The 230,686-nt window shown below is 34.3% G+C and carries 201 protein-coding genes, 1 tRNA gene, 2 pseudogenes and 3 riboswitches (2 of these 207 only partly in view); of the genes and pseudogenes, 87 read left to right on the forward strand and 117 right to left on the reverse strand.

Going from position 1 to position 230,686, the window contains the following annotated elements; all coding sequences use genetic code 11:
* From ACHRVX_RS04050 to ACHRVX_RS04080, 7 genes are all read right to left on the reverse strand, one after another.
* A protein-coding gene (locus tag ACHRVX_RS04050) for an RNA polymerase sigma-70 factor (RefSeq protein WP_395329475.1) crosses the window boundary here: on the reverse strand, nt 1-375 show its 5' portion. Its footprint begins 225 nt before the window's first position; the window shows 375 of its 600 coding nt (coding positions 1-375); it begins with the start codon at nt 373-375; its stop codon lies off the left edge, out of view.
* Between the two features lie 304 nt (nt 376-679).
* Complete coding sequence (locus ACHRVX_RS04055) at nt 680-2,026, reverse strand: DUF3526 domain-containing protein (protein WP_395329477.1); 1,347 nt, start codon at nt 2,024-2,026, stop codon at nt 680-682.
* 1 nt (nt 2,027) lies between these two features.
* Nucleotides 2,028-3,479 carry an ABC transporter permease gene (locus ACHRVX_RS04060; protein ID WP_395329479.1) on the reverse strand — a complete coding sequence of 484 codons (1,452 nt, stop codon included), beginning with the start codon at nt 3,477-3,479 and terminating at the stop codon, nt 2,028-2,030.
* Nucleotides 3,480-3,484: 5 nt separating this feature from the next.
* Nucleotides 3,485-5,785: a TonB-dependent siderophore receptor gene (locus ACHRVX_RS04065; RefSeq protein ID WP_395329481.1), complete on the reverse strand. Its 2,301-nt coding sequence runs from the start codon at nt 5,783-5,785 to the stop codon at nt 3,485-3,487.
* Nucleotides 5,786-5,814: 29 nt separating this feature from the next.
* Nucleotides 5,815-6,510: an ABC transporter ATP-binding protein gene (locus ACHRVX_RS04070; protein ID WP_395329483.1), complete on the reverse strand. Its 696-nt coding sequence runs from the start codon at nt 6,508-6,510 to the stop codon at nt 5,815-5,817.
* A 271-nt stretch (nt 6,511-6,781) separates the two neighbouring features.
* Nucleotides 6,782-7,132: a hypothetical protein gene (locus tag ACHRVX_RS04075; RefSeq protein WP_395329485.1), complete on the reverse strand. Its 351-nt coding sequence runs from the start codon at nt 7,130-7,132 to the stop codon at nt 6,782-6,784.
* Between the two features lie 252 nt (nt 7,133-7,384).
* Nucleotides 7,385-7,819: a DUF1810 domain-containing protein gene (locus tag ACHRVX_RS04080; RefSeq protein ID WP_395329487.1), complete on the reverse strand. Its 435-nt coding sequence runs from the start codon at nt 7,817-7,819 to the stop codon at nt 7,385-7,387.
* Nucleotides 7,820-8,164: 345 nt separating this feature from the next.
* Between ACHRVX_RS04080 and ACHRVX_RS04085 the strand changes: the two genes are divergently transcribed.
* Together ACHRVX_RS04085 and ACHRVX_RS04090 are read left to right on the forward strand one after the other, a co-directional pair.
* Complete coding sequence (locus ACHRVX_RS04085) at nt 8,165-8,605, forward strand: MarR family winged helix-turn-helix transcriptional regulator (RefSeq protein ID WP_395329489.1); 441 nt, start codon at nt 8,165-8,167, stop codon at nt 8,603-8,605.
* 1 nt (nt 8,606) lies between these two features.
* The gene (locus ACHRVX_RS04090) at nt 8,607-9,932 is read left to right on the forward strand and encodes a S41 family peptidase (RefSeq protein WP_395329491.1); all 1,326 of its coding nucleotides are present in this window, start codon (nt 8,607-8,609) and stop codon (nt 9,930-9,932) included.
* Between the two features lie 210 nt (nt 9,933-10,142).
* On the opposite strand, the gene ACHRVX_RS04095 is transcribed toward ACHRVX_RS04090, so the two are convergent.
* Together ACHRVX_RS04095 and ACHRVX_RS04100 are read right to left on the reverse strand one after the other, a co-directional pair.
* Nucleotides 10,143-13,061, reverse strand: coding sequence for a PQQ-dependent sugar dehydrogenase (locus ACHRVX_RS04095; protein ID WP_395329493.1), 2,919 nt, complete (start codon nt 13,059-13,061; stop codon nt 10,143-10,145).
* A 61-nt stretch (nt 13,062-13,122) separates the two neighbouring features.
* The gene (locus ACHRVX_RS04100; RefSeq protein ID WP_395329495.1) at nt 13,123-13,494 is read right to left on the reverse strand and encodes a winged helix-turn-helix transcriptional regulator; all 372 of its coding nucleotides are present in this window, start codon (nt 13,492-13,494) and stop codon (nt 13,123-13,125) included.
* A 106-nt stretch (nt 13,495-13,600) separates the two neighbouring features.
* Here ACHRVX_RS04100 and ACHRVX_RS04105 point away from each other — a divergent pair, with 106 nt between their 5' ends.
* Nucleotides 13,601-14,212: an FMN-dependent NADH-azoreductase gene (locus ACHRVX_RS04105; RefSeq protein WP_395329497.1), complete on the forward strand. Its 612-nt coding sequence runs from the start codon at nt 13,601-13,603 to the stop codon at nt 14,210-14,212.
* 458 nt (nt 14,213-14,670) lie between these two features.
* On the opposite strand, the gene ACHRVX_RS04110 is transcribed toward ACHRVX_RS04105, so the two are convergent.
* Complete coding sequence (locus ACHRVX_RS04110) at nt 14,671-15,951, reverse strand: acetyl-CoA C-acetyltransferase (protein WP_395329499.1); 1,281 nt, start codon at nt 15,949-15,951, stop codon at nt 14,671-14,673.
* A 298-nt stretch (nt 15,952-16,249) separates the two neighbouring features.
* On the opposite strand from ACHRVX_RS04110, the gene ACHRVX_RS04115 reads away from it, so the two are divergent.
* Entirely contained in the window at nt 16,250-18,688 is a 2,439-nt protein-coding gene (locus tag ACHRVX_RS04115) for a TonB-dependent siderophore receptor (RefSeq protein WP_395329501.1), read from the forward strand.
* 209 nt (nt 18,689-18,897) lie between these two features.
* Here ACHRVX_RS04115 and ACHRVX_RS04120 read toward each other — a convergent pair whose 3' ends face one another.
* The 3 genes from ACHRVX_RS04120 to ACHRVX_RS04130 form a co-directional block, all read right to left on the reverse strand.
* Complete coding sequence (locus tag ACHRVX_RS04120; protein WP_395329503.1) at nt 18,898-19,920, reverse strand: LLM class flavin-dependent oxidoreductase; 1,023 nt, start codon at nt 19,918-19,920, stop codon at nt 18,898-18,900.
* A gap of 455 nt (nt 19,921-20,375) precedes the next feature.
* Nucleotides 20,376-20,765, reverse strand: coding sequence for a DUF1634 domain-containing protein (locus tag ACHRVX_RS04125; protein WP_395329505.1), 390 nt, complete (start codon nt 20,763-20,765; stop codon nt 20,376-20,378).
* 4 nt (nt 20,766-20,769) lie between these two features.
* Nucleotides 20,770-21,606 carry a sulfite exporter TauE/SafE family protein gene (locus ACHRVX_RS04130; RefSeq protein WP_213301320.1) on the reverse strand — a complete coding sequence of 279 codons (837 nt, stop codon included), beginning with the start codon at nt 21,604-21,606 and terminating at the stop codon, nt 20,770-20,772.
* Between the two features lie 292 nt (nt 21,607-21,898).
* On the opposite strand from ACHRVX_RS04130, the pseudogene ACHRVX_RS04135 reads away from it, so the two are divergent.
* Nucleotides 21,899-22,300 (forward strand): annotated as a pseudogene (locus tag ACHRVX_RS04135) (peroxiredoxin); the annotation flags it as partial.
* A gap of 58 nt (nt 22,301-22,358) precedes the next feature.
* The gene (locus ACHRVX_RS04140) at nt 22,359-22,940 is read left to right on the forward strand and encodes a Crp/Fnr family transcriptional regulator (protein WP_395329507.1); all 582 of its coding nucleotides are present in this window, start codon (nt 22,359-22,361) and stop codon (nt 22,938-22,940) included.
* Nucleotides 22,941-22,959: 19 nt separating this feature from the next.
* On the opposite strand, the gene ACHRVX_RS04145 is transcribed toward ACHRVX_RS04140, so the two are convergent.
* The 5 genes from ACHRVX_RS04145 to ACHRVX_RS04165 form a co-directional block, all read right to left on the reverse strand.
* Nucleotides 22,960-23,121, reverse strand: a complete 162-nt coding sequence (locus ACHRVX_RS04145) for a hypothetical protein (protein WP_395329509.1) — start codon at nt 23,119-23,121, stop codon at nt 22,960-22,962.
* 2 nt (nt 23,122-23,123) lie between these two features.
* On the reverse strand, nt 23,124-23,597 hold the full coding sequence (locus ACHRVX_RS04150; protein WP_395329511.1) for a DUF6934 family protein: 474 nt from the start codon (nt 23,595-23,597) through the stop codon (nt 23,124-23,126).
* 154 nt (nt 23,598-23,751) lie between these two features.
* Nucleotides 23,752-23,964, reverse strand: a complete 213-nt coding sequence (locus tag ACHRVX_RS04155; protein WP_395329513.1) for a hypothetical protein — start codon at nt 23,962-23,964, stop codon at nt 23,752-23,754.
* A 261-nt stretch (nt 23,965-24,225) separates the two neighbouring features.
* The gene (locus tag ACHRVX_RS04160) at nt 24,226-24,657 is read right to left on the reverse strand and encodes a DoxX family protein (protein ID WP_395329515.1); all 432 of its coding nucleotides are present in this window, start codon (nt 24,655-24,657) and stop codon (nt 24,226-24,228) included.
* Between the two features lie 96 nt (nt 24,658-24,753).
* The gene (locus ACHRVX_RS04165; protein ID WP_395329517.1) at nt 24,754-25,122 is read right to left on the reverse strand and encodes a winged helix-turn-helix transcriptional regulator; all 369 of its coding nucleotides are present in this window, start codon (nt 25,120-25,122) and stop codon (nt 24,754-24,756) included.
* Nucleotides 25,123-25,205: 83 nt separating this feature from the next.
* On the opposite strand from ACHRVX_RS04165, the gene ACHRVX_RS04170 reads away from it, so the two are divergent.
* The gene (locus tag ACHRVX_RS04170) at nt 25,206-26,084 is read left to right on the forward strand and encodes an NAD(P)H-binding protein (RefSeq protein ID WP_395329519.1); all 879 of its coding nucleotides are present in this window, start codon (nt 25,206-25,208) and stop codon (nt 26,082-26,084) included.
* Nucleotides 26,085-26,354: 270 nt separating this feature from the next.
* Nucleotides 26,355-27,368 carry a zinc-binding alcohol dehydrogenase family protein gene (locus ACHRVX_RS04175; protein WP_395329521.1) on the forward strand — a complete coding sequence of 338 codons (1,014 nt, stop codon included), beginning with the start codon at nt 26,355-26,357 and terminating at the stop codon, nt 27,366-27,368.
* Between the two features lie 99 nt (nt 27,369-27,467).
* Here the strand turns inward: ACHRVX_RS04175 and ACHRVX_RS04180 are convergent, their stop codons facing one another.
* The 13 genes from ACHRVX_RS04180 to ACHRVX_RS04240 form a co-directional block, all read right to left on the reverse strand.
* Nucleotides 27,468-28,961 (reverse strand): hypothetical protein, encoded by a 1,494-nt coding sequence (locus ACHRVX_RS04180; protein WP_395329523.1) that lies wholly within the window; start codon nt 28,959-28,961, stop codon nt 27,468-27,470.
* A gap of 42 nt (nt 28,962-29,003) precedes the next feature.
* Nucleotides 29,004-30,803 (reverse strand): T9SS type A sorting domain-containing protein, encoded by a 1,800-nt coding sequence (locus ACHRVX_RS04185; RefSeq protein WP_395329525.1) that lies wholly within the window; start codon nt 30,801-30,803, stop codon nt 29,004-29,006.
* Between the two features lie 71 nt (nt 30,804-30,874).
* Nucleotides 30,875-31,096, reverse strand: coding sequence for a hypothetical protein (locus ACHRVX_RS04190; RefSeq protein WP_395329527.1), 222 nt, complete (start codon nt 31,094-31,096; stop codon nt 30,875-30,877).
* Nucleotides 31,097-31,579: 483 nt separating this feature from the next.
* A complete protein-coding gene (locus ACHRVX_RS04195) occupies nt 31,580-32,629 on the reverse strand; it encodes an alpha/beta hydrolase (protein ID WP_395329529.1) in 1,050 nt (349 codons plus the stop codon).
* Between the two features lie 76 nt (nt 32,630-32,705).
* Complete coding sequence (locus ACHRVX_RS04200) at nt 32,706-33,578, reverse strand: helix-turn-helix domain-containing protein (RefSeq protein WP_395329531.1); 873 nt, start codon at nt 33,576-33,578, stop codon at nt 32,706-32,708.
* A gap of 9 nt (nt 33,579-33,587) precedes the next feature.
* Nucleotides 33,588-33,989: a response regulator gene (locus tag ACHRVX_RS04205; RefSeq protein WP_395329533.1), complete on the reverse strand. Its 402-nt coding sequence runs from the start codon at nt 33,987-33,989 to the stop codon at nt 33,588-33,590.
* Between the two features lies 1 nt (nt 33,990).
* The gene (locus ACHRVX_RS04210; protein ID WP_395329535.1) at nt 33,991-35,247 is read right to left on the reverse strand and encodes an ATP-binding protein; all 1,257 of its coding nucleotides are present in this window, start codon (nt 35,245-35,247) and stop codon (nt 33,991-33,993) included.
* A 1-nt stretch (nt 35,248) separates the two neighbouring features.
* Nucleotides 35,249-35,548, reverse strand: a complete 300-nt coding sequence (locus ACHRVX_RS04215) for a circadian clock KaiB family protein (RefSeq protein ID WP_395329537.1) — start codon at nt 35,546-35,548, stop codon at nt 35,249-35,251.
* A 3-nt stretch (nt 35,549-35,551) separates the two neighbouring features.
* Nucleotides 35,552-35,848 (reverse strand): circadian clock KaiB family protein, encoded by a 297-nt coding sequence (locus ACHRVX_RS04220; protein WP_395329539.1) that lies wholly within the window; start codon nt 35,846-35,848, stop codon nt 35,552-35,554.
* A 1-nt stretch (nt 35,849) separates the two neighbouring features.
* Entirely contained in the window at nt 35,850-37,526 is a 1,677-nt protein-coding gene (kaiC, locus tag ACHRVX_RS04225) for a circadian clock protein KaiC (protein WP_395329541.1), read from the reverse strand.
* Nucleotides 37,527-37,704: 178 nt separating this feature from the next.
* Entirely contained in the window at nt 37,705-38,025 is a 321-nt protein-coding gene (locus ACHRVX_RS04230) for a hypothetical protein (protein WP_395329543.1), read from the reverse strand.
* A gap of 83 nt (nt 38,026-38,108) precedes the next feature.
* On the reverse strand, nt 38,109-38,753 hold the full coding sequence (locus ACHRVX_RS04235) for a hypothetical protein (protein WP_395329545.1): 645 nt from the start codon (nt 38,751-38,753) through the stop codon (nt 38,109-38,111).
* An 837-nt stretch (nt 38,754-39,590) separates the two neighbouring features.
* Nucleotides 39,591-40,151 carry a GNAT family N-acetyltransferase gene (locus ACHRVX_RS04240; protein ID WP_395329547.1) on the reverse strand — a complete coding sequence of 187 codons (561 nt, stop codon included), beginning with the start codon at nt 40,149-40,151 and terminating at the stop codon, nt 39,591-39,593.
* 599 nt (nt 40,152-40,750) lie between these two features.
* On the opposite strand from ACHRVX_RS04240, the gene ACHRVX_RS04245 reads away from it, so the two are divergent.
* Together ACHRVX_RS04245 and ACHRVX_RS04250 are read left to right on the forward strand one after the other, a co-directional pair.
* On the forward strand, nt 40,751-41,725 hold the full coding sequence (locus ACHRVX_RS04245; RefSeq protein ID WP_395329549.1) for a ribonucleotide-diphosphate reductase subunit beta: 975 nt from the start codon (nt 40,751-40,753) through the stop codon (nt 41,723-41,725).
* A gap of 15 nt (nt 41,726-41,740) precedes the next feature.
* The gene (locus tag ACHRVX_RS04250; RefSeq protein ID WP_395329551.1) at nt 41,741-43,438 is read left to right on the forward strand and encodes a ribonucleoside-diphosphate reductase subunit alpha; all 1,698 of its coding nucleotides are present in this window, start codon (nt 41,741-41,743) and stop codon (nt 43,436-43,438) included.
* A 414-nt stretch (nt 43,439-43,852) separates the two neighbouring features.
* Here ACHRVX_RS04250 and ACHRVX_RS04255 read toward each other — a convergent pair whose 3' ends face one another.
* Nucleotides 43,853-44,425 (reverse strand): Crp/Fnr family transcriptional regulator, encoded by a 573-nt coding sequence (locus ACHRVX_RS04255; protein WP_395329553.1) that lies wholly within the window; start codon nt 44,423-44,425, stop codon nt 43,853-43,855.
* A 3-nt stretch (nt 44,426-44,428) separates the two neighbouring features.
* Complete coding sequence (gene ribB, locus ACHRVX_RS04260; RefSeq protein ID WP_395329555.1) at nt 44,429-45,091, reverse strand: 3,4-dihydroxy-2-butanone-4-phosphate synthase; 663 nt, start codon at nt 45,089-45,091, stop codon at nt 44,429-44,431.
* Nucleotides 45,092-45,207: 116 nt separating this feature from the next.
* A riboswitch (cobalamin riboswitch) is annotated at nt 45,208-45,436 on the forward strand.
* Between the two features lie 344 nt (nt 45,437-45,780).
* Between ribB and ACHRVX_RS04265 the strand changes: the two genes are divergently transcribed.
* Nucleotides 45,781-47,415 (forward strand): PKD-like domain-containing protein, encoded by a 1,635-nt coding sequence (locus ACHRVX_RS04265; protein ID WP_395329557.1) that lies wholly within the window; start codon nt 45,781-45,783, stop codon nt 47,413-47,415.
* Nucleotides 47,416-47,499: 84 nt separating this feature from the next.
* On the opposite strand, the gene ACHRVX_RS04270 is transcribed toward ACHRVX_RS04265, so the two are convergent.
* The gene (locus ACHRVX_RS04270) at nt 47,500-48,066 is read right to left on the reverse strand and encodes a cysteine hydrolase family protein (RefSeq protein ID WP_395329559.1); all 567 of its coding nucleotides are present in this window, start codon (nt 48,064-48,066) and stop codon (nt 47,500-47,502) included.
* Between the two features lie 257 nt (nt 48,067-48,323).
* Nucleotides 48,324-49,286, reverse strand: coding sequence for a GlxA family transcriptional regulator (locus ACHRVX_RS04275; RefSeq protein WP_395329561.1), 963 nt, complete (start codon nt 49,284-49,286; stop codon nt 48,324-48,326).
* A 362-nt stretch (nt 49,287-49,648) separates the two neighbouring features.
* Between ACHRVX_RS04275 and ACHRVX_RS04280 the strand changes: the two genes are divergently transcribed.
* The 9 genes from ACHRVX_RS04280 (at nt 49,649) to ACHRVX_RS04320 (ending at nt 59,644) form a co-directional block, all read left to right on the forward strand.
* A complete protein-coding gene (locus ACHRVX_RS04280; RefSeq protein WP_395329563.1) occupies nt 49,649-50,773 on the forward strand; it encodes a hypothetical protein in 1,125 nt (374 codons plus the stop codon).
* 29 nt (nt 50,774-50,802) lie between these two features.
* Nucleotides 50,803-51,297, forward strand: a complete 495-nt coding sequence (locus ACHRVX_RS04285) for a PAAR-like protein (protein WP_395329565.1) — start codon at nt 50,803-50,805, stop codon at nt 51,295-51,297.
* A complete protein-coding gene (locus ACHRVX_RS04290; protein ID WP_395329567.1) occupies nt 51,290-53,908 on the forward strand; it encodes a phospholipase effector Tle1 domain-containing protein in 2,619 nt (872 codons plus the stop codon). The genes ACHRVX_RS04285 and ACHRVX_RS04290 overlap by 8 nt, the downstream gene beginning before the upstream one ends.
* Nucleotides 53,909-53,918: 10 nt before the next feature.
* Complete coding sequence (locus ACHRVX_RS04295) at nt 53,919-54,953, forward strand: DUF2931 family protein (RefSeq protein ID WP_395329569.1); 1,035 nt, start codon at nt 53,919-53,921, stop codon at nt 54,951-54,953.
* Between the two features lie 68 nt (nt 54,954-55,021).
* Nucleotides 55,022-55,984, forward strand: a complete 963-nt coding sequence (locus ACHRVX_RS04300; protein ID WP_395329571.1) for a DUF2931 family protein — start codon at nt 55,022-55,024, stop codon at nt 55,982-55,984.
* 68 nt (nt 55,985-56,052) lie between these two features.
* Nucleotides 56,053-57,024, forward strand: a complete 972-nt coding sequence (locus ACHRVX_RS04305) for a DUF2931 family protein (RefSeq protein WP_395329573.1) — start codon at nt 56,053-56,055, stop codon at nt 57,022-57,024.
* Between the two features lie 710 nt (nt 57,025-57,734).
* Nucleotides 57,735-58,100, forward strand: coding sequence for a hypothetical protein (locus ACHRVX_RS04310; RefSeq protein WP_395329575.1), 366 nt, complete (start codon nt 57,735-57,737; stop codon nt 58,098-58,100).
* A gap of 46 nt (nt 58,101-58,146) precedes the next feature.
* Entirely contained in the window at nt 58,147-58,692 is a 546-nt protein-coding gene (locus tag ACHRVX_RS04315; protein WP_395329577.1) for a hypothetical protein, read from the forward strand.
* Between the two features lie 88 nt (nt 58,693-58,780).
* On the forward strand, nt 58,781-59,644 hold the full coding sequence (locus ACHRVX_RS04320; RefSeq protein WP_395329579.1) for a hypothetical protein: 864 nt from the start codon (nt 58,781-58,783) through the stop codon (nt 59,642-59,644).
* Nucleotides 59,645-59,705: 61 nt separating this feature from the next.
* Here the strand turns inward: ACHRVX_RS04320 and ACHRVX_RS04325 are convergent, their stop codons facing one another.
* The 3 genes from ACHRVX_RS04325 to ACHRVX_RS04335 form a co-directional block, all read right to left on the reverse strand.
* Nucleotides 59,706-59,936, reverse strand: coding sequence for a hypothetical protein (locus tag ACHRVX_RS04325; protein ID WP_395329581.1), 231 nt, complete (start codon nt 59,934-59,936; stop codon nt 59,706-59,708).
* 55 nt (nt 59,937-59,991) lie between these two features.
* Complete coding sequence (locus tag ACHRVX_RS04330; protein ID WP_395329583.1) at nt 59,992-60,492, reverse strand: hypothetical protein; 501 nt, start codon at nt 60,490-60,492, stop codon at nt 59,992-59,994.
* A 240-nt stretch (nt 60,493-60,732) separates the two neighbouring features.
* Nucleotides 60,733-61,146, reverse strand: a complete 414-nt coding sequence (locus tag ACHRVX_RS04335; RefSeq protein WP_395329585.1) for a helix-turn-helix domain-containing protein — start codon at nt 61,144-61,146, stop codon at nt 60,733-60,735.
* Nucleotides 61,147-61,314: 168 nt separating this feature from the next.
* Here ACHRVX_RS04335 and ACHRVX_RS04340 point away from each other — a divergent pair, with 168 nt between their 5' ends.
* The 3 genes from ACHRVX_RS04340 to ACHRVX_RS04350 all read left to right on the forward strand — a co-directional run bounded on the left by ACHRVX_RS04340 (nt 61,315) and on the right by ACHRVX_RS04350 (nt 65,735).
* Nucleotides 61,315-61,686, forward strand: a complete 372-nt coding sequence (locus tag ACHRVX_RS04340) for a hypothetical protein (protein WP_395329587.1) — start codon at nt 61,315-61,317, stop codon at nt 61,684-61,686.
* Nucleotides 61,687-62,169: 483 nt separating this feature from the next.
* Entirely contained in the window at nt 62,170-62,937 is a 768-nt protein-coding gene (locus ACHRVX_RS04345) for a methyltransferase domain-containing protein (RefSeq protein ID WP_395329589.1), read from the forward strand.
* 386 nt (nt 62,938-63,323) lie between these two features.
* Complete coding sequence (locus ACHRVX_RS04350) at nt 63,324-65,735, forward strand: TonB-dependent siderophore receptor (RefSeq protein WP_395329591.1); 2,412 nt, start codon at nt 63,324-63,326, stop codon at nt 65,733-65,735.
* A 272-nt stretch (nt 65,736-66,007) separates the two neighbouring features.
* Here the strand turns inward: ACHRVX_RS04350 and ACHRVX_RS04355 are convergent, their stop codons facing one another.
* A complete protein-coding gene (locus tag ACHRVX_RS04355; protein ID WP_395329593.1) occupies nt 66,008-67,126 on the reverse strand; it encodes a LytTR family transcriptional regulator DNA-binding domain-containing protein in 1,119 nt (372 codons plus the stop codon).
* A gap of 268 nt (nt 67,127-67,394) precedes the next feature.
* Here ACHRVX_RS04355 and ACHRVX_RS04360 point away from each other — a divergent pair, with 268 nt between their 5' ends.
* The 5 genes from ACHRVX_RS04360 (at nt 67,395) to ACHRVX_RS04380 (ending at nt 71,698) form a co-directional block, all read left to right on the forward strand.
* Complete coding sequence (locus tag ACHRVX_RS04360) at nt 67,395-68,351, forward strand: heme-binding domain-containing protein (protein WP_395329595.1); 957 nt, start codon at nt 67,395-67,397, stop codon at nt 68,349-68,351.
* Nucleotides 68,352-68,353: 2 nt separating this feature from the next.
* A complete protein-coding gene (locus tag ACHRVX_RS04365) occupies nt 68,354-68,827 on the forward strand; it encodes a hypothetical protein (protein ID WP_395329597.1) in 474 nt (157 codons plus the stop codon).
* Between the two features lie 33 nt (nt 68,828-68,860).
* Nucleotides 68,861-69,622 (forward strand): alpha/beta hydrolase, encoded by a 762-nt coding sequence (locus ACHRVX_RS04370; RefSeq protein WP_395329599.1) that lies wholly within the window; start codon nt 68,861-68,863, stop codon nt 69,620-69,622.
* A gap of 925 nt (nt 69,623-70,547) precedes the next feature.
* Nucleotides 70,548-70,916: an STAS/SEC14 domain-containing protein gene (locus ACHRVX_RS04375; RefSeq protein ID WP_395329601.1), complete on the forward strand. Its 369-nt coding sequence runs from the start codon at nt 70,548-70,550 to the stop codon at nt 70,914-70,916.
* An 11-nt stretch (nt 70,917-70,927) separates the two neighbouring features.
* The gene (locus ACHRVX_RS04380; RefSeq protein WP_395329603.1) at nt 70,928-71,698 is read left to right on the forward strand and encodes a Ku protein; all 771 of its coding nucleotides are present in this window, start codon (nt 70,928-70,930) and stop codon (nt 71,696-71,698) included.
* Here ACHRVX_RS04380 and ligD read toward each other — a convergent pair.
* The 4 genes from ligD to ACHRVX_RS04400 form a co-directional block, all read right to left on the reverse strand.
* A complete protein-coding gene (ligD, locus tag ACHRVX_RS04385) occupies nt 71,695-74,400 on the reverse strand; it encodes a DNA ligase D (protein ID WP_395329605.1) in 2,706 nt (901 codons plus the stop codon). The two genes, ACHRVX_RS04380 and ligD, sit on opposite strands and share 4 nt — an antisense overlap.
* Nucleotides 74,387-74,869: a hypothetical protein gene (locus ACHRVX_RS04390; RefSeq protein ID WP_395329607.1), complete on the reverse strand. Its 483-nt coding sequence runs from the start codon at nt 74,867-74,869 to the stop codon at nt 74,387-74,389. The genes ligD and ACHRVX_RS04390 overlap by 14 nt, the downstream gene beginning before the upstream one ends.
* A gap of 101 nt (nt 74,870-74,970) precedes the next feature.
* Complete coding sequence (locus ACHRVX_RS04395) at nt 74,971-75,468, reverse strand: hypothetical protein (protein WP_395329609.1); 498 nt, start codon at nt 75,466-75,468, stop codon at nt 74,971-74,973.
* 18 nt (nt 75,469-75,486) lie between these two features.
* On the reverse strand, nt 75,487-75,612 hold the full coding sequence (locus tag ACHRVX_RS04400; RefSeq protein ID WP_395329610.1) for a hypothetical protein: 126 nt from the start codon (nt 75,610-75,612) through the stop codon (nt 75,487-75,489).
* 625 nt (nt 75,613-76,237) lie between these two features.
* Here ACHRVX_RS04400 and ACHRVX_RS04405 point away from each other — a divergent pair.
* Nucleotides 76,238-76,699 carry a hypothetical protein gene (locus tag ACHRVX_RS04405; protein WP_395329612.1) on the forward strand — a complete coding sequence of 154 codons (462 nt, stop codon included), beginning with the start codon at nt 76,238-76,240 and terminating at the stop codon, nt 76,697-76,699.
* A 34-nt stretch (nt 76,700-76,733) separates the two neighbouring features.
* Here the strand turns inward: ACHRVX_RS04405 and ACHRVX_RS04410 are convergent, their stop codons facing one another.
* Nucleotides 76,734-80,015 carry a CheR family methyltransferase gene (locus ACHRVX_RS04410; RefSeq protein WP_395329614.1) on the reverse strand — a complete coding sequence of 1,094 codons (3,282 nt, stop codon included), beginning with the start codon at nt 80,013-80,015 and terminating at the stop codon, nt 76,734-76,736.
* 179 nt (nt 80,016-80,194) lie between these two features.
* Here ACHRVX_RS04410 and ACHRVX_RS04415 point away from each other — a divergent pair, with 179 nt between their 5' ends.
* Nucleotides 80,195-80,446 (forward strand): hypothetical protein, encoded by a 252-nt coding sequence (locus ACHRVX_RS04415; RefSeq protein WP_395329616.1) that lies wholly within the window; start codon nt 80,195-80,197, stop codon nt 80,444-80,446.
* A gap of 60 nt (nt 80,447-80,506) precedes the next feature.
* On the opposite strand, the gene ACHRVX_RS04420 is transcribed toward ACHRVX_RS04415, so the two are convergent.
* From ACHRVX_RS04420 to ACHRVX_RS04570, 31 genes are all read right to left on the reverse strand, one after another.
* The gene (locus tag ACHRVX_RS04420; protein WP_395329618.1) at nt 80,507-80,881 is read right to left on the reverse strand and encodes a response regulator; all 375 of its coding nucleotides are present in this window, start codon (nt 80,879-80,881) and stop codon (nt 80,507-80,509) included.
* Nucleotides 80,882-81,248: 367 nt separating this feature from the next.
* A complete protein-coding gene (locus ACHRVX_RS04425) occupies nt 81,249-81,758 on the reverse strand; it encodes a 4'-phosphopantetheinyl transferase superfamily protein (protein ID WP_395329620.1) in 510 nt (169 codons plus the stop codon).
* A complete protein-coding gene (locus tag ACHRVX_RS04430; RefSeq protein WP_395329622.1) occupies nt 81,755-82,009 on the reverse strand; it encodes an acyl carrier protein in 255 nt (84 codons plus the stop codon). The genes ACHRVX_RS04425 and ACHRVX_RS04430 overlap by 4 nt, the downstream gene beginning before the upstream one ends.
* Before the next feature lie 4 nt (nt 82,010-82,013).
* Nucleotides 82,014-83,288 (reverse strand): beta-ketoacyl-[acyl-carrier-protein] synthase family protein, encoded by a 1,275-nt coding sequence (locus tag ACHRVX_RS04435; protein ID WP_395329624.1) that lies wholly within the window; start codon nt 83,286-83,288, stop codon nt 82,014-82,016.
* Nucleotides 83,285-83,722: a 3-hydroxyacyl-ACP dehydratase FabZ family protein gene (locus tag ACHRVX_RS04440; protein ID WP_395329626.1), complete on the reverse strand. Its 438-nt coding sequence runs from the start codon at nt 83,720-83,722 to the stop codon at nt 83,285-83,287. The genes ACHRVX_RS04435 and ACHRVX_RS04440 overlap by 4 nt, the downstream gene beginning before the upstream one ends.
* A gap of 169 nt (nt 83,723-83,891) precedes the next feature.
* A complete protein-coding gene (locus tag ACHRVX_RS04445; RefSeq protein WP_395329627.1) occupies nt 83,892-84,944 on the reverse strand; it encodes a type III polyketide synthase in 1,053 nt (350 codons plus the stop codon).
* Entirely contained in the window at nt 84,941-85,654 is a 714-nt protein-coding gene (locus tag ACHRVX_RS04450) for a methyltransferase domain-containing protein (RefSeq protein WP_395329629.1), read from the reverse strand. The genes ACHRVX_RS04445 and ACHRVX_RS04450 overlap by 4 nt, the downstream gene beginning before the upstream one ends.
* Complete coding sequence (locus ACHRVX_RS04455) at nt 85,655-86,782, reverse strand: NAD(P)/FAD-dependent oxidoreductase (RefSeq protein WP_395329631.1); 1,128 nt, start codon at nt 86,780-86,782, stop codon at nt 85,655-85,657.
* A 108-nt stretch (nt 86,783-86,890) separates the two neighbouring features.
* Nucleotides 86,891-87,808, reverse strand: a complete 918-nt coding sequence (locus ACHRVX_RS04460) for a hypothetical protein (RefSeq protein ID WP_395329633.1) — start codon at nt 87,806-87,808, stop codon at nt 86,891-86,893.
* A gap of 71 nt (nt 87,809-87,879) precedes the next feature.
* Complete coding sequence (locus ACHRVX_RS04465) at nt 87,880-88,425, reverse strand: hypothetical protein (protein WP_395329635.1); 546 nt, start codon at nt 88,423-88,425, stop codon at nt 87,880-87,882.
* 16 nt (nt 88,426-88,441) lie between these two features.
* Nucleotides 88,442-89,260, reverse strand: a complete 819-nt coding sequence (locus ACHRVX_RS04470) for a DUF4157 domain-containing protein (RefSeq protein ID WP_395329637.1) — start codon at nt 89,258-89,260, stop codon at nt 88,442-88,444.
* An 81-nt stretch (nt 89,261-89,341) separates the two neighbouring features.
* On the reverse strand, nt 89,342-89,986 hold the full coding sequence (locus ACHRVX_RS04475; protein ID WP_395329639.1) for a GH25 family lysozyme: 645 nt from the start codon (nt 89,984-89,986) through the stop codon (nt 89,342-89,344).
* A 175-nt stretch (nt 89,987-90,161) separates the two neighbouring features.
* A complete protein-coding gene (locus ACHRVX_RS04480) occupies nt 90,162-90,707 on the reverse strand; it encodes a hypothetical protein (RefSeq protein WP_395329641.1) in 546 nt (181 codons plus the stop codon).
* Between the two features lie 7 nt (nt 90,708-90,714).
* Entirely contained in the window at nt 90,715-92,082 is a 1,368-nt protein-coding gene (locus ACHRVX_RS04485) for an ATP-binding protein (RefSeq protein WP_395329643.1), read from the reverse strand.
* Entirely contained in the window at nt 92,072-92,995 is a 924-nt protein-coding gene (locus tag ACHRVX_RS04490; RefSeq protein WP_395329645.1) for a hypothetical protein, read from the reverse strand. Before ACHRVX_RS04490 ends, ACHRVX_RS04485 begins: the two co-directional genes overlap by 11 nt.
* A gap of 57 nt (nt 92,996-93,052) precedes the next feature.
* Entirely contained in the window at nt 93,053-93,895 is an 843-nt protein-coding gene (locus ACHRVX_RS04495) for a hypothetical protein (protein WP_395329647.1), read from the reverse strand.
* An 11-nt stretch (nt 93,896-93,906) separates the two neighbouring features.
* Nucleotides 93,907-95,925 carry a hypothetical protein gene (locus tag ACHRVX_RS04500; protein ID WP_395329649.1) on the reverse strand — a complete coding sequence of 673 codons (2,019 nt, stop codon included), beginning with the start codon at nt 95,923-95,925 and terminating at the stop codon, nt 93,907-93,909.
* A 240-nt stretch (nt 95,926-96,165) separates the two neighbouring features.
* Nucleotides 96,166-99,858, reverse strand: coding sequence for a contractile injection system tape measure protein (locus tag ACHRVX_RS04505; protein WP_395329651.1), 3,693 nt, complete (start codon nt 99,856-99,858; stop codon nt 96,166-96,168).
* The gene (locus ACHRVX_RS04510; RefSeq protein ID WP_395329653.1) at nt 99,842-102,610 is read right to left on the reverse strand and encodes a hypothetical protein; all 2,769 of its coding nucleotides are present in this window, start codon (nt 102,608-102,610) and stop codon (nt 99,842-99,844) included. The genes ACHRVX_RS04505 and ACHRVX_RS04510 overlap by 17 nt, the downstream gene beginning before the upstream one ends.
* The gene (locus ACHRVX_RS04515) at nt 102,611-106,327 is read right to left on the reverse strand and encodes a hypothetical protein (RefSeq protein ID WP_395329655.1); all 3,717 of its coding nucleotides are present in this window, start codon (nt 106,325-106,327) and stop codon (nt 102,611-102,613) included.
* Nucleotides 106,327-106,758 (reverse strand): GPW/gp25 family protein, encoded by a 432-nt coding sequence (locus ACHRVX_RS04520; RefSeq protein WP_395329657.1) that lies wholly within the window; start codon nt 106,756-106,758, stop codon nt 106,327-106,329. Before ACHRVX_RS04520 ends, ACHRVX_RS04515 begins: the two co-directional genes overlap by 1 nt.
* On the reverse strand, nt 106,751-107,050 hold the full coding sequence (locus tag ACHRVX_RS04525; RefSeq protein WP_395329658.1) for a PAAR domain-containing protein: 300 nt from the start codon (nt 107,048-107,050) through the stop codon (nt 106,751-106,753). Before ACHRVX_RS04525 ends, ACHRVX_RS04520 begins: the two co-directional genes overlap by 8 nt.
* 296 nt (nt 107,051-107,346) lie before the next feature.
* Nucleotides 107,347-109,146: a type VI secretion system tip protein VgrG gene (gene vgrG, locus ACHRVX_RS04530; RefSeq protein WP_395329660.1), complete on the reverse strand. Its 1,800-nt coding sequence runs from the start codon at nt 109,144-109,146 to the stop codon at nt 107,347-107,349.
* The gene (locus ACHRVX_RS04535) at nt 109,143-109,820 is read right to left on the reverse strand and encodes a hypothetical protein (RefSeq protein ID WP_395329662.1); all 678 of its coding nucleotides are present in this window, start codon (nt 109,818-109,820) and stop codon (nt 109,143-109,145) included. Before ACHRVX_RS04535 ends, vgrG begins: the two co-directional genes overlap by 4 nt.
* Before the next feature lie 12 nt (nt 109,821-109,832).
* Nucleotides 109,833-110,003: a DUF5908 family protein gene (locus ACHRVX_RS04540; protein ID WP_395329664.1), complete on the reverse strand. Its 171-nt coding sequence runs from the start codon at nt 110,001-110,003 to the stop codon at nt 109,833-109,835.
* Between the two features lie 7 nt (nt 110,004-110,010).
* Nucleotides 110,011-110,481, reverse strand: coding sequence for a phage tail protein (locus ACHRVX_RS04545; protein ID WP_395329666.1), 471 nt, complete (start codon nt 110,479-110,481; stop codon nt 110,011-110,013).
* Nucleotides 110,471-110,938 carry a phage tail protein gene (locus tag ACHRVX_RS04550; protein WP_213299414.1) on the reverse strand — a complete coding sequence of 156 codons (468 nt, stop codon included), beginning with the start codon at nt 110,936-110,938 and terminating at the stop codon, nt 110,471-110,473. Before ACHRVX_RS04550 ends, ACHRVX_RS04545 begins: the two co-directional genes overlap by 11 nt.
* 232 nt (nt 110,939-111,170) lie before the next feature.
* On the reverse strand, nt 111,171-112,748 hold the full coding sequence (locus ACHRVX_RS04555; RefSeq protein WP_395329668.1) for a phage tail sheath family protein: 1,578 nt from the start codon (nt 112,746-112,748) through the stop codon (nt 111,171-111,173).
* Nucleotides 112,749-112,784: 36 nt separating this feature from the next.
* A complete protein-coding gene (locus ACHRVX_RS04560) occupies nt 112,785-113,612 on the reverse strand; it encodes a hypothetical protein (protein ID WP_395329670.1) in 828 nt (275 codons plus the stop codon).
* A complete protein-coding gene (locus ACHRVX_RS04565) occupies nt 113,609-114,178 on the reverse strand; it encodes a Pvc16 family protein (protein ID WP_395329672.1) in 570 nt (189 codons plus the stop codon). Before ACHRVX_RS04565 ends, ACHRVX_RS04560 begins: the two co-directional genes overlap by 4 nt.
* 765 nt (nt 114,179-114,943) lie before the next feature.
* On the reverse strand, nt 114,944-115,813 hold the full coding sequence (locus tag ACHRVX_RS04570; RefSeq protein WP_395329674.1) for a helix-turn-helix transcriptional regulator: 870 nt from the start codon (nt 115,811-115,813) through the stop codon (nt 114,944-114,946).
* Between the two features lie 326 nt (nt 115,814-116,139).
* On the opposite strand from ACHRVX_RS04570, the gene ACHRVX_RS04575 reads away from it, so the two are divergent.
* The 3 genes from ACHRVX_RS04575 to ACHRVX_RS04585 all read left to right on the forward strand — a co-directional run bounded on the left by ACHRVX_RS04575 (nt 116,140) and on the right by ACHRVX_RS04585 (nt 121,016).
* Entirely contained in the window at nt 116,140-116,919 is a 780-nt protein-coding gene (locus ACHRVX_RS04575; protein WP_395329676.1) for a polysaccharide deacetylase family protein, read from the forward strand.
* 290 nt (nt 116,920-117,209) lie between these two features.
* Entirely contained in the window at nt 117,210-119,390 is a 2,181-nt protein-coding gene (locus ACHRVX_RS04580) for an HAD-IIB family hydrolase (RefSeq protein ID WP_395329678.1), read from the forward strand.
* Between the two features lie 96 nt (nt 119,391-119,486).
* On the forward strand, nt 119,487-121,016 hold the full coding sequence (locus tag ACHRVX_RS04585) for a glycosyl hydrolase family 32 (RefSeq protein ID WP_395329680.1): 1,530 nt from the start codon (nt 119,487-119,489) through the stop codon (nt 121,014-121,016).
* Between the two features lie 18 nt (nt 121,017-121,034).
* Here the strand turns inward: ACHRVX_RS04585 and ACHRVX_RS04590 are convergent, their stop codons facing one another.
* The gene (locus ACHRVX_RS04590) at nt 121,035-121,382 is read right to left on the reverse strand and encodes a hypothetical protein (RefSeq protein ID WP_395329682.1); all 348 of its coding nucleotides are present in this window, start codon (nt 121,380-121,382) and stop codon (nt 121,035-121,037) included.
* A gap of 870 nt (nt 121,383-122,252) precedes the next feature.
* Between ACHRVX_RS04590 and ACHRVX_RS04595 the strand changes: the two genes are divergently transcribed.
* Both ACHRVX_RS04595 and ACHRVX_RS04600 read left to right on the forward strand, forming a co-directional pair.
* Nucleotides 122,253-122,636, forward strand: coding sequence for a hypothetical protein (locus ACHRVX_RS04595; protein ID WP_395329684.1), 384 nt, complete (start codon nt 122,253-122,255; stop codon nt 122,634-122,636).
* Nucleotides 122,637-122,708: 72 nt separating this feature from the next.
* The gene (locus tag ACHRVX_RS04600) at nt 122,709-123,293 is read left to right on the forward strand and encodes a Crp/Fnr family transcriptional regulator (protein ID WP_395329686.1); all 585 of its coding nucleotides are present in this window, start codon (nt 122,709-122,711) and stop codon (nt 123,291-123,293) included.
* A 274-nt stretch (nt 123,294-123,567) separates the two neighbouring features.
* Here ACHRVX_RS04600 and ACHRVX_RS04605 read toward each other — a convergent pair whose 3' ends face one another.
* On the reverse strand, nt 123,568-123,957 hold the full coding sequence (locus ACHRVX_RS04605) for a RidA family protein (protein ID WP_395330283.1): 390 nt from the start codon (nt 123,955-123,957) through the stop codon (nt 123,568-123,570).
* A gap of 171 nt (nt 123,958-124,128) precedes the next feature.
* The gene (locus tag ACHRVX_RS04610) at nt 124,129-124,692 is read right to left on the reverse strand and encodes a Crp/Fnr family transcriptional regulator (RefSeq protein ID WP_395329688.1); all 564 of its coding nucleotides are present in this window, start codon (nt 124,690-124,692) and stop codon (nt 124,129-124,131) included.
* A gap of 662 nt (nt 124,693-125,354) precedes the next feature.
* On the opposite strand from ACHRVX_RS04610, the gene ACHRVX_RS04615 reads away from it, so the two are divergent.
* The 8 genes from ACHRVX_RS04615 (at nt 125,355) to ACHRVX_RS04650 (ending at nt 136,990) form a co-directional block, all read left to right on the forward strand.
* Complete coding sequence (locus ACHRVX_RS04615) at nt 125,355-125,759, forward strand: hypothetical protein (protein ID WP_395329690.1); 405 nt, start codon at nt 125,355-125,357, stop codon at nt 125,757-125,759.
* 94 nt (nt 125,760-125,853) lie between these two features.
* Complete coding sequence (locus ACHRVX_RS04620; protein WP_395329692.1) at nt 125,854-127,509, forward strand: peptidase domain-containing ABC transporter; 1,656 nt, start codon at nt 125,854-125,856, stop codon at nt 127,507-127,509.
* A 2-nt stretch (nt 127,510-127,511) separates the two neighbouring features.
* Nucleotides 127,512-128,864: an HlyD family secretion protein gene (locus ACHRVX_RS04625; RefSeq protein WP_395329694.1), complete on the forward strand. Its 1,353-nt coding sequence runs from the start codon at nt 127,512-127,514 to the stop codon at nt 128,862-128,864.
* Complete coding sequence (locus ACHRVX_RS04630; protein WP_395329696.1) at nt 128,845-130,260, forward strand: TolC family protein; 1,416 nt, start codon at nt 128,845-128,847, stop codon at nt 130,258-130,260. Before ACHRVX_RS04625 ends, ACHRVX_RS04630 begins: the two co-directional genes overlap by 20 nt.
* A gap of 1,466 nt (nt 130,261-131,726) precedes the next feature.
* A riboswitch (SAM riboswitch) is annotated at nt 131,727-131,826 on the forward strand.
* Between the two features lie 284 nt (nt 131,827-132,110).
* On the forward strand, nt 132,111-133,097 hold the full coding sequence (locus ACHRVX_RS04635) for a redoxin domain-containing protein (protein ID WP_395329698.1): 987 nt from the start codon (nt 132,111-132,113) through the stop codon (nt 133,095-133,097).
* A gap of 442 nt (nt 133,098-133,539) precedes the next feature.
* Complete coding sequence (locus ACHRVX_RS04640; protein WP_395329700.1) at nt 133,540-135,042, forward strand: aminotransferase class V-fold PLP-dependent enzyme; 1,503 nt, start codon at nt 133,540-133,542, stop codon at nt 135,040-135,042.
* Between the two features lie 218 nt (nt 135,043-135,260).
* Nucleotides 135,261-135,707: a VOC family protein gene (locus tag ACHRVX_RS04645; protein WP_395329702.1), complete on the forward strand. Its 447-nt coding sequence runs from the start codon at nt 135,261-135,263 to the stop codon at nt 135,705-135,707.
* A 236-nt stretch (nt 135,708-135,943) separates the two neighbouring features.
* Nucleotides 135,944-136,990 carry a beta-ketoacyl-ACP synthase III gene (locus tag ACHRVX_RS04650; RefSeq protein WP_395329704.1) on the forward strand — a complete coding sequence of 349 codons (1,047 nt, stop codon included), beginning with the start codon at nt 135,944-135,946 and terminating at the stop codon, nt 136,988-136,990.
* 213 nt (nt 136,991-137,203) lie between these two features.
* On the opposite strand, the gene ACHRVX_RS04655 is transcribed toward ACHRVX_RS04650, so the two are convergent.
* From ACHRVX_RS04655 to ACHRVX_RS04670, 4 genes are all read right to left on the reverse strand, one after another.
* Nucleotides 137,204-138,145, reverse strand: coding sequence for a proline dehydrogenase family protein (locus ACHRVX_RS04655; protein ID WP_395329706.1), 942 nt, complete (start codon nt 138,143-138,145; stop codon nt 137,204-137,206).
* Between the two features lie 31 nt (nt 138,146-138,176).
* The gene (locus tag ACHRVX_RS04660) at nt 138,177-138,434 is read right to left on the reverse strand and encodes an ArsR/SmtB family transcription factor (protein WP_395329708.1); all 258 of its coding nucleotides are present in this window, start codon (nt 138,432-138,434) and stop codon (nt 138,177-138,179) included.
* Between the two features lie 203 nt (nt 138,435-138,637).
* Nucleotides 138,638-139,234: a hypothetical protein gene (locus tag ACHRVX_RS04665; RefSeq protein WP_395329710.1), complete on the reverse strand. Its 597-nt coding sequence runs from the start codon at nt 139,232-139,234 to the stop codon at nt 138,638-138,640.
* 231 nt (nt 139,235-139,465) lie between these two features.
* Entirely contained in the window at nt 139,466-139,900 is a 435-nt protein-coding gene (locus tag ACHRVX_RS04670; protein ID WP_395329712.1) for an META domain-containing protein, read from the reverse strand.
* Nucleotides 139,901-140,564: 664 nt separating this feature from the next.
* Between ACHRVX_RS04670 and ACHRVX_RS04675 the strand changes: the two genes are divergently transcribed.
* Nucleotides 140,565-143,477 carry a S8 family serine peptidase gene (locus ACHRVX_RS04675; protein WP_395329714.1) on the forward strand — a complete coding sequence of 971 codons (2,913 nt, stop codon included), beginning with the start codon at nt 140,565-140,567 and terminating at the stop codon, nt 143,475-143,477.
* Nucleotides 143,478-143,636: 159 nt separating this feature from the next.
* Here the strand turns inward: ACHRVX_RS04675 and ACHRVX_RS04680 are convergent, their stop codons facing one another.
* Both ACHRVX_RS04680 and ACHRVX_RS04685 read right to left on the reverse strand, forming a co-directional pair.
* The gene (locus ACHRVX_RS04680) at nt 143,637-145,214 is read right to left on the reverse strand and encodes a Na+/H+ antiporter (RefSeq protein WP_395329716.1); all 1,578 of its coding nucleotides are present in this window, start codon (nt 145,212-145,214) and stop codon (nt 143,637-143,639) included.
* Nucleotides 145,215-145,657: 443 nt separating this feature from the next.
* Nucleotides 145,658-146,149, reverse strand: a complete 492-nt coding sequence (locus ACHRVX_RS04685) for a DinB family protein (RefSeq protein ID WP_395329718.1) — start codon at nt 146,147-146,149, stop codon at nt 145,658-145,660.
* A gap of 479 nt (nt 146,150-146,628) precedes the next feature.
* On the opposite strand from ACHRVX_RS04685, the gene ACHRVX_RS04690 reads away from it, so the two are divergent.
* Nucleotides 146,629-148,863, forward strand: coding sequence for a DUF6055 domain-containing protein (locus tag ACHRVX_RS04690; RefSeq protein ID WP_395329720.1), 2,235 nt, complete (start codon nt 146,629-146,631; stop codon nt 148,861-148,863).
* Between the two features lie 183 nt (nt 148,864-149,046).
* Entirely contained in the window at nt 149,047-149,616 is a 570-nt protein-coding gene (locus ACHRVX_RS04695) for a hypothetical protein (RefSeq protein ID WP_395329722.1), read from the forward strand.
* Nucleotides 149,617-149,667: 51 nt separating this feature from the next.
* Here ACHRVX_RS04695 and ACHRVX_RS04700 read toward each other — a convergent pair whose 3' ends face one another.
* Nucleotides 149,668-151,038, reverse strand: a complete 1,371-nt coding sequence (locus ACHRVX_RS04700; protein ID WP_395329724.1) for a glycoside hydrolase family 130 protein — start codon at nt 151,036-151,038, stop codon at nt 149,668-149,670.
* Between the two features lie 851 nt (nt 151,039-151,889).
* Between ACHRVX_RS04700 and ACHRVX_RS04705 the strand changes: the two genes are divergently transcribed.
* The 4 genes from ACHRVX_RS04705 (at nt 151,890) to ACHRVX_RS04720 (ending at nt 154,883) form a co-directional block, all read left to right on the forward strand.
* Nucleotides 151,890-152,138: a hypothetical protein gene (locus tag ACHRVX_RS04705; RefSeq protein ID WP_395329726.1), complete on the forward strand. Its 249-nt coding sequence runs from the start codon at nt 151,890-151,892 to the stop codon at nt 152,136-152,138.
* Between the two features lie 246 nt (nt 152,139-152,384).
* Nucleotides 152,385-152,975 carry a TetR/AcrR family transcriptional regulator gene (locus tag ACHRVX_RS04710; RefSeq protein WP_395329728.1) on the forward strand — a complete coding sequence of 197 codons (591 nt, stop codon included), beginning with the start codon at nt 152,385-152,387 and terminating at the stop codon, nt 152,973-152,975.
* Nucleotides 152,976-153,089: 114 nt separating this feature from the next.
* Nucleotides 153,090-153,869 (forward strand): SDR family oxidoreductase, encoded by a 780-nt coding sequence (locus tag ACHRVX_RS04715; protein WP_395329730.1) that lies wholly within the window; start codon nt 153,090-153,092, stop codon nt 153,867-153,869.
* Nucleotides 153,870-153,881: 12 nt separating this feature from the next.
* Complete coding sequence (locus tag ACHRVX_RS04720; RefSeq protein WP_395329732.1) at nt 153,882-154,883, forward strand: NADP-dependent oxidoreductase; 1,002 nt, start codon at nt 153,882-153,884, stop codon at nt 154,881-154,883.
* A gap of 354 nt (nt 154,884-155,237) precedes the next feature.
* On the opposite strand, the gene ACHRVX_RS04725 is transcribed toward ACHRVX_RS04720, so the two are convergent.
* Nucleotides 155,238-156,008 carry an SDR family oxidoreductase gene (locus tag ACHRVX_RS04725; protein ID WP_395329734.1) on the reverse strand — a complete coding sequence of 257 codons (771 nt, stop codon included), beginning with the start codon at nt 156,006-156,008 and terminating at the stop codon, nt 155,238-155,240.
* A 33-nt stretch (nt 156,009-156,041) separates the two neighbouring features.
* Nucleotides 156,042-156,797, reverse strand: coding sequence for an SDR family NAD(P)-dependent oxidoreductase (locus tag ACHRVX_RS04730; protein ID WP_395329736.1), 756 nt, complete (start codon nt 156,795-156,797; stop codon nt 156,042-156,044).
* Nucleotides 156,798-156,900: 103 nt separating this feature from the next.
* Here ACHRVX_RS04730 and ACHRVX_RS04735 point away from each other — a divergent pair, with 103 nt between their 5' ends.
* A complete protein-coding gene (locus tag ACHRVX_RS04735; protein WP_395329737.1) occupies nt 156,901-157,254 on the forward strand; it encodes a winged helix-turn-helix transcriptional regulator in 354 nt (117 codons plus the stop codon).
* A gap of 88 nt (nt 157,255-157,342) precedes the next feature.
* Here ACHRVX_RS04735 and map read toward each other — a convergent pair whose 3' ends face one another.
* From map to ACHRVX_RS04750, 3 genes are all read right to left on the reverse strand, one after another.
* Nucleotides 157,343-158,107, reverse strand: coding sequence for a type I methionyl aminopeptidase (gene map, locus ACHRVX_RS04740; protein ID WP_395329739.1), 765 nt, complete (start codon nt 158,105-158,107; stop codon nt 157,343-157,345).
* A gap of 169 nt (nt 158,108-158,276) precedes the next feature.
* Nucleotides 158,277-158,639, reverse strand: coding sequence for a nuclear transport factor 2 family protein (locus tag ACHRVX_RS04745; RefSeq protein WP_395329741.1), 363 nt, complete (start codon nt 158,637-158,639; stop codon nt 158,277-158,279).
* A gap of 334 nt (nt 158,640-158,973) precedes the next feature.
* Entirely contained in the window at nt 158,974-159,951 is a 978-nt protein-coding gene (locus tag ACHRVX_RS04750; protein ID WP_395329743.1) for an alpha/beta fold hydrolase, read from the reverse strand.
* An 88-nt stretch (nt 159,952-160,039) separates the two neighbouring features.
* Between ACHRVX_RS04750 and ACHRVX_RS04755 the strand changes: the two genes are divergently transcribed.
* Together ACHRVX_RS04755 and ACHRVX_RS04760 are read left to right on the forward strand one after the other, a co-directional pair.
* Nucleotides 160,040-160,903 carry a LysR family transcriptional regulator gene (locus ACHRVX_RS04755; RefSeq protein WP_395329745.1) on the forward strand — a complete coding sequence of 288 codons (864 nt, stop codon included), beginning with the start codon at nt 160,040-160,042 and terminating at the stop codon, nt 160,901-160,903.
* A gap of 133 nt (nt 160,904-161,036) precedes the next feature.
* Nucleotides 161,037-161,636 (forward strand): murein L,D-transpeptidase catalytic domain-containing protein, encoded by a 600-nt coding sequence (locus ACHRVX_RS04760; protein ID WP_395329747.1) that lies wholly within the window; start codon nt 161,037-161,039, stop codon nt 161,634-161,636.
* A gap of 1,626 nt (nt 161,637-163,262) precedes the next feature.
* Here the strand turns inward: ACHRVX_RS04760 and ACHRVX_RS04765 are convergent.
* The 3 genes from ACHRVX_RS04765 to ACHRVX_RS04775 form a co-directional block, all read right to left on the reverse strand.
* On the reverse strand, nt 163,263-164,804 hold the full coding sequence (locus ACHRVX_RS04765; protein WP_395329749.1) for a hypothetical protein: 1,542 nt from the start codon (nt 164,802-164,804) through the stop codon (nt 163,263-163,265).
* 445 nt (nt 164,805-165,249) lie between these two features.
* Nucleotides 165,250-165,987 carry a hypothetical protein gene (locus ACHRVX_RS04770; RefSeq protein ID WP_395329751.1) on the reverse strand — a complete coding sequence of 246 codons (738 nt, stop codon included), beginning with the start codon at nt 165,985-165,987 and terminating at the stop codon, nt 165,250-165,252.
* Between the two features lie 425 nt (nt 165,988-166,412).
* The gene (locus tag ACHRVX_RS04775) at nt 166,413-166,790 is read right to left on the reverse strand and encodes a hypothetical protein (protein ID WP_395329753.1); all 378 of its coding nucleotides are present in this window, start codon (nt 166,788-166,790) and stop codon (nt 166,413-166,415) included.
* Between the two features lie 281 nt (nt 166,791-167,071).
* Between ACHRVX_RS04775 and ACHRVX_RS04780 the strand changes: the two genes are divergently transcribed.
* A complete protein-coding gene (locus ACHRVX_RS04780; RefSeq protein WP_395329755.1) occupies nt 167,072-168,100 on the forward strand; it encodes a rod shape-determining protein in 1,029 nt (342 codons plus the stop codon).
* Nucleotides 168,101-168,301: 201 nt separating this feature from the next.
* Here ACHRVX_RS04780 and ACHRVX_RS04785 read toward each other — a convergent pair whose 3' ends face one another.
* Nucleotides 168,302-169,222, reverse strand: a complete 921-nt coding sequence (locus ACHRVX_RS04785) for a phytanoyl-CoA dioxygenase family protein (protein ID WP_395329757.1) — start codon at nt 169,220-169,222, stop codon at nt 168,302-168,304.
* A 443-nt stretch (nt 169,223-169,665) separates the two neighbouring features.
* A riboswitch (cobalamin riboswitch) is annotated at nt 169,666-169,873 on the forward strand.
* 114 nt (nt 169,874-169,987) lie between these two features.
* Here ACHRVX_RS04785 and ACHRVX_RS04790 point away from each other — a divergent pair.
* From ACHRVX_RS04790 to ACHRVX_RS04825, 8 genes are all read left to right on the forward strand, one after another.
* A complete protein-coding gene (locus ACHRVX_RS04790; RefSeq protein WP_395329759.1) occupies nt 169,988-172,033 on the forward strand; it encodes a TonB-dependent receptor in 2,046 nt (681 codons plus the stop codon).
* Complete coding sequence (locus tag ACHRVX_RS04795) at nt 172,030-173,178, forward strand: YncE family protein (protein ID WP_395329761.1); 1,149 nt, start codon at nt 172,030-172,032, stop codon at nt 173,176-173,178. The genes ACHRVX_RS04790 and ACHRVX_RS04795 overlap by 4 nt, the downstream gene beginning before the upstream one ends.
* Before the next feature lie 79 nt (nt 173,179-173,257).
* Nucleotides 173,258-174,472, forward strand: a complete 1,215-nt coding sequence (locus tag ACHRVX_RS04800) for a cell surface protein (RefSeq protein ID WP_395329763.1) — start codon at nt 173,258-173,260, stop codon at nt 174,470-174,472.
* A gap of 87 nt (nt 174,473-174,559) precedes the next feature.
* A complete protein-coding gene (locus ACHRVX_RS04805; protein ID WP_395329765.1) occupies nt 174,560-176,842 on the forward strand; it encodes a DUF5074 domain-containing protein in 2,283 nt (760 codons plus the stop codon).
* Nucleotides 176,843-177,032: 190 nt separating this feature from the next.
* Entirely contained in the window at nt 177,033-177,602 is a 570-nt protein-coding gene (locus ACHRVX_RS04810; protein WP_395329767.1) for a Crp/Fnr family transcriptional regulator, read from the forward strand.
* A gap of 128 nt (nt 177,603-177,730) precedes the next feature.
* Nucleotides 177,731-178,525, forward strand: coding sequence for a type 1 glutamine amidotransferase domain-containing protein (locus ACHRVX_RS04815; protein ID WP_395329769.1), 795 nt, complete (start codon nt 177,731-177,733; stop codon nt 178,523-178,525).
* 596 nt (nt 178,526-179,121) lie between these two features.
* Complete coding sequence (locus ACHRVX_RS04820) at nt 179,122-179,433, forward strand: putative quinol monooxygenase (protein ID WP_395329771.1); 312 nt, start codon at nt 179,122-179,124, stop codon at nt 179,431-179,433.
* A gap of 124 nt (nt 179,434-179,557) precedes the next feature.
* The gene (locus tag ACHRVX_RS04825; protein ID WP_395329773.1) at nt 179,558-180,952 is read left to right on the forward strand and encodes an aldehyde dehydrogenase family protein; all 1,395 of its coding nucleotides are present in this window, start codon (nt 179,558-179,560) and stop codon (nt 180,950-180,952) included.
* A gap of 566 nt (nt 180,953-181,518) precedes the next feature.
* Here ACHRVX_RS04825 and ACHRVX_RS04830 read toward each other — a convergent pair.
* The 4 genes from ACHRVX_RS04830 to ACHRVX_RS04845 all read right to left on the reverse strand — a co-directional run bounded on the left by ACHRVX_RS04830 (nt 181,519) and on the right by ACHRVX_RS04845 (nt 184,656).
* Nucleotides 181,519-182,145: an NAD(P)-dependent oxidoreductase gene (locus tag ACHRVX_RS04830; RefSeq protein ID WP_395329775.1), complete on the reverse strand. Its 627-nt coding sequence runs from the start codon at nt 182,143-182,145 to the stop codon at nt 181,519-181,521.
* Nucleotides 182,142-182,942 (reverse strand): inositol monophosphatase family protein, encoded by an 801-nt coding sequence (locus ACHRVX_RS04835; RefSeq protein ID WP_395329777.1) that lies wholly within the window; start codon nt 182,940-182,942, stop codon nt 182,142-182,144. The genes ACHRVX_RS04830 and ACHRVX_RS04835 overlap by 4 nt, the downstream gene beginning before the upstream one ends.
* A 78-nt stretch (nt 182,943-183,020) precedes the next feature.
* Nucleotides 183,021-183,881 (reverse strand): AraC family transcriptional regulator, encoded by an 861-nt coding sequence (locus ACHRVX_RS04840; RefSeq protein WP_395329779.1) that lies wholly within the window; start codon nt 183,879-183,881, stop codon nt 183,021-183,023.
* 172 nt (nt 183,882-184,053) lie between these two features.
* Complete coding sequence (locus tag ACHRVX_RS04845) at nt 184,054-184,656, reverse strand: FMN-dependent NADH-azoreductase (protein WP_395329781.1); 603 nt, start codon at nt 184,654-184,656, stop codon at nt 184,054-184,056.
* A 145-nt stretch (nt 184,657-184,801) separates the two neighbouring features.
* Between ACHRVX_RS04845 and ACHRVX_RS04850 the strand changes: the two genes are divergently transcribed.
* The 3 genes from ACHRVX_RS04850 (at nt 184,802) to ACHRVX_RS04860 (ending at nt 187,221) form a co-directional block, all read left to right on the forward strand.
* On the forward strand, nt 184,802-185,173 hold the full coding sequence (locus ACHRVX_RS04850; RefSeq protein ID WP_395329783.1) for a winged helix-turn-helix transcriptional regulator: 372 nt from the start codon (nt 184,802-184,804) through the stop codon (nt 185,171-185,173).
* Nucleotides 185,174-185,323: 150 nt separating this feature from the next.
* Nucleotides 185,324-186,232: an NAD(P)H-binding protein gene (locus ACHRVX_RS04855; protein ID WP_395329785.1), complete on the forward strand. Its 909-nt coding sequence runs from the start codon at nt 185,324-185,326 to the stop codon at nt 186,230-186,232.
* 74 nt (nt 186,233-186,306) lie between these two features.
* Nucleotides 186,307-187,221: a helix-turn-helix domain-containing protein gene (locus ACHRVX_RS04860; RefSeq protein WP_395329787.1), complete on the forward strand. Its 915-nt coding sequence runs from the start codon at nt 186,307-186,309 to the stop codon at nt 187,219-187,221.
* Between the two features lie 267 nt (nt 187,222-187,488).
* Here the strand turns inward: ACHRVX_RS04860 and ACHRVX_RS04865 are convergent, their stop codons facing one another.
* Nucleotides 187,489-188,094 carry a dihydrofolate reductase family protein gene (locus ACHRVX_RS04865; RefSeq protein WP_395329789.1) on the reverse strand — a complete coding sequence of 202 codons (606 nt, stop codon included), beginning with the start codon at nt 188,092-188,094 and terminating at the stop codon, nt 187,489-187,491.
* A gap of 344 nt (nt 188,095-188,438) precedes the next feature.
* Between ACHRVX_RS04865 and msrA the strand changes: the two genes are divergently transcribed.
* Nucleotides 188,439-188,930, forward strand: a complete 492-nt coding sequence (gene msrA / locus ACHRVX_RS04870; RefSeq protein ID WP_395329791.1) for a peptide-methionine (S)-S-oxide reductase MsrA — start codon at nt 188,439-188,441, stop codon at nt 188,928-188,930.
* Nucleotides 188,931-189,051: 121 nt separating this feature from the next.
* Here the strand turns inward: msrA and ACHRVX_RS04875 are convergent.
* Nucleotides 189,052-190,056 (reverse strand): annotated as a pseudogene (locus ACHRVX_RS04875) (SDR family oxidoreductase).
* 404 nt (nt 190,057-190,460) lie between these two features.
* Between ACHRVX_RS04875 and ACHRVX_RS04880 the strand changes: the two are divergent.
* The gene (locus tag ACHRVX_RS04880; RefSeq protein WP_395329793.1) at nt 190,461-190,898 is read left to right on the forward strand and encodes a hypothetical protein; all 438 of its coding nucleotides are present in this window, start codon (nt 190,461-190,463) and stop codon (nt 190,896-190,898) included.
* 161 nt (nt 190,899-191,059) lie between these two features.
* Here ACHRVX_RS04880 and ACHRVX_RS04885 read toward each other — a convergent pair whose 3' ends face one another.
* Nucleotides 191,060-191,413, reverse strand: a complete 354-nt coding sequence (locus ACHRVX_RS04885; RefSeq protein WP_395329795.1) for a hypothetical protein — start codon at nt 191,411-191,413, stop codon at nt 191,060-191,062.
* A 401-nt stretch (nt 191,414-191,814) separates the two neighbouring features.
* Here ACHRVX_RS04885 and ACHRVX_RS04890 point away from each other — a divergent pair, with 401 nt between their 5' ends.
* Nucleotides 191,815-192,471: a GNAT family N-acetyltransferase gene (locus ACHRVX_RS04890; protein WP_395329797.1), complete on the forward strand. Its 657-nt coding sequence runs from the start codon at nt 191,815-191,817 to the stop codon at nt 192,469-192,471.
* An 84-nt stretch (nt 192,472-192,555) separates the two neighbouring features.
* On the opposite strand, the gene ACHRVX_RS04895 is transcribed toward ACHRVX_RS04890, so the two are convergent.
* The 6 genes from ACHRVX_RS04895 to ACHRVX_RS04920 form a co-directional block, all read right to left on the reverse strand.
* Nucleotides 192,556-193,374, reverse strand: coding sequence for an alpha/beta fold hydrolase (locus tag ACHRVX_RS04895; protein WP_395329799.1), 819 nt, complete (start codon nt 193,372-193,374; stop codon nt 192,556-192,558).
* Nucleotides 193,375-193,664: 290 nt separating this feature from the next.
* The gene (locus ACHRVX_RS04900) at nt 193,665-194,906 is read right to left on the reverse strand and encodes a DUF763 domain-containing protein (protein ID WP_395329801.1); all 1,242 of its coding nucleotides are present in this window, start codon (nt 194,904-194,906) and stop codon (nt 193,665-193,667) included.
* 148 nt (nt 194,907-195,054) lie between these two features.
* The gene (locus tag ACHRVX_RS04905; protein WP_395329803.1) at nt 195,055-195,246 is read right to left on the reverse strand and encodes a hypothetical protein; all 192 of its coding nucleotides are present in this window, start codon (nt 195,244-195,246) and stop codon (nt 195,055-195,057) included.
* Between the two features lie 92 nt (nt 195,247-195,338).
* Complete coding sequence (locus ACHRVX_RS04910) at nt 195,339-196,385, reverse strand: serine hydrolase domain-containing protein (RefSeq protein WP_395329805.1); 1,047 nt, start codon at nt 196,383-196,385, stop codon at nt 195,339-195,341.
* A 253-nt stretch (nt 196,386-196,638) separates the two neighbouring features.
* The gene (locus ACHRVX_RS04915) at nt 196,639-196,821 is read right to left on the reverse strand and encodes a hypothetical protein (protein WP_395329807.1); all 183 of its coding nucleotides are present in this window, start codon (nt 196,819-196,821) and stop codon (nt 196,639-196,641) included.
* Between the two features lie 98 nt (nt 196,822-196,919).
* A complete protein-coding gene (locus tag ACHRVX_RS04920) occupies nt 196,920-197,525 on the reverse strand; it encodes an FMN-dependent NADH-azoreductase (RefSeq protein ID WP_395329809.1) in 606 nt (201 codons plus the stop codon).
* Between the two features lie 107 nt (nt 197,526-197,632).
* Here ACHRVX_RS04920 and ACHRVX_RS04925 point away from each other — a divergent pair, with 107 nt between their 5' ends.
* Nucleotides 197,633-198,001 (forward strand): winged helix-turn-helix transcriptional regulator, encoded by a 369-nt coding sequence (locus ACHRVX_RS04925; RefSeq protein ID WP_395329811.1) that lies wholly within the window; start codon nt 197,633-197,635, stop codon nt 197,999-198,001.
* A gap of 103 nt (nt 198,002-198,104) precedes the next feature.
* Here ACHRVX_RS04925 and ACHRVX_RS04930 read toward each other — a convergent pair whose 3' ends face one another.
* Nucleotides 198,105-199,424 carry a hypothetical protein gene (locus ACHRVX_RS04930; RefSeq protein WP_395329813.1) on the reverse strand — a complete coding sequence of 440 codons (1,320 nt, stop codon included), beginning with the start codon at nt 199,422-199,424 and terminating at the stop codon, nt 198,105-198,107.
* Nucleotides 199,425-199,703: 279 nt separating this feature from the next.
* On the opposite strand from ACHRVX_RS04930, the gene ACHRVX_RS04935 reads away from it, so the two are divergent.
* From ACHRVX_RS04935 to ACHRVX_RS04960, 6 genes are all read left to right on the forward strand, one after another.
* Nucleotides 199,704-200,435: a hypothetical protein gene (locus ACHRVX_RS04935; protein WP_395329814.1), complete on the forward strand. Its 732-nt coding sequence runs from the start codon at nt 199,704-199,706 to the stop codon at nt 200,433-200,435.
* 202 nt (nt 200,436-200,637) lie between these two features.
* Nucleotides 200,638-201,090: a hypothetical protein gene (locus tag ACHRVX_RS04940; RefSeq protein WP_395329816.1), complete on the forward strand. Its 453-nt coding sequence runs from the start codon at nt 200,638-200,640 to the stop codon at nt 201,088-201,090.
* Between the two features lie 531 nt (nt 201,091-201,621).
* Entirely contained in the window at nt 201,622-202,020 is a 399-nt protein-coding gene (locus ACHRVX_RS04945; RefSeq protein ID WP_395329818.1) for a hypothetical protein, read from the forward strand.
* A gap of 368 nt (nt 202,021-202,388) precedes the next feature.
* On the forward strand, nt 202,389-203,402 hold the full coding sequence (locus ACHRVX_RS04950) for a LacI family DNA-binding transcriptional regulator (RefSeq protein ID WP_395329820.1): 1,014 nt from the start codon (nt 202,389-202,391) through the stop codon (nt 203,400-203,402).
* 198 nt (nt 203,403-203,600) lie between these two features.
* Entirely contained in the window at nt 203,601-206,930 is a 3,330-nt protein-coding gene (locus tag ACHRVX_RS04955) for a SusC/RagA family TonB-linked outer membrane protein (protein ID WP_395329822.1), read from the forward strand.
* 31 nt (nt 206,931-206,961) lie between these two features.
* The gene (locus ACHRVX_RS04960) at nt 206,962-208,527 is read left to right on the forward strand and encodes a SusD/RagB family nutrient-binding outer membrane lipoprotein (protein ID WP_395329824.1); all 1,566 of its coding nucleotides are present in this window, start codon (nt 206,962-206,964) and stop codon (nt 208,525-208,527) included.
* Between the two features lie 109 nt (nt 208,528-208,636).
* On the opposite strand, the gene ACHRVX_RS04965 is transcribed toward ACHRVX_RS04960, so the two are convergent.
* Nucleotides 208,637-208,984, reverse strand: coding sequence for a hypothetical protein (locus ACHRVX_RS04965; protein ID WP_395329826.1), 348 nt, complete (start codon nt 208,982-208,984; stop codon nt 208,637-208,639).
* A gap of 861 nt (nt 208,985-209,845) precedes the next feature.
* Here ACHRVX_RS04965 and ACHRVX_RS04970 point away from each other — a divergent pair.
* Together ACHRVX_RS04970 and ACHRVX_RS04975 are read left to right on the forward strand one after the other, a co-directional pair.
* Complete coding sequence (locus ACHRVX_RS04970) at nt 209,846-213,046, forward strand: SusC/RagA family TonB-linked outer membrane protein (protein WP_395329828.1); 3,201 nt, start codon at nt 209,846-209,848, stop codon at nt 213,044-213,046.
* Between the two features lie 12 nt (nt 213,047-213,058).
* Nucleotides 213,059-214,483: a SusD/RagB family nutrient-binding outer membrane lipoprotein gene (locus tag ACHRVX_RS04975; RefSeq protein ID WP_395329830.1), complete on the forward strand. Its 1,425-nt coding sequence runs from the start codon at nt 213,059-213,061 to the stop codon at nt 214,481-214,483.
* Between the two features lie 152 nt (nt 214,484-214,635).
* Here ACHRVX_RS04975 and ACHRVX_RS04980 read toward each other — a convergent pair whose 3' ends face one another.
* Nucleotides 214,636-215,148, reverse strand: a complete 513-nt coding sequence (locus ACHRVX_RS04980; RefSeq protein ID WP_395329832.1) for an adenine phosphoribosyltransferase — start codon at nt 215,146-215,148, stop codon at nt 214,636-214,638.
* Nucleotides 215,149-215,261: 113 nt separating this feature from the next.
* On the opposite strand from ACHRVX_RS04980, the gene ACHRVX_RS04985 reads away from it, so the two are divergent.
* Both ACHRVX_RS04985 and ACHRVX_RS04990 read left to right on the forward strand, forming a co-directional pair.
* Nucleotides 215,262-215,335, forward strand: a tRNA-Arg gene (locus tag ACHRVX_RS04985).
* Nucleotides 215,336-215,718: 383 nt separating this feature from the next.
* On the forward strand, nt 215,719-216,129 hold the full coding sequence (locus tag ACHRVX_RS04990; protein ID WP_395329834.1) for a hypothetical protein: 411 nt from the start codon (nt 215,719-215,721) through the stop codon (nt 216,127-216,129).
* Nucleotides 216,130-216,528: 399 nt separating this feature from the next.
* On the opposite strand, the gene ACHRVX_RS04995 is transcribed toward ACHRVX_RS04990, so the two are convergent.
* On the reverse strand, nt 216,529-217,089 hold the full coding sequence (locus ACHRVX_RS04995; RefSeq protein ID WP_395329836.1) for a hypothetical protein: 561 nt from the start codon (nt 217,087-217,089) through the stop codon (nt 216,529-216,531).
* A 181-nt stretch (nt 217,090-217,270) separates the two neighbouring features.
* On the opposite strand from ACHRVX_RS04995, the gene ACHRVX_RS05000 reads away from it, so the two are divergent.
* A complete protein-coding gene (locus tag ACHRVX_RS05000; RefSeq protein WP_395329838.1) occupies nt 217,271-217,675 on the forward strand; it encodes a helix-turn-helix domain-containing protein in 405 nt (134 codons plus the stop codon).
* Nucleotides 217,676-217,745: 70 nt separating this feature from the next.
* On the opposite strand, the gene ACHRVX_RS05005 is transcribed toward ACHRVX_RS05000, so the two are convergent.
* The 5 genes from ACHRVX_RS05005 to ACHRVX_RS05025 all read right to left on the reverse strand — a co-directional run bounded on the left by ACHRVX_RS05005 (nt 217,746) and on the right by ACHRVX_RS05025 (nt 221,781).
* The gene (locus ACHRVX_RS05005) at nt 217,746-218,267 is read right to left on the reverse strand and encodes a hypothetical protein (RefSeq protein ID WP_395329840.1); all 522 of its coding nucleotides are present in this window, start codon (nt 218,265-218,267) and stop codon (nt 217,746-217,748) included.
* A 239-nt stretch (nt 218,268-218,506) separates the two neighbouring features.
* Nucleotides 218,507-219,205, reverse strand: coding sequence for a DUF1826 domain-containing protein (locus ACHRVX_RS05010; protein WP_395329842.1), 699 nt, complete (start codon nt 219,203-219,205; stop codon nt 218,507-218,509).
* 98 nt (nt 219,206-219,303) lie between these two features.
* Nucleotides 219,304-219,948: a response regulator gene (locus tag ACHRVX_RS05015; protein ID WP_395329844.1), complete on the reverse strand. Its 645-nt coding sequence runs from the start codon at nt 219,946-219,948 to the stop codon at nt 219,304-219,306.
* Nucleotides 219,938-220,597: a sensor histidine kinase gene (locus tag ACHRVX_RS05020; protein ID WP_395329846.1), complete on the reverse strand. Its 660-nt coding sequence runs from the start codon at nt 220,595-220,597 to the stop codon at nt 219,938-219,940. Before ACHRVX_RS05020 ends, ACHRVX_RS05015 begins: the two co-directional genes overlap by 11 nt.
* Nucleotides 220,598-221,349: 752 nt before the next feature.
* Nucleotides 221,350-221,781 carry a hypothetical protein gene (locus ACHRVX_RS05025; protein WP_395329848.1) on the reverse strand — a complete coding sequence of 144 codons (432 nt, stop codon included), beginning with the start codon at nt 221,779-221,781 and terminating at the stop codon, nt 221,350-221,352.
* Between the two features lie 280 nt (nt 221,782-222,061).
* Between ACHRVX_RS05025 and ACHRVX_RS05030 the strand changes: the two genes are divergently transcribed.
* The 6 genes from ACHRVX_RS05030 (at nt 222,062) to ACHRVX_RS05055 (ending at nt 227,749) form a co-directional block, all read left to right on the forward strand.
* Complete coding sequence (locus ACHRVX_RS05030) at nt 222,062-222,928, forward strand: hypothetical protein (RefSeq protein WP_395329850.1); 867 nt, start codon at nt 222,062-222,064, stop codon at nt 222,926-222,928.
* 21 nt (nt 222,929-222,949) lie between these two features.
* Nucleotides 222,950-223,354: a hypothetical protein gene (locus ACHRVX_RS05035; protein WP_395329852.1), complete on the forward strand. Its 405-nt coding sequence runs from the start codon at nt 222,950-222,952 to the stop codon at nt 223,352-223,354.
* A gap of 17 nt (nt 223,355-223,371) precedes the next feature.
* A complete protein-coding gene (locus tag ACHRVX_RS05040) occupies nt 223,372-224,094 on the forward strand; it encodes a hypothetical protein (protein WP_395329854.1) in 723 nt (240 codons plus the stop codon).
* Nucleotides 224,095-224,159: 65 nt separating this feature from the next.
* Nucleotides 224,160-224,729, forward strand: coding sequence for a hypothetical protein (locus tag ACHRVX_RS05045; RefSeq protein WP_395329856.1), 570 nt, complete (start codon nt 224,160-224,162; stop codon nt 224,727-224,729).
* Nucleotides 224,730-224,821: 92 nt separating this feature from the next.
* Nucleotides 224,822-226,495, forward strand: coding sequence for a S8 family serine peptidase (locus tag ACHRVX_RS05050; protein ID WP_395329858.1), 1,674 nt, complete (start codon nt 224,822-224,824; stop codon nt 226,493-226,495).
* A 12-nt stretch (nt 226,496-226,507) separates the two neighbouring features.
* Nucleotides 226,508-227,749, forward strand: a complete 1,242-nt coding sequence (locus ACHRVX_RS05055) for a peptidoglycan-binding domain-containing protein (RefSeq protein WP_395329860.1) — start codon at nt 226,508-226,510, stop codon at nt 227,747-227,749.
* Nucleotides 227,750-227,806: 57 nt separating this feature from the next.
* Here the strand turns inward: ACHRVX_RS05055 and pheT are convergent, their stop codons facing one another.
* Nucleotides 227,807-230,227 (reverse strand): phenylalanine--tRNA ligase subunit beta, encoded by a 2,421-nt coding sequence (pheT, locus tag ACHRVX_RS05060; protein WP_395329862.1) that lies wholly within the window; start codon nt 230,225-230,227, stop codon nt 227,807-227,809.
* 274 nt (nt 230,228-230,501) lie between these two features.
* On the opposite strand from pheT, the gene ACHRVX_RS05065 reads away from it, so the two are divergent.
* Nucleotides 230,502-230,686: the beginning of an aldehyde dehydrogenase family protein gene (locus tag ACHRVX_RS05065; protein WP_395329864.1), read on the forward strand. Its footprint extends 1,321 nt past the window's final position; only the first 185 of its 1,506 coding nucleotides appear in the window; its start codon is at nt 230,502-230,504; its stop codon lies beyond the right edge, outside the window.

Genomic DNA, 230,686 nt, shown 5'->3' on the forward strand with positions numbered 1-230,686 from the left:
GGTTAATTCTAAAGTATCAAATTGCACCGAGTTCAGGATTTCTATATCCAGTTCTCTTTCTTTTTGGTTTAAGATGTCGCTTTTAAATTTATCCTTCACCTTATTGTGTCGGATCATATTGAGACATTTTGATTTGGCGTAAGTATATAGAAAAGATTGAATTCCGTTGATAGATTCCACATTTTCACGGTTTTGCCAAAGATGTAGAAAAGCTTCCTGAGCAAGATTTTCGGCTTCATCCTTATCATAAATAAACTGAATGCTAAAGGAAGTAATTCTGCGGAAGTATTTGTCGTAGAAATAAGTGAAGGCAGTTTCGTCTCCTTCTTTGAAAGATTCAAAAAGATTCGATTCGAAACTGGTATTGTTATTCATTAAACGAAATTTACTTAGAAGCGGCAATTGGGTAAATGTATAAAACTACCTCAATTTGCCATGAAAGCCGCAAATATAAAAGTTTATTTATATTAATTCTAAATAAAATTAAAATAAAGAATAATTGAAAAAATATTATTCAGAATAAGTGTAGAAAAAGGTTTTTACCATATAAGTTATATAAGTAAATTTAAGGTTTTACCCGAAAAAAAATTAAACCATATAAGTTATATAAGTAATTTAAGTCAAGCGTAATGCGCAACTTTTAATATGAACTTATATCACTTATATGGTGTGAAAAAAATTACATGGTTTGCTTTCTAAAATTTCTCCAGCCAAAACAAATTAATACTAAATTGAAAAGAACTAACGGCAAAAATGCTTTTGTAAAGTTTATTTGTGTTGGATCATTAAATGTTTCCACTTTGAATTTTGACCAGTTTTCTTTGGCAACTTCTGTATTATCGAATATTTTAGGGTAGAAATACAAACGCATTTTTTCGTGGAAAAGCTTTGTTTCTTTCAAAAACAAAAGTTGGTTTCCTAAGTCAGATTTGGCAATTTCATTCAGTTGAATCTGCGTGTGCAAAGTCGGAATAAATTGCGCTATTAATTGACTTTCATGATTACGTTGTTGTAATTTATTTTCTAATTCCTGAGATTGTTTTGCTGAATCATCATCGCCCGCTTGTTGCATCGCATAGTACCAAAGCCAGTTGAACTCGCCTTCAGGCAATGGATATTTCTTAAATTGCGGATAATGATGGTAGAATTTATCCATTGTTATCTTTTTGTCCATATCCCATTTTTCATGATAGGCATTTCGCTGTTTTACGGTTAATTCCAATGCTTCCGGAATAGGATATTTATTCACTACATAAGTATTGATTATTGCGGGTAAAATGATAATTATAAACAACCAGATTGTCAATAAAATAACGGCATTGAAATTAGAATTTTTTTGTAATGAAACAATAAAAAAACTGATGGCGAACCAAAACAAAATATACAAAATACCTAATCCATAAAATGTAAGAAGTGAAGTATCAAATGGAATTTCCAGAAACAAAACCGCTGCAAAAAGCACTATTGTCAGCAATAAAATTAAGCTAAGGATTCTGATATAAAATAATTTCAAAATGTATAAAAAAGTGTTTTCGGTTTGGGTGGCGACAATTTTCCAGGTACCGCTTTCTTTTTCTTCCGAAACTAAATTGTATGAAAAAGCGATGATTAAAAGCGGAAAAAGATAAATCATTACAAAACTAAAATCGATATTTCCGGATAAAAGATTATTTGGGTTATGAAGTTCTGCGTCGTATTTCTGAGCTTCTAAACCACGAATCGTGACACTTTGTATCGACGGATTTACATCGCGCTGACCAATTGCCAAACTGTTTATTGGCAGCGTTTTATTGACCAGTGAAAACTTGATGTAGTAGAGGAGAAGCCCAATTTCGTCTTTATGGAAAGCGGCATTTCTCGCAATATGTTCTTTTTGATAAACGGCGGCTTCGGTAATATTATTTTGTTGTTTCTGTTGAAATTGCTGACCAATCAAAAGACTAATAAACCCGATAACCAACAGAAATACCAATCCAATTTTTGTGCCTTTTGATCGTATGAAATTTTTAAAAAGTAATGCTAACATATTAAATGGCTTTAAGGTTTTTAGCTGCAATTCGAATTAAAACAAACAGCAGAATAATCCAGAGGAAAATAGAAATAACAGAAACAATTTCAGACTTTAAAACCGCTGAAATTCCTTTTGGTTCATAGTGAAATTCGGCAACGTCAGCCCAATGTTCCTTATTAATGGTCAAAGGTTTATCGTTTTTCCCCGGTTTTTTATTGCTGATATATTTTACCTGCAAAGCGTTCATTTTTTGCGCCATAGTGTAGCGATATTCTTCGGCTTGCTTCTGGAAATCGATATACGAATCATAATCGGTATTGGACAATCCCATTGATAAATTTTTCATCGCGATATACGGATTGAAAAAAGAAACTGTTTTAGAAAAACTGTTTTGCTTTTCATATACCTGAAGTAGCGTTTCCAGATGTTTATTATAAATATGAGAACTTATTTTCTCGCCTTCGGTCATGATAAATCCTGAATAATTAAAAGGAAGTTTTTGCACCGAATCGACTTTGTAAGTACTCAAAAGCGAATCTTTAATTGCCTTATAATGCAAATCATTCGGGTTATGACTGTCTCCTTGTTTCAGAATGTCTTTTTCGATATCACTGTTGAATTGAATTTTTGAAGGCGCCTGATAGATATAAGCTCCGATTGCCTGTGTCGTTCTTGGTAAAATAATGGTGAAAACCAACCAAATTCCAATCAATGAAATCAATGCTTTTTTGGATGTTTTAGCTGAAGCAGAAACCAAAACGGCGATCACACAAAAGAAGATTAAGTAAATAAAATGAAACAAGATAAACAAGATCATTTTATTTGTTTCATCAACCGAAATTGTAAAGTTTTGAAGCAATAACCAGATAAAAACAAGTACAATAATCGTGGGAATAAAAAGCATCATAATAACGCTGGCAATCCCTAATATTTTACCTGATAAAAGCTGTTTCCAATTAATTCCCTGACTTAAAAGCAGTTTTAAAGTGCCGTTTTCCCTTTCGGCTGCGACCGCATTAAACCCTAAAAAGAAGATTAACAATGGTAACAGAATTTGCAAAACCATGGCAATACTGATTTCTCCAAATCGAAGCATACTGTTTGAAAATCCTGCTTCAGAGAAATTTGCCGTGTTTTGCTTGTGTGCTTCCAGAAAAATCGCATTCCCGAAAAACGGTTCCATTCCAAATTCAAAAACGCTTAAGGGCGTACTTTTTCTAAAGGCAAAATTTCCGTAATGCGCCATTCGGTGTGGGTTTTTGTCTGGATTCTTTAGCCAGTCTTCACGGGATTCATGTTGGTATTTTTCACTGGTTTCATTTTGATTGGTATAATTTTCCCAACCTGAAAATACAGCATAAAGTAAAATAATTCCAATAAAAAAGGTGATGATAAATACGGCTGTATTCTTAAAAACATCGTTTTTAAAATGTCTGGCAATTAGTATTTGAGTGTGTAATGATGTCATATAAATTAAAACTTATAAGTTACGGTTAGGTTGAAATTTCTTGGAGCTCCGGGAAATAATCTCAAATAATTCTGAGCGCCTAACCAGTAGGTTTTGTTGAATAAATTACCTGCGTTTAAAGCAATTTGAATGTTGCTTTTGTTAGGTTTGTAATATATTGCAGCATCAAAAACCGTAAAATCAGGAAGTGTAAAAGTTCTGGTAAACCACGGCACTTTGCTGCTTTGATATTGCATCCCAAAACCAACGCCAAGATCTTTTAAACCAGAATCGGAATTAAAATTGTAACGTGTCCATAAATTTGCACTGTTTTTGGGTGTATTTTGTTTTCTTGCACCAATTAACGAGATGTCGCGATCGTTTGTAATTTTGGCATCGATATAACTGTATGATGCGTTTATTTGCCAATCGGCGGTGATATATCCTGCCAGATCACACTCAAAACCACGGCTTCTTTCCGCACCTCTTGTCACCAGTAAATCGGGATTTGAAGGATCATTGGCATTCATTAAAATATTGCGTTGGTTGATTTCGTAAATCGCGGCATTAAAACTCATTGAATTATTGAAAAAGGTACTTTTTATTCCCACTTCTTTCAAATTACTTTCAAGCGGATCAAACAAACTTCCGGCGGGTAAAGATCCCGTTTGTGGCATTAATGTAACGGTATTGGATTGAGGCTGATAACCTTCAAGATAAGTCGTGTAAACGTTGATTTCGTTATTTATGGCATAAGTGATACCAACTCGCGGTAACAAAGCCGTTTTTTTTACCTTCAATTCATTATTCGATTTATAATTGGTAATGTCTTCAAACCACTCGTTTCTTAGTCCAAGCAAAACCGTAAATTTCTCCCACTGGATCTGATCCTGGATATAAATCGCATTTGTTGTCGTTAATGCTGATGGCAATGCAGTTCTCACATTCAGTGTATAATCATCTGCACTTGTGATCGTATACGTTGGATTGTTTAAGTTGAAGTAATTGACATTTGGTTTTGGTAAAACTATGCCGTCAATTGTTGTGGTTTGATAATTGGCGGAGTTTGCAGTAACAAACGAACTTGCCACGGTTCCGTCTTTTAATAAATAACCCCGCGCTGCATTTTGTCCGCCGCCTTTGGTTTTGTTCCAACTGCTTAAATCATAGCCAACTAATAATTTATGTTTGATTTTTGCGGTTTTTAAATCGAAATTAAAATAGGTGCTTAAATTGTTAACGTCCCAATATTGCTGACGCTGTACAAATTGCATCATCGCTAAATTTGTAACAGGCTGATTGTTCATATCAACTGCAAAACCGTTGGTAGTTCTGTGTTCCTGAAGATTTTCGGTCCAGGATTGTTTCATGTATTGGGCGTTAAAACCAATTTTAGAACTAAATTTGTGTGCTAAACTGGTGGTAAAAACCATTTCTTTCGATTTAAAAAAATCACTTGGAGCCCCCAGATTCAAACTAATTGGTGTTTTATTTAAACTGGTCACTCCGGCAACTGCACCAAAAATTGGCTGACCACGATCCAGAATTCCGGTCATGTCGCTCAAAATTAATTCGGTATTAATCGCGGTTTTTTCATTTGGGATATAACTGAAAGATGGTGAAATCAAAAACGATTTGTTGCTTACTAAATCACGAAAAGATTTAGCTTCCTGATATGCGCCGTTTACGCGGTATAAAAGGGTTTTGGATTCGTTTAAAGGTCCTGTAAAATCAAGACTTCCGCGAAAAGTACTAAAACTCCCAACGCTTAAACTGACTTCTTTTCTATCAATTGCCAAAGGTTTTTTGGTAACTAAATTGATACTTCCACCCGGATCTACAGATGAAAATGTCGCGCTCGACGGACCTTTTATAACTTCTACACGTTCGATATTAGTGGTCAAAGGCTGTAAAAAGTAATATTGGCGTGTTCGCATTCCGTTAATAATCTGACCTTCTTCATTTTGACTGATTCCGCGAATCGTGTATTGATTGTAGTAACTCGCCGGAATCACGCCACTTGCCATTTTTACGGCATCGGCAAGGTAAAAAGCGCCTTTATCTGTAATTAATTCTTTGGTAATCGTCGAAATAGATTGCGGAATATCTTTGTTCAACGCCGCAGTTTTTGTTGCCGCAAAGGAATAATCGCTGTTGTACTTTTTTGTCGAGCGACCGATGATTTCAACAGTTTGTAATTCGTTTCGTTTGGAAGCCATTTCGATAGAATCTTTTGTAATACTATCTTTTACTTTTTTGTTAAAGACTTGTGATTGTACAAATTGTGTGCTGACGAACAGAAATATAAAAAAAATTAAATGTTTCATTTTTTTGGTTGGATGGAAAAATTTTCCGTTTATACGGTTTGTAAATACAAATCTTCAAGTTCATTTGCCGATATCTTATCAGCTTCAATAATGGTGACTAAGTTTCCTTGTTTCATAATCCCAATATGTGACGCAACTTCTCTGGCTCTGAAAATATCGTGTGTAGCCATTAAAATCGCGGTTCCATCTGCGGAAAGTTCTTTCAGTATTTGCGAAAATTCATTAGATGCTTTAGGATCTAATCCGCTGGTAGGTTCGTCTAACAATAATACTTTGGCTTTTTTGGCGATAGCAATTGCGATCCCTACTTTTTGGCGCATTCCTTTTGAATATCCTCCCAAATTTTGCTCGTGTGCAGTAACTTGCAAACCTGCTTTGGTCAGGAAATAGGTCAGTTCGCCTGTTGAATATTTAAATCCGGCAAGCGATGAAAAGAATTTTAAGTTTTCTATTCCGGTAAGATTGGGATATAACATGACGGTTTCAGGAATATAAGCGACATATTTTTTAGTTTCCTGAGCATTTTCGCTTACAGAAATACCGTTGATTTTCAATTCTCCTTCGGTTGGTGTTATAAATCCTAAAAACAGATTGATTGTGGTTGTTTTTCCGGCACCATTCTGACCTAAAAGTGCAAAAATTTCACCTTCTTTAATTGTTAAATTCAGTTTGTTTAAAGCGATATGGTCGCCGTATTTTTTCGTTAGATTTTCAGCTATAAGCATGTTTTTATGTATTTAGTTTTTAGTAAATGGTTTTTTTAAGTTTTCAGTCTCGGTTTTCAGTTTTCAGTCTCAGTCTTAGTCTCAGTTTTCGGTCACTGTTCAGTCTCGGCTTTCAGTGTGCGAGTGAAAACTGAGACTGCGACTGAAAACTGAAATAGCGACTAAAAACTGCGACTGAAAAACTGAAAACTGAGACTAAAAAACAAGCACGTTTCTTACCAATTGAAAAATAGGCAAGAGGTTTTACTTTCGAAAAATAAAATGTAGTAAGCTAAACGGTAGCGGGAGGCGCTCTGAGTGCAAAAAGGCTGCCTTTAAAAAATACTGAAGCTCCTCTTGTATAGAAAAATAGATAAGAGGTTTCAATGTTTACTTTATGAAAAGATAAAGCTTGAAAATTATTTGGAATAAAAGTACTAAATGCAAAGTGACAAACGTGACAATTAGTATCTGCCGAATGGCTGTGTGTAATTTGTTTTTGACCATCAACATAGTGATGATCACATCGTTGTTCTGTTAATTGCTTGTAAATATGTTCGTAAGAATGTATGGTCTGAAACAGCATTGCGAACAATACGGTTACAGACATAAAAAGATTAATTAATACAATTTTCTTTTTCATTCTTGTTTGGAAATCCTTACAGATAGCGGACTTTCTGAGTTTTAAACTAACGCAACTTGGTTGCAAATATAGTTTTAATTATAAATTATCAGTTATAAATTATTAATTTTTTCTTCAATCTGTTAGAATATTGGATTGGAAACGCCTTTTAGCCTTGTCTATAATAGATAAGCGAAATGATTTTTTAAGCCAAAAAAAATACATGTTTATATGTCTTAAAATAATTACTTTAAACGAGTTAGTCTTTCAATGCTAGAAGTTACTGTATAACAATTGAAGTGTATGAAAATCTGAAGATCCGTCAAAATATTTATCTAATACATCATTAAATAAAGGTTCTGTATTTTGAATACTCGCAAATAATGTCATGCAGGACTGCAATTTTTCATTATCAGAATTTCCGAAGATATCCTGGGCAGTTTTTTCATCAGTTTTGATTAATTCGGCTGTGATTTCTATAAGGTGTTTTCCCAGAATTGGATGTTCGAGAAACGCAATTGCTTCATCGACATTTTTGATTTCGTAGAATTTTGAGGTATCACAAGATCCAAGTCCTTTTATCTGCGGAAAAATAAACCACATCCAGGGCGATTCTTTTTTGCCTTTCTTAATTTCGGAAAGTGCTGCCAGGTATAATTTGTTTTGTGCGTCTAAAAAGCGAACTAAATCTTTGTTATTGTAAGCCATTATTTACTGATTTTATTTGGGACAATCAGGTCGTAAATCTACTGAAAATATATGTAGTTGTACATCTTGAACGATTTTTTTACGTCTATTTTTTGTGATATTATTAAGAAAAAAATCGCTGTAGTATTTATCGGATTTTTTATTGAAATTTTTTAAGTGTTTGAAAATTTAATCTCGCAAAGGAAAAAGATGCAAAGTTTTTTTGTTCAGGTTTTCTTCGGCATTCAAGCCCTAAAGATTTTTAAATCTATAGGATTTACTTTGTGAAGATTACTTATTTTTTAAAAAAGTATTTGATATATCAATTATTTATTTATATTTGATATATCAAATACTTTTAAAAATATGAAACAAAAAACTCCTACCGGAACTGTACTTTATTCTATTGAACAGGCAATAAAGGAATACAGGAAAGTTTGCCAAAAAAATATCCAGAAGATTGTCAGTGATATTACAGTTGACCAGTGTCTGGTATTAATTATCCTGAATGATAATGAAAAGATTTCTCAGATAGAAATCGCTAAGTTAATTTTTAAAGACAATGCTTCGGTTACAAGAATCATTGAATTGATGGTTACAAAGGATTATCTGACAAGAGAAATTGATGAGTTGGATAAAAGAAAAACGAAGCTTATAATAACTGAAAAGGGAAAAAAAACGGTTGTTTTGCTGACGCCTGTTTTTAAACTTAACAGGCAAACTGCTCTTGAAGGAATTTCGGCTGAAGAAATCGAATTACTGGATAAAATTCTGCATAAAATAATTTCAAATTGTAAAACTTCATAAAATGAAACACCTTTTTATTTTACTCTTATTATCTATCTCGATTGGTTCTTATGCTCAACAAAATCAAGCTGCAAAAGATTTGAATCTTACCGAAATCAATCAAAAACAAATTATTGATTCCTTATCAAAGGAACTTGAAGAGTTTTACATACGACCTAACTCGATTGCTGCTATAACGAAAAAGCTGAATGAGAACTGCAAGAAGGGAAGTTATAAAAACATCTCAAAGCCTAAGGAATTTGCTTCAAAACTGAGTACAGATCTTATCGATGTTAGCAAAGATTTGCATTTTAGTGTGCGTTATGATCCTGAATGGACAGCGACTAAAAAAAATAATAGTTTAGAATCTCAGAAAAAGCTGAAAGCAGAGGAATTAGCGGCGGCTAAAAAAAGAAATTTTGGTTTTCAGCAAGCACGAATTCTGGAAGGTAATATTGGCTATTTAGAATTCGATTATTTTGAAGATCCTGCCATAGCAAGCGAAACTGCGGTATCTGTAATGCAATTTTTAAACAATACAGATGCTCTGATCATTGATTTGCGCAAAAATAATGGCGGAGCTATGGAAATGGGACAATTTTTAAGCAGTTATTTTTATTCTGATAAGGAATTACCGCTTTATAAATATTATTACTACGAGAAAAACCGAAAAAAAGTGGAAAGGGAAATGTGGTTGTTGCCATCAGTTCCGGGGAAACGCATGGAGGATATCGATATTTATATTCTAACAAGTGAAATTACTTTTTCGGCTGCTGAATGGATGAGTTATTCGCTTCAAAACTTAAAACGCGTTACTATTGTGGGGGAAAAAACGGCCGGTGGTGCGCATCCGATTGATCGAAAAGTATTACCCAACGGTTTTTCTGTTAATATCCCTGTCGGAGAAGTAAAAGATCCTATTACCAATACGGATTTTGAAGGAAAAGGCGTTGTGCCGGATGTTTTTTGCAAAAGTGAGGAAGCGGTAAATACAGCTCATATTCTGGCATTGCAAAAACTTTCGTCAAAAAATAAGGATTCATTAAACAACCTTGATTGGTTTATTCCGATTATTAAAAACAGACAAAAAGCAACACATATTGACACTTCAATTTTAAAGTCGTACGAAGGTAAATTTGGGAAATCTGAACTGAAATACGAGAATGATAATTTGTACTATAAATGGAACAATATTGCGAGTTTTTTACTTACCCCGATAGATCAGGATTTGTTTCTCTTGAACGGAATTGATGATTTTCGTATAAAAGTTATTTTGGATAAAAATGGAGTGACGGGAATTAAGAGGATATATCAAAATGGAGATGAAAGGGTTTATGAGAAGGAGTAGAGGAGATTATAGAGGAAAGAGGAAAGAGGAAAGAGGAAAGAGGAAAGAAGAAAGATTTGAGAGTAGAGAATATAGAATAGAGATGATGTTGTATTTATAAAAAATCCCAAATCTGGTATTAGATTTGGGATTGGCATTATTACAATTTGTTTTTAAAACTGTTGGGTGTAATTTGTTTCTGTGTTTGAAAATTTTACAACCAACCTGATTTTACTGTTTACTTATAGAAATCGCTTTATCTGTTCCTTTTACTTTGATAAAATAAATTCCTGACGGATGTTCTGAAATACTTATTAAAGTTCCGGATCCTTGTTTTACCTGGGTTCCTAACGGGGAATAAACAGTCCATTCCAGCTCTTTTGATAGGTGGAATATTCCGGTTGAAGGATTTGGGAATACTTTGATTTTATTTGATTCTTCATTTGGATTTTCAATGCCGAGATTGCAATTATGAACCATAAATGGAGAATTGTTTTTACTATTATTTCCTATGGTATTGCTCACGGTTAATGAAACTGTTTTTGTTCCTTCTGTACCATAAATTACGGTGTGAGGTCCGGCTCCGGTTGCGGTTGCAGGTTGTGCGCCTTCGCCAAAACTCCAAGCATAATTATCAACGGTTCCTATAGAAACTGACGTAAAGGTTACGGGAGTATTCAGGCAGCCCATTGAAGTATTTACTTCATAATCAGCAATTGGTGCTGCGGTGCTTCCTGTTAGTACAAAGTCCATTTTATTGATGTTGATATCAGCTTCTTCAAAATACAAAGTGATAACGTGAGCGCCCTGAGTTAAAGGAATATTTTGGATTGTGGTGGTTTGCCATGTCTGAAAACCTCCTGTATTGGGTATATTAACGGTTCCGGTTACATTTACGCCATCTACTTCAAGGCGTAATTTTCGGTTAGCGTACGGAGATGCAGTTCTGAAATTAATGGTATAATTTCCGGTTGTATTTATTTTTGTAGTGTATTTAAGCCATTCATCTTTCGCAACGTACGATAGATTAAATCCACCTTCGTTACAAACTTCGGTTCCTACACGATCGCCGGGTCTGTAGGGAGTATCGCCTCCGCCATTTGTATCAAAATAAGCCGTTGGACCTACGTCATAATTCTCAGCTTCTATCACGCCGGGAACTTGTGCTACAACTCCCAGATAAGGAGCATTTCCAAGTGTGGTTGCAGTATAAACTGCAGTATAAGTGACTGTTCCTGTTGCAGGAGCTTTGAAGTTTTGGTTTGCCGCACCACCATGAGCCCAATGGTCAAAATCGTATCTGATATTGCCAACATATTGTGGAGTTGGCGCATTTAGCGTTTGTACCGATGCGTTTGCTACAACTTGTTTTATTGATGGTGCCGTAACTGGTTTCTGATTGAATTCTAATGCTAATAAAGCAGGAGTACTGGTTACGGTAACATCCACTAAATTAGGTTTTATGTCCACAAAAGCAGTTCCTGTTAAGCCATTAGTATCGGTAACTTTTACAGTAAATCTATACCAGACATTTGGTGTTTTTTCGCCTTGATTGGATGCTGTGAAATCTCCTGATTTTATACCTTGCGGGCTTCCGCCGGGATGCGAATGTCCGGCTCCTGGAATATCTTCATGAAAAAGATCAATATTCCATGAATACGCACTTGCGGGTAATATTCCGTCTTCGATATCTGTTGCAGTTGCTTCAAAATGAACCACATCATCAGCATTCCATTTTAAAGATGTTAATGGCGAAACTATGGTAACTACAGGCGTATTATTAAATGGTGTTACCGCTAAAGTTGCAGCATTACTGGTTGCATTTCCGGCAGTATTGGTTACTATCACTCTGTAAGCACCTGCATTTGCTGTGGTAACGTTAGGAATTGTATAATTGACCGCGGTTGCTCCGGGAATATTGACGTTATTAAATTGCCATTGATAAGTAAGTCCTACGCCACTTGCCGAAACGGTGAAAGTAACAGGAGTCGTTTGCATTATGGTTTGAGAAACCGGATGATTTACTATCGTTGGTGCGGCAGTAGCAATATAATCCAGTTTGATTAAAGCACCGTTATTTCCATACGCGCAATAATAAATGTAACCGTCATTGCCTAACATCATGCCCAGTGCCTGCTGCTGTGGTGCCGTATAAAATTCGGTTGATTCGGGATCAGCAATATTGGGGTCAAAGGAACGAATTGCATTTCGGACAAAATCCTTAATAATGAATTTTCCCTGAAGGTCAGGATAACGTGATGTTACAGGATTATAGAGTAAACCATTGGTTAAAGCGTTTCCGATACTTCCGGTTTGGTATGTAAAAATGGGGTTGGTAAAAATATCAGTTTCGGTTTGTTTTCCGTCCCCGCCTTGTGGATGTCCCCACGCATAATTGCGAATTGTTGGGTTGCTGATTTCATTGATTTCTTCCCACGAAGTTCCAACATCTAAAACAAATAATTTATTGGCCACGGGATTGGCAACAAGTCTCCACGGATTTCTGAATCCATACACCCAGATACTTTGTCTTTGTACAGAACCGGTTCCGTAAAACGGATTTCCGGGTGCAGGCTGACCATCTTCAGTAATTCTTAGGATTTTTCCTTTGTAGGTGTCAAGATCCTGAGCATTTGTGTTTTGCTGACTGTCTCCAACGGTTACATAAAGATATCCGTTAAAGAATTTTAAATCACCACCATTATGGAAACCTTGTCCGATAGGTTCTAAAAGTAAAATTTCCTGTCGGCTCACAACCTGATTGGCATTGTCAATTTTTATTCTTTCAATTCGGTGACGTATTACGCCATCATTAATAGAATAAAATACATAGATATAACCGTTAGTGGCAAAATCGGGATGCAAAGTAAGTCCAAGTAAGCCTTGTTCATTATCAGTAACGGTTGCTACTGTAAAAACGGTCGAAACAATATTGTTCTGAAACACTTTTACAATTCCGCCTCTTTCCGCAATAAATATTCGCCCGTCTGCTGATTGTTCTAAGGCAAGACCTTCTTTTATTACTGCAGTAGGAGCAAGGTTTTGTGTAATGTACTGGCAGTTTGCCTGCGATGAAAGCAATAGAAAAAAGGCATACAAAACAGGCCTTAAATGTTGCTTTTGAAAAAAGTAAAGTAGATTTTTTTTCATAATTATTAAGATTGAATTTATAATTTGGGTAACCAAATTTAAACTTTTTCTTCCTAATTATTTAATTTCCAATGATTTCTTTACGATGTAATGTTCCCCAGTCTTTTAATGCCATAATTACATTATTTAAAGATTTACTGTGTTCTGTTGATGCATATTCCACTGTTGGCGGGAATGTGTCATACACTGTGCGGGTTACAAGTTTGTTTATTTCAAGATCCTTAAGTTCTTTCGACAGCATTTTATCGGTTATGCCATTGATGTCTTTTGAAATTTGCTTGAAACGTTTAGGTCGGTTTGATAAAGCGATTAATATTGGTATTTTCCATCTTCCGCTTAAAACTTCTAAAGCGTCTCTTACCGGTCTTAATGACGCCAGGCATTCTTCTGGTTCACAGACTAATTGTGTTGTTTTCTCCAATGTTGTTTTCATATTCTGATGTTACTATCCTCAAGGAAAGCGCTATCCTCCAGGATAGTACTATAAAAGAGATAGCAAATGTTGATAAGTTTGTATCATAAACAAAATAATAATAAATATGAGCAAAAAGATTCTGAATATAGCAACAAGTATTAAAGGCGATGCTTCTTTTAGTAATAAATTATCGAATGCAATTCTGGAAAAATTGAAAACAGAATATAACGAAATCGAGGTTAAAACGCTTGATCTTTCTAAAACGCCTCTGCCTTACCTGAGTGAATTGGATATTAGTGCTTTTTATACTCCGGAAGAAAATCGTACAGAAGCCCACAAAGAAACTTTAAGACAATCTGATCTTGCAACAACTGAACTTCTGGAAGCTGATATCATTGTTATTGGCGTACCTCTTTATAATTTTGGAATTCCCGCAGTATTAAAAGGCTGGATCGATCAGGTGGCAAGAGCAGGTAAAACATTTAGTTACGATGAAAATGGACCAAAAGGATTATTAACCGATAAAAAAGTGTTTTTGTCCATTGCTTCCGGTGCCATATTTTCTGATGGACCTTATAAAAGTTATGATTTCTCAGAACCTTATTTACGTACGGTTTTAGGATTTTTAGGGATTACTGATATTACCACTTTTCGTGTAGAAGGAACTGCAATTCCTGACTTTGCTGAAAACGCTTTACCGAAAGCTTTGAATGCGGTAGAAGAATTTGCTTTTTAAATAGAAGATGCGGTTACGATAGTTGGACATTTTCGTAATTGTATAAATCCGATAGGTTTTTAAAACCTGTCGGGTTTGTCGTAAAATATCAATATTACAACTAGAGACGCATTTATAAATGCTCCATTAGGAGCAATATATTTATAGCATATTAATAACCAGAGTGAAATAAAGCTCCAGCGGAGCGATATATCTATTTTCGTAAAATTTAATATATCACCCCGATGGGGTTCTGTTGTGTAAATTTTTAATTTTCTATAAATATGTTGTCCCGCTGGGACTGAAAAAACAATTTGTATCAAACTTAGTAAACCTACAGGTTTTAAAAACCTGTCGGGTTTATCTTACGAAGAATACTGTCATCCTAGAGCGGAGTCGAAGGCTTTATTGTAAGAAAGGGCTTCGATTCCGCTCAGTCTGACAATAATGCACTTTGTTTTTTATATTAAACTATGTAATTATTTCTCAATAATCATTGTAACGCCTTGTCCTCCGGCTGCACAAATGGAGATAAAACCTCTTCCTGAACCTTTTTCGTTTAATAATTTTGCCATCACGCCAATGATTCTTCCTCCGGTTGCGGCAAAAGGATGTGCGGCGGCCAGAGAACTTCCTTTTACATTCAGTTTGTTTCTGTCAATAGCGCCCAGTGTTTTCTTTAAACCTAATTTTGCGCTGAGTTCCGGGCTTTCCCAAATTTTTAAAGTGGCTAAAACTTGTGCGGCAAATGCTTCGTGAATTTCATAGTAATCAAAATCCTGCAAAGTCAGTCCGGCTTTATCAAGCATTCTGCTGGCAGCAAATAAAGGAGCTAACAAAAGATTCTGTTGATTTTTTACGTATTCAATTGCGGCAATTTCGGCGAAAGTAATGTACGCGAGAATAGGAAGATTATTTTCTTTTGCCCATTCTTCACTCGCCAGAAGTATACAAGAAGCACCATCTGTTAGCGGAGTTGAATTTCCTGCAGTAAGCGTTCCGTTTACTTTATCAAAAGCGGGATTTAATTTTGCCAGTTTTTCAATAGTGCTGTCTTTTCTTAGATTATTGTCTTTGTCCAATCCGTTAAACGGCGTAATCATATCATCAAAAAAGCCTTCATCATACGCTTTTGCCATATTCAAATGACTTTTTAGCGCTAAATTATCCTGATCCTCACGGGATATTTGGTAATGTTTAGCAGTAATTTCAGTGTGACCACCCATCGAAAGTCCGGTTTGTGATTCTTCATTTTTAGGAACCAGAGGCGATAAATCTTTCGGACGAAGTTGCAGAAACAGTTTTATTTTTTCTCCGAATGATTTTGCTTTTCGGGCATTCAGTAAAATTTTTCTCAGATTTTCACTCACTGCAATTGGCATATCGCTGATAGAATCAACACCTCCGGCAATTCCGGAATCTATTTGTCCCAGAGCAATTTTGTTGGCAATATATATGGCACTTTCAATTCCTGTATCGCAGGCTTGTTGTAAATCACAGGCTGGAGTTGCGGGATTAAGAGCGGTTTTCATTACACATTCACGAATCAAATTATTATCGTACGTATGTTTGATTACGGCACCTCCGGCAACTTCACCCAATAGTTTTCCCTGTAGATTGTATTTATCAACAAGTCCGTTAAGTGCAGCGGTCATCATTTGTTGATTTCCAACCTCGGCGTAAGCGGTATTTGCTCGCGCAAACGGAATCCTGTTATACCCAACAATTGCAACTTTTCTAACTGTAGTGGTGGTATTCATAGATCTTAAGATTAGTTTTTGTTCGAAGGATTAAAGTTAAGAAGAAATTTTGGATCAAAACCAAAACCTGAGGAGAGAGAAAAAAATTACCGCAGCGCATACAAAGATTTTTTACCAGGAAGGGTGGATATAGGCACAAAGTTCACAAAGCTTTGTGTAGACCTGGCTTTATGAACTTTGTGTTTGTCAACTCAACTGTACGATTTATATTTATTTAGAATGATTAAAAATAATTTGGATAAAAGAGTTTTAGCTATTACTTTTGCCACCGAAATCAAAACCAATCAAAATGAATAACATGACAATAAAAAAAGTTTTATTTTTTCTTGTGTTCTTAAGCTCATTACCCATGATGAGTCAGGAACTGGGAAAAGTAACAGGAAAAGTTTCGCTAAGCGGAAACGCACCGGCAGAAAATGTATCTGTAGTTCTTAGAGGAACAAAATATACTGCCGTTACAAATGAAAAGGGACAGTACGAAATTAAAAACGTGAAGCCGGCAAGTTATACTATTAGTATTCATGCTGTTGGAATTCACCCAGTAGAAGATCAAATTATTGTAAACGCAAAGCAAACTACAACAAAAAACTTCATGCTTGCTGAAAGTCAGGAAGATCTTGACGAAGTAGTGATTACAAAAAACAAGTACAAACAAGATAAACCTTCTTTGTCATTACGTCTTCAGACTCCTGTTCTGGAAATTCCTCAAAATATTCAAATTGTTAGTGGTCAGACTTTAAAAGATCAGCAAATTATCAGTATGAGTGATGGAGTTATTCGTAATGTGAGTGGTGCTGTACGTTTAGAACACTGGGGTGATATGTACACGAATATCACAATGCGTGGATCTCAAATTCAGGCTTTCCGTAACGGTTTTAATGTTGTATCTTCTTTCTGGGGACCACTTACAGAGGATATGAGTTTTGTAGATCATATTGAATTCGTGAAAGGACCTGCGGGATTTATGCTTTCCAGCGGTGATCCAAGCGGACTTTATAACGTGGTTACTAAAAAACCAACGGGAATGACTAAAGGTGAAGCTACTGTAATGGCGGGAAGTTATGATTTTTACAGAGCTAGTGTTGACCTTGACGGGAAATTTGACAAAAAAGGTAAATTTTTGTATAGATTTAACGGTGCTTTTCAGAAAAAAGGATCTCATCGTCCTTTTGAGCACAATGACCGTTATGTAATTGCTCCGGTACTTTCTTATCAAATAGATGATAAAACTAAAGTTACTCTAGAATATAATTACCAAATGGCTAATATGACAGAGGTAGGTTCTTACTATGTTTTTGGTGCTGATGCCGGAGGTTATGCTACAACACCTGTTGATTTTACAATGACACAGCCAGGTTTACCGGATACAAAAATAAATGATCATAGCGGTTATCTTGTATTCGAACATAAATTTGATGATAGCTGGAAGCTTACTGCTCAGACAACGTATTTTAAATATCTGCAAAAAGGATACAGTTCGTGGCCAAGTGCTGTAGGTCCTGGTCCTGTCGATTCAGATTTTGATGGTATTCCTGAAGGAACGCTTGGAAATGGCGAAATAATAAGAAATGTAGGTATTTGGGATTCTGAAAGTAATATGTACTTAGGTCAAATATTTGTAAATGGAAAATTCAATACAGGTTCAATAAGTCATAAAATATTAGGCGGGGTAGATTTAGGAAGCAAAGATTATAAGGCAGACTGGGGACAATCTCATGATCTAGATACTGTTGATAATCCTTTTAATGTAAATGCTCCAAATTACGGACCACCTTCAAACGGAATGCCTAATTTTGACAGAGATACTCCTCTTTCAGTGAGAGCTGCGGCTGCAGGCGGATTAATGAGTTCAGAATATGCAGCAGGTTATGTTCAGGACGAATTAGGGTTTTTTGAAAATAAATTAAGACTGACTCTTGCTGCAAGATATACCTGGATCAGTCAGGCAAGTTGGGGAGGAGCTCCAATCGCAGATTCTCATATTACGCCACGTGTTGGAATAAGTTATTCTATTACAGAGAGTCTGGCTGTTTACGGATTATATGATCAGGCTTTTACTCCACAATCAGGTCTTATTAAAAGCGGTGAAAAGGTAAAACCCTTAACTGGAAACAATGTTGAATTAGGTATTAAAAAAGACTGGTTTGACGGTTCATGGAGTACAACTTTAGCAGCTTACAGTATTTTAAAGAAAAACGAACTTACATCTGATCCTGCAAATACTCCTGGAGAACAATATTCTGTTGTATTGGGAGAAAAGAGAGCTCAGGGTATTGAATTGGATTTAAGAGGAAAATTATTTGATGGTCTTAATTTAGTAGCGAATTATGCATTTACAGAATCTCTTGTAAATGAAGTTGATCCGGCAGTTTCTGCTGCAACAGGAATTAAAGTGGGGGATATTGTTCCGGGTTATTCTAAACATGTTGCTAATGCATGGTTGAATTATACTGTTCAAAGTGGTGCAATTAAAGGTTTTGGAGCTTCTATAGGAGGGACTTTCCTTGACGGACGCCAAACTGATACGTGGAGTGTAGGACTTCAAAAATTACCTGGCTATTTCAAATTAGACGGAGGTTTATCATATGATACTAAAAAGTTCAAAATCACGGCCAACGTATTTAATATCTTAGATAAATATCTTTACAGTGGTTCTTATTATTCTTATCTTAATGCTTACTACTGGCAAACAGAACAGCCAAGAAACTTTAGAGTTGGTGTAACATACAAATTCTAAGAATAAACGTTTTATAACAAAAAGCATCCGTTAATAGCGGATGCTTTTTTTATGTTTTTTCCAGCCCGCGGATGACGCAGATTAAACGGGTTTTCACTGGTTTTTTATGTCTTATATTTTTTGTTTGCTTTTAGCGTACTTATGACAAGTATTATAAAAGAAAAATCTGTGAAAACCGGTTCAACCCGTATAATCCGTGGGTAAAAAAATTATCCTTTATGAATTAACGGAATAACTTTAGAACCTATAAGTTCAATAGCATTCATCAATTGCGTGTGGGTTAAACCTGCATTGTCCATTTGGAAAGTAAACCTTGAGATTCCGCCAAGAGATTCGCTGTGACGTAAAATTTTCTCCGCAATACGTTCAGGATCACCCACAACTAATACACCTTCATCATCAATAAGCATATCAAATTTGTCTTTTGTAACCGGTGGCCATCCGCGTTCTCTTCCTAATTTAGTCCAAAGTTCAGCATAACCGGGATAATATTCTGATATGGCTTTTTCAGTAGTACTTCCCACAAAACCAGGTGAATGTAAACCAACTTTTAATTCTTCGGGTTTGTAACCTGCGGCTTTTCCGGCTTCACGGTACAAATCAACCAAAGGTTTAAAACGATGCGTTTGTCCGCCAATAACCGCGACCATTAAAGGCAATCCCATCGATCCTGCTCTCACAAAAGATTCCGGAGTTCCGCCAACGCCTAACCAAATAGGCATTTTTTCCTGTATGGCTCTTGGATAAACGGGTAGATTATTCAAAGCGGGACGAAATTTCCCCGACCATGTTACAAATTCATTATCCCTGATTTGAAGCAATAATTCTAATTTCTCTTTAAAAAGTGCATCATAATCATTTAGATTATATCCGAAAAGTGGATACGCTTCAATTGCAGATCCGCGTCCTGCGACGATTTCCGCCCTTCCTTTCGAAATTAAATCAAGTGTTGCAAAACTTTGATACAATCTTACAGGATCTACGGCACTTAAAACCGAAACGGCACTTGCCAATCTGATGCGTTTTGTCCGGGCTGCGGCTGCACTTAATATTACGGCTGTAGCCGAATCTAAAAACTCTTTTTTATGATGTTCTCCAATTCCAAAAACATCAAGACCCGCCTGATCAGCAAGTTCGATTCTTTGCAGTAATTGTTCCATCGCATCAACACTACTCAAAGTGTTGTTGTCACCGTACATTGCCGAAGCAAAACTATCAATTCCTATTTCCATTTTTTTTTAGCTTTAAGCTATAGGCAATAAGCAATAAGCTTTTTACAAAGCCTGCCGATTATTGCTTTTAGCCATTATGTGTTATGCTTCAAGCTTTTTTACGAAGCATATATTTATAAATTAATGCTATTAAGTTTTAAGCTTATTGCGTAAAGATTAAAGTCTGTAGCAATTTTTTTTAGCTTTACGCTATAGGCAATAAGCTTTTAGAAAGCCTGCGGATTATTGCTTTTAGCCATTATGTATTACGCTTCAAGCTTTTTTGCGAAGCATATATTTATAAATTAAAGGTATTAAGTTTTAAACTTATTGCCTAAATCTTAAAGCCTATAGCATTTTTTTTAACTTTAGGTGGTAGGCTTTAAGCCATTTCAATTTTTGTAATTATTGTAATTTATTTTTTTATCGTTAAGATTTTAAGCTTATTGCCTAAAGCTTAAAGCCTATAGCTTTCCTTAATGTGAGAATCCAAACGAAACACTGATCAAAATAATGATAATAACAATCAGGGTAATCACGACATACAAATAATCTTTCTCTAATAAAAAAGAAAATAAGGAGAGTAAAACACGTAATACCGGCGTTAGAAACAATAAAATAATACCAACAAATATCAATGATTCTCCATTTCCCAGAATGGCACCGTTATAGATTGCCGAAATTACTTCGAATATATTGCGGTCATTTTCATGAAATACAGAGTAGTTTTCAATATCGGTACTATGTGCCATTAAATAGACAATTCCGCCAAGAAAAGCCACTGATAATGAAATCCAGACGCCGTAGCGCAATAAATTCCCTATGATGGTTTGAAAATCTTTTTCTCCAAATTTTTCCTTTTGCATAACCTTAGATTTTTCCATTAAGTCCGTTGTATATCATGTTTACTGCAAGCACAAAAATCAGGCACGCAAAAAAGATTCTTAGTTTTTTAGGGTTTGTTTTCACGAGTACTTTTGCTCCCGCCATTGCGCCAAACAAAACACCAATTACAACAGGCATACAAATTCCGGGTTCGATATATCCTTTTTGAATATAGATTACAGAACTCGCCATTGCTGTAACGCCCATCATAAAATTACTGGTTGTGGTAGAAACCTTAAACGGAATTCTCATAATATTGTCCATTGCAATAACTTTAAAAGCACCGGAACCAATTCCTAACAAGCCGGACATCATTCCTGCAATTCCCATCATGCTAAAACCGCCAATAACATTTTTAGTTCCGTAACTGATAACTTCTCCATCATGTGAAGGATAGGTTCCTGCTAGTCGTAGTTTTTTAGCTAAAGGGCTTGATTCTAAAACAATATGTTCCTCTTTTTTGCGAAGTGAATTGATAGCCGAGAAAATCAGGGTAAGTCCGAATAATACGGCGATGAATGAAGTAGGAGCGATGGTGGAAAGTAAAGCACCGCAAACGGCTCCAATTGTGGTGGCAATTTCAAGAAAAATTCCCAATCGCATATTCGTAATTCCTTCCCTGACATACGCTGCCGCCGAACCTGAAGAAGTGGCGATTACAGAAACTAATGCCGCACCAATTGCATAATGAATGTCAACGCCAAGAATAACTGTTAAAAGGGGAATTATGATGATTCCGCCACCCAAACCTGATAATGAACCAATAAAACCTGCTAAAAAAGCACCAAGAATCATAATCAGGGTAAATGTAAGTACTGTCATTCGGATAAATTTTGTTGATGCTAATTTACGAATACATATTTATTCTCATGGAATTTACGAGCTTAAATAAACCTTAAAAATGTAAAGCCTTTAATTCAGTTTTTAAAACCAGAGATATACGATGTTTTTCTGTTTTATAAAATGGAACTTTTTAAATAGAAATTACCTTAAGTTAATTTTGCAACTATTATTTAGGATCAAATTTGTATTATAAAATTTAAACAAAATTAAAAATGATAAATGAATTAAAAGTTGGGGATAAAATACCTCATTTTACACTACACAGGATCAAAGCGGAAATAATTTCAACAGCGCAACTGATGCTCTTGGAAGCACTACAGTAATTTACTTTTATCCAAAAGATGAAAGTGGCGTTTGTACTAAGGAAGCTTGTGCTTTTCGAGACAGTTACCAGGATTTTACTGATGCCGGAATACAAGTTCTGGGAATTAACGCCGCAGGTATAGAAAGTCATAAAACTTTTGCAGAAAAAAACAGATTGCCTTTTAAATTATTGAGTGATCCGGGAAATAAAGTGATTAAGCAATTTGGAGTGAAGAAAGCTTTATTTTTAACAGGCAGAGAAACTTTTGTTTTAAATGATAAAGGAATCGTAATCTATAAATTTAGAGATTTCTTTAAAGGTGCCGCTCATGCAAAAGAAGTATTAGAGTTTTTAAAACATACAAAGTAATACTTTAATTTGTTACTTTTAAGCCCGGTTCATTTGAGCTGGGCTTACCTGTTTTTTTATGAGTGATAAAAAGGAATTGTTTGATTTTTTGCACGATTTTTCGAATCTTTCAGAAGTAGATTTTGACAAAGGAAATCAATATTGGTACACGAGAACTATTAAAAAAGGAGAATTTTTTAATATGCAGAATTTTGTATGCTCGGATCTTGGTTTTATTCGAAAAGGGATTTTCAGAATTTATTATTATGATGAAAAAGCGATGGAAGACAGGAACATGTTTTTCTTTTCTGAAGGGAAATTTATTGTTTCCTTTGCCAGTTTTGTTTACCAATATCCCTGTGCTTATTATGTAGAAGCGATGGAAGATGCAGAACTGTATGCTATAAAATACAAAGATCTTCAGCATTTGTATAGTGTCAATAATGGCTGGGCAAATACAGGAAGACTTTTAGCCGAATTGTTCTTTATCTACGCTCAATCCAGAATGGAGGAACTCCTTTTTAATAATGTGGAACAGCGTTATACAAAATTACAAAAAGAACAACCCGAAATTCTTAATCGAATTGCCTTATTTCATATTGCGTCTTATCTTGGGATTACAAGTCAATCGTTAAGCAGGATTAGGAAGAGATTGGGGTGATTTTGATGAATTAGAATAGTTAAAAAGACAGATTAAAATCTTTCACTATTTTATTAACCTCTTCTATTTTATTTGAAACAAAATTTACATTTTTGATTTTGTCTAATTTTTTATCTATTGAGATAGTTGAGTTTATCTTTGACGTATCTTTAAGCGATATTTTTTTAGCTGGATTTTTCATGATTATTTTCTTTTAATTAAAAAACCGACAAACTTTGTACTGCTATTAAAAGGTATATTGTAATATTTTGCTGTATCTGGATTTTGTATTATACCAAAGATAATAAAAGTTTCAGTTAATTCTTTATAATTATTTGTAATAGCCATTCTGTAGAGTCTAGTTCTTATATCGCAACTTCCCGAAAAGAAGACAAATTTGTCTGGGTTTAGTTTTGTAAAAGTATAAGTTGCATTTGCAACGGTTGCTAAAATTACATTTCTATCTCCATTGTCCGTAATGTTTATGTCATCGATATCAAATGTGCCGTTGTTATTATTAATGTTTATTTTATCACCAAAACCTAAATTCACAAGATCTGGATTATTAGTTACGGTGTATTTTATCACTTTAGAAATATCTCCTCGTAGACCAGTACTAATAAATTCAAAAATCGTAAAATCTGAATTAGCTTTTAAATCATATTTTTGATAATTCATTAATTTAAAATTAACCGCAAAAGTAAGATTTTAAATTAAAATTATTTTTAATTTGTAAGAATATATTCTTTTTTTTTTGAAATTAAAAAAGCCCCATTACAAAATAATGAAGCTTTTATAAATAGTTTAAAACCTTTAGGGATCTGAAATATATTTATTTCATTTTTCCTACAGTATCTGTTTTTATAGCAGATGAATCCGGTACCACAGTTGCTGTATCTACTGATGTACTTACTGTATCCATTGTTGTTTCGGTAGAATCAACATAAGTATTCTCTGCCGGGATAGTGTCATTTTTCTTGCATGAAAATGATAATCCAATTAAAACAAAAAGAAATGCGACTTTTGATTTGAATGATGTTTTCATAATTTATTTATTTCGTTACTAATTAATTATTTCAAATTTAAACAGTTGGCGTTTTAATTCTTTACATGATTCTTAATTATGTTTTATAAAATACTCATTGTTAGTATTTTAAAAATGATTCGCAGTTGGTTCTGATAATATAAATTTCTTATGAAAATGAATGCCCTAGCCCTGATAGCAGCGGTATCCTTTTTCTGGCTTTTTAGACAGGAAAAGATACAAGGGGATAGCAGGAATAGCTACAAATTATTAAAATAGAACTTATTTATTGTCAAGCGCATATGAAGTTTTGTGAATGGCAGAAAGTAATAAAGCAGCTGCGGCACTTGTTAAAACTGAATAATCAAAAGGGGCTTTTATGGAAACCGAAACCGCCATACTAATGGCAAAAAGCAACATTAATGCTGAGGTTCCTAAAGCGGCAAGTCGGGTTTTGAAGCCCAGAATTAACGAAAGACTAAATGTAATCTCGAAAAATGTTGCCAGAGCGCCTAATATTCCGGCTACAGATTTACTGGCAAATGAGTTCAGGGTTTGAGTATAGGCGATGAAGTTTTCCCAATTTCCCCATGCAACTCCGGGTGCACCGGGCGCTGCCCAAAAACCGAAACGATCTGCAACGGCGGATAACATTGTAATTCCCAGTACAACTCTTAAAATTAAGCCTGCTTGTGGTATTGATATGTTTTTCATCTTTATAAATTTTACGTAAATATAAAGAGATGTTGGCAACTTTGGATACTTGTTTTTATAAATTCTATCGCCTGGATTTAGGTTTAGAATTGCTTTTTAAGAAGCATTAAAACCATCTTCTTTATCCTTAAAAGCCCATGATGCCATTGCCTCAATAACGGGCATCAGACCATTTCCGGCATTACTAAGCCTGTAAGTTACAAAAGGCGGAACAACCGGTTTTGCTTCTCTGATAACAAGATTATCTGCTTCGAGCTGTTTTAAATGCTGGATTAACATTTTTTCGGTTATTGCGGGAATTGCTCTTTTTAATTCGCTGTAACGTTTGCTTCCGCCGGAAAGATGGTAAATAATAATGGGTTTCCAGTATCCGCCAATTTTTTCCATTACATAAGTTACAGGACATTTGTCTAAGGCATATTGCTTATTTTCCTGAATTGTCGATGATTCTTTAATTGCTGTCATTTTGTGCATACTTTAGGGTAAGTACTTGTATAAAAGTAAGTACAAATATACCTTTGTTTAAGATAATAAAAAATAATTTAGATATGAAAATTACAATTTCAGGTTCATTAGGAAACATTGGTAAACTTTTGACCACAAAACTTATTGCTGCAGGACATGATGTTACTGTGATTACGAGTAATAATGACAGAGTAGAAGCTATTGAATCTTTGGGCGCAAAAGCAGCCGTAGGTTCAGTTGGCGATGCCGTTTTTTTGAAAAATGCATTTACAAATGCTGATGCCGTTTTTGCTATGACGCCTCCAAATATGGGAGGAGCAAATGTCATTGCCAATACTATAGATGCGGGAAAAGCATTTGCAACTGCGATAAGCGAAGCAGGAGTGAAGCGCGTTGTTATGCTAAGCAGTATTGGGGCGGATTTGCCTGGCGGGAATGGTCCGATTGCGGGATTATACAACATCGAAAAAATATATGAAACTCTAAACAACGTTTCATTAACTTTTGTACGTGCCGGATTTTTCTTCAACAATTTGTACAATGATGTGCCAATGATAAAAGGAGCGGGAATTATTGGATCTAATTATTCTGCTGCAACTACAATTCCTTTTGTGCATCCTGTGGATATTGCCGATGCTGTTGCAGAAGAATTACAAAAAACACCTGCAGGAAAAGACATTCGTTATATTATAAGCGATGTTCGTACATCGAGTGATGTTGCAAAGGTTTTAGGTCTGGCAATTGACAAACCGGAATTACCGTGGATTGAATTTACGGATGAACAAGCGCTTGGCGGAATGAAAGAAGCGGGTTTACCTCTTGAAATAGCCGAGTTATATACCGAAATGGGATCTGGTTTAAGAAACGGGAAAATTCAGGAGCATTTTTTAAGCAGTAAAGCTGCTGTTGACGGAAAAATAAAATTAGAAGATTTTGCAAAAGAATTTGCTGCGAAGTTTTAAGTAAATAAAAGTTCAAGTAAATAAATAGTCCCGATATTGGGAAATAGATTTTAAATTTAAAAAGAACGCAAAAAGAAATATATTTCTTTCACAGAGCTAGCTTTGTGTCTTTTAAAAGCCGATTGTATAGTTTGTACAATTGGCTTTTTTTGTTTTAGTTTTAAAAATCAAATTGATAAATTTATACAGATATACCATCAAGTTATACCATTTCTTAAATTGAATCTGCCATTATCTTTGTGATAGAATTACAACTTAAAAATAATACATATGAAAGCTATAGGATTTAAAACATCATTGCCGATAACTGAAAAAGAGAGTTTTACAGCATTTGAAATTCCAAAACCAGTTCCCGGTTTGCGTGATTTACTGGTAAAAATTAGTGCCGTTTCGGTTAATCCGGTTGATTATAAAATACGTCAGAATAGTGCAAAAGATACCGTTTTAGAAACACCAAAAATTATTGGCTGGGACGCTGTTGGAATTGTTGAAGAAATTGGATCAGATGTGAGTTTGTTTAAAATTGGCGATGAGGTGTATTATGCCGGAGATATCACTAAACCGGGAAGCAATGCTGAATATCAGATTATCGACGAACGAATTGTGGGCAGAAAACCAAAATCACTTACTATTGATGAAGCGGCAGCGATGCCTTTAACGGGCTTAACAGCTTGGGAAATATTATTTGACCGTATCAGAATCAATCCTGAAAAAGACAAAGGCAAGTCGATTTTAATCATTGGCGGAGCTGGCGGAGTAGGTTCAATCGCCATTCAACTGGCTAAAAAAATAGCAGGATTAACCGTTATTGCAACAGCATCGCGTCAGGAAACTATCGATTGGTGCAAACAACAAGGTGCTGATTTTGTGGTTGATCACAAGGATTTGATAGCCTCTGTTCACGAAGCGGGATTTCAAAATGTCGATTTTATCCTGGACTTTGTCGATACAAATTTATATTGGGATACCATGGTGGAACTAATTAAACCCCAAGGTCATATTGCGTCGATTACAGGAAGTAGTGATCCTGTTGCATTAAACAAATTAAAGAATAAAAGTGTATCATTTTCTTGGGAATTAATGTACACTCGTTCTATGTTTGAAACTGATGATATGCAGGAACAACATAATATCCTGAATAAAATCGCTGAATTATTAGATGAAGGTATATTAAAATCAACGTTAAATGAAACCCTTATTGGTTTGAATGTAGAAAACTTCAAAAAAGCACATGAACTATTAGAATCCGGTAAAACTATTGGCAAAATTGCGATTAAGTTTTAAATTTATAAAATATCTATAAAACAAAATAGGCTGTCATAAATGACAGCCTGTTTGCAATAAAGTAGATTCTGGTTATTTTATAAGGATTTTGATGTGTAATTATTTAAGGGTAATTGCCATATTTGGTGTTACGATATCACCAGTAGCCCCAGAGAATCGCTGTGCAAATATTTCGATATAATCGTTACTTGATAATTCCACAGTTCCGTTTAACGGAAGAACGACAATATCATTTAATGCACCTCCTCGTCCATAAATTTTGTATTGAGTTAAAGGAGTACCGTTTTTAGCAATATAAATAATATAAATTGCTACTCCTGGAACCTGAAACGAAATGGATCCTGCAAGCTGAAAAATTCTTTTCTTTTTCCCCATATAACGTAATCTATTATTGTTGTTTGGAGATACGTCTGTAGAAAATCTAAATAAATTATAAGATGTTGAATTTCCAAGCACCTTTACTGTATTACTAGGGTTTGCCGAAGTAAAGCTAGTCGCTGCTCCTGAACCGACAGTGTAATCCATAGAAAAATCACCCGTAGCATTTGCATCAGCCTCAGTAGGTATTCCTGCAGCTCTTACATTCCAGCTGTTAGTAAAATTATATCCTGTAAAAGTTCCTGCACCCGTATATGGTTTTACATATCCAGCGGTAGTGCCTCCTGTAAATACTACAGATTCTAATACAGCATCACCATTTATTGTTGGGTTTGCAGATACGTCAAAACCTACGGCTGTACCTTCAACCTGGCTAAAACCACCTTGTTTTTCTACAAGGGTAAAAGTTCCTGTCAGTTTTTCATAAGTTCCCAGATTATTAGCAAACCACGCCGTATTACTAAGTAATAATTGTGTAATATTATTATAGGTTATCCCGTTTGCATTTCCTGTAAAGTTCACGATACTTAAAAATGCCAGTCCAAAACCTGAAACCGTACCTACTGAATTAGAGTTAGCAACAATACTATCCCTGAAAATTAAATTTTGTGTTGCGGCACCGTTCAGGTTGAATACCAAACCGTTTGGAACAGATAATGTTACACCTCTGATACTTCCTCCGGTTGCTCCTTCAAAAAGATTACCTGTAGGTCTTACAATAACATCTTCATTTGCGTCTAGTCCCTGCACATAAGCATTATTTAAATCTATAGGGAAATTAAATGTCACCGTACCATTGATTTCATACAAAGTATTAGCGGTTAACAAATATTTAGATCCCCCGCCATTAGCAAGTTCAGTGGCTAAAACAGTGGCCAGATTATCTGTAGATTTTATACGTTTAAAATTGATTCTTCCGGGTACTCCGCTAATTATTGGCACCCACGCCGAAGTTCCGGTAGAGTAGTAGTAAAACACTTTTAAATCAGTATCATATACCGTTAAACCATCTGCGGGAGTTAGTATTGCATTTCGCTGAAGCGTTGTCATTCTTGGCGTAAGCATTCCTTTTGTGGTTGATGTAATGTCTAAAATTGAAGTTGCATTGGGTGTTGTTGTTCCAATACCTATTTGTGCGTTTCCTGTTAATGTTAAAAGGAAGAAAAACAACAACAATAATGTCTTATGATTTTGAAGAGTAGGTTTATTGATCATAATTTTAATATTAAAGGATTATTTTTTATGTATATTTTTTACTTATTTACCTGAATTTGAAATGACAATTTTGTCAGTGAATCTTTCATTATCAACTGTTAGGAACTCTGCAATGTAAATTCCGTTGCTTAATCCGCTGGTGGAGAAAGTGTAGTTTTCATCTGTTCCCAAATCCTTTTTAGAGAGTACCGTTTTACCTAAAACATCATACAGTTTAAAGGACTTCAGCGATAAATTATTAGGATTTGAAGCTACCAGCTTACTATTGGTATTATCCTGTGTGATAAAGAATTTTTTGAAGGTTTCGCTTCCGGTTCCAAGTGAAGTTTCACTTTTAAACGTAATTTTAAATCGGTCATTATATATTCCCGGTGCTACAGCAACCTCATAAGTGCCATTTTTAATATCATGATAAGAGTTGTCAAGCGCATCATACAAATAAATATTTTGCGAGTTGTCAAAGTTTATTACTTCCGGGATATAAAATTTAAAAGTAGTAGCGGTAGTTACCTTTGCGTTAAGCGCAATTTTTTTTGTATCATCAAAATTGATTCCCTGAATCACATAACTCGCATCTTGTAACCAGAAAGTTACATCGTTTGGCAATGCATCATCCATATTTAAAGCATCAATACCTACATCAATTCCATCAGTTGCCTGAGGAACAAATGCCAATGCTATTTGTCTGGTAAATTCATTATTGATGATGGTGTTTAATTTAAAATGTGAAACTTCTTCAATGACTTCTCCGGTAATCTCGTCTTTTTTGACAGTTTTTTCAGCAGGAGCCTGTTTTTCAAATTTAGATCCGCTAGTGCCTTCCTTGACAAATACTCTGTGACTATTTTTGAATGTTGCAGTTCCGTTAGCATTTGCATTAATTACAAAACCCTGACCAATAGGCGAATATCTTCTGTCGATTACAAGTCCTGAAGATGTTCCGGTGGTGTTTAATGATCCATCTGCTTTATACGAATTAAAAGTGGCTGGTATATATACTCCGGTCGACACCAAATCAAAGGGAGCATAAGATCCATAACCTCCCTTGTACGAAATAAGCGTGTGTGAATTTACAGTTTTATCCTGTTCCCAAAAGTAAGCGACACCGTTTGTTGCCAAATTAGAAACATCTAATAAAAATGCATTTAAATGTAACGCTGATGGATATGGATTTCCGGTTAACGTGGCATTGTTTGCGCCGAGAGTAATCGTGATATTGCCATCATTAGGTTTTCCTATAAAATCATATCGCTGAGCACCTCCGGGATTATTGGTAACACCGGTTGCTTCAGGATCTATGGCATCGGTCCCGCTGGTGCCTTTCATAGAAAAACCCTGACCGGCTGCGAGTGTTTGAGCACCACCAACAAATACCCATTGCGAATAATTATTGGCATTTGTTAATTTATAAATCCACTTGGCAGCTATTGCCAGCGGATTCGAGGTTCCGTTAGAATTAGTTGCAGGTAAAATTGTTGCTGCTGTTGAAGCAGTTGAAGTTGTTGGTCTGGCTAACATTGTAATTCCAAAGTTCTCATTTCCAATAGTGGCAGAAGCATTGCCCACGGGAGAGCACCAGTAATTGTAATCAAAATTGTCTGATGTTCCTTCCTGATAGACAGATAGTACGCCTGCTCCGGTATTTGTAGAAGTGCTCGTTGTACCTTGCAGTAATTGCCCATTGTTTCGCAAATATAAATTGGAGCTTGCTGCTAAATTTATGTCTTGCGTCACAAATAACACTTCGTTTTTTACATACATATTTGCTGTTGCGCCAAAATAAATTTGCGAGATGCATTTTGTGGTAGCAAATATTAAAATAAGTAAAGTTATTTTTTTCATAACTTATATTTTTTTAGTGTTTAATAGCTTGATTTCTAGTCGCTACTGATTAATTTTTTTTCCGATAAAGTTTAAATTGCAGATTTTGGTTTTGTTTTCTTTATCAGAAAATAAATCCCCAGTGAAACACCACTTAACATTAGAATCCAGATTTCACTGTCTATGGGGGCAGCATCACCTACCGGAGGCGGAATTGCTTCTGGCTGCGGAAGCGGAGGAGCGGGTGCAGCATTACTTTTAAAAATAAAGCACAGGAATACGGCTAATAATAACTTTAACTTTCTGATTTTCATATTGTAATTTTAGATTTGGGTAAATAAAATTTTAATTAATTCTCATTTGCTAAAAACATGGGTAAGAATAATTTTATAAAAAATAAATGTAGTTTTACTGAGATCGTTTTTGTTTGAGAAATCCATATAAAATGTAATTTTTTGGCTACGAAATAATAATAAGACAATCTGTTAAATCATAAAATAATTTGATAAAAAACTTCTTTCGAATACTGCTATTTTTGAATTATTGTCATTTTTTTAACAATTATTCTTTGTAGTACAAGTAGGATATTTAGTCTAATATATTGATAAAAAATCTATTTTTCGCAATTTAAACAACTTTATTTAGTAATATTTACTATGTATGCATAGTAAATATCGTAATATTGCTATTATTGAAAATGATGATAATAGATGATTTTTCAAGGAAATAATTAGTATAAACAAAAAAAGAGCTGATTTATGGAAATCAGCCCTTTTTTATTGATGTCGAAAATTGTATTATTTCAATGTAGTTTTGATTACAATTGCCGCTTGTTGAATCGCAATCTGTATGGCAGGAACATTTGCAATTGGGTTTAAGAGTCCATAATCGTGAATCAATCCATTGTACCTTGTTAAGGTTACAGCAACTCCAGCTTCGTTTAATTTTCTGGCATATGCTTCGCCTTCATCTCTTAAAACATCATTTTCAGCAGTTTGAACTAATGCAGGAGGTAAGTTTTTTAATTGTTCTAAACTTGCCTGAAGCGGAGATGCATAAATTTCTTTTCTTTTATTAGTATCAGGCAAATAGTTATCCCAAAACCATTTCATCATATTTTTAGTCAGGAATCTTCCGTTTGCAAATGAGTTATAAGATTCAGTTTCAAAATTAGCATTGGTTACCGGCCATAATAAAACCTGTAGTTTAATTTGAGGACCTTTTTTCTCTTTTGCCATCAAAGTAATTGCAGCAGCCATATTTCCGCCAACGCTGTTTCCTACTACAGCAAGTTTTTTACCGTCGACACCAATTTCTTTTCCGTTTTCTGAAACCCATTGAGTTGCAGCATAAATTTCGTTTATTGCAACCGGATATTGTGCTTCAGGAGAAGGAGTATAGTCCGGAAAAACCGCAACAGCGCCACTTTCAACCACTAAATCTCTCACTAATCGTCTATGAGTCGGATAATCTCCTAAAACCCATCCGCCACCATGAATAAAGATAAATACCGGAGCATTTGGTTTAACGCCTTTTGGTTTTGTAATGTGAATTGTTACTTTTAATCCGTTTTGTGAAATCACTTTTTCAGATTCTTCAATTCCTGAATAATCAACGGCTACAGATTTTTGTGCACCAACTAAAACGCCGCGAGCGTCTGAAACACTTAATTGTTCCAGAGGTTTTCCGCCACCGGAGTTTAGTGCTTTCAAAAACGAACGGACTTCTGTAAAAACCTGTGGGTCATTTTCTCCTTTAAATTGTCTTTCCTGAGCAGTTGTGATTGTGTTAATAGCGAACAATGCTGCTATAAATAAACCTTGCTGTAATAATTTAATAGTTTTCATATCTTTATTTGTTATCATTTATAATTTGATAGTGCAAAGATATGGCGGTAGTAAAGCTCTAAAAATAGACAAAAGTCTATTCTAATTGTACATTTTTCCCTTGAAGGTATTTTTTCCTGAAGTTTGACGGAGTGTCACCAACTTTATTTGAGAAAAGGCGGTTAAAGTAAGCCGGATCTTCGTAACCAAGCTGGTAAGCGATCTCTTTAACGCTTAAAGCCGAATATCCCAAGAGCCTTTTTGCCTCCAGAATGATTCGGTCTTTAATAATATCGTTGGGTTGTGTAAGTTCCAGCCGATTGAATTTGTTGGATAATGTTTTGGCTGCAACGCCCAGAATATCGGCATAATCAGCTACGGTATGTTTTGTCCTGAAATGAATTTCGACCAGACGGCTAAAGTCCCTGAAAAAATCCATTTCCTTAGAGGGTTCATTATTTAAAACACCTAATTGCTGGGTTTTCCAGATTCGCGTTGCTTTGATAATAAGTTGTTTGAGATACGTCCGGATCATTTCTTCCTGCGAAGAATCGGGCAAATCAAATTCTTCCTGAATCTGGGTGTAAATACTTTCAATAAATAAAACGTCCTTTTCCGGTAAAGCCGTCATTGGCATTTCAAAAATATTATTGAACAATAATCCGTCACAGGCAACCTCGGCATCATGAATTTGTACGCAATAAAAATCGCGATTGTAATACATAAAATAGCCCTGTTTTTTTCCTTCTTTATCAATTTGCAAATATTGATTGCTATTGATGAAAAATAGGGAAGGACTCGAAGTTTGGTATTGCTTAAAGTCTATGGTTACCAAATAATTTTCGGGCAGATAAAGTACTTTTATATAAGGTTTATAATAATCACCGTTGATTTCATGTATAGAATCCTGATTCAAAACTAGAAAACCCAGTTTTTTATAATTGGATTCAAAAAATTGGTGATTATTCATTATATGTTATTATCCGATAAAAGAAAGAATACTGGTAGGAATTTTGTCAAAATCCTCAATAGAATATGGTTTTATCAAATATGCTTTTACGCCAAGTACATCGCATTTTTCCTTATAAGCAGGATTTATACTGGTAGAATAAACAAAACATGGAATAGTTTTTAACTCATTATTGTTTAAAATTTCCTGTAAAGCTTCAATACCATCCACGATTGGCATATTAATATCAGTTAAAATAACGTCAGGAACTTCATTGGTATCATCTTTTAAAAAGTTTAAAAGTTCCTCACCATTTCCCACAAGACTTACTTTTGTAAAATCAGGGTTATTGGTAAAAGACTGAAAGATAATATCTGCGTCATCGCAATCATCTTCGGCAATTATAATATGTAAGTTATTTGAATGTGGCATTTTATAGAATTGGGAAATATAAATTAAATGTAGTTCCTTCGTTGAGATTACTTTCTACGGTAATATTTCCCGAATGATTCTCCATGATTTTTTTGCAAATAGCGAGACCTATTCCGTTTCCGGAATACTCATTCTTAGCATGTAAACGCTGAAAGATAGTAAAAATTTTAAGCAGATGTGTTTTTTCCATTCCAATCCCGTTATCTTTTATCTGAATTTTGATAAACTGATGGTCCTGATTTGGAATTTCCGATTCGAAATTATCGATTTGCGAAATTTCAATTATCGGCGGATTATCCGGTTTACTATATTTTATGGCATTTGTAATAAGATTGGCAAAAAGCTGTCGCATTTGCACTTTTGAAGCTTTCAAAACTGGTAAATTTCCAATTTTAATCTGCGCTTTTTTATCGTTGATTATAATTTCTAAATCATCAGTCACTTCAGAAATTACTGTGGATAAATCCAGTTTCGTACGTTCTTCCTGCGCTGTATGTGACGAATAGCTCACTAAATCATCTACAAGGGAATTCAATCTCAATGCCGATACCTTCATTACGTTCATTGATTTCGCATCTCCTTCACTAAGATAACTGGCATCGATCCTGCCATTATACATGACAATTTTTCTAAGCGGTTCTTTTAAATCATGTGATATTACATGAATAAATTCCTCCAGATTAGCATTTGTTTTATTTAACTCGTTGATTTTTTCTTCAAGTTCTTTTTGATTGTTTAATAATGCGTCCTCGTGTTTTTTCTTTTCTGTTAAATCAGTAACGACAACTCCAATTCCCTGAACAGCAGGTTCAAGGTCTGTCAAAGATATATTGGCAGGAAAAGTTTTTTTGTCATTATCTGTTTTAAATACTAATTCGTGGGTTGTGACTCCGTATTTTAAGGCTTCTATAATAGATACAAAGTTGTCTTTATTATCGAAGTATTCATATATATAGTTTCCAATTATTTTTTCAGAAGGTAAACCAATCAGTTTTGAAAAATATTCATTGCAATACAATATGAGTCCGTTTCTTGAAATACTCAAAGCGCCTTGTCCGAATTTCTCAATTAGCAGTCTAAAGGTATAATCCGCAGTTTCAAGTGAATAAAGCTGCGGAGTTCCGTTTGTATTTACTACTAAAGCATCAACATCTCCATCCTTTATGGCATCAACAATACTATTTGACTCATAAAGTTTTTCTTTTAATGCTTCTATTTCGGCTAATAAGAATTCGATATTTGTTTTGTTGTCCTGCAAATTATTCTCTTATATTTAGTATTCTTAATACCTTTTCTTTGTCTGACAAATCACCTAAAATGATTCTTCTTGGTCCAGGGCTAAATTTTATCAATGTAGGAATGGCTACAATTTGATGAATTACTGCCTGTTCGCTGTCACGACTGATATCAATAATTTCTAGTTCATAATTATTTTCAAGATATTTATCACATATCCTGCGTAGATTTTCGATTGCATGTCCTGATTTTACTGACATACCCGAAACGAAAAGCATAAACTTGTGTTTGGTTGTACTTGCTTCATCAGATGAAATTTCCATTTTTTACGAGTTTAAGGGTTTAATATTAAGCCCAACAAGTACTCTTTCTTCATTTGAAAGATCGCCAATAATTTTGCGGATAGGTTCAGGAAATTTCCTTACCAATGTAGGTACAGCAAAAATCTGATCACCTTCTGCCAATTGAGGATTCTTAAGTAAATCTACAATTTCAATGCTATATTTACCTTTTAAATGTTCCTCGGCGTATTTTTTTATATTTTCAAGCGCAGTAATAGACTTAGGGGTCTGACCCGCTATATAGAGTCTTAACTGCCACTCTTTTACAACTTCCTTTTTCATCTTATTTTGTTTTTTTAGAAGCCAGTTTTTCCTGTAATTCTTCTGTTGCTTTCAGGATGCTTAATTCTTCTTCAGCAGATTCGAACTCATTTTTGAGTGCTTCAATATTGGCTTCAAGAACACGGCGTTTACGCTCAATTTCCCTGTCTTGTCTATTAATCTCATTTTGCAGTTTAATATCAGATATTGTTTTCTTGAATTGATGCGATTGTCTTGCAGCACCGGTAAGAATTCCCTGCGGTCCTAATTCAACATCCAGTAATTTGATTCCGTTACTTGTAATAACAAATTCCCTTACCTGGTTTGAATGTCCCATACCTCTTGATTTCACAATAAAAATGCCACGGTTTCTTTCGCCAATACCTTCCATATCGCGTACAGTAACCCATGTATCGACTAATGAAGATACAGATTCCTCTGCAAGATCAGGTCTGAAATTATCCGATTGTTTGTTTAACGAAGTAAAAAGTGCTGTAATATTACTGGCTTTCAGCATATCAATAAGCCTTACCAGCATTGAACGTACTTCGTGTTCGCTACCTACCGTAATTAAATTACTAATAGGATCTATGATTATTGTAGTAGGTTTAAATTCCCTTATATATTTTCTAAGTGTAAGCAAATGCAGTTCAAGACCATTTAAAGAAGGTCGTGATGAATGAATTAGCAAATTACCACTGTCAATGTGTTTTTGAAGATCAACACCTATTGATTTCATGTTTCGAACCAATTGCTGAGGCGATTCTTCAAAAGCAAAATAAATTGTTTTTTCGTTGTTCTCACATTGTTGATTTGCAAAGTAACAAGCCAAAGTTGTTTTAGCCGTTCCCGCTGTTCCCGAGACTAAAATATTGCTTCCGCGATAAAACCCACCGCCTTCAAACATTTCATTTAATCCTGATAATCCTGTTGGAACAATATCTGATGAAACCTCATTGTTTAATTTTAAAGAAGTAATAGGCAGCACCGAAATTCCGTCTTCATCAATTAAAAACGGATATTCGTTTGTACCATGAGTTGAACCTCTGTATTTTACAATTCGGAGTCTTCTTGTAGAAACCTGCTCAGTGACACGATGATCGAGAACTATAACACAATCCGAAACATATTCTTCTAATCCCTGACGAGTTAATGTTGCTTCGCCGCGTTCTCCGGTAATAATTGCCGTTACGCCTTTGGTTTTTAGCCAGTGAAATAATCTTCTGAGTTCAGCCCTAAGAATCGCCTGATTGTCCAATCCTGCAAATAACGATTCAATTGTATCGAGTACAACACGTTTTGCTTTAATGGAATCAATCGCATGTCCTAACCTGATAAATAAACCATCAAGGTCATATTCACCGGCTTCTTCAATTTCAGATCTTTCAACACGTACGTGGTCTACAACGAGTTTTTTATCAGCTTTGAGCTGTTCAAGGTCGAAACCAAGTGATTTTACATTTAAAGTAAGGTCATCCGAAGGTTCTTCAAAAGACATGAAAACTCCGGGTTCGTTATACTCTGTAATACCTTTAATAAGGAATTGCATAGATAACAATGTTTTTCCACAGCCGGCACCACCGCAGATTAAAGTTGGTCGTCCTTTAGGGAATCCGCCATCAGTAATCTCATCAAGGCCATCTACTCCCGTAGGAGTTTTGGGAAATATAAAACTATTTGATTTTGTTTGTTCTTGCACGATATATAAAATTCTATTGAATCAAATATACGTTTTCCTAGAATATTAACAATTAATATTTATTAAAGATTTAACAGCTGTTTAGCAATAATTAAACCTTATAATGAATGCTTTATGCTTAAACATGGTAATAATGTAAAATACAAGTAAAATCATGAAAAAATATTTATAAATTTCATTATCGTAAATCGAGTTGCTGAATATTTTTGCGGATACTATTTTTATCAGAAATTGATTTGGCTAAGCCAAACGCCGTTTTATAGTGCTGTAAGGCCGTTTTATTGTCATAATTGCTATATAAATTTCCAAGTAAGGAAAAATAGAAATGATTGTCACTAAGATTTAATTTTTCAGCTTCAACAATTGCTTCCTGCTTTCCTTTTACCTTTGATAAAGCATAAGTCCGGTTTAAAGCCACTATGGGAGAATATTCTAAAATGATCAGATTGTTATACAATTCTAAAATATTCTGCCATTTTTCAATGTTATACCCTGACAACTGCACTTTTGATTTTGGACAAATTTTTGAAAAAAAACATAAAAAACTGAAATAAGTTGAGAATCTTGATTATAAAGGGATTATTAATTTAGAATTAAATCTATATCTTTAGAATATTGAGATAATGAAGGTTTGCCATTAAAACTATTTGTCATTGTCCACGGAATAAGTTTTCCGTTTTCGATGATTTCTTTTTTAGAATAAAGAAGGCTGAAATACATTTCTAAATCATTCGGGTTTTGTGGAACACCTTTGTTTTTTGATTCTTGCGGAATATCTTCATAATAATACCTGGATTGTTTTAAAACAGGATATTTATTCAGTAAATAATCATTTATTGTGAATCGAGGACCATCGCCTTGGTATAAATCTGCAGCTATAATAGGGGTAATAGTCAGATTTTTAATGTTTTCCTTCGCACTTTTATATTGATCTGACGTCATGGTAAAATCAGATTCCTTCAAATTATCTTTCTGAGACAATTGCCTGATAACCGAAAGTCGGACATAATCGCCATCGATTTCAATTACCTTAAATACAAAATAATATTTCTGATAGCTTTGGCTTCCGTTAATACCGGTTTCCTTACTAAAAATAAAGCTTCCTACTTTGAGTTGATGTTCTTCGCTGTTTATGGCTTTTTTCCACATATAAGGGTTGTAAACCTTTTGTTTAAGAAAATATAAAACGGCTAAAACGATAACAGCAATCAGGATTATTTTTTTCATTTGTTTTGAAAGTAGGAGAGAAGTGTTTTCTGCAAATATCTGTAAATTTAATTAAACGAAAATTTTTAACAAATAAATGAAATCACTTTTTGCAGTTTATAAAGTTTTTTACGACGCGTTAAACCTGACAGGTTTTAAAACCTGTCAGGTTTGTCAAAGATTGCGGTTAGTATTATTTCAGGTTTCACTTTTTAAAATGGAAATAAAAAAAAGCTCACAAAGTTTAAAGATAAAGCTTTGCGAACTTTGTGTTTTATAAAAATCTGCTTAATAAAAAAAACTTTGCGGACTTTGCGGTAAAATCTACACAATACCTCTCATTTCAAACCTGAAACCTGAAACAAACAAAAAAACTATTCCCTTTTCAATTGAAGGTCTTCCAAAGCTCACAAAGTTTAAAGATAAAGCTTTGCGAACTTTGCGTTTTATAAACATCTGCTTAATAAAAAAAACATTGCGGACTTTGCGGTAAAATCGACACAATACCTCTCATTTCAAACCTGAAACCTGAAACTTGAAACCAACAAAAAAACTATTCCCTTTTCAATTGAAGGTCTTCTAAAGCTCACAAAGTTTAAAGATAAAGCATTGCGAACTTTATGTTTTATAAACATCTGCCTAATAAAAAAAAACTTTGCGGACTTTGCGTTAAAATCTAAACAATTCCTCTCATTTCAAACCTGAAACAAACAAAAAACTATTCCCTTTTAAAGATAAAGCTTTGCGAACTTTGTGTTTTATAAACATCTGCTTAATAAAAAAAACTTTGCGGACTTTGCGGTAAAATCTACACAAGACATCTCATTTCAAACCTGAAACCTGAAACAAACAAAAAAACTATTCCTTTTTCAATTGAAGATGTTCCAACGTTTTTCCCACTAAAGTTTTCGTTTTTATAACTTTAAATCCTAGTTTTAAATACAATTTCTTTGCGTTCGGATTTCCTTCTTCCACTAATAAACCGAGCGTTTCATTATATTGCGTTACATATTCATCAATCAAAAATTGCAGTAATTTTGATCCAATACCTTTTCCCTGATGATCCGGACTAACTCCCAAGGAGTCAATATAAAATTCGCCACGTTGGGTTTCATCTTCAGGATTAAAATCAGGATTGAAATTCAGGCGCACATAATCAATAATAGGTTGTCGTAATTCATGCAATCTTCCGCCTTCATAAACGTCAACCGCACCTACAATTTCATCATTTTCCTCGGCTACAAAACAATTCTCATAGGAATATTGATTCTTTTCAGATTCCACAAAATGAAGCACAAAATAATATGCTGTTTTTGAATCCCTTTCACCAATGAATTTATAGATGATTTCTTCCATTGCCAATAATAAATATTTTGCAATAGTTTCAGAATCCTCAAAAGTTGCTTTTCTTATGATCATGATTTTTTTCTTTTTAGGTACAAAATTACAGTAACTTTTAAATATCAGTAAGTTTCATTGAAATAATGCAATAATTAGGTAATATTTTTAGGTTTTAATTAAAATCAAAACGATTTAATCCCTATAAAAAGATAAGTTAATTTGTTTAAAATCAATTATTTGTGTATTTTCAAACATAATAAAAAACTAAAAATAGCAACGAGATTTATTTTAGTGAAAATCAGAAATCAAGTCGTAATTGTTTTTATCAAAAGGACAAATTGGTACTATTAATACCACTTTTTTAAATTTAATTGTTGATAAGTTATTTTTTAGTAAAGCAGAATCCAAAGGACATTCTCTGTTGATAAGTCTATTTAGATTTATTTCAAATAACTGATGTTACGCCTGTTACGCGATATTTTACAGCTGTTGATAAAAGTAATTTTTATGCTGCTTTTCAAAGGATTTTAGCTGTTGATAATTGTGCGGATTTTTAACATCAAAACGGAGTCAGAACAAGAACTGTGGGTTAATTTTGTACTGATCGAAATGTCGTTAAAATCCCCAATAAACGAATCATTTTTATTCTCAAAAAGTCACCATTTAATATTATACATATGTCTATTTTCGATAAAAGAATCAATTATAAACCTTTTGAATATCCAGAAGTATTACAATTTACAGAAGCCATAAACAAAGCATATTGGGTTCATACCGAAGTTGATTTTACTGCTGATACTCAGGATTTTCATTCACATTTAAGTGCTGCTGAAAAAACTGCAATCAAAAACAGTTTATTGGCAATTGCGCAAATTGAAGTAGCGGTAAAAAGTTTTTGGGGAAACATTTACGAGCATTTTCCAAAACCGGAATTCAACGGATTAGGAAGTACTTTTGCTGAATGTGAGTTCAGACATTCTGAGGCATATTCGCGTCTTTTGGAGGTTTTGGGATATAATGACGAATTCGAAAAATTGATGGACATTCCGGTCATCCGCAAACGCGTTGATTATCTTTCAGATGTTCTTAAAGATACCAAATCACAAGACAATAAAAAGTATGTGGTTTCGCTGATTTTGTTCAGTATTTTGATCGAAAATGTATCACTTTTTAGTCAGTTTGCGATTTTATTATCGTTTACAAGATTTAAAGGATATATGAAAAATGTCAGCAATATTATTGCGTGGACTTCAATCGACGAACAAATTCATGCCAATGGCGGAATTTATATCATTAATAAGATACGTGAAGAATTCCCTGATTATTTTGATGAGGAAACTCTTGCGCTTGTTCGTGAAACCGTTAAAAATTCTATTGAGGTAGAAGCAGATATATTAGACTGGATATTTGAAGATGGTGAAATCGAAAGTATCAAAAAAGCAGACCTGGTAAACTTCATGAAATTTAGAATCGATGAAAGTTTAACCCAAATAGGCATTGATACTGTATTTAATGTTCCTGCCAATGATTATAAAGCGATGGCATGGTTTGAAGAAGAAGTTTTTGCAAATAGTCTGGATGATTTCTTTGCAAAAAGACCAGTAGAATATACTAAGCACGACAAAAGTATTACCGCAAACGACCTTTTCTAAAAGCAAATTACAATTATGAGTACAATAGATACAATTTCAGGAAAAAGCCTTCCGTTAAGTGAAGCAGATAATAAAATGTGGTGGAAAAACTCTGAAAGTGAGCAAATTTTAAATCGAGGTTATCTTTTAAAAGGCGAAACTGTTGAAGGTGCAATTGACAGAATTTGTACTGCTGCCGCAAAAAGATTATACAAACCTGAGTTAAAAGAGTCTTTTGTAGAAATGATCGAACGCGGCTGGATGAGTATTAGTTCACCTGTGTGGGCTAATATGGGAACAGAACGCGGTTTGCCAATTTCTTGTTTTAACGTACACGTTCCGGATGAAATTGAAGGAATCACACACAAATTAGGAGAAGTAATCATGCAGACCAAAATTGGCGGCGGAACGTCAGGATATTTTGGAGAATTACGCGAGCGCGGAAGCGCCGTAACGGATAATGGAAAGAGTAGTGGAGCCGTAAGTTTCATGAAACTTTTTGATACAACAATGGATACCATTTCGCAAGGTGGCGTTCGCCGAGGAGCATTTGCGGCCTATTTAGACGTAGATCACCCGGATATCGAAGAATTTTTGAAAATTAAAAGCATTGGAAACCCAATCCAGAACTTGTTTACAGGAATTTGCGTTCCTGATTACTGGATGCAGGAAATGATTGATGGTGATGGCGATAAAAGACAAGTATGGGCAAAAGTATTAGAAAGCCGTCAGCAAAAAGGATTGCCTTATATCTTTTTTAGTGACAACGTAAACAAAAACAAACCACAAGTTTACAAAGATAAAAACCTGCGCATTAATGCCAGTAATTTGTGCAGTGAAATCATGTTGCCATCAAGCGTTGATGAATCGTTTATTTGCTGTCTTTCGTCAATGAACCTGGAACTTTATGAAGAATGGAAAGATACCGAAGCCGTAAAACTGGCGATCTTTTTCCTGGATGCCGTATTACAGGAATTTATAGAAAAAACAGAAGGTAATTATTACCTTTCGGCAGCGAATCGTTTTGCTAAAAGACACCGCGCGCTTGGACTTGGAGTATTAGGATGGCACTCGTATTTGCAAAAAAATATGATTCCGTTTGAAGGGCTTGAAGCCAAAATGAAAACAACAGAAATTTTCCAGCATATTAGCGACAAAGCCGATAAAGCAACGCAGGATTTAGCCCGAATTTACGGCGAACCGGAATTGCTAAAAGGCTACGGAAGACGCAATACTACTACAATGGCAATTGCACCAACGACTTCATCATCGGCTATTTTAGGACAGACTTCACCCGGAATTGAACCTTTTAGCAGTAATTACTATAAAGCAGGATTAAGCAAAGGTAATTTTATGCGTAAAAACAAATACCTTAAAATATTACTGGAAGAAAAAGGTCTTGATAACGAGGAAGTCTGGAGAGAAATCATGCTAAATGGCGGAAGCGTTCAACATATGAGCCAACTGAGCCAGAATGAAAAAGATGTTTTTAAAACCTTTAAAGAAATCAGTCAGTTAGAGATTATTCAGCAAGCATCAATACGTCAGAAATTTGTAGATCAGGGACAGAGTATCAACTTAAATATCCCGTCAGATTTACCTGTAAAAGAAGTAAACCGTTTGCTTATAGAAGCGTGGCAATTAGGAATCAAAAGCCTTTATTACCAACGTAGTCAAAGCGTATCTAAAGAACTGGTGGCGAGTTTAGTTACTTGCAGCAGTTGCGAATCATAATGTAAATAGGCTGTCTTTTTAGACAGCTTTTTTTTTGTGTTTTTTGCCCGCGGATTATGCGGATTAAACGGGTTTACACGGATTTTTAATTTTTTTTCTATCAACATGTAACTCCTAAAGGAGTATTGCTTTGTTTTATATGGAATTTTAAACTTTTAGAGTATCTCGCAGTTTTTTGCCCGCGGATTGTGCGGATTAAACGGGTTTTACACGGGTTTTAAAATTATTTTTGTTTTTTTCTACCAATATTTAACTCCTAACGGAGTATTGCTTTGTTTGGGTCAAATGTTAAACAGTCAGAGTTATATCTCGTAGAGATTATATATTGGTAGAAAAGAGATAACCCCCGTAGTAAAATTTGTCCCGTAGGGACTACATAAAATTGTATTGAGTCTTTAAAATCTGTAACATAAATCAAAACTTAGATTTCAACCTACTCAACGTTTCCTGTGAAATATTAATATACGACGCCACAATTTTATTAGGCAATCGTTTTACAATCGCCGGATTAATTTTTAGTAATAATTGGTATCGTTCTAAAGCATCCATTGTAGTAAATGACATTAGCCGACTTGTGCTATTAACATAAGCGCGTTCTAAATAATGAGAATAAAACTCGCGCCATTGCGGAATAATTGTCATTAAATGATTAAAATCTTCGTGGCTGATATATAATAACTCTGATTTTTCGATCACCTGAATATATTCTAATGAAGGCAATTTTGTAATAAAACTCACTAATGCCGTCGCAAGCTGATTTTCGAATGCAATATATCTCGTAACATCTTTGCCTTCCTCATTAATAAAGTAAATTCTTAAGCAGCCCTTGCTCACAAAATAAGTATGTTGGCTCGTTTGTCCAGCCGAAAGCAAAAGGTCGTTTTTGCCTTGTTTTAAAGGTTTGAAATGCGACAAAATCGTATTGAGATCTTCATCAGAAACCTCAATACGATTTTTTATATAATCACCAAGTTGTTCGTATAACATCGTTTATTTATAATCTCTCACGAATTTGCGGTAATGAATAATATCTTCTATAGATAAAACTACCAGATCGTGTTGATGTGCAAAGCTAATGATTTTGTCAAGTTTAGCCATACTGCCGTCTTCATTCATGAGTTCACATAAAACAGCTTCCGGTTGTAAACCCGCCAGTTTCATCAAATCAACGCTGCCTTCCGTATGGCCGTTACGTTCCAGAACACCGTTATTTTTGGCGCGTAATGGGAAAATATGTCCCGGTCTTGCCAAGTCTGATGCGTGAGAGTGTTTTGCTGATGCCGTTTTAATAGTTGTAAGTCTGTCAGTTGCCGAAACCCCTGTGGTAACGCCATTTTTAGCTTCGATTGTAATCGTAAACGGAGTCTGAAAACTACTCGTATTTTCCTTTACCATATAAGGCAATTCCAGTTGATCTGCTTTTTCATTCGTCAGGCAAAGACAGACAATTCCGCTGCATTCCCGAATCATCATTGCCATATTTTGAACCGTCATATGTTGTGCAGAAAAAATTAAGTCGCCTTCATTTTCGCGGTTTTCATCATCGGTTAATAAAATCCCTTTTCCGTTTTGCAAATGTATTAAAGCGTTTTCTACACGTTCTGTGCTTGTTAAGCCAAGTTTTTCCAGTGGATATGTTAGTGTGTCAATCATTTTATTTTTGGTATTTTTAAATTAATGAGCAGCAAATCTAGAATTGTTTAAGATGCAAAAGTTTGATATAGGTCAATAAAACGCGCATTTGATTTTTTTTAAAGCCTTTGTTACTTTACATTTGCCACCGCAATGGTTTGGCTATATTTTTTCGAATGTAGCTGACGAAGAGGGAATCAGGTGCAAATCCTGAACAAGCCCGTTACTGTAAGTTCCATGCAACATTTTGACAGATTTGATGCTTTTAAGTGATCAATCTAATCTTTTGCCACTGCATTTTTAATGTGGGAAGGCCAATCAAAATGGGAATAAGTCAGGAGACCTGCCACTGCAAATAATTTCAGGCTTTCGTGGACCAGAGCTTTGAGACAACACGAATATCAAACTAACATTTGATTTTAATTTTCCGTTAATAACTGTTTCAAAAGGATATTTTGTTATGCCTTTTTGTGATATATAGTATCCCAAATGGCGTGGCAGATGAAACTTGTTTATCAAACTATTGCCTGAATTTCAAGCGTAAGATATTTCTTAAAGGGATTATTTAGGTTCTTTATGAGATAATTATGCTTAATAGAAATGGCATAAACCGGAATTTTAAAATTGAAAGTTATTAGCGCAGGTATTCAGGGGCATTTTGCCTTTTTAAGAAAAATAATCACAACTAATAACCCTTAAAATTCTAAAAAATGAAGAAAATTTTACTCGTATTGTCCGTAATGCTGCTTTTATCAGGCTGTTATAAAGACGACATTAATGACCTTAAAAATGATGTCAATGACTTAAAAAACAGAATGGCACAATATGAAAACCTGCTCGATGTACTCAATAAACGCCTTTATGTGGTAAGTTATGAAACTAAAGAAGGCAGTTATGTCATTACAATGAGCGATGGCACTAAATTATCAGTTCGAAATACATCATCATTTATAAAAATAGGCGAGAACGGCAATTGGTGGATTGATGGCGTTGACACCGGAAAATCAGCAAAAGGCGATAAAGGCGAAAACGGTTCAGATGGAAGTAATGGTTCAAACGGATCAGATGGTACAAATGGTACAAATGGTTCAAACGGAGAAAAAGGCGATAGTCCAAAAATTACTATTGGAAGTAATGGAAACTGGATTATCAACGACGTCGATACCGGAATGTCGGCATCTGGACAAAAAGGAAAAGACGCAGCAGAAATTACGGCTGTGGCTATTGCCAATGGTATCATGACATTTACATTTGGTGACGGCCGTACGATAAGTATTGTTGCCAGTCCGCCTGAAATTGCGATTTCAATTCCTACAGGAGGTTTTACGATTGCTAAAATGCAATGGTTCAGAGTACAGCCACAATTGGCAAATGCTGCGGGAGCAACATACAAATGGCTGGTAAACAATGAAGAAGTTGCCACTTCGACCGATTTATTTTCGGTATTTGCAACTCCCGGTACGTATACTATTGAGTTTAAAGCAAAAAACGGAGTGGGTGAAAATACTAAAAGTTTTACTTTGGTAGTAACCGATAAAACTTACCTCAATAAAATTACGCAGGTTTTTGACTTTTTGCCTGCTCCGGGACAATTCACAAATTCATTGCCGGCAGCAACAGCCACAGATACTGACGAAACGATGCGTGTAAAGGCTGAAACTGCTTTAACAGCAGGAAGTATGGTAAGTTTGGGTGGATTTGGCGGATATGTACAATTTGGTTTCGATCATACCATTGTCAATAAAGACGGAAATGACTTTGTAGTATTAGGAAACGCCTTTGCAGATTGGGCAGAACCCGGAATTGTAACGGTTTCCTACGATGCAAACGGTAACGGAAAAGCAGATGACGAATGGTTTGAAATTGCAGGTTCAGAACATGGAAAAGCAACCACAATCAAAAATTACGAAATGACGTATTACAAGCCTGATGCAGAACCTGCAAACGCAAACGAACCTAATTATATTCGCTGGACAGATAATCAGGGACAAAGCGGGTATATTTCTAAAAATACGTTTCACAAGCAAACCTATTACCCAATGTGGAAAAGTTCAGGTACGATTACTTTTAAAGGAACTTTCCTGAAATCGAATATCTACGATAAATCAGGAACTGGAACCAATTGGGGAAATCCGGCGTATGATTGGGGTTATACAGACAACTGGGCAAATGCCGATGTAAGAGGTCAAATCGATATTAATTGGGCTGTAAATGCCAAAGGAGAATCGGTGAAACTTAAAGGAATTGATTTTGTAAAAGTCTATAATTCTAATCGTGCCGAAGGTGGCTGGTTAGGAGAAGTTTCTACAGAAGTTTCAGGATTTAAAGATTTAAATTTACCTTAATTTAGATTTTATCTTAAGAGAATACCAAATAAAAAGCCTTCAAGTCAATGATTTGAAGGCTTTATTATTATCGTAATCTTACGTTTATAACAACTCAAGAAGAGCTTTAGTAGTTACAACCTGAGCAAATTCGTTGTGTAAACTCGCCAGAGATATTTGATGCACTAACTCCGAATCAAATTTTTCACCGTTGATTCCAATTCGGTCAAAAGTAGCCGTGGCATCAGCAATTAAATACACTTCGTATCCCAGATTTCCCGCCATTCTTGTTGTCGTCGAAACGCAATGATTCGTTGTAAGTCCTGTAATAACCAGTTTGTTAATTCCCAGGTTATCCAGTCGTTCTTGTAAATCCGTTCCTATAAAAGCGCTGTTGACCTGTTTTGTAATTACCGTTTCGCCATTAATAGGTTTTACTTCATCCTTGATTTCAAATCCCGGATGCGAAGCGTGAAGTTTCGAATCAGGATGTACAGAACTGTGCACGATATGAAAAACAGGCAATTCAAGTAATCTCCATTGTTCCAGAATCTGAGCCATTTTCAATTCAGCATCTTTGTTATTTCTGTTGCCGCCCCAAATATCATCTTCATTAAAACCCTTTTGAACATCAATTAAAAGTAAAGCGGCATTTTGGTTTCTAAGTTTCATCTTTTTATAAATTAGATTATTAGCTAATTCGTTGGTTTTTTTTGTAAACACATAGAAACATAGTTTAAAATTTATAAAGAGAATATATTAAAAGAAATAAATTTCCTCACATAATCAGCTACATATTTAAATAAGTAAAATGACTACTTTCAAATAAAAAAACTCTATTTTTCTATGTGTTAAAAACAACGCAACATTTTTATCATTACAAATGTACTTTTGTAACAACAACAAAAAAAGGACAAAGGATAGTCGTTTTAAGACAGCTTGTTTTTAATAACGCTTGGCAACGCATCAAGATGAGATTCAAGAACAATCCGTAATTGCTTAGAAGTTTTGTAACCGCACAAATGCGCGATATGCTCAATTTTATAATCTGAATTCATAAGCAGGCTTTTCGCTTTTTCGATTCTGAGTTTAGTTCGATATTCGGCGATAGTAATTCCCGTTTGTTTCTTGAAAATTCGGGTCAGGTTTCTGGGTCCAACATGAACCAGTTCCGCCAGAAAATCGATTGTGGATGTTTTATCTAAATTAGCAATAATCCAATCCTGAATACCGTGAATTTTTTCGTCATGATGGTTTCGGTTTTGTAAATAAACACTTTCCTGTTCATCATTTCCGTGTCTTCTTTTATAAACCACCATTTCTTTGGCAATTGTAGCCGCGGTTTCCTTGCCGTGTTGTTCCTCCATAATATGCAAAGCCAGATCAATTCCTGTGATAATTCCCGCGCTCGTATAAATGTTTCCGGATTGCGTGAATAAAGTATTGTTTTGAGTTTTGGCAAGCGGATATTCCTTTTTGAGTTTATCAACCAGTTTCCAGTGCGTCGTACATTCCTTATCGTTTAAAAGTCCGGCTTTCGCCAAAAGAAAAGCGGCTGAACAAATACTGCAAATCGTAGTCTGACGGGCACTTATTTGCCGAAGCCAGGTGAAAAACGAAGCATCTTCACCATCAAGATCTATTTGATGCGTACTGAATCCTGAAATAAAAACAAAATCATTTTCCTGCGGGTTTACTTTTGAAAAGTGCGTCAGCGAAGCCAATTCTAAACCAGAAGAACAAATCACCGAAGTTGTACTGCTTATAAACTTAATTTCATAATCAAAACCTAAAAGTTTCGCTTCCTGAAAAACCTGCAAAACACCACTCAAATCCAGAAGTGTGACTTGTTGCGGAATGTAAAAATAAACGGTTGCGATAGTTGTTGTCATGGTATCAATATCCTGAAAAATGAATCAGGATCACACAAAAATAAAGCATTAGTTTCACTTTTAAAACTTTATAGTTCGGTCATTTACCCTGAATACGGATGCATTCACTAAAAACCGTATTAATACGGGTTGTTTATTATGGTAGGTATTTATAAAGCATAAAATGTTTTAAATCAAGCTCTTGGTAAATATTCGAGCACAGATTAATTATTGAAATTTTAAAAGCCTTCCCAATAAAATAAAAAGTGAGAAAATTACACTTATATTTGATAATTGTATGAAAAATATTATATATTAGCCAATAGAAAATATCTTATTTTTTAATAGAAAATAATATTGAATACCAATTTGAATTAAATAATATGAGTGAAGAAAAAATAGCGTTTGATTCTGGTTTCAGTATAAATTTTGGTGCCTCAAACCAGAAAAGACTTTACGGATTTTGTTATGAAAGCTTTGAAAATGATGTACTGAGAAATCAGCTTCATTATGAAATTGAAATTGCTTTTTTACAGGATAATTACGGGCGTAATTCCATTTTTGAAATCAACAGGAAACAGGTTTATGTCAACAACAGAACTTCTGATTCAAAAATAATTCAAATTGCAGAAAGAGCTTCACAGGCGATTTTTCCTCTTAGAGTAAAAATGAAAAGTAACGGTGAACTTCAAGAAATCCTGACGATTAATGCAATAAAAAAACGTTGGATTAGCATTAAAGACAAGATTCTGGAAGACTATAAAGGCAAAACAATTTCTAAAATCATTCATAAAATAGATGCCGTATTTCTTGATGATGATTTATTGAAGGAATCCATTTGCCGGAATTGGTTTTTCCACTTGTATTTTAAACCGTTTTATGTTGAATATTCGACAAAACTACGATTCAAATCCATTTGGGATTCACCCGTTTTTGGTAATCAATGCATTCAATATGGCGTCGTGCATACCATTAAGGAACATTATGATAACAATGACAAAATAAATATCAATGCAGATGGTATTGGTATTGACGAAAGGAGTATTGAGGAAATAATGGAAGGATACGATTTTCCTAAAAATGAATTTTCAGAGGAAACGGCTGAACCTGTAACATCTCAAATGCTTGTTGATTATAAATTATATAAGGAAGACCGCAGCATTTTTTCGGTTACCGGAACTTTCGAAACCAAAATAAGCGAAAAGAAACAGCATAAGATTCAGGTAGAAATGTATCATTTTGCTGATACAGGTTCTTTTAGACCGTGGAGTGATTTTGCCGCTAAAGAAAGCCAAAGAATATTTCAATCCTACCAGAAGTTTGATGACGATGAGGACGACATTATTGATATTGTAGCCGCCAGTAGAAGAAGACAGTCCGAATCGCCAAAACGAGAAAGAATTTTGGGACCACCGCGGGAACGCATTCAATTGTATGTTCATGAAGAACCTGATTTGTCACCAAAAAAAGGTTTTTGGAATAAAATAAAGTCAATTTTCAAAAAATAAATAATGACGATAATATAAAAATATAAAAAATGACTAATAAACATTTTGTAGTACAAGGAGCAGTATGCCAATGCAAGTTCAGTGAAAAGGATCAAACTGATATTTTGCAGGTAAAAACGCAATCGATACATTTTGCGAATGACAGCAAAGGAGTAAAAAAACTTATTGCTACAGATCAGGAAATCGGACAATGTATGCAGAAAAACACTTTGGGAAACTGTAAAAATCAACCTTCGGGAAGCAGTTTTTTCCCTTGTGTTGTTGACGTAACAGAATGGAAGGGAGTCAAAAAAAATGTAACCTATTCAAATCAAGGCAGAGCATTACTTGAAGATAGTAAAGCCACTTGCAGCAAGGGAATGCCCAATTGTATCACGATCAAAAATCACGGACAAACTGCTGAACTTACTCAGAAAGATGTTCAAAAGAGTGATCCTGAAATAGTAGCCCAAATACTTCCGGGAGTAAATTTCGGTGATTTATTTGATGAAGTTTTAAAAATAAACAATAAGCAAAATGAGTAAAAATTTACATATCAAACCCAGAGAACCGTTTGCCAAAGGCGAAAAATGGAATAATGCTTCAGGATGTTTAACGCTTGCCAAAGCGGGATTATTTACTGTTGAAATTCAGGAATTAGAAGGTTTTCTGGACGGCGTTAAGCATCCGGAACCAGATCCTGTTGAAAGAATTAGAGAAGAAGATTTTAATAAACTTTCGTCTTGGGATAAAAGCAGTTATAAAGCCAATATCACGGTGTATGATAAGCAACAGCTTTTTTATGAACACAGCGTTCAACAAATAAGGAATGGTGTGCAATGGTGTTGGCAAGTTGTGGGGAAAGGTATGGCAGGAAAAACGATGGAACATAACGGTTCCTTTAGTTACGGACTGCCGCATGATTTTTTAAGACAAGTACGATTTCCTAAACTGCTTGAAGGAGGAGGACTTGCGTGGCTGGAAATTTTTACTGAAGATCATCCCGCGACCGGAAAAAGACCACACGGAATATTTGTTAACGCAACAGGAACGCCCAAAATTATTGCTGCCGAATGGCGCGATTTCACCGGAAACCTAATTACAGAGGATATTGCTTTTGGTTCTACCGTATACCTTCATATTTATACTGAGGCTTTGTACTACCAAAACATAAACATTCAGCTTGTAGATAACGGTTGGTTGAATGATACTGATTTAACACCAACGCCCAGTGACGAAGATGGAGATCCTGTACAAAAACTCGATCCTAAAGCGTTAACGCAATTTAAACGTCAGGTAAATACACATCCATACAACGCAACGACAAAACCTCCCGCAGGAACCATAACCGATGCTTTGATTTTTGATAAGGGCGAAAAACAAATATCTGCAGGAAATGTACAAAAATGCGTATTCCCGATATTTATTGAACATGCCTGGCAGTTTCAGGCAAAAGGTGATTTTAAAAGCGGCAATTCATTGAGCATAAAACCTATTGTACATCACTCAAAAATTGAAAATCAGGAAAAAAAATTAAATGATTGTGTGCTAAAAATATCAACAAAGGGAGTTCTCAAAAAAGGAGAATTAACAGGGAACAATCCTTTATTACTTGGCGAAGCTGAAAGTGGCGGTGCGCCGGAAAATCAAATTAAGATCGATTTTACGTTTGGGGTATTTATTGATGGGACAAATAATAACAAATATGATACAACTGCACGAATAGATTGGGAAGAAAAAAGGATAGGAAGAAAAGCAACCGACGACAAACCTTTTACCAGTGATGAATATTTAAAAGTGTATGCCAAAAGCGAAGATGAACTGACTAAAAAAGATAAAGAAAAATATAAATATGGTCAGGGCAGTTATGAAAATGAGCTTTCGAACGTGGCAATTTTATTTGAAAATTATTACAAAGATGATATAACAGTTTTTAAAATATATACCGAAGGTATGAATACGAATACATTAGGTACGGAGGATCCAAAGTTAATTAAATATAAAAAAGATGATATTATGATGGGAGCTGTTTTTGGTACCGGAAACTCAGGTATTGTAGACAGGGTTCGCAGGACTATAGAACAAATGAGGGATAAAATTTTGCAAGGTTTGGTAAATAATGAAAAAAACATTAATTCAATAACAATTGATGTTTTTGGCTTTAGCCGTGGAGCAGCGGCAGCGCGTCATTTTGTTCATGAAATTACATTACCATCGTATTATACTGAGGTAAACCGCGACCGTTATGGTCGTAATATAGATGCAAAATATGCCAATACACGAATGCCATCAAATGGTCATTTAGGGTATTTGCTTACAGAAGAAGGAATAGAATTTAACCAATTAATTATTCGGTTTGCCGGATTGTATGATACAGTTGCGCATCATGGTGTAGTCGAATTTAATGATATAAAAGATTTAGGGCTTAACTCGATAAGCAAAGCAAAACATGTAATACATATGGTAGCCGCCGAAGAGCATCGTGTAAACTTTAGTTTATCGCCTATTATTAAGAGTCAAAATCATATTGAAATGTATCTGCCCGGTGTACATAGTGATGTTGGAGGCAGTTATATCGAAGGAAGACCAGAAGGAATTGCAAAAGGTGTGGCACCAGATCCTGACGACGAACATGTTTTAGCAACAGATTATTGTGATAATGCATTTGCGAGTTCCAGATTAACTCAATTTAAAAACACTTTAATAGACGAAGGCTGGTTTAAACAAGATCAAATTGGCATACGCGATGCGTATAATAGAGCGTATAGTTACAATTCAAGCAGTAGTGCCTTATATGATACTCAAAGACTTATATCACAACGAGCCTACATTAGTAATCAATATAGTTTTATACCATTGCATATGATGAAACAATTTGCTGAACATCAAAATGTTGAATTTAATAATATTACTATGAAAAAATATGTCTTTACAAAAAATATTTTTTCAGATAATATAGAATTTCTCTCAATTATAAAACAATATTTAGAAGAATATGCTGCAAAAGCAATCGCAAATCCACTAGAAATAATGGATCACGGAATTGGTATCGAGAACATGAGAAAACTTCGAAATCATTATTTGCATTATAACGCTACAGTTGGTATTATAAATGCGCCGAAGCCTGAACGAAAAAGAGGCATTATAAAGTATTAATATGAAAACTATGAAAAATAAATTAAATATGATAATGCTATTATGTGTAATACTATTATCCTGTAATAAAGAAAAAGATATGAGTAATAAAACCGATTTTAGTTGGGTAGCATCTGTAACTTCCATAAAAGATTACCCTATAGAAGTACATAAAGGATTTCTTGCTACACATGAAAAGTTTATAACCGCATTACATAGTTCTGGAATTGAGGACAGCGGATGGAAAGTAGATGGACAAGGAGGAGGCGGAGGTAATATCATACCTACAATGCTTTCACTTACATGGGTTAGTTATGCAGAAAAGAAATTTTGGAATATCGAAACCACAATTGACCAGGCTACCCAAAATAAAATGCTAGCCTTATTTCGTGAGGGTTTTTATAACTGGGATCGTGTAAAAGAACAGCCCAAACATGATACCTACAATCATATTACTATAGCTGTTGCTCCCGGAGGTATTGTGGTACTTTTTATAACAGGAAATGCCCATCGAGTAGAAGTTGCAAGGTATCAGGCTAAAGAAACACTTGTAAATGTTAACGCTTTTGTTCCTGTACCGGGGGCATTCAAAGATTTAAACACATTTTTTGATGTGTGTTACAAAGACGGGATCGCTAAATATCTTCAGGAAAAAATTGCTAAAACAGGTATTCCTTATGGAATTTGGGATACATATCGTGAAAAATACAATTGGCGTTTTCAAACTTTTTTTTATAAAGAAGATACTTTAACGGATATATATGTTGGCTATATTAATGGAGAAGCAGATTATTTTAATGACGATGAATTAAGTAAAAAGTTATTCAGTAAAGCTGCATTACCCCTTAACATTAGATTTTATTTTAAGATATACAATGGCGAAGCAAAATTTGATGAAGAAGAAATTGTAGCAGCTTTTAAAAAAATGAAAAAAAACCATCCTGAGAAAAATATTGAAATAGAAGCCAAAATTGGTTTTATGTACAAAACGACAACATTTACAGTAAAATGTGAAGACGAAGAAATCCCTTTAGAAAAAACGGTTGTAAAAATGTATAAGAATTAATGAAAAGATATTTGATAAAAGGTATTTATATTTTATTCTTTTTTGTTTCCTGCGAGAAATATAAAAAAATGGAAAACAAAACAAAGTTTAATTACAAAGTATCAGTAACCGCACCTAAAGAATATCCTGTAGAAGTTTATTACGGTTATATATCAACGGATAAGAATTTTATAACTACAGTTCCTAAAGATGGTGTAGAAGAACAAGGTTGGATTGCACAAGGTTCTAGCAGTGGATCTGGTGGCAGTACTATACCAAGTTTTGTAGAATTAACATGGTTGAGCTATGCTGAAAAAAAATTCTGGAAATTAGAAACTCAACTTCCTGCTGAAAAAATAGTAGCACTTTTTAGAGAAGGATTTATTTTTAAGAATTCTGATAAAAATGATACCATAATTAAGGAAACTTATGATCGAATTGTAATAGGTACTGCACCAGGAGGAGTAGTAGTAGTTTGGCTTGATGGAGGTTTAAAAAGAGTAGAGATAGGAAGATATCAAGCTAAAGAAACGTATGTTGATAAAATGAAATTTCAGCCAGTTAAAGATCCTAATGAAACGCAACAGGAATTTTTCGATACTTATTATACAATAGTAGTTCCGGACACTATTAGAGAAAAAATAGAAAAAAATGGAATTCCTTTCGGCTTATGGGATAATTATCGAAAAAAATATAAATGGAATTTTAATTGTAATTTTTATAAAAAGGATATTAATACCTATCAAAACATTAATTTTTTGAATGGAGAGTATATTACATTATATAAAGACGAATTAGAAAAAAAGGTTTTTAAAAATCAGGCTTTGCCCTATAGGGCAGATATTACGTTTAATGCATACTGGTGTGAGAATGAATTTGATGATAACGAAATAATGGAAGCTTTCGAAAAAATAAGTAAAAATCATCCAGATAAAAATATTGAGATAGAAGCTAGACCAACTTTTATGTATAAAACAGTTGAATTTACGGTAAAATGTGATGGTGAAGAAATCCCTCTTAAAAAAACAAAAGTAAAAATGTGGAAGATTTAATGAAAACATATTTCATAAAAGGTATTTGTGTCTTCTTATTTTTTGTTTCCTGCGAGAAATATAAAAAAATGGAAAACAAAACAAAATTTAGTTACAAAGTATCAGTAACCGCGCCTAAAGAATATCCTGTAGAAGTTTATTGTGGTTATTTATCAACTGATAAGAATTTTATAACTACAGTACCTAAAGATGGTATAGAAAGACAAGGATGGATTGCCCAAGGCTCTAGCAGCGGGTCTGGTGGCAGTACCATACCAAATTTTGTGGAGTTAACATGGTTGAGTTATGCTGAGAAAAAATTCTGGAAATTAGAAACTCAACTTCCTACGGATAAAATGCTGGCGCTTTTTAGAGAAGGATTTATTTTTAAAAATTCAAGAAAAAATGATACTATAACTCATGAAACCTACGATCGAATTGTGATTGGTACAGCACCAGGAGGTGTCGTAGTAATTTGGCTAGATGGAGGTTTAAAAAGAGTAGAGATAGGAAGATATCAGGCTAAAGATACAATTGTTGATAGGAATAATTTCTATAGAAATCCAAAAGATTTAACTCAAGAAGAATTTTATAAAGAAGGATTTGAAATTGATGTTTCAAAAGAGATACAAGCAAAAATAAACAAAGAAGGAATTCCTTTCGGCTTGTGGGATAATTATCGAAAAAAATATAACTGGCGTTTTAATTGTAATTTCTATAAAGATGATAAAAATATTTTTCAAAACATCAATTTTTTTAATGGTGAGTATATTACACTTTATGAAGATGAATTGAAAAATAAAGCCTTTAAAAATCAAGCTTTACCATACAGGGCAGATATTACCTTTAACACATATTGGTGCGAAAATGAATTTGATGAGAAAGAAATTTTTGACGCATTTAAAACAATGGATAAAAAGCATCCTGATGCAGATATTGAGATAGAAGTAAGACCTGATTTTATGTATAAATCGGTTCAATTTACTGTAAAATGTAAGGAGGATGAAATTTTGTTAAAAAAGACTAAGGTCCAAATGTGGAAAAGAAATCTTGAAAAATAAAATACATTATTCATAATTACAATTGGTGTTTTTTTCCTGCAATTCAGAGAAAAAAATATGAGTAAATAAAAAAAATGATTAAAAATGAAATTAGAAAATAATCTTAGACATCAGGAACAAAAAATAAAATTAAAATAATGAAAGAAATAATTATAGAATTACTCATAACCGTTTTTTATTATATCATTGCATACTTTTTACTAGAATATGCATTAAATAAATTTCCCTCAAATGGAGGCCCTAGCGAAGCTGTTTTTTTATTGCTAGGATTTGTTATATTAAGTGTGGTGATAGTCATATACAGTTTAGTAAAATTCACTAAAGGTGATATGTCCAAAATTGTTTCTATCATAATACATTTAATTGCAATGCCACTATTATTAAAACTATTAATGTAGAAAGTAAATGTTGATGAAATATTTAAAAAGCCCATTATAACAATCGTTGTAATGGGCTTTTTTATTGCTCTAATTCTCAAACAAGCTAATTATTCAAATAATTATTTCCTTTACTAAAACGCGTATATATACGTGTTGCCTGATTTTTATTTAGTAGTATACTTGTTGAAAATAAATTTTGGTTGATTATGGTTTTCCGTAAAGTGCTTGATTATTAATTGGTAATCTTTGTCTCTTAAGAGAAACTATATACCAGAATTTAATATTTATGGTAAGAAAATAATTTCGATATAAATTCATAAAATTTTAATGATGAGAAAAATAGTAATGTCCATAATGTTTTTTCTTTTTTCTACTAATTCATACTGCCAAGAAGTAAGCTGTACTGATTTATTAAATTTTATAATCCAAAATGGATATTTAAAATCAACAGTAGGCAGTTATACTTTAGATTCAAGTTGGCTTTATAAAGTTACAGCATATGAATATGAATATAAAACTTATGTTATAGCAGAAATAAAAAAAAGTGAATATAGCTATCAAACGAGTACATATATTTTTTGTGGAATTCCAAATATGAATTGGTCAAACTTTCAATATGGAGGATATAGTGACTCAAACTCTTATGGTGAAAGATTCCATAAATATATAATAAATTATAAATGTATTTGTGAATAGAAATTGAGACAAATTGGTTGTCTAATTTTTTAATAAATAAAAATCCATGAAAAATGTATTGGTAATAATTGTCTTTTTTTGTAGCATCTTGACTTATTCTCAAAAAGAAAATGTTGAATCTTCAACTCGAATATTAATTGATAAAACTCAATTTACAAGAATAAATAAAGACTGGAATACAACAGCTGAATTTAGATCTGGAATTGGTGAATCTGTAAATTTTTATCCTATAGAAGTTATTGATCTTAAATCAGGAGCTAAAACTAATGCGTTGCAATTAGATATGTATATAAAGAATCCTGATGTACATAAAACGGTTTGGGTTGGAATTGATGAAATTGAAGAGTTTATAAACTTTGTAGAGGACAACGTAATTCCAAATTTAGATCTGAAATTTAAAGACAAATCATCCGAATTTATCTTTAAAGCGAAAGAAATGACTTTGTCATACTTTATATATGAAAAAGATCGTAGAATTACCATCAAATTAAATAGTTATGACGATGATAAAATTTTGAACTATAGATTTTGGACAGAAACACAAGTTGATAAAATCCCTAAACTGTTAACTGTATTAAAGAAAATTAAATAGTAATATTTTTAAAACAAAAAAAAGTAGTTGACCAAAACACTTATAGGTTATTTATAAATGAATATATTTTTAATTGTAATTAAATAATATGGCAAAAACAATTTTTCAAATATCTAAACACATTTCAGATAAAGATATTTTAGAAAAGATAAAACATCTTGGAAACCAAAATTTAACTGTGACAGGACATGGATATAAGGAGTTTGGTAGTATTCCTATTATGGAATCTGCAAATAGATCAACTTATAGTTACTTTGATAAGTTCAAAGAAAAACCAGCAATTGCATTAATAGATGTTGTCTTGGCAGCTAATAGAAATTATAATAAAGTTGTTGAACCGCATGTTAGAAGAATTGAAAGCCATTATCCTAATTTAAAAAACTTTGATGAATTAAAAGAAATAATGAATTCTAAAACAAAAGAAGAGTTTTATTTATTTTGGGGACACAAGGATGAAAAAAAGTATAATACCTTAAAAAATATACTTTTAAGCATAGCAGAATTAAAAAAGCAAAGTAAAATTACAGATGATTTTAGTTTAATGAATAATTGGGGAACTAAGGCTGATTTGTCAAATTATAAGTCCGATATAATAGGTTCTATTCCAAATATTGCTATTGCGACATTTCAACATTTAAGGATGGTGTTTGGTGTTGATACAATTAAGCCGGATCAAAGGGTAAAAGAAGTTTTAGACTTTGAATTTGGGTTTTCAAATTTATCCGATTTAAATGTTATCAAAGCAGTTGAACAAATAGCTTTAATTTCTAAAATGAGAGTAATTAGTATAGACCAATTATTTGTTCAATACGGTTCAAGTTATTATAATCAGTCAGCCAATAAGATTACATTGAAACAAATAATACTTAATTTGAAAAGATTAGGTGTTGAAAATAAAATTATAAGCGAAGCTACTTTATTAACGTTAGGGCAAGTAAATAAAATAAGTTAAGTGCTTGTAAGTTAGGTGCTTGTAAGTTAAGTGTTTTTAGTCAGAAGCATATGTGTTTTGATTATTCATTATTTAAATACCAATTCTCAGGAGGATTTCTATACAACACAATTTCAAATTTACCGCATGCCCGACATTCAATAAATCTTTCACCTCCTTTACTGATTTGGTTGTCATTAAAAGCAACATCTTTAATTAGATTTCCTTTTTCACAATTGGGGCAGCTAACAATGGAGTTGATATCGGTCACAAATTTTTCAATGGCAGAGAGCCATTTTTTTCTTTCTTCCATGTTTGGTTCTGCAAATAATCTTGATATTTTTATTGTCTAACACAGTTTTTTTAATCTATCCAACAATGCCAGATTCTATATCTTCCAGAAATGCGCTCCAAAAATAGTGCGTATCATTATTTAATAAATCAGGATCTATTTTTAATAATTCCTGTTCCATAAATTGAGCATATTTTTTATGGTTGTGATTTTCTCTGTAATTGCCGAAATCCTTATTTGGAATTATATTTTTCCATAGGTTATCGTAAACATAAAGTTGCAAAACTAATTGATGAAGTGAATTTGCCAGAAAACAATTGTTGTCTTTTGTAATATTTCCGGATTGTGTATTGAGAATGATAATTCCGCCATTGTATGTATTTCCTATTACAATTTCTGTTAAGGATAAGGAATAAATTTCATTAGTGAAATTAAAATCTAGAATATCATTGGGTAAACCAATCTCTGAAATGAGCGTAATATCATTTACTGTTAATGCCTGATTTATTGGAGATTTAATATCTCTTTTAATCCAGTTAGATTCAAAATGATTTATAATTTTGCTTTCAAATATCATATTAAAATCTATTTGGTTGTGATAAAATTTGACCGTACTGAATGATTATTTTGAATACGAATGTAGTTAAAATCAATTGTTTTATCAATGTCACTGCCATATCCTAAAGAGTTTACGAATTTAGAATTAACCCGATAACGCGAATTTTCAATCCATACCTACAAAATAGATCAAAAAATATTAAATCGAAAAAGAGACCCACAAGTCTCTTTTTCGATTTAATATATGTTTTAATAAAAATTATTTATTGTTTAAGAATTTCTCCAAATAAGTATTTTTCTCTTTCTCTGATGCTAATAAACGTTCGTAAAGTTTTTTGTTTTCATCATAAGATTCAATCAATTTATCTAAAGGATTGAAATTACAATGACTATTAAAAGTCCCCTCGCTATTGTCTGCAAAATTATTAAAGCTATTAAAATAATTAATTGCAGCTTCGTCTGAGAAATTTTTAAGAGCTTCAACACTTACTCCTAAAGCTTTTGCTACATCAATAAGTTTTTCATCGCTTATAGTTTCACTGTTTTCAAGTGCAGATATTGCCTGTTGGTTGGTTCCTAAAGCTTGTGCCAATGCCTCTTGTTTCATATCTCGAAGTTCACGAATACGGCTAATTTTTCGCCCTATATGATTTGGTTTTGTAAGTGTGCTCATAATTCAAAGATAATAATTAAGTGATAAGTCGCAATCTGTAAAAAACATATTTATTGCTTTACAATACGGCCAAAAATGATTTGGTACTATTTAATCTATTTCTTTCTTCGCTGGGTCAAACAAAAGTACAATTTTTCTTATAATAAAATAATAAAAGTCTAATTGTAAATGATTAAATATATAACTAAAATGTACGCCATGGAAATCAACGAAATCAAAAAATTAGATTGCCTTAAAAAATTAACTGCCAAATATTGTAATACTTTAACACCGTCTGCTGATAAAGGAGGAGCTCATACAGCTCAAATTAAAGTCCTGAATTATTATGAACTTGGCTGTACCATTACCGAAATTATAAAATTATGTATTGTAGCATTAGAACAAGATGCACATCAAACTTCGGCTACAATTAAATATTCACCCATTAATGTGGCGCTCGTTTTAGAAATGGTTTTGGAAATGTTTCCTTTAGATGAATTTGAATTGATAACCGAAATTAATGAGGTGCTTACAGGTGATACTTTTAGTATTAATGAATAAATAAAAGTTCTTTATTTTGTTGTTACTATCTGATCTTGAAGTGAGTAAGTTAAGGCAGTATGTTGTCGAATAAATCTCGTGCAAAGAAGCAAAGTCGCAAAGGAAATGTATGTAAAATTGGCGTCTTTGCTTCTTTGCGTGATTTTTTTAAAGTTTTATTGTTTAAAAAAAGCGTAACTTAATGATGTCTCGTCCTGAAAAAAATGCATATTTATACTTAATCCTAAAATAAATATTCGTTCAAATTTTAGTCCTAATTGCAGGTTCAATAGGATTTCTAATAAAACCCAAATTCCTAGCCCAGATAGCAGCGGCATCCTTTTATTTTTTTTCTTTAGAAAAATAAAAGATATAGCGTATAGCTGGAATAAGCTCCTAAAACCACAAATTATAATTTTGTATCTTAGTCAATAGTAACACAATTTTATTTTGGTAAGAAAGACTTTTTTCTGATCAAAATATAAAATCTAAAAAGACTAGCAAATGCCTTGGAATCCTGAAATCTATAATAAGTTTAAAAACATTCGGTATCAGCCATTTTATGATTTGGCTGATTTTATTGAACCCGTAAACGGAATGAAAGCCATTGATTTAGGCTGCGGAACGGGAGAACAAACGGCAATTCTTGCCAATAAATTCAAAGAAGCAGATTTTCTGGGTGTTGATTCTTCGGCAGAAATGCTGGAACAATCAAAGGCATTAGAAACGGATAATTTGCATTTTAGAAAAGCAACTACCGAAGAAACAATAGCATCCGCTGAAAAATGGGATTTGATTTTTAGCAATGCGGCTTTACAATGGTCGGATGATCATGAAAGTTTGTTTGCGAAATTGCTGCAACTGTTGAATTCTAAGGGGCAATTTGCGGTACAAATGCCAGTTCAGCCGGAAAATAAACTCAATAAAATCTTGCTGGAATTGGTGAACGAAGAACCTTTTAAAACCTATTTAAATGGCTTTACAAGAGATTCTCCTGTTTTGAGTATCGATGAATATGCGCAAATTCTTTTTGATGGCGGACTTGAAGATCTTAAAATCCTGCAAAAAGTATATCCTATTATCGCGAACGATCATGATACGCTTTATAATTTTATATCGGGTTCGGCTTTGATTCCGTACATAGAACGTTTGGAAGGCGAGGAGCAGGCACTTTTTATTACAACTTATAAGGAAAGAATAGTGGAGCATTTCCCGAAACTTCCGGCGATATATTCGTTTAAAAGAATTTTGCTTTACGGAAAGAAGGGATAAATTTTAGCGACAATATTTGGTTTAACGCGTCTTCAAAAGTCAAAAGTCAAAAGTCAAAAGTCGAAAGTCAAAAGTCAAAACCCAAAACACAAAACCTGGATCGATTTAAGCGACAATCATTGGCAAACCGGACAGGTTTTAAAAACCTGTCCGGTTTAACGCGTCGTTAAAAATCAAAAATCAAAAATCAAAAATCAAAAATCAAAACTCCAAACTCCAAACTCCAAACCCTTTCGTAATAAAAATCTTAAAACATTATTTTGGTGTTGGTTTTACGTTTAGATAAATGCTGTGTTTCTTAAAATATTAAAGAATTACAGTTGATATTTAAAAAAAAATAGTGTTCATTTGCGCTTTAATTTAGAATCAGTTTAAATAAAGATAACATGAACACCAAAATACCATCAACTGCCTCTTTTATAAATATTTCGCATAAAAAGAGATTCGGTTTAAAACAAAAAATAAATTTTATAATAATGTTTGGTTTTCTGCTAAGCGGAAGTTTACTTCATTCTCAAACGGCTTCAAGCGGACAAATAGGCGGAACTATTATCACAAATGACGGAAATGCGGGGCAAGGTGTTATCGTAAAATTAATAGAAATCAATAAGAGTGCTGTCACGAATTCGGCGGGACATTATGAGTTTAAAAAACTCCCTTTTGGCACTTATACTTTAGAAGTTACGATGTCGGGATATGCATCATCTACCGAAACGGCTGAAATTACAGCACAAGCCCCATCTACAGAAGTGGATATAAGAGTAAACTCATCTGTTCAAAATCTTGAAGATGTGGTGATTCGAAGCGGAGGAAATCGTTTTGCAAAAAAGGAAAGTATCGACGTTGCAAAAATGCCTTTAAAAAACATTGAAAATTCACAGGTTTACATTGTAGTAAATAAGGAATTAATGAAGGAACAAATTGTTACAGATTATAATAGTGCGTTTAAAAATGTTCCCGGAGCCGGAATTGCTGAGGTGAGAAATCAAGGAAGAACTACTTCGATATCAAGAGGTTTTGCAACGCCGCAAGTGGTTAGAAACGGAGTTGGAAGTTTTACCTATACTACAATTGATCCTTCAAATCTGGAACGTATTGAGGTTATCAAAGGACCATCTGCAACACTTTTTGGAAGTACATTGTCATCATTTGGCGGATTATTCAATCGTGTTACCAAAAAGCCTTTTGATAGTTTCAAGGGCGAAATTTCATATTCGGCAGCAAGTTGGGATTTGAATCGATTGACCGTTGATGTAAATACGCCTGTGAATGAAGATAAAACGGCTTTGTTAAGAATAAACACGGCGTTGCATAGCGAAAGAAGTTTTCAGGATGCGGGATTTAATAAAAACTTTTCTATTGCTCCAAGTTTTTCTTACCAAATCAACGATCGTCTGAGCCTTTTGATTGATGCTGAATTCAGTCTTTACAAAGCTACTTCGCCAACCCGACTTGCGCCATTTGCAAAAGGTACGGCGCATAGTATCGAAGAACTTGAGATTCCGTACAAATTGTCTTTTGCTAACAATACGATCAATTATACGAGTCAGCAATATAATATTTTTGCACAGTTAAAATATAAAATGTCCGATACCTGGACTTCGCAAACTATTTTGTCCAGAACCAGATCATCATCAGATGGTTATGTTGTAGCCTTGACAATGATGTCTAATACTACTATCAGACAACAGGTTACTTATCAGGAATCGCCTTTTTACGGAACTGATGTTCAGCAGAATTTTATTGGGGAATTTAAAATTGGAAAAATTAAAAACAGGGTAGTAGCAGGTTTCGATTTTTACAGTCTTCGTGCAACCCGTAACGATGCAATTGTAAATATGCCGTCGATGGATTATAAAAAACCGGGCGATGCGTATAATAATTTTAATGTTGATAAAGTAGCGCCATTATTTGCAACGGCTAAATTCAACAATTTTGTTTCGAATGATGAAAACACCTACAGCGCTTACGCTTCTGATGTTGTAAATTTAACGGACAGATTACTGGCAATGGCGGGACTTCGGGTAGATCGCTACGAAAACAAAGGAACATATTATCCCAGTAAAGATTCAATTGCAGGAAATTACAATCAAACGGCTTTATCGCCAAAATTTGGATTAGTATACCAAATCATGAAAGACAAAATTTCGGTTTTTGGAAATTATATGAATGGTTTCAGTAATGTTTCCGGTTCTGATTTTAACGGAAATACATTCAAACCCAATCAGGCGAATCAGTTAGAAGGAGGTTTTAAATTTGATTTGAATAAAATATCGGCGACACTTAGTTATTATGATATTAAAGTAACAGATATAACACGCGACGATCCGGATCATGCAAATTTTTCTATTCAGGACGGAACTCAGGTCAGCAAAGGTTTTGAAGCCGAGTTGATTGCGAATCCTGTTTCGGGATTAAATATTGTGGCGGGTTATACGTATAATGACAGTAAATACGAAAAAAGTAATGCAAGCGTTCAGGGATTACGACCAACAACTGCCGGATCTCCAAGAACGGCAAATTTATGGGTAAGTTACAGGCTTGTAAATGGTCCTGCGCAAGGTGTGGGATTTGGTTTTGGCGGAATTTATGGCAGCGAATATTACCAGACGAATACAACTGCTTTCCAGTTTTCGATTCCGTCCTATACCGTTTTAGATTGTTCGCTTTTTTACGATCAGCCCAAATATAGAATTGGTCTTAAAGTAGACAATTTAACAAACGAAAAATATTGGTCGTACAGGCTTGCGGCTCAAAACCCAACACGTTTAACAGCAAATGTTACGTTTAAATTCTAAATCTAATCCGTTGGGTGTAATCATAAAAATCTAATTTGAACACATAGAAACATAGATTTTCTGATTTTGAAAAAAGTAAATCAAAAGAAACTCGTTTCTTACACATAGTCCTGATAGCTATCGAGATGTGTTAATGCAAGTGAAAAGCCTTTTTTGAGTTCCATAATTCTATGTTTCTATGTGTTAAAAATAATTTCAGCCAACGCGTTAAATTTATTTAATAATTATAATTTAAAAAAGGGAATATTTCATTGCGAAATATTCCCTTTTTGCTATTTGTTCAGCCATGCTTTAAATTCTGCTGCTTTGTTTTTACTGATAATCACATCAATTGCAGATTTTGGAACTACTTCAATTTTCAGTTGATTATTACCGTATTTAAGGATTTTATCGATCGATTTTATTGCCAGAATAAATTGTCGGTTCGCCCTGAAAAATATAGTATTGTCTAAATCGCTGTAAATTTCATCTAAACTACTGTTGCTCGTTGATATTTTTCCGTTGATGTCTTTCACGTAAGTGATCGTGTTTTCCATGTACACATAAGCAATTTGGTCAATTTCGAGCGTGACAATTTCGTTTTTTAAATGCGTCAGGATTCTTTTTTTATTGGAAGGAATAATGGAAGTTTCAGGAGTTTTTACCTGATCATTTAATTCCAGTTTCGATTTGTAGTTGGTCAAATCATAATTGAGTTTTGATAAGCTCAAAACTTCATTTACCAGATTTTCGTTTTTTTCTTCGAGTTTTCTTTCATACCGACTTCCGAAAAGACGTATCATAAAAAAAGAAAGCAAAACAATCAAAGCTCCGGTACCAATATAAACCAGAATAAAATAGAATTTCAGGTTTTGTACCTGATCGTTAATGCTTTTCAGGTTGGCATGCGAGGCGATGATCCAGTCTGTATTTTTAACAGGATATAAATAAATAATTTCCGTTCCGTGATCAGGATTATTAAAACGCCTGATCCCGCCGCCTTCGGTTTTATTTTTTAAATAGTTATAAAAGTCCTCAGGATTTACTTCGTCATGGGTTTTAGAAATATAGGATTCTTCGGGAAGCGTCATTGCGCCAATTCTTGCCGGATTAGGATGGCAGATTTCTTTTCCCGTTTGATCAAACATACAGATAAATCCCGTTTGCGTGTCGGTTTTTTCAATGCTGCTTTGTACGTTATTAATGATTACCTTTCTGTCAGGATTCTGTTGAGCCTGATACGAAATCAGATTGGCCATTTCTTTGGCTTCTCTTTTACTGGACTCAATCTGAATTTTTAGAAATTGCTCCGTACTCAGACCTACCAAATAATTCATACTAAAATAGCCGCAGATATACACAACGACAAGTAAGGATAAAAATGTAAAAAGATAAAGTCTGTCTTTTTTCATGGGAAAATTTTCTATTAGCGAGCCAAATTTAATTAATAAAAAGTTTAGAAATTGATAATCAAAATTTCTTTCGAATGTATTTATTCCCTTTTAAGTTCATTTTTTCCCTTTCGCGCACTTTTCTTTGATTTCAGGCGCTTTCCATGCCTTTATTTGCACTATAAATTTTTAGACAGATAACATTTTTATCGAAAAGATTTTGAATTTCCACTATCATATTTGGACAATAATTTTAAAAGATATTCTAAGTTAAATAAAAATCGATCCTATGAAAAAGCACAAATGGTATCAAAGAAAGGTTGTCATAATCCCTGTAGTAATTTTGTCCGGAGTTGTTTTAGCAATGCAATTTTTTCGTCCGGTTATTATAAATCCACCCGTTACCGGAGATGTAAAAGTGCCACATGAAGTACAAGCGATCTTGAAAAACTCATGTTACGATTGTCATTCTAACGAAACGAATTTAAGTTGGTACGATAAAATAGTTCCGGTTTCGTGGCTCGTTGCACAGCATATAAAAGAGGGAAGGAGCGGACTTAATTTTTCTAAATGGGATGAATTATCTCCGGCAGATCAAAAAGCAAAACTTTGGGAATCCATCAACCAGATTTCTCAGGGAGCAATGCCTTTACAGAGTTATACATTGGCACATCCTCAGGCTAAATTGTCACACAAGGATATCAAAGTACTTGAAAACTACATATGGAGTCTCAGAGTGGATAATAAACCTCAGGATACTTCAAAAATAAAAGCATTAAATGATCAGGCAGAAGCGGTAAAGAAAGCTCAAAAGCTGGCCGAAATACCAAAATCCCCTAACGGAATTGCCTATATCGCCGATTATAAAAACTGGGCGGTGATAAGTACAACACAACGACTTGATAATGGTACAATGAGAATTATTTTTGGGAATGACATTGCAATGAAAGCCATTAAGGAAAAGAAAATTAGTCCCTGGCCCAACGGATCTATTTTAGCGAAAGCAGCATTTGATGAAATCGAAGATACGGAAGGAAACATTTCTCAAGGTGCTTTTAAACAAGTAGAATTTATGGTTAAAGATGATAAAAAATACAGGAAAACAAACGGTTGGGGATTTTCCCGCTTTAAAACACCGGCAATGGTTCCGTATGGCAAAAACGCCAATTTTGTAATTGAATGTATGAATTGCCATCAGCCAATGGAGAAAAATGATTATGTATTCACGCTTCCAATACGTCAATAAACATGAAAACAATAACTTATTTTACAGCAATCATCACTTTATTATTTCTCTTTGCCTGTTCGGATAAAGAAAACCAAACGTCTTTAAATAACGAAGCATCACTTCCGTATGCATTACTCAACAAGGTTTCGGGCTTAAAAGTCATTAACTCTTCCATTAATAATAAAACACACACAACGGCTTTATTGTATGGAAACCAACAAGCAATACAACGAATAAAAGCGAATGGTTCGCCAATAGAAAAAGGAGAAAAATTAGTCTGGATTACCTGGCATCAAAAATCTGATCCCAACTGGATTGGGGCAATTATTCCCGGAAAATTAATTTCCATCGAAATATTCGAAGCCGTTTCCGGAAAAGCAAATATCAGCTATCAAAAATTTGACGGAAATGCCATCCAAATCAAAAAAGATACTTTGGGTAATCACAACCGAATTGAAATGATACTCAAACAAAAAATGGCGATTCTGCCATAATTATAAATTCAATAACACTAAATAAATTAAAAAATGAAAACAATTAAAATTTTAGCTTTCGCACTTTTGGTATCTTTTAGTACCATTACAATGTATTCACAAGAAACAAAATCAAATAAACCAACAATCATTTTTGTCCACGGAATTTGGGCTGACGGATCTTCGTTCTCGAATCAGATTGTCGCTTTACAGGCAAAAGGATATCCGGTAATTTCGGTTCAAAATCCGGTAACTTCATTAGCAGATGATGTTGCTGCTACAAAAAGAGCCATCACTCAGGCAAAAGGAGATGTAATATTGGTAGGGCATTCATGGGGAGGTTTTGTGATTACGCAAGCCGGAAACGATCCTAAAGTAAAAGGTTTGGTATATGTTGCGGCTTTAGTTCCTGATTTAGGAGAAACACTTCCTAGTTTATCTGCGCAAGGCCCGGCAGTTACACTTAGTAATTATTTAGAACCTGTAGATGGTTTTCTTTATTTGTCTAAAGAAGGCGTGAAAACCGTTTTTGCACAGGATTTAAAAGAGAAAGAACAAAACCTGATTTTTGCCACACAAACTCCCGCAGCGCAAGGTGTTTTTGCAGACAAAAGCGGAACTCCGGCATGGAAAACAAAACCAAGCTGGTACATTTTAGCAAAAAGTGACAAGGCAATCAGCCCGGATTTAGAAAGATTCATGGCAAAAAGAGCCAATGCTAAAACAACAGAAATCGAAGCCAGCCACGTGGTAATGCTTTCTCACCCAACAGAAGTACTTAATATTATTGAAGAAGCAGCAAAAGCAAAGAAATAAAGAAATAAATAAGTAAAAAGGTTGATTATACAAGCTCTGAAATCATAGATTTTGGAGCTTTTTTTTATGAATTTATTTTTGTTTTTAAAGCTCACGCGGAACGACATATTTTATAGAAAATTTATATTGACGTTTATAATCAGCTCCGGAGGAGCTATATATTGTTGCAATTTGATATCACCCCGCTGGGGTTTTGTTGTATCGTTTCTTGATGTTTCTATAAATATTTCATCCCTCCGGGATTAATTTATGCGTTTTTAAGCAAGCTCCATCGGAGCGTTATATTTATAGCAATTCAATATAGCAACTATCAAATTAGCTCCAGCGGAGCGACATATTTATAACCGACATATCATTATTTGGCAATTTTATATATCACCCCGCTGGGGTTTTGTTGTACGTTTTTTTATTTTCTATAAATATATCACCCCGCTGGGGTTCTTTGATATCGTTTTTCCATATTTCTATAAATATTTCATGTCGACGGGATTAATTTATGCGTTTTGAAGCAAGCTCCATCGGAGCGTTATATTTATAGCAATTCAATATAAAAGTTTCCAATTAGCTCCAGCGGAGCAACATATTTATAGCAATTCAACATTGACGAGCATAATCAGCTCCATCGGAGCGTTATATTTTTAGCAATTATAGAAATCCGTTTTTATCCGCGTTTTCGCTTTAGCGAATCAGTAAAATCAGCGTCTAATTTTGACGCAGATAAAAGCAGATTTACTTTGTAAAAACGCGGATAAAAACGGATTTTGATTTGCAAATACTCCCGCTGGAATAAAAATTTCACTATTGAAGTTTTATAAGAACATCAAGGAATCGTGTAAAATTATGTGCGGATATCTGGATTAATTTTAATGTTCTGTAAATGAATGAAATGATTCATTATTAATTTAATACTTCAACCCTAATTGTTATGATACATAAAATAGAAACAGCAAATAATTTAATTGCTTTTAGAGCGCTTGGTCAGGTAACAACAGCTGATTTTAAAAGTGTTGTAATGCCGGAAATCGAAGGTTTGTCGAAACAATCTAACGGAATCAATTTTTTGTTTGCCGTAGATACTGATATTCACAATTTTACCGAGAATTCGTGGTTGCAAGATGCTGTTACCGGATTAAAACAATTTGAAAACTGGAACAGAGTAGCCATCGTATCAGATTCTGACGAGGCAAGTTTTGGTGATGGATTTACATTTAATACAACCGGAGAATTCCGCGGATTTAAAAAACTCGCTTTCAACAAAGCTTTGAAATGGGTTGAGGGAAATCAAACTATCTAAATACATACGTCATGAGATCAATTTGGACAGGATCAATTAGTTTTGGGTTAATTAATATTCCCATTAAAATATTTTCTGCCGTGCAGGAAAGTAGTATTGACATGGATATGCTGGATGAAAAAGATCATGCCAACATCAAGTTTAAAAGAGTAAACGAAAACACCGGTAAAGAGGTCGCTTTCGCCAATATTGTAAAAGGCTATAAAATCGACGATAAGTATGTGATTCTGGAAGATGCTGATTTTGAAGCTGCCGATGCTGAAAAAACAAAGACAATTGCCATTCAGAGTTTTGCTTTAGAAAAAGAAATCAATAGTATTTACTACGAACAACCGTATTATCTTGAACCTGATAAAGGTGCTATGAATGCGTATGCTTTGCTTAGAGATGCGCTTGAAGCCTCCGGAAAAGTAGGAGTGACAAGTTTTGTTTTGAGAAACAAGGAAAGTCTGGCGATTTTAAAACCGTATAAAAATGTGATTTTGTTAAACAGAATCAGATTTGATCAGGAAATCAGAGATCCAAATGAATTAAAACTTCCTGCAGCATCTAAAAAAGCAACGAAAGAAATGGATATGGCCGAAAAATTAATCGATCAACTGACTGAAAAATTTGACATCAGCGCCTATAAAGACGAATATACCGCGAAGCTTTTGCAGATTATTAAAAATAAATCGAAAGGCAAAAAACAAGCGGCACCAAAATTAAAAGTCGTTCACAAACAAAGCGACGACTTAATGGCAATGTTAAAAGCAAGTCTGGATAAGAAGAAATCTTCTTAATCCAGACATTTGCTTTCCAGCTTTTGCAATATCTTTTTAATATTAGCACCTTTTCCTAAAACAGGCTGCCATAAATCTCCTTTTTTCTCAAAGCGTTTCATCACATTTTTAATAGTGAATTGTGACGGATGCAATTTTGAATTTACTTCCTCCCATTCTAATGGCGTTGAAACGGTTGCGCCCGGTTTTGGTCTCACAGAATAAGGTGCTGCGAGCGTTTGTCCGCGTCGGTTTTGCAGGTAATCGATATAGATTTTATGGTTTCTTTTCTTGATACTTCGTTCTAAAGAAGTGGTTTCAGGCAAACGCGATTGAATTTCCGTAGCTAATAATTCCCCGAAAATCTTAATTGAATCGTAATCATATTTAGCTCCAAGCGGAATATAAACATGCAATCCCGTTGCGCCGGAAGTTTTGCAATAGCACTCTGTTTCAAGTTCGTCAAGAACTTCTTTTACCGTTAAAGCTGTTTTTACAACCTCGGCAAAATCATCTTTTTCAGGATCAATATCAATTACCAGCCAATCCGGATTTTCAACATGTTTGATAGTCGAATTCCACGGATTCATTTCAATACAGCCTAAATTTGCCATATAAAGCAAAGTGGGTTTATCGTTGCAAATCAGATAATCTAAATATTCATCATTCGATTCCGAAAAAACTTTTTTGGTTTTAAGCCAGGTCGGAACCTTGTCGACATCAACATCTTTTTGATAAAAACTAGGACCATTGATTCCGTTAGGAAAACGGTTCATAGATTGCGGACGATCCTTTAGATACGGCAAAATCAAATCGGCAACTTCATTGTAATATTGCACAATTTCGCCTTTTGTAATGTTATCGTCCGGAAAATAAACCTTGTTTTGATTGGTAAGATGCAAAGTGGTTTTCCCGATTTTTAAATCATAATCATTTTCCATTTTATTTTTTGGTTTTTCAGTGATAGTATTGTCTTTTCCAGCTTTCTGCGGCTCGTCTTTCATCTCTTTTCTTGCCTCTTTTTGAGTCTCTTTTTTAAAATCTTTCCCAGTATCTTCTTTCATCTCTCTTCTTGCTTCTTTTTTAGGCTCTTTACCCGAAGTTTCCATTTTAATATTCGAAGGCACAAAAACTTCCGAAGCCTTTTTATCTACTCTTAAGCCCAGATATACCGGATGTCTTAAATGTTTATCATTCGTCCACTCAGAGTATTTTACCTGACAGACTAATTTTGGTTTTACCCATTGAATTTCATCCCTAATATTGATTTTTTCGCTAAGCGGAGATTCGCTGACAAACAAAGGTTCCAGTTTTGCATACAATTCCTTAAGCGTTGCGTCATTAAAACCCGTTCCGCATTTGCCTATAAACTGAAGGCGTTTGCCATAATATTGCCCAAGCAAAATGGCGCCAAAATATTTTCTGGAATTCTTAGGTTGGGTAACGCCAATGATAATTGCTTCTTCAGCATTTGAAATTTTGATTTTAAGCCAGTCGTTGCTTCTTCTGTCAGGCGAATAAATACTGTCGGCTTTTTTAGCAATTATCCCTTCAGCTTTATTTTTTATCGCGAGTTCAAATTGTTCAATCCCTTTTTCTACAGTATGTTCCGAATAAAAAACATTGGTAAAATCATATTTATTGAACAGGATTTTAAGCAATTCCTTTCTTTCCAGCAAAGACAAATCCGTTATACTATTTCCGTCTAAATTTAAAAGGTCAAAAACATAATATTTTAAAGTTCCTAATCCCGTTTTAATATAGTTTTGAAGTAACTGAAAATTCGCTTTTCCGTTTTCATCTTCCACGACAACTTCGCCATCTAAAACCGCGACGTGATCTATTTTTTTGAGTTCATCAGCAATGGGTTTAAAATTAGAATTAAAAGAGAGTTGATTTCTGCTAAACAATTGTACATCAGTAGGATTTATTACAGAAACGGCACGATATCCGTCGTATTTATTTTCGAAAACCCAATCTGAATCATCAAAAGGTTCTTCTTTTATATTGGCCAGCATTGGTTTTATAAAAGTAGCGGCTTCAATGACGGAAGACTTTCTTTTTTTTGAAGGTTTTTTTTCTTCATGTTCCTCTTCTGTTTTTTCTGCTGATTTTTCTGCTGATTTTTGCTTTGTTTTTTCTGCTGCTTTTTTAGCATTCTTTTCCAGTTCTTCCAATGATCGTTCAGATATAATCGATTTATCTTTTTTCAGAATATCAGTTTCAGCTGCTTCAGAATCTTGTTTTTTGATCAATAACCAGGCATTTTCCTGTTTGCCTTTTAGTTTTATCAACGAGAATTCTCCTTTCAGTTTTTTTCCTTTTAGAATAAAACTTAAATGTCCTTTTTTAAGATCTGCCAATAATTTTTTCTCCGCATTTTCGGCAGGTTCATCAGGCGTATACGTTCCGTTGTCCCAAACAATAACATTTCCGGCGCCATAATTTCCTTCCGGAATTGTGCCTTCAAAATCTTTATAGCTGTAAGGATGATCTTCTACCATCATGGCCAGTCGTTTATCATCCGGGTTCATTGACGGACCTTTTGGAACTGCCCAGCTTTTGAGAACTCCATCCATTTCAAGCCTAAAATCATAATGCAAATGTGACGCGGCGTGTTTTTGCACGACAAAAATCAAATTACTGGCTGATTTCTCCACTTTTCCTTTGGGTTCTTTGGTTTGTTTAAAATCTCTTTTCTGATTGTATTTAGACAGTGACATACGCTTTTGCAAGTATTAAAATGGTTAATGAAAGGTGGTATACAACGGTTGCAACGAGACCGAAAATGATATGGGCGAGGAGCAACTGAAAATAATAGCCTTTGAAATCAATTTGCGGTTGATGATTACTTAATTTAAACATGATCATCCAGCCCAAAATACCTATTATCCCGCTGACAAAACCCAATAAAAAACCGCTTAAAAACGAAATTGGCAGTATATTATTTACCCATAAATAGTAATAGGCAAATACAAACAAAAGACCGATGAAATAATGCAGTAACCAGGCTAAAATGGCTTTTGGTTTAGGTCGTACTTCAATATTTAATTTTGTGAGCATAAAGGTGAGTAAAACAGGCTCTTTGTACAATTCCCGAAAGCTCTCTGATGCCGCATAACTAAATAATGTCATGGCTGATGTTGCTGCAATTGAAACTAACAGAAGCTGTATAAAAATATAAATATCCATAAGTAGTTGTATTTAATAGCTTTATAATTTGTAGATAGGGTTAGTGTAAAATAAAATAAACCATTGCCGCAGCGAATGGTTTATTTTATAAAGCATAGCGCTTAAAACTTTCTGGGATTATTTACGGGATCTTTTTCTTCAAGATCCTGATCAATATCGTATTCCTGATCCAGTTCATCTCTTGAATTATCACTGGCTAAACTCTCCGGTTCACGATCATTTTCGTCATAATCCTCAACAAGATCATCGTCTAAATCAGTTTCGTCCAGATCATCATCTTCATCCCAATCCTGATCTTCATCAAGATCATCATCTTCTTCAAAAGTATCACGATCCAAAGCATTGGATAATTCATCGTCTAAATCCTCTTCCTCTTCCTGGGCAGTGAAATCTTCATCGTCATTTAGAATCTGATCATCATCAGAATATCCTTCGTCAATACTTTTTTGATATTCATCTACATAGCTTTCGTTATTGCTTTGATTTGCAGCATAAATATCATTTTCTTTTTTATCTGAGTTTTGACGAATATCATCTTCGGGATGATAAAAATTACGGTCTTCCCGACCGTAATTCTCGTTGTTGTTTCCTGTTATCATATGTAATGATTTAAAGATTTACTTCTTGTTTCCTGTCGTTTTTTTAGTGTCAGCAGACTTTGACGTACTTTTTGCCGTACTAGTTTTTTTGTCTGATGATTTTGCACCTGTAGTGCTGCCGTTTTTTTGGTTTGAAGTGTTCATAATAGTAGATATAAAATTAGTAAATAGTAAAGTAATCTTTCGACTCATATAATTGAATGCTAAAAGATTAAGTTAAAATTAGTGGGAACATACCTTATTTAATTATAAAATTTAAACGAGTACTTATATAATTAACAGCATATTAGTTTTTTGTAGTAGATAGAAGGAATTATTAGCCCACGGGTTTTACGGATTTGAACTGGTTTGCACAGGTTTATATTTATTTTTTGAACTTAATTGCTGAATTTTTTTGCGCTTCGATAGTTATCGGCTTCACGAAACTATATGAATTAGATTATTTTCATTCCGGAGAGCAAGAATTTCATTAGAGTAGGGGCGTATAGATAAGTGACAATCTTTGTCGAGTTACAAGTGTGATCCTTCCTTCGTCAGGATTACAATAATGAGAATTAAACCTGTGTACACCAGTTTAAATCCGTAAAACCCGTGGGGCAATAAATTAAACCCAAACAATAAATATTAACATTTAAATATTTCCTAATGAAAATTATATAAACGCAACTGAAGATTTTGTAAGTGGTTTTTGGCTAAAATTTAAAATATTTACATAGGATTTTGTGGGTCTAAAGCGCACATTATGAATAGGAATTTAAAATGATTAACCATGAATATAAAAGGACCCATTGTAGTAATAGAGAACAAACAGGAAGACCGGAAGTTATTTATTGAAATATTTTTGGAATTAAACTACGCGAATCCTATTATTTATTTTAATACAGCCGAAACAGCCTGCCATTATATGATGCGCCATCAAATAAAGCCGTTTCTGGTTTTCTCTGACATCGTTTTGCTTAATGTTGTAAATTATAAAGTGATGGAAATGAATACTGATAATAACGGAGTAGGAACGCTGTTCAATTGTCCGTATTTGTTTTTTACAACACTTTTTGAACAAAGTTTTGTAATTGATCCGTATTCTTTGCCAACACACAGTTATTTTGTAAGGCCTTATGATTATACAAAATTTAAAGACGTTATAAAAACCGTAATTGATTATTGGAACAAACCTGAATCAATTGCCCAATATAACAAAATAGAGATTAAGGCGATTAAAATTGAAGAGTAAAAAAAAAGATACCAAACGGTATCTTTTTTTTTGATTAGACAGGAAGATAAATATAAAAGCTGGTGCCTTCATTAATTCTGCTTTCTACTTTTATAAATCCTTCATGATTTAATACAATTTTCTTGACTAAGGTTAGTCCTAAACCACTGCCATGATATTTGTCGTTATTGTGCAATCTGTAAAACGGATCGAATATTTTTGATGCATATTGCTGGTCAAAGCCAATGCCGTTGTCAATAATACAAATTTTTACATAATTGAGGTCTTTGTTTCCGCCAACTTCAATTATTTCATCCTGAGACGGTTGCTGCGTTTCTATTTTGATTTCAGGAATTACGCCTTCTCTTGTATATTTTATCGCATTTAAAATCAGATTGTTAAAGAGCTGTTGCATCTGATGCGGTATTACCTTTAATTGCGGAAAAGGTGAAACTGTAATAACAGCGTTTTTTTCCACAATAGTCTCTTTTATTTCTCCAATAGTTTTTTTCAAAAGGAGATTCAGATCTGTTTTTTTGAATTCTTTTTCTATAAGATTAATACGTGAATAATTAATAAGGTCAGTAATCAGCTGACTCATATTGATAACTGCAAATAACATACGTTCCAGATTGTGTTTACTGGTTTCGGATATATTATCAGTTTCATTTTCAATGATTCGCTTGCAAAACATATGAATTTTGCGAAGAGGTTCCTGTAAATCATGGCTTGCAGCAGCACTAAATGTTTCTAATTGCTCGTTGTGCATTTCAAGCTCTGTATTTTTTATGGTAAGTAAATGGTTAGCCGCAATTATTTCGGTAATGTCTTCGATCGCCAGTAAAATCATTCCCGCTGGTTTAGCATCAATAATTTTTCGTGCATTAACGATCATGATTTTTTTACCAATTCCTTTACAGGTAGTATCTACTTTAAGACCTTCTATAGATGTTTTTTCCCCCTTCATTTTGGTAATCAACTCCCTGAATTCGGGAATTTCCCATTGGCAATCACCAATTTCGAATAAGGAATAACCTTCCGTTTCTTTTTCTGTAGTTTCAAAATATTTATAGAAAGCGGGATTAGCACTTTTGACAAAAAAGTCACTATCGATGATTAATAAAGGTTCGCGGATGGTTTTAAAAATCGATTCAGAGTAGTTTCTCACCGAAATCAATTGTTCCTGACGATCCAGTAATTCATCGTTTACGCACATTAATTCCTCATTATTAGACTGAAGTTCTTCTGTTGATGTTTCCAGTTCCTCATTCATAGCCTGCAATTCTTCACTGCTGCTTAATAATTCTTCATTTGTGGTTTGTAATTCTTCAAAAGCTGTTTGCTGTTCTTCGGTAACACGTTTTATGTCTTCGCGTAGCTGAGCTAACTCTTTTTCAAGTTCTTCAATACGAAGCTGATCTGTTTTTTTTCGTTTTAATTTAAGGTCCTGATCTACATCCGGAAGTGGCTTTTTATAAAAAAGAACCATAAGATGTTCGTCATCATTTGGAATAGAAACTACTTCAAACGAAGCGAGATAAGACTGGTCATTAACCGTTATATTATCTTTTATTACGTTTTTATTATCTTTTTTGACTTTTAAAATTGCATTGCGAAGTTCAAAACTTATCCCTTCGCGCGCCATTTTCAAAATATTAAAATTTGGTTTTCCCGGAGATGGCAATAAAAAAGAACTCGTATCGCCATGAAAATGAACAATTTCAAGATGGTCGTTTATAATGACACTTGCAGGCGTATATTTTAGAAATAAAATATCTGTTGCAATTTTTCTGAAATCAGTTTCAGGCATTTTTTTATTTTGAAGTTCGCTTCTTTCCCGCGAATTAATATTAGCTGGCTTGAATGCTTCAGGCACATAACGAGCTGCAGCAAACTTGCGGGTATATATTTTTATTTGTTTCCCTAACGGATCAAATAAATTGGGTGCGGTGACAATGGTTTCTGATTTACCCAGAAATAATATTCCTTTTTCCTTAAGGGAATAATGAAAGGAACCCAAAACTTTATTCTGTAAGAACGGATCAAAATAAATCAGTACATTTCTGCACGATACAAGGTCCATTCTTGCAAAAGGCGGGTCTTTGATAAAGTTATGTACCGCAAAAATACACATGTCGCGAATCACTTTATTGATGTGATAATGTCCATCGCGTTTTGTAAAATAATTTTGAAGTCTTGACGGAGAAACGTGTTGGATATCCTGAGCCGAATAAATGGCTGTTCGTGCCTGCGTAATACATTTTTCAGAAAGATCCGAAGCAAAAATCTGAACTTTTATATCCTTATTATTTTTTTCGACAAGATATTCATGAATGCTGATGGCCAGAGAATACGCTTCCTCACCGGTGGCACATCCCGGAACCCAGACACGCAAATTATTGTTTACTGTATTTTGAATTAATTGCGGAAAAATAGTGCCTGGCAGAGAATCAAAAAATTTGGTGTCACGAAAAAAGTACGTAACCGGAATCAGGAAATCATTGAACAAAGCTTCTTGTTCTGCTTTATCATTTCGTAATAAATTATAATAATCCTGAAGTGATTCCTTGCGAACAACGACCATTCTTCGGGCAATCCTTCTTCTGATAGTGGGTTGTTTGTAATGACGGAAATCATTTCCTGTTCTTAAAAAAACAAGATTAAGGATTTGCTGCAAAGTTTCTTCGTCACTTTTAGGAATTTCATCTTCCTCAGTATAAGCGTAATTGGCGGTGTAACTTTGATGAATTTTTAATAATTGTTCTGCAATATCTTCAGGTGCGAGTACAAAATCAGCAACATCTGCATCAATCGCACTTTGTGGCATTCCCTTAAAAGCTGCTGTCTCAGGATCCTGCGCGATAGTTGCGCCGCCTAATTCCTTTATTTTTTTTAAGCCAAACGTTCCGTCAAAAGCAGTTCCGGATAAAATTACTCCAATAGCAAATGTGGTATGAATTTTCGCCAATGAATCAAAAAAGATGTCTATTGTGGCATTTTTTCGTTCGGCACGGGTTTTTGTGTGTAATTTCAGCACTCCGTCTTCGGCAATTAAATTGTTATTCTCCGGAATCACATATATATTATCAGGAGCAAGATTAATATCGTTGACAATTTCGTGAACAGGAATTTCAGTATGCTGGGATAATATTTCGGTTAAATTACTGGAATGGTCCGGAGATAAATGTTGTACAATTACATACGCCATTCCCGAATTGATGGGAATTTGCTGAAGTAATTTTTTGAAAGCATCTAATCCTCCGGCGGAAGCTCCAATGCCGACTACGGGAAAATCCTGTTTTGTTTTTTCTGGCTGTTTTGTTTCAGGAAGTTTCATTTTTATTATTTATTTGATCAAAGATAAGAAGTCTTTCTATTATAAAAAGTAAGCTGTTATTAAAAATGGAAATATTGTAAGAATTGATTACGAAAAATGTAATCTTTTGTTTTGGATGTTTTTAAAATTTGTGATATATCAATTTATAAAAATGTTTTAATTACTTAAAAATCAATATCATGAAAAATTTATTTGTAACAATGGCAATGATTGGGATCGTAAGTTTTGCCACCGCGCAGGAAACTCCTAAATCAAAAAAAACTAAAACACAATCAGATACGATAGTAAATAATCGTACCACTAAAACTGAAAAAAAATCAACGACTCATAAGTCAGAAACAAACAAAACAAATCCTACGAGTACGAAAAAAAGTACCACTACAACAACTCGCAAGGATACCGTTTCGCATCATTCAACAACTCCAAATTAATACTTTGGAAAGTATACGTTGTTCTATTGCTGATAAAAGACCTGTAAACCAGGTCTTTTTTTAAATCAGGGATCTTATAAGATTTTTTAATGAGCTAAAATCATTAGGTTTAATATAATAATCAATGGCACCTAAAAGTTTTATCTGATTTTTTATTTCGGTAGTTATCGAAGTCGAAAATATTATAATAGGTATATGACTAATATTTTCTTTTTTTTTGATTTCGGCCAATAATTCGATTCCGGTCATAATAGGCATATTGATATCAAGAAAAATAAGGTCAGGACGAATTTCTTGATTTATAAGTTGCTGTAAAGCTTGTATTGGGTTATGAATGGCAGTATACGCCGCATTAGAAACTTCTTCAAGGGCTTCTGAAAAGAAATCACAATCATCATAATCATCATCGATTTGTAATATATTTTTATATTTCATGATTGTAAATTATGGTATTATTTGGTTTGATTATTATTGTTAAGGGATATTGATTATGTAATAGCAATTTTTGAAATAATTAAAGTCTTAATAAATGTATTGGTAGGAAAAAGGGAGAGGAGTTCGAGAGTAATTTCTATCATAGTTATTTGATTATAAGGTGTTAAAAAAAAATGTTATGACGAATAGGATTTTTTATAAAAAAATGTACAAAAATTAATACATTTAGTTTCGATTTTTTTATAAATGTAGAGTCATGAATAATCATAGTTTTACATAATTACTTTTTGATGTTACATAATTCCCATGTAGAAATTATAGCAAAATTTTCTTGAATTATAAGCAGAGATACAAACTTAACTAATTTTTAAAATTTTGACTTAAGAGTTACCACTTTTTCAAATCTGCCATGGTGACTAATAGAAACGTCAGGAAGTATATTTGATGAGGAAGATGTTAAATAAGGAATACCATTATTGTCTTTAATAATGTGTTTTCTATCTATTTCAATGACATTATTTAAATTGTCTAAAGATTTTAAAGCAATTGTATGAAGAGTTTCGGGAGAAATAATTGTTTTTGTATAGTAAATATTTTCGGCACAATTTACTGTACCAATGCTATAATCGTCATTTTGCGATAGGATAGTACAAATTAATTTATGAGGAATATAAGCTCTGATTTTAGTTTGTCGGTTATAAATTTTATACGCCGCTTCTTTCATGCTCCAAAGCAGCCAGACCATTATTTCAGGATCTGGTGCATTTGAAATCAATAGTTGTTCCTGACTTGTAAAGATTTTTTGGAGATAACCTTTCCGTTGCCAATTGCTTTCCTTGCGGGATTGTATGATATCTATGATATCATTCCCAATCATTTTGCGGCAAGTTTTGTTTCTATAATTTCTACCGCAGTTTTTACATCCAGCATACGTTCCATATCCGTATTATCAATTACAACATCAAAAGCTTCCTCGATATCCAGTACAATATCTACCAGATTAGCAGAGTTGATACTTAAATCGTTAATAAAATCCGTGTCTTCAGTAAGATTATCGTAAGCTTCAGTATTTGTTGTGTAAGGCTTTATAATTACTTTTAACTGAGCAATAAGTTCTTCTTTGTTCATATAATTATTTTTGAAATTTTTTAAAAATGATACAGGCATTTACATCGCCAAAACCAAAACTTGCTTTGGCAATAATATCCGGGTTATTATTAATTGTTTTTAAAGGCACTTTTAACGGATCAATTAGCGCAGTAATTTCAGGATGAAGATCGGCGCAGTTGGTGTTGCCAAATATAAAACCTTCATGAAGCTGTAAAACCGCAGCCACACTTTCAATACTTCCGGCAGCACTGAGGCAATGTCCCGTCATACTTTTTAAGGAGTTGATATAGGGGAAATCAGCACCGGATCGTCCCAATGCTTTTGTCCAGTTTTCGATTTCAAGGCCGTCTTTTGTCGTTGCTGTTAAATGTCCGTTTATCGCGTCAATTTGATTTGCGGTAATTCCTGCGTTGTTGATTGCTCCCGTAATACAACGCTGAACGGCAGTGCTGTTGGGTGCGGTCATACTTCCGTTTCCTCTTTGTCCTCCTGAGTTTACATTTCCGCCTAATATTTCGGCATAAATAGTGGCTCCTCGTTCTAAGGCGGTTTCTAACTCTTCGATAATCAAGGCTCCGGCACCGCTTCCGGGAACAAATCCCGCTGCAGAAGCGCTCATAGGTCGTGATCCTTGTTCCGGATTGTCGTTGTATTTTGAACTGCAAACACGCAAAGCATCAAATCCAGCCCAGATGTAAGGTCCGCTATCACCCGTGCTTCCTGCTAAAATTCGTTTTGCGTGTCCGGATTGTATGCGGTCAAAAGCCATCATAATAGCTTCGGTTCCTGTTGTGCAGGCTGATGAATTTGTAGTAACCTGATTTCCAAGTCCCAGTTTTCCGCCAAGATACGCACTTACGCCACTATTCATGGTTTGTGCCACAACAGTGCTTCCAAGTCGGCGGACTTGTAATTCATCGATCTTATAAATGCTTTCGCGAAATTTATCGATTCCGGATGTTCCGGATCCAAAAATAGTACCACTGTCCCAATCCGGATTTTCATTATTTTCTATAGATAATCCTGCATTTTTCCACGCTTCGATTCCGGCAATAACGCCATATAAAATTCCGGTGCTGTTAAAACCGCGTAATTCAAGTTCTGTAAAATATTGTGATTTAATTGCATCAGATATTTGAGGCTGACCCGCAATCTGACAGGAAAATTGTAATTCCTGCAACTGTGCATCATGTCTGATTCCTGATTCGCCATTTTTTAAGGCTTTTGTAAACGCAGCAATTCCAACTCCGTTTGGAGCCGCTACGCCTAAACCTGTTATGACAACTCGTTTTTTCATAGTTTATTTGTAATCATACCCGCCAAAATGCCTTTGCAGACTTCTTGTCCGGCTTCGTTTGTCATAATTACATCACACTTTAATTTTCCAAACCTGAAAAATGATTTTTGAGATGTTACCGTTACTTTTTCATTAGGATAAACGGGTTTTAAAAACTGCATATCTGCGGATGTAAAAGCAATTACGGTTTCTTTATTAAATTTATCTCCAAGCAAATAAATCCCAAGGCAAACCATGCCAATCTGCGCCATGGTTTCGGTAAGGATTACGCCGGGAGTTACAGGATTGTCTTTAAAATGTCCTTTATAAAAATCAAGATCTTCCTTAAAAGTAAATGTTCCGCTCACGCTGTTTTCATCTGCATGCAACAATTCATCTACAAATAAAAAAGGTTTGCTGTAAGGCAATTGTGCTATAATATTGGTCAGTTCCATAATTTGTTTTCTTAACCAGTTGGTTTCTTAGTAAATATGTTGTTGTAATAAATTTAAAAATAGTTCACATACAATTCGCTTTTAAGTAAACGCTGATAAAACGGATTTACTTTGTAAAGACGCGGATTTTATATGCAAATAATTCAATTCAATAGATTTTTCTAAATAATTACCATTGTAATAAAACCCGTTGCGCCGAAAATCCCGGTCCAAAACTAAGCATCAGTCCTCTTTCGCCAGTTTTTGGATTTTCATCCATAATACTTTCCAAAACATATAAAACTGTGGCGCTCGACATATTGCCATATTGTTTGAGGACTTCTTTTGTGGCATCAATGTTTTTTCCTAATCCTGAAAAAAGTGCTTCGACTGTGTTAACAATCTTCTTTCCGCCGGGATGAAAAATCATATGATCGATATCCTTAATTTCTAAATTATTTTTTTTGAGAAAAGGGTGAATAATATCTCCAAAATGTGACGCAATTGTATCCGGAACCTCAATATCCAACACCATTTGCAAACCCGAATTGGTGAGTTTAAATCCCATCATATGTTCTGCATCATAAAAGTGATACATTTCCTCATTTATAATTTCCGGACCATGATCGTCTTCATACGATGATAACAGACAACACGCTGCTCCATCACCAAAAATTGCTGCGCTGACAATATTAGGCATCGAAAAATCATTAAGCTGAAATGTTGCCGTAGGAGATTCAACCGCAATTACCGCAGCACGTTTCCCGGGATTTGCTTTCAGGAAATTCTTCGCATATATAATACCTGATATTCCGGCGGCACATCCCATTTCGGTTACAGGCAAACGAACAATATCTTGTCGCAATTTCATTTTATTGATGAGATAAGCGTCTAAGGACGGAATCATAATTCCGGTACAGCTTACAGTAATTATATAATCAAGCGATTGCGGATCCCAGTCTGATTTTTTAAGTGCTTTTTCCAGTACTTGTTCGCCTAAAATAATCACTTCCCGACTATAAATATCGTTTTTATCTTCAAATGATGTGGCTGTAAAAACTTCGGCAGGATCCATGATAGAGTAGCGTTTGTCTACGGCGGCGCCTTCAAAAATCTTTTTTACTTTTTTAATAAAGCGTTCATCCTGTTCGTGAAGCCATCCTTCCAGCATTGGGAGAATATCAGCCGTTTCACGTGAATATTGTGGGAGTTGCTTTGCAACCGTTATAATTTTTACACTCATTTTTTAGCAATTATCCACTGGTAGCGAAAAGCCCATTTCCAGTTTATGGTATAGTTTTTAAAATTCAGTTTTTTTGAGAAGCTCTCTAATTCATTTTTCTTAAATCCTCTTAAAATAGAAACCAATCCGTCTTCACGCGACATTCTGTTTAAATTGAAAATAATACCAATCATTTTAAAAAGCCTGTATGCTAATTTACTGCGATGCAAGTCGTTAATTACAATCCCAATAGCAGCATTGTTATTAAAGATAGTAATTATATTTAATATTTCATCATTAGTAAAATGATGTAATGTTAGCGTGCATAAAACAATATCGTATTTTACAAGGGTAAAATCTTCACTAAAAATATCCACGCATACATATTCAATATTAGGATATTCGGTTGATAATGTTTTGGCATAATTTATTGTAAACTCATTCGCATCAACGCCTGTAAGTTTAAAATTCAAGTCATTTTTTTTACCATAATTTGCCAGCATTCGCAACATATCGCCATTGCCACAGCCAATGTCTGCAATTACAATTGTTTGTTGGGAATCTGTTTTTTTTAATAACGTTTTGATGCCGTGAAGCGTAAGTTTGTTGCCACCCAATAACTGATTAATACTGGCAATTTTGTCTAATGCATCTTGTAATTCTTTCCCTTCAAGAGAAAAATCATCCATTATCTCCGTTTCCTGTGTTCTGTATTTTGTGCTTAATGCCATTTAATTGATTGCTATAGGTTTGCCGTGTGTTTGTTTGATTATTCCGGGTAATATCCCCGGAAATGAAGCTACAACAGCAAAAAGTACATTAGTAATGGTTTTATGAGTCAGGATTTTCGCGAGAATTCTGCCCATAAATAATCTTTTTCCAAAATGGAAATTCCATTGTTGGATATAATTTTTTTCTAATAATGCGCGCGAGATTTTTTTATCCGAGTAATAATCCAGGATTAATTCTGATGCTATTTTGGCACTGTGAATCGCCATTGCCATTCCGTTACCACAAAGCGGATGAATAAGTCCAGCAGTGTCGCCAATCATTAAAATGTGATTTTCGACAGGCTGTTTTTTATCAAAAGAAATTTGACTGATCGTAATGGGTTTATCAAAAAGAAGCGTACTATTTTCAAAAACAGTTTTAAGATGTTTGTTTTTATACAATACATTCAACTGATACTCCTCAATGTTTTTGTATTGTTTAAAAGTGGCGTAATCTGCGAGATAACAAATATTGATACTATTATTTTCTACTTTAGATACACCGCAATAACCGCCTTTAAAATTGTGTAATGCGACAAGATTAGTATCAAAATCACCTGAATAATGGGCTTTTACAGCCAGCCAGGGTGATTTTTTAGTGATAAAATTTCGCTCTAAAACCTGATCGATATTAGATCGTTTGCCAAAAGCGCCCAGTACTATTTTTGCCGATAAATTTTGGTCAGGAGTTGTAACGGTAAACATATCGTCAATAAAAGAAACATCAGTAACGTTTTCCTGAATCACAGTGCAATTGTGAGCGAGTGCTTTTTGGTATAAAAAATTATCGAGTTCGTATCGGCTTACGCCAAAGCCACCTAACGGAAGTTTTGCAGTAGCAGTTTTTCCATTATTTGATGTAAACTCAAAATTAGAGATATTGACAGGGTTTAATTCCGAAACATCGACGCCAAGCCAAAGCAAATAGGGGAGAATCTCATTCGAAATATATTCTCCGCAGACTTTATGCCGCGGATATCCGGATTTCTCGATCAGGATTACTTTTAATCCTTTTTGAGACAGATGTATTGCCGAAGTCAGACCCGCAAGTCCGCCGCCAATAATAATTACATCTGTTTGTTTTTCCATATTACCAATTTAAGGATTAAATCTTAAATATAATAACGATGGAGGTTTTATGTTTATTTTTTGATTTTGGAAAAAAAATGGAAGTGCCATTATGGAATAAACCGGAAATTATTTTCTCTTACGTGGCGGACTTACCGATCTGCCTTTATGTTTTCCGGGATTCCATTCTTTATCAGCAGCAACTTCTTTTCCTCTTCCTCCGCGCACATAATCTTTATAATCTTCGCGAAGATTGTGTGCCTGGTCAGCTTCCTGGATTTCTTTGGCAGTCTTAAATTTTTTGAGACTGTTTTTTGCATAAGGAGGTTGCGCGCCGTAATTCATGGAATACGCAATTCCGGTTTTAAGTGCGTTAACAGGATCTTTTTCGGCTAAAACCAATTGTGCTCTGTCGCGGTCAAAACTGCCATGCGCCATTCCACGGCTTCCATAAGTTTGAGTATTCACAGATGTTGGGTGCTGAAACTGCGAACCCGGAACGTGATGTCCCATATGTGATGTAGGGAAACGGGCATAGTCAGAAAGACTAACGACATCTTCGGCAGCGTCAAATTCACCTTGTTGGTGAAGGGTATGAGCGTGTGCAAGCGTTACGGCAGTACTCATCATTTCATCCATCGCTTTATGTCCGTGAAAAAAGCGGTTGAATTTTTTAGGATCAACAACACCGCTTTTTCCGAACATTTGTTGTGCTTTTTTAGAATTAACAGGATGTCGTTTGCCAAGAAGTTTGATTTTTCTGATTCCGTTTAGTGCTTTTGCACGATCAGTTCCTTTTCCCGATTTTATTTTTGTAGCTGGCTGAAAGTTCTTTACTCTTTGAACAACTTCCTGACCTTGCAGGAGTGCTGATTTAAGAGGAGTAGAAATTACAGTATTATTAAGAGCCATTTTTCTTTGTATAACAGACTTTGGACGATTATCCACCAAAGCTACTGCGTGTTGAGCTGTTAAAGAAGTTTTGGGTAAACTAGCCGGTACAGATTCGAAAAGTTTTTTAGTTGTATTTTTTTCGTGGGAGTACATAAAATGTTTTTTTTATATCATTAACATTCAAAAAGGGTTTGTTAGAAAATATAATGCTTTTTTACTATTTTCTATTCTTTATGTTCCTCTTCAGCATCTGAAGCTTCTGACTCAGATGATTCCCCATTTTTCAGAAAAAAATCATGTGCCAATTGACCGGATCCGTCTTTATTAGATGTCTTATGAACATTGAATCTACGTGGGGTACGGGCTGGGAGATGACGATGAGCTCTAGGTACTGATACTTCAATATCGTTTCCACCATTAGCATTTGTACTTTCTACGGTAGCATTTCCTTCAGTTAACTGCGCATGTGCGTGATCCATTACCGCTTGGCTTCCTTCACTAAATTTGCTTGCTTTCGCGCCTTTAATGTGTTTTGGAGGGATTCGAAATGCTGCGGATTTTAATCCGTAAGGACACACAGCAATACCTGCGTGCTGTGGATGGTTGTGTTGGCATAGCTGAACAACTTTTTCATTTGAATCCAGTTGTTTGAGCTGAACAACAGAATGTAAACGATTATCCTTCAACTGTATTGCAGCATTTTTATCACTTTTATGATTGGCCGCAGTTTGAGTCGTATTTTCCGAAGATTTTTTTTGATAGGAATTCATTGCTCTAATTTATAAGTTATTTATCCTTTTTTTTCTTAGCGTTTCTGACATTTGCATAAAATCCGGTTTTCTTTTCAACGTTTACTGCTGCGGCAAAACCTTTCTGGTGCTGATCGCCACCAGCTCCTGATTTTTGATAACCGCCCCTGTTGTGAGATCCGCCTACAATATTTGCATCCTTGACTTTTTTGGATTTTGAAGCATGTTTCGGTCCTGTATAATGTTTACAACTTGGTGCATGGCTATTATTTTGATGGCAGCTTCCGCAAATCATCAGTTGATACACACCGGAACTACTTACATCACTATTTTTATTGTCATTTTTACTGGTATTACAACTTCCACATCCACAACCTGCATTATGCGCTTTGCCGTTTTCTTTTCGTTGTACGGTCATGGCTTTTGCGCCCATGACATCAGCTTCTTTTTCTAAACCTTTATCATCATTTACATTTACTTTACCCTTCATTTGCAAAGTAGGTTTTACCCGTCCTTGTTTTTGTTGCACAACATGCCAGGCTTCATGCGGTAAATGTTTTTCCTGACCGCTTGCAATATGAATATCAGTTCCCTGTGCATAGGCGTGAGCCTGAAGTTGTGCAGGTTTTCCTGAATTGTAATGTACTTTGACATCATCCATAGAATGACCTGAAATATTTTCTAATCCTGATTTTAGATTTTCGGGCAAACCGGTGTTATTTGCTTTTTTTTGCAGAACAGAAGCAGATCGATTATCCTGAAGTTCTTTTGCTTTATTTTGAATAATTTTACTACTCAGATTATTAGCTGCCGCCTGAGTTTTTAAGCTTTTTTTATTATCATAAGAATTTTCCATAAGTCTGATTGATTTGTTTTATAAAAATGAAACTCGAGAGATTACAATTCCCTCTGTACTTTGACTTATATTCCAGTTGATTTAACTCGACTGAATAAAATTTGCAAAAGCATTACTGTCGCCGTTAAAAACATCATAATCATTCAGCTGTCCGTTTAGTTTATAACTTTGTGATTGTTGCCAGATGGTCCAGTTATTCCAGACGTTAGGTATTTTTAGTGTGGGATTATAATTGGCAATCCATAAACTATAATCTGCAAAAGCGGGATCGGTTAAATACGCATTTGCGGTATTATTATCTGTATAAATAAGCGGTTTTCGTCCTGTTTTTTGTTCTAAAAGCGTTAAAAAGTTCAACAGATTCGGCTGAATACTGGCTTTATTCACACCAGCATCAATACTGGTTTCTTCAAAGTCTACAATAGGAGGAAAGTCCGTTGCCGAAAATGTTCCCATAACGCCTAAGTAATTGGCCACTTGTTTCGCGGGATCATCATTGCAATGATAAAAATGATACGCACCGCGAACATATCCTTTTGCCTGAATTGCCGGCCAGTTGGTTTTAAAACTCGAATCTGTATACGTAATTCCTTCTGTAGCTTTACAGATGATGAAAGTAAGTTTGTCGACTTGCTTGTTAAGGAAATTGATTTCATTACCCTGATACCTTGAAATATCAATACCAAATACGCTGAAATTATCAGCTGCTGTTGTCGTTGTGCCCATTTTTTATGTTGGTTTGTTGTTAGATAATATGTTATATGTGATATGTTAGATGTGAGATGTTAGATGTGAGATGTGAGATGTGAGATGCAAGATGCAAACTGAAAACTCAAACTGCGACTGCGACTGAAAACTGTGACTGCGACTGAAAACTGTGACTAAAAACTGAAAACTAAAATTAAAGAAACTGAACAGGTCCAACAGCGCCCGAATAATCAATAACGGAACAAAAAGGATGATTTTTAAGCATCGATTTTAGATTTTCAAGCTCCGGATTAAAATAGGGAAGTGTAACTTTTTCCCCTGTTAAAAGAGCAGTCAGATAATTATTATTTAACGGATGAATTTTAAATAAAGACCCGCGAACTGCATAAAAAACATCTTCGTCATCAACCACAAATGCCATTTCATATTTATTCATTTTTAATTGCTGCGGATTTATTTTCAGTAAAAAAGTAATATGAATTTCCAGCTTTTCTATCGCTGCATGTATGGATTTTTCGTGAGTTTTGGCAATTAAATACAGATTGTCTTTTGTAATTAAATACCCGTTTACAATGAGTTCATGTTTTTTTATGCAATGATTTAAAGCCATTGCAATAATTGTATTGACATAATTAAAATCGAAATGTTTTTTCCATTCCCCAATTTCCAATTCTGCTTTATGATCATATAAATGCTTTTTTGTAACCAAATCCGGAGTTAAGTTTGCAATTTTTTTCATAGTGAGATCAGTTCATTTGTGAAACACTCAGCGTTTTGTTTTCCTTTTTGAATTCACGCCTAATCCCTTCTAAAAGATCCTCGTAACTTGCCATTGTTTCATTTTTCTGGATCGCTATTAAGGCGCAATATCTTAAAATATTGATAATCGCACCTCCGGCGAGTTCATAATTTTCGGCAATACTCTCAAGATCAATATCAGGATTCAGTTTGCATTTTCCGGAGAAAGCTTTTTGCCACAATTGAATTCTTTCCTCAGCGGTTGGCATGGTGAAATGGATCATCGACTGAAACCTTCTTGAAAAAGCCTCGTCCATGTTTTCTTTTAAATTCGAAGCCAGAATAACCACTCCGGGAAAATCCTCAATTCTTTGTAATAAATAACCCGTTTGCTGATTCGCGTGCCTGTCATTTGATGATGATGCTGTAGTTCTTTTTCCGAAAAGCGCATCCGCTTCATCAAAAAATAAAATCCAGTCCTTATGTTGCGCAACATCAAATATTTTAGAAAGATTTTTTTCGGTTTCACCAATATATTTTGACACAATCATAGAAAGATCAACTCTGTAAACTTCCCTGTTCGTGCTTTTTCCTAATAAAGAAGCGGTAAGTGTTTTACCCGTTCCCGGCGGTCCGTAAAAAAGTGTTCGATATCCGGGTTTAATCTTGCTTTCAAGACCCCAGTCTTTCATTAGCGTTTCTCCATAATTAAGCCAGGCGTTGATTTCCATCACTTGTTGCATCACCTGATCTTCCAGAACCAAATCTGACCAGTTTAAATTTGTCGAAATTTGTTGTGCCGGAAACGAAACACTATGTTCCAGTTTAGGCAAATTTCCGGTAATGAAATAATGTAACCAGCGTTCATTAATGGACAGAATCTGGTTTAAAACCGGAACATTTGATTCTGTACTTTCCAGCGTCAAAACCTGTTCTTTCGATAATATATTAGCAGGATGCAGCACATTCAGCATTTCGATTCGTAACTCCGGATTTACCGCTGTAATCAAAAATGAAAAGGTTTGCCCTGTAGGCAAAAATCCGCTGTGGTTTTTATTGATTACACCGCCAAATTCAGTAAAACCCCGATCGTACATTGCATTTTTACTAAAAAAAATATCCAGGACTTCAGGTTTTATCTGAGGCGCAATAATCAACGCAAGGCAAAGTCTTTCGTAGAGATTCAGATTCCATTCGTCCAGTTTTTTATAATAAACGCTATCTTTAGTTTCCTCATCTGCTTCCGGTAACGGAATATCCTGCCATTGATTTTCATGACCTTCCTGAAGCAAATAGCTGCAAATAACCTGATCGATTACCTTTTGTAACCAATCCATTTCATTATACAAAACAAGGATTTCCTGATTAGTCTCCATAACTTGCAAATAGTTTTTCAACATCATCTAAATTCGCATCGGTCCATTTAAAATACAGCAAAGCCGTATTTGGATTAAGTTCATTTGATTGCAGCATATCCAGAAAATAACCCTGCGCATTTTGCATGATTATTTGCGAATTATAATCGATATCATTGTGAAAATTCGAATTAAAAAGAGTATTCACCCATTCACCGCCATTAGTTTCTTTATTGATAAAATCACTTATAAAATAAGCGAGTTTATCCTCCTGAACCGCTAGTTTTTTAGCCTTAAAATAAGCAGGTTTTCTTTTGGTTTCACGATGGTAATATTCAATATCCTTAGACTGGATTGTTTTTGTGTTCTGATCTCCAAAAAGATCAACCAATCCAAAGTTTTCTGTATCACTTGCCAATTCCAGTTCGGCATTTTCTGCACCTGCAATCGCTAAAGTGGTACTGTTTGCCGTTGCACTTTCCGTAACAATGTACAATTCCCGAAAGGCAAATAAAGTCTGTGTCATCTTTATAATCAATTGCTGCTGAATATCGTTCCAGTTATTAATTTTAATCGATTCAGGTTCTTCAGCCCTAAAAATAAAACTGCCATTATGGGCAAACGAAAGTATCTGCTTGCTAAATTCAAACTGACCTTCCATTGAATTATTTCCGTATCCTCTTCCTGAATAGGGTTTTGAAATTCCTTCGCTAAAATTCCAGTTCGAAGCGTTCAGCGTAATAATATCAGTTAAATCCACCTCATGCTGAGGTACAATAGTATTGCGATATACGTTTCCTAACAGCACTATTTCACCATTTTTAATTTGGAAATAATCGCCCGGAAAAAGATTTTTATTCAAAGGTTTAGTTGGTATAAAACCTCCTGTTTTTAAATAAAACTGTCTGTAAAAATTTTTATAAGTATGATCCATAGCAATAAAAGTACGAGATTAATGTCCGCTGAAATACTTCAGCGGACACTTTAATTTTTACGAAGCCAAAGCCGCCGCATTTGCTGCCGCTAAACCGGATTGTAACGAATTAAGTTTGATCTGAGCCTTATTTAAATTCGTGGTCGCAATATTCAGTTGTCTTGTAGTTTCGTCGTTTGCAAAATTGGCTTTTTCATAGGCTATTTGCGTTTCTTTGTACGCATTATACAGCAATCCTCTGATCGAAGTTTTTGAAACCGGATGAATTGACAATGGCGTATCAATCGATTTTTCATCTGTTAAATTCAGGTAAAGTTTATTTGCCTGTCTGTATTCCAGCGTAATTGCCGCTTCAGATTCTAAAATCGAAGCTTCTGCCGCCAAGGTAGATTTTAAGGCAATCAAAGTAAGCGCAACAGCATTATTTGCATCTGTTCCCGCTGTATTTATTCTGGTGATTAAATCATCAGAAATCAACGGATTCAAGGCTTTTTTTCTAATGACAAGATTTGATAATTTATTGATTATTTCTACCGAATAAATCAGTTTATTGATTAAATCACTCACACTTGAAGCTACTTCAATCGCATCATCGTTTGAAATAGTCATTTTGCTGAAAGCATTTTTTGAATTATACGCTAAATCATAAGCGTTTTGAACCACCTGATCAATCAGGTTTTTATTGCTCAAAGCATGCGTACGATTCGCATCGGCAGTTAATAAATATCCCTGGTATTTTGATGCTTTTTCGGTAAGTGATGTTACAATAACCTGTTGTTGCTGCACATCTGCCTGAGCGTCAATTACCTGATTTTTCAATACATCCAGTTCAGATTTTTTCTTTTCGGTAATTCCGTATCTTTTCAATTTTGGACCGGAATGTAATATTTGAGTTTCCATATCTTTTAGTATTAGTTAGTTGGTATAGTTTCTTTTTCATTTGCCGAATACGAAAATGGCGTTGTATTTTCCCAGTCCGAAAGGCTGTTGGTATATTTGCTTTTGCTAATTTCATTGCCACTGTAGAAAGATAAAATGACAGGAATATATTTTTTTTGTTCCATTAGCGGATTCCCGAAATTATCCGTTGTTGTCGAGTCAATCAACGCTTCAAATGTCCAGTTATCAGATCCTAAAAGAGCTTTATCCGGTTGAGCAACAGTATAATTTCCGGCAGGAACATTTTCGGCAAGATTTAAATTGAAGAAAAAAGCTTTATCATTTTTAACCGGTTTTGGACTGTTTTTTTCGATTTTATCTTTTTCAGCATTTAGTTTTTTCAGCAGTTCTGCAGCGTTGGCAAGTTTTGCTTTGGCTTCGTTCAAAGCCTCTTTAAAATTGCTGTTTTTTTGTTTCGCCACATCAGATTCTGCCGTGTTTTTAGCATCGGTTTTAGGAGCTTTAGAAGTTTCAGCAGTCAACTGCGTAATGCCGCTGTTTAGATTTTCAATTTCTTCTTTTAAAAATTTAACTTCCTCTTCAACCGTTAGGATTTCTTCGTCAACCTCAGTTGTTTCTATTTTATATTCCAGACTGTTTAATTCAGCATTTGTCAGGAAATCATCCGGATAAGGCAAAAGCAGGCATCTGTAATTTACCTCAGAAATTTTTATTTTCTCTTCTTTTTCAACCGTAAAATTAATCGTGGTAATAGGCACATTTTTATGATCGTGAAGCTTGTTTTTATCCGTTGAAGCATCAGAAACTTTAGGCGGTTTGATTTTTTCTGCCTGATTTAAAGTGTGAGTTAATGTAAATGTTTCAGAAGGAGCAGAGAGATATTCATCAAACGTATTGATCTCTTTTTTATAGTTTTCGGAAAAAATAATTAATAAAAAAGCAACATAACTTTCCCCCAAAGACAACGGTTCATTATCTGAATCCAGCAACTCGTTTAAACCTACCGAAACAGTAACTTTATTCGAAGTATTTGAATCCTGAAGCACCGAAATTCGCTTAAATTGCGATGGATTATTCAATAAATCTTCGGCTGTTGAAACATTGAAAAATGATTTTTTGCTGTCCTTCACCACTATAATATTATAGTTCTGAACCGGTTTTTCCAGTCCCAGATTTGGCGTTTCGGGACCTCTGTCTTTAACAGAAAACGGACTTTTATAATAATCAAACGAAACGGTGAAACTGCCTTTTTCTGATGAATCAAATGGTTTTGGCACCTTAACTTCTAAATTCTGATTGAATTTGGCGTTGTTAATTTTATAGGCTTTTTTCGAAGCTTCATACGCTACTTTGCTGCATTTTATGGCACCTTCGGCACTTCTGGTCGCCATGCTTGATTGTGCTTTAGTAGCATTATCGGCGGTTAATATTGCCGTAATTGTATTTAAATCAGCTGTTGTAACCTGCAATAAATTATTTACAGAGGTGTTGGTTAATTTAGCTCCGTCTGCAATCGTAGCCGATGCCACTTCTGCAATTGACGCCGACGCTTCCATCGCATGTTGGGAAGTTTCCTCAGCATGATACGCCGTTTTGTTGATTAAATTATACGCTTCAAGACCTTGTTGATAAATTTGAGTTCCGTAATCTGCTGCATTAATAATACTGTAAATACTGCCTATATCACTCGCCAGACGCACAATTGAATTCGATGCAATTTGAAGATTTGATGCACAAACAGCCATATTGTTTACGGATTGTGTGGTGTATGTTTTTTGCTGATTTGCAGTAAGTAAAAGATTGTCAGACATGTTTTTATTCACCACCATAACATTATTGATGTGCTGATTGTCCTGGTACATTTTTGTCGTACTATCCAGTTTTTCCTGTGCCACAATTTCTGCGCCTTCGGCATAATAAAGCGTAAACATGGAGGAATCCAACTGCGCACTCAATTGTTTTTTAGTCATTTCCTGACTTTCTAATGAAGACAATACACTAGAATGTAGATTTTCATTGTAGCTGTTCATAATAGTTTTTTTTAGTTGATTAATTTAAATAGTATTTGATATTTCCCGCTTTGTAATTTTATTCTAACACATAGAAACATAGATTTTCATATTCTTAAAAAAAGGCATTTCATTTTATATAAATCCACAAAGCTGGCTATGTGAAAAGAAATTTTATTTCTTTTTTACGCTCTTTTTACCACCAATAAACCTATGTCTCTATGTGTTAAAAAATTAATCAACAAAACGAGTTTCAATATTTTAATAAGGCCATATTACATGCAAAGGTTTTTGCATCCAATGAAATTTTATGATCGAAAAAGCAAACGGAGATCTGTTTATCAGTACATCATAAGCCCGTTTTTCAACCGTAAGTTCCCATTTGTCCTCCAGTTCCACCAGACTTCCGTCCCTGACAAGCCAGTTTCCCCTGAAACCATCTATAGAACAATCGCCAATATCCGGCCAATGCGAAATCGCAGCATCAATTAAACCGTTGATTAATTGTTGATTCTCTTCGGTAATTTCGATCGAATCCGGAACCGCATCCGTTAATGGCAAACCGCATAAAACTTTGTTCAAAGGCAAATACGTTTCCTCCGTCTGATGCATTCCCGTAATTACATATTGTAAAAGCTGAACTGCATTAATTTGAAATTCATTGTTTATAAACTTGTTGTTTTCTACCAGTTGAAGGCGCTCAAATAAAATGGGGATATAAGCATTCAAAAGAACGATTCCGGCATTTCTGACTGGAATACTTTGTTTTAAAGCTGTTTTTGGATTCTGATGGGGTTTAATTGGATTCATATTCGAAAGTATTGCTGTTTTTTTAATAGTTGAAACGGTTTGTTTTTCTGATTTTAAAATTTCCCTGAAACTCAGTTGCAAAGACAGCGGAAACTGATACATATATTTTTCAATATCAATTAAAAAACTTTTTTTAGGAATTCCTTTTTTGGTGACAACATCCCAGATTAATTCGTTCCAGATTTTATCAATTGTAATAAGCCGCCAGTTATCATTTGCGGCAGCTTTTAATACTTTTCGCAATAAAATGCTTTGCAATTCCTTAGGCGCAATTCCTTTAATCACCATTAATCCCAAAACATGATTGAACTTCTCCAGAATCCGTAAATACGATTCCCTGTTTTTGTCTAATTGGCTTATGCCGATACATAAAGTATGAAAATTGATATTTCGGCAAAGCCAATCCATTTGAGCCTCCGGAATAAATTCTTTTTTGATTATTTTAAAAAACGTTTTAGGATCTTTTTTAATGATCTCATTCAGAATATCTTTGATTTCAACCGTTTGTGACGGATTAAATCCAAAAGGAATTTTTCTTTCTAAAATAATACTGGCAAACAATTCCTGTTTTTCCTTATCATATAATTTTCCTGTGAATAGAATATTTTCGTTATTTTTTTCTAAAGATATAGGAGAAATGATGTGATTTTGAATCATAGCATCTTCCGAAACAGTACTCGTTTCATTTAGTAAATTGGTGTTTTCAAAAACATTCAGCAAGTTGATACTTTCTTGTTTTTCCTCCGGATTATTACTTTTCAAATACAATTTCAGTTCTTTTTGCAACAGTTTTTCAAACATAATTTCATTGCCTTGATAAGCAGAATATTGTAAAACAGTTTTCCAGAATATTTCATTTAGTATCTCCTCAACATCAGTATTTGAAACCAATTTTGTTTTATTTAATATAAAAACAGAAGATTTTTTAATCCAGTTGTTTTTAATGAAAGTTCCGTTTGTCAAAAAATAATGCAGGATATTGTCACTTTCTTTTTTATCCTTTTTTCGAAGAGAAACAAATCCCGAATCATTAAAATTGTTCCCCAATAATTGCGATAACTCGACCTGGGCGTTTTGCGATGTATTCTGAATTAATAACGCAAGCGACAGTATATCAACAGCATTATTGTTTTTTAACTGATTCAAAAAGGTTTTTTTGATCGCAACACCAAAAGATTTTATCCTTTTTGACTGAATCAGTTTTGTGATAAACTCAAAATAGGTATCGCGTTTTGTATGTGTTACTTTTTTTGACAATTGTACAATAATGGTTTCCAGAAATAAAGAGGAACTATGTTCTGGATGAAACAGCATTTCCTGCATTCCCAGAACTAACAAATGATCTGTCATTAACTCTTCGGGAAAATCATATTTATCTCTTTTATTCAGGATTTCATAGACAATCTGAATCGTCTCGACGAGTTTTGTTTTTTTATAATCCGCCGTTTTTATCAGTAATTGCAACATTTCCAGATTTAGAATCAACGGAAGTATTTTTTTTAAAACCTCTTTATTTCCGTACGAAAGCATGACTTCAAAAGCCATTTTAGGATGCAATGCAATTGTCTTGATTAATGATCTTTGCAAATCTTTAAAAAAGACACTTTTTGTTGCGTTTTTTTGCAATTCTATTTCCAGTTTTTTTACTAAATTTTTAAAGTGAATCGCAGGATAATTCGAATTATTCTTGCTTATTTCATCGCAATAAATACTATTTAATGTGGTATAAATCAAAACCGAGTTATTGTTTTTTACCGTTGCCGGAATTTTGGCATTTGTAAATAAGGCCAGTAATTGTTCGTGATTTATATTGTTTCTTTTGCTTAATTCTGCCGTACAAAACAACAGGAATTTCGTGTTGTCAGCATTTTTATTTTTGATCAGGAATAGAATTCCTATCTCCCATAAATCAATACTATTCGTTTTAAGTTTTAGTGTTTTACTTAACTTATTCAAATACATTACCGTTTCCATATTCAATAAAGATGGTGTTGCATCAACTCTGGAAAACAGGATTTTAATTGATGTTTCATCTAAATCCGGAATCAGCGAAACAATTAAACTTTCATTATTTAAAAGCTGCTTTATTATCGCGTTAAATTTGGTTTTATTCTCATTATTGAGCGCAACAATCAATTCGTTCAAATTGTTTTTTGCCGTTACAGACTTTCTTTGTTTTTTATCTTTTGATAATTGATCAAAAAGCGTACAGTAATTTGGGCTCGTTTCCGGCGTATAAGTATTGCTTTTTTGCGTTTCATATTCCTGCGTCAGGATTTTGAGCGAATCGATAAAATGATTGTTATGAGTGGTTTTATCAGACAGTTTTACAATCGTATTTTCGATCAGTACAATAAGATCGGCGTAAGCAATATTATAATGGTTTGCCATTTGTAAAATACTGCTTTTCATGAAAGCAATTTTATTAAAAAGCGTTCCGCGTTCCAGCAGTAAAAAATTAAGAATAAAAAACCACAAATTTTTCCTGAAACTTGTCGTACTCGTTTGTACAATGGTTTCCTTAACCTGAATTGTGGTCATCATCAAATTAAATTCAATGATAGAACCGCTGTTATTAGGTTCAAGCGCGCCAATTATTTTCGTGATGTTTTTCTCGTCAAATTGCCATGAAATCCTTTTTCTTACTTCTTCATGTGTCATGCCGGTTTGTTTGATAATGGCAATAATTTCGGGTAGATTATTTTGAAGTAATTCTGCCATAATCTGATTTAAAGAACCTTGTTTGTTCTGATAATTCCACGGTAAATAACCTTCCAGTAAAAAAATCATCAGGTTGTCCAGAATTGATTTTTCCTTGTTGTAAACTGCGATTCCGTTTTGTTTCTGACTATTTTGATAGAGAATTAATTCGGCTATTTTTTCCTTTAGTACACTGCGTATTTTTCTGCTCAGGTCAAATTCCAGATCGTTATAATCACAAGAACCCAAATCGAGTTCCAGGGATTGAATTCTCCAGCTTTGTTCCGGCGGGCAAAGTTCATTAAATATTGCGGCGACTTCTCTGGGCAGGGAAATTTTACTCCACGTACTCAATCGTTCCTGAAGTCGGTAACCCTCGGTTTTTTGGTCAAAAGTAGTCTCCCACTTTAGGCTCGATACAATATGGCTATTTATTTCTTCCATTTTTTGTTGCTAAAATTGAGGTTAAACTAGTGATCAGATTGATGGCCGTTTCAGCAGGATTTGTCGGTGCTGATGGTGCCGGATTATTTATTATTGCAGAATCCTGTTGTGATAGTAAAGGAATCAAATCTGATTTAAAGCGCAGACTTTCATGCCATTTTACGTAATCCGGAATAAAACTTTCCAGTTCCTGAAGACTTAAAAACAGGCATTCGCAACTCACATTTACCGGAAGACTATTTTTAAGAAAATATTTCAGTCGTTTTTTAAATTCCGCTGTTTGTAATACCGGAATAAAATCAGGAAATACCAGTATTATGTTTTTCTTAAATACCGAATTATCTATCGCAATACTTCCATTTCCGGAGGCAATCGTGATGCGGAAAGAATAATTTGAAAGCTCTGATTTTGTATAATCTGCTGTATTTATGGTTTCCGAAGTTTTTGTAATAACTGGAAATTGCACATCAGAAAATATTAAATAGCCTTGCCCAAGATCAGTATCTAAGGTAGTTTGCTCCGTTGTATTTACAGCATAATTAAGATTGCTGATGGTTTGAAAATCAATATTTCCAATACTGTACAAAGTCGTATTGACCTGATTTTGGCTGATGATTTCAAGAGTAAACGTTAACTGATTCAGTAAAAGAAGGGTTTCAATAAGAATACTGCCATTTCGTTTTTCCTTAAACCAAAACGTTTTCTGAATTGTTTTATAAGTATTCAATTGATTTTCAATATTATTTTGCTGAATATCAAATTGAGATGTTATGAAATTCGAGTATATATTTTTTAATCCAAATAATAAATTGAGTTTCAATTCAAGTCCGGAGAAATTATTGAAATCCGGTCTGCTTAATTTTTCTTTTTTATTAATTTGTTCCGATTTAAATATAAAATCGGTGGTGTTTTCGTTGATATATCCCAAATGTTTCGACTTAATTACAGGAAGACTTACATCAATATTGCCGCTCGTATTATCTGCAATTTTTGATGCGCTCAGAAAATTATAGCCTTTTTGTCGGTTGTAAGTAAGTAAACCAAGGTTTTGCAAATACAGACTTTTCAAAATCAATTGATCTTTTCGTTTGTCACCCGTATAAATCGTATCATTGATAATGACATCAATAATTTTAGGCGATTCGCCATGTCTGGCTAGCAAATGATCCAGTAATTTATTGCGTCGGTCTAAGTTAACATCTTCTTCCTCAATGAGTTTCATCATCCCGAAAATGTACGGATTGTACGGATCCTGCTGATAATCAAACCAACTTGTTTCTTTTTGTTCCGCTTCGGTTTCGTTGCCAAAATTGTAATCAAAAGTTTTACTGTCCTTTAAAATAGGACGAATATGCGGCACGGTATATAAAGACTGATAAAAATAACTTGGCGAAAACATTTTATAAGGCACAGGATATTCCAGATTTTTTTGCTGTTCTTTATCTTTGACCGCATAAAAATTTTCTTCGTCAGATGGCGCTCCGCAAACCGAATTTGTGAAGGAAAATAACTTGGACACATTTGCCAATTGCGAAAACTGATTCGCCAGTATTTGATCAAATAAGGTTAAATATCCTTTTAATTGTCGGGATTGTGCGACCTGAATTGGCGCCGAATCATCGGCAACTTTATCTGCTCCAATATTATATTGCTGCGGAAATGTATTTTGAATGGAATAGTAGGTATTAATATCCCTGAAATTGCTTTTTGGCAATTTCAAATGTGCCTTATTGTTTAAGTTTGCCGTAGTTTCTTCAAATTTATCGGGCGTTATCATTAATGGTCCAAACGCATCAAAAGGAACCTCTTTTCCGTTGCAGGTTATCGTTAGATTTTTACTTTTATACGAACCCAAAATATCAATCGATAGTATTTGATTTACTGTAGCCTGCAAAACAGAAACTATTTTTTCATCCTGATAAAGCTGTAAACCTGATACGGTTACAATTCCGGTCACGGATTCAATTACCGGAATTAAATCGATTGCTTTTATCTGATCGATTTTATCAGTCAGGGATTCGTTTAAAATCCAGCCATTTTTTAAATACGGACCATCATAAATTGCTGCAGCATTGTATCCGTTTGCAATTAAGGTTTCAAAACTTAATTGTGCCGGTTTTGCAAATATAAATTCACGTATTGCACTTTGTAATTCCAGTAAAACCACATAAAGATCAACTTCTTTTGTGATTTCTATTTTTCCGCCAATCCAGCAGTTTTGAGCTTGTAAAGCAATTGGGAGATTAAAAATTTCACCTAAATTTCGGCTTTTATTCAAATAATAAAATGCCGATTTGCATATGTTTTTAGATTCATTGACATCAATAATATCCGGATTGATATAAAGATACACCTGATAAATTCTGTTTATAGGGAAAATATTATTGTTATAGGAAACTATGGTAACATTAAAGATATTTTCGTTTCCATCAATAAGATATTTTCTATAATCATTAATAGTATAAGGCGAAGTTGTCAATATTTTGTACGGCAGATAAAACTGATCGTCAATAGCGATTTTGCCCGTAACATCTGTTAAAATATCCGGAATAGAAAAATCAGTACAATATCCTAATTCCGTCAAGGCATAACAAAACTGATCTAAAATTGTCATTCCCGGATCACTTGGATTAAAATTGGTCCACTCTTTCCCAATATGATTTTGGATAAAATCGATCGCTTCACCTTTCAGGAAATTAAAATCCTGATGCGAAGGGAGTTTGGTTTTTGATATGTGGTTTATTGTATCCATTTATGATAAAAAAGTAATATCGTGATTAGGCGCTGAAACCAATAGTGTTATGGGTCCGTGCGGTTTTAAGGTTTCTTTGTTTTGTTTTAAACGGGTTTGCAAGCCTGTTGCAGTATTAATGTAATAACTTGAAAAATAGACGTTTTTAACGGTGGCAACGCCTTCAATAGTCTGAATAAAAGTGCTGACTTTGGCATTAATCAATGGTGTGTCAATGTCTATTTGAGCCGGACAATCTTTGATCCAGGGCGATAAATACAATTTGAGCGCAAGGCTTACATTCTTTTGAATAAGCGTTTCCTGATAACCGCTTTTAATGCTGATTTGGGTCGCAATACAAACATATTCTATATTAAAATTATTCACAGTTAAGTTGATAAATGGTGAAGAATTTTGTTTAAGAAACTGTTCCACTTTAATTTCTAACGAATTGTCTACTAAAGGCATAAAAGCATTGGCATCGTTTTGTTTCATTTTTTTGACCAGATAAACATTACAGCTGTTATCGTGGTTTTTGGTTACGGTTTTTGAATAATAAACATCATTAAAATTTTCAGCGATCAAAGTAAAATAATCTGCTGAAGAACTTGCTCTGTTTTTGGTTTTGATGCTATTGCTTACTCGTCGGTTTCTGTCGGTTTTATTTTCTGCGGCTTTTCCGCCAAAGGATGCAAAAGGCTGAATTATTGTTGCTATCTGCGGAATTTTTGTTTCCGGTTTTGTAATGATATTACTGTTGATTTCCGGTTTTTCTGTATCAGATAAAAAGGCAGTTCCTGTTCTTTCAACACTAAAACCATTGGTTTGTAAAAAGGTAGTTTTAGAGTACGATTCGGGTTTTCCGGTAACGGTAATGGCAATCCAATTGTTGATTCCGGGCATGAACATTGCGTTGTTCAGGCAATCTGCGGGAATTGGGATAGCTATAATTCCGGAACATCTCAACTGATCTGTTTCATCAGATAATGCTTTTATTTCGCTCCAGCCATTTTTAGTTAAATAGTAGAATTGAACGCTGTCTCCGGTCGTGATTGCAGTGGTATTTCGGGCTAATTCAAAATATAAATTTAGGGAGCTGTTGCAGATTAAATCAGTCAGTTCAATAAATAATGCCCCAGTATAATTAAAAGACGGATAAAGCGGAAAACCATTTGCGATTGAAGTTGTTAAAACTCCTGTAATTGTGGTATTTATTACTGTTTCCGTTGTATCAATTGTACTGCTGTCAAATAAACTATAGGTAGTAAATGGCGAATAAAGGAAATACTGAAACGGATAATCCGGATTTGTACCGTCGAGTTTATAAGTAACACTCGCAGAATAGGTGGCGGAAAAAGTTTTGATTTTTGGCGCAAATGGCAAATTAGCCGATGCTACAAAATCAGTCACTTCCTTATCTTTTGCCATTGCCAGTTTATTGCCGTTTTGAAGCGCAATATTAGCGACAACATTAGGATATAATTCTGAACCAAAACCATATTCACAACCTGATAAAGTCATTTTTAAAAATCCTGATGAACTGGCATCGGTGAATTTTAAAGGTTCTTTTTGGATATTTGGATCTGCCTGAAACGGAATTGTTGCGATTTGTGATGTATTGGTTTTGTAATACAGGTATACACTGCTTGATGTCGCAAGGATGGGCTGTTTAGGATCCGGTTTTTCCTGACCAAATAAATATACGGGAGACGAAACTTCAGTAGTGGGTACAAAAACCGAATCGCTGTCTTTATTTTCGATCTTGGTCATTGTAAGTCCTTGCCACGATTTTCCCTGCATTATATTAAAATTAGCCGTAAAAGCTTTGTTTGAAAAAGGCATAACAGGAGTGGGTAAAACGATCTTTTTATGAAAAATGTTTTTGATTTTATCCTCCACTTCAGAGGTAAAACTGGTTGGTTTAGCCGGGTAGTTTAAAACATACCAATATTGATTGTATGCGGTGTAATAATTCTCAAAATCAGCTGGTCTTTTGTCCCAGTCAATTTCTATTAAAAGGCTGTCGAGCGGTTTACTGAATATTTCATTATTGCCTATTATAAAATTGGCATTTACCAGCGGAATTGGTCCAAAAGGAGGAAAAGGATTTTTTGTGTTTAATTCGCCAAAATCATTATACAATTGAAAAGTTTTGATTCCGGTTATATTTACGGCAATCGTCAGCTGTACTATTTTAGGCGGCATATTAGGGTTTGAAACCGTTTGAAACACTATTTTCATCATGGGCCAATCGCTTGTTAAACCGTCAGGATGAATTAAAAATGGTTCAATTGAAGGTTGTGTCTGATCAATATTTATAGTAATTATAACCGTATTGGGCATTGATGCATTCAATTGAAAATCAGTAGGAAGCAATACTAATTTAAACCAGTCTTTTTGTGTGCTTAAAAAATAAGTTGCACTTTGTAATAATGGCAAATCAACTGCCGAATCAAATTCAAGCGTTAAAGTGATGGTGCGTTGTCCCTCACGCAATAAGAGCATTGGCGAAGCAAAAGAAATCCCAACAGGCAATGAATTTACAGCTGGAGTAGTGGTTCCAAAGGTTTCCCAGCTTATGGCTTTATTGTCCTGATCGAACTGAATACTGGTTGGTTTGCTGATAGTTTGCAGATTAAACGAATTAGTATTGGGCTGATTTTGGTACGTAAGTGTCTGCACACTTTTAATCACGGCCGGATTTAAGCTGACATTTTTTTTGGAAGCAAATAAAATGGGATTTTTTTGCGCATCAACGCCTGCATTAAATAAAGTTCCTGATGGCAATGTAAATACCGAATCACTTTTTGCAAGTGTCGCGCACAAATAAGCATTGTCCGGAATTGCGGTTAATTTGGTTTGTTTTAAAATATCTTTATAATAAAAATCAAGATGTTTTTCTGAAATTTTGTTCAATTGGTTTTGCTGTAACTGCAAAATATTTACAAAAGAGCGCAAAAGTGTGGTGTCCGGAAAATGTCCTTTTTTAAGGCTTAACTTTTTAAATTCCTTACCGGAATGATGAATTATAGTTTCAAGGAAATGAAATAACTTATCTCCGATTTTTGTTAAGATGTCCAAACAAAAAGAAGTCATTTTATCTTTTGCCTGCAAAATATTCTGCTCGGTTTCAAACCCGAAAATTTCCCAAAACGGACTTTTGTCTTTGTTGATATTCCAGATGTTTTTATCAAATGAATCGAAGTCCTGTTGTGGCGCAGGAACAAGAAAAATTCCGTTAAAGGATAATTTATACAAGTAGTTTCTAAACGACTGAATTGCCCAGAAATCAATGCTTAATTTGTTTTTTACTTCGTTTATAATATAGGTTTTCAGGTCGTAGCTTTCATTATTGCTTAGCAAATAATGGGTCCAGCGCTCGATAATTTTATAAACTGCCGTAATATGATCAAATAATTTATTCAAGGCATTAGATGGGGAATTAGTATTGTTTTGAATTAACCGCTGAATTTCAGAACAGCTGTTTTTATAGGATGAATGCAGGTTTTTATAATTGGTTTTTGAAATGGAAGCCATTAAAAAAACGGGATCTTTTAATAAAAACGGATTCCAGTTTCCTTCTATTTTATTTTTATCGTTATAGAAATTGATCAGTTTGCTAAATTCCGCCAAAAAGTGCAGCCAGTCTTGTTCCGTTCTTCCGTCAATTAAATGCGGATCCGGAACGAGTGCTTCGTTAAGTGACTTTATGGCGCTATTTTGATCATTTAAAATCATTATTTTCGAGCTAGGTTTGTGCCTTCTTTTAAATAAAACGGGAACACATAATTGTGTCTGGTATTGGTTTGTGCGTAGATGTAGATGATCAGTATTTCGATTACACCATTTGTAATGTCTGTTGCGGCAACTTTTATATCCTGCACGAGTATTCGCGGTTCATAACGCAATAAGGCAAACTTGATGGTTTCGGTAATTTCACCTTTTAACGTGCTGTCAATTTTCCGGAACATAAATTGTTGTAATCCGGAACCAAAATTAGCTTCGAGTGTTCGTTCGCCCTTTCTGGTATTCAGGATTATATTGATAGATTCATTGATATTCGCTTCATTAGCCGATAAATTCAGCTGATGATTATCTGCAGAGAAAGACACAGGAAATGCCCATCCTGAACCTAAAAACGCGTTGTCTTTATGTGCTGTATTATCCACCTATCATAACGTTAAATGCTCCCAGGACAATTGATCCTCCGTGAGCGGTTGTATCTCCCATTCTTGCGGCGGGTAATCCGCCTATCATTACTGTTGCTGATCCTTTTACAATCGAATCCGGCGGTCCTACGCATACGAGCATATCGCCAACTCTCGCCGCAGGTAATCCCGCGATTAAAACAGTTGGTTCTCCTACGCCAATAATTGGTCCCCCCACATGAGGAATTGGCGGTAAACCCGGCGTCACAATCGGGCATTCGTGAAAATCTGTAAGTCGTGCTGCTGGAGGCATATTTTTTTTAATTGTTAAATGTTAGTTGTTAGTTGTTAATTGTTAGATGTTAATTGTTAGATGAAAGATGTTAGAAGCAAGAAGCAAGATGAAAGATGTTAGTTTGAGTTATGAGTTATTAGTTTTGAGTTATGAATTATGAATTATGAATTATGAGTTATGAGTTTTGAGTTTTGAGTGGGAATACTTGATTCTAGTTGCGATAGCTTGCAAAACTTATAAGAAATAATCTATATTCTATAATCTTGCTTCTTTCATCTTGCTTCTTTCATCTTTCATCTCACATCAAAAAAATTCTAATTAATCATCACCATCGCACCTTTAAGCGTCAATTCCATTCCACCGGAGACTTGTGCCATTTGTCCACCTTCGGCGTTGTATTGCATGTCTGCTGTTTCTTTTATGTTTAGTCCTTTTGTTTGTACATCGCCACCGCTGGATTCAATGGTTACGCCTTGTGTTCCTTTGATGGTTACACTTTCCTGAGCAGATATGCTGATGCTTTTTTGGCTGGACATATCGATTCCGCTGCTGGACATTGTGATGCTATTTTCATTTTCGTCCTTAATGGTAATCTGTTTGTCTTTATCGCTAATAATTATGGTGTTTTTATTGGGTGTTTCAACGGTCCAGATTTTATTTTCATCATCAAATTGCACCGAGATTCCTGATTTTGACACTATGGCTTTTATGGAATTTTTCTCATTTGGATCCAATCCTGTAAACGGTTTTATAGTGGTAGAGCTGTATAAACTTCCCAAAATCACGGGATAACGCGGATCTTCGTTTAAGAAACCCAGAATAACCTCATCACCAACTTCGGGCATGAAAAAAGCTCCTGCACCGCTTGTGGAATAAAAGTTAGAAAGCCTTGCCCAGATTCCTTCGCCATTGGCATCAAATAGCGGAACATCAACTAAAATCCGGTATTGAGAATCCGGATCGCCAAACATCTTTTTTACCGTTCCGTTAATCAAACCTTTTGCACCGGGAATAAGTCCCGAAGCAGGCGGAGCCATAACATCAGGTTCTTCGGTAAACCATAGCGGGGATAGTCCCAGAGTAACTTCAGAAATCCAGTTTCCCTGCGATAAATCATGAACGACGCCTGCAATTAAATAATCGCCGTTAAACCGGTCTCCAACGCCGGCAAAAGTCATGTACTTTCCGGGATCGATTAAATTTGTACCCTGAAATTTAGCATTTCCTCTAATTTTAGAATATTCACTTTTAATGATTTGCGCTTTTGACCAATTCGTTAAATCTGCGGTTTCTAAAGGTGCCGAAGTCTGCAATTGAAAATCATCAAGTCCTATAACTTCTGATAATGCTTTGGAAGTTAAATTTCCTGATCCCGATACATTTGGCGTTGCCTGACCGTTTATAATTGCTTGCGTTTTAAAATCCCAGGAATTTGCGGTTGCATTCCCTAATTGTGTTGTGGCATTTAACCTTGCATTAAATTCAAGCAAATTATCTCCGTAAGTCACCGTAAGTACAGATGTTGTGGTTTTATCCGGCGCATTAACCGAAACTTTTCCGTTGATCGTAGTGACAATTAATCCGTTTGATTCGGCAAGAGCCAGAATATAATCCCAGTCTGTGACATAATATTGCACTTGTTCCGGCCATGTTGTAGCTGTAGCATCCACATCTGAGCTTAATCCGGAATATGTTCCTATTATGGATGAAATAATATCGCTGTCTTTTTGATTGGAATACGTAAGGCTTTTTCTGCCCACAATCATTTTTACGGCTTCATCCCGACATTCTACTTCTAAAGCCGAACCAACTAAATTATCGATTCTGATAGTCTGCGCCATAATTATACCTGAAAATACTACTTCGTTAGTTTCATCATATCCTGCTTCAATACTAATTTTTGCGCCCGGAACAAAAGTGGAGGAAGAGCTTGCCGTAAAGGTTCCTGTATTGGCTTCTCCATCCAGAATTACGATTTTAGCAATGGCAATCCGGTTCACTTTTTTTTCAATATGAACAGAAAGTACACTCAATTCATCCGGAATTACAGTGCCATTAATTTTAACGGAGAAAGTAGCAATTCCGCCGCTTTTTATTTCATTTGAAGTACTCATGAATTAGAAGGATTTATTGGTGGAAATATTAATTTGTCAATCCCATTCAGGTTTCTGAATTTATTGAGTTTATTAAAACCTGCAACCTGAATATAATACGAATCATCGTTCCAGACCTGCTGGCACAGTTGGGGCAGAGACATTCCTTCAACAACGGTCACAATATGCGTAAGATCCGGTGATTCCGGCGCATCTGTCATGGTCACGGTTTTAGGAGAAATATATTGGCTGAAGGAGAGCGATATTTTGGCTCGCAAAGGGCTTCCGTCCGGTTTAAAGAGCGTGTACGAAATATCGATACTATCCAGGACTCCGTTAAAAGTAATATTCTGACCCCATTGTACTTTTACAAAATTAGGGCGGTGAATTTTGCCGTTATAGGTATAAATTATCGTTTCTAATGCGGTAATTTCTGTTGCCATATCCGTACGTCCTGAATCGACAATACCGGTACAATCAATTACAATTTCAAAACTCAATTTATTACTTGGCGTACTTTTGTATTTTTGCGAAGCCGAGCTTGTTGCCGGAGCCTGTTGTTCATTGTATTCAATGTTTTTCTGTATTTTTACAGTATCAGGATTAATCATGAAAGCATACGGATTTCCTGAGAATTTGTTTTGAAAATCCTCATCTGTATATCCCGTTATTTTCATTAATTCTAAACTTGCCATTGGTTTTTTGTGTTAACGTTTATAGCTGTTTTCCTGATTTTTTTCGGCAATTAACCTTTTGCATTCTTCTAATAATTGTTTCCGCAAAATGGATATTTCTCTTTCTTTGGCTATAGCCGAATTTTTAGTGTTTGTACTTACGATTTCGGTTTTGATAATGAGTTCTCTTATTTCTATTGGCATAATTATTTTAGGTAAAAAGGTTATCAAACTTCGTATCTGATGAAATATCAAAATAGGTATAAGCGAGTTCAATCGTTTCAATTGCAATATTGCTTTCCTGAGAGTTTAAGTCAGAAACGGCGTATTTTACGGGATAAGCGTTGTTAAAAGTCCATTGAACACAAACGATTCCGCTGGCATTTAGTAATCTTAAAATCACATTTTGCGGCTGAATCGCAGTTGATAATCCCTGATCAATGCAGTTGGCACACCAGTTTACAAGCTGAGATCCCGCAGGTACAATGGCTCGTTTTAGCACTAAATTCTGACTGTTAGAAACGGTTGGGAGGCGGTATTTAAAACGGTTTTCGCCTCCGCAAACAATTTCTTCCATGCTTAATTCTTTAGAAATTCCTGATACCTCCTTGAAAGCCGCATCTACACCTGAAAATGAAAGTGTAAAGTAAAAGCTAACCGGATAATCCGTACTATCCGCCATTTTTTATGATAAGTTGTTCGTGCGCAATTTCTATAGTATCAACGGCAACTTCGTTTCCATCAGATTTTAAATCTGTACTGGTAATTTTAGTTGGCCACGCATTATTTAGTGTCCATTGCATGGTTACGCCGCCTTTTTCGTCTAATAATTTTATCAGCACCGTTCTTCTTTTAATCGTGTTCATAACGACTTGCTGATGCCAGTCCCAAAAAGTATTGTCGTTTACAAAAATCCCGCGCTTCATAGTAATATTGCCATATTTAGTAATTCCGGGCATTTTTTCGACAGAAAAAAGTGGGCTGTTACTTTTGCGATATTCTATAATTTGATTTTCGACATCCATTCCTGTAACTTCCTGAAAAGCTACTTTTGTTAATTCAGTTCCCAGGTCTACTTCAAACCTAAACTTAGGCATGGGCCATGTTGCGCCTTGTACGCTTCCGTCATCTGTTGCCATTTTATTTTATTTTTAAATTAAAGATTTACTAGATTTTAAACTTGTTTTTGTTTTGGTGAAAATTTTCTTAACACATAGAAACATAGGTTGTATGCTTAATTAGATCACAAAAAAGAAATACATTTCTTTCACATACTTAGCTGCGTTTAATTGAAATGCCTTTATGCGTACAAAAAAAAATCTATGCTTTTATCTGTTAAATCAATTATGCGCAACGAATAGGATTATATATTTAACTTGAAGTTGCCATTTGCTGTTGAAAAGTCAACACGATAAATTCAGCCGGATGTACCACTGCAACTTTCACAGTCACATTCATAAATCCGTTTAAAATATCATCACCTGTCATGGTAGATCCTAATCCACAAGCTACAGAATAAGCGTCAGAAGCACTTGCGCCTTGTAAACCGCCTTGTTTCCATATTGAATTCAAAAAACTGCTGATCATAGAAATAACAGCTTCCCAGGTATTTTTATCATTTGGCTGAAACACATACGCCTGAGCTGCGAGTTTACAGGATTGCTCCAGGAAAATCATCGTTCTGCGCACCGGAACATATCTCCAGTCCTGACTATTTCCGTCCAGTGTTCTGGATCCCCAAATTAAAATTCCCAGTCCGTTAAACATTCTGATCGCATTGATCGATTTACCGGAAACAGCGTCAACATTTAAGTTTGCCTGCTGACTTTCGGAAATTGAAATGGGCAATGAAGCCGCTCCCACAATCGAGGTATTCGCTGGCGCTTCCCACGGACCAATCATATTATCTGTTGTAGTAATCACTCCTGCCATTCCACCACTTGGAGGCAAAATATTAGCATCTGCCAATACGTGTTTGATGATTAATGAATATGTCTGACTCGCAATTAATAAGGCATTGTTGTTTTGCGTTACCGTCAAAGTGCTGTTAGGCGCCTGAGCATTGGCAAGAATAGAGGCAACGGCAGGATTAGGTGCGCTTGGCGGATTAAGAATCGCTTCTAATTGTTTTAAATCTCCGCCAAATAAGTTTGTATAATCAATATCAGTGTTTTGCATGATGGTTGTTCCTATGAAAGGATAATACGCCATTCCGTAATTCAACCCGACAGAACCAGTGTTCATTCTGAAATTTGAAATGTCCTGCGTATACAAAATTGGATCCGGATCATCACCGCCAATAATATCAAACAGACACATTGCAGTTTGCATTTTTGTAGATTGCAAAAGCATTTCCTGCATTAAGGTTCCATTATTTTCAACACTTAATAAAGTGGCTTCCGGGCAAATGTACATCGTTGGTTCCTGCTCATTTAATAACAAGGCAAGACCTCCGGTTAAATCGTTTAATTCAACATTTGGGTTTACAACCGGAATTCCGGGTGTTCCAGGTTTTTGCGACGCAGGTCCGTAAGGTCCAACCGAAACGATATAGGCATCACCACCGCCATTTTCGTAAAAAAGCCTGACGCTGTTATACAAATAATAAACCGTGTTAGGATCCGGAACGATAGAATAAAACGACGCACCAATTTGCATATAGTCGCCTTTTTTGGGCTGACTTTTTTGTTGCACTAAGTAATATTCAGGACTATATTGTTTCGCCGGACTCGCGGGAGCAGGAGGATCAGGCAAACAGAAAAAAGCTTGAAAATCAGCAAATGATGTGATTCTCACAGGCACATTTGTATACGATTTCCCTTCGTATGATGCCTGAGGTGTGTACCCAATAAATGCCGGAACTGCCGTAGCAACTGCTACAACCGAGTTTGGGAAAGCATTTAATTCTTGAATGTAAACACCAGGAGTCTGGATGGTAGATAAATTCATTGATTCTTGATTTTAGTGTTCATTTTAATAGTTTTTTTATAGATAGATATACATAGGTGATGTCACTTGATGGTTTTGATTTTCGATAATACCAATTCTCGAAACATCAGGAACGGGCAATCCTTTAAAGATGATTTTTCCTTTTGAATGGGTTGGTAAGGATGAATTTGAAGTGGTTTTGCTAACTAAGTCAAATTTATATTTTGGTTTTTCGCTGAGTACAATATTGTTTGCACCTGACGTAAAAAGTAATGCCTGTTCGCCTGTTTGAAGCGTCATTTTTTGAGGCCCGTCAAATTGTATGTTTTCCTTTTCAGTTATCGAAGGCTCGTTCAACTGAACATTATTTTTATTGATAAAATAGTATTGCCATTGCGTGGCTCTTGCGGTAAAGTTTATTTCGAAAAGTAATGGATTTGTGGTTTTTTTGATATCGTCAAAATATATTTTAAGATTCCCAAAATACGGAGACATTGGTTTTGTCTCTAATGTTTGGTTGAGAATAATGGAATCTTTATTAATTTGGTTTTTTGGATCCTCGCTTGAATAATTAATTTCGCCCAGCCAGTTAATTGGCAATTCCGTAAACAAAATAAAATTAGGATTACTACAATTGATATCAAATTCAAAATAATCCTGTTGTGTGGTTTTTAAGATATAATCTAAGAGATTTGAAACCGATGATTTTGTGTTCGAAAATAATTCAAAACCATTAGTAACAAGGTTGATTTTAAATCCGAATTTATCCAATACTTTCAACGTTTTAGCACTAGGAGTAAAATTCAGGCAATTGCATTTGTTGTTATCATAAAAAGTATGATAAACCGCGACGCCAAACATCTTTATGAAGTTACTCTGTATCATATTCCTACGTTATTATTTGTATTGGTAACTGCCGGAATAATGTCTGTGGTTTCATGAGACTGCACTTTCATCAGTTTCATTTTGTACATAATCGACGGTTGGTATTTTGCTCCCATTGCCGTCCATAAACTGTGCATTTGATGGTAAGAAATTTTTTCATATTCAAATTCAAGTCTGCTAAGTCCATTAGGAATAGAGGAGGAGGAAGCGGAATCGAGATAATTATTGATCTGAAAAAAATGAATCACCGCATCCAGAAATTGTAATGATTCGCTGTAATCATCAAAGTTACAGCTGATCAGCAAATCGACATTGTATCTTTCTGTAGGGTTAAAATTAGAATAATTTCCGTTTTCTAATTTTTGATTCCGAATATAAAAAGGCTGGTTGGTTTCTTTCTCGATATTAATTACAGATAAAACGACCTTGTTCATATTTACTTTAGGAAATGATCCGTTGACATCAACAATATAATTTACAGCAGTTTTGTCCTCTGTGATCGTAAATCGGTTTTTTAAAAACTGATTAAGCAATTTACTCGTAAATTTAAGTGATGAATTTATCATGGTTGTAACTCTTAAACGGATTGTAAGATAGTGAAATAGAGTGTCTGTCTCTACTGGTAAAAGTACTTGATTATTAGATTTGTACGAAAAACAGACAATGTACTTTTCGTGTACATAATAAATGTTTTTTTACAGATTTTATAGACAAACTGTAGACAAATTTTTTATTTGTAGACAAAATATGTTTTGTCTATTATTTTGTTAGCGAAATATATTGTACGATGTTCCCAAGCCTCGGAATTAATCCATCATAGACAATCAAAATCGATAATAATTTGGTTGTGTTGGGATGCGTTGTGATACATTGGTATGCGTTAAATACGTTGTGATACGTTGTGATACGTTGTGTACCAGGGATTAATCCCGATAGCTATCGGGACCTGGCTACAAAATAATTTATTCCTCCGGAATTTTATATAGAGTTCCGGAGGAACGAAACATATTGTAGAGATGGATTTTAATCCATGATAGACAATCAAAATCGGCAAAGATTGGTTATGTTGTTTTTATGGGATTAATCCATCATAGACAATCAAAATCGGCAAAAATTGGTTGTAACAATTTTTAATAATTCAAATAATTTTTTAATCGGTGAAAACCCGTTTAATCCGTATCATCCGTGGGCAAAAGAATGGGATCAATCATACACAATCGAAATCGACAAAAATTGGTTTTTAATGATTCAAATAAATTTTTAAATCGGTGAAAACCCGTTTAGTCCGTATCATCCGTGGGCAAAAAGCAAAGGAAATTTTGCAAATAATTTCAGGAAACAGTTCGTAAATACGAAATTATATCTTGTTCTTTTTCAAGTGTTAATTTCTTTTTAAGGCGATACTTGTGAGTTCGTACGCTTTCCTGATTAATTCCCAGAAGATTTGTAATGTCGTTATTGCTCATATTCATTTTAATATAACAGCAATATTTTAAATCTTTGGAACTTAGCGAAGGATGTTTTTTGGCCAGAGCCAAAAGAAAATTGGGATTCGACTGCTCAAAATAAATTTTGAAATCATCCCAGAGTTTTGTGTCGTTGGCCACGTTTTTTATAGAATTTACAATCGACATTAATTCAATTCGGGTCGAATTATCTACGTTGGGATATAGATATGAAATACGTTCTTTTACTTTGCGTAATACCTCAATTTTCTGGTCAAGTTCCATTACATAATGGCTTAATTCGCGGGTAGTATCGTTGTCTGATCTTTGAAATGCTGCCGCTGCAAAAGAGGAAATAGGTTTGGTTTTTGTTTCTGTTTTTTTGAGCAGAATAATAGATTGAATCCTGTAAATTAAAAAATCGGTATTATCGATATGATGGTAAGGATATGTAAAAACAATACAGTTTTTTGACCAGCACGAAGATTCGCATTCATAACTTTTTGTCAAACATAAGATAGGAATGTCTTTTGTACCGGAATTAAAATTTGGATCATTAATTATGGATTGATTTCTGGTAAAACATAAAATAATCAGGTCAGGATTTAATGATTTTGCGGTGTCATTCAGGTCAATTGCCCGTGAAACAGAAACGGTAGAAAAAGTAAAATCTGACATTATGGACAAGATATTTAGTACTTTGGTTAAAACCATAGTATCATCACATCCTATTAATATTGTTTTTTTTTCAAGCATTTTTTGGGGAGAATTTATTGCCTGGTTATTTGTTTTTTAATCTGTTTTAAAAGTAAATATCTATTGATTAGGAAAAAAAAAATATGTTACAAAGCCGATATTTATTGTCATGAAATCCATTTTTCAGGTCAGATTATTTTTTGAGATTATATCCAAAATTTTACGGTTGAAACAGTTTTCTGATGAGATATAAAATAATATAAGACATTCAAAAAATGAAATTTTGTAATTAAGAAATATGTATCTTTAAAATCAAATAATTCTATATTTTGAATTGTAAGTTCAATATCATCGAAATAAAAAAGAACTAATACACCAGCAACTTCATGAAGATAATTTTTACCCGAATAGTACTGTTTTTAATCGTCCTGACTTTTATTTCCTGTGAAACCAAAAACAAAAAACCGGTATCAAAACCCTATAAGGCAGGCGTTCTTTTATCTTTTGATGATGCGTATGTCGATGAATGGTACGAAGCAGATCAGGCTTTGAAAAAATACGGATGGAAAGCGACCTTTAATGTTTGCAGAATAGATTCTATTGGTGCTCCACAAATCAGGAAATTGCATGAAATGGAAAAAGAAGGACATGAAATTGCGGCGCACGGCTATCATCATTACAATGCTGTAAAATTTGTCAAGCAACACGGAATCGACGCTTATATGAAACAGGAAATTGATCCCATGATTGTTTCCATGAAAAGGCATAATTTTAATGTGACTTCATTTGCTTATCCGTACGGAGAAAGATCTGACGCACTGGACAAAGCATTATCCAATGATTATAAAATTATACGCGGAAGAGCTTTTGGCGGTGAAGCACCTGAAAAACAAGATAGCTTTTTTAATAATTCAAAAATTGTATTTGCTTTTGATATCGACAACAGCCACATTCATTTTAGTATTCCGTATGTATTGGAATTATTGGATTATGCCAAAAAACACAATAAAATCCTGCTCTTATGCGGTCATAAACCCGTTAAAAATGTCACCGAAAACTATCAGACCAAAATTGAAACGTTAGAATTTATTTGTAAATACATGAAACTGAATGATCTTAAATTCTATAAATTGTCTGATTTAGATGAATTACTGCCGGAAGAATAAAAAAATTTGATGCAGCTGTTTTTTTAGCACAAATTTTCACGAATAAATTATTGCCCACGGATTTTACGAATTGAACGGATTTGCACAGGTTTAAAATCAATTTTTGATGTTTTTAAACTGGGGCGAAATTTTTCATGCAATTTTTATTTTTTAAAATCAAACCCAACTTGTCAACACTATGATTCTTACATAAGTGTTATCAAATGTTAAGAATCCTGTTATTTTTTTTGTGAGTTTGGGTCAAATTCGTCGATTTTTCGTACCTTAAAAATTCTAACAAATAAAGTACAATGATGACAAAATTACGAATTTCATTAATCAACATTCATGGACTCTTAAAAGGTTCAGGTTTAGAGATTGGTAGAGATGCTGATAATGGCGGACAAACTAAATATGTATATGAACTCGCTGAGTTTTTATCACAACATCCAGATGTAGAACACGTTCATATATTTACCAGATTAATTGATGATCCAAAACTTTCGCCGGAATATGCAGTTCCTGTCGAAATCATTAATGAAAAATTAGATATAAGGCGAATTCCCTTTTTAGGGAAAAAGTACAAGCCAAAAGAACAATTATGGGACGGATTGGACACTTTTGTAAACGGAATTGTCCAACATATCAAACTTCATGATATTTTCCCCAACTGGATTCACTCACATTACGGCGATGCGGGATATGTGGCAAGTGAATTATCGACAATATTAAATATTCCGTTTGCACATACCGGGCATTCTCTGGGTTTTCATAAAAAGAAAAAACTGCTTGAAAGCGGTGAAAATGAAGACGAAATAGAAAAAAAATTCAAGTTTGCACAAAGAATTGCGGCTGAGGAAAAAACATTAGAATTATCTGAATTTATTGTTACTTCGACAGAGCAGGAAATTGAAACTTACAAACCATACTTAAATTTTGGTTTAGGAAAATACCATGCCATTTCTCCCGGAATTGATACCAGCAAATTTGTTCCGTATTACCACAGAGAACAAGATGGAGAAAAACAAATGGAAGAGGAGCAACGCAAGTATTGGGTTGCCGAAACCATTTCGAAGTTTTTAATCAATCCGCACAAACCTTTTATTTTAGCGCTTTCAAGACCTGACCGCCATAAAAATCTTCATACTTTGATTGAAGTTTATGGTAAAGACAAGGAATTGCAAAGTATTGCCAATCTGGTTATTTTTGCCGGAATCAGGAAAGACATTTCGCAAATGCCGGAATCTGAAAAAGATGTTCTGACGGATCTTTTATTGTTAATGGACAAATATGATTTATACGGAAAAATGGCAATTCCGAAGAAACATGACGTTGAAAACGAGGTTTCGATTATTTACCGTTATGCTGCCGAAAAACGCGGTGTTTTTGTGAATCTTGCTTTACATGAAAACTTCGGTTTAACCGTAATTGAATCTGCGAGTTCAGGATTACCTGTTGTGGTGACAAAAAATGGCGGACCATCAGAAATTATTCCAACTTGTCAAAACGGAGAATTGGTAGATCCGTTGGATGAAAATGAAATTAAAAAATCTTTAAGAAATATCTTAACTAATGAAAGTCAATGGAAATACTACTCTAATAACGGAGCTATTAATATCCAAAAACATTACAGTTGGTTAAGCCACGTGAATCAATATGTTGAATTGGTAAATGAAAACTTATCGTCATCATCAGGTTCAGGATTCAAAAAACAGCATTATCCTAATATTAATATCGAGCGATTGAAACGTAAAGTCGAGCATTTATTTGTTTCGGATATTGACGGAACTTTGATTGAACCAAAGCTTAACAATCCGGGATTACTGGAATTAAAAGAACATTTGAACAACAGAACCGATAAAATGGCTTTTGCATTAGCGTCAGGACGAAATTTAGCGCTGGTTAAAAAAGTTATTGAAGAAGAGCAATTTCCTATTCCGGATTTTATTATTTGCTCTGTAGGAACCGAAATTTATTATACAAACGGTAAAGATTATATTCTGGACAAAGGCTGGGCAAAATTTCTTGCCGGACGCTGGAAGAGAGACGATGTTGTTAATAGATTAAAAGCGATTCCGTGGATGCGTATGCAGGAAGATGAAGCGCAAAACCCTTATAAAATATCTTATTATTATGAGAAAGAAAACTACGATTATGATCAATTAATAGCGGCATTAGGTACAGGATGGTACAAAATAAATATTATCCCAAGTCATGGCGAATTTCTGGATTTTATTCCTAAAAGGGCATCAAAAGGAAATGCCATTAAATTTTTATGCCGTAAATGGTCGATTCCGTTAACGAATGTGATTGCTGCGGGCGATTCAGGAAATGATATCGATATGTTTCGAGGCGCGATTAAAGGAATCATCGTAGGAAACCGAAGTGTAGAATTAGCTGAATATGAAACTACAAAAAGTATTTATGTCGCTAAAAGTTCAGCATCGTCAGGTATTTTAGAAGGATTAAAACATTATAAGATAATTAAGTAAATATTGTTGAGGTTAATTTTTAACACATAGTCCCGATAGCTATCAGGACTTTGTGTTAGAAAAATTACAACAAATTAAATCATAAAAATATAGAATATGTATTCAGGTTCAGGATTTAGTAATTGGGAAATTGGCGACGTTGATGTATTTATTGACGAAAACGGAGTCCATCATTTATTTCATTTGATAATTCCCAATCACGATTACATTGCTCATGCAGTTTCAAAAGACGGACTTTCATGGAAGAGAGTCAAAAATGCTTTGTTTGTGGGCGATCCAGGTGAATGGGACGATGATATGTTATGGACCATGCACGTAAGTAAAAACTCTGCAGGCGAAGGTTACGAAATGTATTATACAGGTTTAAAACGCAAGGATAAAGGATTGACGCAAAAAATAGGACGCGCAGTTTCTCCAGATTTATTGCATTGGACAAAAGACAATCAATATGGTTTACCGCTAAAAAGTAATGCTCCGTATTATGAAAGCAGAGATAATAACCCGCGGGAATGGCTCAGTTTTAGAGATCCTTATAAATATGAATTTGAAGGAGAAGATTATTTGCTTATTTGCGCCAGAAGTGCCGTTGGTCCAACCTATAGAAGGGGTTGTATTGGCGTAGCAAAAAGAGGCGAGAATGGATTTGTACTTCAAAAACCATTACACGTTGCGTATGTTTATGATGATATTGAATGTCCCTGCGTTGTTGAGATAAAAGGAATGCATTATTTACTGGGTTCAATTCGCGAAGATATAAAAGTACGTTATTGGTTTTCACCTGATTTTAAAGGAGAATATCATGCTTTTCATAATAATGTATTGATGCCACAAGGTAATTATGCCGCCAGAATTGTGAAAGAAGGCGAGTATTATTTGATCTATAATTTTTATTTTGTGGGAGGAAATGTCAATACACTTCGCGTAATTCCGCCGCCAAAACAATTGGATGTTGACAGTAACGGAAGATTGCTATTAAAAACATATCACCATTGGAGAACATTGTATCAAAGAACAATCCATCAAAAAAACTTACCAATTCCGGTTCCGATTTTAGGAAATCCATCTGCAAATTTTGAGTTAGAGAATGAAAATAAATGGCGAATTGGCTGTAGAAGCGGTTACGAAGTGTATTGTTTTGACAAACCATCAGAAAATTTTGTATGGGAGGGAACTCTGGCTGTTGAAGGAATGGGAAAAACAGGTTTCGTAATCGAATGTGATGAGCAGGGAACTGCTTATTATATTTCGATTGATTTTGTTAACGGCTTTGTTCAGTTCAGAGCGTGGGGATTTAATGAAAAAGACGTAAAGAATAATTTTGTTTTCGAAAATATCCAGACCAATCAGTTTGAAATTGTAGATAACAAAGAGATTTATTTTAAGATTATTCGATACGGTAATTATTATGAGCTTTCGATCAATGAAGTTGTCAAATTGACATTGCTGGATTTCAAATACAGCGAAGGTAAAATAGGGGTGTATGTTTGTTCTGCGATCGTTGCGTTAAGCGATTCAAAAATTCACGTAATTCCGGAACCGGAGAATGAATATGCAACCGCAGATCCTACTAAAGGTCTTGAGGAATACAATAAAATAACTCAAATGAAGGATCCGGTAGGGAATTAAGCGATATAAAAATTGAAATTATTGAGAATTAGAATCAATAATGCTTTGAACACTTTGTATAAAAGTTTCGGTATTATTGATTTCATTCTTAATGTAAATGTCGTAATGATGAAGTGTAAATTGCTCCAGCATATCTTTTTTAAGATATTTTATCATCGATTCAAGACTTCGGGTGTCAGTATCAATTTGTCTTTTTAGTTCGCGCTGTTTGCTTTTGAGGTAAGCCAAAGTTTTATTTAACCTCTGTACATTTATATTGTCCACACTTAATCTGCTTAAAAATTGAATAAAAAGAACGATAATCAGGAATAAGAAAAAATTCAATGTTTTTCCAAAAACGTTACAGTGAATTGAATCCAATCTCATTACAAGACTATCGTTTTAGACAATTACGATAAAACTTACTTTTGAGTTTTAAAAAAGATTAGAATTTTCGAAATAAATATTAATTTTTGATGGTTGGGTTTGTAACTGGTTGAAATACTTTTGGTTGTGAAATAAATAATTTTATTTTTTCTGCCCACGGATTATGCGGGTTCAACTGGTTTAAACGGATTTTTTTTTGCTACTCCTGGTAATTATCTTAGATGCATGAATTAGGAAGAATTAAATTATTGCCCACGGATTGTGCGGGTTAAACTGGTTTACACTGTTTTTTTTTGGCGGCGTAATTATTACCCGACTTTTCTGCTGATTTTGTCATCCTGAGGAATGAGGGATCGCACAAGAAACTCCGCAAAGTAGTTTGTCAATCTTTATCGAAATTATTATTGTGATCCTTTGTCAGGATGACAATAATGAGAATAAAATCCGTGCAAACCAGTTGAACCCGTAAAACCAGTGCGCCATAATTTGTGAAAATTCGAGAAATTGTGTCATCTATTCCCTTCGCTTGGTTGCCCGTTGTCATCCTGAGGAATGAAGGATCGCACAAGAAACTCAGCAAATTAGTTTGTCAATCTTTATCGAATTATTATTACGATCCTTTGTCAGGATGACAATAATGAGAATAAAATCCGTGCAAACCAGTTCAAACCGTAAAATCCGTGCGCCATAATTTAATTAGTGAAAATTTGTGGAATTTGTGGCAAACTTTTTTTAGTATTTAATCTGTGGATAAATTTTCCTGCCAACAAGATCCCTTCTTAGAATAAAAAAGAATTTCTCTGTTAAACTAGTTAAACTTTTTACTGAAATTCCTCCTGTAAGTTTGCATGAACTTAAAAATTAAAAGTCATGATAACATCAGTAGAAAAAATGATTGGACAATATGTTTCGGCATGGAACGAAAATAATCTGGAAGCATACAAAAGAGAATTTGGGAAATGCTGGGCAGCAAACGCCGTTTATATTGATCCATATTCTGAGGATATTATTGGAGTAGACGGTATAGCAAATTTTGCACAAAAGTCACTCGATATTATTCCAAACAGAAAATTCAAAGTACAGGAGAAACCGGAATTTCACCACACATTTGGCAAATATACCTGGGAAGTACAATATGACGGACAAACCAATACGGGTTATGATTATTTTGAATTCAATGCTAATTTTGAGATTACGCGTTTGGTTAGTTTTTTTAAACTGGCAGACGATTATCCGTTAGAAAAACTGAAATAATAAATGCTTCAAAAACATTTGATTTCCTTCAAATCAAGCAAAAGAGTCCTTACATTAGCATTATAAAATAATATGATGTACGGACTTTTTTTCCAAAATATAGCAAAACACATTCAGTTAGAATTAGCCGAAGAAGCGCAGTTACAATCAAAACTTCATTTTAAGATGATTTCTAAAAACGAAGCGCTTTTAACGGCAGGAAATCCTTGCAGAAACATTTATTTTGTGAATAAAGGCTGTTTGCGCATGTATCAGAATCATAAAAATGGCGAAGAAACCAATATTTTATTTTGCCCCGAAAATTGGTGGGCTTCAGATATTATTAGTTTTTCTTTAGGATCGCCCGCAACGTATTCCATTGATGCGCTCGAAAATAGCGAAGTAATTTATATTGATCTCAAAGATCTGGAACAGCTCTATACTCAGATTCCAAAACTAGAACGTTTTTTTAGAATTCTGTTTCAAAACGGATTCGCTTTATACCAAAACAGATTAACACTCGCACTTTCGACATCTGCCGAAATTCGTTACGCACTTTTCAACAAACAATATCCTATGTTGCACAACCGAATTTCGCAAAAACATATTGCGTCGTATTTAGGAATTACGCCCGTATTTTTGAGTATTATCAAAAAAAGAGCGATTGAAAATAAGTAAGTGTGATTTATTTATGGCATAAAACCCGACAGGTTTCATCCGAGACTTCGGGCAATGTCATTAATTTAAGTTTTTTAAGAGCCTCCAGCTTTAGCTGGAGGTCTTTAATATGCACGATAAGTTGGCTTTAGCCAAATTAAACATTTTGGCTAAAGCCATTCAGATTGATTTTATATAAACTCCGGCTAAAGCTGGAGGCAATTGAAAAGTACACTTTGCAAATCAGTAGCAATTTCAATTTAAATACCAATATCAATATTGATTTTACCTCGGATTATTTTACAACTGTAGCTTCTAATTCTACTTTTAGGGTTTCAAAAAGACTTTTGACTTCCAGTAAAGTAGTGGCTTGTTTGATGCCGTGTTTTGCAACCCAATCCTGAATAAGATTAAAATGAGGCCAAAGTTCCTCAGTATTTGTGGTGTAAATATTCAGTCGTACAATTCCTTCAGGTTCATATCCGGCTTCGGTAATTACTTGTTCCAGATTTTTAAGCGCCAGTTTTATTTGCGATTCCATGTTTTCATTACTTGAAATTCCGTCAGCATTTATAGCCGTTTGACCTGAAACATAAAGTGTTCCTTCCGGATTTTTTACTTCGACAGCCTGAACGTAACTGCGCTGATTTTGCCATTCCCAGGGATTAATTGCTCTTTTTTCCATTTGTTTCGCTTTTTTAGTTTGTGCCAAAACTGGCATCGATAATATTAGTAATACTAAAAGTTGTGCTGATTTTTTCACAATAACAGTTTAAAATTTGTACTGCAAAATTGTGAATTACAAGTGGAATAAGGTCTTGATATTTCTCACGAATTTAAAGTGAGATATGTCACATCAGGAAGATAATCTGCTTAAAGTTTCGCGTGAAATCCCTAAATACGAAGCGATAAGACTTTTAGGAACGCGCTGAATTAGTGATGGAGATTGTTTTAAAAGTTGTTCGTAACGTTCTTTTGAGTTTGAAGTCAGCCAGGAAATAATGCGGCGCTGCGATCCCAGAAAGCCGAAGTTTGCTTTCTCCAGAAAAAAGCGTTCCATTTTTTGGAGTCCGTCACACATTTTTTTATAATCGTCAAGCGAAAAACAAAGCACCTCAGTATCTTCCAGACATTCTAACGACATTGTGGCTTCGGTTTGAGTGAAAAAAGAATAATAATCACTTTCCCACCAATCTTCCATAGCAAAAGAAACAATATGTTCTTTAGCCGAATCATCGGTGTAAACCAATTTTAAAAGTCCTGAAATAACAAAATAACAATGTTTTACAGGATCACCTTTCTGAATAATAAATTGGTGTTTCTTAAATTTTTTAGTCGAAAAATGAGTGCATATAAATGCAAATTCTTCATCCGTTAACGGAATTATTTTTTCGATATGTTCTCTAAGATTTGCCTGCATATTGGGTTCAAAGTTATTGAAATTTTTATAACCTAAAAAAGACAATCCGTATAGATTGCCTTTTTCTGTTTAAATATCTTTTCAATTGCAATTTAATTTGGAAAAAAGTTCTTGTCTGTTAAGATTTTTTACCAATGATGATCGATATAAATACAGAGTTCACAAAACCGGGTCAACAAAGTTTTGTGAACTTTGTTTTGTCAACTCACTGTACTATAAAAAAATTTGCGCCCTTTGCGTTAAAAAATCACCCTGTATCTGCTAAACCAGCAACTTGAATTCATTACTAATATCTTTTATTTTTTCCACAACACTTATTCGTGATCTCTCATTTTTATAAAAAAAAGTAAAATTAAAATGATTCTTATTTAGCGCATTAATTTCAAAAATTATGACATCATAATTGTCTCTTTTTTTTTATAAATAGATAAAAAAATGAAAAAACACTTGAAAAATGGTGTTATGTTATTTATGTAAGTATTTGATATTTAGTATATTAATTAGGTCGGTTTAAATTCTAATGTTATTTTAATGTAGCGGCGAAAATTTAGATTTACATTGCGCGCTAATAATTTTTATTTAAACAAATTACTTCAAAAATCACACTAATCTACTACAGATTATGATTTTAGGTAATGTCGTAACTTTTTATTTTTTTAGTAATGTTGAACACAATTAAAAATAGTCTTTTTAGCAAATGCCTTCAGGTGTTGTTAATTGGGTACTTTTTAATCAGCAGTTTGAATGTATCCAATAGTTTTGTCAGAATCATTTATGATAATGCTGATATACATTCGGTTACGGGACTTACTTGTAATTTTCTTAAAAAAATATTTAAATGTAACGCCGTTCCTGAAGAGATCGACGATTATGAAGCTAAAGATACCAAAGCAACAAAACAGGCAAAAGGAACGCTTTTGTTAGATTATTTAATTCCTGTAGATACTTCGCTGGCAGGATTGTATTTTGAAATTGAAGCCCAAAAAAGAAATTACATCGAAAATCCTATATTTTCGTTTGGTTTTCATGGTAAAATTCACTTGCGACCTCCGCAAATTATTATATAAATATTATTTTTTTGATTTAGAAGAAATTCTAAAATCCTGTATATGGTTTTTACCGTATCTACTATTTATGTAATAATCTTGTATTTATATCTTCATGACACCATTAAAACGCTTTTATAATTTACTTGCGCTCGATAAGCGCGATGTATATCAAATTATATTTTATGCCGCTTTTGCCGGTTTAGTAAATCTTTCCCTGCCTTTAGGAATTCAGGCGATTATTAATTTTATTCAAAGCGGGCAACTTAGTGTTTCCTGGATAGTACTTGTATTTCTGGTTACTATTGGTGTTGGTTTTGGAGGAGTTCTGATCATTTTGCAGCTTCGTATTGTAGAAAATCTGCAACAGCGAATTTTTGTCAGATCGTCATTTGAGTTTGCTTACAGAATGCCTTTAATTAAATTTAAAGAAATGTATTCTGAATATGCGCCCGAAAAAGCCAACCGATTTTTTGATACCTTAATGGTTCAAAAAGGCACGGCAAAACTTTTGCTGGACTTTTGTACCGCTTTTCTGCAAGTGGGTCTGGGGATTATATTATTGGTTTTATACCATTCCTTTTTCACCGTAATCGGGCTTTTGTTTATCGTGATTTTATACATAATTTTTAAATTTTCGTATAGAGACGGACTTGAAACAAGCCTTAACGAATCAAAGTTTAAATATAAGGTAGCAGCCTGGCTTCAGGAAATTGCCCGTAATCGCGAGAGTTTCCGTAAAAAAGGAGCTTTTGAATATGCATTAGAACGAAATGACGGTTATGTAAGCGAATACATTAATTATCGTGAAAAGCATTTTCAGGTAATGAAAAAGCAATACATCCAGCTTACGATTTTTAAAATTCTTGTTACGGCTGCCTTATTGTCAATTGGTGGTTTTCTGGTAATTCATCATCAAATGAACATTGGGCAGTTTGTGGCAGCAGAAATTGTGATTGTATTGCTGATTAATTCAGTAGAAAAAATCATCTTCGGACTAGAATCTTTTTATGATGTGCTGACATCGGTAGAAAAAATAGGGCAGGTTACCGATATGGAGATTTCCTGTATTCCGAAAACATCGGCAATTACCGAAACCGGAATAAATATCGAAACCGAAAGTATTGCCTATAATTATCCGGGATACAATAAAAAATCGCTTAAAAACATCAACCTGAAAATCGCTCAAGGCGAAAAAATACTGGTTCAGGGAACAAACGGAGCCGGAAAAAGTACCTTATTGCGCTTGCTTTCAGGTTTGCTTGAACCCGAAAGTGGTGCCATGTACGTTACGGATAATTACATGAACCGACTCGACGAAGATACTTACAGAGCGCAAGCGGGAACATTTATGCAGGGTGATACGCTTTTTGCCGGAACAATTAGAGAAAATGTACAGTTTGGCAATAGTGATATTAATAATGATGACCTGAAATGGGCGCTGGATAATGTTTGCCTTACGCCGTATATCAAGACGTTCCCTAACGGACTTGAAAATCAGGTTCATCCCGGCGGAAGCGAACTTTCGGCTTCTGATGTACAAAAAATATTGCTTGCCCGAAGCATTGTTCACAAACCTAATATATTGTTTCTCGAAGATCCTGTTGATAGAATGGACGAAATGACTTCGGGTAAAATAATTGATTTTTTACTTTCTGATCAAAATGACTGGACGGTGATTGTAACTTCTAAGAATGATATCTGGAAAAACAAATGCAACCGTATGATCACGATCGATGACGGAAAAATTATTAACGACATTAAGATTTAATTATGCTCAATATATCTAAAGATAATAATATACTAATAACGCCGGGCAAATACGCATCAATAACGAGCGTAGCCCGAAGACCTCACTACAAAATCCTGAATAAAATCATCATTGGATTTTTGATTTTTTTAATTGGCTGTTTGTTTCTTCCGTGGACGCAAAATATTTCAGGAAGCGGTTCTGTTACCACTTTAAAACCAGATCAAAGACCTCAAACCGTACATAATACCATTGCGGGACGAATTGAAAAATGGTTTGTAAAAGAAGGTGACTTTGTAAAAAAAGGCGATACGATTCTTTTTATCTCTGAAACTAAAGAAGATTATTTAGATCCCAATCTGGTAGGAAATACCAAAGATCAGGTCGATGCTAAAAAAATGGCGGTAGAATCGTATGGCGATAAAGTAAATTCACTTAATGTGCAGGCGCAATCGCTTAATACTGAAAGAGAATTAAAATTACAGCAGGCACAAAACAAGATCAAACAGGCCCATTTAAAAATTAAAAGTGACAGTATGGATCTTGAAGCGGTAAAAACACAATTACGAATCGCTACAACTCAGTTCAATCGTTCAACCGCTCTTAATAAAGAAGGCTTAAAGCCAATGACCGACGTGGAGCAAAAGCGACTAAAACTGCAAGAGTCTGAAGCTTATATTATTACACAGCAAAATAAGCTTTTAAGCAGTAAAAACGAATTGATAAATGCGAGAGTGGAAATCAATCGCATTACAGCGGAATATGCAGAGAAAATTTCGAAATCCAGAAGTGATAAATTTACCGCATTAAGTACGCAATATGATACTGAAGCACAGGTAAATAAACTACAAAATCAGTATGTAAATTATAAATTGAGAAATGGTTTATATTACATCACAGCGCCACAAAGCGGTTATGTCAATCGTGCTTTACTGGCGGGTCTTGGTGAAACAATTAAGGAAGGAACTCCGGTGGTAAGTATCATGCCGCAAAGTTATGATATTGCAGTTGAAACGTATGTAGAACCTATTGATCTTCCGTTAGTGCATCGTGGTGCAAAAGTGCGTGTCTGGTTTGATGGCTGGCCAAGAATCGTATTCTCAGGATGGCCTGGATTATCCTACGGAACTTTTGGCGGCAGGGTAGTGGCAATAGAAAATTTTATAAGTGCAAACGGCAAATACAGAATTCTGATTGCACCGGATAATAAAGAAGACAAATGGCCAAAAGAATTAAGCATAGGTGCCGGTGCGCAAAGTATTGCCTTGCTCGAAACGGTTTCTGTAGGTTATGAAATATGGCGTAACCTGAACGGATTTCCACCCAATTATTATAATTCAGATGATAAAGCAACAAATGGAAAAGATAAAAAGTAACATAAGGTATATCATATTGTGCTCTTTTTTATTTCTTATTGGCTTTTCTAAATCATACAGTCAGGATTTTAATAAAGAGGAGTTAAGCTACAGCGAATTTTTAGGATATGTCAAAAAATACCATCCGCTGGTCAAACAAGCCAATCTTGAAGTAAGTAATGCTCAGGCAATGCTTATGGTGGCACGTGGAGGATTTGATCCGAAAATTGAAGTAGATTACAATAAAAAAGAGTTTAAAGGAACCGAATATTATTCGTTATTAAACAGCAGTTTCAAAATCCCAACCTGGTATGGTATTGAAATAAAAGCTGGTTTCGACGATACAGACGGTCAATATTACAATCCGCAAAACCGAACGCCGGATGCGGGATTAACGTCACTGGGAATAAGTGTTGCCTTAGGGCAGGGTTTGTTTATCAACCAGAGAATGGCAGATGTAAGAGAAGGAAAACTCCAGATAAAACTGAGTGATGCGCAACGAAAACTAAAAGCGATTGAGGTTTTGTATAAAGCAAGCGAAGCTTATTTTGAATGGAGAAGAAGCTTTAATGAAGCCGAACTTTATAAAAGTTATCTGGGCTTTGCCAGTACTCGTTTTGCAGGCGTGAAAAAACTAATTGAATATGGTGATTCTCCTGCAATCGATAGTGTTGAAGCAAGAATTACAGTTAGAAACAGGGAATTAAATGTAGAAAACGGAAACCTGAAACTGGCAAAAGCCAAACTTGCCATTTCGAATTATTTATGGATAGAAAATGTTCCCGTTGAACTGGCAGACAATGTAAAGCCCGAACAAAACTTAATTCAGACCCTGGAAGAGACATTAAAAACATCTGCCATGATGGTCAATGTTGAAAGCTTAGAAGCGCATCCTAAAATTCAGGCATTGGAAACTAAATTATCGATGCTGGAAATCAACAGACAGCTGAAGGCTAATTTACTGCTTCCGAAGGTAAACGTAGGGTATAATTATATCTCTGAACCTGTTTATTTTGATTCTTTTAATGCTGATGATTATAAGTTTAATATCGATTTCAGCATTCCGATTTTCCTAAGAAAAGAACGTGGAAATCTGAAAATCGCGAAACTAAAAATGCAGGATTTAAAATTTGATATCGATCAGCAAAGACTGGAACTTAAAAATAAAATAAAAGCGCAACAAACCGAAATTGCCTCTCTAAAAAGACAAAAAATGGTTATCGACAATCTTGTAAAGGATTATGTTGTAATGTTAAGCTCTGAGGAAAAACTGTTTTCGTTTGGTGAAAGTTCAATATTTTTGATTAATTCCAGAGAGAATAATTTGGTAAGCGCTAAATTATCGCAAATAGGTATTGAAAATCAATTTTATATTTCAAATGCCGAATTGTATAAAATACTGGCAAATCCGGATTAAATAATTTGTGGATTTTCTATTATGATTAAATAAAATCCTTTGAACACAAATGGAACCGCAAACTTTTTCATTTCGACAGAGGAGAAATCACACTAGTAATTCTACAAAGATTAACGACAATACTTGCGGAATTTCTTGCTATTAGACTGGACTGAAGTCCAGCCCTACAATATGTTTCGTTCCTTCGGAACTCTTTTGAGAATCCGGAGGATTTTTTTTATTTTCTAGCCAGGTTCTGGTAGCTATCGGGATTAATGCATTTGACACAACGTAGTCACAATATTTGTTGATTTTGTTTGCTTATGATGGATTAAAATCCATCTCTACAATATGTTTCGTTCCTCTGGAACTCTTTTGAGAATCCGGAGGAATTTTTTATTTTGTAGCCAGGTTCTGATAGCTATTGGCCTTAATCCCTTGGACACAACGTAGCCACAATATTTGTTGATTTTGTTTGCGTACGATGCATTAATCCAATGTCATTAAGTTAAGAAAAAAGGAAAAAAAAGATTTAATATTTTTGATTTTATATGTGTGAAACGGCATAAAATCGAAAATCATATTATTTCATGACAATCACTATTTAAAAACTTACTATTTGTGCCGTTAGGCACTAAATATTGTAGTTCATATGAAATGGAATAAATATAGCGTGCCGTAGGTAAGCAATAGTTATCATTTGTTGCGTACCTACGGCACGCCAACGTATTTCTAATCTATATTAATTACCAATATTTAGTGCCTAACGGCACATTTCAAATTTTGGTTTGCATTACTCATAATTATCAAACAAAGCATAACTTAATGACATTGGCATTAATCCCTTGGACACAACGTAGCCACAATATTTGTTGATTTTGTTTGCGTATGATGGATTAAAATCCAATATCATTAAGTTAAGAAAAAAGGATAAAAAAGATTTAAGATTTTGATTTTATATGTGTGAAACAGCATAAAATTGACAATCATATTATTTCATGATAATCAAGATTTTAAAACTTACTATTTGTGCCGTTGGGCACTAAATATTGGTAGTTCATATGAAATGGAATAAATATAGCGTGCCGTAGGTACGCAATAGTTATCATTTGTTGCGTACCTACGGCACGCCAACGTATTTCTAATCTATATTAACTACCAATATTTAGTGCCTAACGGCACATTTCAAATCTTGGTCTAATTACTCATAATTTTCAAACAAAGCTTAACCTCATGACATTGGGATTAATCCCCGGCACACAACGTAATCCAAATCTTTGGCGAGCTACTTGATGAGATTCCCCGTTCCTCGAAATGACAAACTTGGTATTTACTTTACGCATTACCTCGTTGATATTAACTTGATTTCCAGGACGATTGTAATCATGCCGATTCCTTTATTTTAACTATTTTAAAAAACATCCTTTAAAACTATATTAATTACATAGAATTTATATATATTTGCATCAGCAGAATATTTCTGCGTGAACTTATCCAGAAAGACTGAGGGATTAGGCCCTGTGACGTCTTAGCAACCTGTTGCCCAATAAGGTGCTAAATCCTTCCGCTAAGGCGGACAGATAAGAAAGATTTCCTTGGTAAATCTGAATAAGGTCATTATGTTAAAACCTTTTTTATTATTAAAATGAAAATTAAACGATTCAATTTAAACGCCTTTTACAATCAGTTACAATTGCCTTTATCAGAAAATGAAGTCTTAGTTTTCCGAATGCGTAGCCGCTAATTTTTATAATCCTTTTTCCTACTCTTCAACATTTAGATATAGGCCATTTAATTGGTCAGGGGAATTCGTATGTCCGTTTAAAAAGAACTACATAAAATTTGACAAAATTCAACTTTAACTCCATATAATGAAAAAAATAATAGTATTTCTAGCCCTTTGTTTTTCTGTATCAGCAATACAGGGTCAAGATTCAAATGTTCAGTTAAAAGGAACTGTAACAGATACAATTGTAAAATATGTATATCTGCAAAAGTTTCATAACAAGATGTTTACCACAATAGATTCGGTAAAAGTAGTGGATGGAAAGTTTGGTTTCAAAACCAAAGTAAAACTTCCGGAATTGTACGGATTAAGTGTTAATACAGCCAATAGTCCGTTGTATATTTTTCTGGAAAAAGCACCAATTACAGTACAATTAAGTCCGGTCAAATATTATAGTACTTCGGTTATTGAAGGTTCTGTTTCTCAGGATTTATTCAATATTTATCAAAAAACGGAGAACGTTGATATAAGTAAATTTATAACAGAACATCCTGGCTCTCTGGTTTCGGCATATGTATTATACAGAAACTGGTCGTACAGATTGACTCCGGATCAGATTACACAAAACATTGCACTTCTCGATAAAAGTCAGCAAAATTCAACATATGTAAAAGAATTAAAGGAATTAGTGAAGGTTCTAAACGGATTACAAATTGGTAAAAAAGCACCTGATTTCGTTTCTAAAAATCCTGAAGGAAAAGATATCCGATTTTCTGAAAATCTAAACGGCTATACTTTGGTTGATTTCTGGGCTTCATGGTGTGGACCATGCAGAAGAGAAAACCCAAATATCGTTGCTGCTTACAAGGAGTATCATGATAGAGGTTTCAACGTTTTTGGAGTTTCTTTAGATAAAAAGAAAGAAAACTGGGTGAAAGGAATTCAGGACGACAATTTAAACTGGCTGCAAGTTTCGGACTTACTTTTCTGGAATAGCGAAATCGCAAAATTATACGGAGTAAGAGCAATTCCCTCCAATTATCTGGTAGATTCAAAAGGAGTTATCGTAGCGAAAAATCTTCGTGGTGAAGAACTTCAGGCTACGCTTAAAACACTTTTGAACAGGAGTTAGATTTTGGTAATTCCACGCTTGTTTGTCATTTCGACGCAAGGAGAAATTACACAAGAAACTCCGTTTCTAAATATGTCAATCTTGGCGAATAGTGGATGTGATTTCTCCTTGCGTCGAAATGATATGCTAAACGAAAAGAATCTTATGAAAATGATTGTCATAACCCCGATAGAAGTGAAAATCCTTTTGTAGCGGCGTTCGCTGCAAAAGATTACTTCACTTAATTCTTATTTCAATTGGAGTTTAGTGAACTTCGTTTGAAACAGACAGCGGGATTAGCTCCTGAAAAAAAAGATTTTGTTTTATCATAGAAATAGAATGACAAACTTACCGGAGTTACTTGCGCAGATTCCTCGTTCCTCGGAATGACAAACAGCCGTGTATTAAAATAATTCCCCACCAGATTCAGTCAAAAATAAAAATGAGTTAATTTAAAAATGATATGGAAATAAATGCAATTGAGAACATAACGAAACCAAGTCAGTTAGAGCACTATTTTTCAAAGTTTAGAGAAAATACAATAGGAGTAAACCATACTTTTAAGTCGGCTTACGGACAGCAAAATTTATTATATGCAGATTGGGTCGCGAGCGGCAGATTATATGTGCCAATTGAAAATATTATGCTCAATAAAATAGGTCCGATGATTGCCAATACGCATTCTTTTTCCAGCGAAACCGGCAAAACTTCAACTTATGCTTACAATCACGCGAGACAATTGATTAAGAAGCATGTAAATGCCAATGAATTAGATGTTCTGGTGACAACGGGAACCGGAATGACGGCTGCTTTATCAAAATTACAGCGTTTTATTGGGTTGCGTTCGGCAGATAATAAATCGACTATTGTGCCTGATAATACCGATAAACCAGTAGTTTTTATCACGCATATGGAGCACCATTCTAATCAGGTTTCCTGGTATGAAACCAATGCCGATGTTGTGGTGGTACCGCCGGATGAAAACAATTTAGTTGATCCTGAAATATTTGCAGAATTGATTAAAAAATATGCAGACAGAACGGTAAAAATTGGTTCGTTTACGGCAGCTTCAAATGTTACGGGAATCATTACGCCTTATCATGAATTGGCTAAAATCCTGCATCAAAATAACGGACTTTGTTTTGTTGATTTTGCAGCTTCGGCACCTTATGTACAAATCGATATGCATCCTGAAGATCCGGAAGAACAATTAGATGCCATTTTTTTTTCGCCCCATAAATTCCTTGGCGGACCCGGAACCTGCGGTGTTTTGGTTTTTAATGAAAAATTATATAAAAGTGATGTTCCGGACCATCCGGGCGGTGGAAATGTAAAAGCTACAAATCCTTGGGGACGATATCATTACAGTGATTCAATAGAAGTAAAAGAAGATGGCGGAACTCCTGGTTTTTTGCAAGTGATAAGAACGGCTTTGTCTCTGGAATTAAAGGATAAAATGGGAGTTGGGAACATAAAAAACAGGGAAAAAGAATTACTGGATCTGTGTTATTCTGAATTTCAAAAGATTCCGGCGTTATCGGTTTTAGGAGATATTGAAACGGACAGAATTGGGTGTGTTTCGTTTTTGATTGAGGATATTCATTATAATTTAATCGTGAGACTTTTAAATGATCGTTTCGGAATTCAGGTTCGTGGCGGATGGTCATGCGCGAGTACTTATGCGCATTATTTATTTGATATTGATGAGGCGAAATCTAACGAATTGACAGAGGAACTTTTATTAAAAAACCAAACGAATAAACCGGGATGGGTTCGATTATCGCTACATCCGATAATGACAAATGAAGACGTTTTGTTTATTGCTGATGCCATACAAAAAGTAGTTTTAAATCATAAGGAATGGCAGAAGGATTATCAGCATAATAGTGCTACTAACGAGTTTGAAAGCATTGTAAATAAAGAAACTATTGCTGATGATGTAAAAGAATGGTTTAAGTTCGATTAAAATTAAGTGTTTGAAAATAGTTAACACTTAGAAATATGCATTTCATCTTATTTCATCTCATTTTGTTATGATGGCGAAGTAAGGATAGCAGTAGTAATTCCTCATTCATCAGATTAACAGGCCAAATTATTTCTGTCTATTTTAATAAGTGAAACACTTTTTTGGGAATTAAAAAATCCATGTTTTTTAAAAACATCAGCGAATATAAAAATATCATAATGAATACTAATATTAAAGGATTTCATCATTTTGCTATTAAAGCGCAGGATTTTGAGGGAACAATACAATTTTACAAAACACTAAATTTTGAAATAGCCCACAGCTGGAGTTTACTGGAGTTTAATTTACAAAAATGCGTCATGTTGAAAAACACGCAATTTGATTGTTACATCGAAATATGCGACAGTAATGCTAATTTTCCCACTCAGGGACGAAAGCGAAAACAAGGAGATCCTTATGTCGAAAATTCGCTTTTGCATATTTGTTTTATCGTTAACGATGCAAAACAAGCTTATAAGGATGCAATAGCAAATGGAGCAAAACCATTATCAGATAAAGAAACCCTTAAACTTGAAAATAAAAGTAGATCGATAACGGTAAGTAACAGTTTGGTGTACAGCCCGAATGGGGAAGTAATTGAATTTCTTGAATCGGTTGCTTTTTAGTTATTTACTACCATTATTTTTGATTGATTTTTGACTAATTTGCGTAAATGTGTGTCTAAAACTTCGGAATTGTTAATTTGGTAACCTTCGTGGATCAATTGTTTAACTTATATTTATGATTTTAGACCCTATGTTTACGCCCCTCGCTCTTGTCTTTTCCGATTTGTTAGCGTTATTTTGTAAATTCTTTTTTATCAATTAAAAAAGAGATCAAAAACAAAAAATCTAGATAAAGGATGAATGCAACAATAACAGCTATCGGTGGCTTTGTACCCAGTTATGTACTTAGTAATGAGATGATCTCGAAAATGGTTGATACAACGGATGAATGGATTGAAAAAAGAACAGGGATAAAAGAGCGCAGATTAGCGACGAACGAAAATCTCTCAACATCAGATCTTGCCAACGCTGCAATTCAGAATTTATTAGACACCTATGAAATTGACCCTTTAGAAATTGATGGTTTAGTTTTAGCAACCGCAACTCCGGATCATCTTTTAACTCCTACAGCAAGTAAAGTTTGCGAAATAAGCGGTTTTACAAATGCATTTGGTTTTGACTTAAACGGCGCTTGCAGCGGTTTTTTATATGCATTAGAAATGGCGACGACTATGATCGAAAGCGGTCGTTATAAAAAAGTTGTGGTCGTTGGAGCAGATACAATGAGTTCTATTGTTGATTATGAAGACCGTAATACCTGTATACTTTTTGGAGATGGGGCAGGAGCGGTTCTTTTAGAGAAAACTGAAAAAGAATGCGGCGTAATGAAAAGTATTTTGAGAACAGACGGAACCGGAACATCGGCATTATATGTGCCTGCAGGAGGTTCTAAAGTACCGGCTGGCATGCAAAGTATTTTACACAGAGAACATTTTATCAAACAGGAAGGTTCATATGTATTTAAAAAAGCGGTTGAATCAATGAGCAGCGTTTCTCAGGATGCTCTTGCCAGTAATGATTTAAGTGTGAAAGATATTGACTGGGTGGTGCCACATCAGGCAAATCTAAGAATTATCAAAGCCGTAAGCGAGCATTTGAATATAGGTATTGAAAAAGTCAAAGTAAATATTCATAAATACGGTAATACAACGTCAGCAACGATTCCGTTATGTCTTTGGGATTTTAAAAATGATTTTAAAGAAGGTCAAAATATTTTGATTACCACTTTTGGAGCTGGTTTTTCATGGGGCGCAACTTGCATCAAGTGGGGTGTTATGAGAGCGCTTAAAGCAGTACAATATTCAACAAACGGCGAATTATTGAAACATAATTTAATGTATTAATAAGAGCTTAAATTTTTTAAAAATCTTAATAATACATAGTATTAGTCTTGCGTTCAATTCTATTACTATTTTGACAGATCGCAGGCATAGATTTTAATCTAAAAAAACACAGGATCAATTTTATATTGGTACTGTGTTTTTATTTTGTATCAGTTTTACAATTCCTCTCTATTTTAAATAATTTGGAAAAAAAATGTGAATTGTCGTCGAGTGTTAATTTACAATGTCATGTAAAGCCTGAAATAGGTTTAGTGGATATTCTGCAATTCGGTTACACAAATACAAATACCATTCTTTTCCGTACACAAAGTATAGTTTAGTCGAATATCCTTGTTCTTTTAAATGGATTAGTTGTTGCGTCTGGATTCCGTACAAGCTTTCAAATTCATATAAATCTTTGCTTGGTTTATAGTTTTCAATTAATTTAACAACTTCTTTCTGGATCACGTCATGGTGCGTTGCAATGGCACAACTGTGTTTTCTGGATAATAATTGATCGATGTAGTATAAATAACGCTCGTCAAGTTCAGCTCCTCTTGGGATTGAAACATCTTTTGGAGTTTCAAACGCTCCTTTAACGATTCTGATTCTTCCGTTTTCTTTTATTAAATCCTCAAAATCATCTTTTGATCTGTGTAAATAAGCCTGAAGTGTTATCGAAGTATTTTTATAGGTTTTAGACGCTGTTTTGTAAATTTCGATAATAGCATTTGTAATTGCTACATTTTCGGCACTAATTGTAATTTCTATATTTTCTTTTTCAGCTTCCTGACAAATTAAATTTAAATTATTAAGACATAAATCGCGCGAGATTGATAATCCGATATGAGAAAGATCGAGAGAAATAGTCGAATTCAATTTTTGGTATTTAATCTCGTGAGTAATTCTAATGAATTCGTTGGTCGCTTCAACAGCTTCTTTTTCTGTTAGTGTGTTTTCGCCCATAAATTCCATTGAACATTTAAAACCTTGTTTGTTTTGTTCCTTTACTTTAACAATAGTTTCGTCTAGTGTTTCACCACCTATATAACGATCGGCGGCTTTTTTTATGGTTTTAAATACAACTTCGTTTGAAAGTATATATTCTTTTGCTTGTTCATTCAATGCCGCTTTTCTTAAAGCATTGGCTCCCATTAATAGTAAATCTTTTTCCATTTATTGATTAAGTTTTATAGGTATTAAAGTATCAAAGCTGGTTTGATAGTGTATTGATATAATTTAGAATTTTACTTTCGTTTCGTCTGTAATACGTCCATTTGCCATGTCGTGTTGCAATTAGCAAATTTACTTTTTGCAGCATTTTCAAATAATGGGAAACGGTTGATTGTGACAAACCTGTTTTGTCCTGTATATGACAAACACAGACTCCGTCGCTAAGATCAGGAACATATTTTTGTTTAAGAAAATTATCTCCCGGTTTTTTGAGCCACTGTAATATATCCACCCGAATCGAGTTTGATGATACTTATTAATTTCTATAACATCGATATTGTAAATATATAATTATATATATCGAGATATATCGATATGATTATAAAAATATATAATTTAGAAAGCCATGAGATCTTCAACTTTCAAATTGAAAACTCATGGCTTTTATTTTTTTTCTACATAAATGATGTATGAGCAGAAATGATTTAAAAAAACTTATTCCTTATATAATATAATAGTGGCTTTATATCCTGTACCAACATTCCATTGACTGGCTTCAATAACTACTCCTTTATCATCAAAAACCTGAAATTCGGCTGTATTTGGCGATGCAGAACCCTCGTTTAAGGCTTCAAAATCAATTTTGTTGATTCCTTTTACTAATGTTATTTTAAAGCCTTTAAACTCACCATCTAAACTCACTTCTTTTTCAATTACTTTATCATTAAGATATACTCTGATTTTATCTCCGTCAACAAAAGCAGCATCACGATAACGAACTGTTGAAATGGATGAATTGGTTACAAATCCTCCTAAATATTCATTTCTTCTGTAAAAAATTCCCTCAACATTGGCTTCTTGTTTGTACAGAATATTATTTTTAAAAAGTTCATCCGGATTAATTTTTAAAACGGTTTCATCTTTTAAAGGTGCCGGATCAGTGTTTGGCGGCGGATCTGTCGTAGGTGCCATAGGCTCTTTAAGTTCGGGATTTTTTGAATTAATGGGTTTGTATTTACCATTCACTTCTTTTTGTGCATATCCTTGTATAGAAATGGCCATTACAGCAGCCAGGAACAATATTCTTTTCATAAAATGTAAATATTAATAAATAAAATAGAAGTTACGCATTAAAATTTAAACGCATTAACTCGTTTAAATAAAACATTTAATTAGAATATTTATTGTCTTTAATAAGTACTATTTATAATGAAATATTTTTTTCTCTGATATAAATACTTGAAATAAAAAACCCAACAGGTTTTTAAAATCTGTTGGGTTTGATGCTGCAAACTTTGATGCTGTAAACTTTTATCAATGTAATTATTTAATGACTTTTTTGAATCGCATCATTGGTATTCCTTTTACGATTAAATTGAGTTTTCCGTCTTTATCGATAGAATAACTGTCGGTTTTTTTAATTGTTTGTAAAAAGGTTTGTTCTCCGCCACCTTCGCAAAACATCATTGTAGTTGGACCTTGTTCACCAAATGTCAACGAATTTCCTTTTAGGGTAAATGGTGCACTGTAACCGTTGCAGCCTGCGTTTCCGAATACCTGATTATTGTTTTTATCAAATTTGATAAATGGTTTTTTGTCCGGATATAAACCTTCAAAAGCAATACGCGGACCAGAAATATATTCTAATTCCCAAGATGTAGTGTAGAGATCATCAGTTTTTGTAGTGTCTTTCATTGTGTTACAAGAATTAAAAGAGAGTGCCAAAACAGAAACAAATAGTACGATGTAATTTTTCATAAAATAAGATTTTAGAACATAAATTTAAAGATTTTTAAGAGACTTTGACTTATAAATCCGACTTATTTTAATTGTAGTTTTAAAATAATGTGGATTAAAAGGCAATATTATGTCATTATAAAAATGTGTTTCTAAAATCATACCATACTTTTTAAAAGCTGGAATTCATCATAATTATTTCACATCAGAAAAATAATAACTTAACAGATTTCGAACTAAAATCCTGATTTACATTTTACATAAAATCAGGATTTCTGTTGTTTAAAATGTAAGAAAAATTAAAATTATTTAGAAAATTATCGAATTATTTAAAAACAAGACTTTTTTTTAGCTTAAAAACAGCTTTAAATTCCTATAAATACGGGATTTTTACTGTGAATCACTGTATTTTTAAATTTAACATTAATGTATTTAAAATCAGGTATTTATACGGTAAAATACGTCACTTACTTTGACGAGTTTTGTTATGTTTAAAATAAAATCTTACAAATAAAAAATAGTTTGTAAGGAAATAAAACCGTTCGTTTTTAGTCAATTCAATTCTTACAATATACCAAGTTATTATCTAACCTTAAAAATTGAAAATTATGAAAAGTAGAAGTGCTCCCGTTTTTTTAAAGATTTTAATTATAAAAAATGTTTAACCCCATTACAATTAAATCATATGAAAAATTTATACAAAATTATTATGTTTTGTTTCTGTGGAATGGCGTATTCTCAGACTCAGGATGATATTGACAAGATCAGGTCAGCCTCAAACATTGCAGCACTGGAATCTTTAAGTGCCACTTACAAAGCCGAAGCTCAAAAAAACAAGGAAAGGGCTATCGCTCTTGCTCGTGCTAATGGCTGGAGTATTACGTTTATTAATAAAGACGGAACGCAAAGCGAGTTAGTAGATGTTTCTGCAGACGGAAAAACTCCTATTTATTTAACCCCTGAAAATGTAGATGCTGCCAAATCAACGCGCGCAAATTTTTTAAATTCAGGCGGAGCTTTAGGTCTTTCGCTTGACGGTCAAAACATGACGGCCTATGTTTGGGATGGCGGTCCTACACTTCCTACTCATAATGAATTTGGCGGGAGAGTGGCTATTCTGGATGGTGTTACTGCCATTGATCCTACGATTAACAACAGTCAGCACGCCAATCATGTTACGGGAACAATCGTAGCGGCGGGTGTTGTGGCAACAGCAAAAGGAATGGCGAATCAGGCAAATGCAAGAACCAACAATTGGGATAATGATTTGTCTGAAGCTTCGGCAGCAGCAACAAATGGTATGTTGATTTCCAATCATTCTTACGGATGGAGAATCAGGAATCAATTTAATACGCCTCTTCCGGCATGGAGATTTGGAGCTTATGAAGCGGAAGCAAGAAGCTGGGACGATATTATGTTTAATGCTCCGTATTATTTAATGATTAAATCTGCCGGAAATGATGGAACTGATAATACAGCCAATACCAACCCGATAGGTGGTGCTGCTTATGACAAGCTTGTAGGCGCAAGTACTGCAAAAAACAGTCTTGTAATTGCGAGTGCAAATGATGCTGTGATAAGCAGTTCAGGCGCATTATCAAGTGTTACTATTAGTAGTTTCAGTAGTCAGGGACCTACAGATGATTTGCGAATCAAACCGGATCTTGCAGGCAACGGAGCTTCGTTATATTCAAGTGCTGCACTAACATCTCCTATTACTCCGCTTGTAAATAACAGTTATGGATTTGCTTCAGGAACTTCTATGGCATCTCCTAACGTTACCGGAACCTTGCTTTTACTGCAACAGCATTATAAAAACAAAACGGGTGTTTTTATGCGTTCTGCAACCTTAAAAGGATTGGCTTTGCATACGGCTGATGATGCGGGAGTTGCGGGTCCTGATGCTGTTTTTGGCTGGGGATTATTAAATGCAAAATTCGCTGCTGAATCTATTACTAAAAAAGGATCCCATGCTATTATCGACGAAAGAACGCTTAATAATGGCGGAACTTACAGCTATACCGTAACATCTGATGGTATAAATCCGTTGATTGTTTCTTTATCATGGACAGATCCTGCCGGAGTTGCGTATGCCGGAAGTACTGCAAATATTGCTACTGCAAAACTGGTGAATGATTTAGATATCCGTGTAGTAAATTCAGCCGGTACAACTATTTTTCCGTATAAATTATTGACAGCTACCGTAAATGCATTCGCTGATAATACAAAAGATCCGTATGAGAAAATTAGAATCGCTGCAGCTGCGGGAAACTACACAATAAACATTTCCCATAAAGGAACTTTGACAAACGGCAATCAAAAATATTCTGTAATTGTTACGGGAATCAATTTGCCAGTTGCTGATTTATATATCAAGGACAGACCTTATGATACGGGAGTTGAGCCTAACCCGGATTCAGGACCTATGTGGATTAGCGATGATATCTGGGTACGCCAAAATGCTGATGGCGGTCTTGTACACGAAAATCCTGAATATAAAACAAGTTCACCAAATGCGGTTTATATCAGAGTTTATAATAGAGGACTTGCTGCAAGTTCTGGCGGAAAAGTCAAACTTTATTATGCAAAAGCTTCTACAGGATTAACCTGGCCTACCAATTTTATCAATTATTATCAAGGAGGCATATTGCATGGTGACTATATTGGCGAAGTGAATATTCCGTCTATTGCTGTGGGAAGCAGCGCCATTGTTACAATACCTTGGTATCCGCCTAATCCTGCCATTTTCCCTACAGATCAGCATCATTTTTGTATGACTGCCAGAATTGAATCGGCAACTGATCCTATGTTTAATGAAGTATATTATACCGGAATTGGCGCAAATGCTCAAAACAATAACAATATTGCCTGGAAAAACCTGAGTGTTTATAATTTAAATACTACTGATGTTGTGGCTCCAACGACTGTTTTTATTAGAGGAATAAAATCTAAAACGGTAAACGTAAGGTTTATTGATAAAGGATTTAATGAAGAACTTAAAAATAATTTCTTTGAATTAGGCGGAACAATCGAAGCAACGCTTGATCCTAAATTATTTGAAAGAGCAGAGAAAAACGGAAGTTTAAAAGGAGTGAAAATTATTGATAAAAATAAAATTCTGATCACTTCGAGAGAAGCGTCAATTGCCAATTTGCCTATTGATATTTATGAAACTTTTCCAATTACATTTGATTTTAGAGTGGCAAAAGAATTTCCGCAGGATCAGCAAATTACAATAGATCTTGTTCAGGAAGATGCTAAAAGCGGAGAACTGGAAGGCGGAGAACGTTTTGCTCTTGTAAAAGCAGAAAAACGTGATGCCAAAACAAATGAGATAGTGCTTGCTGAAGCTGCTGAATCCAGAGTTTTTACAATTTATCCTAATCCTACTAACGGAATATTTACTGTAAGTATTAACAATGAGGAACAAGGAATTCTGAAAATATCAAGCATCTATAACACGGTTGTTTTTGAAGAAAAAACGAATAAACAAAGAGACTTTAATGTGAATATCGCAAAACAAGTTCCCGGAATTTATATCGTTCAGTTTTTATCTGATAATGGAACTGTCACTACACGAAAAATTATTAAAAATTAATTGTATTACATTTTAGTCAAAACTAAGAAAATCCCATTTCGTCATGAAATGGGATTTTTGATTTTAGAACCTTAATTTATTGAATTTTTATAATTGAAAAACTGCTTAAAGAACATGGAAAGTATGAGAGCAAACTAAACCTGTAATTGAAAATCAATTTTAGATATATCTTAATTTTTCTTCTTCAATGTCTAAATAATGCATTTGTCGCCTGATAAGCGATTCGTCTAACGTTTTGTCTTCATGGTTTTTATGAATTAGCCACGCTCTTTGTTTATTTAATAAATCGAGGTAAATTTCTTTTAAATCCTTGCTAATAGATTCATTGTCAGCTTCATCATTAGTGTGCTGTTCCCACTTTATGATTAATTGCTGCAACGAAGTATTATTTTCGACATGATCGTTATAATGCGTTTTGATATAATCTAAAGCATATTCGGCTAATTCTCTACGCAATTGTTTATAGGCTTCTTCGCGTGGTAAAGCATCATCGTCTATCTTAAAATTTAGTTTTTTAATAAAATAAGGCAGGGTTAATCCTTGAATTACAAGCGTTAACAAAATAACGACAAAAGTGATAAACAAGATAAGGTTTCGTTGCGGGAAACCGTTTCCGTTGTTTAAATAAACTGGTATTGATAAGGCTGCCGCCAATGATACAACACCTCTCATTCCAGTCCAGCCCAATATAAACGGAGCTTTTAATCCCGGATTTCTACTATCGGCCACCGTGATAAAATTACGGGCAATAAGTGTAACCACCACAGCACCGTAAGTAGATAATATCCTGCTGACAATTAAAACAGCCGTAATTAAAACGCCATATCCTATTGCAGTTACAATACTTACTTCTTCAAGACCTTTAGTAATTTGCGGTAAATCTAAACCAATTAGCATAAAAACCAATCCGTTTAATATAAAACAAAAGCTTTCCCATACATTGATTCCCTGCAAACGCGATTTACTGCTCAAAAATCGATGTCTGTTATTCGATAAAAGCAATCCGCCACAAACCACGGCTAATACTCCGGAACTATGTGCTTCCTCAGCAGCAAGATAGATAATATAAGGTGTAAGCAAGGACAAAACAATATCGACATTAGCATCTGTAGGCAGGTATTTGTGTGCTTTCATAAAAAGCCAGCCTATTAATAAACCAATTCCAACACCGCCAAAAATCATCCAGCTAAAACTCATCGCAGCTTTATAAAATATAAACTGTTCGGTTGCGACGGCAATCATCGCAAATCTGAAAATAATTAAGGACGACGCGTCATTCAGCAAACTTTCACCTTCTAAAATAGAGGAGATTGTTTTGGGTACTTTGACAAATTTCAGGATTGCTCCGGCGCTTACAGCATCAGGAGGAGAAACGATTCCGCCCAATAAAAAACCTAATGCTAATGAAAAACCCGGAAAAAAATAATTGGAAACTAATGCAACAGAAAGTGCCGATACAAATACAACTACAAAAGCAAAACTGGTAATAATACGTCGCCAGCGCCACATTTCTTTCCAGGAAACCGTCCAGGCAGCTTCATATAATAAGGGTGGAAGGAAAATAAAAAATATAAGGTCAGGTTCTATTTTTATAAGAGGCACACCGGGAATAAAACTAATTGCTAATCCCGCTAATACCAGCAAAATAGGATACGCTATTTTTATTTTATTAGCGAGCATAATCAGCAGTAAAATAACTACTAACAGACCCAGATAAAAAGGAAAATTGTTGAACATCTATTTGGTTAAGGTTTTGGTTTGTGATTTTTAATTTAAGCTTCTGCATTGAATTGGTTTAAAACCGGTATGACTGACCTAATTCATATTCTAATTTACTAAATAAATCACGAATAATCTGCTGTTCCTTTAAAGATAAATGAAGCGCTTCATAGATTTGTTAGGAAAAAAAAGAAATATTGACTTATTTGTTTCGCTAAAGAGGTTCCTTTTATAAGATCAGGATGAAAAAGTAAGGTGGGAACCGTATTATACTGCGCTATTTTATCCAATTTTATAAGGTGTTCCATTTTTTATTCTTTAAATTTCTATTACAAATATAGCATGCAGATTTGTAGTAGGTTAACTCAAATGATTAAATTAAGTAATATTGGTAATGGTATGGCGATCTCGCTCTAAAATATGAATAGACGACTAGTAAATTTAGAAAATTTCTTCAAATTTTATTTGCGTTCGCGTAAGATAATTTTAAACCTTTCAAGTTGTCTTCTATGGCGTAAAATATGTACAATGGCATGTTCTGTAATTTGTTCAATATCATAAAGTTGTCCCCATGAAGTGACTATTTTTTTAGTGTTGTCAGATTCTTCAAGCTGATTATCATTAATATTTTGAAATGTTTCCTGAGTGAAAATAAAAAAATCTCTCAGGTCTTTTTGATAATCAGCTATAGTTGTTCTAAAAATCTCCTCCGGAAAATCCAATGATTTATCTGATAATCGTTTGATATACAATGCATAGGCGTAACCGGAATTTACAACATGAGCCAGAACGGATTGCACAGATACGCAACTTGTATCTGTTGTAACAGGATCAGCAATTGCAATCAGTTCATTGTCTGTAATACCATCAATGGTGTGGCTTAAATCTAAAATGGCTCTTTCGTATTCGTCAAGTAAAGCTCCAACTGCGCCTTTTCTGGATATTTTATTCATAAAAACAGTGCATTTTGTGCTAATATAAAACTATTTTCAGTAACAATTAAATCAATTTTTAAAGCAACTTCTCAAACAAAATATCTTCCCATCGCTTTGATTATTTGGGTTTTTCTAATTTTTCATTTAAATAAATTTACACTTAATCGGATAAATATGTACTTAGTCGATTATTTTTATTTGGTAAAATTCTATTAATACGTATATTCGTAAAAAAAATATTTAAATGTTACAATTACATTTAAATCATTATGATGGATTTTTGAATTCATTTTTGAGGTAAAACCGATCATTTATTAGAGAGAAATTTGATTTAGCTTTTATTTAAAACAGAATAATTTAAAACTGAATTAAATTTTAGAAATCCGCATAAAAGTTATAGATAGAAATTGAAGTTGTGAGGGCTTTAATAATGCATTTGATTGAAGTAAAGTAAATATATTGACCAATGAAATTAAACCCCCAAATAATTTTAATATATGAAAAAACTTTTATTACAAGTCGCCCTTTTCCTTTGCAGTTACCTTGCAATGGGGCAAAAAACGCTCTTTACACCTACAGAATGGAGCAACCCCAACAATGAGTTTTATAATAATGTATCGAACTCCAGGAAATACGAATCGACAAATTTCGTGGTTTACTGGGGAGACAAAGTGGGTACAAATCCTGCCGCATATGCTGATGCGGCGTTACGATTTACGCCTAAATCAGTTGCAGATACGCTCGAACACAGTTTTAAACGGTATATCACAGATTTAAAATTTATTAATAACGCGGCAACAACAAATTTTGGGAAGTACAAAATCATTATTATGATGATGAATACCTGGAACTCCACAGATCCGCGTTTAGAGGCTTTTGCACAGGCGAGCTCCTTTAGTAATACCATTGGTGCCATGTTTGTGCATCCTGAAGCCACCCGAGATGGCGGTGCACTATCTCATGAATTTGCACATACGCTCCAAATGATGATGGGAATTCAGGAAAATCCCGGTAACGGAACCGCATTTGCGGGATATGACTGGGCAGGTCCGTTTTATGAAGGTCATGCTAATTTTATGCGCGCTCAGGCATATCCGCAATGGGCAGAAATCGACGGAACTTTAACAAGATGGATCCAGACCAGAAATTTTATGTGGTCGTCCAACCGTCATCATTACACTAATTTTCATTTGATGTATTATGTGCAGGAAAAAGACGGTTTTGATTTTACCCGAAGAATGTGGGCAGAATCTAAAAATCAGGAACATCCGCTGGAAACCATCAAAAGGCTTAAAGGATTTACGCAGGAGCAACTTAACGATTATCTTTGGGGTTATGCGCAAAGACAACCCGCATTTGATTATCCTATTCAATGGAATTCCCAAGTAAATACAACCAGTAATTTTGGTAAAAAAATTAGGGAAACCTATACTTCCATTAAAAATAATATGCCTCGATATACGAGCAGACAATATACATTATTGACTAAAGTGGCAGGAACTACTGATCAATATTATCCTAATAATGACTGGGCTCCACAGGATTATGGTATGAATATAATTCCGTTATATCCTACTTGTACAGGAACCCAGAAAAAAGTCACCATTAAATTCAAAGGGCATACAGAAGTGAATCCAACCCAAGCCGGATGGCGTTATGGCTTTGTTACTACAAAAACGGATGGAACAGTTTCTCGTTACAGCTCAATGTATAATACAGATGGCGAAGCATCATTTGAACTTAATTCAGCAACAGAAGCAGGTATTTTTCTGGTAGTATTTTCAGCTCCAAAAGTGCACGTGAATTATAATATGGATGTAGGTTATCCAAAACAAAGACGATATCCTTATGAGTTAAAAATTGCCAATGCTAATCCGGAAGGATTTCAGGCAGCCGCAGATTTCAGAAAATTTCTTAAAACAAATGGTCGCCTGCATTCTAATGGCGGCGGATGGGTTTCTAATAGCGCAAGTGTTGCAGCCTCAGTTTATGTAGGACCGTATGCAATTGTGAGACGTGGTACTATTTCGGGAAACGCGCGTATCGATGGTTATGCCATGGTTGACGGTGGCACTATAACCGGAAATGCTATTGTTCGTGACAATGCATGTGTTTATAATGCCAATTTATCAAGTAATGCTATTGTTGAAGGAAATGCCTGGATGGAAGGCGGTTCTGTTACCAATACGGCAAATATAAAAGGCAATGCAATGCTGTTTGCGGGTAATTTTGGAGGTGCTGTTGTTGTAGGCGGAGATGCTGAAATAGGAAGCTGTTCGACGGCTGGTGTTTATCTTCAATTTCCTTATTGGAGAAATGGCCGTACAGAATGTGATGGAAAAGGTGTTAATGACGTTTCTAATATTGATATAAATCCTGCTTTTACGAATTTCTCTCCGGCGGTAATGGCTTTTAGTACAATACCAGGTTGTACAACAACAACACTTACAAGCACTAATTCAATTTTAGATGCAGAAGAAGTGAATCTGAGCGTATTTCCAAATCCAACAGGGGGGAACCTGACGATTTCATTTATACAAAATCAAGAAGAAAAAGTCACGATCTCATTATTTGACATGAACGGAAGAAAACTAGATGTAATCACAAATAAAAATTATGATACGGGCAGAATTGACATTCCGTACAACTGTAATCGCTTGGTTCCGGGAGTTTATTTATTGCGTATTCAAACAGGAAATGCTGTTGTAAATAAAACATTTATAAAACAGTAATTAAATAATTACGAAGAAATCAGCCCTGTCATTTTTAAATATGACAGGGCTTTTTTTTGCAGCACTTTTATTTGTTACATGAAAAACACTTTAGGTAAGGTAGAAAAATCAATGAAAACAGGTATTTTTTATCCGTAATCCTTATAATAGCTTTGCATAAAATTATTATAAATAGATCATCTTATGAAAAACTTGATTTTTAACACTTCTACAAAGGCAAAATTTTTCTTTTGCATCACAATTATTTTTTTAGGTTTAACTGCTTGTTCAAAAGATGATGGTGGCGGATCTGATGCTTCTACATCAAAAGATTATTATTTTAAAGCGAGTCTGGACGGACGAAAAATTGATTTTCGTGTTGTAAAATTTCAGGGTGGAGGTAATGACAACCGTTTTGAACAAATTGTGGTTGGCGGCTATGAAACTTCTTTCCCAACAACTTCCGGCGCAACTTTACCGCCTTCTTTAGACTTTGAAATCTGGAATCTGGGCGGCAATATTACTGCAGGAACTTATACAACACCGTCAGAATTAGTGATGATTGCACGTTATGCGATCCAGACAAAAAATGGAACGTTGCTTTACAATACATCTTATTCAGATGATTTGTTTACGGTTAAAATTGAAAAGATAAGCAAAGAGGAAGGTATTAAAGGGATATTTTCCGGCACTGTACGAAATTTTGAAGGAGCGCCAATTAGTGTAACCGATGGATCTTTCAATCTGCCTTATGATAAATTGATAAATCCTTAATGAATAAAAATATTCATTAAGGATTTTGATATAAAATTTAAACGGTAATTTTTATTTACTCTTTTTCAGGGCATCTAACAATTCTACCATATCAACCACAGCATAAGTCGATGAATAATCAGATACTGCATATGGCAATATTAAACTATTGTTGTGAATTATGGCTCCACAGGAATATACAACATTTGGTACATAACCTTCGCGCTCATCTTCAAGCGGAGAAAGCAAAGGTTCGCTAAGGCGTCCAATTTCCTGAGAAGGATTATCAAGATCAAACAATGATGCACCTATGCAGTAACGTCTCATTGTACCTACACCGTGTGTAATTACGAGCCAGCCTTCTGAAGTCCAGAGAGGCGATCCGCAGTTTCCTATTTGTGTTAATTCCCAGGTATAACGAGGTTCTTGTAAAAGAATTGGATTATTCCATTGTGTAACCCGATCAGAATACATGATATAATTGTTCACGCCATCGATTCTTGAAAGCATGGCATATTTACCTTTAATTTTTCGGGGAAATAAGGCAAGATTTTTATTTTGGGCACCGGCACCATGCAAAGGCATTACTCTAAAGGTGTAAAAATCTTCGGTAGAAATAAGTTTAGGCAATATCGTATGACCATTATAAGCGGTATAAGTTGCCATTACACGACTTGATTCATCATCGTCATCATCAAAACGTACAAAACGGGCATCTTCAATACCACGGCTTTCCGACTCAGAAATAGGAAATATAACTCGTTCCGTAATATCTGAATCGTGTTTGAATTGCAAATCATAAAACGAGTCAGCAAGCCAGATGATTTCTTCGAGTGCAGTGCGTCTTTCCTGACGGATTGAAGGATCGCTCAATGCGGTGTTTACAGCACTTTTTAATACAGCAAATTCAAACTCACTGGGTAAATCCTGCATAATTTGCGAAATGTACTTGTCCTGCGTGTGCATTTCTGATAATTTCAATAAAAAGCGTTCTTTATTAAATAAGGTTTTATGTTCAATCTCAGCCTTATCAATGTTGTGACCAATTTTCATTACCTGAAGATTATTGTCTTTATCGAGAATTCCACGTCTAAAAACAATCGATGAAATATGACCTTCACCCGTGGCTCTAAAAGAAATAATTACACGTTTTTCACCTGTTTCAAGACCTGACTGATCAAAATCTTCTACTATTGAAGGATTAAAAATAGCAGCAGATTCAATAGCATATTCCATGGTACAATAAGACCCGATAAGCATTTTTCGATCCAGCGAAATTGCCTCATAATCAATTTGCATCGATTCGATTACATCTCGTATTTCCTCGCAGTGTTTGAAAAAAATCGCCGAAATATTTCGGTGGCGCCTTGCAAACTCACGAAGCGTTTGTTCTAACGTTTCTAATACCTGTCTATCATTCAGCACCATTATGCGGGCAACCATTTGTTTGGTCCGTTCTTCGCCATTCATAAAATATCTAGCAACAACTCTTCTGGAATCGGGGGTAAATTTTATATTTTTTCGGATGACGGATACTCGCATAATAAGTCTGTTTTTTTATATGTTAGAAAAATTAATTCAGATAGCTACTTACTTTTCATTTTTTTAATGTAGCGGTCTTACTGTTTTAAACTAGATTTTATAGTATCTAGTATATTTATATCTATACAAGTTAGTAATTTTGTTATCTAAAAAAAACTTTATTTTTAAAACTTTAATTCAAAATTCACTTTTCAATCGTTGCTTTTTCCTTAAAAATAAAACACAAAAAAGCTTGAAATTAGAAGTTTTACAAATCAACTAAAAACTTTAATCAAATTCCCTACTAATCAGTTTACTTATTATTTCCTAACGTATAAGTACTTTCAACGTTCCTTAAAACGAATCGTTTGCTTTTTAATAGGGTAAAATTTCTAGTATTGACTACCATTTCTAAAATTCTTTAATTGATTTTATAAGCGATTAATTTTTTTTGCTGTGATTTTTTGTTTGTAAATCCATAAATCAACATTTTAATCTGCAGTGATTATTTTGAAGATTTAAAATGATATAATCTGTTTTTTAACTACTAATCGAATTAATTTTAAAATTAAGTAATTAATTTGGAAAAATTACATAATAATTTCAAAGTATGCTGTTTTATTAAAATTGAAATTTTAACAAAAATCATAATTTTAATGTAGTAAAATGTTGATAAGTAGTTGCTTAAGTTGAAAGAAATACTTGTATATGCAAGAAATTAATATTTATATTTGGTAACGGATATTGTCTATTAATCTAAACAGTTACTTAAAATGGAAAAAGCTATAAAACTAAAAGTTCGGAAGGACCTGAGTGGTCAGGAGCAGCAAAATATAATTAAATTAAAAGGAAGTTTAATTTCTAAGGGATATACGGAGATAATACACATTCTGGATCAGGATGATGATTTTCATATCAATTCTTTTGAAACCGCAGCAGAATCAAAAAATGAGGTTCAGGAATTTATTGCGGCATTCATTACCAGAGAAAACCTTACAGATACCATTACGCTTTTTAAATAGCTTATTTTCCCCCACCAAATAGTTATATTTTAGGAAGCGAATTCACCATTCATCAAAAAATACAAAACCTCCAAAATCATTTGATTTTTGGAGGTTTTGTATTTTAATCCGGTACTAAAACAATTCTTTAATAAAATCTGTTTAGCTATTTCTGATTTTATGAAGAAATAAAAAAACTAAAATATTTTATTTTTCGATATTTAAAATATACTTTTTAGTATATTTGTACTCTAATATAAATTTACTATGCTGACAAAAGCTGAAAAAACAAAACAATTCATACTTGAAACTGCGGTACCTCTTTATAACGAAAAAGGTATTTCGGGAGTTAATATTGATGATGTTCTGGAAGCAACAAAGCTTACAAAAGGCTGCCTTTACGGTCATTTTGAAAATAAAGAAGATCTGTCTGAGCAAGTGATTGATTTATCGCTTAAGATGGTTTCAGAGAAAATCAGAGCTGAAGTTTATAAAGGAAAAAATATAAAAGGAAAAATATTTGCCTTTCTTGATTTTTATAAAAACCCAATTGAAACTTATATTGCAGGAGGATGTCCTATATTTAATACTGCTGTAGAAGCTGATGATAATTATCCTTTTATAAAGCAAAAAGTTGCTAAAGTGGTTAAAAGCGGTCAGCAGGAATTAACGGCTTTACTTCAGGAGGGAATTAATAGTGGAGAATTTTCGACTACTCTTGATCCTGTCGTTTTTGCTTTTAAATTAGTAGCTTCTGTTGAAGGAGGAATTGTAATGTGCAGGGTTATGGATACATCAAAACCAATGCAAGGGCTAATTAAAAGTCTAAAATCTGAATTAGAACAATATATGATTTAATATTTTTTAAAATAAAATGTACTAAAAAGTATATTTTAAAATATACTAAAAAGTCTATTTAAGAAAAAAATGTTGGTCTGATTTTTAAAAGTAAAATTTAAAATAATAAATAAGATGCAAATAAAAGATAAAACAATATTGATTACCGGAGGAGCTTCTGGCATAGGTTTAGAATCTGCAAAACAATTTTTAGCCGAAGGTGCCAGTGTCATTATCACAGGTAGAAATGAAGCTAAATTGGAGGCTGCAAAAAAAATGTTTCCATCACTAACCATTATAAAAAGTGACGTTGAAAACCAGGATGATGGAGTTGCACTATTTGACAAAGTTGTTGCTCTGGGCGGAATCGATATTTTATACAATAATGCGGGTGTTGGAAGTCCCGCGCTTAATATGGGAATTGCAAATGATCAAATTTTGAAGAATGCGATTTACGAGATCAACATCAATTATTTTGGGGTCATAAGATTGAATAATCTTTTTATGAATATGCTCAAATCAAGAAATGAAGCGGCTATAATAAATACAACTTCTATTTTAAGTATGGTTCCGGCTTTAGAAGAACCCACTTATTCCGCCTCTAAAACAGCTTTAAGTTTTTATACCAGAATACTTAGAAAAAATTTAGAAATAGTAAACAGTAATTTAAAAGTCTTTGAATTGCTTCCTCCACTTGTAGCAACAGAAATGACAGCTCAAAGAAATGACAAGAAAATGACGCCGGAACAATTGGTGAAAACACTTATTTCCGGGATTAAAAAAGATCAATTCACGATTAGAGTAGGGGATTCGAAATTATTATATTTTGTGAATAGATTTTTTCCTCAACTGGCTTTTAATTTGGTTAATCCCAAAAAAATATATGCTGGACTAAAATCATCACTCAAACCTTAAAATATAATAAAAATGAAAGCATTTATAATCAATAAATATAATAAAAGAGAAAGTTTAAAACTCGCAGAAGTACCAGTTCCGGAAGTAAAAGACAATGACGTTCTGGTTGCTATTTATGCAGCCGGCGTAAATGTGTTAGACTCTAAAATAAAAACAGGAGAATTTAAACTTCTTTTGCCTTATAAACTCCCTTTAATTATGGGTCACGACGTTGCCGGAGTAATTACTAAGGTTGGAAAAAATGTAAAAAACTTTAAAATTGGAGATGAAGTTTACGCAAGACCCGCAGATTTTCGCATTGGTACCTTTGCAGAATTTATAGCAATAGATGAACGCGATGTTGCCCTAAAACCCAAAAACATATCTATGGAAGACGCAGCATCAATTCCCTTAGTGGCATTGACGGCATGGCAGGCTTTAGTAGAAACAGCAGACATTAAAAAGGGACAAAAAGTTTTTATTCAGGCAGGTTCAGGAGGTGTGGGGACAATTGCAATTCAGCTGGCAAAACATTTAGGCGCAACAGTTGCAACAACGGCAAGTGCTAAAAGTTTTGATTTTTTGAGTAAACTCGGAGCAGATTATGTTATTGATTATAAAAATAATGATTTCGAAAAAATGTTGAGTAATTATGATGTTGTTTTGAATAGCCAGGATCAAAAAACACTCGAAAAATCGTTACGAATTCTAAAATCAGGCGGTAAACTAATTTCAATTTCGGGACCGCCAACCCCGGATTTTGCGAAAGAAATTAAGGCACCGTGGCTGATGAAAATTATTATGTCATTTTTAAGTTTTGGTATTCGTAAAAAGGCAAAAAATAAAAATGTTGCTTATTCTTTTCTGTTTATGAAATCTAGCGGAGAGCAATTAAGTAAAATCACTACACTTATCGAATCAGGAATTATTAAGCCTGTTCTGGATAAAACTTTTGATTTTGCGCAAACAAACGAAGCATTGTCGTATGTTGAAAGCGGACGTGCAAAAGGGAAAGTAGTTATTAAAATGAAATAAACTATTGCCATACTGCAAAGTAAAAATAGTAATCGCCACTATTCAATTTAAAGCAAGCTCCTAATTCCTGTATAGTTATGACTTATCTTTTTCCAGTCATTGTGGCCCTGTACAGAAAATTTAAAATGAGAATCAATTATGATTTAAAATTCAGGAACGGGATTTAACTGATTTAGACCGCAACTGAATGCTTGTTTAAAATTGATTAGTGTGTGATTAATAACAAAACCTCCTGAGTCAACTGACTTAGGAGGTTTTAAAATTTTAAAATGCGATGAAAATCATTCTGTGAGATTCAAATTTCGGGAAATTTCTATTTCTGATTTCTGTTTAAGAATAAATTTAGTGCCTGAATTATTTCATTAAACTAATATTCGTCAAACCACCATCAGAAAGAATTTCCGTACCCACTATAAATGACGATTCATCTGACGCTAAAAATACCGCAGCGTTTCCAATATCAGATGGAAGTCCTTGTCTGCCCACAGGCGTGATATCCACCCACATTTGTTTTACCTGTTCCAGATGTTCCTCAGGCACCAGTTTACCGAATACTGGTGTATCAATGGAACCCGGAGAAAGCGTATTTACTCGTATTTTTCTCGGCAATAAATCCAGCGACAATCCTTTTGCTAATGATATCACAGCAGCTTTTGCTGCTCCGTAAATAGCCATTCCCGGCGCGGCACGATGCGCAGCACTTGACCCGATAAGTATAATCGAAGCACCGTCATTTAAATAAGCAAGTGCTTTTTGAACAGTGAAATACACGCTTTTTAAATTCAGATCCATGTATCCGTCATAAGTTGCTTCGTTAACAGCATCTATAGTTCCCATTGGTACACCGTCAACAACGCCGCCGGCATTCACCACTAATACATCAATATTGCCAAATTTATCAGCGGTTTGTTTAAAGATATTTTCTAAATCATTGCTATTGGTAACATCACCTTTAATACTAATAAAGCTTGTTCCTAAAGTTTCGACAGCACTATTTAATGTCGTTTCATTTCGTCCCGTTATAGTTCCGGATGCCCCTTCGTTTTTGAAAGCTTCTGCGATTCCAAAACCTATTCCGCTATTACCGCCGGTGATTACGGCTACTTTATTTTTTAATCTGCTCATTTTTATTCCTTTTAATTTTTAGAAATCTATACTTTAGATACCGTAAATACCTCCTGAAACCGAAACTTTTTCTCCCGTAATCCATCCCGCGTCATCAGAGGCAAGAAATACAGCAACTTTTGCAATATCATCCGGCTGACCTGTACGCCCAAGCGGAGTGGTGGCAATTAATTTGGTTTCAAAATCGCTTCCTATAAAACCTGCAGTATGTGAACCTTCGGTTTCTACAACGCCGGGCAAAATAGAATTGATGCGAATATTTTTTCCGCTGAATTCCTTAGATAATGCAATTGTAATGGCATCTAAAGCTGCTTTGGTTGCAGAATATATTGATCCTGTAGGAAGTGGAGTTTTACTTGCCTCAGAACTGATGTTGATGATGTTACCGCCATTTTCACCAAATGATTTTAAAGATGCCTGAATAGCAAGCAGTGATCCTAAAACATTTGTATTGAATTGATTGTGAAATGATGCTATTGTAAATTCTTCAATTGCCTGATATTGATAAATTCCTGCATTGTTTACCAGAATATCTAATGTACCAAATGCCTTTTTTGTTTCTTCAAAAAGTCTTGTCACATCAGATTCGTCTGAAACATTTGCCTGAACTGCAATTGCCGTTCCTCCATTATCTGTAATGGATTTTACTACTTTATCAGCATCTTCTTTACTTGATGCATAATTCACAACGACTTTTGCACCTTCTAATCCAAAATGTTTGGCAATTGCCGCTCCAATTCCTTTTGACGCTCCGGTAACTATTGCTACCTTATTTTTTAATCTGCTCATTTTTTATGTTTTTAAATTATGATGCAAATTTATAACGGATTAATTTATTTTAGTAACTTTGTAACTAAAAGTAACAGTAACCTTGGGGTAACAAAGTAACATTATGGAGTGTAACACAATTGAAAAAGAGCAGCATAAAAAGGAGATGAGGGCGATTCAGGATTCTATGGATGTACTGAGTGGCAAATGGAAAATCTCGATTATTACATCAGTTTGTTTGTACAATAAAAGAAGATTTTCGGACATTTTGAATGATGTTTCGGGAATTTCGAACAAAATGCTGAGCAAGGAATTGAAGGAACTTGAAATCAATAAACTAATCAAACGTACAGTTCTGGATACGCAGCCTATAACGGTTAAATATGAACTTACGGAACATGGTAAAACATTACAAACCATAATCAATAATCTAACCGCCTGGGGAATTGAACATCGTAAAAAAATTATAGAATCATAATTTTATACAAGCTATAAAAATAAAAACCCCTGAAAATCATTGATTTTGAGGGATTTTGTATGTTTAAAAACGGCTATTTATAGCTTGTTTAATTCCAGATTTCGTTCATTGCTGTCAAAATAATGGGCTGGCCATCCGTCACCACAATAGTATGTTCATGTTGCGCCATAAAACCGCCTTTGTTCCCTACCATTGTCCAGCCATCCTGCAAAGTTTCTGCAATTGTCGAAGTTGTTGCAATGAAAGTTTCAATAGCCACTACAGAATTTTTCTTAAAACGGGTCAGGTTAAATTTATCCCTGTAATTGGCAATTTCGTGCGGTGCTTCGTGAAGGCTTCTTCCTATGCCGTGTCCTGTTAAGTTTTTAATAACTTTATAACCTCTTTTTTTAGCTTCGGTTTCCATTAAAAAACCAATGTCGGAAATTCTGACACCGCCTTTGATATTGCTTATCGCTTTTTGTAAAATTTCTTTTGAAGCCTGTACCAATTTTTGATGTTGGTTTACATCTGTACCAATAACAAATGAACCTCCATTATCTGACCAAAAGCCATCAAGTTCTGCCGAAACATCAATATTGATTAAATCACCTTCATTAAGAATTCTTTTATCAGAGGGGATTCCGTGGCAAAATTCATTATTTACGCTAATACAAGTCCATCCCGGAAAACCATACGTTAAATATGGAGCTGATTTTGCGCCTAAATCATTCAGGATTTGTCCGCCGTAATCGTCTAATTGTTTAGTTGTCATACCCGCCTGGGCATAATTTCTCATTTCTTTTAAAGTAAAAGCAACAGCTTCGCTTGCCTTTTTCATTCCTGTTAATTCTGACTCTGTTGTAATTGACATGTCTTCTTTTTTTAATTAAAGTTGTATGTTTTTTAGCCTGACCGCTAAATAACTTCCCACAGCCTGTTGCCGGAATTTAGCAACTAAGAAGTATTAGAGTGACAAAAACAAAGTTATTAAAAAGAATTTCTAAGGCAATTTTATATTACGTTTAATTTAAAACTTACCATTAATTGCTTTCAACCAGTTCAATATCCATTGTTTTTATTAATCCGTCCTGAAAAGTATAGATATGTTTTACCAGTCCGTCAAAAATCAAACCGCCTTGTAAATCCTTTACATTTTGAGCAACTTTAACTTCCAGACTTCCGTTTTCCCTTTCCTCAAAACCAACCGGTTCTACTTTAGGATTAATTTCAGTCCATTGTCTTGTCCAGTATTCCTTAATCTCGTTATGTCCGCTTATATAACCACCTTCCCAGGCTTTCGACCATTGTACATCCGGTTGCATTGTCGAAAGTGCATTGTCAATATTTCTTTCGTTAAAAGCGGTGTAGGCTTTTTTGATTACGTGTTCAAATTGGTTTGCCATTGTTGAGGTTTTTAGATTAGTTTATAATTACTAGATTAATCCATTGGTTGTAAGTAATAAAAGTTCAATTAAACACATAGAATTTAAATTTTAAAAAGAACTCAAAAAGAAATATATTTCTTTCACAGAGCTATCTTTGTGTATTATCAAATAGGTGAAACGCCTTTTTTAAGCTAAAAAGATCTATGTTTATATGTGTTAAAAATAATTACACCCAACGGGTTACCAGAGTATTGAATGGTATTATATATCATTAAACGAATATAGTAAATTTCTACTTCAAAAAAATAGCGGCAATATTGGCCGCTATCGAAAGTTATCAAGAATAATGTGATTATTTAGGCAATTTAGAAAGGAAAGCCAAAATATCTGCACCAATTTCATTACAGTGCGTTTCCAGGGCAAAATGTCCTGTTTTATAAAATTTTACAGTCGCGTTTGGATTATCTCGTTTGTAAGCCTCAGCACCAGCAGGAAGAAAATAAGGATCCTGATTTCCCCAAACCGCCAGCATCATTGGTTTTTTGTCTCTAAAATACGCTTGAAATTGAGGATATAGAGCAACATTTGTTCTGTAATCTTTTAAAAGATCAAGCTGGATTTCGATATTTCCCGGACGATCCAGAAAGTATTGGTCTAATGTGTACGTTTCCGGCGCAATAAAGGAAGCATCAGAAACGCCTTCATGGTATTGAAACCAGGTTGATTCTTTAGATACAAAATCCTTCAGCGAATCCCTGTTGGCTTGTGAGGGATCTTTCCAGTATTTCTGGATTGGGTTCCATCCCGTGCTTAAACCTTCTTCATAGGCATTTCCGTTTTGGGATATTATTCCCGTAATTTTTTCAGGATTTGCAAGTGCCAGTCGGTAACCTGTTGGCGCACCATAATCAAAAACATAAAGGGCAAATCGTTTAAGACCAAGCTGATCGATAAATCCCTGCATCATGTGCGTTAAATTATCAAAAGTATAATCAAACGTATGATGATCCGGTGCATCAGAGAAACCAAAACCCGGAAGATCCGGTGCAATAACATGGTACTTTTTACTCAAAACAGGAATAAGATTTCTATACATATGAGAGGAAGTAGGATAGCCATGCAATAACAATACTGTAGGCGCATTTTTAGGACCTGCTTCACGATAGAATATTTTGAGACCGTTGACTTGTAAATTGTTATAATGCGTCGCCCCAATTTCGGACTTATCATTTTTATTTGTTGAAGCATTTTTTGACTGCCCATTTACAGCTGTTGAAGGCATTGCTGCGATGGTAAGTACGATCGCTGCTGATTTAATTATATTTTTCATTTTTCAATTGTTTAAAACAAATTTACTCTCTATATTTGATAATCAAAAACGATATATTGTGATGTGATTAATCACTAATTGTGATACTATGAATAGTAATGATCTTAAAATATTTGAAGCTGCCGCCGAACTGGGAAGTTTCACAAAAGCTGCCGAAGCAACTTTTACAGTTCAATCGAATGTAACGGCACGCATAAAAAGTCTTGAAGAGGAATTTGGTGCTGAACTTTTCAAGAGGGTTTCCCGTAAAGTAGTGCTTACCGAAGCCGGAGAAACACTTTTGAAATATGCCAAGAAAATAAGCCATTTGATGGATGACGCAAAAAGTGATATCCAAAATGTAGATAAAGTAGGAGGAACGATTAAAATAGGTTGTATTGAAACTACAATGGCATTAAAAGTACCTGAAATCATAAAAAGTTTTGGAGAACTTTATCCCGCGGTTGAACTGGAGTTTATTTCTGCTGTATTGCCAACTTTAATTCGGGATGTGCTTGATTATAAATTGGATGCTGCTTTTGTGGCGGCACCAATTAATATTCCCGGACTTGAACAGCTTATTGTGCGTGATGAGCAACTTGTGATAGTTACAGCCGGTAATGTAACAAGGCTAACAGAAATATTAAAACAGGATCCCTTAAAAATTGTAGTCTTTGGACAAGGATGTTTTTTTAGGGCAAGGCTTGAAACCTGGCTGGGATCAAAAGGAATATTAAGATACAAGAGTACAATACTCAATTCTATAGAGGGAATTATAAATTTTGTTGAAGCAGGATTAGGCATTAGCATACTTCCGGAAGAAGTGGTAAACCTTTATTATGGCAGTCGAAACATCAAAACTTTTCCGGTAAGTAAGGAACTTGCGACGATGACGACGCTCTTAATTTATAGAAATGACGAGCTTCCATCTAAAGCTTTAAAGGCATTTTTAGAGGAATATAAAGAAAATTAAAAAATTAATTTAATTTTAACACACTGGAGATGTGAATTTTATAAAAATAAAGTATAATTTTGCAACATCAAAAAACACATTTTGGATTTTTAGGAATTTAATCATTACTTATTTCACTTTATATCATTTGCGTATGAAAATAGTTTTTATGGTTTTGTTTGTTTGCCTGAGTTCTTTTACCACATACAATGCTACTAATAAATATGAAGCATTATCAGAACTTGAGATTGTACGTCTTACTGATCACGTTACCGAGATCAAATCCATCATAAACAGTGATCATAAATACAATACTAAAATTGCTTTTTTAGTAGATATGAAAATCAAATCCGGCAAAAACCGCTTTTTTGTTTATGACCTTCAAAACAATACTATACTAGATCAGGGATTAGTTGCTCATGGCAGCGGTTCAGAAACTGCTGTAAGAGGAGATTTAAAATTTAGTAATGAACCTAATTCTAATTGTACTTCATTAGGCAGATATTCTGTAGAGAAATCATACAAAGGTATTTTCGGAAAAGCCTTTAGGTTAAATGGTTTGGATGAAACCAATAACAATGCTTTAAAAAGAGCGATTGTTTTGCACCAGTATTCAGCTGTTCCTTATGATGAGCAGGATTACTACATCTCAAACAGTCACGGTTGCCCAATGGTAAATGAAGTATTCTTTAAAAGACTTGAAAAAGTAATTGAGAGTTCAAACTCAAAAATTATGATGTACGTTTACTATTAATCTTTAAGAATAAATTTCTACATATATAAAACAAAAAAAAGAGCTATTAGCTCTTTTTTTTGTTTTATAATTAAGCGAAAAGTCTAGTCCCTACGGGACAATTTTATTACTGAAATATTTTTTTTCTACCAATATGTAATCTCTACGAGATATCTGCATCAGTATAATAGCAATGTCATTAGGTTAAGCTTTTTTTGATAAAATGCTAAATGTGCCGTTAAGCACTAAATATCGGTAGATATAATATAGATTACAAATACGTTGGGGTACCGTTAGGTACGCAACAAAATCATAACTACCAACATTTAGTGCCTAACGGCACAAATTGCAGACTTTCAAATCATGGATAGGCTGAATTATTTTTTTTTATCAATATGTAATCTCTGTGAGATATCTGCATCAGTATAAACAATTTCATTATGTTAAGCTTTTTTAATAATTAGAACACAATGCGAACAAGAATAGAAATGTGCCGTTAAGCACTAAATCTTGGTAGATATAATATAGATTACAAATACGTTGGGGTGCCGTTAGGTACGCAACAAAATCATAACTACCAACATTTAGTGCCTAATGGCACAAATTGCAGACTTTCAAATCCTGGATAGGCTGAATTATTTTTTTTTACCAATATATAATCTCTACGAGATATCTGCATCAGTATAATAGCAATGTCATTATGTTAAGCTTTTTTAATAATTAGAACACAATGCGAACAAGAATAGAAATGTGCCGTTAGGCACTAAATCTTATAGATTAGAAAATACGTTGGCGTGCCGTTATGTACGCAACAAAATCATAACTACCAACAATTAGTGCCTAACGGCACAAATTGCAGACTTTCAAATCCTGGATAGGCTGAATTATTTTTTTTTACCAATATGTAATCTCTACGAGATCTCTGCATCAGTATAATAGCAATGTCATTATGTTAAGCTTTTTTAATAATTAGAACACAATGCGAACAAGAATAGAAATGTGCCGTTAGGCACTAAATCTTGGTAGATAATATAGATTAGAAAATACGTTGGCGTGCCGTTATGTACGCAACAAAATCATAACTACCAACATTTAGTGCCTAACGGCACAAATTGCAGACTTTCAAATCATGGATAGGCTGAATTATTTTTTTTCTAACAATAGATAATCTCTGTGAGATATCTGCATCAGTATAATAGCAATGTTATTATGTTAAGCTTTTTTAATAATTAGAACACAATGCGAACAAGAATAGAAATGTGCCGTTAAGCACTAAATCTTGGTAGATATAATATAGATTAGAAATACGTTGGCGTGCCGTTATGTACGCAACAAAATCATAACTACCAACATTTAATGACTAACGGCACAAATTGCAGACTTTCAAATCCTGGATAGGCTGAATTATTTTTTTTTACCAATATATAATCTCTACGAGATATCTGCAGCAGTATAATAGCAATATCATTAAGTTAAGATTTTTTAATAATTAGGGCAATGCAACTAACAATAGAAATGTGCCGTTAGGCACTAAATATTGGTAGATATAATATAGATTAGAAATACGTTGGCGTGCCGTTAGGTACGCAACAAAATATTTAAAACGTTAGTATTTAAAATTATTTAAACACTAACGTTCCATGATTTCTAATTATCAGAGAAAGATCCTATTTGTTGTAAGTGTCTTTCGGTTTGGTATTTATTGAAGTTATCCCATTTTGGCGGAGAACTTGTTTTTTGTCCGTACATGGCATCTAAACAAACATTATTGTCTTTGTATTTATCATGTAAAACAGCCAGAATTTTAAAGAAGAATTCATCTAAAAGTACAATAGCTTCAAATTCTGATTTTAAAGTTTCGTAATTATTGTCTGATGGATTTAGTAATTGCAATAAATCCAAAACTTCTTTCTTTTCAGCTTCATCAATTTCAGTTAAATAACCCATTTTTAAAGTTTTAAAAACAAGATTATTCCATGCTTTACTATCGTGTGCCCATTGAACATCAGGAAGATTCAAAGAATGCTCGCAGATTAAGATGATTGAAAAAAGTACATCATTTAAGTATTCAGCCGGAAACTCATCAAAACTTCTGAATTCAAAACCACTTTGGTACATTTTTTCCTGATTAAAATCAAGACCCACTTCAGACAGCATTTCATATTCCATATCTGCTTCAATCTGATCGCGCCACCAAACATTTTCCTCTTTTTCAAATTTTAGTAATTTTCTAAAATCATCCACATTATAGGTTAAAATTTTACCTTTTGGCATTGCTTTATTATAGGTTCCCACGCCTATGTAACGAGACATTGCGTTTCTCATAGAACCTAAAGTGAATTTTTTGTCTAAACTGTATTTGTCACTTATCACGCCCATAATGTCCGGACTTCCAAGAGTTGCTATAAAAAACGGCTCAAACCATTGTAATAAATAAATGGCGTTTGCGTGTGTTTTTTCAAAATCGTTATAATCAACAATTCTGCTGTCTTCTGTTAACGATGGTAAAGTAATATGAAAATGATACGTTCCGTTATTAAACAAAACCAGGTTCTCCTGATTGGTCATAAACATATTAAGTCCGTTATTATAATCCGGAAAATTCAATTTACCGTTTAAAACAGATGATTCATTGATTTTATCCAGAAATAACTTTTTAGTAGCTTTTAATTCCTTGCAGGATTCTGCAATAGTTCTGTTTTCAAAATATTTTGTCACAAATTCAATAGAATCCCCATCAAAATGCACAGATCCCATTGTTTTATTTCGTTGGGTAATCATGCTTTGAATATTATAAGGCTGATCTTCCAGGAAAATTTCCATGATAGATTTTCCTAAATAATCAGGATTGTCAAGGGGTTGTGCAATTACCTCACCATTTTCAGTATCAATAAATGGTTTTACAGGCGATAATGTTTTGTGCTGGTAATTGATATCCAGTTTTTCAAGGGAATGACTGTTCATCATTCGGCTTACTTTATAGTTGTTATTTAAACCAAAAGCTTTTTGCAAAATAGGAGCTAAGCTTTCCGGTTTATAACATTTTCTATAATCAATACTGTATTTTTCAAAACCAATTTTTTCTTGTATAAATTCACCAGTAACTATTAGGGATTCTTCAAATTGCATGTAGGTTTCGTTTTCTAATCCTATACCCCAATAATATTTTTTTGTCTGATTGTCTTTCATTTATACTAACTTTCTTTTTTTATGGTGATTAAACTTTTAATGGTATTATATTTTTATTCGGAAATACAATTTTAACCTGTTGCAATTCAGAGTCAAAAAAGCTTTTAACAGATTAAACATGATTTGTTGCATCCATTAAAAAAGTTTTGCTTTACTTTTAAAATTGTATGAAATTCTATTTTAGTTTCAGAAATTTTGCCCTTATACTGACTGAAAGATAGCTTAAAAAAGTAAATTCTTATAATAAGGTTATAAAAATACTATTTGGCATTAATCACTTTTATATCAATAATTTAAGCTGGTGAATAGCTGTCGTGCACACTTTTGCTATTCTTGTTTTTTCCAAGTTGCAAAAGTAGTTTTTTATTATGTTATTTACAAGTAGTTAACACGCTGAAAATCAATATTTTTTTTAGGTGTTCCAACTATTATGCAGTTTTTTTATTTATTCATGGTAATAGAAGACGTGAGAGGAATATAATTCATCATTCCACCAGTCTTTTCTAACTTCAGCAAAGTAATTATAATTTAGTTTTCCCGCTTGTGATTGCAGCGGATATACTACAATACCATTTTCGCGATAGGCGGTATGCAAATCACTTTCAGGAACCACAGGAACAATATGTCCGGAAAGTCCTTTTTCTTTTCTTTTGGCACAAATTATTCCAACTCCGCCATTAGCATTTACTTCGTTTTGAATTTCTTCAACAGTATGCATTCTTTTCCAGCCAAAACTGGCGCCCCATTGCAAGAACCAATCGTGAATAGCACTGGAATAAATACGATCAACAGTTTCTTCAAAAACAGCTTCGACTTCCTCTCCGTTCAATATTTTTTCAAGAGATTCATCCGTCCACCAAACCGTAGGGAGATATACTCTAGAGAAATAGCAATAATCATAAGAATACACATTGCAGTAAGTATCTTCAACCGTTCGTTGATATCTTAAATTATTTTCAACATCCAGTTTATCAATTATTCTGGCAATACTTTCTTTTTTTGTGGCAAGACTGGTCAAATCCCTGTACGGAATTGTAGAATCCCCGATAGGTTTTTCTTTCATTTCCATCGAATTTAAGCTTGATTCAGGATCAGGCAATAAATCAGCTTTTGTTATCTTATTATTCGGTATTGGATTATCACTTAAAGGTAATGATGCCACTGATACGGTATAATTTTCCATCTTGACTACTTATAATTAATTGGCTTAACGATGCAGAAATTATCTTGTTTTACATCGTAATTTTGTCAACCAGAAAGTAAATATAGGGATTTATACTTTTCTAATACTTCTTAAAAAAGACAAATTTCAGAAACCTTTACGTTGAATTTAGTTCATTTATTACTTTTAAAAGTCTTTTTTCTGATTCAATAGGCTCATATTTTCTAAAGATTTTTGGGAGAAAACAATAGTAATTCAATGAAAATTATGATTTTAAAGCTGAGATAAGTGATTCAATTTTTTTGCCACTAATTTCACTAATTATCACGAATTTAAAATTGATTGTTAGAAAAATAAAAAATCCAATTTCACTATTTAAATTCGTGAAATTGGATTTTATATTTAGGATTAATTCGTGCTAATTCGTGCTATTCGCGGCGAACTTTTTATTTTTCTTCACGATTATTTTCCTGATCTTCATTGCCGTAAAGCTTCTCTTTATTGATGCTTTGTTCTTCTTTGGCACTTTGATCAGATTTTACATTTGTACTGTTCGCAGCATCGCCTTGCGGATGTTTCAGATCTTCGATAAATTCTTCCTGATATTGATAAGGATCTTCTTCTCTTGCGTAATTATCGTTATCTACAGGAGTTTCCTGATCGATATAATCAGGATCACTTTCTCCAAATTCAAGTGGATCTTCTTTACTAATATCTTTTTTAAAAAATTCTTCATTTTGAATATTAGTTCCGTCAACGGTAGTATTTTGATCGATAAAATCCGGATCTGTATGACCGTATTCGTTTTGATTTTGCTTTTCCATAATATTATTTTTTTAGAATTTTTAGAATTCTGATTCCTAATTAACTTTACTATTTAAAAGTCGTGTTTTACAAATTTAGGGTGATTGACAATAGTTTTTATTACAGAAAAATATATTATAGTTGCATAATTAATAGCTATTTACCTTTAGAATGACTAAATTTTGATCTGCAAATATCAGGTTTGATTTCAAACGCTCTTTTAATTTTGAATTAGAATTTTAGTCTTTGCAGAGAATAAAACAGCAACAAAAGCGTTCGTTATTTAAACAAAAACTATATTATGGGCTTATTTGATTTTATGATAGTGGAGATAGCTATGGATTTGGGAACAGCGAATACTTTGATAATTTATGATGGAAAAATAGTAGTCGACAGTCCTTCTATCGTAGCAAGAGATATTAGAAACGGAAAAATTATCGCAGTTGGCAAAGAAGCCAGTTTGATGCAGGGTAAAACACACGAGAATATTAAAACAATCCGACCGCTTAAAGATGGTGTTATTGCCGATTTTGATGCTTCGGAAAAAATGATCAGCTGGTTTATAAGAAACATTCCAGAGATTAAAAAAAGCTTTTTTACGCCGGCACTTCGAATGGTGGTTTGCATACCAAGCGGAATTACTGAGGTAGAGATGAGAGCCGTAAAGGAATCCTGCGAACGTGTAAACGGTAAGGAAGTATTTTTAATTCACGAACCAATGGCAGCAGCAATTGGGATTGGTTTAGATGTTATGCTGCCAAAAGGAAATATCATTGTAGATATTGGCGGAGGAACTACAGAAATTGCGGTTATTGCTCTGGGCGGAATCATTTGCGACAAATCGATAAAAATTGCCGGTGATGTTTTTACTAATGATATCTTGTATTATATGCGCACCCAGCATAATTTATATATAGGAGATGCTTCTGCAGAGATGATTAAAATCGAAGTTGGATCGGCACTTGAAGAACTTGAACATCCTCCGGAAGATATGATGGTTCGCGGAAGGGATTTATTGACCGGAAAACCAAAAGAGATTAAAGTAACCTACAGGGAAATTGCAAGAGCACTAGACAAATCAATATTAAGGATCGAAGATGCGATTATGGTAACGCTTTCATTAACGCCACCGGAACTCGCCGCAGATATCTATAATACAGGCTTGTATCTTGCCGGAGGAGGAGCAATGCTTCGTGGTCTTGATAAAAGGATTTCGCAAAAAACAGATTTGCCGGTTTATATTGCCGAAGATCCTTTAAGAGCGGTAGTTAGAGGAACCGGAATTGTATTAAAAAATATTGCTAAGTATAAAACTGTATTGGTAAAGTAAGTGCGTTATAGTATCTTATTTTATAACCTGAAAAAAACATGTAACACATAGAAACATAGATTTTATAGATACAAAAGAAATTTTCTAAAGAAATACATTTCTTTCAAATAGAAAGTTATATACATTTAAACTAGTGAAATGCCTTTTTTAAGTCTGCAAACCTATGTCTCTATGTGTTAAATAATAAAGACCAACAAAAAATTACAACCATTCATCTAAAGTAGCATAATCATCAGGGAAATAGGTAAGATATTGAACCATTCTGGGACTTTCGCCTTTATTAGGCGTTGCGCAATGCGGTAATCTGTTATCCCAAATGATAAAATCGCCCGCATTAGAAAGAATAGCAATTGGCTGTAATGTTTCAATCGCTTTATCTCTGGGATTTTCATTTGGTTCCAGATGATCCAGCCAATCCTTTATTTTGTTATGAAAACCCGCAACACAATGAAAAGCGCCATCGGCAATGCCACAATCCGTAAGATATAATAATCCCTGGAATCCAAATGTTATGGGCTGTTTCAAACTAATATCCCAATGAAGCGGACTTCCCAAGAAAGTAAATTCCTCCGTTTCGGGCGGATTAAAGCTTACTTTGTCAATCGTTTTGTATATTTTGGTTGAATTATAAAGCTGCTCATATGCTTTTTTTATTCTCGGTGAAAACCTGTTTCTGTTTAATGTTTCATGATCAGAAAAATTAAGCATCAAGCCCTTTTGGTCTTCGTGTCGGTTATACCAAGTTTCTTTTTTGTTCGGATCCATTTTCAGGAAATCCCAAATTGCCTGTTGTGTATCTTCACAATCTTTTTTTGAAATCGCATTTTTTACAATGACATAACCGTTTTCCTTCCAAAACTGAAGATCTTGTTCTGAGAGAACTTCATCTGTGAAATCTTTTTCGTCATTGGTTTTTATTTTCTGTTTGTCGTTGATCCAAATTTTAAAAGATTCAAAGTCAGGTTGCTCAAAATATAAAAATTGCAAAGTATCTTCCATACTAATTCCTAAACGATACAAAGTTTTGATTTCATTGTCCCATGTTTGAGTATTATCTCCGGCAGAAATACTGGTGGGATTCAAAGTACGTTTCCATAAATTTTCAAGGATATTCCAGGGCATAAGTTTTGGCAATTAATGGTTTTTATATTTATTTTTAACATATAGAAACATAGATTTGAGGACTTTAAAAAGTCATTTTACTTTTTTAAAACACACAAACAAACTATGAGAAGAAATATATTTCCTGACGCTATCTCTTTGGCATATGTAAAATCTATGTCCCGATAGCTATCGGGACTATGTGTTCAATTTATTTGACATCTATTTATCCTCGCTCAAAGACGCAAAGACGGAAAGAGAAAAACCTTTTTAACTTTGCCTCTTTGAGCCTTTCTCCAACTATGTCCCGATAGCTATCGGGACTAATGTGTTCGAATGTCTTGTCTAAATAATTCAAAAATAGCACAATTAAAATTCTCTTTAATAAAGTATAAATACCTGATTTAAGAATTCTTCTAAACCATTTCATAAATTATATTATTTAAATTAAGTTTTTATAAAGTACCTTTGCACCAGATTTTGGTCCGCTTTTTTTATAATTTTAAAAAAATCGGTTAAAAGGGAATCAGGTGAAAATCCTGAACAGACCCGCTACTGTAAGTTCTATATAAGTCTTTAAACGTTACTAATGCCATTGTTCGCCACGGCGGATGAGAAGGTTGTTTAAAGATGGAACAAGTCAGGAGACCTGCCACAATCACATAGTTTAAGACTTTCGTGGAATAAAGTTGAACAACAAGAATTGACCTGTTATTGGTATAACGGGATTCTCTCTTATTGCTTTTTGATTAGTACATCCACGAAATTTATTTAATTAAATCAGTGATGTATAATAAAAAATTACTCTTATTTATTTTCCTATTTTCTGCTCCGTTTTTACTTCATTCGCAAGTATCAAACGATAGTTTACGCGTTTTAAAAGAAGTAATTTTAAAAGGGAAACCCTATCAGGAAGTCATTCCCGTGCAAAGTTTATCCGGCAAATTACTTGAAAATTTAGCCAGTCATAACGTAGCCGATGCTTTAAGGTATTTTGCGGGAATCCAGATTAAAGATTACGGCGGTCTTGGCGGACTTAAAACTGTCGATGTCCGTAATATGGGAACACATCATGTAGGTGTTTTTTATGATGGAGTTCAGTTAGGAAATGCACAAAACGGGGTGACGGATTTAGGCAAATATTCCTTAGATGATATGGAATCCCTGACGATGTATAACGGACAAAAAAGCGAAATCTTCCAGTCGGCTAAAGATTATGCAGCGGCTTCAACCATTTATTTGCGAACTAAGCGACCGGTTTTTATTGGAGGAAAAAAGACAAATTTGTTAGTTCGCTACAAAACAATGTCCATTAATTATATCGATCCTTCGTTTAGATGGGAACAAAAACTAAGCGATAAAGTCAGTCTGAGCATAAGTTCTGAATATATAAAATCGAATGGAGAATATAAATACCGCTACAAAAGAAACAATCTTGACGGAACCGTTGCTTACGACACAACCGCGACAAGACATAATAGTGATATTGAAGCCCTGAGATTTGAATCCGGTCTTTACGGAAAAATAAATAATGGTTCGTGGGATGCCAAAGTATATTATTATGATTCAGAAAGAGGAGCGCCGGGAGCAATTGTCGAAAATAAATTTTCTGACGGTTTCAGGCAATACGACAAGAATTTTTTCACGCAGGCAACTTTAATTAAGGATTTTACTGAAAAATATAAATTTCAGGCAAAAGCAAAGTATGCCTATGATTATACGCATTATGTTGCCAGAGACACCACTAATGTTTTAGGTGAAATTGTAACCGAAGGAGCACAATCTGATGATAGTTATTTTCAGCAGGAATATTATGTTTCGGCAGTAAATATGTACAGTATAGTACCAACCTGGGATGTTTCGTTATCTACAGATTTTCAATACAACAGATTAAACGCCACCAGAAAAGGAATCCAGACTTTATTTTCTTTTCCGCAGCGTTATACCGCTTTATTTGCCCTTGCCAGTTCGTACCGTCTTGGGTCTTTCAAAGCTTTAGGAAGTGTTGTAGGAACTCATGTTCAGGAAGAAGTGCGATACAATGCAAAAGCGCCGGATAAAACCGAATTTACTCCTGCTTTATTTCTTGGATATACTCCGTTTAAGGATTATGATTTTAATATAAGAGCATTCGCAAAACGTATTTTCAGAATGCCCACTTTTAATGATTTGTATTATACAATGGTGGGATCCAGTACGCTTCGACCGGAATATATGAATCAGTACGATGTTGGTTTTACTTATAATCTTTTAATTGAAAAAGGCATTCTGGACAAATTATCTTTTCAGGTAGATGGTTATTATACCAATACCAAAGATAAAATTGTGGCAGCTCCAACCGGAAATTTATTCAGATGGATGATGACCAATATTGGGCAGGTAAAAGGACAGGGAATAGAATCTGTAGTAAATCTTGGCATGCACATTGGCACAGTAAACCTGAGTACAAACCTAACGTATACGTATTCACAAAACAGGGATTATACCAAATTTGCAGGTTTGGAATTATCTTCTTACGGAGATCAGATCCCGTACACACCGTGGCATAGCGGATCAGGAATTTTAAACGCCGATTATAAAACCTGGAATTTTAACTACAGCTTTATATATGTGGGCAAGCGCTATAACGGGAACGTCAATAATATCAAAGTCAATGAAGTTCAGCCTTGGTATACGCACGATTTAGCGGTGCAAAAATCATTTGCATTTCAGCATTATAAAATGAAAGGAACAATAGAATTAAACAATGCTTTCAACCAGCAATACGAGGTAATTTACAATTATCCGATGCCGGGACGAACATTAAAATTCATAATAAGTATTGAGCTATGAAAAAGATCACCACAAAATTAATCCTCAGTTTATTTATAGCCGTTGCTTTTGTTTCCTGCAGGGAAGATGAAACCATTTTTCCGTCATCAGATCAAAGCGTTGCTGCGCCAAGAAGTGACGGTAAAATAGAAGGTTTTTACCTTTTAAACGAAGGAAATATGGGAATGAACAGAGCCAGTATCGACATTTTCAATTACAGGACAGGAAATTATACTACCGATATTTATTCTGAACGAAATCCCGCAGTTGTAAAAGAACTGGGCGATGTAGGTAACGATATCAAAATTTACGGTAACAAAGTTTATGCAGTAATCAATTGTTCTAACAAAGTGGAGGTAATAGACAAATGGTCGGCAAAACGCATCAAAAAAATAGACATTCCCAATTGCAGGTATGTCACTTTTTACAAAGACAAAGCCTATGTAAGTTCCTATTCTGGTCCAGTAGCCATAAATCCGAATGCAGAGATAGGTTTTGTTGCAGAAATTGATACGACATCTTTAGAAATAAAACGAAAAGTAACCGTAGGATATCAGCCGGAACAAATGGTGGTTTATAATGGGAAACTCTATGTAGCGAATTCCGGAGGTTACAGAGTGCCTAATTATGACAGAACCGTATCTGTAATTGATCTTGAAACTTTCACCGAAACAAAAAAAATAGATGTTGGGATTAATCTTTCCGGTATGGAAATAGATTCACGCGGAGACATTTATGTAAGTTCCAGAGGAGATTATTACACAGTACCTTCCAATCTTTTTGTGATAGATTCCCAGACAGATGAGAAAAAAATGCAGCTTAATATTCCGGTTTCGGGAATGTGTCTTGTTGATGATTTATTGTATTTCTACAGCGTTTCGTGGAGTTATTTAACGAACAGCAATAAAGTGACTTACGGAATATTAGATACCAAAACCAAAAAAATAATCAGTGATAAAGTCATTACAGACGGCACAGATAAGCAAATCATGATTCCGTACGGACTTCAGGTAAATCCCGAAACTAAAGAAATCTATATAACCGATGCGCAGAATTATGTTGTAACCGGTTATATCTATTGTTTTACGCCCGAAGGAAAATTAAAATGGAAAACAACCGCTGGAAATATTCCTGCACATATTGCCTTTATAACTAAAAATAAATAACCAAAACCATGAAAAGAAAACTTTACAGATTTACAATTACCAGTAATTGTAGCAGGAATTAATTTAAAATTTTATGAATATGGAAAAAAACACTTTTAAAATTTTAAAAATAACATTGGTCTTCATTTTTATACTGGGATTTATTTCCTGTGGAACAGATAAGGAAGAAGAATTGGGCATTGAAAAACCGCCGACAGTAATATTGAAAGATTCCTATACAATTGAGCGTTTTAAAGTGCTGAATATTGCAACAAATTTACCCGCGAATTCACAAGTAACGTGGAGTATTAATGATTCGGTAATTTCACAAAATGCCCAGTTGGATTTTATTACTCCTTATTTAAAAAACTATCCTTTGACTTTAAAGGTGGATAATAATGGAGTTGTTACAACATATACCTCTCTAATTAATGTAACAAAAGAAGCCGGAACGTATAGTAAGTACATCTCAAATGTATTTGATTTTCGACCGGGAGTTGGGCAGTTTACAAACGGAATTCCGGAATATTTGCCCGGAAATACAGAAGCTCATCTTATCAGCGCAGCAAAAAAAGCAATTGTTGGCGGGAATACCAGCATGATTTCATTAGGAGGTTTTGGCGGTTATGTAGTATTTGGTTTTGACCACACCATTCCCAATATGGCGGGAAGGGATTTCAAGATTTTAGGAAATGCATTTTGGGGAAGTGAAGCCAGTGAAACCCGTTCCGGATCCTGTGAAGCCGGAATTATTCTTGTGGCTTTCGACAAAAATAAAAACGGAAAACCAGATGAAGATGAATGGTATGAAATTGCAGGTAGTGAATACTTTAAAAGTACGACAGTAAAAAACTATAGTGTAACCTATTTCAAACCGGATCTTAATAAATCAGCTGTAACGGGAGAGGAATTCTGGCAAATTGATTCGGAATATATTAAATGGGAAGACAATCAGGGAAAATCCGGATTTAAATCAAAAAACGCCTTTCACGAGCAGAGTTATTATCCGTCATGGATTACTGAGTCATCCTATACTTTGAAAGGAACAAGAATAAAAGATAATTTTTACGATCAAAGCGGCACCGGAAATTATTGGGTTGGTGCGTCTTTTGATTTTGGCTATGCCGATAATGCGCCAAATAACGATGAAGCATCAAATATTGATATCGCATGGGCAGTTGATAAAAGCGGCAACTATGTAAAACTTCCGGGAATAGATTTCATCAAAGTATATACAGCAATCAATCAGGAAGCAGGCTGGCTGGGCGAAGTTTCTACAGAAGTTGCCGGAGCTTATGATTTATATATTAAATAAAATATCAGAATAAATAATCATTTAACACATAGAATTTACAATAACAATTAACCCCTTTTAAACCATAAAAATTTAAAATAATCAGACATGAAGAAAAATTACGTTTTAATAATAATGTTATTTTTTGCGTTTCTAACAAATGCGCAAGTAACAGTTCAGGGCATATATCGAGATGATATCAAGAAATCAACCACCCAAAAACAGCTTCAAAAAAATGCTGTAAATACGTCAAGTTTCAACGACATACAATATTGGGTTGGGACAGGTGCTAATCAGGCCGCGTTTGTTTTGCAATGGAATGACGGTAAAAACTCTGATGCGTTAATGTGGGGTTTTAGATGGGATGGAACTGCAACAGGCGAGGACATGCTAAAAGCAATCCTGAAAGCGGATCCCCGATTTTTCTCTTTACTTTATCAGGGAACACAATTTGGATCTGCGATAGGAGGATTTGGCTATGATCTAAATGGAGCCAATACTAACGGACTTTACAAAAGCGGAAACGTAACATATCCTTATTATCCTGTAAACGGAATCGTAAACACTACCGCTTATGATTTTGATGACTATACAGCAATCGATCCTGCTGATCACTGGCAATCAGGCTGGACAGTTAACGGATATTGGTCTTATAATGTAAAAGATCCTACTGATCCGGATTTTGGTTATTCAGGTGTTGGAGCAAGTACACGTGCTTTAGTCAATGGTTCATGGGATGTCTGGAGTTTTAGACCAGATTTTGTTGAATTGCCTATTGCATCAACTTTTACTCCGGTTCCGGCTTATGTTGCCACAACAAGTTTTACAAACGGATATTTTGTAGTAAACGAAGAATGGTTTGGACATACTAACGGATCTGTAAATTTTATTAGTAATTCAGAAAATGTGAATTACCGTGTTTACAGCACTGCAAATAGCAATCAGGCTTTTGGAGCAACTACACAAAACGGAACAATCTACGGGGATAAATTTTACTTTGTTTCAAAACAAGCTGCTGACGGAGGTGACAGTCAATATACTCCTGGTGGAAGATTGGTCGTAGCCAATGCACAAACCATGGAAAAAATTGCAGGATTTGACAATATTGGCGGAGGTGACGGACGCTCATTTTTAGGGATCGACGAAAACACAGGATATATTGGTGCATCAAACGGAATTTATTTATTTGATATTGCTAATATGAAAGTAGGAAGTATAATCGCAGAAACGGGTGGCGGAAGCCAGTATTCCGGACAAATAGGCAATATGATTCGTACCTCTCAATATGTATTTGCCGTAAAACAAACGAAAGGAATTTTAGTAATTGACCCAAAAACAAATACGGTAGTCAAAACCATCACTGGTGCATATGATTCTGTGGTTCAGGCAAAAGACGGAAGCATCTGGGCAATCCAGAACCAAAAATTATTCAATATCAATGCAACAACTTTTGCAGTGACAGAATATGCAATTCCTACCACAAAATATATAGGATCATGGGGAGCCTGGAATGCGGGAAGTTTTAGTTACAGCAACCAGCAAAATGCTTTGTACTGGATAAATTCTATCAATAGTTTTAGTTCAGGTACACAAATTGTGAGATTTGATGTGTCTTCAAAAACATTCAATGAAAATTTTGCCACAATTCCGGGACAAACAGGAACGTACAAACAAATTCCGTACGGAGCAGCGTTGCGTGTTGATCCGGTTTCGGATAATTTGATTCTGAATACAACCGAAAGCGGATATGGAGCGCATTATCAAAAAAACTGGTTTCATACTTATGATGCTACAGGAGCTTTAATAAATACAAAAATTTTAGATGATTATTACTGGTTTCCTGCCGTAACGGTTTTCCCTGATAATGCTGGACCGGTAGTAAATACAACTTTGCCTTCTCAAATTTCAGCTACAGGAACAACAGTAATTGATTTGAAAACGGTGGTTTCAGATACCGATAATTTATCGGTTGCAATTATAAAATCGGTAAAATCAAATAGTAATACAGGAGTTGTTTCGGCCATAATAAATACAAATGACGAGTTGGTTTTAACACCAAACGCATTAGGAAACGCAACTGTTGTATTGAGTTTTAATTCTAACGGAAAAATAACCGAAAAATCTATCGAAGTCAATACATCAACTACTTTAGGAACAGGTGATTTCCAGAAATTAGAATTAGCAATTTATCCTAATCCGGTTTCTGATGTGCTGAATATCAAAACTCAGGATGAGGTTTTAAGTGTAAATGTGTATGATGTTTCAGGAAAAACAATCAATGCAAGAGTAGAGAATAACCAGATCAACGTAAGCAATTTCATAAAAGGAATGTACATTATTAATGTTGTAACGGACAAAGCTAATTATGTTCAGAAATTTATTAAGAATTAAGCAATAGGATTTTAATCCAAAAAATACTGATTTGTCAGTACTTAAATAACCCCTCTATCAATTTGGTAAAGGGGTTTTTTATTTCCAAAATTCACACACTTTTTTTCGGCAGAATTCATTTCTTCCGAATAAATATTAGACCTTAAAACAATAATAAATCTTTTATCTTTGATTCCGATAAAAAACAATTATGGAAAAGCTCAGAAAGCATATTGAAGAAATTATATCGGTTAGTGACGAAGAATTTGAATCAATCAAACCCTTTTTTACCATCAGAAAGGTATTAAAAAATCAATATCTAATTCAGCAGGGTGATGATGCAAAGTACGAATACATCATTATGAGCGGTATCTTCAGGGTTTTTTATCTGGACGAAGACGGAAAAGAACACATCGTGCAATTTGCCACAGAAAACTGGTGGATGTCAGATTATATAGCATACTTCAATCAAAAGCAGGCAAACATGAATGTGGTTTGTATGGAAGCAGGAGAAGTTTTGTGCCTGACCCTTGACGGAAGGGAAAAACTCTCGGAAACACTTCATAAAATGGAACACTTTTTCAGAGTAAAACTCACTAAAGGTTATTTAGCACTTCAACAGCGCGTGATTTCATTATTATCGAATAATCCGCAGCAACGCTATAAAGAATTTGCAGATCTCTATCCCAATTTAATGCAAAAAATTCCCAAGAAATACATTGCAGAATATCTCGGTGTGAGCCGCGAAACCCTTAGCAGGCTTTATTCTAATACAAAATAAGAACCCTGTTTACTACTAAAGTGTGATCTCAATCACACTTTTTTTGTGACTTTCCTCCTCGTATTGAAGAGGAGAGCTGACATAAATTTGCCCTATAAATAATTCATAACCACTAAAAATTTATAGCAATGAAAAAACTTATGATCGTCACAATGGCACTTGCCTTTTTTTCCTCTTTTGGACAAAATAAAAAGGAAAACACAGTAGTAAAAGAAAAATCAACACTTAAAAATGAAACTAAAATGAACAAGAGAATTTTAATTATCGTATCGAATGCTAATGCAATTGGACCAAACAACAGAAGAACAGGAACTTTTTTACCTGAAGTAGCACATCCGTATGCCGAATTCGACAAAGCAAATTACCAAATAGATTTTGCAAGTTTAACCGGAGATACTCCTTATTTAGATGCGCTTAACTTAGCAAATGATCCGGATAACCTTGCGTTTCTAACCGGAAAAGGATGGGAAGCCATGCAAAAAGCCGTTAAATTATCGAATGTTGAGGTAAGTAAATACGATGCCATTTTTGTACCAGGCGGATTAGCACCAATGGTAGATATGCCGGAAAACGAATTGCTAAAAAAAGTAATTAAAGAAACCTACGAACGCAATGCAGTTGTAGGAGCCGTTTGTCACGGTCCTGTTTCCTTATTAAATGTAAAATTAAGCAATGGATCCTATTTGGTAAATGGTAAAAACATCACCTCATTTACAGATGAAGAAGAAAGAGGGTACGCTATTGCCGATGTGCCATTTTTATTAGAAAGCGCATTGACCAAACAAGGAGCAAAATTTCACGCAGCAGCAATTTGGTCAGATCACAGTATTGCAGATGGAAATTTAGTTACAGGACAAAATCCAGCGTCTGCAAAAGGAGTTGCTGAAAAAATGATTGTTATCTTAGAGGCAGCTAAGAAGTAATTTTAGGAAAGGTTCAAAGAGGTTCAAAGGTGCAGAGGTGCAAAGGTGCAAAGTTACAAAGGCTTTTCTCTTTGCGTCTTAGAATCTTTGCGCCAGGAAAAGTATAAATCAAATAAAATTAAGAAACATAATTTGAGCAAGGGTTCAAAGAGGTGCAGAGGTGCAAAGTTACAAAGGTTTTTTTTCTTTGCGTCTTAGCGTCTTTGCGCGAGAAAAAAAATTAAACACATAAAAACATAATTTTAGGAAAGGCTAAAAGAGGCAAAGTTACAAAGTTACAAAGGTTTTTTTCTTTGCGTCTTAGCGTCTTTGCGCGAGAAAAAAAATTAAACACATAAAAACATAATTTTTGGAAAGGCTCAAAGAGGCAGAGTTACAAAGTTACAAAGGTTTTCTCTTTGAGTCTTAGCGCGAAAAAAAAATATAATATGCGCATTTTTGTTATCCCCCAAGATAATCTTGTCAAAATAAAAATCTGCTTAATCTGCAAAATCTGCGAGAAATAAACCAAATCCCGTATCAAAAAGATTGGTTTTCATCAAGAAATCGGGATAACAAAGATTGTGTTAAAAATAAATTCTAATAAATAAATCAAAATGAAAAATCAAAATCCAATACATGTTTTTGCGACATGGAAAGTAAAAGAAGGTCAGGTTGAAAACGTTTTAAATTTGCTACAAACCGTACATGACCAGAGTATTAAAGAAGAAGGTAACTTGTTTTATAAAATCCATCAGGGGCATTCAGATTTGAATACAATAGTATTATTTGAAGGATATACTAATGAAAAAGCGATAGAAGAGCATAGAAATTCGGATTATTTTAAAGAAATCGTAGTAGGAAAAATTGTTCCTTTATTAGACACCAGAGAAATTGTTTTGACAACTCCGGTAGATAATCTGCAATAAAATAATACTCAATATTGTGTTAACACCATATTGTAGTCATTAATAATTTGCCTAAATTTAAAGGACAAAATCATAAAAAAACAACTTTAATATCATGATTTTAAGCTGATAAAAAGAAAACATTATGGAAAAGACCACAAAAATAATATTCCCATTTGATCAAAGCGTAGTAAAAGAACTTCCGATGATTGATAAAACTGATATTGAAAAAGTACTTGAAACTGCTCATAATTTATTTGAAGATCAAGCCAATTGGATTCCTGCTTATAAACGAATTGAAATACTCGAAAAAGCAGCTTTTATAATGAACGATAAAAGCGAGGAACTCATTCATATCGCGATAAGCGAAGGCGGAAAACCCTATAAAGACTCAAAAGCAGAAATCTTGCGAGCTATAAAAGGCGTAAAATTAGCAGCCGAACATATCTCGCAAATAAAAGGAGAACAAATCCCAATGGGACTTACAGAAGCTTCGTTAAACAGAATCGCATTTACCTCAAAAGAACCTATTGGTATTGTTGCCGCGGTTAGTGCGTTCAATCATCCGTTAAATTTAGCCGTTCATCAGGTAGTTACCGCGATAGCTGCCGGTTGTCCTGTAATCTTTAAGCCTGCGAGTGCAACACCCTTATCAGGTTTGGCTTTAGCCGATATTTTAAAAGAAGCCGGATTACCTTCGGGATGGTTACAGGTGGTGTTATGCGACAATGAAACATCAGAATTACTGGTTACGGATCCACGGGTTCATTTTTTATCTTTCATTGGCTCAGCCAAAGTAGGATGGTACTTAAAAAGTAAATTAGCTCCCGGAACAAGATCTGCTCTGGAACATGGCGGCGCGGCTCCGGTAATCGTAGAAAGTGACGCCGATTTTAGCGAAATGATTCCGGATCTTGTAAAAGGTGGATTTTATCATGCGGGACAAGTTTGTGTTTCGGTACAGAAAATATATGTAAATCAGGAAATTTGTGATCGCTTTACAGAAGAATTTGCAACAGCAACAAAGAAATTAATCGTTGGGAATCCGTTTGATAAAAACACAGATGTAGGTTCGCTTATTTCTCCTAAAGAAGTCAATCGTGTCGAGGAATGGGTGAATGAAGCCGTTGCAGAAGGAGCAAAAATATTAACTGGCGGAAAAAGAATTTCGGATACGACATTTCAACCCACAATTCTGTTCAATCCATCAGAAGATTCTAAAGTTTCAATCCATGAAATTTTTGGTCCTGTTGTATGTATTTATCCGTTTACAAATCGCGACGAAGCAATTAAAAAAGCAAATGCATTAGACGTTCATTTTCAGGCAGCTGTTTTTACAAAAAATCTTGATATTGCTTTAGAAACCGCCAAAAAATTAAATGCAACCGCTGTTATGATTAATGATAACACCGCATTTCGGGTAGATTGGATGCCGTTTGGCGGAAGAGATGCTTCAGGTTTAGGAATGGGCGGAATATCTTATACCATAAACGAAATGACAAGAGAAAAACTAACTGTTTTTAAAAGTAAATCTTTATAAATTAATTAAAGCGTGCAAAAGTTTAACCGCAAAGCACGCAAAAATTTTTACCGCAAAGAGCGCAAAGTTTTTTACAAAGCGCTATAAATATAAACACAAAGTTCGCAAAGCTGGATCAATACAAAGCTTTGCGAACTTTGTGTTTTTCAACACTATCACTATAAAACCTTTGCGCTCTTTGCGATAAAAATTACCCAGTATATAAAATCCAGCCGCAAAAATTTAACCGCAAAGTCCGCAAGGTTTTTTTATCAAGCTGCATAAATATATAAACACAAAGTTCGCAAAGCTATATAGATACAAGCTTTGCAAGCTTTGTGTTTTTCAACACTATCACTATAAAACCTCTGCGCCCTTTGCGGTAAAAATTACCAAGTATATAAATCCAGACTCAAAAAAATTACCGCAAAGATCGCAAAGTTTTTTACAAAGCGTTATAAATATAAACACAAAGTTCGCAAAGCTGGATCAATACAAAGCTTTGCGAACCTTGTGTTTTTCAACACAATCTACTATAAAAACCTTGCGAACTTTGCGGTAAAATGACAAAGCATATAAAATAATACTTAATTCGTCAATGCAACATATTTATAAAGCATCTTAGGATTCTCAGCTTCAATAATTAAAAAATGAGCAACATCGGCTCTGGATATTTTTCCCACTTTCATTCCTTTATAAAGTTTGTTTATCGCTTTATAAGAAAGCGTTAAATTGCCATTAGTCAGCATTCCCGGTCTTATGATTTCCCATTTTAGGGCACTTTTTGTAATCAATTTTTCCATTATGGTTTTGTCTGCATATTGATCTTTCAGGAATAACGAAATCACCAATCGCATAAAAAAGCTCAGGTAGTTTTTACTTTCTCCTGCTCCAAAACCGGTAATAACCAAAACCGGTTCGGTAAAGTTCACTTCATCTGCAACGCTGATCAGGGTTTTTGCAATATTAGAAAACAGCGTTGTTGCTTTTTTGTTTTTTGTTCCCACAGTTATCAGGACAACATCAGAATCCTTTAAAGCCTTTTTTAAATCAAGGGGAGATGTTGCGCTTCCGTTTATTTTAATCAGGTTTGGATGATGGGCAATATGATCTGTATTGGTTGAAAGTGCCGTTACAATATGGCCTTTTTCTAAAGCTTGTAAAACCGACTGGAATCCAATTCCGGCTCCTGCGCCTATAATTGCTATTTTCATTTTGTGATTTTTAGATATTTTTCAGTGGTGTTTTTTGGTGCAACCAACAAATTTTCATCTCCCCATTTCCACGGATTTCCATTTGTTGTCAGGATTTCTGCTCCGGCTTCTTTCGCAATTAATAATCCTGCAATCCAATTATAAGTATCAAGATCTTCCTGAACAAACAAATCAATTCGACCTGCACCCACATAAGCCAGCTGCAAACCGTGAGGACCATAATTTCTAACAATTCCAAAGTTTTTAAGCAAATGAGTAACCGTAGAACCAATTTTTTCATTCAAATAATTATCAGACTTATCCTGATGTCCATATTCAAAAACCGCCAGCATCACTGCTAAATCTGTTTTACTGCTTATTTTTAGTGATTGGTCATTCATAAAAGCACCATCGCCATCTTTTGCCCAAAACATTTCGTTAGCAAAAGGATCAAAAATCACTGAAAAAACAGGTTTTCCCTCCCGCACAAGAACTAGATTTATAGTCCAGCCCGCAATATGCTGCAGGTATTGTATTGCGCCATCCATTGCATCGCAAAGCCAGTAATCTCCTTGTTGGGCAGGATTTCTTTGTGAATTTGTATCAAATTCGTCACCAATATGCCAGATTATATCTGGAAATTCCGCAGATAAATCCTCCTTTAAAGAAGCCAGACATATTGTATCAATATCATCTAACTGTTTTAAAAGTTCCTCCATAGTTTGCGGTATGGCATTTTGCTTATAGTCTTTTAAAAAAACGTTTCCCACTTTTCGTACTGCGTCGAGTATGATTGGGATATTGATTTCATTTTGCATATTGATTAGTATTAATTACAATGCAAAATTAGTCAGGGAGTTGCCCTTAATGTAGTTTCAATAATGGGAAGGATAGTCCTAATCACGGAATTTTTTCCGAAATTCAAGAGGAGTAAGGCTGGTTACTTTTTTAAATAGTTTTCCAAAGTAAACCGGTTCGTCATAACCCACTTCATGCGCGATCTCTTTCACGCTATTGTCTGTAAAATACAGCAGTCTTTTAGCTTCTAAAATCGATTCTTCCTGAATATGAGCAGATACAGAACTTCCGGTTAACGATTTTACCGTATCATTTAAATGTGCCACCGAAATAGAAAGTGAAGCGGCATATTGTGCAGGCTGTTTCCAGGTTTTGAAATGCTCTTTAGTTAACTTCAAAAAAGCTTCCTTAATTACAATACTGCGATTTTCTTTTTCTTTATCAAGCGATAAATGAGTAAATATTTCTCCAGCAATACGATTTAGCAAAGCATTTAATAGCGAATGAATACTTTTATAGCTGAAATTATTGGCTTCGTCCGACTGAATTTTTTCAATCAAATCCATTAGAATAATAAGCTGCTGATAGCAATTTGATTCTTTATCCAATACAAACAAATTCTTGATTTTATGCTGTAAAAGCAGCAAAACATCTTTGCTTACAAGCGAAGGATCAAAACTAATCATCCATCCTTTAGGATTTTGAACCTCAATAATATGATGCACTTCTTCAGGGAAAATCCAAAGTAAGGCAGGCGCGTTAAATTCGATATTCTCAAAATCAATATTCAATTTAAAACTTCCGTTTAATGCTAACATTAACTGGCAATGATTGTCACGATGTGGCTTAGAAATATCATGATCGTCATTTTCATTATCCTCCATATTCACAATAATAATTCCTGCTCTTGCCTGAGACGAAAGTTTAAATTGTTTAATATTTTGGTTTTGATTTTTCAAGTTTAAAAATGATAATTTATAAAAAAAAGCTATTTCTGAATTTACAAAATTATAGATTTAGAAATTATTACAACAGATCATTTTCTACTATAAACATATAATATTAGCAAATAAAAAAAGTGCCGATTCTTTTCAATTCGGCACTTTTTACTTCTTTATGTCAATCAATTATTTAATCAATTACAATACTATCAATTGCTTTTTGCATGGCAGTTTCTTTTACTCCGGGAACTTTTAAACCTTCGGCGCGAAAAGCAGTTAAATCAGTCATGCCCAGAAATCCCAGAAATGATTTTAAATAAGGAACCACAAAATCATTGGCTTTGCCCGGACCTTCCGAAAAAATTCCGCCAGATGACATGGCAACATACACTTTTTTACCGTTTACTTTTCCAACAGGACCATTTTCACCATAGCCAAAAGTGATTCCAGCTCTTGTAATATGATCAATCCATGCTTTTAAGGACGAATGAATGGTGAAATTATAAAGTGGTGCGCCAATCACAATAATATCGGCGGTCAATAACTGATTTACAAATTCATTAGATAGTGCAATAGATTTTGTATCGTCTTGAGTCAATTGATCTTCCGGAATAAAAAAAGTACGAAGCACGGTAGGAGTAAGGTGTGGAATTTCGGTTTCAACCAGATTAACTTCTTCAAGAGTGTTATCAGGATATTTTTCCTGAATTTTTTCGATTATAGCGTGACCTAATTGTATACTATAAGATGCTGAACCTTGCATACTGGAGATTAAATGCAGAATGTTTTTCATAAAAAAATGTATTATTGGTTGTTGTAATTGTCGATTAAACTTTAGATTTTATTTCAAAGCAAAGCTACAGTTATCTAATATGCAAAAGATAGCAGTTACCTAAAGGAAAGTGGTTACTTTTAGGAAAGTTCATATCTTTGTCCCTATGAAAACAATTGAAGATGAAGTAATTCCGACAAAAGAAGAATGCACAGGTTCCCTAAGAAACATAATTGACGCATTGTACGTTTTAAACGGAAAATGGAAAATTCCGTTGATTTTAAGTCTTATACAAACGCCCAAACGTTTTAACGAGATTCAGAAAGAAGTTACCGGAATATCTCCTAAAATATTAGCCAAAGAACTCAAGGATTTAGAACTGAACGACTTTATTAAACGAAATGTGTATCCTACAACTCCGGTTACAATTATTTATGAAGCCACAGATTATAGCCAAACGCTAAAAAACATAATGCGTGAACTAAGCGTTTGGGGTGAACAGCACAGGGAGAAAATCAAGGAATCAATGCGCAAATAAAATAGATGAACCCCTTTTTTTGATACAAATTCTATCTTCTATCGGTTAAAAAATAGTACTAATTCCCGTTTCGGTTATGTAATCCTCAATTGGGTTATATCTGTTTTTTAGTTCCTGCGGATCTTTGCAGTAACAAATAAAAACAGCGATATGAATATTGTTTTAACAGGTTCCTTAGGGAATATTAGCAAGCCGCTAGCGATTGAGTTGGTGCAAAAAGGACATTCGGTAACAGTAATTACCAGAAAAGAAGAACGTCAAAAAGACATTGAAGCGATAGGAGCAAAAGCAGCGATTGGTACCATTGAAGATGTCAGTTTTTTAACCCAAACATTCAAAGGCGCAGACGTTGTTTACTTAATGGAAGCATGGGAAGGTATGGGAAGTATCTTTGACAATAACGTTGATTTTGTCGCAGCTTTTAATAAAATTGGTACTATCTACAAACAAGCCATAACAGAATCCGGCGTTACACAAATCGTGCATCTAAGCAGTATTGGCGCACATACAGACAAAGGTACGGGCAGTTTGTATTTGCATAATGCTGTAGAAAATATCCTAAAACAACTTCCTGATATTGTTTCTATTAAGTTTATGCGTCCTGTTGGGTTTTACACCAATATAATGAGATATATTCCGTCTATAAAAAGTCAAGGCGCAATTGTGCAAATGTATGGCGGAGATCAGAAAGAACCTTGGGTTTCTCCATTGGACATAGCTTTAGCAATTGCGGAAGAAATGGAAAAACCTTTCAACGGAAGAACGGTTCGATATCTCGCAAGTGATGAGATTTCTCCAAACGAAATCGCTAAAATTATTGGTAATGCAATAGGCAAACCGGATTTGAAATGGCTCGTAATTTCAGATAAAGAAATGCTGGACAACATGTTGAAAGCCGGAATGAACGAATGGATTGCAAATGGTTTTGTCGAAATGCAGGCGGCACAAAGAAGCGGCACTTTATACGAAGATTACAACCGCAATAAACCAACTTTGGGAAAAGTGAAACTAACAGATTTCGCTAAAGATTTTGCTAAAATTTATAATGATGTGAATTAATTAAGATGAAAGACTAGTAATGAATGTCAGCTTCTGAAAGAATAAAATCAGACATAATTGATTAAATTTACAAGATGAAAAAAGAAGATAATCCTTTTTATAAATTTGAATCGCTATCCGATTTTCATGAGGTGTTTGGGCTCAAAAAGCCCTTACATCCTTTGATTAGTTTTATTAATATCAATGAAATGAAAATCAGGGAACATGGATTGCCGAATACTATTGTTTTGAATTTTTATAAAATATCCTATAAAACACTACTTTGCGGAAGAGCAAAATACGGTCAGAATTATTATGATTTTGGCGAAGGCGGTTTGGTTTTTACGGCACCAAACCAGTTATTTGAATCTCCCGCAGATCAACCCAGTTCCGGTCATTTATTGCTGATTCATCCGGATTTGTTTTTGAGTTATCCTTTAGCGAAGAAAATTAAGGAGTTTGGTTTCTTCTCCTATGCTGCTAACGAAGCGCTGCATTTATCCGATAAGGAAAAAGCAACCATCATGTCGATTTTTGCCATAATTGAAGAGGAACTAAATAGCCGGATTGATGATTTTAGCCAGGACGTAATTATTTCGCAAATCGAGTTATTACTAAATTACAGCAATCGTTTTTACAAACGACAATTCATTACCAGAAAAGCCGTTAACAATGATATATTGCAAAAGCTCGAAGCATTATTAGATGATTATTTCAATAATGAAAAAGCAACTTTACAAGGAATTCCATCGGTTCAGTTTGTGTCAGAAAACCTCAATATTTCCGCCAGTTATTTGAGCGATATGCTGCGCTCCTTTACAGGAGAAAATACAAAACAGCACATTCATAATAAACTGGTTGAAAAAGCAAAGGAAAAATTATCGTCATCGAGGTTGTCAGTTTCAGAAATCGCCTATCAATTAGGTTTTGAACATCCGCAATCGTTCAGTCGGTTTTTTAAAACAAAAACTAATTTGTCACCTTTAGAATTCAGGCAATCTTTTAATTAATATATTTTATAGAATTAAATTGGGGCAATGTTATTAGGTTAATTTTATTTTATAAAATTTTTCCTGCTGTACTAATTTAACTCTGGAAGAGCGTCATATTTATAGTAATGAATTGATACGTTTTGATTAAAGCTCCAGCGAAGCGATTATTTATCGTCAAGTATTAATTATTAAAAAATATAATATTTCACCCCGCTGGGGTTTTGGTGGTTGTAATTTGTATTTCTATAAATATTTCGTCCCGCTGGGACTTGCAATATTTTAATTTTAAGATTCATCAGGATCTGGAATTGATCCGGTTTGTACTGCTCCGTTTCGTAAGTAATGGGATAAAATCACGCCTTTTTCGGTTACGAAACTATCTGCTAAAGTAAAAGCCAGAGGACTTGCATTATCGTCAAATAGTTTTTTTCCTTTTCCCAATAATAATGGATGGATTTTTAAACGAAGTTCATCTACCAAATCGTTCTCTAATAACAAATGAATTAATTCACTGCTTCCCCAAACCTGAATGTCAGAGCCATTTGAGTTTTTCAGGTTTTTGATGTCTTCAAGATTTTTTATAAACACAGTATTTTCCCAATCAGATAATTCTCTGGTATGTGACAAAACATATTTTGTGCCATCATTTATTCCCGGCCAATATTCCTTATGTTTCGGCCAATAATTCTCCCAAATTTCAAATGTTTTTCTGCCTAAAAGATATTCTGCCGGTTTCAGTTCTTCCTGAGCCGCATTTCCGTATGATTCGTCATCAAAAGGAGCAACCCAACCGCCAAATTTAAAACCGTTTGACGGATCTTCGCCAGGTCCGCCCGGAGCCTGCAATACTCCATCTAATGAAATCATTGATAAAACAATTATTTTTCTCATAATAATAGGATTTTGGTTCTGTAACAAATTTAGTAAACATTCATAAATATGTGAGTATGTGAAATGTGAAGATGTGAAGATGTGAAAATGTGGATATGTGGAAATGTGAAATGTGATGTCAATATGTGAAATGTGAAGATCTGAAATGTACAATTTGAAATGTAATTGTTTTTTTAAGTCAAAATTATAAATTGATCTTTATCAACTTTATTTTCTATTCTATATCTTTGATAGAATCATTAATCGAGTTGTTTTTGATGAATTAATTCAATCATTATAACTTAAAAACTTGATTGAACAAGAGGGAAGCAGTTTCCTGATATAATTTTTAAAAATAAAATACCATGGAAAATTTAAAAAAAGCTTATATCGCAGGCGGATGTTTTTGGGGCATGGAAGACCTTTTTCGTGTGCGTCCGGGCGTAAAAGATACTGAAGTTGGTTACATTGGCGGAGAAAACGATAATCCAACGTACCAAAACCATCCGGGACATGCCGAAGGAATAGAAATTACATATGATGCTAATGAAACGTCGTATAAAGAATTGCTGGATTATTTTTTTAGAATGCATGATCCAACAACGGTTGACAGACAGGGAAATGACAGAGGGTCAAGTTACAGATCTGCCATATTTATCCAGAATGACGAGGAAAAACAAGTTGCTGATGAAGTAATTAAAATAGTGGATGATTCAGGAAAATGGAATGGAAAAGTGGTTACAACGCTTGAACCTTATTCAAAATTCTGGACTGCCGAAGAGAGTCATCAGGATTATCTGGTAAAACAACCCAACGGATATACATGCCATTTTGAGCGATTTGGAACTTTCCTTTAATTCGGAATTCTGTTTGTAATATTAAGTTTATAAATGAACATAAAAGAAGTGCTAAATCGAAAGGTTTAGCACTTTTTAAGTTATTTTCTAAAGTAGGTCGATTTAATTAAACCGACTTTTTTTATGGATTACCTTCTCCGCCACTTGAACCATAAATTTGCCCTGTTGCATAACTGGCATCATTAGCGGCAAGTTGTACATATATAGAAGCAAGTTCGGCTGGTTGTCCGGGTCTTCCCATTGGAGTTTGTGAACCAAATTCTTTTAGTTTTTCCATCGTAGCACCTCCGCTAAATTGTAACGGAGTCCAGATTGGTCCCGGAGCAACACCATTTACTCTAATACCTTTGGGAGCAAGCTGTTTAGCAAGTGATTTAATATAATTTGTAGTGGCAGCTTTTGTCTGGGCATAATCATATAAATCCTCTGTAGGCGCGTAAGCTTGTACAGAACTGGTTCCTATTATTGAGGAACCGGGTTTTAAATGTGGTAATGCAGCTTTTATAATCCAGAAAGGAGCATAAATATTGGTTTTCATTGTCCAGTCAAATTCTTCTGTCGAAATATCTAAAATAGATGCATGCGTTTGTTGACGCGCAGCATTATTAACTACAATATCAAGACCGCCAAGTCCTTTTACTGCCTGATCTACAAGTTATTTACAAAATGCCTCGTCACGCAAATCTCCCGGAATCGCAATTGCTTTACGTCCTTCGGCTTTAATTAATTGAATAACTTCTTTCGCATCTTCTTCCTCCGTAGGAAAATAATTGATGGCAACATCAGCACCTTCTCTTGCGTAGGCAATTGCTGCTGCTCGTCCCATTCCTGAATCTCCGCCTGTTATCAAGGCTTTCATACCTTTTAATCGGCCAGATCCTTTATAACTTTTTTCCCCGTGATCCGGTCTTGGATCCATTTTGCTTACAAGACCCGGCCACGGTTGTTTTTGTTCTTTAAATGGCGGTCTCGGATATTTTGTATTGGGATCTTCCGGACCATTTGATGTTGGATGTTCTCCTGCTTCAAATCCGTTTGCCATGATAGGATTAAATGCCGCTGTTGCAAGTACGGCTCCCATACCGGTAAGCGCAGACCGACGTGTTATTGAGTTTTTAGCCTCCATAATATTAAAATTTTGAGTTCTTTAAATTGTTGTTTGTATATTCTAATCAATGTTGTAATTGACTGATTTCCAAATTTAAAGAATGTTATAATTATCATTTTATAGAATTATTATGTTTTGTTATATATGTAATAGGTTCATAGGGCTGATATTGAGTTGGTTTCAAAATGCTTACAATGGTTTTGCTTATTATCTTCAGATTGATATATTTTAAATCAATCACATGTAAATCTGCATCTATCTAATTCAGAAAAAAAATACTTACCTAATTATTAATAAGTTAGATGGTTATTTTATAATCTTATTTAAAAATCCTAGAAGCATCTATTATTTCTTTTTTCTTAATTTCGAAAGGCATATGTTTTTTAATATGCGGATTTTTACTAATTCTAAATTTGATTATTATGAAAATATCTAAAGAAATACGTAACGGTTTTTTTATCTTTCTTGGAATTGCGATTTTTTTCTTATTAATGGAAGTTTTAAATCTTTCGCATTTATTTTACCTTCGTTTACTTAATGTTCTTTTCATCTTTTACGGAGTAAACAGAACTTTGGAACAAAACCTGGCTGAGGGTCAAAACAGCTTTCTTCCTAATGCAATATCTGCTTTAATAACCTCTTTTGTTGGAGTTGTTTTAAGTATTATAGCGTTGCTTATATACAGTTTTGCGCGAGGTGGTGATGCGTATGTTAAATCATTATCGCAAGCCTTTATGTTTGGAGGAGAACCTTCTGTAATGACTTATTCGCTTTGCCTGTTTTTTGAAGGATCTGCGTCATGTATTATTGTCACTCTTTTGTTGATGTTATATTGGAATAATAAATATAAAGCTGATTAATTCATCCTTTCAAACTCATAAAAAAACCTCTAAACTTAATTGTTTAGAGGTTTTTTATTTATCTGCGCAGCATAAAACTAAATCGTATTTGATGAAATTTAAAAAGGCTTCGCAATAATAAATCAATTGTTTTTTAATCATTTTCGACATTCTTTTAATGTCTATTCTTCTTCTTCTTCTCCTGGTTCAGAAGTAGTAGCATTGTATTCATCTAAAGTTCTTCGGTCCGGATCATTTTTATCATTTTTTAAATCGTCGTCCAGATCTTTTGCAATTTCTGCATTTTTTTGAAAGTAAGGATCTTCGGTATCGTTTTCATCATTGTTTCGGTCAGAAGTATTTTTTCTTTCAAAATTATCTTCTCTGTCAAAGTACTCTTCAGTATCAGAACCAGTTGTTCGATGTTGATTGATTGCAGGATCTTTGGTTTCCATTGTTTCAGAATGAATAGTTTCATCTTCTCTATTTGAGATACGGCCAGCATGACCATATTTCTCATTGCTTGCTTCTATCATGATTTTGTTTTTTAAATTAATATTATACAAATCTACAACCTGAAACCATTAAAAACTTATACTATTTTTTGTGTGTTTTACATTTTTATCATTTTGAGGTACAGATAGTTATGTGTTTTTTGATATAGCGATAAAAAACGATTCTGTTTTTTATTTTAAATTCAATTTAGGGATTGATGCAGACTTGATTTGTTTTAATAAACATAGCATCAAATTTCAATATCAAAATGATAATATCGTATCATTTTGATAGGAAAATAGACTTGGTAATAAATATATTTTTTGTTTTAATGTGTTCATAAATAACGTATTAAAGGAATGGTTAAAATGTATTAACGCATTGGTATATAATTTGAATATCGATGTTTTGTATTTATAAAAAAGGAAATACGCTGAATCATATGAAAACCCAACAACATACGACAGATTATTTAGGCAAAGATTTTTTATGCTCTTTACCATTACAAGAAAAATCAACCTTAATACAAAATAACACAATAGCAGATAATCTGCAGGATTTTACGGTTCAGGTCGCTACCTCAGATCATATATTTTGGATAAATGAAATTTGTGACGTCACATTATCATCTGCTTTAGCTCGCGGAACAGGAATTTCCGGACGGTCTGCTGAATCGCTGGAAGATAAAATGAAAAATGGTGAAGCAATTATTGCTTTTGCTTCTGATGGAAAATGGGCAGGTTTCTCTTTTATATCTTCCTGGGAAAATGGTAAATACGTTTCTAATTCCGGATTAATAGTTGCACCTGAATTCAGACATACAGGTCTTGCAAAATTGATTAAAAGAAAAACATTTGAATTAAGCAGGCAAAAATATCCTGAAGCCAGCATCTTTAGCCTTACCACGGGACTTGCAGTAATGAAAATGAATCATGAACTTGGTTTTGAACCTGTAACTTATTCTGAGTTGACAAGGGACGATATTTTTTGGGAAAGTTGTAAATCGTGTGTCAATTGTCCTATTTTAATGACTAAAGAAAGGAAAAACTGTCTGTGTACTGCGATGTTGTATTCTCCAAAGCCTAATATCAAAATTTAGAAATAAAATTTGTTCTAAAAATAAAACCTCCAAAATCATAAGACTTTGGAGGTTTCCTGTTTACTGAATTTCAGGTTTGTCAAATTATTGTTTGATAAACTCTAAAATATCTTTATTAATTGTTTCCGCTTCTGTAGTTGGCATACCGTGAGGAAATCCGGGATATGAAATTAATTTTCCGTTTTTCAATAATTTAGCAGCTCTTGGTGCTTGATTATACGGTACAATCTGATCATCTTCTCCGTGTAGTACCAGAACCGGAATGTCTAAACTTTTTAAATCTTCGGTAAAATCAGATTCTGAGAAAGCTTTTATTCCTTCATAATGTGCTAAAACAGAACCCATCATTCCCTGACGCCACCAATTGTGTTTGATTCCTTCCTGAATGGTTTTTCCTTCGCGGTTCCAACCGTAAAATGCTATTGGAAAATCATAAAAATATTGCGCTCTGTTGAATCCTGTACCTTCTCTGATTTCATCAAAAACAGATAATGGAACACCTTCAGGATTTGATTCATTTTTAATCATAATAGGTGTTACTGCACTAATTATAATAGCTTTGGCAACTCTGTCTTTTCCGTATTTTGCTGCGTATCGTATAACTTCGCCACCTCCGGTTGAGTGACCAATATGAATTGCATTTTTCAAATCAAGCGCTTCAGTCAATTCAGCAACATCAGCGGCGTAAGTTTCCATGTTGTTTCCTTCCGCACTTTGACCTGAACGTCCGTGTCCGCGTCTGTCATGTGCAATAACTCTGTAACCTTGTTTTAGGAAAAACATCATTTGTGCATCCCAATCATCACTTGATAAAGGCCATCCGTGGTGAAAAACAATTGGTGTTCCTGTTCCCCAGTCTTTGTAATAAATTTCTGTTCCGTCTTTTACTGTAAATGTGCTCATCTTATTTTGGTTTTAGATTAATTATTTATATCAGAAATTTTCTAAATTCATCGGTCATTAAATAGTGATTTTTAATGTTCCTGATGTCTGCGAATTTCTTTTACAAATTTACAGAACAAGAGAATGTCTGTCGGTTAACCTAGATTAAGAAGTGAAAATTCAGATCAAATTTTATATGTGATTACTTTATTTTTTAGGGCATTTATTTTACAATTAAATCAATAAAATAATGAAAATCAATACTTTGTGTTTCTAGTAAAAACTTTAATATCAATAAAACATTTAAAGCATTAAAATAATTCAAGCTGATTATTTGGATTGATGGGTTTAATTTTCGGAATTGAAGGTTTAGCTTTAGGAGGTTTAGCATCTCCAAAAATAGTTCTTCCACCATATTTATATGATTCATCACGTTCTCTTTGAACCAGTGCATCAAAGTTGGTATTGGGCGTAAAGCTTTCTTCGGCTTTTCGGGAGATTTCAGATAATTTATGGATAGCATCTATTTTATCACTATTACCAATTTTGGCGCGATTAATTGCCCTTTGCAAAGTATCAATTGTTTCATCGTAGATATTTACGGGCACCGGAAATGGATGTCCGTCTTTTCCGCCATGAGCAAATGAAAAACGTGCAGGATCTTCAAATCGGGTAGGAGTGCCGTAAATTATTTCGCTGACCAATGCTAATGATTGCAAAGCTCTTGGTCCCATTCCTTTTAAAAGTAATAGTTCCTCAAAATCTTCCGGTTTATTTTCATGAGTTGCCCAAAGCATTGCGCCAAGCCTTTTCATATTTACATCTTCCATTCTCACATCATGATGTGCGGGCATGGAAAGATATTGCATTTCCTTCATGATTTTTGTTGGGGATTCTTTTGATAATTCTAAAATTCCCTCTCTGGATTTTGTCGCAGCCTGAGCGGTAAGATTTAATATAGTGCCTTGATTTTCGCCATATATAAAGGTGTGCGGCTCATTTATAAAAGACTTTAAATCCGGAGAATGCCAGTGATATCTGCGTGCAGTTTGCGAGTTAGGATTCATTCCCTGCTGAATTACAGCCCATTGTCCTTTGTTATCAACAATAAAATTATGCTGATACAATTGAAATCCGTCCTGAATAGCCGTGTTATCAACTTTGGCGGTGAGTCGGCTGCAATTTGCAAGATTATTACCGTCAAGTCCCGTTTTTTCGCCAACATATAAAAGTTCTTGTGGCGTTAGGAGTGAATTTTTGCCTTTTCCTCCGCAAATGTATATTCCCAGTTCTTTTGAATGCGGATTGACCGATTTTTTCAAGGCTCCAAGAACCGAAGTAGTGATTCCTGATGAATGCCAGTCCATTCCCATTACAGCTCCAAAACTCTGAAACCAAAACGGATTGCTCAGTTTGCTTATTACCTCAGAAGTAGAGAATTCCATAGCAATGGTTTCTACAATGGCAAAGCCAAGTTTAGCCATGCGCTCAGAAAGCCATAAAGGAACGTGTCCATAATGTAGGGGAAGATCTGCTGTACCGGAACGTTTCATGTGAGAGATTTGTATTTTACAAAATTAAATAAAAATACGCTTAATTGTATCGTACAGATTTTAAGAAACCTTACTGATACAAAAATGCGCGAAGTCAAAGAATTCGCGCATTTAAGTCTCAAAATAAATTTGAGATGGTGTAGAAATTTTACTTTTCTTTTTCATTAGTCAGCTTATCATCAAAATCAGGCTGTTCACCTTTGAATTTGTGAGTATCAACATCATAGTTTTCATCGTTTGTTAAAACTTCATCATGATCTCTATATTGATGTTTTCTCGTATCGCTTCGATCAGAACCGCTTTTTGAATTGTTGTTCGGAGTTGGATTATTTGTTTTCATAATACTAAGTTTTAATTTTTAATAAAGTTACTTAGAATGCTGAACTCCATGCTTATATAATATTTTTTAAAAGTTATAAAATACAAACTGTATTATTTTATTTCCGGCAGTTTTAGTTCTTTGTTGTAAATATTACTTATCAAATCCTCTATAAAAGTATTGGTAGGAATTCTTTCGCCATTAGTACAATAGGCAATTGATATATGATCTTTAGGACTATACATAAGGACAGAATGTGAACCGAGGACATCGCCGCTGTGTCCAAAAAATATTTTTTCACCAAATGGAAATAAAGCTAATCCGTGTCCCCATTCATCTTTTCCCACAGGTTTCATTACTTCTAAACTCTTGTTGTTTACTAAATTTTCCTGAAACAAATTATTGATTACAATATTCATATCTTTTGTAGTACTGGCAATATCTCCAACACCTATTACATTTGTGTATTCAATTTCTTTTATTTCGTTCCAGGTTCCTGTGAATTTATAGGATTTAAATGTATTGACAGGATTTGATTTTATCGAAGCAAAATTCTTGAGATGAAGGGGTTTGATTATTTCCTGAATGACTATTTTATTATAGTCTTTTTTATATTTTTTTTCAAGAATCATTCTCAGTAATATATAGGCTGAGTTTGAATAGACAACCTTTTCATCGGGTTCAAAAGTTACGCCTTGTTTTTTTATTTCGTCATAAATTTCTTTATCACTTGCTTTTTCGGTAACCCAAATAACGCCATCTCGTATGGCAAAATTTCCTAAACCGCTTGTATGTCCCAGTAAATTTTTGATTGTTATCTTTTTTGAATTTGGTATATCCGAAAAAAAATCAGATAATTTAGTATCTAATTTTAATTTACCGGCTTCGATTAACTTAAAAATTAAAGTTGCTGTAATCATCTTTGTAACCGAAGCAATCTGATATTTAGTGTCTTTATTATAATTTACATTTATCAATTTACCCTGTCCAAAACTTCTGTTGTAAACTTCATTTCCATCTTTATAAATTGACAAGCTTCCAATTCCTCCATTATTGTTTTCGATGTAAGTGATGTATTGGTCTATTTTTTCTTTGTCGATTTCTTGTGAAAATAAATTCCCTGACATAAGTAATATAATGGTTAATAATTTTAATTTCATTTTGTTCTTGTACGTTTTCAATTGATTCAGTTTTTAATAAATAGCGCCATAAAAAAGGTCCTCTCTACTTAGCTAATATAGGAAAAAATTTACTGAAATTACTTTGGGAATTTTACTTGATAAAATTATTTTTTCAGGAAATTTATCTAAAACGCACTAAAACATGGTGTAGGAATCAGTAAATTTTGAATAAGAAACATTGATTTCAGATCATATATTTACTAAAAAAACAAAAAAAAGCTAAAAAGTTAATTTAGCATTTTATTAAAATGGTTGTGGCTTCTAAAATAAAGCCTACGCAGACTGGAATTTTTCCTGCTTCCGAAAAATAACCGTCTTTTTCAAGTGTTATTTCTATTGCTTTATTTTTAATGAAATCTATTTGTTGCTGGTTTAAAGTCCCAAACTGCAAGATATAATCAATCAATTTTTTCATGGCAGAAAGTTACTAAAAAACTATTTTTTATGATTTACCATTTAGTAAAAAGTAAAATTATTATGCGATTTAAATCCCTTTGATTTTAAATTTATCGATTATTCTATTTTTATGCTTTCAATTCCATTTTGTAATGCTTTTTCCTGCCCAATTATTGCTTGTCCTTCTGATCTAAAAATTGCCACTACCATAATACCAATAAGTTCAAGAAAGAATCTTGTATACGATGTTGCGAAATCATATTGCTTTAATTCTCCTTGAGAGTATATTCCACCGGAAGCAGTAGCGATATACGCTTTTTTATTTTTCAGTAAGCCTTCAGGTAAAAAACCACTGCCAGTATATTTAAAAGTAAGACCGGATCTTGCAATAGTATCAAAATACGCCTTTAAGGATGATGTAATGGTAAAATTATACATTGGTGCTTCTATTACTATTATATCAGCATCCTGTAAATCTGCAATGGCTTCATCTGATTGTTTTACAGCAACATTATTTGTTGATGAACGCTCTTGGGGACTTAAAAAAAAGGAACTAATTTGAAACTCGCTTAAATGGGGAAATTGCTTTTTTGTAAGGTCATATTCTGTAATGCTGTTCTCCGGATATTTTGCGATTATTTTTTTAATAATTTCCTGACCTAATTTTCTACTCGATGAATTTTCTGTTTTCGGACTTGAGCTGATGTGCAATATTTTTTTCATTTGAATACTTATTTTATAAGACAAAATTATCTAAATTCGCTAATAAAAAGTTAGTAGTAAACAAAAGGTTAGTGCTAATATTCAGGTTAGTTATAACAACTTTAATTATGAATGAGGGTAAAAAGGAAGTAATGTATTCCGAAACAGAATGCGCTAAAAATTTAGCTGCAGTTGAAGATGCTTTGTATGTATTGGGCGGTAAATGGAAGTTACGAATTATCATTGCATTAGCAAGTGGGCATACGCGATTTAATGAATTGCAACGAACGGTAACGGGTATTTCTGCCAGGGTACTTTCAAGCGAATTGAAATCGTTAGAATTAAACGGGTTGGTTAAAAGAGTGGTTCATATTGAAAATTTTCCAGTGATTACAGAATACCATCCTACGGAATATGCGGAAACTCTTAAAAATTTAGTTTCCGTTTTAGGGAATTGGGGAAGAAAACATAAAGACAGAATAATAGCATTCAGTTGAAAACTATAGATACTAAAAAACCTCAATCTTAATCTTAAAAAAGTAAATAAATTACTTGATTAGATATGAATTGAGGTTTTTATTATTCCTTAAAATGTGCTACCTACCAAATCAACGGATCATTACCACTCATAAAAAGATAACGCTTTTCGTCGATTACCGGTAAGTTTGTAATAAGGTAAGGATCAATACGAATGTTTTTTCCTTCAACCGGATCTGTAGCTTGCCAGCGCAATACTATCACTTGTCCTGCGACTGTTCCCAACACAATATGTTGTCTGTCTGGTGCGACATCTATAGACATAATTGTACCGCCAATATGTGTATAATATGATTTTTCATCGCTCACTTTTAACCATAAATAACCATCATTTGATCCCATATAAAACCCGCTCGCTGACGGATACATACTAAAGATCCATCTTCTGTCGTCAACAACAAAAAGTGCATCGCTGTCCATATCATAACCTGAAGCTTTCAAACCTTCGATTTGGTTGACATAAACACCTAAAGTTCCGCTGCGGGAAAAGTGGCAGGAACTCAATGCAAGCAAAGGCGGATCAAATTTATAATTAAAACAAGCTATATGAGGATAGGAAGATCTTTGTTCGATATTCGCCGTTTCTACCCATTTTTGATTTTCCTCTATTAATATAATATGAGATGAACTTTGTGACCCAACAACAATATATTTGTCATCCGGTGAAAGTGCCGCATGTGGATAATCAAGAAATTGATATTTAGATTCCTCTTCGTCATCTTCATCATCTTCGTCTTCTATTTCACTTGTAAGACCTCGATGTATTAATTCAAAACCATTTTCATTGATAACAAAAATCCCTCTGTGAGTAATCAAAACAACTTGATTGCCCGTTGTAAAAACTTCTATACTATCATATTCAAGTTCTTCAATAGTGGCATTATCAGGCAGTTCAAATGTCGCTGTTATGGCGCCATCCCAGCCTTCGTGCAGGTCTATTTTTGTGTCGTAAACTTTTGCAAAATATTTTTTGTCATGACTAAAACCAAATCCTACCAGATCCTCTATTAATGTGAATTTTTCATCCTGAATTATATAAACGCCCTGCCATTGATAATAATCTCCCATTTTAGCTACAATACGATTGTCTTCCAGCATTGCTACTTTTCGAACCTGATACCACTCTGGTTTATCCAGCAGGTCAGAAAGAGGATCATTATCAGGCGGAAACAACTCACGAAATTCTTTGTGTTTGCCATTTTTATTATGTTCTATAAGTTGCTCCAAAACATATTCGCCCATATCTTTTCGAGGTTCTTCAGGGCATTCGGTTGTAGGGTTTTCTTTTTGGATGTATATAATATCCAGCCATTCATTAATGGCTGTTTTGTATTCGGTTCCTTCTTTTTTCCATCTTTCTGATGCTTGTTGTAAATTTTTCATGAAGAATTTATTATAGTTTTAAGTTAATAATTAGTCCATTTAGGCAAGCACAATTTATGTGATTTTATTTTTCTAACAAGATATATCTGATGGAATTTTAAAAATAATAGGCACTATTTAAATTATAATTCTTTTAATATGCTGATTTTTAGATGTATTTGTAATTTTTTATAAAAGTTAAGAGGTAAAAAAAAAAACTATCAGTTGATTTTTATAGATTTGTAAATCTATAATATTCCCGAAAAAACAGTTGGGAAACAATTGTAAAAATCCAAGACAATGAAATTTGTTACTTCACTATTTGTATTTTTAATGTTTTATTCTAATTCGTACTCACAATTGAGTTCTGATAAAATATTTGAAAGCTTTAAGCAAGGAGAGCGCACCAATTGTTCATCAATCGCTTTTATTAAAGCTGCCTTAAATGTTTATGGATTAGATAATCTTTTTGTAACTGAAAAAATAAATGACGGTTCCCAAAAAATTACCCTTAAAAATAATGCATCCTTTAACTTAAATGCAAACGAAATAAATAAAGCAAAAGAATCTGCTGGTTTTATATTTATCAAAGACAATCCTGAAAGTGAAGTAATTACAGATTATGCGGTATTGACGTATGCAGTTATGGCAAAATACAAGCAAATTGTTGACAATGAGGCTACTTTTGACAGAGCTCTGGAAGATCTGGAAAGTGGGGAAGTATATACGCCAACAATCTATAAATATTTAGGATTTAAAATAGGAAAACAAATACAAAAGCTAAAACGACAGTCCGGAAGTGAATTTTGTGGAGTTGTGGCGTGGTCAACTGCCCATGCGGTTTTTGTTTGTGAAGATTTTATGGACTATTACGGCAACAAAAAGAGTATTTGGATCAAATATCCGGGTCGGTTTAGAATTATCAAGTCAGACGATGATGTAAAAAGCAGTTATACTATTTCTCAGCCTGTCAAAAACACAGCATTTGTTACAGGTAATAATTTGCCGGAAAGCACTAAAACCGATTTGTAAATTAGTTTTTCAAATATCAAATTGTATAGGTTTGAGAAAAATTTCTGCAAAATTTCTTATTAAGCAATAACGCGAAACAGCCTGCATGATTGATAAAATAAGAAATGTTAAAAAAAATAAAAAAAAAGAAATCAATAAACTTGCAATTTAAGTTAATTTATATATTTTTGTTTCAAATCAACAACCAATTACACACTAAAAAATGAAGAGCAAAATTATCATACTAAGTATCCTTTTTTTCTTGACAACTGGTGCTATTTCAGCACAGGCAAAAAATGCTCCAAGAAGTATTATCAGTACAACAGCTTTAATTCGTAAATACCATGATCAAAAAGAATTGAGTGGTATGCAAAAAGGAGAATTACTGGAATTATACATTGAGCGTATTAAAGTTTTAGTAAAAACACTTCCTTATATCGCTTTGGTTACTAAACCAGGTGTTACTATGGCAGATTTAGGTATTCCGGACGATAGTGAGCACAAAAAAGTATTAGATGCGCAGGCATTAGGTACTACAACTTTCTTAGATACTACAGTAGAGTTTCAAAGAAAGATGATGCCATATTCTGATAAAGGAAATCTTATTGCAGCAATCTTATTCTACGAAAACACATTAAAATCTTTACACGAATTCAACGAATTGAACGAAATGTAATATTTAAAAATATTTAAGTTCATACGAACTTATATACTACAGAACCTTCAAAGTCATCTGATTTTGAAGGTTTTTTTTTATGTGTAAAATTCTAAGTTTTTGATTTTATAAATGGATTGAAATTTTAATGGATCAATCCCAAAACCTATGAAGAGAGAAAAATTACCGCAGAGTTCTCAAAGTTTTTTTACAAAAGAGGATGGATATAAACACAAAGTTTAAAAAGCCAGGTCAACAAAACTTTGTGAACTTTGTGTTTGTCAACAAAACTCTACGATAAAAAACTTTACGCGGCTTTGTGGTAAAAATCACCTCTATATAAAGGTAAAGAAAATCAGTTATACTACTATTTCTGTTGAATACTTAGTTTTTACACCATTAATTTGATTCCTGTAAATAAGATATTAATTATGTAAGTGGTTTGTTAGTCAGTGTTTTATTTTTGAAAGAATAAATATTGATAAGCAAAGTGCTTCTATTGTAAAAACTGCCGCTATTGTAATAATGGCTGGACAAACTAAATTTATTATTATGAAAACACTATTTAAGACAACCATTATATCAGGTCTCTTTTTATCGAGCCTTTTATTCTCATGTAAAAAACAGGACGGATATAGCGATGAAGTAAATACTACTGAAAATCAAGTCGACAGCAGCCAGACAGCAGCAGATTCTATTGCCAAAGATAATGCAGGACCTGCAGGTAATAGTGACATTGGAGGTACAGGAGACAAAGGTGCTGCAAATACCGGAGCCGAAAGTATAAATGCAGGAAAAACAGAGGCGGGAAAAGAAGAAGTGAAAGGAACCGGAACTGGTACAGGACCCGGACCGAGTCCAAAAGACGGTGCTGCTTATGCTGGTCCATCAGATCCACAGAACATAAAGGCTGATACTACGAAAATTAAAGCAAAGAAGAAAATTAAATAATTATTGAATATATTATCACTTTTTACAATAAAATATAAAACTCCAAATCATCTGATTCTGGAGTTTTTTTTGTGCTATGATTGTTGATTTCATTTTAAATATCAGAATTTTTTAATTATAAAGATGCTAATGAGGTTCATATTAATGTTAAATAAAATGTGAATTTAACATTTTCAAAAATAAAAAGACAGTAATAAATACGAGGCTTTTAACTCTTTAATTTGATTATGTATGAGAATAATTTACACAAAATGTTAAATCGTTAAAAATATTTTTAAAAAAACTACTAAAACGTTTTTGTAAATCGTTTTATTAAAATATATTTGTTTTAATAAATTAACTAATCTTTAATAAAAACTTAACATTTTATGCTAAAAAAGATAACTATCAAAGATATCGCAAAAGCTGCAAATGTCTCCGTTACTACCGTATCCTTTGTTTTGAATCATAAAGGGATTGAAAAAGGAATCAGTAAAAAAGTAATTGAGAAGGTTTTAAAAGTTAGTGACGAAATGAAATTCAAGCCTAATATGATCGCCAGTAGTTTACGAACAGGCAAAACAAGATCAATTGGGCTTATTGTTGAGGATATTTCGAATCAGTTCTTTTCTGATTTGGCAAAAGTAATTGAAAGAGAAGCTATAGATTTAAATTACAGGGTATTTTATTGCAGTACAGGAGGAAACGATGAACGTGCTATCGAGTTAGTAAATAGTTTATTACAGGCAAATGTTGACGGTTTTATAATAACTCCAACAGAGAATATGAAATCAACTATCGACAGATTATTAGCACTTAAATGTCCGGTTGTGTTACTCGACAGATATTTTGAAAATCAGGAAGCAAGCCATGTGGTACTTGATAATTTTGAAGCGGCTGATACTGCAACCCAATATCTTTTAAAAACGGGATCAAAAAAAATTGCATTTGTTACTAATTCCTCACAATTGATTCAGATGAATTTAAGGAAACTGGGATATAGTAATGCATTGAAAAAAGAGGGATTATTTGATATTTCAAGAATTCTTGATCTCGAATATTACATTTCTGAAGAAGAGCGAATAGATCGCATCTCACAATTTTTGTATAGTAATCCTGATATTGATGCGATTTTGTTTGGTGCTAATTATCTTTTGCTGGCAGGTTTACAATCATTTCGAAAATTGAAACTGAAAATCCCGGCTGATAAGGCGATAATATGTTTCGATGATCATGACAGTTTTAAGTTTCATTCGCCTTCGATTACAGTTCTGTCTCAGCCCATTGATGAGATGGGAAAAAAGACAGTCAGATTATTGATGGAGCAAATGAATGATAGTGCCAACTATGAAATTATTAAAGAAAAGAAAAAAGGAAATCTAATAATTAGAGAGTCTGTATAAGACGATTCCCTTTTTTTAAACCAATTTACTAAAACGATTTAGTATTTTACTAAAACAGAAAAAAAATTACAAATAATAAAAAAACGCTTATGGAATAAATAAAAAAGACATTAAAAACAGACCCCTATATTACTTATTCCTCTTACGGAAACGGTAATTAACTAAACAAATCAAACCAAATAAAACTTAGTATTAATTATGAAAAAACTGTTATATCAATCACTGTTAGTTTTTCTAATAGTAATATGTTGCCAGGGAGTGAATGCGCAAAGCAAAACAATCTCCGGTGTAATTAAAGATAATGCAAATATGCCTGTTCCTTTAGTAAACGTGAAGGAAAAAGGATCAAAACAAGAGACAATTACTGATGAAAACGGAGCATTTAAAATTTCAGTAAATGAAGGCGCTGTACTTATAATAAGCTCTGTAGGATTTAAAACCGCAGAAGTAAAAGCTGTTGACGGACTTACAGTTAAATTATCCAGTGCGACCAATGAACTCGACGGATTAACGGTTACTGCTCTAGGACAATCTAAAAAGAATAAATCGATTGGTTATGCTACAAGTACCATCAAAGCCGATGCGATAACAAAAACAGCTTCGCCTACAATTGCCAACTCATTATATGGTAAAGCACCCGGAGTACGTATATCGTCTACACCGGGAGGAGCAGGAGCAATCAATATCCAGATCCGCGGACTGAACTCTATTACGGGTAAAAATCAACCGCTTATTGTTTTAGATGGTGTGCCTATTCGCGATGGAGAAGTAAACAACAGTGATTACTGGAACCAGCAGCGCGTTAAGAGTAATGGCCTTGCAGATATTAATCCGGAAGATATTGAGAATATTTCGATACTTAAAGGAGCTTCTGCTGCAGCATTATACGGTTCTGAAGCTGTAAACGGAGTGGTGTTGATTACTTCTAAATCAGGAAAAGGAAAAAAAGGTTTAGGCGTAGATTTCAGTACAAGTTACTCTAACAACCAAATTGCCTATTTGCCAAGATTTCAATATGAAAGAGGTCCGGGATGGACAAATGCCAATTATACAACGGGTTATTTAGCACCGGATGGTTTTGCTCACTATGATACAAATGGTGACGGAATTGCAGAAACCAGAGGAGTTTCAGCAAGTTCTAATAATTTCGGTCCATGGTTCGACGGACAGCCTATTATGTCCTGGGATGGAGTAGTACGTCCGTATTCGGCACAAAAAAATGGGTATAAAAATTTGTTTCAAAACGCCTGGGATGCAACAACAAATTTTGCAATTGCAAATAATACAGACAATAGCAGTATTCGTTTTTCATACACACACACTGAATCTGAAGGTTTGAGTATGGGGAATGATAACAAAAAAAATACCCTGAATTTAAACACATCGTTTAAAACAGGCAGAAATTTAAAAACAGATGTTATTGTGAGTTATATGAATCAAAGTGTTCATAACCGTACTTTTGGAATGGATCGACTGATTAACAACTTTACCGGAATGCTTAGTCCGTTTGATAATGGTGACTGGTACAAAGCAAAATATAAAACCAGTTTAGGCTACAAATATGTTACCGGAACAAATCAAAGTTTAACTCCTGATGAAAACATTATACGTAATGGTTTCAAGGCAGATATTGGTGATTATTTCTGGAATATAAATGCAAAACAACAAGATGAGATTACAAATCGTTTGATTGCCAGCGTAACCGAAACATTTACTATAAGCAAAGATTTTACACTTCGCGGTCGTGTTTCTACAGATTTAACTTCGGTAAACATAGAATCAAGAAATCCGGTAGAAGTACCATTGATATATCAATTTGGAGGAGACAAATCCGGTTCTTATTTATTGGATTCCCAGGATTATAATATTCTTTATGGTGACTTATTACTGACTTATAACAAAAAAATCAACGAAGATTTTAACGTAAATGCTGTTCTTGGTTATTCAGGATCAGATGAAACAGGTAAATTTTTAGGTCGTTCGACTAATGGAGGTTTAAGTGTTGAATGCTGGTATGATATGAATTCCTCTATAAATATACCAACCAGTACGTCATCTAAATATGAAGTAATAAAAGATGCCGTTTTTGGAACTTTAAATGCAAGTTTTAGAAATTATTTATTTGTTGAAGGAACTGTACGACGTGACCGCACCTCTACAATGAACCCAAATAATAATGCTTTCACTTACCCGTCTGTAAACTCAAGTTTTGTATTGTCAGATGCAGTTCAGTTACCTGAATTTATAAGTTATGCAAAAATGCGCGGTTCATGGGGTATTGTTGGTAATTATCCGGACCGTTATGCGGCTAATATTGCCTTTACTCAAACATCATTAGGAAATCAGGGCACCACAACGCCGGTATTGATTACAAATTCTCCTGCAGAATATGGCAATGAAGGAATCAAACCAGAGATGAAAACAGAGTACGAACTTGGTTTTGAAACTAAATTTTTTGACAGGAGACTTGGCTTGGATTTTTCTTATTATAACGCAACAATCAAAGATCAGATCCTTAATCTGACTTTGGCACCCACTACAGGGGCAACTTCTATTTTAGCTAACGTAGGAGAGTTGAGTAATAAAGGATTCGAGGTTGCTTTGACAGGTTCTCCTTTTAGAACCGAAAGTTTTTCCTGGGATGTGACTTTGAACTGGGCTAAAAACATCAATAAAATCGTGAAATTAGCGAACGGTTCAACCGAATTATTACACGCTGACTATGATGGTTCTGCGGCACAATTAAAATCAGTAGTAGGAGATCCGATGGGAGGAATTTATGCGCACCCGGTTAAAACAGATGCTGCCGGTAATAAAATGGTAGACTCTGACGGATATTATATGATTGATGGAGATAAATGGGAAAAATACGGAACAGCTACACCAAAAGGCGTGGGAGGTTTAATGAACACTTTCACGTATAAAAATTTAACATTAGATGTAAATATCGATTACTCTTACGGAGGATATTTAATGCCTACAGGAGTTAGTTGGATGACATCAAGAGGATTAACCGAAGAAAGTTTGAATTACAGTACCAATGACCGTGGTGGTTTAACGTACTATATGGATGGAGGCAAGGGAGTTGTTGTACCTAATAGTTCAACTACAGGACCAGGCGGGCAAACCTTATACCGTGACGGTATGTTGATGCAAGGTGTAACAGCAGATGGCGCAACAAATACCAATGTAATTTCTCAGGCAGGTTATTATAATATGACATACAACTGGGGTGGTCCTCAATACAGCAGTTCACGTTATGAATTATACATTCAAAAGAATGATTATGTAAAAATGAGAGAAGTATCTCTTGCTTATACTATGCCGGCTTCATGGGCGGACAGAATTGGAGCATCAAAGGTAAGTTTTTCTGTTTTTGGACGTAATTTGTTTTATATCTACAGAACCATTAAGGATATGGATGCAGAAGCAACTACATCAGGTTCAAGATGGTCTCAAAACGTAAACAATGCCGGATTAACTCCATCGACCAGAAGTTTTGGAGCAATGATAAGAGCCTCTTTCTAATCTGATAATTATAATTTAAAAAACCGATAACATGAAAAAATTATTATATATATCATTATTGGCGGTGGCAGCTTTTTTTGGCTCTTGCACCCAGGATGATTTCGAAGATGCGTACAGAGATCCATCTAAAGTAACAACGACAAATGTGCCGAAACAATTTGCCGGATTCATGAAAATTAACTTTGAGGATGTGATTCCGTCGTATTGGAATTATTATACCGTTATAAGATCGACTTCATTAACCTATACTCAGGCGCACGGATTTAGCAACACAACAGGGCGTTATATTCCCGGACCTGCCGTAAATGACAGATGGGGAAGATATTACAAATTTATTACCCAATACAGAGAATTAGAAAAAGTAATGGCATCTCTATCTCCTGCTGAGCAAACAGAAAATAGAATTTATACCATTACATCAACCATTTATTTATACGATCATACCTCAAAAATGATCGATAACTTTGGTGACATTCCTTTTTCTGAAGCAGGAAAAATAGGTTCAACAGGCGGGAATTATGCCAGTGCATCACCTAAATATGACAATCAAATCGAACTTTATACTTTGATGTTAGATCAATTGAAAACTTTTTCTGCTGAATTAAATACTATTGCATTAAGTCCAAAAGTAGATTTAGAATTTAAAAATCAGGATTTGATCAATAAAGGAAATCTGGAGAGTTGGAAAAATTATTGCAATTCCCTGCGTTTGAAATTGTTAAACAGAGTTTCTGGATTTCCTGCATTAGCGGCAAGAGCCAATACAGAAATTGCCCAAATCATTACAGAAGCAAAACTTGTCGATGAAAATTCAGAAAATATAGCCTTTAGAGTGTATAATCAGGATACTGATTTAGATACGGCAGGTTTTATAGATGCGATGGAAGGAGCTAATAATAATGTTGCTCCAAAGCCAATGATCGATTATATGAATGCTAATAATGATCCGCGCCAGCCATGGTTGTTTGAAAAAGGTGAAAAAGCTACGGTTTTTACAGGACTTGATCCCACATTGACTTCAGGAGTTCAGGAGCAGTTAATAGTTGATGGTAAAATTGCGGTTTACAACAGATCAGTCATCAGCCGAAACAAATGGCTGCCGGGAACCTTAATAAATGCTGCCGAAGTAAACCTGCTTATTGCCGAATATTATGCCAGAAATAATAATGGCGCGGCAGCAAAAACTTATTTTGAAAAAGCAATCAGACAATCTGTTGAATATTATGTAAGATTAGGGGATAAAGCCGATGTTTTAACCTGGAAACCAGTTACAGAACCAACTTCTGCAGAAATTGAAGCCTATATTACTAAAATTAACTTTGCGGGCGCCGTAACTGCAGCAGATCAATTGGCATTAATTGCTTTTCAAAAGTACATTCATTACAATGTGATGCAGGCTGATGAAGCGTGGGCGGAACAAAGAAGATTGAAACTTCCCGTTTTGATATTTCAGGAAGATGAAACAAGCACGATTAGAAAAACTCCGCCAACACGATGGACTTATCCAAACTCTGAAAGTGTTTACAATACAGATAATTACAATACAGTAAAGGATAAAGATAACTTAAGTACCAAAATTTTCTGGGATGTAAAATAATTTCATTTTTTATATTTTAATTAGAAAACCCCTGATCAGGAATATTTCCTGAGTCAGGGGTTTTATTTGCACTTTGGATAAAAAAAACTCTTAGTGAAGGTTTTTTATTTTACAGCGATCTGTTACTATCTTCTTCACTGTCTAAGTCGTCAAGACCTTCATCATCAAGATCCTCGTTACCAAATTCGTCAGTATCATCTTCGGTATCAAATTCGTCATCAATTCCTTCGCTGTCTAATTCCCCCTGATCAAATTCTTCATTACCAAGATCCTCATTATCGAGATTTTCGGTATTGATTTCGTCAGTGTTGAGATCATCTCCATAATCCGGTTCTGCATAATTTGTAAACGAATGATCTACAGCTGGTGATTGTATTTCATTTCCCTGATTGTCGTTGTTATTATCTTGAAAATTCTGGTCTTCCTGACGGTAATTTTCTAATTCATCTAAATTCATAATATAGTTTTTTAAGTTTTTAATAGCGACTGCTTCTTGATGGTGCAGTTTAAACCTTAAATCATTTTCTCAAATTTAAAAAGGCAAATCGAATTTTATTTATACAATAATGACTTCTGCTTATACAATATCTATTACAAAAGACTGATACTTCTCTAGGATTTTCGGAAAACAAAAATAGAAAGCTCTCGCAGTTTTATTATTTAAATACCGTTTCTGAAGACAAAAATCAAGACATTACCAGCGCTTATGGAGCGATAAGCGAGTATCTCTGGTTAATAATGAGTTTAAAAAATGTTAATATTTCAAGTTTTAACCTATCATTTTGCAAAAATTCCTACACAAGCAAAAAATGCTGATAATTATTAATATGCTTGTTTCTAGTTGATTAAAATTTTACTAAAATGTTTATTAACATTTTCTTGTCAAAAAAAACAATTAAGATTTCGGGTTTACTATTTTTAATTTACTTTTGTTCTACCGAATTAGTAGGATTTAAAAATGTCTTTATTATCAAGGGATGAATGACTATAAGATGTGTTTCAATTGGAATAAACAAAAAAACATTTTTCAATTTTTTATCGCAATAGATATCATTTTAAAATTCTTTAAGAGCTAATTCGTACCAATTTTTTATAAGATCAAACCAGAGTTTCAGGTTAAATCTTGTAAGACAAATTCAAATAAATAATAATCCAAAATAAAGTAAAAATGAAAAAGCGAATGTGTTGTAAATAAAAAAACCATTTCTGTTCGAGCAGAAATGGCGAAGCTTAAAGAAATTGTGCATCTCTGTAAGGAAAGCGAGAATGGAGTAAATCTGTTATCGGCTTGCCTTATTTATTAAACTAAAACAAAGTAATGAAAAAAAAATTAAATAGATATATAGGATTATGTATTTTGTTAATTTCCGTAGGGATTAAAGCTCAGGAAACCAAACCCTTAATACAATCAAAACTCGAAGGAATTGTTATAGATGCTGTGACAAAGGATCCTATAATTGGTGCTTCGGTAAACATAAAAGGTACTACACACGGGGTTGTAACAGATTTTGACGGAAAGTTTTTTTTCCAGACAGGACAAAAATTACCGTATACGCTTTTAGTAAGTTATTTGGGATATAAAAAAGCAGAAATCGTAGCGACTGAAAATTCAATTATAGTAAGTCTTACTGAAGAACCAAATGCATTATCAGAAGTTGTGGTGACTGCGCTTGGTATTTCAAAAGAAAAAAAATCTTTAGGTTATACGACGCAATCCCTTAAAAATAAGGATATAGCAGAAACAAAAGAAACCAACTTTTTAAATAGTCTAACCGGTAAACTGGCGGGAGTACGTATTACCAATTCTCAGGGAGATATGGGATCATCCCGTATTATTATTCGTGGAGAAACTTCGATAGCGGGAAATAACCAGCCATTATTTGTGGTAGATGGAGTTCCGGTTGATAACTCGCAGTTAAGTAACGCTGGTGGAGCAGTAGCTTCGCGCGATTTCAAAAATGCAATTGCCGATTTAAACCCGAATGATATTGAAACATTAACGGTATTAAAAGGACCAAATGCCGCGGCTCTTTATGGATCCCGTGCAGCGCATGGTGTTGTTTTGATTACTACAAAATCAGGAAAAAGTCAAAAAGGACTTGGAATAACATTCAATTCCGGAATTACGATTTCTCAGGTGGCTACATTGCCAAGTTTTCAAAATTCTTTTGGACAAGGATCAAACGGAAAATTCAGTTATGTAGATGGTAAAGGAGGCGGAGTTAATGACGGAGTTGATGAAAGCTGGGGACCTAAACTAGATGGACGCCTTATTCCACAATTCAGTTCAAATGGCGTCGCGGTTCCTTTTGTGGCGCATCCTGACAATGTAAAAGACTTTTTTAATACAGGTCTTACTTTTGATAATAGTATTTCTATCGCTAAATCAGATGATAAATCAGATTTCCGCCTTGGAATAAACAATCAAAAACAAACAGGGACAGTACCTAATAGCGAAGTAAACAAAACAAATTTCACTATTAATACTAATTATCAAATCTCTAAAAATATAAAAGTTGGGGTAACCGGTAATTATATTGTTACAGATGCTCCGGCACTTCCGGGTGGTCCGTCAGGAAACCGTGCTGCGGGTGTAATGCTTCAGTTTCTTTGGTTCGGACGTCAGGTTGATGTGAATCAGTTAAGAAATAACAGAGATGTGAACTGGAACAACAGTTATTACAGCAATCCGTACTGGAATGCTTATTACAATACTACAAGTCAGCAGCGTAACCGTTTTATGGGAGACGTTCACTTAGATGCAAAACTTGCCGAAGGACTTAATTTTAAATTCCGTACAGGAGTTGATTATTATAACGATCGCAGAAAATACGAGATTAAATATGGTACAAACGGAACTCCTTTTGGATCTTATGCTGAAGATGCTTATACCGTAAACGAACAAAATACAGAAGGTATTTTTACGTATACTAAAAAACTGAATGATGATTTTACTGTAGATGCTCTTGCCGGATTCAATATTCGTAACCACAGCGATGCAAACAATTATCAAAAAGCACCACGTTTAGCTGTGCCGGATTTGTATACCTTAACAAATTCAAGAGATCCGTTAACGTCATCAAATTATTTATCAAGATTAAGAGTTTACAGTGCATACGCATCGGCACAATTTGGATATAAAAACTATGCCTATTTAAACGTAACTGCGCGTAATGACTGGTCATCAACATTACCAAGCAGTAACCGTTCTTATTTTTATCCATCTGTTAATGGAAGTTTAATCTTATCTGAAGCTTTGAATTTAAAAAGCAATACACTTGATTTCTTAAAAGTTCGTGGTGGCTGGTCTGAAGTTGGTAATGATGCAGATCCGTATCAATTGTCTACGGTTTATGATTTTAAAACTGCATTTGACGGAAATCCTATTCAAACTTCTTCACAAAAGAAACTTAACGAGAATTTGAAACCGGAAACTACACGTTCTACAGAAGTTGGTTTAGAAGCTTCTTTCTGGAAAAACAGACTTCATTTTGATGTAGCATATTACAACACGAATAGTTTTGACCAGATTCTGGAAATTAAAACGACTGCCGGAAGTGGTTATACTTCGCAACTAATCAATGCAGGTAAAGTAAACAATCATGGTGTCGAAATTCAATTTGACGGAACTCCTGTTCAAACTCAGGATTTTAAATGGAATATTGGCGTGAATTATTCAAAAAATACAAGCAAAGTTGAAGTTCTTGACTATGCAAAACAAATTCAGAACTATACAATTGGTACCTCTGGAGGTGTAGATGTATTAGCATCTGTAGGACAGGCTTACGGAGCACTTTACGGAACAGCTTATGAGCGTGATGCAAGCGGAAATATTGTGGTAGGCGCTAACGGATTACCAAAAGCCGATCCTGTAAAAAGAGTTTTAGGACATTATACTCCGGACTTTATAGGTGGTGTTACCAACACATTGACGTATAAAAATCTTGAACTTTCATTTCTTGTTGATGCAAGTGTAGGAGGGGAGCTTTTTTCAGGAACTAACAGAACCGGTAATTATACAGGTGTATTAGCGCAAACGCTTCCTGGGCGTGATGCAGCAAATGGCGGATTAAATTATTATACCACAACTACAACTACAGGAACTACAAAAACGTTGCTTCCTGCCGGAGCTGCTGCGCCAGGCGGAGCACCAGTATTTGATGACGGAATGATTTTTAATGGTGTATATGCTGACGGAACTCCAAACAATCAGGTAATTAGTGCACAGGAATATTACAAAGCATCTTACAATATTAGTGAGGCTTATATTTACAAATCGACTTTTGTAAAACTAAGAGAAATAAAACTGGCGTATAACTTCAATAAAGCATTTGCTAAAAAGCTGGGATTAGAAGGAGCGAGTATTACTGCCGTTGGTCGTAACTTATTATTTATCTATAAAGATGCGCCTAATATTGATCCTGAAACAGCTTTCAATACCGGAAACGCACAAGGATTGGAAAGTTTGTCTTTGCCAACTACAAGAAATTTCAGCCTTAATGTCAATTTAAGATTCTAAAAACACAAGATCATGCTAAAAAAACTTTTATATACAACTTTATTTGCATTGGCACTGACGTCATGCAATGATACATTGGATGATATTAATAAAAATCCAAATGCAACCGAAACACCACTAGCACCTTACCTGTTAACAGGAACTTTAAAACAAGGCGCTGACTTATATTGGGGTGCAGATAATAACTTTAACTCGTCGTTGTTGTTTGTGCAGCATTGGGCAAAAATTCAATATACAGAACCGGACAGATATGATGTGTCAAACGCTTCTTTCACGACGTTGTGGGATAAGGGGTACGCAACTTTGATTACAGATTTGAACACGATTATAAATTTCCCAAATGAGCAGGCAAATCCAAATTATAAAGGAATTGCAATTACGCTGCGTTCATGGACCTTTTTATTATTGACAGATGCTTACGGAAGCATTCCTTATAAAGAAGCTGGCCTAAAAATAACACCGGCATATAATGCTCAAAAAGAAGTGTATACGGGATTACTGGAAGATTTAAAACAAGCGCAGTCACTGTTAAATACAACAAATGGAACTGTTACGGGTGATTTGGTTTATAAAGGAGACATTGCAAAATGGAAAAAACTGGTCAATTCGCTTCGTTTGCGTATTGCTTTAAGAATTTCTGATAAAGAACCTGCCTTGGCGAAACAAGCGGCAATTGAGGCAACATCAGATGCAGCAGGAGTATTGAGCAGTAATAGTGATACTTTTCAATTTACTTATATTGCTTCGCCTCAGCAAAATCCTGCTTCGGCGTGGTTTGAAACACGTGATGATTTTCGTATTTCAAAAACATTGGTTGACAAGTTAAATGAATTAGCAGATCCTCGTTTACCGGTTTATGCTCAGTTACCATCAGATGCAACTGTGGGTAAATATGTGGGTGGAGCAAATGGATTGTCTAACAGTGATGCAAATAGTCAGGGTTTTGCTAAAACGTCAAAACCGGGAACTTACTTTTTGACTTCGACATCGCCGGCAGTCATTGTTTCTTATTCTGAAACACTTTTTAATCTTTCCGAAGCTGTAGCACGCGGTTATATTGCAGGAGACGCAGAACAGCTTTATAAAAGTGCTATTACGGCATCATTCAATCAATTTGGAATCACCAATGCAACAACTATTGCGACATATTTAAATCAGGCAACTGTGAAATACGACGCAACAAATTATGCAAAATCAATAGGTACTCAAAAATGGATTGCTTTTTACGGACAAGGTCTTGATGCTTTTACAGAATGGAGAAGACTTGATTATCCTGTTTTGAAAGCAGGTCCGGCTACGGTTTTAGACGGACAAATTCCTTCACGTTTCTTTTATCCGGGTACAGAGCAATCGTTAAACGGAACGAGTTATCAGGCTGCAATAGCGACTCAGGGAAAAGATGTGCTTACTACAAAACTTTGGTTTGATGCCAAATAATTTATTCTGAAAAGAAAAATAACTTTAGCTCAGCACAAGTATAACACTTCAATGAGGTGTTTCTAAAAAAAATCCGCAAATGTCTCAGACTTTGCGGATTTTTGTATTCTATCTATTTATAATATTTGAACTTCAAAAAAGAACAAATTGTATTAATATGTTATTGCAGCAAATAGGGGATACTCTTTAATTTTTTCTCTTCCGTTCAGGAAAGATAATTCCATTAAAAAATTGCATTGTACAATTTCGCCGCCTAATTTTTCTACTAGTTCACAAACGGCTTTAGCGGTTCCGCCTGTTGCCAAAACATCGTCGTGGATCAAAACCCTGTCGCCTTTTTTTATTGCGTCTGTGTGCATTTCTAGGCTATCTGTGCCGTATTCTAATTCATACGAAGCCGAAATAATGTCATAAGGAAGCTTTTTTGGTTTTCTTACCGGAACAAAACCGGCATTTAATTCCTGTGCCAATAATATTCCGAAGAAAAATCCCCGACTTTCTGCGCCAACAACCTTGTCAATTTTTTGTCCTTTTAAGGATTCAACTAAAATGGAAAGACATTTTTGCCTTGCAATTGGATCATTTAATAGCGGAGTAATATCTTTAAACAAAATTCCTTCTTTAGGAAAACCCTGAATATCACGTATATAATTTTCAATCTTCATTTTTTTTTAATTTTATGTTATTTTATGCTTGTATATCTCACATTTCTTTCTATCTTTGCACCCGCAATAAGCGCTCAACAAAGCTACGAAAAATTAGCTTATTGAGAACAAAAGGCCTCGTGGCGCAACTGAATAGCGCACTTGATTACGGCTCAAGAGGTTACTGGTTTGAATCCAGTCGAGGTCACAAAACTAAAATCCCATTTCTTACGAAATGGGATTTTTTTTATGGTTATTTCTAGCGAATAATAGAATTAGAATCAATACGAAAGCGGATCAATTTCAAAACTGTGCAGAGAAAAAAATTACCAAAAAAATTACCTCAAAGCGCACAATGATTTTTACCAAGAAGGATGAATATAAACACAAAGTTCACGAAGTCATTTCAACATAAAGCTTTGCGAACTTTGTGTTTGTCAACACATTCTACGATAAAAAAATTTGCGTGCTTTGCGGTAAAAATCACACAGTGTATAAAGGATCAGGTGTAAAAGTTGGGAATTAGGCAAAAAAATTAGATAATCTGAATAAGAAGATTGCTGTCCCTTGTAATTAAAAACAAATAGAATCATGAAAAATACAATCAAATTATTAGCATTCCTATCATTTATAATAAGTAGCTGTCACGCACAGCAACTGGTACAAGTTCCGAATGACGCATATAAATTAAAGGCTAACGAACAAAATTTTATCAATAAACCTTTAAAAGATTTAATGAAAGAAATAAAACCAGAAGTAAAATTTGTACTGGGAACAGTAGATTCTCCGTCATACTTTACTTTTCGCTTTAAAAGTAGAGAAGAATTAAATAAGGAAGCAACTAATCCAAGTGCTATAGGATTGCATGTATATGTAAAAGAACCTCTAAATTGGCACTTTGATCAAAGATCCAAAGGAAACGAATACCAATGGACAAAAGAGGATCTCGAAAAATATGGTAATCTAACGATAATCCGTATTAAAGTTACTGGTAAAGATTAAAACCTATTTTAGTCCTCAATCGATTACTGATTGAGGATTTTTTTTAATATAAAATATCCTAAAGATTCATTTCACATTAATTATTGGGGAGAGAAAAAAATACTGCAGAGCTCACAAAGTTTTTTTACCAATTAGGATAAATATAAACACAAAGTCCACAAAGCCAGGTCAACACAAAGCTTTGCGAACTTTGTGTTTTTCAACACATTCTGCTATAAAAAACTTTGCGTGCTTTGCGGTAAAATCACACAGTATATAAAGGATCAGGTGAATACAAACACAAAGTTCACAAAGCCAGGTTAACACAAAGTTTTGCGAACTTTGTGTTTTTCAATACACTCAACGATAAAAACTTTGCGGTAAAATCATCCTAAAGCTCCACCTATTTTGGTTTGATATTTATTGCGTTACATGATTAATTTGGTTTGTTTTCTTGATTTTTTCAATACCTCTTTCTCTCATTAATTCTACTGCATCCAGCATTTTGATTAAATGAATATAGGATGTGGCATGGTCAGAGTCAGGATCTCCCGCTTGCGGAGACAATGCAAGGCGGACGATTTCAGATAGAAAAAATTCAAATTCTTCAAGCGTTTTTTCATCAAATGCTTTCTGAAACACAATCAAAGGATTATCGTATTCTTCTTTGGTGAGAGAAGAAAGATGAAAAACTGTTTCACAGTTTAAAGACGCGGTAACTATCCATTTTTTGCTTTTCTGTTGCAGGCAATAACAAGCTTTAATAAAAGAGCAAACGGCAGTATAAAACACAAAAACATTAGAAGGATTTTCCTGTTCGTACACTTTTGTTTTATAGCTGTAGATTACCACTTCGCTTAAATGGTGTTTGTAATAATCAAGATCTGCAAAGTCAAAAAAGGCATCAAATTCCTTAAACGGATTTCCTTTCACCAACTCTGCGCAAAAGCTGGTTTCAAATGATATTTTATTTTTTTTCATAATCAGGAGATTTAAAATTCACAAGCGAAATTCCGTTCTTTGAAAAGGGTAATCTATTCGAAAATCGGATATAATATCTGGCAAAAGAGGTGTTTTACAGGATGTTTTTTTATCTTTGAAAATCACGGTTTTTAATGCAAATGGCTTTATCTTTGAGCATCTAGAAAAATTGATATTCATTATGGAACAGAAAATACATCAGGGAAGAAACGTAAAACGCTTCAGAGAAATGCTTGGCATCAAACAAGAAGCATTGGCTTTTGATCTGGGAAATGAATGGAACCAAAAGAAAATTTCTATGCTGGAGCAAAAAGATGTAATTGAAGATAATTTGCTGAAACAAATCTCAAACTCATTGAGAATTCCTGTTGAAGCTTTTCGGAATTTTGATGAAGAACAAGCGGTAAATATTATTTCTAATACTTTTAACGACCAATCCAATGGGTACAATTATTATCCAACTTTCAATGTAAATCCAGTAGAAAGATGGATTGAAGCTTTAGAAGAAATTAAGCGATTGAATTTAGAACTTTTGAAGGCCAAGGATGAACAGATTAAGGTCTTGGAAAAATTATTAAACAAATAAATTTTTATAAGAGATATATTATTATTTACTAAATCTGATGATGTCTGGAAACGTGTGGTGAAAGGCGTTTTTATGTTTTTGATATTTTCGCTTTCAAAATTCCTTCTAAATCTTTTGCACTTTTTTTGCTTTCTATTTTGAATCCAAAATAAACCATTAGAATTCCGAGTGCTAACATGAAAAATGGAATGTACATAAAAAATCCACTTTCGGAATTTAAGTCATTTGTAAAAATTAAAGTATATGATGTTGCTAAACAAGCAATAAAAACACCTCCAAGCCAAATAATCATAAAAATTTTTACAATTTCAACAAGGTTCATTCTTATATTTATTTTTGAACCATTAATATCATTTTGAATTTCTCCTTGTATTACTGGTAAAAATGAATTTCTGTAGTTTATTGCTCTTTTTATTTCAAATGAATTGTTATATATTTTGCCAATATAAGGTTTAGAATATGAAAAACTTTTAGCACCAAATCCAAAAGATTTTTCTGCTTCAATTTCATTTTGAAGATGTGATAAAAGTTCTTCTTTAGTTAAGTTAGAACGATAAATCAACTTTTCAAAAGGTAATATTTTTTTAATCATCTATTTTTAATTATTTAAGGGTGAATAATATTACTCTGTTTTCTGTTTCATTGGTTCAGCATTAAACCAGATCGCGCGGATTTGTAATCCGTGACCTCAAAGTACATCTTAACAAATTTAAAAAAAAAGAAACTCTAGTTTTTAATTTATCTACCTGACATTAGCTTTTATTAATATAGGAACGGGCAACGGAAGAATTTTCGCGCTATCGTTGCGCAAATCTAATCAGAGTTCACACTTTAACAAATCAACAACAACCGATATTCTCCTTCATTTTCTATTGGCGCTCTGTGAATACAAGGCAGCACTTGTTGTTTTGGATGATCTACGGCAAGTCGCCAAAGATTTCCTAACCCTAAATTAAGGGGTGTTGCATCCTGATTTAGCTGATAATGCAAATCAAAATAATTTTCCTCCAGAAAGCTTTCAAATTCTTCATCTGGTCCGTCATGCAATTCTTTTAATTTGGTTCGGATTTCCGGAATGAGGATTTTTTGTTCTGCTTGCGAGTTAGCAATAATATCACTTGCCGCTCCGTGATAGGTACATAAAAAAGTATCGGTTGCAATGGGCGAACGATCCACATGAAACGAATACACATCAGTCGATATGAAATCAAATTCATCATCACGTTCATAACACTTTAGTAAATTAAGAGAAGGAGAAGCGCCAAAATCAGTTAATAATTGTATATCATTTAAGATTATTTCCCTTGCGGTATTTCCTTTTTCTGATAGTTGGAGCGCGATTAAATCTTCGGGATAAACTTCGGTTATATTTCCTTTTATAGATAACCGGGCTACAATCTCGTTAAAATCCCCATCCAAGTTTCGGTACCAGCATAATGCGTTCATTTCGCCCTTGAAATTGGTTTGTACAAGCTCAGAGAAAGTAGATACAGTTGCGATTTGGCTATTGTCAGAAAATGTATTGTTCATAGTGTAATAGTTAGAAGCTGGTCACTTCATGCATTACAAAATTATGTAATAGTATTTTAGTAAAGGTTAAGTATTAAAACAAAATTGTTTTAGTGAATTTAAACTAAGACAATTTTGTTTTTAATAGCATATAAAACCAAGCCTATTCTGGTTTTGATTTCTAATTTATCAAATAAACATTCCCTGTAACCGTCGATTGTTTTGGGGCTCAGACACATTTCTGAGGCGATTTCCTTGTATGTTTTTTCGGTACAGGCGTGTTTTATAAAAATGATTTCCTTGTCTTTTAAATTGATTTTTGTAGATTCATTATTCGCTTTTTTTACCAGCATTCCAGAGACTAATTCGGTAAAATAAAAGCCTTTTTCAATGACTGAAATCATACCATCTTTAAATATTTCCGGTGAGGTATCTTTCAGTAAATAGCCTTTGGCACCGTTAGTGAGCATTTTTATGATAATCTCTTCATCATCATTTACAGATAATGCGATAACTTTAAGTTCCGGTCTGTTTTCCTTAATCCATTTCATGGTACTTACACCATCGAGAACTGGCATATTTACATCAAGTAATATCAAATCAACATCTAAATCACTATTTTCCTGCAGGTACGAAATGAATACTTTTCCATTTTCAAAGCGATTAATTACTTCAAAATCTTTAAAACTATTGATCAAAAGCTGGAGTGATTGGGAAAAAAGCAAATGATCATCTACAATAATAATTTTGTTTTTAGGTTTCATTGGGTTTGGTTAAAGGATATTTTAAGGTTACGGTTGTTCCTGATGGGTCTGAATGCATAATTAATGTGGCTCCAATTAATTTAGCTCTTAATTTCATGTTGTTTAATCCAATTCCGGAATTTATAGTAAACATATTATAACCAATTCCAAAATCTTTAAATTTCAAGCAAAACAGAGTCGCTGTTGTTGTAATATTTACTTCAAATAAATCGCTGTGGGAATGTTTCAGGCTATTGTGCAATGCTTCCTGAAAAATCCTGTAAATAAATAAATCATGTTCCTCGTTAATGTGAGGAATTTCTCCGGTAAAGTTATAATTATATTGGATATTTTTCAACTTTTTTATTCGCTCCAGATCTTGTTTAATTGCTTCTATGAAATTAGTTTCCAGTAAGTTATCCTTGTTAATGATTCGGGATAAAATCCTGATTTCGTCTAATGATTTCGCCAGGATTTGTTTCAGGTCATTCAATTCTGCTTCATGAATCGGTTGTCCGGTATTGATGTACATATTAAGCTGCATAATACCAACAGATACAATTTGCCCAATATTATCATGCAGTTCCTTACTGATTTCGCTTAACGTCTGATCCTTAATTTCAATTCGGGTTTTGACTAATTCTGATTGAAAATAAAGTTCCGATTCCATTTTTTCGACCAGATAAGTATTCTTCTTCTTTAAGAAATAAAAGAAAATTACAAGCAGAATAACCAGTAAAGTAAAAAAAACAATACCTAATGAAATAACTAATAGTTGTATCTCTTTTCGCTCCATAAAAATCCAATAATAAAACAACTATGTGTTAGAAAATTTAAAATAAACAATACTAAACTAAATATGGATTCGTCTTGTTTGATCAGGAACCATTTTAAAGCCAGCATAAATGGTAAAAAAGGTACATGAAAAACTAAAATGCCTAATATGTACCAAAAAAACACTGATTTTTTAAAATTTAATATTTTATCCGAGTTAAAAATTTCGATTAAATATAAGCAAGATAAAATCATAACTGTCAGAACGCCAATAGCAAAACTGTAAATAAAGGAATGATTGATATCATCTATAAAAAATAAAATATTTAGAAAAAATGAAAATATAAATAAGATCAGGCCTAAAGATGCGGCTGTTCTGCTTTTGATATTAACCAATAGACTCTTTAACAGCAAAATATAGGCGGAGAAACTAAATAACATGTAAAAATTAAAGACATAATAGTTGAGTACGCCCGTCCATTCAGTAAAATGATAGCCAATTATTTCTACCAAAGCCGAAAACCATATTAAAGCAACTAACAATTTAGCCTTTTTACCGGGAAGTTTATGCAGGGAAATCAATCCGATACTTCCGGAAAATAAAGCTAAATAGACAATATAAAATCGTAAAAATTCAAACATAATTTTTTAATATGTTAATGCAGGCGGTCTTCCAATACTGCCATAATTCATTGGTTCAATAGTGGCTATATCTGCGTCTTCTTTTTCGCGAACAAGAGCAAAAGTCTGTACGTTTGCAGTATTGATTCTTTTTCTTTTGCCGGTTGCTGTTAAAAATAAAGTCATTAAACCCGCCTTATCCTCATATTTTTTGTCTTCCGGATATACGCCAAAATAAAAGCGGATTCCGTTTACGGTATATCCTGTTTTTTCCCCTTTGGTTTTGATATAGTGGATATAATTTTCGAGTTCTTCTATAGAAAACCAAACAGCATTTGAATCTTCTTTTTTAATGTATCTCGCAATTATGCTGGCTCTGTACCTCATAAAGTTCGAGTGTAATTCCTGACCGAATTTTTTAGTGATTAACTGAGTCGGTCTTTCTGTTTCTGTTTTCATAATCTTAAAATTTAAATTCAATGGTTAATGGTTAATGTATTGTTTCATAAAGTTTTAAATAAAAACTCAGGTCAAAATTATTTTAAAGCTACAAAGTAGGCAAGGGGAAATATACCCTTTTTTTGTAGGGTAAATTTATTCAAAAAATAGGGTTAAAGCACTGTTTCATAGTATTTTATAAAAAATGAATTTTACATCGTTCATTTTAGTGCACAAAATGGATAGGCGAAATCTGAAAAGCCTGTTAAAAGAGTAAGAATTAATTGTAATACTAAAAGTTATGAGTTTATATCATGAAGTTTTTCAAGGAGAATCATTCAGCGAAGACAATTATTTTGAAGCTGTGAGATATGTTTTAGGTCCGGAATATTCAAATCTAAATGAAAATGAATTAGAGGATGTACTATTGTCAAGAGTTGACCAGATGTCTGAAAGTGAGGCCGAGGGATTTTGGTCGAGTTTAGGAAATGTTGCCAGCAGTATTGGTTCCGGAGTTTTACGAGGAGTATCTGCAGTTGCTCCAATAGCAGGAACGGCGATAGGCACTTATTTTGGTGCTCCGCAAATTGGTGGAGCGGTAGGAGGATTAGTGAGTAATCTGGCGGGATCAGCCAGCACTGCATTAGATAACAGCCGCCAACAGCAAAGACGTCCACAGCCACAACAACAACAACAACAACGCAGACCTGCTAATAATTACAGACCGGCGCAAAATCCGTCGCCAATTGGTCAGGCATGGAGCAACACCACAAAATATCTGGCAGATGCGGGCAGGGCAGCACTTCCTGCAGTGCAGCAATATGTACAAAATAACCCTGTACAATTGCGTCCTCAGGCAGCACAGGATATTGGCAGGGTTCAGGGATTGTACAACCAGCTTGGAGGTGTAATCAACAATCCGCAATTTCAAGCCGGACAAGCACAACAAAGTTTAGGAACGGCAAGCCCAAATGCACCCATTGAAAGCCATTCGTTTGCAGAATTAATCGAAACCGTAAACTATCTCACAGAGAACATTCTATACGAATATTACAACGGTGGATTAATTCCTACCGAAGATTACTACGTGGATCAATACGGTCAGTTTGTGGGCACCAATACGCCAAACAGAATAAACAGACTTGAAAATTCTATTGCCAGTTTATAAAAAAACTTAAAAGTTATACTAATGGATGCTTACATAGAATATTTAAAAGAACATAATCCTGAAATGGCTAAATATCTTGAGATGATGCAGCCCATGATGGACAAAAAAGAACCGGAAGAACAAAAAGAGATTCCTCCCGTTGATTTAGAACTTGAAGAAAAAATCAGGAAACTAAAAAAAATTAATCACAAGCTTTTTACCATTATCGAGGGGCTGAAATTTCAGTTGGAATTTGAGTTGAATCAAAACGATGATTTAGCAAAAGCTATTGGTGCGTGTACAGAATGTTTTGGCGAAGATACAGATTGCCCGGAATGTTTTGGAACCGGAAAACCAGGCAATAGTATTCCGGATTTTATTCTTTTTAATAAATATATTCAGCCTGCCATCCAGAAATATAACAAACATTATTTCAATAAAAATTAACCTTTAAATTTAAAATTATGAGTTATTTCGAAAGTTATTTAGATGAAGATTTACTAAATGAAGACTATTATAATGAAGATTTGCTAAGCGAAGATTTATTAGAAAGCTATGATGAAAGTTATGATGAAGCGTCAAAACGCAGAAGACCATCGACACGCAGTATCAGACCAAATGTGAGTTCTGCTGTTAAACAAAGATCCAATTTTGGAAAAACATTAAGCGGAAGAGCGAACGACTATGCTACTAAAAGTGAGTTGAAAAAATCACTTGATGCCATTTCAAACCAGGTTAATGAACTTAAAAAAACTTCACTGGCAACCAATAAAGCCTTAGTTTCATTAGATCAAAAACACACTGAATTTGCGAAAATCGATGCCCGAAAAGGCGAAAACCAAACTAAGGTTTTAAAGAATATGCAAATGATGAGCATGATGGGATCACTCTTGAATCAGCCAAAATTAAAGCCTGAAAATCTGGAGATTGTGGCTGATACAAAAGATAAGGACGGAAATGTACTGAGTACTAAAATCGTTGAAAAAGCGAATACAAGTGCTATTTATGTCGATCAGACGATGTCACTGTTGTTGCCTATGATGACCACAATGGGAGATTCCGGATCAGGAAAATCAGACAACAATATGATGCTGCCATTAGTATTAATTATGTCTCAACAAAACAAGGATGCTACAAGCACTAACAACATGTTGCCATTAGCAATGGTGATGATGATGAACAAGTAATATTAAAAAAGGGCAGTTGATACCCAATTGCCCTTTTTATTTTGTTAACCTTAAAATTTTAAAAGATGAATCCATTTAATTTACTAATCAATTATGTAATAGCAAACAGCAGAGCAAGTTATTATAATGTTTCCGGAAATCAGGAAGTAACAAATACGGCTCTTTTAACAGGTATGATTTCAGAAAACCCTTTGCTGAGCTATTTAATTATTGATAACAAGGCAAAAACAGAAGGTGAGAATTCTGCCAGTCCGTTACCGGTAATAATTCCTCCTGCTACTCATGGCACTCCGGTATTATTACCTGCCGGATCAGGAAATCCGCAAACACCGGGTAAGGAAGAACCTGTAAAGGAAACCCCTTTGCCAGATAAAGGAACTGTAAGCATGGAAACCTTTGAGGCTTTTAAAACTAAGATTACTGAACGTAATGAAAGCTTAGATAAAACGATATTAAAAGAACTTTCCGGTTTGAGCAAAAAGATGGAAGACTTGGATAACGAAAAGAATCTAATAAATGAATCCATTTCAAGAATTGAAACGAGAGTAAATGAAATTGCCAATACTACTCAGTCAGCAAATACAAAACCGACTGAGCCTGACGTTAAAGCGCAATCTAAACCAAACGCAAAATGAAAACTTTAGCGGCTAATCAGGAAGTAAATACAGCTGTAATCGAAAAAAGATAAACCTTTAACTTCTCAGTTTCATTTAAAACATATAGAATCATGGATCCCAGACTTAAAATTATATTATATGGTAATCCGGACGAGGAATTGTCCTTGCTGATGCGTTTAGAGAAGGAAAAGGATTATCCGGAGCATTGTACCATTATTACAGAATTTGGCAAAATTGTAAGCATCACGACAAAACGACGCTTTTTGCTTTCTATCTACAACAGTAAAAAAGTAAAAAGCCTGAAAGCTCCCACTGTAGTTCCTGCCAATGATATTATAGAGCAATATCTTGAAAATCAGATTCTGGACAAAAAAACCGAGGTTTCCGGCAACGAGGTTTCAAATGTTATGTTTGGGATTATTGATTTTGGTTTTGACTTTACACATCCTGATTTTATTGCAGATGGAAAAACACGTTTTGAAAAAATCTGGGTACAATCAGATCCATACGATGGCAATCATTACGGCTACGGACGAATTATAACAAAAGAACAAATCAATGAGGCACTTCTGGATGAATTTCCGTTTAAAAAACTGGGCTACCATCCGGGTAAAACAGATTTATTCGGCAACGGGACACACGGCACGCACGTTCTTGGTATTGCCTGTGGTAACGGTGCTGTGGCAACAAAAAGTTTTGCACCAAATGTTCCTATTACGGCAGTTGATCTAGGACTGAACAATATCAACGGATCAAATTTGTCCTTAGGAGATTCTGTAAAAACGAGTCATGGATTGCACTTTTGTACCGCTACGGCAGATAAAAGGCCACTCGTAATTAATATGAGTTTAGGAGGTCATGGCGATGCTCATACAGGCGAAACCTTATTAGAGCAAATAATAGATCATATTTTAACGACCAGAAAAGGAACGGCGATCGTGCAAAGTACAGGAAACTATCATCAGGCAAATGTGCATACATACGGAGATATAAAACAAAACGAAAAAGTAAAAATTCCGTGGATGTTTAAGAAAAATGACCGTACACCAAATGAAATGGAAATTTGGTATCATGGTGATGATATTCTAAGTGTAAATATTTATGACGACAATCAGAATATACTGCTTTCTTCAACCCCTTTTAAGGATGAAATAATTACAAAAGACAATGATGAAGTCGGGATTTGCCTTCACAGGTGCAATGAACCCAATACCAGTAAAAATCAGATTAACATTTTGATTAACGGTAAATTAAACTCAAAATTCTGGACTATAGAACTGATTGGCAAAACGGTTAAAAACGGGCGATACCATTGTTATATTGAGCGTGATGATGGCGGACAGTCGATTTTTTTACCTGCAATTGCAAATAAAACCCATACTACTAATTCTATTTGCAATTCAAAATACAGTATAGTGGTTGGAGCATATAACCAGACAGATGAAACAAAATCTATCTTGTCTTTTAGCAGTTCCGGACCTACGGCTGATGGCAGGATGAAACCGGAACTTGTTGCCCCCGGTTTTAAGATAAAATCATCCTGTTCATCTTCAAGCAGAGAAAACAGGGCAGCAAATAAGTTAACATCAAAAAGCGGCAGCAGTATGGCAGCTCCTTATGTAGCTTCTCTGGTAATCAGGATGCTCGAAAAAGAGCCCGAACTTGATATTAAAGCTATCAGAAAAAAACTTTTTGCAGGCTGCGAAGCCCCTTTTTTCAAACAAAATAACTTCGAAGTTTTCAGGGCAGGACACGGTTATATCAATCCTGATAAAATAATATAAATCAGAAATAAAATGGAAAATTTAGTTTTGAATCCCCCGGTTATAAATCAAAATCGATCCACCGGAAATCCGCACGGGATATTAAATAATAGTGTTGGATTAAATGCGGCGAATAATCCCCTGGATGTAGTGCAAGTTCAAAAATATCTAAAAAATTTAGGATATCCTGTCCAGCCAAATGGCAGTATTGCAAACCATCAAACGGATGCCACCATTATTGCTATATTGAATTTTCAGGCCAATAATGGCATTCAGGTTACAGGAGCCATTTACCCTGACGATCAGTGCTACAATGTATTGAAACAACTCAACAGTACAAATGTTTTGCTGACCGAAGAAATTGATGAATCATTACATCAGCCTTTTTTTACGAATTCATTTATTTTTAGACGAAATGCCGGAAATGCAAATACGCTTAATGTGATTTTCGAAGGCGATTCCTGGCTTGATTATCCCGTACCGCGAATTTTAGATTTATATGATACCATTACAGATCATAATCAAAGACTAAACCTGAATTGTCTGCACCTGGCTAAATTTGGAGAGACAACATCACAAATGTATGCTGATAAAGCAAATTTTGTGCAATATGTAAGCAGTTATCGTATTGACCGTATTTATTTTAGCGGAGGCGGAAACGATGTTTTTCCTCAACTTGGCAGAATATTAAATTCAGGAGTAACTTTATTCAGCACTTCTTTTTTTACAGATGCAGCAAAATTAAACGAACTAAAAAGTATGTCTTCAGGTGATACCTTATATCAAAAATGTATTCATTACAAAAGATATCTCAATACTACTGCGTTTGATACAGCTCTTTTTAATACATTGAATCTCAATAGTATTTTTACCACTATTATGCGAAATTATCTTGGTTTTGGCAGTATAGTAAATACGCATGCAACGCCTGATACTATATTTTACATGCATAGTTATGATTATCCTTTGTTTAAACTTGGGGTAAGACCTTCTGTCGTTGGGGTCGATTTGCCTTTAGGTCCCTGGATAAAACCTGTTTTTGACCGATTGGGAATTACCGATGAAATTTTAAAATCGTATATTATTATACGCCTTCTGGATAAATTTTACGCGCTTTTATTGCGAATTAAAAGTCATTTCAGTTACTACGGATATCGTTTTCAATGCAGGATTATTGATTACCGCGGACTTTTAAATTCGTCTTCGTACTGGAGAGATGAAATTCATCCTAATTCAGCAGGAGCAAGAAGGTTGTCGACGCGTGTAAATTTCTAAAATAAAAAAACCCGACTTTACAAGATCGGGTTTCATATATATAAAGAGAAATAAGATCTATCTTAATGTAGCTCCAAGTTCAGTCTCAAAAGTTTGTTGCAATTTCGACATGATTTTATCAATTTGAGCATCTGTAAGCGTTTTTGTATTGTCCTGAATTGTGAAACTCAAAGCATACGATTTTTTGCATTCCGGAAGTTTTTCACCTTCGTAAACATCAAATAAATTCACATCTTTTAAAAGTGCTTTTTCTGTTTGTTTGGCAAGATTAAAGATGCTTTCGTAGGTTGTAGTCTTATCAATTAATAAGGCTAAATCCCTGCGAACTTCAGGATATTTAGGAATCTCAGAATATTTAATTTTTCCTGTGATAATTTTCAGAATTAAATCCCAATTAAAATCTGCGAAGTAAACATCTTGTTTGATTCCGAAATGTTTCAGGATTGATTTTTTAACCACACCCATTTCAACTAATGTATCGTTGTTGTAGCAAATTGCTGTTCCTTCTGAAAAAATATCAGTTTGCACCGGAGCATTCGAAATTTTCTCAATTCCCAAACGGGCTAAAATACCTTTTACATATCCTTTTAATAAAAAGAAATCAGTAGTTTTTTGTGTACTTGTCCAGCTTTCCTTGTTTCTGTTTCCTGAAATCAGCAAAGTCAAATGTTTGTGTTCTTCGTATCCGTTAAGGTATTTATGGTAGGATTTTCCGAATTCAAATAACTTTAAATCCGCATTTTTTCTGTTGATATTATATGAGATTGCTTCTAAACCAGAGAACAATAAAGATTGACGCATTGTAGATAAATCACTACTCAGCGGATTCAACATCGTTACATTGTGTTCTTCTTTTAAAACAGTAGATAATTTCGCGTAAGCTGCTGTTGTCAAAGAGTTCGCCATCATTTCATGAAATCCTTGTGAGTTCAATTGTGACGCGATAACATTTTGTACTTTATAATCTTCTGTTCGTGGTGAATTAGAAACGGTGGCATTGAATTTTTTAGAAAAATTAATGTTGTTATAACCGTAAACTCTCAAAATTTCTTCGATTATATCAATTTCACGTTGAACATCAACACGATATGCCGGAATGGTAAGACCTAAACCGGAGTCAGAAACACTGTTTACTTTAATATCTAAAGAAACCAAAATCTTTTTGATCGTATCTTTTGGAATTTCCTGTCCAATGATTTTAGAAACATGACTAAAATTCAACAAAACAGAAAAATCTTCTACTTTTTTAGGATAAACTTCCACAACGTCAGATGTGATTTTTCCACCCGCAACTTCCTGAATTAAAAGTGCAGCGCGTTTCAATGCATATTCTGTAATAGTTGGGTCAATTCCTCTTTCAAATCTAAAAGAAGCATCTGTATTCAATTGATGTCTTTTCGCTGTTTTACGAATGCTAACGGCATCAAAATAAGCGCTTTCTAGGAAAATGGTTGTTGTTCCGTCTGAAACTCCTGATTTTTTTCCGCCAAAAACCCCTGCGATACAAAGCGGACCTTTTTCATCGCAAATCATTAAATCTTCTTTGTGCAATGTTCTTTCAACGTCATCTAAAGTCACAAATTTAGTTCCTTCAGGAAGTGTTTTTACCAGTATTTTTCCGTTGATTTTTGCAGCATCAAAGGCGTGAAGCGGTTGTCCTAATTCGTGTAAAACATAATTAGTAACATCGACAATATTATTTTTTGGAGTTAATCCAATGGCTTTCAAACGATCTTGCAGCCAAGCCGGAGATTCCTGAACAGAAATTCCTGAAATAGTTACACCACAATATCTTGGTGCCAAAAGAGGCTCTTCAACATTGACATCAATTTTTAAAGTACGCATGTCCACTCTGAAATTACTCACAGATGGCGTGATTAATTCTACGTTTACACCACGTTGTAACATTCCGGCTCTCAAATCACGTGCTGTTCCCAAGTGGCTCATGGCATCAGCGCGATTTGGCGTTAATCCAATTTCGAAAACTTCGTCATTTGCAACCTGAAAAACTTCAGCAGCAGGAGTTCCGGGAACTAAATCTTCTGCCAAAACCATAATACCGTCATGACCCTTGCCTAAACCTAATTCATCCTCGGCACAAATCATTCCGTAACTTTCCTGTCCGCGAATTTTTCCTTTTTTAATGGTAAATTCAGCACCATCTTTATCATATAAAACAGTTCCAATAGTAGCTACAGGAACTTTTTGTCCTGCAGCCACATTCGCTGCACCACAAACAATTTGTATAGGAGCTTCTAAACCAATATTTACAGTTGTAATGTTTAATCTGTCAGCATCGGGATGTTTTTCGCAAGTAAGTACGTGTCCTACAACAACTCCTTCTAAACCGCCTTTAACTGATTGGTATTTTTCGACAACTTCAACTTCAAGACCTAAATCCGTAAGTAATTCTGAAGTTTGCTCAGATGTCCAGTCTGTTTTAATAAATTGTTTTAACCAGTTGTAAGATATTTTCATGATGACTTTTTTGTTCTTGTATAAGGATACAAATATAAGGATTGCGAAGTGTAGTAAGAAACAATTTATTTGGTTTTTTCTGACTGTTTTTATTTTAAATAAAACGCGTTGTAAATGAGTATCTTGTAATTTAAGAGCCAATATTTTGATAATTAAATATTAAAAGTTAGTTATAAAAACGAATGTGTAATATTTGTGCTATAACGTGACTGAAAAGTGCTATTCTGTTTCATAATATGAAGGTAAATTTGAAATGAATCAAAAAAATAATATTATGAGTACTATAGCGCAAAGACCTGAATTTAAGGCACAATATGAGAATTATATTAACGGAAAATTTACAGCTCCGATAAAAGGAGAGTATTTTGATGTTGTTTCTCCAATTGACGGCAAAGTATTTACGAAAGCCGCTCATTCAGGCAAAGAAGATCTGGAATTAGCCGTAGATGCAGCTTATGA

Source organism: Flavobacterium sp. FlaQc-47 (assembly GCF_044006475.1).
Lineage (GTDB): Bacteria > Bacteroidota > Bacteroidia > Flavobacteriales > Flavobacteriaceae > Flavobacterium.

Bases quoted from the DNA above. Each gene is read 5' to 3' on its own strand.
- ACHRVX_RS04565 (WP_395329672.1), bottom strand. From the start codon at position 114,178: ATGATAAATTCATCACTTAAATTTACGAGTAAATTGCTTAATCAGTTT.
- ACHRVX_RS04390 (WP_395329607.1), bottom strand. From the start codon at position 74,869: ATGGATATTTATATTTTTATACAGCTTCTGTTAGTTTCAATTGCAGCA.
- ACHRVX_RS04310 (WP_395329575.1), top strand. From the start codon at position 57,735: ATGAGAAAAATAGTAATGTCCATAATGTTTTTTCTTTTTTCTACTAAT.
- ACHRVX_RS04175 (WP_395329521.1), top strand. From the start codon at position 26,355: ATGAAAGCTATAGGATTTAAAACATCATTGCCGATAACTGAAAAAGAG.
- ACHRVX_RS04960 (WP_395329824.1), top strand. From the start codon at position 206,962: ATGAAAAAATTATTATATATATCATTATTGGCGGTGGCAGCTTTTTTT.
- ACHRVX_RS04290 (WP_395329567.1), top strand. From the start codon at position 51,290: ATGAGTAAAAATTTACATATCAAACCCAGAGAACCGTTTGCCAAAGGC.
- ACHRVX_RS05025 (WP_395329848.1), bottom strand. From the start codon at position 221,781: ATGAAAACAGAAACAGAAAGACCGACTCAGTTAATCACTAAAAAATTC.
- ACHRVX_RS04415 (WP_395329616.1), top strand. From the start codon at position 80,195: ATGAAAAATTTATTTGTAACAATGGCAATGATTGGGATCGTAAGTTTT.
- ACHRVX_RS04315 (WP_395329577.1), top strand. From the start codon at position 58,147: ATGAAAAATGTATTGGTAATAATTGTCTTTTTTTGTAGCATCTTGACT.
- ACHRVX_RS04880 (WP_395329793.1), top strand. From the start codon at position 190,461: ATGAAAATATCTAAAGAAATACGTAACGGTTTTTTTATCTTTCTTGGA.
- ACHRVX_RS04820 (WP_395329771.1), top strand. From the start codon at position 179,122: ATGAAAAATCAAAATCCAATACATGTTTTTGCGACATGGAAAGTAAAA.
- ACHRVX_RS04630 (WP_395329696.1), top strand. From the start codon at position 128,845: ATGGAAAAGATAAAAAGTAACATAAGGTATATCATATTGTGCTCTTTT.
- ACHRVX_RS04980 (WP_395329832.1), bottom strand. From the start codon at position 215,148: ATGAAGATTGAAAATTATATACGTGATATTCAGGGTTTTCCTAAAGAA.
- ACHRVX_RS04190 (WP_395329527.1), bottom strand. From the start codon at position 31,096: ATGAAAATCAGAAAGTTAAAGTTATTATTAGCCGTATTCCTGTGCTTT.
- ACHRVX_RS04770 (WP_395329751.1), bottom strand. From the start codon at position 165,987: ATGGAAAATTATACCGTATCAGTGGCATCATTACCTTTAAGTGATAAT.
- ACHRVX_RS04555 (WP_395329668.1), bottom strand. From the start codon at position 112,748: ATGAATTTATCTACCATCCAGACTCCTGGTGTTTACATTCAAGAATTA.
- ACHRVX_RS04240 (WP_395329547.1), bottom strand. From the start codon at position 40,151: ATGATCATAAGAAAAGCAACTTTTGAGGATTCTGAAACTATTGCAAAA.
- ACHRVX_RS04055 (WP_395329477.1), bottom strand. From the start codon at position 2,026: ATGTTAGCATTACTTTTTAAAAATTTCATACGATCAAAAGGCACAAAA.
- ACHRVX_RS04675 (WP_395329714.1), top strand. From the start codon at position 140,565: ATGAAAAATTTATACAAAATTATTATGTTTTGTTTCTGTGGAATGGCG.
- ACHRVX_RS04990 (WP_395329834.1), top strand. From the start codon at position 215,719: ATGAAAAATACAATCAAATTATTAGCATTCCTATCATTTATAATAAGT.
- ACHRVX_RS04950 (WP_395329820.1), top strand. From the start codon at position 202,389: ATGCTAAAAAAGATAACTATCAAAGATATCGCAAAAGCTGCAAATGTC.
- ACHRVX_RS04585 (WP_395329680.1), top strand. From the start codon at position 119,487: ATGTATTCAGGTTCAGGATTTAGTAATTGGGAAATTGGCGACGTTGAT.
- ACHRVX_RS04595 (WP_395329684.1), top strand. From the start codon at position 122,253: ATGATAACATCAGTAGAAAAAATGATTGGACAATATGTTTCGGCATGG.
- ACHRVX_RS04710 (WP_395329728.1), top strand. From the start codon at position 152,385: ATGCTGACAAAAGCTGAAAAAACAAAACAATTCATACTTGAAACTGCG.
- ACHRVX_RS04480 (WP_395329641.1), bottom strand. From the start codon at position 90,707: ATGAAAAAAATTGCAAACTTAACTCCGGATTTGGTTACAAAAAAGCAT.
- ACHRVX_RS04490 (WP_395329645.1), bottom strand. From the start codon at position 92,995: ATGGATCATACTTATAAAAATTTTTACAGACAGTTTTATTTAAAAACA.
- ACHRVX_RS04405 (WP_395329612.1), top strand. From the start codon at position 76,238: ATGAATATAAAAGGACCCATTGTAGTAATAGAGAACAAACAGGAAGAC.
- ACHRVX_RS04110 (WP_395329499.1), bottom strand. From the start codon at position 15,951: ATGAATACCACCACTACAGTTAGAAAAGTTGCAATTGTTGGGTATAAC.
- ACHRVX_RS04715 (WP_395329730.1), top strand. From the start codon at position 153,090: ATGCAAATAAAAGATAAAACAATATTGATTACCGGAGGAGCTTCTGGC.
- ACHRVX_RS04100 (WP_395329495.1), bottom strand. From the start codon at position 13,494: ATGAAAACAACATTGGAGAAAACAACACAATTAGTCTGTGAACCAGAA.
- vgrG (WP_395329660.1), bottom strand. From the start codon at position 109,146: ATGAGTACTTCAAATGAAATAAAAAGCGGCGGAATTGCTACTTTCTCC.
- ACHRVX_RS04780 (WP_395329755.1), top strand. From the start codon at position 167,072: ATGGGCTTATTTGATTTTATGATAGTGGAGATAGCTATGGATTTGGGA.
- ACHRVX_RS04510 (WP_395329653.1), bottom strand. From the start codon at position 102,610: ATGGATACAATAAACCACATATCAAAAACCAAACTCCCTTCGCATCAG.
- ACHRVX_RS04970 (WP_395329828.1), top strand. From the start codon at position 209,846: ATGAAAAAAAAATTAAATAGATATATAGGATTATGTATTTTGTTAATT.
- ACHRVX_RS04470 (WP_395329637.1), bottom strand. From the start codon at position 89,260: ATGGAAAATTCTTATGATAATAAAAAAAGCTTAAAAACTCAGGCGGCA.
- msrA (WP_395329791.1), top strand. From the start codon at position 188,439: ATGGAAAATTTAAAAAAAGCTTATATCGCAGGCGGATGTTTTTGGGGC.
- ACHRVX_RS04515 (WP_395329655.1), bottom strand. From the start codon at position 106,327: ATGATTTTAAATGATCAAAATAGCGCCATAAAGTCACTTAACGAAGCA.
- ACHRVX_RS04800 (WP_395329763.1), top strand. From the start codon at position 173,258: ATGGAAAAAAACACTTTTAAAATTTTAAAAATAACATTGGTCTTCATT.
- ACHRVX_RS04410 (WP_395329614.1), bottom strand. From the start codon at position 80,015: ATGAAACTTCCTGAAACAAAACAGCCAGAAAAAACAAAACAGGATTTT.
- ACHRVX_RS04850 (WP_395329783.1), top strand. From the start codon at position 184,802: ATGAAAACAATTGAAGATGAAGTAATTCCGACAAAAGAAGAATGCACA.
- ACHRVX_RS04615 (WP_395329690.1), top strand. From the start codon at position 125,355: ATGTTGAACACAATTAAAAATAGTCTTTTTAGCAAATGCCTTCAGGTG.
- ACHRVX_RS04360 (WP_395329595.1), top strand. From the start codon at position 67,395: ATGAAAAAGCACAAATGGTATCAAAGAAAGGTTGTCATAATCCCTGTA.
- ACHRVX_RS04955 (WP_395329822.1), top strand. From the start codon at position 203,601: ATGAAAAAACTGTTATATCAATCACTGTTAGTTTTTCTAATAGTAATA.
- ACHRVX_RS04115 (WP_395329501.1), top strand. From the start codon at position 16,250: ATGACAATAAAAAAAGTTTTATTTTTTCTTGTGTTCTTAAGCTCATTA.
- ACHRVX_RS04835 (WP_395329777.1), bottom strand. From the start codon at position 182,942: ATGCAAAATGAAATCAATATCCCAATCATACTCGACGCAGTACGAAAA.
- ACHRVX_RS04830 (WP_395329775.1), bottom strand. From the start codon at position 182,145: ATGAAAATAGCAATTATAGGCGCAGGAGCCGGAATTGGATTCCAGTCG.
- ACHRVX_RS04645 (WP_395329702.1), top strand. From the start codon at position 135,261: ATGAATACTAATATTAAAGGATTTCATCATTTTGCTATTAAAGCGCAG.
- ACHRVX_RS05000 (WP_395329838.1), top strand. From the start codon at position 217,271: ATGGAACAGAAAATACATCAGGGAAGAAACGTAAAACGCTTCAGAGAA.
- ACHRVX_RS05055 (WP_395329860.1), top strand. From the start codon at position 226,508: ATGGAAAATTTAGTTTTGAATCCCCCGGTTATAAATCAAAATCGATCC.
- ACHRVX_RS04075 (WP_395329485.1), bottom strand. From the start codon at position 7,132: ATGAAAAAGAAAATTGTATTAATTAATCTTTTTATGTCTGTAACCGTA.
- ACHRVX_RS05015 (WP_395329844.1), bottom strand. From the start codon at position 219,948: ATGAAACCTAAAAACAAAATTATTATTGTAGATGATCATTTGCTTTTT.
- ACHRVX_RS04285 (WP_395329565.1), top strand. From the start codon at position 50,803: ATGACTAATAAACATTTTGTAGTACAAGGAGCAGTATGCCAATGCAAG.
- ACHRVX_RS04705 (WP_395329726.1), top strand. From the start codon at position 151,890: ATGGAAAAAGCTATAAAACTAAAAGTTCGGAAGGACCTGAGTGGTCAG.
- ACHRVX_RS04265 (WP_395329557.1), top strand. From the start codon at position 45,781: ATGAAGAAAATTTTACTCGTATTGTCCGTAATGCTGCTTTTATCAGGC.
- ACHRVX_RS05040 (WP_395329854.1), top strand. From the start codon at position 223,372: ATGAGTTATTTCGAAAGTTATTTAGATGAAGATTTACTAAATGAAGAC.
- ACHRVX_RS04670 (WP_395329712.1), bottom strand. From the start codon at position 139,900: ATGAAAAATTACATCGTACTATTTGTTTCTGTTTTGGCACTCTCTTTT.
- ACHRVX_RS05020 (WP_395329846.1), bottom strand. From the start codon at position 220,597: ATGGAATCGGAACTTTATTTTCAATCAGAATTAGTCAAAACCCGAATT.
- ACHRVX_RS04760 (WP_395329747.1), top strand. From the start codon at position 161,037: ATGAAAATAGTTTTTATGGTTTTGTTTGTTTGCCTGAGTTCTTTTACC.
- ACHRVX_RS04340 (WP_395329587.1), top strand. From the start codon at position 61,315: ATGATTAAATATATAACTAAAATGTACGCCATGGAAATCAACGAAATC.
- ACHRVX_RS04640 (WP_395329700.1), top strand. From the start codon at position 133,540: ATGGAAATAAATGCAATTGAGAACATAACGAAACCAAGTCAGTTAGAG.
- ACHRVX_RS04420 (WP_395329618.1), bottom strand. From the start codon at position 80,881: ATGAAATATAAAAATATATTACAAATCGATGATGATTATGATGATTGT.
- ACHRVX_RS04900 (WP_395329801.1), bottom strand. From the start codon at position 194,906: ATGAAACGTTCCGGTACAGCAGATCTTCCCCTACATTATGGACACGTT.
- ACHRVX_RS04860 (WP_395329787.1), top strand. From the start codon at position 186,307: ATGAAAAAAGAAGATAATCCTTTTTATAAATTTGAATCGCTATCCGAT.
- ACHRVX_RS04255 (WP_395329553.1), bottom strand. From the start codon at position 44,425: ATGTTATACGAACAACTTGGTGATTATATAAAAAATCGTATTGAGGTT.
- ACHRVX_RS05050 (WP_395329858.1), top strand. From the start codon at position 224,822: ATGGATCCCAGACTTAAAATTATATTATATGGTAATCCGGACGAGGAA.
- ACHRVX_RS04085 (WP_395329489.1), top strand. From the start codon at position 8,165: ATGAAACAAAAAACTCCTACCGGAACTGTACTTTATTCTATTGAACAG.
- ACHRVX_RS04200 (WP_395329531.1), bottom strand. From the start codon at position 33,578: ATGAATAATCACCAATTTTTTGAATCCAATTATAAAAAACTGGGTTTT.
- ACHRVX_RS04080 (WP_395329487.1), bottom strand. From the start codon at position 7,819: ATGGCTTACAATAACAAAGATTTAGTTCGCTTTTTAGACGCACAAAAC.
- ACHRVX_RS04430 (WP_395329622.1), bottom strand. From the start codon at position 82,009: ATGAACAAAGAAGAACTTATTGCTCAGTTAAAAGTAATTATAAAGCCT.
- ACHRVX_RS04380 (WP_395329603.1), top strand. From the start codon at position 70,928: ATGAGATCAATTTGGACAGGATCAATTAGTTTTGGGTTAATTAATATT.
- ACHRVX_RS04180 (WP_395329523.1), bottom strand. From the start codon at position 28,961: ATGATCAATAAACCTACTCTTCAAAATCATAAGACATTATTGTTGTTG.
- ACHRVX_RS05010 (WP_395329842.1), bottom strand. From the start codon at position 219,205: ATGAACAATACATTTTCTGACAATAGCCAAATCGCAACTGTATCTACT.
- ribB (WP_395329555.1), bottom strand. From the start codon at position 45,091: ATGATTGACACACTAACATATCCACTGGAAAAACTTGGCTTAACAAGC.
- ACHRVX_RS04185 (WP_395329525.1), bottom strand. From the start codon at position 30,803: ATGAAAAAAATAACTTTACTTATTTTAATATTTGCTACCACAAAATGC.
- ACHRVX_RS04610 (WP_395329688.1), bottom strand. From the start codon at position 124,692: ATGCAGGCAAATCTTAGAGAACATATCGAAAAAATAATTCCGTTAACG.
- ACHRVX_RS04220 (WP_395329539.1), bottom strand. From the start codon at position 35,848: ATGAAAAAGGAAGTTGTAAAAGAGTGGCAGTTAAGACTCTATATAGCG.
- ACHRVX_RS04735 (WP_395329737.1), top strand. From the start codon at position 156,901: ATGGAGTGTAACACAATTGAAAAAGAGCAGCATAAAAAGGAGATGAGG.
- ACHRVX_RS04635 (WP_395329698.1), top strand. From the start codon at position 132,111: ATGAAAAAAATAATAGTATTTCTAGCCCTTTGTTTTTCTGTATCAGCA.
- ACHRVX_RS04125 (WP_395329505.1), bottom strand. From the start codon at position 20,765: ATGCAAAAGGAAAAATTTGGAGAAAAAGATTTTCAAACCATCATAGGG.
- ACHRVX_RS04250 (WP_395329551.1), top strand. From the start codon at position 41,741: ATGAGTACAATAGATACAATTTCAGGAAAAAGCCTTCCGTTAAGTGAA.
- ACHRVX_RS04120 (WP_395329503.1), bottom strand. From the start codon at position 19,920: ATGGAAATAGGAATTGATAGTTTTGCTTCGGCAATGTACGGTGACAAC.
- ACHRVX_RS04525 (WP_395329658.1), bottom strand. From the start codon at position 107,050: ATGCCTCCAGCAGCACGACTTACAGATTTTCACGAATGCCCGATTGTG.
- ACHRVX_RS04450 (WP_395329629.1), bottom strand. From the start codon at position 85,654: ATGGCATTAAGCACAAAATACAGAACACAGGAAACGGAGATAATGGAT.
- ACHRVX_RS04065 (WP_395329481.1), bottom strand. From the start codon at position 5,785: ATGAAACATTTAATTTTTTTTATATTTCTGTTCGTCAGCACACAATTT.
- ACHRVX_RS04805 (WP_395329765.1), top strand. From the start codon at position 174,560: ATGAAGAAAAATTACGTTTTAATAATAATGTTATTTTTTGCGTTTCTA.
- ACHRVX_RS04975 (WP_395329830.1), top strand. From the start codon at position 213,059: ATGCTAAAAAAACTTTTATATACAACTTTATTTGCATTGGCACTGACG.
- ACHRVX_RS04455 (WP_395329631.1), bottom strand. From the start codon at position 86,782: ATGGAAAAACAAACAGATGTAATTATTATTGGCGGCGGACTTGCGGGT.
- ACHRVX_RS04810 (WP_395329767.1), top strand. From the start codon at position 177,033: ATGGAAAAGCTCAGAAAGCATATTGAAGAAATTATATCGGTTAGTGAC.
- ACHRVX_RS04995 (WP_395329836.1), bottom strand. From the start codon at position 217,089: ATGAAAAAAAATAAAATATCATTTGAAACCAGCTTTTGCGCAGAGTTG.
- ACHRVX_RS04825 (WP_395329773.1), top strand. From the start codon at position 179,558: ATGGAAAAGACCACAAAAATAATATTCCCATTTGATCAAAGCGTAGTA.
- ACHRVX_RS04965 (WP_395329826.1), bottom strand. From the start codon at position 208,984: ATGAATTTAGATGAATTAGAAAATTACCGTCAGGAAGACCAGAATTTT.
- ACHRVX_RS04295 (WP_395329569.1), top strand. From the start codon at position 53,919: ATGAAAAATAAATTAAATATGATAATGCTATTATGTGTAATACTATTA.
- ACHRVX_RS04895 (WP_395329799.1), bottom strand. From the start codon at position 193,374: ATGAGCACATTTACAGTAAAAGACGGAACAGAAATTTATTACAAAGAC.
- ACHRVX_RS04720 (WP_395329732.1), top strand. From the start codon at position 153,882: ATGAAAGCATTTATAATCAATAAATATAATAAAAGAGAAAGTTTAAAA.
- ACHRVX_RS04795 (WP_395329761.1), top strand. From the start codon at position 172,030: ATGAAAAAGATCACCACAAAATTAATCCTCAGTTTATTTATAGCCGTT.
- ACHRVX_RS04155 (WP_395329513.1), bottom strand. From the start codon at position 23,964: ATGAAAACATCATTCAAATCAAAAGTCGCATTTCTTTTTGTTTTAATT.
- ACHRVX_RS04655 (WP_395329706.1), bottom strand. From the start codon at position 138,145: ATGGAAAAAGATTTACTATTAATGGGAGCCAATGCTTTAAGAAAAGCG.
- ACHRVX_RS04500 (WP_395329649.1), bottom strand. From the start codon at position 95,925: ATGAACAGCTACAATGAAAATCTACATTCTAGTGTATTGTCTTCATTA.
- ACHRVX_RS04505 (WP_395329651.1), bottom strand. From the start codon at position 99,858: ATGGAAGAAATAAATAGCCATATTGTATCGAGCCTAAAGTGGGAGACT.
- ACHRVX_RS04915 (WP_395329807.1), bottom strand. From the start codon at position 196,821: ATGAAAAAATTGATTGATTATATCTTGCAGTTTGGGACTTTAAACCAG.
- ACHRVX_RS04600 (WP_395329686.1), top strand. From the start codon at position 122,709: ATGATGTACGGACTTTTTTTCCAAAATATAGCAAAACACATTCAGTTA.
- ACHRVX_RS04605 (WP_395330283.1), bottom strand. From the start codon at position 123,957: ATGGAAAAAAGAGCAATTAATCCCTGGGAATGGCAAAATCAGCGCAGT.
- ACHRVX_RS04775 (WP_395329753.1), bottom strand. From the start codon at position 166,790: ATGGAAAAGCAAAATCAAAACGAATACGGTCATACAGATCCGGATTTT.
- ACHRVX_RS04580 (WP_395329678.1), top strand. From the start codon at position 117,210: ATGATGACAAAATTACGAATTTCATTAATCAACATTCATGGACTCTTA.
- ACHRVX_RS04375 (WP_395329601.1), top strand. From the start codon at position 70,548: ATGATACATAAAATAGAAACAGCAAATAATTTAATTGCTTTTAGAGCG.
- ACHRVX_RS04275 (WP_395329561.1), bottom strand. From the start codon at position 49,286: ATGACAACAACTATCGCAACCGTTTATTTTTACATTCCGCAACAAGTC.
- ACHRVX_RS04335 (WP_395329585.1), bottom strand. From the start codon at position 61,146: ATGAGCACACTTACAAAACCAAATCATATAGGGCGAAAAATTAGCCGT.
- ACHRVX_RS04730 (WP_395329736.1), bottom strand. From the start codon at position 156,797: ATGAGCAGATTAAAAAATAAGGTAGCAATAGTTACCGGAGCGTCAAAA.
- ACHRVX_RS04160 (WP_395329515.1), bottom strand. From the start codon at position 24,657: ATGAAAAACATATCAATACCACAAGCAGGCTTAATTTTAAGAGTTGTA.
- ligD (WP_395329605.1), bottom strand. From the start codon at position 74,400: ATGTCACTGTCTAAATACAATCAGAAAAGAGATTTTAAACAAACCAAA.
- ACHRVX_RS04680 (WP_395329716.1), bottom strand. From the start codon at position 145,214: ATGTTCAACAATTTTCCTTTTTATCTGGGTCTGTTAGTAGTTATTTTA.
- ACHRVX_RS04855 (WP_395329785.1), top strand. From the start codon at position 185,324: ATGAATATTGTTTTAACAGGTTCCTTAGGGAATATTAGCAAGCCGCTA.
- ACHRVX_RS04440 (WP_395329626.1), bottom strand. From the start codon at position 83,722: ATGGAACTGACCAATATTATAGCACAATTGCCTTACAGCAAACCTTTT.
- ACHRVX_RS04890 (WP_395329797.1), top strand. From the start codon at position 191,815: ATGAAAACCCAACAACATACGACAGATTATTTAGGCAAAGATTTTTTA.
- ACHRVX_RS04150 (WP_395329511.1), bottom strand. From the start codon at position 23,597: ATGAATTATCAAAAATATGATTTAAAAGCTAATTCAGATTTTACGATT.
- ACHRVX_RS04540 (WP_395329664.1), bottom strand. From the start codon at position 110,003: ATGCCAATAGAAATAAGAGAACTCATTATCAAAACCGAAATCGTAAGT.
- ACHRVX_RS04745 (WP_395329741.1), bottom strand. From the start codon at position 158,639: ATGGCAAACCAATTTGAACACGTAATCAAAAAAGCCTACACCGCTTTT.
- ACHRVX_RS05045 (WP_395329856.1), top strand. From the start codon at position 224,160: ATGAATCCATTTAATTTACTAATCAATTATGTAATAGCAAACAGCAGA.
- ACHRVX_RS04945 (WP_395329818.1), top strand. From the start codon at position 201,622: ATGAAAACACTATTTAAGACAACCATTATATCAGGTCTCTTTTTATCG.
- ACHRVX_RS04650 (WP_395329704.1), top strand. From the start codon at position 135,944: ATGAATGCAACAATAACAGCTATCGGTGGCTTTGTACCCAGTTATGTA.
- ACHRVX_RS04750 (WP_395329743.1), bottom strand. From the start codon at position 159,951: ATGAAAAATATAATTAAATCAGCAGCGATCGTACTTACCATCGCAGCA.
- ACHRVX_RS04685 (WP_395329718.1), bottom strand. From the start codon at position 146,149: ATGAATAAAATATCCAGAAAAGGCGCAGTTGGAGCTTTACTTGACGAA.
- ACHRVX_RS04305 (WP_395329573.1), top strand. From the start codon at position 56,053: ATGGAAAACAAAACAAAATTTAGTTACAAAGTATCAGTAACCGCGCCT.
- ACHRVX_RS04725 (WP_395329734.1), bottom strand. From the start codon at position 156,008: ATGAGCAGATTAAAAAATAAAGTAGCCGTAATCACCGGCGGTAATAGC.
- ACHRVX_RS04905 (WP_395329803.1), bottom strand. From the start codon at position 195,246: ATGAAAACAAATAATCCAACTCCGAACAACAATTCAAAAAGCGGTTCT.
- ACHRVX_RS04865 (WP_395329789.1), bottom strand. From the start codon at position 188,094: ATGAGAAAAATAATTGTTTTATCAATGATTTCATTAGATGGAGTATTG.
- ACHRVX_RS05030 (WP_395329850.1), top strand. From the start codon at position 222,062: ATGAGTTTATATCATGAAGTTTTTCAAGGAGAATCATTCAGCGAAGAC.
- ACHRVX_RS04885 (WP_395329795.1), bottom strand. From the start codon at position 191,413: ATGATAGAAGCAAGCAATGAGAAATATGGTCATGCTGGCCGTATCTCA.
- ACHRVX_RS04350 (WP_395329591.1), top strand. From the start codon at position 63,324: ATGAACACCAAAATACCATCAACTGCCTCTTTTATAAATATTTCGCAT.
- ACHRVX_RS04575 (WP_395329676.1), top strand. From the start codon at position 116,140: ATGAAGATAATTTTTACCCGAATAGTACTGTTTTTAATCGTCCTGACT.
- ACHRVX_RS04095 (WP_395329493.1), bottom strand. From the start codon at position 13,061: ATGAAAAAAAATCTACTTTACTTTTTTCAAAAGCAACATTTAAGGCCT.
- ACHRVX_RS04215 (WP_395329537.1), bottom strand. From the start codon at position 35,548: ATGGAAATTTCATCTGATGAAGCAAGTACAACCAAACACAAGTTTATG.
- ACHRVX_RS04700 (WP_395329724.1), bottom strand. From the start codon at position 151,038: ATGGTTGCCCGCATAATGGTGCTGAATGATAGACAGGTATTAGAAACG.
- ACHRVX_RS04665 (WP_395329710.1), bottom strand. From the start codon at position 139,234: ATGAAAAGAATATTGTTCCTGGCTGCTGTAATGGCCATTTCTATACAA.
- ACHRVX_RS04245 (WP_395329549.1), top strand. From the start codon at position 40,751: ATGTCTATTTTCGATAAAAGAATCAATTATAAACCTTTTGAATATCCA.
- ACHRVX_RS04435 (WP_395329624.1), bottom strand. From the start codon at position 83,288: ATGAAAAAACGAGTTGTCATAACAGGTTTAGGCGTAGCGGCTCCAAAC.
- ACHRVX_RS04475 (WP_395329639.1), bottom strand. From the start codon at position 89,986: ATGGGCACAACGACAACAGCAGCTGATAATTTCAGCGTATTTGGTATT.
- ACHRVX_RS04445 (WP_395329627.1), bottom strand. From the start codon at position 84,944: ATGAGTGTAAAAATTATAACGGTTGCAAAGCAACTCCCACAATATTCA.
- ACHRVX_RS04940 (WP_395329816.1), top strand. From the start codon at position 200,638: ATGAAGAGCAAAATTATCATACTAAGTATCCTTTTTTTCTTGACAACT.
- ACHRVX_RS05005 (WP_395329840.1), bottom strand. From the start codon at position 218,267: ATGATTAAAAAAATATTACCTTTTGAAAAGTTGATTTATCGTTCTAAC.
- ACHRVX_RS04345 (WP_395329589.1), top strand. From the start codon at position 62,170: ATGCCTTGGAATCCTGAAATCTATAATAAGTTTAAAAACATTCGGTAT.
- ACHRVX_RS04535 (WP_395329662.1), bottom strand. From the start codon at position 109,820: ATGGCAAGTTTAGAATTAATGAAAATAACGGGATATACAGATGAGGAT.
- ACHRVX_RS04460 (WP_395329633.1), bottom strand. From the start codon at position 87,808: ATGTACTCCCACGAAAAAAATACAACTAAAAAACTTTTCGAATCTGTA.
- ACHRVX_RS04165 (WP_395329517.1), bottom strand. From the start codon at position 25,122: ATGACAGCAATTAAAGAATCATCGACAATTCAGGAAAATAAGCAATAT.
- ACHRVX_RS04325 (WP_395329581.1), bottom strand. From the start codon at position 59,936: ATGGAAGAAAGAAAAAAATGGCTCTCTGCCATTGAAAAATTTGTGACC.
- ACHRVX_RS04485 (WP_395329643.1), bottom strand. From the start codon at position 92,082: ATGGAGACTAATCAGGAAATCCTTGTTTTGTATAATGAAATGGATTGG.
- ACHRVX_RS04925 (WP_395329811.1), top strand. From the start codon at position 197,633: ATGAATGAGGGTAAAAAGGAAGTAATGTATTCCGAAACAGAATGCGCT.
- ACHRVX_RS04620 (WP_395329692.1), top strand. From the start codon at position 125,854: ATGACACCATTAAAACGCTTTTATAATTTACTTGCGCTCGATAAGCGC.
- ACHRVX_RS04695 (WP_395329722.1), top strand. From the start codon at position 149,047: ATGAAAAACTTGATTTTTAACACTTCTACAAAGGCAAAATTTTTCTTT.
- ACHRVX_RS04270 (WP_395329559.1), bottom strand. From the start codon at position 48,066: ATGAAACTTAGAAACCAAAATGCCGCTTTACTTTTAATTGATGTTCAA.
- ACHRVX_RS04545 (WP_395329666.1), bottom strand. From the start codon at position 110,481: ATGGCGGATAGTACGGATTATCCGGTTAGCTTTTACTTTACACTTTCA.
- ACHRVX_RS04690 (WP_395329720.1), top strand. From the start codon at position 146,629: ATGAAAAAACTTTTATTACAAGTCGCCCTTTTCCTTTGCAGTTACCTT.
- ACHRVX_RS04170 (WP_395329519.1), top strand. From the start codon at position 25,206: ATGAAAATTACAATTTCAGGTTCATTAGGAAACATTGGTAAACTTTTG.
- ACHRVX_RS04755 (WP_395329745.1), top strand. From the start codon at position 160,040: ATGAATAGTAATGATCTTAAAATATTTGAAGCTGCCGCCGAACTGGGA.
- ACHRVX_RS04790 (WP_395329759.1), top strand. From the start codon at position 169,988: ATGTATAATAAAAAATTACTCTTATTTATTTTCCTATTTTCTGCTCCG.
- ACHRVX_RS04550 (WP_213299414.1), bottom strand. From the start codon at position 110,938: ATGGCAACAGATGACGGAAGCGTACAAGGCGCAACATGGCCCATGCCT.
- ACHRVX_RS04280 (WP_395329563.1), top strand. From the start codon at position 49,649: ATGAGTGAAGAAAAAATAGCGTTTGATTCTGGTTTCAGTATAAATTTT.
- ACHRVX_RS04205 (WP_395329533.1), bottom strand. From the start codon at position 33,989: ATGCCACATTCAAATAACTTACATATTATAATTGCCGAAGATGATTGC.
- ACHRVX_RS04560 (WP_395329670.1), bottom strand. From the start codon at position 113,612: ATGATACAGAGTAACTTCATAAAGATGTTTGGCGTCGCGGTTTATCAT.
- ACHRVX_RS04365 (WP_395329597.1), top strand. From the start codon at position 68,354: ATGAAAACAATAACTTATTTTACAGCAATCATCACTTTATTATTTCTC.
- ACHRVX_RS04090 (WP_395329491.1), top strand. From the start codon at position 8,607: ATGAAACACCTTTTTATTTTACTCTTATTATCTATCTCGATTGGTTCT.
- ACHRVX_RS04195 (WP_395329529.1), bottom strand. From the start codon at position 32,629: ATGAAAACTATTAAATTATTACAGCAAGGTTTATTTATAGCAGCATTG.
- ACHRVX_RS04140 (WP_395329507.1), top strand. From the start codon at position 22,359: ATGAGTGATAAAAAGGAATTGTTTGATTTTTTGCACGATTTTTCGAAT.
- ACHRVX_RS04570 (WP_395329674.1), bottom strand. From the start codon at position 115,813: ATGCTTGAAAAAAAAACAATATTAATAGGATGTGATGATACTATGGTT.
- ACHRVX_RS05035 (WP_395329852.1), top strand. From the start codon at position 222,950: ATGGATGCTTACATAGAATATTTAAAAGAACATAATCCTGAAATGGCT.
- ACHRVX_RS04785 (WP_395329757.1), bottom strand. From the start codon at position 169,222: ATGCCCTGGAATATCCTTGAAAATTTATGGAAACGTACTTTGAATCCC.
- ACHRVX_RS04300 (WP_395329571.1), top strand. From the start codon at position 55,022: ATGGAAAACAAAACAAAGTTTAATTACAAAGTATCAGTAACCGCACCT.
- ACHRVX_RS04465 (WP_395329635.1), bottom strand. From the start codon at position 88,425: ATGAATTCCTATCAAAAAAAATCTTCGGAAAATACGACTCAAACTGCG.
- ACHRVX_RS04400 (WP_395329610.1), bottom strand. From the start codon at position 75,612: ATGAACACTTCAAACCAAAAAAACGGCAGCACTACAGGTGCAAAATCA.
- ACHRVX_RS04845 (WP_395329781.1), bottom strand. From the start codon at position 184,656: ATGAAAAACATTCTGCATTTAATCTCCAGTATGCAAGGTTCAGCATCT.
- ACHRVX_RS04355 (WP_395329593.1), bottom strand. From the start codon at position 67,126: ATGAAAAAAGACAGACTTTATCTTTTTACATTTTTATCCTTACTTGTC.
- ACHRVX_RS04105 (WP_395329497.1), top strand. From the start codon at position 13,601: ATGAGCAAAAAGATTCTGAATATAGCAACAAGTATTAAAGGCGATGCT.
- ACHRVX_RS04930 (WP_395329813.1), bottom strand. From the start codon at position 199,424: ATGAAAAATTTACAACAAGCATCAGAAAGATGGAAAAAAGAAGGAACC.
- ACHRVX_RS04625 (WP_395329694.1), top strand. From the start codon at position 127,512: ATGCTCAATATATCTAAAGATAATAATATACTAATAACGCCGGGCAAA.
- ACHRVX_RS04765 (WP_395329749.1), bottom strand. From the start codon at position 164,804: ATGAAAGACAATCAGACAAAAAAATATTATTGGGGTATAGGATTAGAA.
- pheT (WP_395329862.1), bottom strand. From the start codon at position 230,227: ATGAAAATATCTTACAACTGGTTAAAACAATTTATTAAAACAGACTGG.
- ACHRVX_RS04060 (WP_395329479.1), bottom strand. From the start codon at position 3,479: ATGACATCATTACACACTCAAATACTAATTGCCAGACATTTTAAAAAC.
- ACHRVX_RS04920 (WP_395329809.1), bottom strand. From the start codon at position 197,525: ATGAAAAAAATATTGCACATCAGCTCAAGTCCGAAAACAGAAAATTCA.
- ACHRVX_RS04370 (WP_395329599.1), top strand. From the start codon at position 68,861: ATGAAAACAATTAAAATTTTAGCTTTCGCACTTTTGGTATCTTTTAGT.
- ACHRVX_RS04330 (WP_395329583.1), bottom strand. From the start codon at position 60,492: ATGATATTTGAAAGCAAAATTATAAATCATTTTGAATCTAACTGGATT.
- ACHRVX_RS04320 (WP_395329579.1), top strand. From the start codon at position 58,781: ATGGCAAAAACAATTTTTCAAATATCTAAACACATTTCAGATAAAGAT.
- ACHRVX_RS04235 (WP_395329545.1), bottom strand. From the start codon at position 38,753: ATGAAAAAAATAATCCTGATTGCTGTTATCGTTTTAGCCGTTTTATAT.
- ACHRVX_RS04910 (WP_395329805.1), bottom strand. From the start codon at position 196,385: ATGAAATTAAAATTATTAACCATTATATTACTTATGTCAGGGAATTTA.
- ACHRVX_RS04130 (WP_213301320.1), bottom strand. From the start codon at position 21,606: ATGACAGTACTTACATTTACCCTGATTATGATTCTTGGTGCTTTTTTA.
- ACHRVX_RS04425 (WP_395329620.1), bottom strand. From the start codon at position 81,758: ATGATTGGGAATGATATCATAGATATCATACAATCCCGCAAGGAAAGC.
- ACHRVX_RS04815 (WP_395329769.1), top strand. From the start codon at position 177,731: ATGAAAAAACTTATGATCGTCACAATGGCACTTGCCTTTTTTTCCTCT.
- ACHRVX_RS04145 (WP_395329509.1), bottom strand. From the start codon at position 23,121: ATGAAAAATCCAGCTAAAAAAATATCGCTTAAAGATACGTCAAAGATA.
- ACHRVX_RS04590 (WP_395329682.1), bottom strand. From the start codon at position 121,382: ATGAGATTGGATTCAATTCACTGTAACGTTTTTGGAAAAACATTGAAT.
- ACHRVX_RS04070 (WP_395329483.1), bottom strand. From the start codon at position 6,510: ATGCTTATAGCTGAAAATCTAACGAAAAAATACGGCGACCATATCGCT.
- ACHRVX_RS04395 (WP_395329609.1), bottom strand. From the start codon at position 75,468: ATGATAACAGGAAACAACAACGAGAATTACGGTCGGGAAGACCGTAAT.
- map (WP_395329739.1), bottom strand. From the start codon at position 158,107: ATGTCAATTACAACAGAGTCAGAATTAACAGGAATGAAAAAGGCAAGC.
- ACHRVX_RS04935 (WP_395329814.1), top strand. From the start codon at position 199,704: ATGAAATTTGTTACTTCACTATTTGTATTTTTAATGTTTTATTCTAAT.
- ACHRVX_RS04495 (WP_395329647.1), bottom strand. From the start codon at position 93,895: ATGGAAACTCAAATATTACATTCCGGTCCAAAATTGAAAAGATACGGA.